The organism is Kovacikia sp. CALU 1929 (assembly GCF_056784235.1).
Window position 1 is genome coordinate 1 of the sequence record NZ_JBXBCF010000058.1, and the last position, 187,561, is coordinate 187,561.

A 187,561-nucleotide genomic window follows, 5' to 3' on the forward strand; every position below is an offset into this window, starting at 1 on the left:
GAGTACGATATTCTTTGAGCAACTCGTCAATGAGTTCCGGTCGAAAGGTCATAGTTTAGTGCCTTTGTTCATTAGTTCATTAGATCTTGTTTTTTGACCTTTGACACAAACTAATTTACAGTCTCTTTCAATTCATACAACTATTCAGCACCACCCTCAATGAAGCCTTAGCTGTGCAGTGTGTTGGAATCGGTCACGATCGCTGCTCCTAACCATTCTGATAAAGTCCCTAGAAGAATTATCGCCATCTTATCCTTTTTGCAACTATTCAAGTTCAAGCGATCTATTTCACAAGCAGGCTAACGGTTTCACTCACCGGACGAGTAATCACTGCTACTAACCAACAGGTAAACTTCATTCCGGTGCAATGGAATTGTTAGCTAGCATTTTACCTTCAAATTTCTCTAACAAGCCACGGAGAAGGTCAGGAGAATTTAATCGCTCTGCAATCTCTATTGTCGTTTGTAATGAATCGAGATCACTGTATTGCTTTAAGAGATTTACCTTACTCTCATATGGTAGACGAGATTTGAATACAGCCCATTGAATTGTAGAAGAACTGTCATTATTTATAGCCTCTGGCAAATCCTTTTCGATTAGTATTGCAATCAACTCAGAACGTCTATCTGCCAACCCATCTTTGGATAAAACTTGCTCTGCCCAATTTTTGATTTGAGGATGGGAGCACGGGTACAGCAATAACCGATTAACAATATGTATTGACTTTGATTGATTGCTAATCAACCAATTAATCGCTTCATCACTAAGTTCCTTATCTTTAATAATAGAACTTACGCACCACTGAACACCCTCTCTTCCGGAAAATATAAAGTGCTTGTAGATTTCGAATAATTTGGCAACTGTTCCTTCTGGCAATTCATGATTTTCAGGAAGATTCTTGACTAGATTCCGCAAAACCTTAAGGCAATCAAGCGTCCTAAATCTTTGTGTCTTTTGAACTGCCGTCAAAATTAGATCTGCTATGCATTCAACAGCTTTATCACTACTTTTAACTTGCTTGAGTGCACGCCTGCATTGATAGACATCTCTTATGCTTTTAATCAAATTGAATAAATTTTCAGGCTCATATTTAAGTAGATGCTCTTTCAAATTAGTAATTGCCCAAGCTAGATCTTTAGGTATTTCTATTTTAGGATTTATTGTTCGGCTGCTTATTATAGCCACTTTACCTCCAGATTTTTGTCTAGCCAACGATTAAGCTCACCCGCATTCGGAAGCGTAGGGAGCCTGTGACTGAAGCTGTAGGGTGTCGGTGTAGAGAGCCTTGTTGTGTCGTTGTTGTATCCAGTTGTTAGTATTAGATGTTCATGCGCTTGGTGATTCCTCCTGAGTCATCCGAATCGCCTCAGCCCAAACGTTGGCATTCTGCGATGTAGCGTCATGAAGACTGAGTCCAGCATGTTTTGCAAAATCTTCTAACACGACAACTGGGTCTGTGCTTGGAGGACTTGACTGCGACCTCGCCAATTCTGTTCGCAATGCACAGAACAACTCAATTTGAAGAAAAGCATTTGCATCATCTTCAGTGACTTCAGCACGTAAAGTATGTGCGATTCTATTCCGGATGCTGTTTAGCCGACGGATTCCTGGAAGCAAGTAGTCTGTACTACTATCCCCATTAGCAGCTAAAGTTACTTTCTGGGAAAAAGATACACGAGCATCGTCAAGCGAGCCAAGCCCTGAGTTTCTCGCCTGAATGTACTTTGTCAAGAAGTGTTCAACGAACAGATGAGATGCTAAAACCCGACCAATTGTGGTAGTGTCTTGCTCCCAACAGGTTGCAGTGTAGTGGAAGTCAGCATCGAGCTTTTGCTGTGCCTCTGCATGACCACCCATCAGTCGTATTACGTGGTCTACAACCTTCTCTGGATCTACTAAACGAGTCATTGCTTATCAATTTTACAACAGGAGTAATAGTGTATGAAAGATAATGTGCATATCTGTAAGCTTCGCGCGACGGCACAACTATTAAATCATTGGATTCTTTCCTGATAATACCCTCACTGAGAGGATTATCAGGACGTTTTCCATATATCTTCAAAAATCGAGCATTATCAGGATTCTTCCCGTATAAGACCCTGCTAACGCTGTAATCATTGCTTTCCTTGATTCCCCCCATCAACTTGTGGTCAGAGATACCAAAGGCAATGAAAGTCGAGTGACGATGCTGCCGAATGCTCTGATTGACTCGTTGAAGTCGCACTTGCAGGCAGTAAAGCGATCGCATCAACAGGACTTGAGGCAAGGATTTGGCTCGGTATATCTCTCATTTGCCCGGAAAGGATTGTCTATGAGATCGGGCGATCGCCCCGCATAGGATCGGTTTGCCAGTTAGAGTCAGTCGTTGCTGAGTATGATGGATAAGCTTCTCATACCTCTCATCCCTGATCGTGCAAGGCTTCCTAAACCTGAACAAACCCCCTGGTTTCACCTCCCATGACTGTGTTGCCAAAGTACGCCGATTGCTGAATTTAAAGCGAGTGGGGCACGCAGGAACCTTAGATCCGGCTGCAACCGGGGTTTTGCCGATCGCTCTGGGGCGAGCAACTCGACTGCTACAATTTTTACCTCAGGACAAGGCTTACCAGGCAACTATCCGGTTTGGCATCAGTACCACAACAGACGATCTGGAAGGAGAAATTTTACTCGCCCAACCAATCTCCGATCTGACATTAGAGAACATTCAAGCCTCCCTCGATCAATTTCGGGGAGTCATTCAGCAGGTGCCGCCCAATTACAGCGCAGTGCAGATGCAGGGCAAACGATTGTATGACCTGGCACGTAAAGGCGAAACCATTGTTGCTCAGGCTCGCACTGTGGAAGTTTTTAGCCTGGAGGTGTTGGACTGGCGACCGGGGGAATTTCCTGAAGTGGACCTGGCGATCGCCTGTGGTGCGGGTACCTATATTCGAGCGATCGCCCGTGATCTGGGTAAATTACTCCAAACGGGAGGCACACTGGCTGTCCTGCTGCGGAGCATGAGTAGTGGGTTTAACCTGGCAAATAGTTTGACCCTGGAAGAACTGGAAACCCAAACTCAAGCGGGAACATTCCAGCCAATTCCACCAGATGCGCCCTTAAACCATTTGCCCGTCATCTCCCTGGAAGCCTCCATTGCCCATCGCTGGTGTCAGGGGCAGAAAATCGGACTGGATCAGGCAAGCTTACCTCTCAGGGATACAGAACCTTTAACCGCTTCCTCATCTTCTAGTTTGCGAGTTCACCATGAAAATGGCAGCTTTCTTGGCATTGGGCAACTCGGAGAGAACGAAACTGGCACCGTTCTTGTGCCTCAGGTCGTGTTTGAGAGTGCTGGGTAGATTAATCGTCTAGCCGCAGAAGTTTGCGGTAGAAGCCCTGGGAAAAATCTGCTAAACGGGCACGCTTGAAATTCATGATGACCTCGATCAGAAAATCGACAAACTCAAAGTTTGCCAGCATGAGTTCATAGCTAAGGTCAGGTTCGCTATCGAACTGAATGCGACAGCGGGTTAAGTCAGCCGGAAGAGTTGAAACATTCCAGGTCGCAACGAAGGGAATGCTCTCACCACCCTCAATCTTGCGCTGACCCTCTAAAGCGCCTTTCTGATAAAGGCTAATTGCCAGAGGCAGAAGCGATCGCTTGGCTGCTTGAGGATAGTAAGGAACGTAAACACCTACCTGGTTGCTGGGGGCAGGTTGAAGTTGGTCAATTGCCATGCTGAATCTTCTTAGGTATCCATTGAGTTGGAAGTTTACCAGTGCCGCTTTATAGCTCTACCGAAGTATTCCCCGAATTTTAGCCATAGTAAACGATGTGGGGAAAATTTGGGGCTATAAAGTTGGGTACCCGACTCTTAGCCCCACCCCAATTCTCGACTGATTTCGCAAAAAGTGCTTGTGTTGAGTTGCGCTAAGACTTATTGTGTTCCTTAACAGAAACTTCACAGTTTTATCTATGGCACCTCTGGTTGCAAACTACTACCTCACCTACCGATGCAATGCCCGGTGTCACTTTTGTGATATATGGGCACTGGAACCGAAAAAGGAAGCGGATTTTGAAACGATTTGCCAAAATTTGACGGATCTGAAACGGATTGGTGTCAAGTACGTTGATTTTACTGGTGGAGAACCCCTATTACGGACGGATGCGGCGCAGATCTATACAGAAGCCAAGCGCCAGGGTTTCTACACCAGCATGACAACCAACACCATCCTGTACCCCAACCGTGCCAAAGAGATGCAGGGGCTGATCGATTTTCTTAATTTCTCTCTGGATGGTGCTGATGCGGAAACCCACGACCAGTCAAGGGGGGTAAAGATTTTCGATACGCTGGTGGAATCTGTAAAAATTGCCCTTTCCCTGGGGGAATTTCCAGTTTTAAACCATACGGTGACTGCCCAGAATTTTAACCGGATTCATGAAGTTGCCGAATTGGGTCAACAATTGGGGGTCAGGGTATGGCTGAACCCGGCATTTACAGCCCACAGCAATTACAATTCCAAAAAGAATCCGACCCCAGATATGGTGCTGGCGATCGAGGCAGCCGCCAGAACCTACAACAATGTTGGCTACAATAAAGCTGCACTAGAATTTATCAGAGATGGGGGGAACGATATTAACAATCCTCGCTGTAAGGCGGTTGATGCGGTGATTGCGATTTCGCCCCATGATGAACTGTTGCTGCCCTGCTATCACTTTGCTCAAACGGGAGTTCCCATTAATGGTCGTCTTTATGAGCTGTATAAACAGTCTGAGGTGGTAGAGGATTATCGCCAATCTCAGGGCAAGCTATCTGTGTGTGAAGGATGCACCGTTTGGTGCTACCTGATTCCAAGTTTCTTTAAAGGTTTAGACAAGTATTGGTTCTTAAATCAAGTATCCTATGCCGGAGAGTTCCTGGCCCGAAAACGATTCTTACAACGAGCTAGAATCGCTTAGCTCGCTGCTTGCCGATCTGGCTCTGTCTGAGTCAGACAGTCCACCTGGCAAACCTGTTAAACGCGATCGCCGCAGGCGCAAAGCTGCGGCTGTGCTGGTTATGGTTTGGAGCGGCACCATCGCTCTACACCTGGTTACCTGGGGTTATTGGGTTGTGCTGGGGTTGACAGCGGTTCTGGGCATTCATGCGGTTCGCTTTTTGTTTGCTCGTCCGGGTGTACAGCCAGAGCCGTTATCGCAAGAGGAGTTGGCAACCGCTCCTCTGGTTTCGATTATGGTGGCAGCTAAGAATGAAGAGGCTGTAATTGGTCGGTTGGTGCAAACACTATGTAATCTGGACTATCCATCCAGCCGTTATGAGGTCTGGATTATTGACGATCACAGCACCGATCAAACCCCTGTACTGCTGAATCAACTAACGGAACAATATGCGCAACTGCGGGTGTTTCGCCGCTCTGCCACGGCGGCGGGCGGTAAATCGGGGGCACTTAATCAAGTTCTTCCCTTGGCGAAGGGAGAAGTGATCGCTGTTTTTGATGCCGACGCTCAGGTGCCAGCGGATATTCTACGGCGGGTGTTACCTCTGTTTGAGCGCCAGTGTGTCGGTGCTGTCCAGGTGCGTAAGGCAATTTCCAATGTTTCCAGCAATGGCTGGATTCGGGGTCAGGTGGCTGAGATGGCACTGGATTCCTTTTTGCAGCAGCAACGGATTGCGATCGGAGGAACCGGGGAGTTGCGGGGGAATGGTCAGTTTGTCCGACGGCTGGCTTTAGAGCAGTGCGGTGGTTGGAACGAGGAAACCATCACCGACGATCTGGATTTGACTTTCCGGCTGCATCTGAATCGGTGGGACATCGATTTCATGTTGGTTCCAGCTGTGAATGAAGAAGGGGTGACGCGGGCAATCGCCCTCTGGCATCAACGTAACCGCTGGGCTGAAGGAGGCTACCAACGCTATTTGGACTACTGGCAGCCGATTCTGCGAAATCGGATGGGTTCGCTGAAAACTTTGGATTTGCTAGTTTTTTGGGTGATTCAGTATTTGATGCCAACGGCAATGGTACCCGATCTGCTGATGGCAGTTCTACGGAATCGTCCTATGCTGATGACTCCGCTTTCAACGATTACCCTGCCTGTATTTATTTACGGCATGGTGGCGGGGTTACGGCGAATTCGCACAACTCAAATTGCCCGCTCTACTGAGGTGATTGAGACTGATTTATCCTCTAACAGCCCGCTCCAACCTGACCAATCCGGGGCTATGTTCAGGAGCTTGTTCCAGGCAATTCATGGTTTTATTTACATGTTTCACTGGCTACCCATTGTCGCCAGCATGACCACCCGGATTTCGTTTCGCCCCAAGCGCCTGAGATGGGTAAAGACTGTCCATCAGGGAGTCACCGATCTGGTTGCAGAGTGAGGGAAAGATGAGGGGGTGGGGAGAGTTGAGAGTTAAGAGTTAAGAGCGGTAATTAGGTATTGGGTTGTTGTTTGTCATCGGTCATTAGTCAATTGTTCTTTGTAGCCTGTAAATCAATAGGCATTGACCACTGACTATTGACCACTGACCCTACTCTGCAGGAACGCCACAAGCAATACTCTCTAACACCTCTCCCCTTCTGACACCTGCTATTTTTGCTAAAATTACAAAAAACTCAAGCACTTTCTAGAACGTAATTACTACTTTTTTGTTCATTCCTACCACTGATCGCTAATGAATAGCTGCATATTAATGGCTGAGATTATCCAGGCTCCGGAGCTGCGCTACACTTCCGAGAATCAAACGCCAATCACTGAAATGCTGGTACAGTTTCCTGGTTCCCGCCCAGAAGACCCACTTGCCACACTCAAGGTTGTGGGGTGGGGGAATCTGGCGCAGGAGATTCAGGAAAAATATCGGTTGGGCGATCGCGTCGTGATTGAAGGTCGCCTGGGGATGAACACCATCGACCGTCCCGAAGGTTTCAAGGAAAAACGGGCGGAACTCACTGCTCAGCGCATCTATATTGTGGGAGCCGATACGCCTCTAGAAGCCTCTCCAATGGCTACCGTTTCCAGCTCAGCCAGCCAACCAAGCAACCCACCAACCAGTCAGTCAGCCAGCCCTCGATCGAATTCACCCTCCACACCAACGGCTAAATCCCCAGCGGCAAAGTTCCAGCCCCAGCCAGAATCTGCGGCTGAACCAGACTTTGATGATATTCCGTTTTAGTGGATTTCTATTCGGGGTGTGGATGGGAAAGAATTGAGAGTTAAGAGTTTTGAATAGTTGGCAATTGTCGCCTGTTTGGATTGACCCTCTAACAACTAAAAACCAAAAACTAAAACCCCCTCACTCCTGATTCTCTTACGCCTAAGTAACATTGCCCAAAAAAGGAGGAAGGGGACAGTCGAGAGCGATCGCGATCGCTCGCATCAGTTCGGCTTCCTGAATGGTGACTTCGTTGTCCAGAAGTACGGTGTGGGCACAAGCATCGACAATGGCTTGCTTTAGTTTGGGAGAGGCTAGGGTTAGACGCTCCAGGCTGAGTTGCAGGTCTCTAAAGTTGCAGGTGGGGGGTGCCTCTGGCATGGATTGCTGGCTGACTCCGGGAAGTCGATAAACCCCTGAGCGGAAGGCGTAGTTAATGGCATCCTGCCCTGTTTGACCCACCTGCGCCAGGGCTGATAGCAGCAATAGACAGTCTGCCCAGACCTGTCCCAGAGTAGTGTACTGCATCTTTTGATCGACTTTGGGATTGATGCAGGGCTGCAAGCGATGCCAGAGGACAGAACGTAGTGTAAATTCTGAAAGAGACCAGCGCCCATCGGCTCCTGCCAATCCATGAATGCACTTGAACAAACGCTTACAGTCATCGGCGGAACCCTGCCGCAGGGCTGGCACCGTCAGGTCGAGCAAAGGGAGGCGGGCTTTTGCATCCAGGGCATCAATACTGCCAGCCAGGTGCAGCATTTTGTTGACGAGGTCGGCTGGCTCCACCTGACGCAGCCATTCCAACTGCTGTTTGCGAACTTGGGAATTTTGAGTGTCGAGCAGTAGTCCATAGACGATCGCGATCGCACCCTGCCTTTCCCGAATTCCCTGTTGCAAAGCCTCCGGCAGTTGGCTAACCAGCGCATGGGCATAGGCGTAGTGAGCAGGGGAAACCGTTCCGACCTGGTTGATCACTTGGGCGGGATTGACTTTGAGAGTAGGTCCGGTTGCGGGTGGAGCAGTGTCCGCTCCAGCAAATCCTGCGACGAGCGAATCCCCAGCCAGGGAGTAGGAACTGCCTTCAGAACGGGCAACCTGTACTTGAGCCGTAGACTTGCCACGAAACGCATCCAGGCGATTAATCCGTTCATCCAGGGGAGGATGGGTAGCAAACAGGTTGCCAAAGAAATCAAATCGAAGCGCACTACCAAAGAAGAGGTGACTGTTCTCCTCAGCGTAGGGAGATCGCACGAGAGACCGATGGTGATGGGTGGCAATTTTACGCAAAGCATTCCCAATCCCCGCTGGGTTACGGGTAAACTGCACCGCGGAGGCATCCGCCAAAAACTCCCGCTGGCGGGATACAGCAGATTTAATCACACGCCCGAAAAATAGCCCCACACTACCAATCACAATCAGCGCCAGTCCAAACAGGACAACTCCATTCCCTTCGCGATCGCGGCTACCCCCACTCGACTGGACGGCAATTCGACCCAGAATATAAATCAGCAGAATTCCATTCAAAACCCCAACCAGGCGCAGGTTGAGCCGCATATCGCCATTCAAAATATGGCTAAACTCATGCCCAATTACCCCCTGAAGCTCATCCCGATTCAGGGTTTCGATGCAGCCACGGGTAACACCAATCACCGCATCATTAGACGTGAAGCCAGCCGCAAAAGCGTTAATCCCCTCCTCCCCATCCATGACATAAACCGCAGGCACCGAGATGCCAGAGGCGATCGCCATTTCCTCCACTACATTCAGCAGTTGATACTCTGCCGGGTCAGTCGTATCGGGGGTCACCAATCGCCCGCCCATTTCCTGAGCAATCAATCCACCGCCACGACTCAACACCGCCAGCTTATACAGACTGCCACAGACAATCAATACCAGGGTTGGAATGGCGACCAGAATAAACATCTCTGGCTGCCAGAGTCTACCCCAGGCAGTGACACCTCTTGTCCCAAACAGCACAACCCCATAAAGCATCAGAATGATACAGAAGACTGAAAGGGCAAATAGCCCTACCAACCATTTGGTATTTTGACGTGCCTGGTCTTGATGCTCAAAAAAGTTCATAGTGCAAGGAAAAGGGGTAGATAGTCAGAAGGTAGGTGTTAGGTTCGAGGTGTCAGGTGATCAGTCGCCTAAAACTCAAAACTCTTTCCCATCCCCCTATCCCCCTACCAAACCAATGGGTGCTGAACCTGCACCGTATGTTCATGAGAATGATACTCTTGGAGCCTGTCTGACTTCGGGAGCGGCTTCTTCTAAAAGATCTGCGGGGGCAAAGTTGAACTGACTGGCAATCAGGTTACTGGGAAAAACTTCGCGCCTGGTGTTGTAGAGGGTGACGGCATCATTAAATGCCTGACGGGCGAAGGCAACTTTGTTTTCGGTCGAAGTCAACTCTTCCATCAGCCGCCCCATGGTCTGGTCTGCCTTAAGGTCGGGATATGCCTCTGCAACCACCATCAGCCGATCTAAAGCGCCAGTCAGAGCAACCTCTGCGGCTCCTAACTGCTGCATTGCCTGGGGGTCACCGGGAGACTGGGCGGCTCTGCGGCTGGCGTTAATAGCTGAATTTCTGGCAGAGATCACGGCTTCCAGGGTTTCTCGCTCGTGCTTCATATACCCCTTTGCTGTTTCCACCAGATTGGGAATCAGGTCGTAGCGACGCTGAAGCTGAACATCGATCTGGCTGAAGGCGTTTTTGTAGCGGTTACGAAGGGTAACAAGGCTGTTGTAGTCCTTCACCACGATAACAACCACAATCAGCACCAGCATGACGAGAAAGATAAAAGCTCCCATGTTCCTCAGTCCTAGAGTTTTGAAATGGATTGACATCGCTGCTTTTCTGATAGCTAGTGTTCCCATTAGGAACAAGGAACCAACGGGAACAAGTCACCTTTGCGTTGAGTAAAAATGCTTAAAGGAGTTGGATTACTAGAAGATTCAGCCGGCATTGGCGAGAATTAGAGCTATTTACTTCTCGGACAACGTCATCACTCCAAAACAAGAACAAGCGCTCAAAGCACATCTTCAAGCCATTGCCAAAATTCTCTATGAGGACAGTGCCCCCCTGCAATGCAAACCGAGAGTTTTAGTGAGCATGAACCCCAGAACCCTAACCTCCTGCTACCCACTAATCACTAGTACAGGATGGGATAAATCTGTCTACCATTCCTAACACCTAAAATTTCGCACCTAAAACCTCTACAATAGCCCGTTTACTTACGCCATAGACTACTAGCTAACTAACAACTCCTGGCTCTCACTTCCCCTAAATCTTTTCTTATTTTTAATTTGTTGCCATGATGGAGTTGTTGGGGCACTTTGTCTACAGAGAGCAATGCGAGATCAGAATTTCAGTGAGCTAAAGGAGTGGGTTCACTGAATCTTTGGACAAAAGATGGAGACAGTACGAGACAGCAATAAGCAGAGCTTTTGAAACTACTGTAGAAATTGGGGCATCTGTGATGAAACGATGGGCAATTGCGATCGGGATTAATCAGTACCATCTCTTTCAGCCCTTGAGCTTTGCTCAGCAAGATGCTCAGGCAATCCAAAATTTTTGGGTGAATGAGGCTGGTTTTTCACCCGATCAATGCCTACTACTAACGGATGTTTCCCTGCCCTTGTGGGGTAAGCCTACCTATCCTGGGCGTGAAGTGATTCAGGGTTGGCTGGATTGGCTGTGCCAGCACTCGATTCAGCCGGGAGATTCGCTCTGGGTGTTTTTCAGTGGCTACGGGGTTCAGATTCAGGGGCGAGACTATTTGGTGCCCATTGATGCTAACCCTGCCAATCTTGAGGCAACCTCTATTCCAGTGGAAGCAATTTTTAACCGTTTGAAGCTGTCTCAGGCAGAGTCAGTTCTGGTGCTGCTGGATATGAGCCGCAGTCAGAGCAGTTTGCCCAATGAAGCGGTGGGCAGTCAGACGGCTGAACTGGCGAAGTACTTTGGGATTCCCACTGTCCTATCCTGCTTGCCGGGACAGTTTTCCCATGAATCTTCAACTTTAAAGCAGGGATTTTTTACAGCCGCCCTACTGGAAGGGTTCCGTTCTCACCCGTTTATAACCCTGACCGGGCTTGAGCAATTTTTGAGCGATCGCTTGACTGAATTGAGCTATCAAAACTGGCGACCTGTCCAGCGATCGCTGTTGGTTAGTCCCACCGAAACATTGGGTCAAATGGTGTTGCCTCCCCTGGGTGCACCAACCGTCGGCTGGAGCTTTACCAACTCACAAACGAATGCCTTGCAACAACAGGTTCCAGAAACATCCTTAACCCCTTCTGGTACCGCGGCCCCTGACCAGCGAACTATCCTGACCAATATTTCAACTCCCCACCTAGACCCTAACCTCAATTTCAATCGCAGCCTGGGGCAGAAATCGGTTGATCCAGCAGCGCAGGCTGTCGATAATCCGCTCCAGAGCACTGGAGATTCAGCCCCATTTGCTTCTGAAGCAACCCCAGAAGGTGAGAGTGGGGCAACTGATGTGGATGAAATCCCTGGGCGATCGCCCCTATTTTGGGGAGGGGTGACAGCGGCTTCTCTACTGCTTATTACAGGGGTTTGCTCACGACACTGGGTATCTATGACTCAGGGGGCTGCCCAAAGGTCTTCGGTGACTATTGCCACTGGTTCTGGAATTCCCTCCAATGGCGGCTCTCAAACCCAGGGCACATCCCAGAGTCAACCAGCGGCGGCTAGTTTGCGGGCTTCTACAGGACAGCCAACCATCGTTGCCAGTGCCCCTTCGTTAGCAACAAACGCCATAGCCTCTCCATTGGGGGCTGCTCCGGCTTCAGGCACGGGAAGTGCGGGGAGTGGCAGGCAGGCTCCGGGTGCTTCCATGTCTGCGGTTCAATCACCCGCTGTATCAAATGGGATGACGGCTCAATCAGGTCTTTCCTCGACCCAACGCCTGGGCAAGGGAGTGGCTGTGACAGTGCCCGGTAGTAACCCAGCGTTGTACCAGTCTCCGTTAGACATCGCCAGGTCTAGGGTAAGCAAAGTCGTTAATAGTGATCAGGCTTCGCCCTATTGGTATGCCATTCAGGAAGCCCGTAAGATCGCGCCAGAGGATCCAGACTACCCGCAGGCTCAGCAAGCGATCGCAGAATGGAGTGAAAGTATTTTTGCGATCGCCAATCGTCGCGCTGACCAGAGAAAGTTTGAAACAGCCATTATGGCGGTGGCACTGGTGCCCGAAAATCAACCAATTTCCGCTAAAGCTGAACAAGCACTGGATCGCTGGTGCTTTTCCCTGGTTGATCAGCCGATTAGAAATCGCCCGCTGAGACGGCAGGCAAATACAACCTGTCAGCAGTTGTAGGGGATTGTACGGTAAACCCCATTCAATTTTCGGTTTTCCACTCAGGAACCCACTGAGCCAAGGTTGGATCTATAAGCCTGTTCCTTTAGGTCTCATGGGGGTTACAAAATGAATCGGAATGGCATGTCCTATCTGCTTTGGCTGTCGATTTTTCTGGGTGTAGGAGGGTTGCATCGTTTCTACAACGGCAAAATGTTGTCGGGATTCCTCTGGCTCATCACAGGCGGGCTATTTGGCATTGGTCAAGTCATTGACCTGTTTCTCATTCCCGACATGGTGGATGAGCATAACCTGAAGCGAATGAAGCGATTGGGTTATGCCGGATATGTGGAACCTGGTGTATCACGAGTGGTCAATGTGCCAGAACCAAAGCTGAATACGGAGTCACTGGATGTCAAACTACTCAAAGCTGCCCAGGCTCGGAAAGGCAAAATCTCAGTTACTCAAGGAGTGGTGGATACTGGGGCAGGTTTTTCAGTGGTTGAGTCAACCTTGTTGGGAATGGCAAAGAAAGGCCACGTGGACATCCAAAACGACCCTAAAACGGGGGCAGTGGTATACGTCTTTCCTGGGCTTTAAGGGTCAGAACAGGTTCAATCTCCCGGTTGTCTTCAGACCGGGAGATTGGTTTGTGTAGCCAGTAATTTTGCGTGACCCGTCATAGCGATTAGGGTGAAAAGAGATGTAAACCTTACTAATTTAGAAACCTGTGTTTTCCTTGGAAAAATTTTCAGTTCTCAACTTCGATGAGGTTTAATCTGGGCTTAAACCTGCTGTTGGTCGCCCAAATTCTATGAATACTGCTGTACGAGCGCCTGATACATAAGCTTAATCACTTCAAGTAAAGAACTTAACAATAAATTTATATAAAAGCCTCTTTTGCTTAAAGGTTTTCTAAAGAAAGTGGATAGATAATCAGTAAAAAAATTTGTCGGATATACTTCGGAAAGTTTTATTTCATCTACTTTCTAAGAGACATTTGTTAGCCAGGAAGGGATTTGAGACATGCTCTTCCAAGCTTTAAACCAACAGAATCAAGCAGCCAGAATAGATCAAACAGACAGTTAAATGGCTACTTTTGCAGAGCGTTTCTTTTACGGTTAAACCCACGGAATGAGCAGGCTTTCAGGGTGAAGAGCTATCCGACTGGAATAGGCTTTAACCTGCGTCTAAATAGCTATCAGCAATTTGCACAACCTGATTATTGCAGCAGTTGAGGGGATTCCTTGAAATCCTTCACTCCGTGCTGCTTCAGTAATGGGGTAATTCATAGGACTTTTCATATAACCTCAATAACTATGAAGTTAAATAGCTATTAAGTTGTTATAATGGACTACAGCTTTTGGACTGGCAAGGGTTTATAGCTTTTCTTTCTAGATGAGGTGTATCTCATCGGTTTGACTCAAGGGTTCTACGGCTATCCATGTACCTCACTGGAGTCAAAAACGCTATATTCTGCTTCAGCTCAAATCAGATTGGCACTAACCATAACTCCCTGCTGTAATTTGGGAAGAATTTTTGGGGGTAGTTTTTTTAAGGGTGTATTCACGTCTCTGTAAAAGTGTTTCAGAGTTTACTCATTTTCTTAAAAGCAGTGGCTCATCTTGAGACAGTTACCGTAACTCTTTTCTGGCATTTCAGCTTGTAAAGGGGCATATGGCTTTCTTCTGCCTAACCAATTTGTATATGAACACTAGCAATGTTTAACCTAAATCCGCTAAACGGTTTGAGCGTCGATGGGCAGCGATCGCCCTTATCTGGCGGTGTTGATGGGGGAGTAGAGACTTATCGGCTCTCACCGATGCAAGAGGGGATGTTATTTCACAGCCTGTATGCTGAACAACCTGGGGTAGACATTGAGCAACTGGTCTGTACCCTCCGTGAAAGCCTCAACCTGGCGGCACTGGAACAGGCGTGGCAACAAGTTGTCCAGCGGCACTCCGTGTTAAGAACCAGTTGCCATTGGGAAGGGCTGAACGAACCCGTGCAGACAGTTCACCAACAGGTTCGGGTTTCCTTGAAACAGGATGACTGGCGGGGGGTGTCTACCCAAGGGCAACGCGATCGCCTCAGTGCCTTTCTAGCCTCAGATCGGCAGCATGGTTTTGATTTGACCCAGGCACCGCTCATGCGGCTAGCGCTGTTTCAGTTGGCTAACGATGAGTATCAATTGGTCTGGACATTTCACCATATTCTGGTGGATGGGCGATCTCTGCCACGGCTACTTAAAGAAGTGTTTGCCTTTTATGAGGCGTTTTGCCAGGGCCAGGACTTGCCTTTGGTACCACCCCATCCCTACCGGGGCTACATTGATTGGCTATACCAGCAGGACTTTTCAGTTGCAGAAACCTATTGGCGACAGTTGCTAAAGGGCTTCAAAGTTCCAACTCCACTGCCTGGTAACAGGATTTCTAGAGATTTATCGGTCTTTGGGCATAGTGAAGAGCAAATTCAGCTTTCTGGGGCGTTAACCAGCGCTTTACAGTCGGTAGCGCAGCAGTATGGAATTACGGTCAACACCTTTGTCCAGGGGGCATGGGCGCTCCTATTGAACCATTACTGCAAAACCGGCGATATTGTTTTTGGTACGACAAGAGCCTGCCGTCACGCACCTGTAGAAGGGGCTGCGTCAATGGTGGGATTGTTGATTAATACCCTGCCGGTAAGAGTGCGGATCTCTCCTGAAATCCCTTTATCCCAGTGGCTGAAACAGCTTCGCGCCCAGCATATGGCAGTTAGACCCTATGAGCAGACTCCTCTGGCTCAAATCCAGCAGTGGAGTGAGGTCACTTCGGGTGCATCCTTGTTTGACAGTCTGGTTGTGTTTGAGAATTACTCCCTAAATTCTTTGCTGCAAGCCCAGGGGGGAAACTGGGCCCATCGCAACTATCAGTTGTTCGAACAGCCGAATTATCCGCTGACATTAATCGCTCAACTGGACACAGAGTTAAGCTTGAAAATTACCTGCGATCGCAGCCGGTTTGAGCAAGCCACGCTGACTCAATTGCTCAATCGGCTCGCTATCCTACTGGAAAACATGGTTGCCAGTCCGGAGCAGCCATTGGAGGACATTTCATGTTTGACGGAGGCAGAACGGCACCAGATTGTTGTGGGGTGGAATGCAACCGAGGTTGATTATCCAAAACACCTGTGTCTGCATCACCTGTTTGAAGCACAGGTTGCCAGAGATGCCGATGCCATTGCGGTTGTATTTGATGGCAACCACCTCACCTACGGGGAGTTAAACCACCGTGCCAATCAGCTTGCTCATCATTTGCAGACAATCGGGGTTAAGCCAGAAGAATTGGTGGGGGTATGCATTGAGCGATCGCTGGAGATGGTGATTGGGCTGTTGGCAATTGTCAAAGCCGGGGGGGCTTACGTGCCCCTGGATCCAACCTATCCCCCTGACCGTCTAGCTCAAATTCTGGTTGATGCCCAACCAGCCGTAGTGCTGACTCAGGAAAAATGGCTATCCCTGTTGTCTCAGCAGCCAACTCCAGTGATTTGCCTGGATACGGGTTGGCAAAAAGTAGCAGAGGAGAGTGGAGCCAATCCCACCAGTCTGGTGACGGCAGAGAACCTGGCGTACATCATCTATACCTCAGGTTCCACTGGACAACCGAAGGGCGTGTTGATTGAGCATCGGGGAGCTGTCAATACCATTCTGGATATGAATCATCGGTTCCGAATAGGTCTCCAAGATCGGGTTTTAGCCGTTTGTTCTCTGAGCTTTGACCTCTCGGTTTACGACATCTTTGGCTTACTGGCAGCGGGTGGTACTGTGGTGATTCCCCCCCCTGCGATCGCCCCTGACTTGAACTGCTGGATTGACCTGATGGCGCAGCATCAGATCACCGTCTGGAACTCCGCGCCTCCAGTGATGCAAATGTTTGCAGGGCATTTGGTAGACTGCGATCGCACCCTACCTGCTTGTTTAAGGCTAGTCCTGTTAAGCGGTGATTGGATCCCAATTACGCTACCCGATCTGATCCGCGAGATTAAGCAGGGGGATGAAACGGTTGAAATCATTAGCCTGGGGGGAGCGACCGAAGCTTCCATCTGGTCCATTTTGTTTCCGGTTGGGGCGATCGATCCGACATGGAAAAGCATTCCCTATGGCAAGCCAATGGCAAACCAGCAATTTTATGTGCTGGATGACCGTGGCAACCCAATTCCGGCGGGGGACGTGGGAGAACTCTATATCGGTGGTGCGGGAGTTGCCCGTGGCTATCACCATCGCCCAGACTTAAACCAAACCAAATTTGTCAGCGATCGCTTCAGCACCAACCCTGGAGCACGACTGTATCGAACCGGCGATTTGGGACGCTACATGCCAGATGGCAACATCGAGTTTCTAGGTCGTATTGACCATCAGGTCAAGATCCGCGGCTTTCGAGTTGAGGTGGGTGAAATCGAGGTTACCCTGGCAAACTACCCGACAATTCGGGAAGCCGCGGTTCTGGCACAGGATGACTCTCTGGGGAGGAAGCGGCTCGTTGCTTACCTGGTTCCGGCACAGTTTGAGAAGAGGAAAGATTCTGACGCAGCGGGACAGGCTCTAATTGACACTGTACGGAATTTCCTGAAGCAAAAACTACCGGCTTATATGGTGCCCTCTGTATTCGTTGTCGTGGATGCATTGCCCCTGACTCCCAACGGCAAACTCGATCGTCGTGCCCTGCCTGCGCCCCCTGCCCATAGTCAACAGAATCTAGATTCCCTGACCAGGGTTCGCCCTTGCGATGAGGTGGAACGACAACTGACCGAGATCTGGCAGGAATTTCTGGGAGTTTCACCGATTAGCCTGACAGATAACTTTTTTGAACTGGGGGGGCATTCCTTACTAGCAGTGCGTTTGTGGGCAAAGATTGAACAGACGTTTCAACGCGATCTGCCGCTGGTGACCTTGTTTCAGGCACCCACGATCGAGCAGTTAGCAAATCGGCTCCGTCTTGAGGAAGGGTTGCCTTTCTGCCCCTCGCTAGTAGTGATTCAATCCGGTCAGCCTGAAAGTCTTCAACCACCCTTGTTCTGCCTGCACGTACTGGGTGGAGGTCTAACGTTTTGTCGCCCGTTTGCCCGGTACCTGGACCCGCAACAGCCGATCTATGGCTTGTCAACCCATATTGCCGGAGAGAATTTTGCATCTGCCCGAGTTGAAGATTTGGCAGCTCATTATGTCCAACAAATTCAGCGTCTTCAACCAACCGGGACCTACCTGCTATCTGGGATATCGGTGGGTGGCTTAATTGCATTTGAAATTGCTCAGCAATTAACGGCTCAAGGACAAAAAGTTGTTCTACTGGCGCTGCTAGATACTCATTTGCCCGATGGGGCTAACCGCGAATCCATCTCCAAAAAGTTGATGGAACATTGGCATCAGTTTGCCACTGTAGGATTGGGCTACGTTTTACAAAAGTTTTGGGAAATAATGGAGGGACAAACTGAAGGGTTAATGGAGTGGCTGAAAAATTCGTATTACAGGCTGGCAGTTCAGTTCCTTAAAGGTACCGGACAATCTTTACCTGAATCCCTTCAGGATTTTGTGTACCGAATGCAAAACGAGCAGTTAGCCGCTGCTTACGTGCCAAGGAATTACCCCGGTCGCATTATCTTTTTTAAGGCGAAGGGAAAGATTAATCCTGAGCTGGATTGGCTTAGCTTTGCGGCGGGCGGATTGGCAGTTCATGAGATGCCCGGTACCCATTTAGGAATGCTGGCTGAACCTGATGTTCAAATATTGGGTGAAACATTAAGAGCTTGCATTGCTAGCGCGATCGCCCACGGGCAAGAAGAATCTCCGATTGGGAAATAAAAACCCCCGTTTTGAATACCTAAACGGGGGTTAGCTTTAGATGAGTAGTTTCAAGTAAGAAAGACGAAGGAATTAACCTAAGCCATTATCAACCTTGACGCTGCCCAGATAGTTTCCTGCCGGGAGAATCGGTACTCGTTTGTACGGAACAGTGTCATCCCCAAAGTACAGAGTGTACTCAGCACTATTCACAATGGCATCCACGGTTGCCTTCAGCCCACTATCTGTCAGCAGACGGTTGTACTGAAGGATTTCCGGTTGAGTTGCCGGTACGCGACCCAGCAGGTGACGTAACAGAAATTCAACCGTCTTAGCGGTGGGGTAGACCTCACAGAAGCGCTGCCTGTAAGCTTCCGACCCGGCTACTGAGCGAACAAACTCCCGCACAGAGAGGGTACCGTTGACTAGCAATGCCTCCAGTTCCCGCTGACGGAATTCATCAGAGACCGATCCTTCAGGCAGATCCATGATTTGACAGTAGACCGCATTGACAACCTGCTCTGCTTCATACTGAGGCATCCCAGGGTGCAGGCGATAAATGCGTGCAGGTCTTTGGGTAGCACTTTCCACAGGTTGTGGCGCTAGAGGGGTAGAGGAGCGTCCCAAGTCAGCATAGGACGAGCCAGTGCTGGCGGTCCCTGCCGACAGGGATGATTCCGTCAGCCCTCCATTGGACTTCACGGGGGGAAAGCTGGGCACAACCAATTCCCTGTCCTGCTTGGTCAGCTTGTTATAAAGCTTCTGAGTGTTGGGATAGTTTGCCGCAGGCAGCGTCAGGTAACGGTTATAAGGAACGGTATCTTCGCCAAATGCCTGACCATACTCAGCACTGCTAACCAATGCTTGAATGAACCCACGCAGACCTTGAGTTGCCAAAATCTGGTTGTACTTGCGGATCTCAGCCTGGTCTAACGGAGCACGCCCCAGGAAGTGCTTTGTCCCCAACTCAATCACTTTTGTATTGGGGAAGGGAGTATAGAACTCTTTGGTGTAAAGGCTGGAAGTACCCAGCGCTTCAATGAATTCCTTAACGGTTATGTCCCCATTGCTCAGTTGAGTTTCCAGCACCGTAAACTCATTTTTCACAATGTAGGGGGCAACATCACGCTCAAAGATTTGGCGGTAAGCCGCATTGATGACGATCTCAACCGTTGCCTTATCCACCAGACCAGTCAGCTTGAAGACTTTGGTCTGTTCACGCTTCTTAGTCACACCCTGGGCAATCCGGAACTGAACGTCGGGGGCAGTTCGAGTCTCGGTCACTTGACCCAACTCAATAAAGCGAGGGGTACCCAGTTGCTCAACCTTCGCGGCTTTTTCAGTCCCACTGCCAACCCGCATATTCCGCAACGATACTCCAGCGGGTGTGAGGTAGCGCTCATAGGGAACCGTGTCTTCACCAAACGCTTCAGAGTACTCAACACTGTCGATAATTGCATCAATCAGGGCATAGAAGCCTTGCTTGGCACAGATATCGAAGTACTTATTAGTCTCCTTACGACCATAGGTTGGACGACCCAGGAGGCGACGGTGGATATATTCGACCGCCTTCATGACATAGAGCGGTGTCCAATATAGGCTGCGGAAGACGTTGGACTTCGCCAGCGTCCGGATAAATTCCCGGACTGTAATATCGCCATTCTCCAGCTTGATTTCGGCAACGCTCTGACGCTGACCTTCATAGACTTCGCGCCCAAACACTTGCAGGTATGCAGCCCGAATCACCGCTTGAGTGGAGCTTTCAGAGAACTTAACGCTGGTACCCTTGGTACTGGCAGTGCCCTTCACCGATTCACCGAATAGCCCCCGACGAGTAATTCCCGCAAAGCTAGGAATCTGGTCAAGCTTAAACACTTTGGGACCAAGGCTACCGGGAGCAATCCCTCTAGCAGCCGGATTTCCCGTCTGGTTATTAATGCCTGGACCGCGGGCGATCAGAATCCGGCGGGTGTCTTTGCCAAAGGGCGCAGGACTAGCACTGGGATTGCGCGTTTCTTTGGGGAAAATTGCCCCAAACTGAATTTCCAGGGAATCGTTGCCAGAACCATACACATGCTGGTCAGGCAGGGGGCGATCGTAGGAAGCAAAGGTAACCAGGAATTGAGGGATTTTGCGGAAAGGCGCACTGTAATTAAACAGGTCTTGCTGCGGTCCCCAATTACGGCATTCCTGAGCTTCCTGACCTAAGCCACGCAGGTAAGGCACTGTTTCCTCACCGAAATAGTCTGCGTACTCTTTGGAGTCAATCAGCGCATCCACTAGAGCAGCCAGACCACCGCTGGAGACAATACTAAAGTACTTCTGTACTTCTTCCCGGCTGCTGGGACCCCGCCCCAGGATATGCCGGAAGGCGAGTTCTAGAGCGCGGCTATTGATATAGGGTTCAAAGAAGTTCTTCCGATAAAGGGGCGATTTTGCCAGACGGCGGATGAACTCCTTGATGGAGATATCCGAATTCTTCACCTTCGATTCCAAGTCAGACAGACTCAGAGAGTAGGCGCGGGTGATATCCCGTTCAAACACCTGCCGGTAAGCTGCTTTAACAACCTCGTTCTTTTCTAAGGGAGAAAGACCGGGCTTCATCACATATTTAGGACGACGCTCGGAAGCGAGGTGATAGATCTGCGGCAGTTGCAGCCCTTGCAAATCGGAGGAGGGGCGTTGACGAACTTTATCAGAAGGCGTTTGGGCTTTGAACTCAGTGAGAATGACATCAAAGTATTGCCCAACGATCGCCCCTGATTCCGCGTCTCCCTGAACATAGCTGAGAGCCGCCGCCTTCATTTCTTGGAGGGCAACCAGAGTAGCTTCACCGGAACATGCCCGTTCGATAATTTCCCGCAGTCCCCGAACATTAACCGCCAGAATGTTGGGGTCACCGGAAACGATCGCGTAGGTGGCATACCGTAAAAACCAGCTTAAGTCCCGCAAGGACTTCGCCATGTTGCTCGGACCATAGCGAGACACGTTGATGGGACGGAAGTTGGGGGGAATCACCACTCCACTGGAAGTCGTGAAGAGTGATCGCAGTCCTCCTAAAACACCGCTAGGTGCAGGACCGCTTCCTGAACCGACAAAGGTAGCCGTTCCCAGTCTTGATGCTTCCCGTGCGTCTAAAGCTACACCAGCAAGCGACTTAGCTGGCTCTTCGACTGGCGGCTTCTCCAGATAGGACATAGGAGAGCCACCTACAAAGATACGGTTGGCTGCCCGGGACACAATTAGATCGGAATTTCTCGTAAGTATTTCTGCAATCGCTAAGCGCTTTGCGCCGGAGCCAAAATAACTCAATAATTCATCCAGCTCACCTTTCGCCAGGAAGCGGTCTTGCTGCTCAGCCTGGGAAATAGTCGATACTGGTAGGGTTTGATAAAGGTTTGGGCGCGCAACTGAGCTTCCACCACTTGCTCTAACAGTCATTGGATTTCAAAAGCTCCCTTATACAGTTTGTGACCGTGTTAAATATGACCAGAGTGTCACCTGGCAACCTTGATTAGTGCCTTCTCCTTTCCAGAAGATGGCTTAGGAACCCGAAGGATGAACGGCGCAGGGTCAACCAGTTCAATATTCAGGTTAAAACGATTCGGGACCACCACTCGTTTTATTAAAAACTATGTAGAACCGAAGCACTTGATTTATCGTCAGATCATAGAGGAAAGGGGGGACGTAGCTGAGAAGTTGTAAAGGTTTTGTTACAAAAGATTATCAAAGCCGCCCCTTCAGTCCCTTATCCATCCAATTCAAAATAACGATCTAAAAAGTTCAGGGCATGGTTGCGCAGTTCAAAGTACTCGGAAGACTCGCGAATTTGCTGGCGATCGCGGGGATGGGGAAAGGGCACTTCCAGAATTTCGCCAACTTGGGCAGCGGGACCGTTGGTCATCATCACAATCCGGTCAGACATGTAGATCGCTTCGTCTACATCATGGGTCACCATCATCACCGCCTGCCGGTGGTTTTCCCAGATGTCGAGTACCTGCTTTTGTAATTTGCCCCGTGTCAGGGCATCCAGTGCGCCAAAGGGTTCATCCATCAGCAGCATTTTGGGACGAATTGCCAGGGCCCGGGCAATCCCAACCCGCTGTTTCATGCCACCTGAAATTTCATCCGGATATTTGTTCGCAGCGGCAGTGAGGTTCACCATTGCCAAATGTTCATTCACAGTGCTGACCTTTTCACCGCTAGAGAGACCTTCAAGAACTTCATCAACTGCCAATCGGATATTCTCGCGCACGGTCAGCCAGGGCAGTAGGGAGTAATGTTGAAACACCATCATGCGATCGCACCCCGGTTTGCGAACTTCTTTCCCTTCTAAGGTCACCAGCCCAGAGGTTGCCCGCTCTAAACCTGCCACCATTTTGAGTAGGGTTGATTTACCACAGCCTGAGTGACCAATCAGGGAAACAAACTCATCCTCACGCACCGTCAGGTTGATGTCGCTTAATACAACAAACGCTCCACCATCCGGGGTTGGATAGGATTTTGTCAAGTTGTCAATGACCAGAAAATTAGTCTCCACTGGTTGGCTGTAGTTGGTGTTGGAGGAATGCAAGGTTGCTTTAACCATAATGTCTCCTTGGACTAGGGGGATGAAGGACAGGGGACAGAGGACAGGGGGACAGGGGGACAGTTAAGAATTAAGAATTAAGAATTAAGAATTAAGAGTTAAGAGTTAGGAATAAAAAACTGAAGAAGTAAATATTCTTTAATTCAGAACTCTCAACTTTCAACTCTCAACTCCTCTTCCCTCAATGTCATAGTTAACTGACATATATCTGGTTTGGACGATTTGCTCGGATTTCAAAGCTGTTCAGGTAACCTACTGGATCGCTGGGATCGAATCCTTTGTTATCGATAAATACGTCTGGAGATTCAACTTTGTAATCATCTTTTGGGCATTCGATCCCCAGATCTGCGGCGACTTCCCGATAGATGTCGGTTCTCCAACCTTGTGCGGATAATTCTTCAGCATTAGCAGGAATTTCCTCGATTTGCCCCCAACGAGCAGCCTGAGTCATGAGCCAGATGCCGTGCGATCGCCAGAGGAAGGTGGAGTGATCACCCGCTACTTTGGCAAGATTGCTGGGAAGGTCATAAAAAATGGTGGTGTCGTCCGCCTGCCGGATCCGATCTTTGCCATCAAAACCACCGTAGTTGTATTCACCCAGAATGGCTGGACGGGTAAATTTATCAATCGGTCCTTTTGGGGGTTTTGCACCTGTAAAAGAGCGCTCAGTAATCAGTTCTGCAACTTCTGTCCGATTTTCCGGTTTGCTGCAATACTGGCAGGCTTCGATCATTGCCTTCAGTAAGGAGCGGTAGGTTTTCGGGTACTGCTCGATGAAGCTCTCCATGACCCCCAGCAGGCGATCGGGGTGCCCTGACCACACTTCTTTTCCCTGGGCAAAGGTGAAACCGACCCCAGCATTTCCAGTGATAGCGCGGGTATTCCACGGTTCTGCGACCATATAGCCCTGCATCGCTCCAATTCTCACATTCGTCACCATTTGCGGCGGCGGCACAATGATGATGCGAAATTCCTTATCTGGTTCAACGCCTGCGGCAGCGGCGATGTAGCGAATAAAGTATTCGTAAATTGCTGAACTCAGTACCACTGCCCACACGCGATTTTCTGGAGGCTGCCGGTCAAAAAAGTTGCGGAACTGGCTGCCAAATTCCTCCAGATTGCCATTGTACTCGTGCCAGGGACGCAGTCCCGCATCCCACATCGCTCGATTCATAGTCATGGCGTTTCCATGACGGTGGATGGTCATCCCAGCACAGAGGGGAGCGTGGCGGGCACCTTCAGCCCCTGTGCGAGCATTCATCACCGCTCCAGAAACCACTGGAGAGGCATCCAGACGACCAAAAATGATGCCATCCCGCGACGTTGCCCAACTGGCTTCCCGGCTCAGACTCACATTTAACCCATACTTGCGAAAGAAACCCTTTTTCCAGGCGATCGCAAACGGCGCACAGTCATTGACGGGCACATACCCTACGGTAATATCAGGCTTTTCCAGTTCTGCGGGTTTCACCACTGGTTCCACTGCTAGAGCTGCTTCAGTCAGTCCTCTGGCAGAGCGGTCTGCATTGATCTGGCAAGCGGATAATGTGCCAACGGTGGTGGCAGCACCCAAGCCAAGCAGAAACTCTCGTCGTGTCCAAATTTGTCTGGTCATAACGGCTTCAGTTAATGGGAATTGTTGAATCGGACTGGTTGGTTGTTGGTTGTTGGCTGTTAGTTGTTAGCTGGGAATCAGCCTTCAGTGGGCAGCAACTCTCAACTTTCAACTCTCAACTTTCAGCTTCGTAATTGGTTGCAGCAGTAGGGCGGCGATGAGTCACCAGGATCTGCAATTGGGCGATCGCAAAGTCAAGCAATAGCCCAGTCACACCGATGACCAGTACTGCTAGAAAAACGGAACTGAGGTTGAGACGGCTCCATTCATCCCAGACAAAAAAGCCGATGCCAATTCCCCCCGTTAACATTTCCACCGCCACAATCACCAGCCAAGCAATTCCTAAACTGATCCGTAATCCAGTAAAAATGTAGGGTAGGCTGGCAGGCAGGATGATTTTATAGATCTGCCGCCATTTGGGCATTTCCAGTACACGTGCCACATCCAGAAAATCCTGGGAAACACTAGAAACCCCCAAAGCTGTATTGATAATCGTGGGCCACAGCGATGTCACGAAAATCACAAAAATTGCCGAGGGATCTGCCAGGTTGAAAATGGCGAGGGCGATCGGTAGCCATGCCAGTGGGGATACGGGTTTAAGAATCTGAATCAGAGGATTTAACGCCAGCATCATTGGTCTGGACATGCCAATTAAAAATCCAACTGGAATGGCAACCACTGCCCCCAGCAAAAAGCCAATTAATACCCGTCGTAAACTGGCAATCAACAGCCAGCCAATTCCCAAATCTCCGGGACCCCTCTGGTAAAAAGGGTTCAGAATAAAGTCCAGGTTATTCACCAGTGCTTCTGCTGGAGTTGGCATTAGTTCATGCCGAAGCAGAGCGATCGCCCACCAGAGCAAAATTAAACCCAAAAATCCTAGTGCTGGTAGAATCACCGTATCCCGAAGTACCAGCGTTTTTGAGCGCTTCCAGCTAGACTGAGCAACTGCGGCAAAAACCGCAGCTAGATTCATCTGAAAAATCATCTTCAGTTCCTCAGTGTCCGGTGCAGGTAAATTGAGCAGTCCTGGCTAGAGACACTGACGAGTCTGAAGCATTACCGATTGTGAAATGCTGCTGACTCTTCAGTCCTCTCTCAATGCTGACGGAGTTAGCTGACGGGCTAGGGCTGAGAGATGCCCTTCGGAAAGGAGACGAGATAAAAGATGAAGGATAAAAAACCCTAAGTTTTTAGCCTTTACCTTAAGTCCTTAGCCTTTTTCCAGATTCGCCCCAAAGTTTGGTTCCTCCGCTCTACCTCTTACATAAGCCTCATGCGTTCTTAGTAAGAAGAAGATTAAGCTGACTGGCTCAAGTTGTTTTCAAGAATTTAGCACACTTTTCCAGGATTGGGGCAATCTCTCTGGAGAAGGGTTCTGTGGATTAGCGACTCCTGAGTTTGCCATCTTCGAGATAAGCAATTTGGTCGGCTACGTCAATAATTCGAGGATCGTGGGTGACTATAAACACGGTGCGTCCCTGTTCCTTTGCCAGTTGGCGCAGCATTTCAATCACCGCATGTCCATTGTGAGAGTCCAGGGCAGCCGTGGGTTCGTCTGCTAGGATTAGCTTGGGGTCGCTTGCCAGGGCGCGGGCGATCGCCACCCGCTGTTTTTGCCCACCAGAGAGATTCCGAGGCAATTGGTTGGCTTTATCTGCCAGTCCCACCTGTTCTAGAAGCGACTGGGCTTGTTCACGGGCTTTGGTTTTGCGAATCCCTTTCACATTCAAGGCAACTTCAACATTTTCCCGAGCCGTCAAGGCTGAAAACAGGTTGAAATCTTGAAAAACAAACCCAATATTTTGCAGCCGAAACCGGGCTAACTCGGCTTTAGACAGGGAGGTGATTTCCTGACCCAGCAGATGTACACTCCCTTGCGTGGGAGTCAGCAGCCCAGCCAGAATAGACAGTAATGTTGTTTTACCAGATCCAGAGGGTCCCATCAAAAGCTGAATCGCTCCCTGGGGCACGCTTAGGTCAATTCCCTGTAAAGCCTGAAATGGCTCCTTAGGAGTACCTAGTACCATTGCCAGGTTTTTGACGGCGATCGCATCAAATTTTTCAATCGTTCTACACCGTTCCAGCCGTTCTAAAGGTTGAACCGGGTTTCTCACAAGATTAGACAGGACAACCTGGTAAGCCAGCATTCATCTTCCTCATGGGGGATCCTGATCAATAGACGGACTGGATGCCAAAAAGGTTCAAGAGCGGGGCAGTGAGTACAAGATGTGGAGAAGAGTGAAGCAAAGGGTCTGGCGGTTAAATCCGCGATTACGCGAACAAAATCCGTCTGCGAGTAAACCACAACGACGTGAGGATGAGTGGATGGGTGTCACTGCCGTCTGCTCAACGGACTTTCTGAGCTGAGCGGTTTAGCCAGTCCTGAATTTGAGAAATTCTGACTGCATAGTTGATGACATTGCCATCGACCTTTTTCCAACCGGCATGGAGGGCTACCACATAATATTCATCGTCCACTTTCGCCAGGATGGGTCCACCCGAAGCTCCACCCTTCGTATCACAGTCATGCAGGAGTAACCCGTCTTTTTCGCCCATCACACTGCATCCGCGATGGACACCTGCCGTCAGCCCCGGACCCGCGGTTAGTTCTAAGCCGCCGTAGACTTTGGGGGTGCTGGGAAAGTCGGCAGAGTAACCGACCAGCGACAGCTTGTTGGAAAACTTGGGAAATTCAGAGGCTGAAGGAGCTTTCCAGCCCAGAAAACCATATTTTTCACCTAGAGGCTTGTCTAGCTTGAGAACTGCCCAATCATTGACATCTACTGTGGCGCTGTGTTCCTTAAAGTCTGTGCCATAGTAATAAGCTTCCACATTGCCCACATCGATATCGTCCTGTAAGGCTCCGTTAATCAGGTTGGGCTTAAACTGAATGGCTCGGCTAACTTTGTGAGTGTTAGGGTTGATGACGCAGTGAGCATTGGTCAGAACGATACTTTTGGCAATCAGGGTGCCTGTGCAACTGTAGCGCTTGCCATCGGCTGCAACCCCTTCGATTCTGCCGATCGCAGACCAGGGAAAACTACGATTGACCATTGGCACCCGGTCATCTCTACCAATAATGGCGCGGAATGGGAAGGGATTGTCAGATCGCCCCAGCACGGGTGGAAAAAATGGTTTGCTATCTTCACCAAGATTGAGAGTCGCTGGATCCGCAATCTGAGTAATTTGAGAGCCTGCTGGTTTCTGAGAGCGTTGGGGGGGATTAGAGGGCATCTGGGCATTAGCAGCAACCAGATGAGTGAGAAACACAGCACCCAACATTCCGCTTGCAATCGTCTGGGATCTCCTGCTCATAGACTTAATGCTCTTATATCCGTTAGTTCAAATATTAGGGCAGCAAGGTAAATCCCTCGCCCTACCCAGATCTACCGCTGCAAACACTCAAGTTATGCAAGGGGTTTGTGAATTTTTAACCCCGATTGGGGGGTGGCTCATTCAGCAATAGCCAGTACATGCCTAACTGCTGTACAGCCTGGGAAAATTGAATAAAATCCACTGGTTTACGAATATAGCTATTGCATCCCAGGCTGTAGCTGTCGAGCAAGTCCTGCTCTTCTTCGGAGGTGGTTAGAACAACGACTGGCAAAAGCCTGGTGCTTTCGTGCGATCGCAGTTGGCGCAGCACCTCAATCCCATCCACCCTGGGCAGCTTTAGATCCAGCAGAATCACCGCTGGCTGAATGCTGATATCCCGTCCAGCATAAGTTCCCTGACCAAATAGATAATCCAGTGCTTCTACGCCATCGTGGGCAACCACAATCTCATTAGTAATCCGACTGCGCTGTAGCGCCCGAATTGCCAAAGCCTCATCATCCGGATTATCTTCTACCAAAAGAATCGATCGCCCATTAATCATCGTTGTCCCCAGCATTGAACCAAAATAACTTCTTGTTGAAGGAGTCATCAGAATGTACCCGGTAACAAGGAATTAGTGATTAAGTGTTAGATTTCTGACACCTCACTCCTTACCCCTCACACCTAGCACCTCACACCTCACACCCCCTCTACCCCCATAACGTAAAGTAAAAAGTAGCACCCTCCTCGATCGCCCCTTCTGCCCATACTCGCCCACCATGACGATGGATGACGCGCTGAATCGTCGCCAAGCCAATGCCGTTGCCAGGAAAGTCACTCATGGAGTGGAGTCGCTGGAACGCGCCAAACAGCTTGTGGGCATAAGCCATGTCAAAGCCTGTTCCATCATCCTTAACGAAGTATATTTTTTTACCAGTATCATTGGCAACCCCGAATTCGATGCGGGCACAAGAATGTTTGGAGGTGAACTTCCAGGCGTTTTCAAACAGATTCACCAGCATTACCCGCAACAGGCGAGAGTCACCGGATACGGTCATGCCGTCCTGAATGATGAATTCGACATTCCGATCAGGGGCAGACTGTTTCAGGTCAGAGGTAATTGCTAGAGCAATCTCGCTCAGGCTAACTGGTTCCTGTCGCAGGTCACTGCGGGTTACCCGTGACAGGGCAAGCAGATCGTCAATTAGCTGCCCCATCCGCTGAGTTGCTGCTCGAATTCGGTTCAAATAGTCCTGTCCGGTAGCATCGATTTGCTCAAAATAGTCTTCCAGCAATGCCTGACTAAACCCGTCAATGCTGCGGAGAGGTGCCCGCAGGTCATGGGAAACCGAATAGGCAAAGGATTCTAGTTCTTGATTGATCGCGCTGAGTTCGGTGTTACGCTTCTGTAAATCCAGGTTCAGTTGCTTTACCTGCTTTTCTGCCTGTTGCCGCTCGATAATTTCCCAGCGCAGATTGGCAACTAGTTCTGCCTGTTGCAACGCAATGCCCAGTTGCACTCCAATTTGCATCAGTAAATTCACTTCTTCAGGTTGCCAGGAGCGGGAGCCTTCGTTTTGATAGGCTGCCAGCAATCCCCAAAGCTGAGTCCCCATAAAGATTGGAGCGATCGCAAAGGCTTTTGCCTGGAATTGTTCTAACAGGTCAACGTGGCAATCTGCCAGTCCAGCGGTATAGACATCATTAACAGCCAGACTTTCATGGTTGCGATAGCGACCTCCCTGGGTTTCTTGCAAATAGGTGTCTTCCCAGACTTTGTGAATATCAGGTCCGACCAACCTGACCCACCCTTCACGGATCGACTCGGCAATGAATTCACCATACCAGTCTGATGTAAAACGATAAACGGCTACCCGGTCTGCTTGTAGCAGTTGACGAGTCTCCTGGGTAGTGGTTTCGAGGATGGCTTCAATATCCAGGGGTTCGCGGATGCGATCGGCAATATTGGCAATTAGCTGCCTGCGCTCTGCTTGAAGTTGAGCTTCGTAAATAGAATCAGCCAGTTGTAGGGCACCGCCCAGTTGCCGCCCAATCTGGATCAGCAAACTAACTTCCGACGCTTGCCATTGACGAGGTCCCGAATTCTGGTAAGCCGCTAACAACCCCCAGAGCTTTTTTGCCAGATAAATAGGCACGATCGCATAAGCCCTTGCCTGATATTGTTCTAGGGCTTCAATGTAGCAATTGGTAAAGCCAGCATCGTAAATGTCATCAGCAATAAAGCTACTCCGTTTTTTCAGCACCGCTCCCTCCGTTTCTCGCACGTAGGAGTCGATAAAATCGCCCTTTTTCACCGCGTAGGTTTTCAGATTGCATTCACTGATGTTTCTCATCAGACTGGGCTGTCGATGTTGATCTTCCAGCAGGGGCAACCAGCCATCCCCTACTGATTCGCTGATAAACTCGCCACTCCAGTCAGGCTGAAAGCGGTAGACGACGACGCGATCGGCTTCCAGAAAGTGCCGAACTTCATCCAGCGTGGCGTAAAGGGTATCGTCAAAGTTAAGGGATTGCTCAATGCGGCCAATGATGGACTGCCCCAATTTACCGATGACACGAATGATGCTGCTTTCCCGATCGGTGGCTTTTTGCGATCGCGCCACTTGTTCCTTTAAGGATTCTATATCATGCCCCAACTCAGCATTCAAAATTTGCTGAAGCTGTTCAAAGGCAGCTTCATCCCGACAGCACTGTTTCAAGTTAGCTAATAATTTTTTGTTCATAGGATCTTTAATGACTGCGAGAGCGGGACCGGTTAGAGGGAACAGGCTCAGTAGGTGGGTGAAATCAAATTGAGGATCGGGTCGCGGTGGCGTAAGACCAATTCTTGATGAGGCTGCACTGGAACAAGGGGCTTAAACCCCCTGCCTTACAAGGGCTAATCCTGCTCATTCTCAAATGAAATTGGTATATAGCGTTTTTGAATCCAGTGAGGTACATGGATAGCCGTAAAGCCCTTGAGTCAAACAGATGAGATGTACCTCACCCAGAAAGGAAACCCTATAAGGCATCGATTCTTGTAACATCACTTTTAGTAAAGCTTTCCAACAGGAATTGCTTTCCTTAAGTTTGCGTCAAATTTTCCTTTTGAGGAAACGACCTCCTGCCACCCATACTCTACAGAAAGCATTCACCTACAGATAGAGAACAAACCGTTCATCAATTCCTCCTTCAACAGAGGCGCTTCAGGCAACGATTCCCTATGCTTGATGCAACCGATAAAGAATTGGTTTCGTACCTTTGCAGGGAACGCACCCTTCTTTAACTTCTCTCTGTTGATATTTAGAACTAGGTATACGACTATGACAAACTACTACCTTGGGCAACAGGTTGAATTAGTTGAAGAGAGCCTGGGATGGGTTGGCATCTGGTCCCATGATGCAGGAGAAGTAGGGATTGGTTACTTCCCAAACGCTGAATATGCCTGGAATGCTGTTATGGGACTGATTCAGCGTGACCTGGCAGTCAGGGGTCTGCTAGATGTGGTAAATGAATGGCTAGAAACTAGCACGATCAGAAACGATGAATACGTAATGATTGTGGACTCGCTGATGCAGTTTGTTTTGGCGTAGGAAAACCATACGGCTGATCCCGATGGCTAAGGCGGGGCTAACATAGCAATTCTGGGTGCAATTCTGGGTTAAGAGGGTATTGCTGCCTATATGTATGCTTTAGCACACCCTGCGGGAAGCAAGCTATGGAAAGCATCCCTCATGATACAGGCTAAAACTGCTGCAAGCCTTTAGTTTCAGGTAGTTCCGCAGTTGCCGATTTGGAACTTGTCGTCAGTTTTTATTTCCCAAAAACTGATGAATGCTATAAACAACATTTTCAATGGTGTGCTGATTTGTGAACTCAGAATGGATGGGCAGCCGTTCTTGATCGTTCAAGACTAGAAATGCGCGGCAACTTTTTTTGCCCCAACGCTCTCGACGCTCCTTGATGTCTATGTTGTGGATTTCATGGGTCGATCGCTCGATTTTGGTATTTCCTCTCAGTCCATTGAGTTCAATAATCACCTTGCTCAAGATGCCTTTATAAAAGGTGCAGGTTGCGATTGGAGTGGTGATAAAAAAGAGTCCCGTTCCTGCAAAGGCTAGACTGAACAGGGTAAAAAGAAATTGTTCTAGCCCAACATTTTGTTGGGTAGATAGCGATCGCTGACCGGAAGTGATAAAGTTTTGAATTTGAGACGCAACTTGATAATGATTCTGATAGCCGCCCGTATTCTGCTTTAGCAACGGTACGATGCCAGAAGCGGTTTGCAGGACGACCTGATAGGTTCTTCCTCCCTTACTGCCTCTCTTTTCAATTATGTCTACTCCCTGGAGGTTTGTGATTTTTACCTTTTCACTGATGCCCAACAGACTATAGCGTCGCAGATCACAACTGACCTGGTTTGAGAGGGAGCGATCGCACAATAGCCGGATTGAAGCCGTGGAAAAAATAGTTGCAAATAGAAATAACCCTATCCCAGCAATCGTCAAGCTTCCCCCCGCTATCCAGCTTCGCCAGGGATATTGTTTCAGAGTCAGGCGAGTGTGGGTATTTTCCAGAATTTTCATGGCTCTGCGCTTACGACAAATGGTTTCTATGGCTACAGCGTTCCCCCATTCAAGATCGAAATTCTCAACGCCCTAAAAGCCTATCCAAACAGCCTTAACTGCCAAAGCCCAGCCCCAGGAAGTTTGCGGATAGGCTTTAATCCTATTTCAGTGAATCCAACCATGAAAGTTGCCGTTTTTAGCACCAAATCCTACGATCGCGAGTTCCTCAATGCCGCCAATGTTTCAGCGGGTAGTGTTCACGAATTCGTTTACTTTGATGCCCGTCTTGAACCGAAGACCGTACCCCTGGCGGCGGGATTTTCTGGTGTTTGCGGGTTTGTGAATGACGATGTCGGAGCCGGAACCCTAGAACTGCTTGCCGGTCAGGGCATTCGTTTTGTTGTCCTGCGTAGCACCGGGTTCAATAATGTTGATCTGGAAGCCGCTGCCCAACTGGGTATCCAGGTTGCACGAGTCACGACTTATTCACCGTTCTCCGTAGCAGAACATGCCGTGGGTTTGATTATGATGTTGAACCGCAAGCTATACCGGGCTTATAACCGGGTGCGGGACGACAACTTTTCCCTAGATGGATTGTTGGGGTTTGACCTGCACGGTCGTACTGTTGGAGTAGTAGGCACGGGCAAAATCGGGCTAATTTTTGCCCAGATTATGCATGGGTTTGGTTGCCAATTGTTTGGTTATGATCCCTATCCCAATCCTAAATTTGAGGCAATTGGAGCCGCTCGCTACGTGCAACTCTCAGAGTTGCTGGAAAACGCAGATATTATTTCCCTGCATCTGCCTCTGTTTCCAGAGACGCACTATATTATCAACGCTGAGGCGATCGACCATATGAAACCAGGAGTAATGTTGATCAACACCAGTCGGGGTGGTTTGATTGACACGAAAGCTGTGATTCAGGGAATTAAATCTGGAAAAATTGGCTATCTCGGAATAGACGTTTACGAGCAGGAAGATAGCCTCTTCTTTGAGGACTTGTCAGATACGATCATTCAGGATGATGACTTTCAACTCCTCCAGTCTTTTTCAAATGTGGTCATCACCGCTCATCAGGGGTTTTTCACCCGCAACGCCCTGGAAGATATTGCCCGCACCACGATCGCCAACCTGACTGATTTTGAGCAGGGTCGTACCTGTCCCAATGAGATTAGACCTCCAAAGAATTTGCCAGTCAGTGCGCCAGCTTGAAGGAGACGGTAGGGGGAGGGAAGTGAGGCGTGAAGGGGAGAAGAGGGGAGTTGAAAGTAATGGGTAATAGAGTGTTGTTAGTCATTGGTCATTGGTCATCAAATACTAATGACCAATGACCAATGACCAATAACCGAACATCCTGTCCCCCTGACTCTTCCTTACCCCTTACCCCTCACTCCCCTCATGCAAATTCTGACTGTAAAAACCACCCCTTTTTCTGATCAAAAGCCCGGAACTTCTGGTCTACGAAAGAAGGTTTCTACTTTTCAGCAGCCCCACTATCTGGAAAATTTCATTCAATCAATTTTTGATAGTCTCACAGGCTATCAGGGACAGACCCTTGTCTTAGGGGGAGATGGGCGCTACTACAACCCACAGGCAATCCAGGTTATTTTGAAAATGGCAACCGCAAACGGTTTTGGGCGGGTGCTGGTGGGGCAGAGGGGCATTTTATCGACTCCGGCAGCTTCCTGTGTCATTCGCAAAACTAGAGCTTTTGGTGGCATTATTCTCTCTGCCAGTCACAATCCGGGCGGTCCTCAGGCAGATTTTGGTGTGAAATACAATATTGGCAATGGTGGTCCCGCGCCAGAGCCAGTCACGGAAGCCATTTTTACCTGTAGCCAGGAAATCCGCCAGTATCGAATTTTGGATGCAAAGGATATTGATATAGATCGCCTGGGAACAACCCAACTGGCTGGGATGGTAGTTGAAGTGGTTGATCCGGTGGCGGATTACCTGGAGTTGATGGAGTCCTTATTTGACTTCGATCGCATCCGTGAACTCCTCTCAAATGGCTACTTCCGTATGAGTATGGATGCCATGCATGCGGTCACTGGACCCTACGCCCAAAGGATTTTTGAACAAACTCTGGGCGCACCTAAGGGTACGGTCATCAATGGCGTTCCTCTGGAAGACTTTGGGGATGGGCATCCCGATCCTAATCTGGTCTATGCCCGTGAGTTAGTTGATCGTTTATTTGGCAAAGATTCCCTGGACTTTGGCGCGGCATCGGATGGGGATGGCGATCGCAATATGATTCTGGGACAGCATTTTTTTGTTTCACCCAGCGATAGCCTCGCGGTTCTCACTGCCAACGCCAGATTGGTGCCAGGGTACCGATCTGGATTAGCCGGAGTGGCGCGATCGATGCCTACCAGTCAGGCAATCGATCGAGTGGCTGCGCGTCTGGGTATTGATTGCTATGAAACGCCGACTGGCTGGAAGTTTTTTGGCAATTTATTAGATACAGGCAAAGTCACCCTATGCGGCGAAGAGAGTTTTGGAACCGGCTCTAACCATATCCGCGAGAAGGATGGACTGTGGGCAGTGCTATTCTGGCTTAACTTGCTGGCAGTGCGGCAGCAACCCGTGAGCCAGATTGTTAAAGAACACTGGCAGCGGTACGGGCGAAATTACTACTCCCGGCATGACTATGAGGGGGTGGACAGCGATCGCGCTGCTACTTTAGTTCAGAGGCTCCAGGATCAAATATCATCCCTTAAAGGTAGAAAATTTGACTCCTATCAGGTTGAATACTCCGATGACTTCACTTATAGTGATCCCGTAGATGGCAGTATCACTCAAAATCAAGGCATCCAGCTTGGCTTTACAGACGGCTCCCGCATTGTGTTTCGTCTTTCTGGAACTGGCACGCAAGGATCAACCCTGAGAGTTTATCTGGAGCGGTATGAACCCAACATTGCCAGACACAATCTCGATCCTCAAAAGGCGCTGGCAGATTTGATTGCGATCGCGGAAGAGGTTGCCCAGATCCGCTCCTTGACAAAAAGGAACCACCCGACAGTGATTACCTGAACTGAATTCTGCAATTTTGGTGATTCTACAATTTCGGTAAAGCGGCTGTCTTCCTCAGCCTTGGAAGTCTTCATCACTCAGGCAACCGGAGATGGCATGGCAAATTGAATTTGATCAACAGCATCAGTTAATCTGCTTGACCTTTTTGGGAAAAGTTTCCAGTCAGGAGGTGCGCGAGTCTACCATTGCTGCGATTGCCATGATGCATGACCAGAATACCCGCCAGATCTTGACGGATTTTACCGATGTGACCAGCCTGGGGATATCTAGTGTGGAAATAGTTCTCTTACCAGAGTCCTACGAAGCGTTGGGAATGCAAACATCTTTCAAAGAAGCAGTCGTTGCCCCCAAAAGCTCTCCGATTCGCAAGGATACGGAGTTTTATGAAACGGTCTGCACGAATAGAGGCAAAACGGTGCGGGTCTTTGAAAACCGTGCCCAAGCCTTCGATTGGCTTAGACAAAAATCCTGAGAAGCCCCTCTTACAAGCCTTCTAGCAAAGAGTGTTCACTAAAACCTGCTCTCCATAGTCAGACCCTCTTAGAGTTTCTGTGTCGATATGTGAAACACGTCTACATTTCTCAAGGAGCGGTGAAATATCTTGAACAGTGAGGTTACTCTAGCATTGCCAGAAGCAGCTCTCAGATCAACGCCAAAAGAGACTCAGACTATGCCAGCGAGACACCCAACCATCTGGGGCAGATTGCTCCGTCGCAATCTCCCTTTGCAGGCAGTTCTCATGGGTTCAGTGGCGCTTCAGGTATTAGCCGTAACCGGGCTGACCGGGTATTTTTCATTTCGTAACGGGCAGGCTGCCATTCACGACCTCACCGTTCAGTTACGCAATCAAGCTAGTGTCGGTATTCTAAATCGCCTTAAGCCCTATTTAGCGGCTCCCCATCAACTGAATCAACTGAAGGCGAATGCGGTTCGATTCAACCATGTCAGGCTCGATCGCTTTGATCCTCTACCCGCCTATCTGTTGTCCCAGCTCCAGGTATTTGATACGGTCACAAACACAGGCTTTGCGACCACCACAGGAAACTACATTTCGGTTGGGCGACAAATTGACGGATCGTTTTCTAACCCCGTGATTGACCGATCGCAGGAAAAATTTTTCCGCTACGGGCTGGATCAACAAGGAAAGCGAACTGATGTCTTACAAGTTTCACCTTACCGCGACCCCCGGATGGATGACTGGTATCGTCAGGCGCTCAAAGCAGATCAGGCAATCTGGAGTCCAATTTTTACCTGGACATTTAAGCAGTTTGGGATTGGGTTAATGGCAGCCCAACCAGTCTACGATGAGGCGGGAAAGCTAGTTGGAGTAGCAAACTCTGGGCTGGTTCTGGATCACATCAGTGGGTTTTTGCAAGATCTGAAAATTGCCAAACTGGGCAAGGTCTTTATTCTTGAGCGTTCTGGCTTGTTGGTTGCCTCTTCTACAGGCGAGTCTCCCATCCGTAAGTCCGCTCATCAAACTACCACTGAGCGCATTGCTGCTTTTGAGAGTAATGATTCCTTGCTGCGTCTAACTACTCAACATGTGATGGAACAATTTGGCAGTCTGTCGCAAATCCAGAAGGCGCAACAACTTGATTTCAAAATTGCTGGAGAACGGCAATTTGTTCAGCTCACCCCCATTGTTGACCCGCGAGGCATTGACTGGTTGGCGGTGGTGGTGGTTCCTGAATCGGCATTTGCAGAGCAAATTTATGCCAATACCGAAACCATGCTCTGGCTTTGTCTGCTGGCACTGCTATTATCCACAGGACTGGGCTTGTTAACCGCTCGCTGGCTTGCCGGTCCGATTCGCCGCTTGAGTCAGGCATCTAAAGCCCTATCAGAAGGAAACCTTGACTACCGGGTCGAGAGTCAACATAGTACGCAAGAAATCAATGCCCTGGCTCAATCCTTCAACCAGATGGCTCAACAGCTTCAAGCCTCCTTTGCTGCCCTGCAAACCAGCGAAACCAGCTTTAGAAACCTGGCAGCCAATGTGCCAGGGGTAGTTTTTCGCTACATTCGGCATCCCGATGGCTCCGATTCAGTTCTGTACGTGAGTCCTGCCTGCATTAAGATATGGGAGGTCGAGGCGCAGGGGATTGAGCAAAATCCTGCCATCCTGTGGGAGATGATGCACCCAGATGATTTACCCACCATGCAAGCCTCGGTCGCTGAATCGGCTCGGTCACTTCAGTCCTGGCACCAGGAATGGCGCATTACAACGCCCTCTGGACGGTTGAAATGGTTGCAAGGTGCCGCCAATCCAATCCTTCAGACTAATGGTGATGTGATTTGGGATACGGTAATCTTCGATATCAGTGAGCGCCAGGCGGCGGAGCAAGCGCTCAAGCTACAACGGGACTTTAATCAACTGATTGCCGAAATCACCAGTCGCTTTGTGGATCTCAGCCCTGCCGATCTGAATACCGAAATTGAACGCACCCTACACCTGATTGGTGCAGCGACCCAGGTTGATACCAGTTATCTATTCAGGTTTGACCAGGCTGCCCAGACCATGAGCATGACCCATGAGTGGTGTCAGCCGGGCTGTCCCCGCCACCTTTCCCTGGCGCAACATATTCCCCTGGCGGCATTTCCCTGGAGCATTGCCCTGGCTCAACGGCGAGAAGCGATTCAGGTGCCTTGCGTTGCTGACTTGCCTACGGAAGCGGCGATCGACCAGGCGGGTTGGCAACGGTTCAACATTGTCGCGATCCTGGCGGTTCCCCTAATTCAAAAATCCGTGGTCACTGGACTGATGGGGTTTGCCTCTTTCAAAGATCCCATCGTCTGGGAGGACGAAATGATCCAACTCCTGAGTGTGATGGGGCAAACCATCGCCAATGCCCAGGAGCGTACCCAGGCTGAACAGCAGTTATTCATGAGTGAAGAGCGATTGCGGTTAGCATTAGAGGCTGCCAACCAGGGACTCTATGACCTTAATCCACAAACCGGGGAGGCTGTGGTCAGTCCTGAGTACGCCATCATGTTGGGGTACGATCCGGCGACCTTTCATGAAACAAACGCCAACTGGATTGAGCGCCTGCATCCCGACGATCGCGAAACGGTTGCCAAGGTCTATCGAGACTATATTGCTGGAAAGTTGCCGGAATACAAGGTGGAATTTCGCCAGCGCACCCGCACCGGCGAATGGAAATGGATTCTCTCTTTAGGCAAGATTTTAGCCTGGGATGCCGCAGGTCAACCGCTGCGGATGCTAGGAACCCATACAGACATCGACGATCGCAAAGCCCTGGAACAGGAACTCACTGAAAACCAGCAGTTGCTCAATGCCTTTATTACCAGTTCCCCGGTTGGGATGTGCGTGATGGATGACCAGTTGCGCTACACGCTAATTAATGCAGCCCTGGCTGAGATAAACGGCATTCCAGTGGCTGCCCACATGGGCAAAACTCCCTGGGATATAGTACCGGATCTGGCTTCCCAGCAGGCAGAGGTGTTTCAGCGAGTTTTGGCTACCGGAGAATCGATGACTGAGGTGGAGGTTGTCGGGGAAACCCCTAAACGACCCGGCGTCATCCGCACCTGGCTGGCTTCTTACTTTCCCCTACGCTACGGATCTGGGCAACCACTTTGCATCGGCATCGTGGTTGTTGAAACCACCGAACGCAGTCAGGCAATGGAAGCATTGCGGCAAAGTGAAGAGCGATTCCGGCAACTGGCCGACAACATTCAAGAAGTCTTTTGGTTATCCGATATTGAGATCAATCAAATACTCTTTATCAGTCCCGCCTATGAGCAGATCTGGGGACGAAGCTGCGAGAGTTTGTATAAGAATCCAAAATCGTTTATCGATGGGATTCATCCAGACGATCGCCAGCGTGTGGTCAGTAATCTAGCCCATATCAGTGAACCGTTTGAAATTGAATATCGGGTAGTGCAGCCCACTGGAGCGATACGTTGGGTCTGCGATCGCGGGGTTCCCATTTTTGACGATTCGGGAAAGGTCATCCGACGAACCGGCGTGTCTCAAGACATCACTGAACGCAAGCTGGCTGAAACCCTCTTGCAGCAAACTGCCGAGCGGGAACGATTAGTGCGGATTGTAACCGAACGGATTCGCCAATCCCTCAATCTGGATGAAATTTTAACCACAACTGTAATCGAAGTCCGCCAAGTCCTGCAAACAGATCGGGTGATTTTGTTGAAGCTCGCATCGGATGGTACAGGCAATGTGGTGCAAGAGTCGGTAGAACCTAACTGGCAAACGATTTTAGGGCAAACGCTGTATGACCCCTGTTTTCAATCACAGTACATCCAGCAATATTTTCACGGACGAGTGCGGGCAACTGCTGACATTGATGATGGCAGCATTCAAACCTGCCATGCCAATTTTCTGCGACAGTTTGATATCCGGGCAAATCTGGTTGTACCGATTATCCAAACGGATCATTTGTGGGGACTGTTGATAGCCCATCAATGCAGTCAGCCGCGTCAGTGGTCTGAAGACGAAATCCAATTACTGAAACAACTGGCAGACCAGGTGGCGATCTCCCTTCAGCAATCTGAACTGTATCAACAGTTACAACAGTTAAACGTGGATCTAGAACATCAAGTTCAGCAGCGTACTCACGCACTCCAGCAAGCCCTGGAATTTGAGTCTCTGCTGCAACGGATTGCCGATAAAGTGCGAGAAACCTTAGATGAGCAACAGGTGATTCAAACGGCGGTGGATGAACTGGCAAGAGCGCTCCATACAAATGGATGCGGCATTGGCTTATTTGATTTAGAGCAGGAAACTTCCACGATTTGCTATGTAAAACTGGATGCGAATGTTTCCAGCCTTCACGAACGGGTGTTTCACTTCGCCAACTATCCCGAACTCTATCGACAACTGCTCTGGGGTGAACCCTTGCAATTGTGCGGTACGTTTGATCAACCTTACCCTACCCCACCCCAGCAAACGAAGGGGACGCTGCTCATTTGTCCGCTGCTGGATAACCGAAGTGCGCTCGGTGAGTTGTGGCTGTATCGGATAGGGGAGGCTGTGTTTGCCGATCCAGAGGTGCGCCTGGTGCAACAGGTGGCAAACCAATGTGCCATTGGCATTCGCCAGTCGCGTCTTTACCAGGCATCCCAAATTCAGGTGGAAGCTCTAGAGCAACTCCATCAGATGAAAGACGATTTTTTGAGTACGGTCTCCCATGAACTGCGATCGCCCATGACCAATATCAAGATGGCGATTCAAATGGTCGAGTTAAGGCTGCATCAACAACAGATTCATGACGATCGCCTGACCCAATATATCCAGATTCTGAAAGCGGGTTGTACCCAAGAACTTACCCTGATTAATGACCTGCTGGACTTACAACGCTTGGAAGCTGGAATGCAATCGCTAGAGTTAGAGAGCATTGATCTAAATTATTGGTTGCCGTCCGTTGCAGAACCCTTTAAAGCCCGCGCCCAAGAGCAATACCAGAAGTTAACGCTGGATTTACCCTTTAACCTGCCCCCCATTACAACAGATTTAGCCAGCTTCAAACGTATTGTCATGGAATTACTCCATAACGCCTGCAAGTATACGCCACCCGATGAACAGATTATTGTGACCGCCCAGATCAGGAATGCAATCCTCCACATTCAAGTCTGCAACTCAGGTGTCGAGTTGCCCCCCGAAGAATTGCCGCGTTTGTTTGAGAAGTTTTACCGTGTGACAGGTAGCGATCGCTGGAAGCATGGCGGCACTGGACTGGGATTGACCCTGGTAAAACGCCTGGTTGAGCATCTGCATGGCTCAATTGGGGTTGAAAGTGCAACCGGCTGGACCTGTTTTACCGTTGATTTACCGCTCAAAGCCCAGTTTTCTGAAAAATTGCTGCATGAAGGGATCAATTGCCAGTCCGTAGCCAACGAAACAATAGATTAAAGCTTTCCAATGGTAGCCTGCTATCGGAAAAATCCCCGGTTACTATTCTTTGAGAACCTCATCTTTGTAAATAGCGCTCAAGCTGTTAGTACATGATTAATGGCAAAACCGCTGGCATTTAACCAATGCAAATTCATCTGCAACCACCTGGGAGAAAACGATGGCTAAAGACCTGCTAGAGCAACTGCGCGAAATGACTATCGTCGTTGCTGACACGGGCGACATTCAAGCAATCGAACAGTACAAGCCACGGGATGCCACCACCAATCCCTCATTAATTACTGCGGCTGCCCAGATGCCTCAGTATCAGGAAATCGTCGATGAAACCCTGAAACAGGCAAAAAAGGATGCAGGCTCTGGTGCAGCCGTCCAGGAGATATTAACGCTGGCGTTTGATCGCCTTGCCGTTGCCTTTGGTAAGCGAATTTTACAGATCATTCCCGGACGAGTCTCCACTGAAGTGGATGCACGGCTTTCCTACGACACCAAAGCAACCCTGGAAAAGGCACGTTATTTGATCTCAGAATATGAAGCAGCAGGTATTTCACGCGATCGCATTCTAATTAAAATTGCCTCCACCTGGGAAGGTATCAAAGCCGCCGAAGTCCTCGAAAAAGAAGGGATTCACTGTAATCTGACCCTGTTGTTTGGTCTCCATCAGGCGATCGCCTGTGCCGAAGCAGGAGCCACCCTCATCTCTCCCTTTGTCGGGCGCATTCTCGACTGGTACAAAAAGGAAACCGGGCGCGACAGTTACCCGCCTGCCGAAGATCCGGGAGTGCTCTCAGTTACAAAAATTTACGACTACTACAAAAAGTTTGGCTACAAAACCGAAGTCATGGGAGCCAGCTTCCGTAACATTGGCGAAATCATTGAACTGGCAGGCTGTGATTTATTGACGATTTCTCCCAACCTCCTGGGTGAATTGAAAGCGAGCACTGGCGAACTACCCCGCAAACTGGACCCTGAGAAAGCTGCCACAGCGGAGATCGAAAAGATCTCAATGGACAAACATACCTTTGACCAGATGCACCAAAGCGATCGGATGGCATCGGAGAAACTGGCAGAAGGCATTCAAGGATTCACCAAAGCGTTGATAGCCCTGGAAAAGCTCCTGGCAAAACGACTGGCTTATCTGGAAGGCGAATCCACCATCAGCCATGCGGCTGGAGACCTCTTCCGCATCTACGATCTGGATGGTGACGGCTTCATCACCCGTGAAGAGTGGATGGGAGCCGATGCCGTCTTCGATGCCCTCGATATCAACAAAGACGGCAAAATTACCCCCGAAGAAATGGGAGCCGGACTGGGAGCAGCATTCCATTTAGCAGAAGTGGGGTAGGTGATAGGTGAGTGAGGTGTGAGGTATGAGAGTCATTGGTCAGTGGCCAACAGCGTAAAACTCTTAATTCTCAACTCAAAACTCTCAACTCAAAACTTCATCCCTATTCCCCCTTCCCCCTCATTCCTTTTCTATCCACCACCTACTACCTACCAACACCCCTATGCAGACCTTACCAAATGTTCCACCCGGCTGTCCGGCAGTTGCCGTGGAAGACGATCGCACTGGATTAAATATCGAAACCTTGAAACGGGCATTTCTGGACAATCTGTATTACATCCAGGGCAAGTTTCCGGCGATCGCAACTAAAAACGATTACTACATGGCGCTGGCTTACACGGTCCGAGATCGACTGTTTCAGCGCTGGATTGCAACGGCAGAAGCTTACGGCAGTCATGGAGCACGGACAGTCTGTTACCTCTCGGCAGAATTTCTATTGGGACCCCATCTGGGCAATAACCTGATTAACCTGGGGATTCTCGATCAGGTAAAGCAGGCGATCGAAGAATTGGGGCTTAACTTCCAGGAACTACTGGAGCAGGAAGAAGAACCTGGCTTGGGTAACGGTGGCTTAGGACGACTGGCTGCCTGCTATCTCGATTCCCTGGCGGCTTTAGAAATACCGGCGATCGGTTATGGCATCCGCTACGAATTTGGCATCTTCGATCAGGACATTCGGGATGGTTGGCAGGTTGAAATTACGGACAAATGGCTCCGGTTCGGTAATCCGTGGGAGGTTGCCCGCCCCGAATGGGCGGCGGAAGTCAAGTTTGGCGGGCACACCGAAACTTTTATAGATGAACATGGTCACTACCGGGTGCGATGGGTTCCCTTTAAGGTGGTCAAAGGTATCCCCTATGACACCCCTATTCTGGGTTATAAAGTTCACACCTGTAACACACTGCGACTATGGACTTCCGAAGCACCAGAGTCTTTCAACTTTGAAGCGTTCAACTCTGGCGACTACTCCGGTGCGGTTCATCAAAAGATGATTTCGGAAAACATTTCCAAAGTCCTCTACCCCAATGACAATTTGACCCAGGGTAAGCTGTTGCGCCTGGAACAACAATTTTTCTTTGTCTCTTGCTCCCTGCAAGACATGATGCGAATTCTGTCGCATCAAAACTTGCCAATAGAGCGGTTCCACGAAAAGTTTTCAATTCAGTTGAATGATACCCATCCCTCCATTGCCGTTGCCGAACTGATGCGGCTTCTGCTCGATGAATCCTCATTGGAGTGGGACAAAGCCTGGTACATCACCACCCATACCTTCGCTTACACGAACCACACCCTGCTACCGGAAGCACTGGAGCGTTGGCCCCTTGCCTTGTTTGGCAGTCTTTTGCCTCGCCATCTGGAAATTATTTACGAAATTAACCAGCGGTTCCTAGATGATGTCCGCATCCGCTATCCCGACGAACCCGATCGCATCCAGCGCATGTCCCTAATTGACGAGTCTGGTGAGAAATTTATCCGCATGGCAAATCTAGCCTGTGTGGGCAGTTTCGCCATCAATGGAGTTGCTGCGCTCCATACGGAATTGCTGCAAAGGGATGTGTTGCACGACTTCTATGAAATGTTTCCAGAGAAGTTCAACAACAAGACAAATGGTGTGACTCCCCGTCGCTTTATCGTCTTGAGTAATCCCCGGCTCTGTCATTTAGTCTGCGAAAAAATTGGTAATGGTTGGATCAAAAATCTGGACGAGCTTCACAAACTGGAAGAATTTGTCCATGATCCAGAGTTTTGTCGTCGGTTTCGGGAAATCAAACACGCAATTAAGCAGGATTTGGCTGATTACATCTGGGAAAATTACAACCTGGAAGTCAGCGCCGACTCCTTGTTTGATATTCAGGCAAAGCGCATTCATGAATACAAGCGCCAGCACCTGAACGCCCTCTACATCATCACTCTCTACAATCGAATTAAGGCAAATCCCGATCTGGATATCACTCCCCGTACCTTCTTGTTTGGTGGCAAGGCAGCTCCTGGCTACTACATCGCCAAGTTGATCATCAAATTAATCAACTCGATCGCCGAAGTCGTCAATCGCGACCCGGATATGAAAGGTCGCTTGAAGGTTCTTTTCTTGAAGGACTACAACGTCAAATTTGCCCAGCGCGTTTATCCAGCCGCAGACTTGTCTGAACAAATATCCACCGCAGGCAAAGAAGCTTCCGGTACGGGGAACATGAAATTTGCCATGAATGGAGCACTCACCATCGGTACTCTGGATGGGGCAAATGTTGAGATTCGTGAAGAAGTCGGGGCTGAAAACTTTTTCCTATTTGGGCTGACGGCTGAAGAAGTTTATGCCCTAAGAGCAAAGGGATACAATCCCTGGGACCACTACAACACGAATGCTGAATTGAAACTGGCAATTGATCGGATTGCCTCCGGGTTCTTCTCCCACGGTAATCCCAATCTGTTTAAGCCCCTAGTTGATAACCTGCTTTACAAAGATGAGTACCTGCTGTTGGAAGATTACCAATCCTATGTTGAATGCCAGGATCGGGCTGGACAGGCTTACCGTGACCAGGAAAACTGGACGCGCATGTCGATCTTGAACGTAGCACGCATGGGCAAATTCTCCAGCGATCGATCCATTCGCGATTACTGCAACGATATCTGGCACGTCAACCCCGTCCCAATTGCAATGGAAGAATATGCTCAGGCAAATGCAGCCAAAATGAAGATTTAGATCAGGTGGTGCTGAATAGTTGAGAGTTGAGAATGACCACTGATTAATCACTGCTTTCTCTCCCCTCCTTCCTCTCCCATTTCCTCAATCTGAATCAACCAAAACTCATGAGCTTGTACCTGCATTTTCTGCGGCACGGAGAAACGTTATACAGCCGTAGCGGGGGGTACTGTGGTGACCTCGACCCTGACCTCACCGCTGAAGGCATACTGATGGCAGAGGCATTTGCCGCAGCATACCAGGACATCCCCTGGACTGCTATCTATGTCAGCCCCATGAAGCGAACTATCGCTACTGCCAAGCCCCTTTGTGATGCAATTGGAATTGAAATGCAGCTACGAGATGGGCTTAGAGAAATTCGCTATGGCAAGTGGGAGGGGCAAACCCAAGAGTATGTCAAACAACACTATCTGGAAGCCTACATCGACTGGATGACCGAACCTGCGTGGAACGCCCCCACAGATGGCGAAACGGCTATTCAGATCGCCAGTCGCGCATCCCTGGTCATTTCTGAAATTAAGGAAAAATACAGCGATGGCAACATCTTGGTCGTTTCCCACAAAGCTACAATTCGCATCATCATCTGCAACTTGTTAGGCATTGATTTGGGTCGTTACCGCGATCGCATCGATTGTCCCGCTGCCGCGCTTAGCGTCGTTAAATTTGACCGCCACGGACCATTACTGCAACGCCTGGGAGATCGCTCCTACATGGGTGAAACTTTACGCTCTCGTCCCGGCACTTAAAGCTCAAGCATTCTCGACCCAATACAACTAACCAAAAACTTATCCAGGCGCTCATGAACTTATCCCCACCCAACTCATCCACACCCTCACCCTCACCCTCCACGACTCCTTTAAAGTTCACTTAACGTAAGAGTTCTAAGGTACTCCAGAGGGTCAGAGTTTAGAAGTGGAGACGCTCTGGCTTAACCATCACTAATGGAGTCAACAAAAATGTTAACCCCCGTCGAAACGGTTCAAATCTTTCAAAGTAAATCTGAACCTGAAGTCTTTTCTACTGGCGACGTAATTTTTGAAGCTGGTCAGCAAGGCGATGTCATGTATGGTGTTCTTGAAGGGCAAGTCGAAATGTCTATTAATGGAAAAGTGATTGAGACACTCCAGGTAGGCGATATTTTTGGCGAGGGTGCGTTAGTACATTCCGATCACTTAAGAACCTCAACGGCAAGGGCTAAAACAGCCTGCAAACTGGCAGTCATGAACCAACGGCACTTTCTATTTGCCGTTCAAGAAACGCCCGAATTTGCCCTGGAAGTAATGAGAAGCTATTCCGATCGCTTCCGCCGGATTAAAAATTTGCTCTAATTAATCGTTTGGTACTCCAGCTAGATTGTGAGGAAGAATTTCCGTAGAATCCTTTCTCACAAAGCTTCTCGTTCTCACCTATCATTTGGGACTGCTATATGCATATAAATTTGTTGTAAATCGCAACAGAAAAAACCAGGGAAGATTTCCCTGGCGATTGCTTTCAGCAAAGGTTCAAGAAGTTTTACTTCTTGTTAGAAGAAATTAAAGAACACCCAAATTTGTTAGCCCTAAAATGACACCTGCTCCAAGAATGTGCCCAAAGCAGAAAGTACCCACAACCGCAGGGGCACTAAATCCACCAAATAAATTTGAAGATGGCATTTCAGGACCAACATTTGGCTTTTGAACGGTTTGTTTCGCGATTACGATCGCCACAACGTTAGCCAGAATCATAATAATTCCAACCACCGGGCTCCAATCAGAAGATCTGGCAGCAACCGCAAGCAAAGTAGTAGTAAACAATTGACTATCTCCTCAGTCTCAAGAGTGTTTAAAATCTTTAGGGCAATATTTACCAGAGAATCATGTGCCACCGACATAGATTGCAGCAATAGTTAACATTTGCCAGGAAAAGTTCTTGCTTACAACCATTTCCCCTTGCATTCAATTTGAGTGGGAGATCGCCTGTTTCCTCTTCGTCTGTCCCATCATGAAACCAGCACCGGCATGAAAATTTTGGTATTGAATGCAGGGTCTAGCAGCCAAAAAAGTTGTCTTTACGAGCTTACAGACCGCTTCTCGCCAGACCACTCTACAACACCCCTTTGGGAAGCGAAGGTTGACTGGACTGGTCACCAGGGGGTTGTAGGCGTAGAAATTAAGACGGCAGCGGGGGCGGTCTTAAAAGAAGAAATTCAGACCCAGGATCGTCCTGCGGTCATGGCTCATCTGCTTAACACGCTCCAAGCAGGAAAAACCAGGGTAATAGAACAGCTTGCAGACATTGATGTCGTGGGACATAGAGTGGTTCATGGCGGAGAAGATTACCGCGAGAGCATTCGGGTAACTGCATCTGTGAAGGCAGCGATCGCCCGCCTGATAGCCCTTGCTCCCGCCCATAACCCCGCCAGTCTAGAGGGAATCGAAGCGATCGAGCATGTCCTCCCTGGGGTGCCCCAAATCGCTGTTTTTGATACTGCCTTTCACTCTCAGATGCCCCAAGCAGCAGCACGATACCCCGGTCCCTACGAATGGTTTGAGCAGGGCATTCGTCGCTATGGGTTTCATGGCATCAGCCACCACTATTGTGCCCACCGCACCGCTCAAATCCTGGAAAAGGATCTGCATTCTCTGAAGCTAATTACCTGCCACCTCGGCAATGGTTGCTCCCTGGCAGCCATTCATCAAGGTCGTAGCATAGATACCACAATGGGCTTTACCCCACTAGATGGCTTGATGATGGGTAGCCGCTCTGGTTCTGTTGACCCCGGTATCTTGATCCATCTACTTCGCCAGGAACATTCTACGGCTGACCAATTAGACCAATTACTTAATAAAGCCTCAGGGTTGAAAGGCATCTCTGGCATCTCCAGCGATATGCGCCAGGTATCTGAGGCAGCAGCAAACGGTAACAATCGAGCAAAGCTGGCTTTGGAGATGTATATTCATCGCCTGCGTTCAGGTATTGGTGCCATGCTGACCAGTTTGGCAGGACTGGATGCGCTTGTTTTTACTGCCGGAGTTGGAGAAAACTCTGCCCTGGTTCGGGCTGCGGCCTGTGAGGCTTTTGCTTTTCTAGGGTTGAAACTGGATTCGGAAAAAAATCAGCAACGACCAATTGACCAGGATATTGCTACGGCTGACTCCGCCATCCGCGTGGTAGTTGTGCGAACCCAGGAAGATTGGGCGATCGCAAAGGAATGCTGGAAATTAATGAAGAGCTAAAGCAGGAGAAGGGAAGCACCATAATGCTTCCCTCCAACGCGATCTAACTTCGTTGCTTGCCAAACACTGAACCAGATTTAAACCTCATCCAAGTTGAGAACTGGAGATTTTTCCCAGGAAAAAGTACAGGTTTCTAAGTTGGTGAGGGTTAGCCCAGCAGAACTTAGTTTAAATCTGCTGTTCTTAACTCTCAAGCCTTACACCGATCCAAGGATTGCCGGATTTGCCCCGATTGGGCTAGTCTTCAGTTCCAGCCATCAGCTTTTGCAGCGATTCCAGCCCCTTCTTAACCCGCCGAGAAACCGTGACCGCACTAATACCGAGGCGATCAGCCGTTTCCTTCTGGGTCAGGTCATAGAGGAAAACAAATTCCAGAATCTCACGAGTCCGCTTTTCCAACTGAATCAGAGACTGTTGCAAACGAATCTGGTCTTCCTGTGCCAACTGAAAACTGCGGTACCGGTTGTCTGGCACCAATTCCCCCAGAGAGGAAGCTCCTGTTTCTTCATCTCTAACCGGAGCATCTAAGCTCAACAATGCTCGATTCTGGCAAGCCAGCTTGATTTCTTGCCACTCCGTTACGCTGATTTCCAGTGCCTTGGCAACCTCCAGATCAGTGGGATGACGGTTCAAGTCAACCTGGAGCTTACGAATTTCCCAAGCTGCCTGCCGCTGTAAGGCTTGCCAGCGTCGAGGAATGCGAACCGAAGGGCTTTTGTCGCGCAAGTAGTGCTGAATTTCCCCCCGAATGTAGGGAATGGCAAAGGAGCTAAAGGCATGCCCTTTTGACATATCAAACCGCTCAATTGCACGGATTAATCCAATCGATCCAACTTGTAACAAATCCTCGTAGCTTTCAGTACACTGATTAATCCAGTGGTGAGCTTCTTTTCTAACTAATCCAAAATTAAGTTCTACTAATCGATTGCGGAGCTGAGGTACAGGCGAATTTTGGTATTCTCGCAGAAGCTGTAAACTCTCGCTTTTCAGTTCATAATTAGCTGTCGTAGGCATGACGAATTTCAGTCGGTAGAGCAGTGACTAGGTGATTTAAATTTGAGTCTTATTGCAAAGCATCAACAGGGGGTACGTTCACAAAAACATAATAGAGAAAGGGCAACAACCCTTGGGAGACTGGAACCTTGTTAGAAACGTTAACAGGAACCCAACCAACTACAAAAAAAGAGATAGTGAAATGACATGTACCTTAATGCAAACACCCTGAAAAGCCCTTAACTAGTAGGTCGTTCCCTACCATTACAAATCAAACTTATTCCTAAACATAGAGGCTGAACAACTGCATTTCTACGGAATCTGAAGAGAACTTTAAGGGCGGTTAAACCCTAAGTTTTCACATTGTAGATGTTTTTTAGAAAAGCAGCGCTTTATATATGCATTACATAAATTTGTAGGAAAGTTACCCAGCCTCCCTGATTCTACTGAGATGAGCAATAAATCCAATAAAAAAAGGGGCTTAGTGCCCCTTCAGCAAAGTTTGTACTATCTGGCGATTGCCACAATCTAGAGCCTATTCCTCAAAAGACTCTTCGACTTCAACGGGTTCTGTCACCCTCGGAGATGATTTCGCTGCTTTTGCACTAGACTTCGACTTAGACTCTACTTGAGAATAGAAAATTCCGCGAATCTTCACATCTTTTGCTATATGAGACCCCATGTCGGTTTCAGAAGGCTGAAGACTTTCAAATGTTCCGGCAATCTCTCCGGTTGTGGGGTCAACTTTGGCAACTTGTAGTGAAATCTTGCCCTTGTCCAGTTGGAAGCGTTTGACGTTCTCCTTGGTAAGCTCTTCACTATCTGCATGAGAAGGAAGAGCAACTGCATTGTCATAACCTGCTGTCAAGCCACGCCCTTTAGGATCAAGGAAGTTAGAAGTTCGATAAGAAGGAACTTTAAACTCCCCTTCAAAATCGGTAGAACCATTAATGCTAGTCAGACCAGGCTGAGTGGTAGCAACCAGATTCTTAATCGTGAACAGGAAGGGCACCCGCTCACCACCGGGAAGTTGAACTGTTACAGCTTGGAAGTCAAGACCATCTTCTTCAACAAAAGTTAAACTCTTATCAGAGTTAACTTTAACAGCGCCTGAGACCCCTTCAATAGAAGACGTATAGCGAGTCATTAGTTTTCCTGGAACAAACTCTGACTTCTGCCGCTTATTTTCAGCATCTTCTTTGATAAAGAAGCTGGTTGGCTGTAAACAAAGATTCGTGATGGTGTAAGACTTGTTAGGATCGATCGGAATTGAGCCACGAGCCGTTTCATCCAGTTGAGGACAGGTATTGGCTAAACCAGTTCCTATCACCTGATCGTAAGTGGTAATTGACTCCCTGCTTAAAGCTGGACTCTCAGCGCAGGCAGTTAAAAAGCTGAAGCAAAATGCCAGAAGTGCAACGATAAGAGCACGGTACCTCATTGAACAACCTCGAATATCAACGCTAAGTAATTTTCTGCCAGTGCAATCCAGAGCCGGGCTTCAACAGTCTTTCGATATCAGTAGAGCGAAAGCCTACCCTTCAATAAAAGAAAATTATTGCGTTCGGAAGCTTTAAATGTACCTAAACACTGGTTGCGTTCAGGCAATACCCTACAGACGAAAGACCCGCTAAACCACGTCCCCCACCTGACTAATGTTCTCTTGTGATTCCCGGAATGATTTAACAAACGTTTCATAAAGCATTCTACACGGCAATGTTGCCATTCCCTTGTTTTGGGTAAGAAATTGACCTCTTTATGAATCGGGAAGAACCTTAACGGGGAACCTGCAAAGTATCAAAATGTTAAGTTAGCAGGAATGTCCTTTCTCAGAAAGTTAGCGTCTAATCTCGTTGTCATTCAGGCGAGAACCTGAGTATTTGTAACCCTATGCAAAGTTTCATGCTTAACTTTAGATTTCCAGGCAATGGATTGCTTCTGCAAACTCGACTAATTCCACTTCTGTATCGGTGAATTCTAAAGGCAGTAATGTAAAGACTAGAGGATTTTATGGTGAAGACGGCTGCCATAGCTAAAGTCTCCCGGTAAATTAAATTTTAGGTGTTGTCAAGGACTTCCTGAATGAGTGACCACGATCGCTTAAGTACACAACCTTTGGAATCCCAACGGCTGGAATCCCAACTGCAAGTGCTGGCTGAAACCGTTCAAGCTCTGGCAAAATCGCAGCGAGGAGATAGTCTGGCGCTGTTGGCGTTACTACGAACCTTAGAAAGACTCCATCAGGATATCCGAGATAGTCTGTTTCAGGAGTCTCTGCCTGATAACCGGCAGGCTCTCTACAGTTTACTTAGAGATATTGAGGCAACGGGAGGATGGCCCTACATCTACCGGATGAAACTACAAGCTTTACTAGCAAACTTACAGGCATCTGAAGCGATTGATGGAATGGTGGCATTGCCAAACAACTACCATTCTTCCTCACCGTAATGACTCGTAAGGCTCTCAAATAGTAAAGCGTCGGAAGCAATGCTTCCGACGCTCAGTACAGTATTTGAAAATCAAGCAGCTTTCCCTCAAGCTTATTCGACAAGCCTTAACCGCCAAAGCCAAAAACTAAACCCAGGCAGTTTGTTGGATAAGCTTTTAAGAATCCTTGTTTGCTTGACGACTTGCTGTCTGAATGTAAAGAATCAGCAGAAAAACGGACGGAACCAGAACGAATAAAATGCTTGCTATAAAGCCCAGATCATTGACTTGCATAAAACCTGCCTGTAGACAACCTCAGCGTCAACATACTTAGAATACCACTGTGGGTACACCTTTACAGTGATACCTACAACCTAACTTGAAGGCTTGGTTGGAAACCAGTCTGAAACAGGTCAGGGCTTTGTTTTAATGCTAACTGAGCCATGAACGAGAGTCTGACAAGCTAATCGGTAGTTCTCAGGTTTTTTCTTCAACTTACGGTTCTCAACCTCAGTCCGGGGAGATAGGTTGTCTATGCCCTCGGTCACTTCAACAATGCAAGTGCCACATTGACCGTAGCCGCCACAGTTCATCATTTTGCCTGTCAGCGTGTAAAGGTCGATTCTGTTTTCAAGTGCCTTGAGCCTTAGGTTTGCTCCATCGGCAACGACAAGTTCCTGATTTTCCTTCAAAAATTTGATGGTAGTCATTGTGGGGTTCCCAGTGGTCTTCTCCTGACTTTTAGCGGTCATCATTATCATTCCTGAGGTGGGTTTAGATCGGATATGTGAGACTGGCTGATTTGTCAAGAGCTAATTGTCAATTTATGTAAGCGGCGGTTCGCTGCTGCCCCAGAGCCATAGAATCTGGTCATTCTTTTACTAGACCGTTCTACAAGATGACAAATTGCTTGCATTAGCCTCTCACACTGTTTACACTTCTATATACACTTTCATTTTCATCAATCTATTGCCAAATGGCTACCCCACTCTGAACAAAGGTGGATTTTGTAGACCATATTGAGGAGTTGACGGTTGAAGGAGCCTCGGATCTGGTAGATTTACCAATGTCCGTCGCTTTAATAAAATGCTTAAGAAAGCGTTGAACTAGAGCTAGTCAAAGGAGGAGCGTAGTCGATGGGGCTACCCTGGTATCGAGTACATACCGTCCTGATCAATGATCCGGGGCGGTTGATCGCGACCCACCTGATGCACACTGCCTTAGTGGCAGGGTGGGCGGGTTCAATGGCGCTGTACGAACTGGCGATTTTTGACCCAAGTGACCCGGTTTTGAACCCGATGTGGCGTCAGGGCATGTTTGTGTTGCCCTTTATGGCACGTCTGGGTATCACAGGATCATGGGGAGGGTGGAGCGTCACTGGAGAGTCTGGAGCCAACCCGGGTTTTTGGTCTTTTGAGGGAGTGGCAGCCGCTCATATTATTCTTTCGGGGCTTTTGTTTTTGGCTGCCGTGTGGCACTGGGTCTACTGGGATCTGGAGCTTTTCCAGGATCCACGGACAGGAGAACCTGCCCTCGATCTGCCGAAGATGTTTGGAATTCATTTATTTCTTTCGGGTCTTCTGTGTTTTGGATTTGGTGCCTTCCATTTGACCGGCTTATACGGTCCTGGCATGTGGGTTTCAGACCCTTATGGCTTGACTGGCAGCATTCAGCCTGTTGCTCCTGAGTGGGGACCTTCTGGGTTTAACCCATTCAACCCAGGTGGAATTGTTGCTCACCATATTGCCGCTGGAATTGTAGGTATCATTGCTGGTTTATTCCATTTGAGTGTTCGTCCACCGGAACGGCTATATAAAGCTCTGCGGATGGGAAATATTGAAACAGTACTGTCCAGCAGTATTGCTGCGGTATTCTTTGCAGCTTTTGTCGTAGCCGGTACGATGTGGTACGGTAGCGCGGCAACTCCAATTGAACTGTTTGGACCCACCCGGTATCAGTGGGATAGCGGGTATTTCCAGCAAGAGATTGAGCGTCGTGTTCAAGCAGATGTTGCTGATGGAGCATCACTCTCAGCAGCTTATTCAGCCATTCCTGAGAAGCTGGCTTTCTATGACTATGTCGGAAACAGTCCTGCTAAGGGCGGTTTATTTCGCACTGGTCAGATGAATAAGGGTGATGGGATTGCCCAAGAGTGGCTAGGGCATCCAGTTTTCAAAGATAAAGAAGGTAGAGTTCTTTATGTTCGTCGCCTGCCGAACTTCTTTGAGAACTTTCCTGTTGTATTGACCGACAAAGATGGTGTTGTTCGGGCTGATATTCCATTCCGTAAGGCAGAGTCTAAGTACAGCTTCGAGCAGAATGGTGTCACCGCTAGCTTCTACGGAGGTGCTTTGGATGGTCAAACGTTCAAAGACCCCGGAGCTGTCAAGCGTTATGCTCGTGCTGCTCAATTGGGTGAGCCTTTTGAGTTTGATCGGGAAACCTTGAAGTCTGATGGTGTTTTCCGCACCAGTCCAAGAGGATGGTTTACCTTTGGTCATGCTGTATTTGCATTGCTTTTCTTCTTTGGTCATATCTGGCACGGTACGCGCACAATTTTCCGCGACGTGTTTGCCGGGATTGATCCAGAGCTTTCAGAGGAGCAGGTGGAGTGGGGCTTTTACCAGAAGGTGGGTGACAAATCCACTCGTCGCGCAGAGCCTATCTAGCACTAACTTTTGAATTCTGTAGGGAGGGGTTTACAACATTATCACTGGAAAACTCTGGTGTAGGTTTGTAAATCCCTTTCTCTGCTTTTGCCTGGTCAGTGGATGTTGAATGAATAAACAGGAATTTTTGATATGGAAAGCGTTGCGTACATCTTTATCCTTGCAGTAGCCATTGGTATTCTTTTCTTTGCGATCGCCTTTCGGGAACCTCCCCGGATTGGCAAGTAGATGGTTTAGCGGTTGATTGACATTGATCGTCAATCAACCAGGTGTAGTTTTGTTACTCCATGAATAGGCTTTGGTCAATGCTCTGGTCGTTTGTCGATGCAAGCGGCTATCCTTGATAAGTGCTTTTTTAAGCTCCATTGCCTTGGTTTCATGGAGTAACTGCTATTTGAGCGTTTGGAATCTGTGGGCACTTTTTCTTCTTCCTGGAATAGTTTACGTTCATCTGACGGGCTTGCTTTTGAGCCGTCTAATTTTGTGATCCGTCCTGCCCAACCCAGAGATCTTTCGGAACTGGTTGAGGTTCTTTCAGAGAGTTTTCACTCGCGGACAGGAATGATGCGCTGGTTTTTTCCCATTATGCGAATGGGAATGTATGAGGATTTGCGTTTAAGACTGCGATCGCCGGATCCAACAGACTACATTTGCCTGGTCGCGGTAGTCTCTCCATCAACTTCCCATGCCTCGATTGTAGGAACCGTTGAGGTTGCCCTTCGTTCAGTTTATCCTTTCCAAATTCGCAATGTTCCTTATCCGTACCTGTCTAACTTAGCGGTGCAACCAAATTATCGCAGGCAGGGAGTTGCTCAAAAGCTACTGAATGCCTGTGAGGAAATTGTGCTGAATCAGGGATTTCAGGATCTTTACCTGCATGTTTTAGAAGATAACTATCCAGCTAAGCAACTGTATCTCAAAGCTAATTATGGGTTGAAACAGTCAGATCCATTCTGGTGTAGCTGGTTATTGAGGCAACCCCGCCGGATTTTGCTGCACAAGCAGCTTGGGTCAGGTCTTACTCACGCATTGGTCTAGAGATTGCAAGGCTTTTGTGCATAGGTTCCCTAGTCCCGGTAGGAATATGAGCGATCGCAAAGGCGAAATATTTGATGCTGGTTCGTACAATCTGGGCAATATAAGGTAATCTTTATCTGTCCTTTAAGCCAACCTACAAATTTGACCGGGAGCTTCAAGGTTTCCTCACTTTTTGAACCAAGTTGAGATTGATGCATGCCTTAAAATAAGGGATGGGAAATTAATGGTTGTTTGGTTTATATCAGCCTGATTAAAGTAAAAGCTTTGTTTTACGTGTGACCTGTACATTTTCACGCTGCTGGTTCATGTTGGAGTTCGCAAGGATTAGTCCTGGTGCAGACTAGAAAGAACGGGTTAACTTGGGATAGAGGGTCGAATTGTGTGGAGTCATGATGGCGTTGCCAAAACTTGTAAGTTTTACCTCTACCGTGCTCTCTTTGCTAGTACTTCCAGGTCTTCAGCCATATGAGAGATGAAAGCCTGAATGTCCGTCAAGAGCTGATTGAACATCCAAATGACTCCGACATTTTGACCCAGTTGAATAGTGGTCAGTTGCTTGTGGTAAATAGTCGCAGGCGGAATGGGCTGATTATCTATAAGCGGTTTCATGCCGAATTTGCCGGTCCAGGGGCAGCGGTTGGCAGTTTTTTTGATATTGATTGTTCACGGGTGATTCCCGTCGGCGATCTTTCCCTCGTTTTTCCTGATTCTCAGGAAGAGCGCCAGAAAGGTTACCTGATCCGACGACAGTGGATTCGGTTAACTCAGCAATTAACCGATAATCCCATTCCCCTACAACGGGCACAGATGATTTTGAATCAGTTTGAGAATTATTTTGGTCCTGAAACGGTGGCTGAGTTGCCAGATGAGGCGTTTGCATTATTGGTTGGAGTGCTTCCCCAAACTGTCAGAATCATGCGCCGCAACCCTGAAAACCTTGACATCAGGGTGAAAATGTAGCTTATCCGGAGTAGCGTAATCGGTGAATTCAGGAGGATTAAGAGCCGATAGCAGTCAAGGCTTTCAGAAGTCGGGTTAACATTCTTGTGTTCTCATTGAGACTACCGATGGTAATCCTCAATCCGCCATTAATATGGCGAACCAGGGTTCCCTGAGATTTGAGTTGCTGGTGAATTTCTTTGAGTAGACTGTCGATGTTGGGGATTTCTGGCTTTCCGCGCAGGTAAACAAAGTTGGCGTAGCTCGTCCAGACCGTGAGGGCAGGATGGTTTACCAGAGCTTGAGTGACCTGTTCTCGCTGCTCCAAAATTACGGGGATAGCTTGCAAGAGATCCTGGCGGTGAGCCAGCGCAGTAAGGGCGGCGAGTTGAGAAAAGGCAGGCAGGTTGTAGGGGAGACGGACTTTTTCTAGAACCGCAATAAGATCTAGATGGGCGATCGCATAGCCAACCCGATGGGTTGCAAGACGAAAAGCTTTGGAGAAGGTTCGCAGAATGATCCAGTTAGGTCGCTGGAGCAATTCTGTCGCAAGGGTCCTTTGGCTAAATTCAAAATAAGCCTCATCAATCACGACCAGAATTTGCTCTGGTAAGGTTTTCAACCAGGCAATTTCTGCTTCTGTCAGCGCGTTGCCTGTAGGGGAGTTAGGGTGAACGACAAAAACTACACGAACGGCTGGATTTTGCGGTTGAGAAAGGGCGGTTTGGGCGGTTTGCAAGTCAATTTCAAAATTGGCGGGCGATCGCCCTACCGCCACCACCGGAATTCCCAGTGTCCTCGCCAGAATGGCATACATCGAGAAGGTGGGTTCCGCGACTAGAATAGAACCTTCTCCCTGAAGACAGGTTGCAATTAGGACTGAGCGGATTATTTCATCTGAACCATTTCCAACGGAAATGTGGGTTAGATTGAATGGATGATGAGATGAAAGACCGGCAGATTCATTCACATAGTCCGCGATCGCCCGTTTTAGTGCCAGATATCCCCCATCCGGATAGCGATTCGCTTTAATCCTGTGCTGGTAAGTCCATGCCAGCTTTTGCTTCAGATCCTCCGGCAGGTCGAAAGGGCTTTCATTGGTATCCAGATGATCAAGCTGAACTGACTTTTGATCAGGACTCAAGGTTTCTTCTGTATGGGGAGTATACGCTTTTAGTTGAGCCAAGTCCGACCGAATGAATGGAAGCATGGGGCAAGGGGAGAGTGTGAAGGATGAAGGCTAAAGGGGGATAAGTGGATGGGTGGATGAGTCAGGAGTGGTTGTGTTGTTAGGAAAAGAAAGCAATGACTGGTCAGTCGTGAGTAATCATTCTCAACTCAAAACTCCTCACTCCTCATCCCTTTCACGCTGGGTAAATCCTTAATCGTCGGTTGGGTTCTTCTCCAAAGCTACGGGATTTGAGGTGATAGTGCTCGACCAGTTCATGCTGCATCCGGCGGACATCAGCGGAACGGGGTAGTAATTCGACGGGTTGCCCTTTGGGGATGACAATCTGTTCAACGGCAAGGCGAGCTTCTTCTAGAGCCTCAATTTCATCATCATTGCCATTTCGCATAAACAGGCTAAGATTGCTGGCATCGGGAATGGCGGGGTCATCCATATTCAGCATTCGCCGGAGTCCGTGGGCAATTTGAGGGATAGTACTGGCTTTGATGGTATGAATGGGTACCTGGCGGGCTTTGGCGATGTGGCGCAGTTTGGAGTGGTTTTTGACGTGCGATCGCAATGCCAGCACCGAATCTGCATTATCGATATCTTTGGTCAAAATCACGGGCAGACTCAGGGTACGAATGACCTGGTCTAACTGGTGACGGCTGACTCCATAGGGGTAGACGTAGAGAAGCTCTTCCCCTTCTGGACTATGTTCCCGTCTGGATTCCCCAAACTCATCCTGGCGAATGCCCTCAGTCTGAGCCGTTGGGACTTCGCTAATGGTGCCATAGGTACTTTGTAAGGATTCATTCAGCAGGCGCTCAAACTGTTGGTGTTCAGAAGGTGACTCTGTTTGAACTTGGGAAGGAAGGGGACGCATCTGTCCAGAAGAACGCCAGCCGCGCCCTTTGCTGCGTCCCTGCCCTGGAGTTGAGCGATCGTCCAACAACTGGTCTAAACTACCGAACTGGCTAAATGGACTACGGGCAGGGCGACCCTGGGTAGAGGCTTCTGGCGCTTCACTGGATAACTCATGGGTAATAATGACTTTGCCAGTTTCACTGACAGTTCGGACCTGCGGGTTGGGCAAACGACCTCGCAATAAACTGTCAATCGTTTCTGCTACATGCTCATGTACGACCCAGCGTTGACGCTCCAGCATCTCCACGGCGATATCAAACGTGGGTGGAGCTTTACGCTCCAATACACTTTTCTGACTGCCACGCCGCCTGGCTTCTTCATCGCCCAGGGTAACGGACTGAATGCCACCAATCAGATCAGAAAGAGTGGGGTTTTTGATCAGATTCTCCAGGCGGTTGCCGTGGGCAGTCCCAACCAGTTGCACCCCTCGTTCGGCGATCGTGCGAGCAGCAAGTGCCTCCAACTCTGTGCCAATCTCATCAATCACGATTACTTCTGGCATATGGTTTTCCACTGCCTCAATCATGACCTGGTGCTGAAACTCTGGACGGGAAACCTGCATCCGACGGGCACGCCCGATCGCGGGATGCGGCACATCTCCATCGCCCGCAATTTCATTGGAGGTGTCAATAATGACGACCCGTTTTTCCAGTTCATCGGCTAAAACCCGCGCAATTTCTCGCAGGGCTGTCGTCTTACCCACACCTGGACGACCCAACATCAAGATGGATTTACCACTTTCTACTAGGTCACGAATCATTCCAATCGTGCCAAAAATGGCACGCCCAACCCGGCAGGTTAGCCCAATAATGTCACCCCGACGATTGCGAATGGCGCTGATCCGGTGCAGGGTGCGTTCAATTCCAGCCCGGTTATCGCCACCAAAATCACCCACTCTGGCAATGCAATCATTCAAGTCATTCTGGGAAACTGGAACTTCTGAAAGGTATTCTGCCTTACCGGGGAACCGAGCTTCTGGGCGGCGACCGAGATCCATCACGACTTCAATCAAAACACTCTTGCTCGGATGCTGAACAAGACGGCTGTGAATGGGTTCCGGTAAAATTTCCAGCAACTTATCTAAGTCATCCGTAATTTGCATGCTGGTATAAAAAGTGTTGTTATGGTGAGTAGAAATAGTCTCTGAGGAATCCGATGAAGCATCCTGGCGCTGGGAGGCTGAATCTGATAGTTGTGCTTGAATCTCAGATTCAGTCTGTTTACCAAACGGATGAGAAATGTCTGATTTAGCCATTTTTCCGATCACTGAGTGGTTAAAGCGGAGTTAAAACGGACTAGACGTAGATGTTATTTGGCAACAAATAATGGCTCATTTTCAAGGATGCTCATTTTAAGGACTCCAAGGAAATTGGCTGGCTAATAGCGTGTTGGTGAATATCATGCTGGTGAATAAAGGCTGACTTCAGTGGAGAGACGAGGGAATCCGCAAGCTCAACTGCTTGCCAGAGAAGCTCAGGAACTTCTTCCAAACGGAGAGGCTGAGAATTTAAGTAAGTGGCGGAAGGCAATGGATATGCAAAACCATCCCCTCTTCGCTGAGGCGGTTGCATACGGTTTAACGGAAGTGTTAAGTGGGATGAAAGTGGTTCTACTTCTATCGCTTCCAGTTGGTTCAAGATGGGTATTAGCAGCGTTCGAGCATAACTACCATAGGCAATTCCTGCAATTGAGGAGAGAGAAACTGCTGTCGATGAAACCACAGGAAGTTCTTTCTGTTCATTCAGTAGTCCAAGGGAACGCAGTTTGGGAACCGTATGCTGATTGGTGCCCCCTGCAAGCTGAACGTATCCTGGTAATCCTGCGGCAAGTACCTTTTGCCCAAGCTTGACGGTGGCTCTGGTGGTACCAATCCCAATGTCTCCACTCATGGGACGTCCATCGGTTTGCCAGATCAGCGCACAGGGCAAAGGTGCCATTAATTCGTAGAGTGCCCGCAGGTATTCAACCAAGCCGTCACCATCGGGACAGCTAATAGCAACAAGCTTTAGGCTACCGATCCAGGGATTGATCGCCCCCCACAGTCGCCGAAAATCCTCTAACCGTCCCACCTGGGTATGAATTTCAATTGCATCAACTCCGGTTTCTAAGACCAGGGGAGCTATCTCAGAGGGAGTTGATACATAGGAGCGAGTCCTGATTTGTTGAATTGGGCAAACGGGTAAACAACGACCACAACCATAGCAGCGATCGCTGATTACTCCCAAGCTATCAATTGCCTGAGCTGGACAAATCCTCTCGCAGGGTCGTAAGCAATCAGCAGGGCAACTTTCTGGGCTAAACTCTGCCTTGCGAAAGTGGGGATCGTCTCCATCATTAAAGCTCACCATCAACCAGGGCATCCCCTGGTAGCCAAATCCCCGTTGACGAGCTTCATCTGCCATTGCAGGAGCGATAGCTAGGGCCGTTTTGGCACTCGATATTACGGCTGGATCAGCGGCGACATCAATACAATCAGCCCCAGCCAGAGCATATGCTAAAACAAGATTCCGAATGGCAGGGAGGTGTTGGAAGCTGGCTCCGCAAATAAGTTTGAACCAGTGTCCCTCCCTTAGGGAACGCAAAGGATAGTACAGTTCAATCACCCTTTCATGCTAATGCCCTTAATCAAAAATGACGAGGCATTCAGCGAAATGTTTTCGAGTTCCATCGAATCCATTTCCAGTTTCACACTAGAAAAGGACTATTGATCCCGCCATTGTTGAGCAATCGCCTGAACAACAGTGGAAACAGCTATGAACCAGAAGTGGGCTGTGACTTAAGCTTGGAAAGCTTCGTAAAGAAGAAATGTAGAAGCTAGAAGTCAAGAAGAAACTGAATCCTGGCTTCTGACCCCTGAATTCTTCCCACGACAGAAGCTCTCGCTATAGGCTGATAGCTTCAGAGGATTCTCAAGCTTTAAGCAGAAACGGCTTGTTTAAGCGGAGTCCAACGGAAGACGCGATCGCCTCCCAATTCCACTACCACTTTCACCCGTGGCTCCACAGTGGGCAAACTCACCAGATACTCAAGCTCCTGGCTTGATAAAACCTGTCCTTCAATAATCCACAGCAGCAGCCCTTTAGCCCTGGAAGGCAGATGTTCCACGCCATAAGTCACGATCGGCGGTATGAAATATCGGTACCCTACCGCAGCCCCAGAGGTAGTGCCACTTTTCTTGCCTAAATGAGGTGGACGTACCCCATGAACTCCCGTCAGGTACATCGCCAGGTCACCCAGCCCCCGCGCCGTAATTGTTTGAGATACATAACCTGCTGCCCGAATTCGCCGCTGATAACGTCCCTCAAACCCACCTTCCAGTGGCGCATATATCCCCAGGGATCCATAGGTTTCCAGATCACGAATCAATTGGCCACCAGTCGCGATGAGTGCCATAGTGTCCCTTTTTATAGTGAACTGCTTACACTAAACTTCATCAGAAAATGGTGAATAAGAGATATGCCTTTTCGCTTGAGGCATTTTCTCTCGTGAGATTGCCCTCCCACGACACCCTTGTATGAAGTTTAATCCCAAATGATTGGATCTGGAAGGCTATCTATTCACGTATTTCCAACTTCCTGACTAAATTTTGTTTCAAGAAAAATCCCATTCTGTCCAGTCATAGCTCCTACTCTTTAGTTTAGTTAGGTTTAAGGATGGTCGAAACTGCTAGTTAAAATCCTCAACCGTTCAAACCTTCCCAGGGTGTCTTAACCCGACCCAGGCTGATTCAACGAGTGCAATTTGACGAGTGCAATTCGAAGTCAAACGAACAAAATTTTTGAAAAGCTAGACAAAGTTGAGTAATCTACTCTATATTAGATAACTGCCGCCTAAATTTTGGTTGCAGAGCGCTTCGGTACGAGACTGGACATTATCTGGTTTCATTAAGAATTTGCTCCTGTGAAAGGGATACTGGGTAGTTTGCTGCTCAAGTCCTGACAGGATGTAGGTCTGTACAACGCTCAGATTCGCGGCTCGGCTTCTGAATAGCTGATTATTTTCAGGGAAGCTTTTTGGCAGATTGGCTGTTTTTCAGTTCATCTGTCGGATTTTACTGGTCTGAGAATGTATTGCAGAGCAAGGAATTAGCCGTCTTAGGTTATTGCCTTGTTCAGTTCTAGTGTGTAGAAAAGGGAGTCCACATCGTGTCTGTCGGAATTCTCGGCACCAAGCTTGGCATGACCCAAGTGTTTGACGAGACAGGAAAAGCCATTCCTGTAACAGTCATTCAAGCGGGACCATGCGCAGTTACTCAAGTCAAGACGGCGCAGACCGATGGTTACTCTGCCGTTCAGGTTGGCTATGGCGAAGTATCCCAGAAAGCTTTGAACAAGCCAGAGTTGGGGCATCTAGCGAAGTCGGGATCTGCTCCCCTCCGCCATCTATGTGAGTATCGGCTGGAAGATGCTAGCCAGTATGAAACAGGTCAGCAGATCGTAGTAGATGCGTTCTCTCCAGGTCAAACGGTTGATGTGATTGGCACCAGCATTGGTCGCGGTTTTGCTGGCTACCAAAAACGCCATAACTTTAAGCGCGGGCCTATGGCGCATGGCTCTAAAAACCATCGTTTACCTGGTTCCACTGGGGCAGGAACCACTCCTGGACGTGTCTATCCAGGTAAGAAAATGGCAGGGCGGTTGGGTGGAACTCAAACCACGATTCGCAAGCTAACTGTGTTTCGAGTGGATACCGAGCGCAACCTACTGCTGATTAAGGGCGCTGTTCCTGGTAAGCCGGGTGCCTTGGTGAACGTGGTGCCTGCTAAGAAAGTAGGCAATAAGTAAAGGTGTTCTGCCGAGTCTTGGTTAGGAGTGCCTGATAGAAAGAGCCTTGGAGCATCTGAGAGACAGGAATAAATAAATCTATGATTGATTGTGTTGTTAAGGATTGGCAGGGGAACGAGGCAGGGACGGCTTCACTCGATTTAAAAGTCGCCAGTGATGCCAATGCTGCTCACATCGTTCACCGTGCCCTCGTGCGCCAAATGGCTAATGCACGTCAGGGAACCGTCTCCACCAAAACCCGAGCTGAAGTAAGGGGTGGTGGACGTAAGCCTTGGCGACAGAAAGGTACAGGACGTGCCCGTGCGGGTTCCAATCGTTCCCCTCTGTGGCGGGGTGGTGGTGTCATCTTTGGTCCCAAGCCCAGAGACTACAGTTTGAAGATGAACCGTAAAGAACGGCGTTTGGCACTCCGGACGGCTTTAGAAAGTCGGGCAGATGACTTGATTGTGGTTCAAGACTTTGCTGACAAGCTTCCTCGTCCAAAGACGAAAGAAATGGTGGCAGCACTGACTGGTTGGGGAATTGCTCCTGGATCTAAGGTGTTGCTTATTCTTGGTGAGCGGGACGAGACGGTTTATTTATCTGCCCGAAATATTGAAAATCTACGCTTGATTTCTGCCGCTAACTTGAACATTTTCGATTTGCTGGCAGCGGATCAAATTGTAGCAACTACATCTGCGATCGCGAAAATCCAGGAGGTCTACGGTGACTGAATTTGATCCCCGCTCCCTTGCCGACCTGATCCGGCGGCCGATGGTGACGGAGAAGGCGACTATCCTGCTGGAGAATAACCAATACACCTTCGAGGTGGCTCCCAAGGCAACGAAACCGGAGATTAAAGCGGCTGTCGAGTCTATGTTTGATGTCAAAGTGACAGCGGTCAAAACCCAAAATCCTCCCCGCAAAAGTCGTCGAGTCGGTAAATTTATGGGGCATCGTCCTCTCTATAAACGGGCGATCGTTACCCTGGCAGCAGGCGATTCTATTACCCTGTTCCCTGAAGTGTAAGAGCGTTTTGGGCTTTTTAAAAGTCTTCCACCAAGCCTAAAGCTTTCCAAGTTTACAAAGTCCTCTAGAGCTAACTGTTATGGGCATCCGTTTTTACCGACCCAATACTCCTGGAACTCGCACTCTGGCAGTCTCAGATTTTTCTGAGGTCACTCGCAGTAAGCCAGAGAAATCTCTCACAAAGTCACGCCACCGTCCAAAGGGGCGTAATAACCGGGGTGTGATTACCTGTCGTCATCGTGGCGGTGGACATAAGCGCCTTTACCGGATGATTGATTTCCGGCGTGATAAGCATAACGTTCCAGCTAAAGTGGCTTCGGTCGAGTATGACCCCAATCGTAACGCTCGGATTTCCCTGCTTTACTACGAAGATGGCGAGAAGCGTTATATTCTCCATCCCGCCGGTTTAGCTGTGGGTACTATCATCCGTTCTGGTCCCGATTCACCGATTGAAGTCGGTAATGCGTTGCCTCTAGGGAACATTCCCCTCGGTACGGTGGTACATAACGTTGAGTTGGTTCCGGGTAAGGGTGGACAAGTTGTTCGGGCGGCTGGTGCTAGCGCTCAGGTGGCAGCTAAAGAAGGTAATTTTGTTACCCTCAAGTTGCCTTCTGGAGAAGTCCGTATGATTCGCCGGGAGTGCTACGCTACCATCGGTCAGGTGGGTAATGCAGATGTGCGAAACACTACTTACGGGAAGGCGGGGCGTAAGCGCTGGAAAGGTCGGAGACCAGAAGTTCGGGGGAGCGTGATGAACCCAGTGGATCACCCCCACGGTGGTGGTGAAGGCAGGGCACCCATCGGTCGTCCTGGGCCTGTTACTCCCTGGGGTAAGCCGACATTGGGTTACAAGACTCGTAAGAAGAAAAAGCTGAGTAATGCACTGATTGTTCGTCGTCGCCGCAAATCCTCGAAGCGAGGTAAGGGCGGACGGGAGTCATAACTGATAGGAGATCAAAGCTATGGGGCGCTCACTCAAGAAAGGTCCATTTGTTGCCGACCACTTACTCAAGAAAATTGAGGCACTCAACGTTAAAGGGGACAAGCAAGTGATCAAAACCTGGTCTCGGGCTTCTACGATTCTGCCCCAGATGATTGGTCACACAATTGCGGTTCACAATGGTCGTCAGCATGTTCCGGTTTATGTGTCTGAGCAGATGGTAGGGCATAAGTTGGGAGAGTTCGCTCCCACCCGGACATTCAAAGGTCATGCGGGATCGGATAAAAAAGCACGTCGATAGGAGCACATGGCTAGTAGCTGGTTGCTAGTAGCTCAAGGAGTAAAGAGATGGCTGTTGATACCACCACTGAAGTTAAGGCGAGTGCCCGCTATATTCGTATGTCACCTCATAAGGTGCGTCGCGTTCTCGATCAAATTCGGGGTCGTTCCTATCGGGAAGCGCTGATTATTTTAGAATTTATGCCTTACCGTGCCTGTGAGCCTGTGCTAAAGGTTCTCCGTTCTGCGGCTGCCAATGCTGAACATAACCAAGGATTTGATCGAGCAGATCTGCTAATTTCCCAGGCTCATGCTGATCAGGGACCCACGTTGAAACGGTATAGGCCCCGTGCTCAGGGGCGGGCTTATCAAATTCGGAAGCCGACCTGCCATATTACGATCGCAGTCGCTCCGGGTGCGGAAGAGGATTAACCCGTTGATTATCATGCAAACCACCGATACACCAAACTACTGCTAAAGGGGACGCACTCGTGGGACAGAAGATTCATCCAACTGGGTTTCGCCTCGGTATCACTCAAGAGCACCGCTCACGTTGGTTCAGTGATACCAAACGCTATCCAGAACTCCTGCAAGAGGACTATAAAATTCGTCGGCTTCTGGAGAAAAAACTCAGCAGTGCTGGTATCTCCGAGGTGAGAATTGAGCGCAAGGCTGACCAAATTGACCTAGAAGTAAGAACCGCCCGTCCCGGAGTGGTAGTCGGTCGGGGTGGACAGGGAATTGAGTCTCTGCGGGCAGACCTCCAAAAAGAATTGGGCGGTGGCGATCGCCAGATTCGGATCAATGTGGTTGAAGTTGCCCGTCCCGATGCGGATGCCGCTTTGATTGCGGAATATATTGCTCAGCAGCTAGAACGACGGGTTTCTTTCCGTCGCGTTGTGCGTCAGGCAATTCAGCGTGCCCAACGGGCTGGGGTTGAAGGGATTAAAGTTCAGGTTAGCGGTCGCCTGAATGGGGCTGAAATTGCTCGCCCTGAGTGGACACGCGAGGGTCGAGTCCCTCTTCACACACTCAGAGCAGACATTGATTACGCTTATACGATTGCCAAAACCATCTACGGTACCCTTGGCATCAAGGTTTGGATCTTTAAGGGCGAAATTATTCCAGGGCAGGAAGAAACTCCTCCTCCAGCCAATAATCAGCCTCGTCGCCGCCAACAGCGCCGCCGTCAGCAATTTGAAGACCGCTCAAATGAAGGATAAAGGCTGAGGGCTAAAGGAAAGCACTGATTCCTCATCCCTGACCCTTGACCCCTGATCCCTTTAGGTAAACAGTCATGTTAAGTCCAAGAAGAACAAAATTTCGTAAGCAGCAGCGTGGGCGGATGAGGGGTTTGGCGACCCGTGGCAGCACCCTCAATTTCGGTGATTTTGGGTTGCAGGCAATGGAGCCTTCCTGGATCACTTCCCGTCAGATTGAAGCTGGCCGTCGTGCCATGACTCGATACATCCGTCGGGGTGGGAAAATCTGGATTCGCATCTTCCCAGACAAACCCGTCACTCAGCGTGCCGCTGAAACCCGGATGGGTTCTGGTAAGGGTGCGCCCGAGTTCTGGGTAGCGGTTGTAAAACCCGGTCGAATTTTGTTTGAAATTGCCGGAGTGCCCGAAGCGACTGCTAAAGAAGCAATGCGGCTAGCATCTTTTAAGTTGCCTATTAAAACTAAATTTATCACTCGTGAGTCGGAGGAGTCCTAAACTATGCCTCTTCCTAAGATTGAAGATGCTCGAAATTTGAGTGACGAAGAACTGCAAGAGCAAATTGTTGCGGTTAAGCGCGAATTGTTTCAACTGCGGTTTCAGAAGGGCACTCGCCAACTGGAAAAATCCCACCAGTTTAAACATAACCGTCATCGCCTAGCGCAGTTAATGACGGTTGAGCGGGAGCGGGAATTAGCATCCACTGTTTCGGTTGCGGAGACGGAGTAAGTATATGGCGGTCAAAGAGAGAGTTGGCTTAGTAGTCAGCGACAAAATGGATAAAACAGTGGTGGTGGCAGTAGAGAACCGGGCTGCCCATCCCAAGTACGGCAAAATTGTGGCGCGCACCAAGCGCTACAAGGCACATGATGAAGGAAACAAGTGCCATGTCGGCGATCGCGTCCGCATTCAGGAGACTCGTCCTCTGAGCCGCACCAAGCGCTGGACGGTTACTGAAGTCATCAATACCACCGCATCTTAGGCTTAGTGGGAGAAAATCATGATTCAACAAGAGAGTTATTTGAATGTCGCTGACAACAGCGGTGCCCGCAAGCTGATGTGTATTCGCGTTTTGGGCGGTGGCAATCGTCGCTATGCCGGGGTGGGAGACATCATTGTCGCGGTTGTGAAGGATGCCATTCCCAATATGGCGGTGAAAAAGTCCGATGTAGTTAAGGCAGTTGTTGTTCGGACCCGCAAGAATTTGCGCCGCGAAAGTGGGATGAGTATTCGGTTTGATGATAATGCAGCCGTCATCATTAATAATGATGGCAATCCCAGAGGCACCCGCGTTTTTGGTCCGGTTGCACGTGAATTGCGTGAAAAAAACTTTACCAAGATCGTTTCTCTGGCACCGGAGGTATTGTGATGGCTAAGAGTAAAGCGGCTCCAAGCCGATTCAAGATGCATGTGAAAAAGGGCGATACCGTTCAGGTAATTGCTGGTCGGGATAAGGGCAAAGTTGGTGAGATCCTCCGAGCAATCCCCAGTGAAGGTGCGGTGATTGTGAAAGGCGTGAATATGCGCACTAAGCATATCAAGCCTCAGCAGGAGGGCGAAACGGGTCAAATTGTGACGAGTGAAGCTCCTATTCACAGTTCTAACGTGATGCTCTATTCCGAAAAGCAAAAGGTTGCCAGTCGCGTCTGTTATACCTTCACCGAAGACGGACGGAAAGTCCGCATGCTGAAAAAGACAGGAGAAATCATTGACTAGGTTTGTGAGAAACCAGTTGTTAGCCCGTTATTTATAACTACTGACAACTAATCACTAACAACTAATTCCCTGACCAAGCCCAGGGGTTTCAAAGGAAGCAAAACTATGGCAGAACGACTTAAAACACTTTACCAGGAAAAAATTGTTCCCAAATTGATGGAGCAGTTTAGCTATACCAATGTCCACCAGGTGCCAAAGTTAACGAAGATCACCGTTAACCGGGGTTTGGGAGAGGCATCTCAAAATGCTAAGGCGTTAGAGGCTTCGTTGGCTGAGATTGCCATTATTACAGGTCAAAAGCCCGTTGTGACTCGTGCTAAGAAAGCGATCGCTGGCTTTAAACTCCGCCAGGGTATGCCTGTTGGGATTATGGTGACCCTGCGCGCCGAGCGGATGTATGCCTTTCTAGATCGTCTGGTTAATTTGGCTCTACCGCGTATTCGTGACTTTCGGGGGATTAGTCCCAAGAGTTTTGACGGGCGGGGAAACTATACCCTGGGCGTTCGGGAGCAACTGATTTTTCCAGAAGTAGATTACGACAGTATTGACCAGATTCGTGGCATGGACATTTCTATCATCACTACTGCAAATACCGATGAGGAGGGACGCGCCCTGCTGAAAGAGATGGGTATGCCCTTCCGGGAAAACTAGCAGGTTTTATTAAGGGAAAACTATGGCGGTAAACGACACTATTGCAGACATGCTGACGCGGATTCGGAACGCTAATTTGGCACGTCATCAGACGACCGAAGTTCCCTCAACCAAAATGACCCGTAGTATTGCCAAAGTCCTTAAGGACGAAGGTTTTATTATTGATTATGAAGAAGCGGGCGAAGGCGTTCAGCGTCACCTGATGATTTCCCTGAAATACAAAGGGAAGGGAAAACGTCCGATTATTAACACTCTGAAACGCGTTAGTAAGCCAGGATTTCGAGTTTATTCAAACCGTCGCGATTTACCACGAGTTTTGGGAGGGATTGGGATTGCCATCATCTCAACTTCTAGTGGCATTATGACGGATCGTGAAGCCCGTCGTAATGGTTTGGGTGGTGAGGTTTTGTGCTACGTCTGGTAAACCATCTCATTTGTGTTCGATATTTTGTTGCTACAAGCCTTGGCGGGCTTAAACAACAGCGGTTTTGAGTAGGAGTAGTCGTTATGTCTCGCATTGGCAAGCGTCCCATCAGCATTCCCAGTAAGGTGACCGTAATTGTTGACGGACAATCAGTTGTCGTTAAGGGTCCCAAAGGTGAATTATCGAGGGTATTACCCGATGAGGTGGTGGTGTCTCAGGAGGGTGAAACCCTTTTAGTTACCCGCCGGGATGAGTCTCGAGTTGCCCGCCAACGTCATGGTTTATGCCGCACGCTGGTTTCCAACATGGTTGAAGGGGTGTCCCAGGGATTTCAGAAACGGTTAGAAATCCAGGGGGTTGGTTACCGAGCACAGGTACAGGGGCAAAATTTGACCCTTAACATGGGGTATAGCCACCCGGTTCAATTTGAGCCACCCGAAGGTGTTCAATTTGCGGTTGAAAACAACGTCAATGTGATTGTCAGTGGTATTGATAAGGAAATTGTTGGCAACACGGCTGCTCGGATTCGGTCGGTGCGCCCACCCGAACCTTATAAGGGTAAGGGCATCCGTTACGCAGGCGAGATTGTCAGACGTAAGGCTGGTAAGGCAGGTAAGAAGTAGTCATGAAGTTAAGTCGTAAAGAATCAACCCGTCGTCGGCATCATCGTGTACGTCGCCGAGTATTTGGAACCTCAGAGCGTCCCCGGCTGGCGATCTTTCGTTCCAATGAACATATCTATGTTCAACTGATTGACGATACTAAACAGCACACCATCACGGCGGCTTCCACCTTGGATGCGGCGATCAAGTCTGACTTGAATTCCGGCGCTAATTGTGAAGCTTCTACGGCAGTTGGCAAGCTGATTGCAGAGAGATCGCTGGAGAAAGGGATTAAGCAAGTTGTGTTTGACCGGGGAGGTAATCTTTTCCACGGTCGAGTGAAGGCATTGGCAGATGCTGCTCGTGAGGCAGGACTCGATTTCTAATTCAGTTGTTAGTTTTAAGTGATTAGTTTTTAGAAGACTAACGACTAACAACCCATAACTAACAACGATAATCTGGAGAAACTATGGCAAAGGGTCGTAAAAACACCAAGAGTCGCGAGAAAGAAACCGACTGGCAAGAGCGGGTCGTCCAGATCCGGCGTGTGACCAAAGTCGTCAAGGGAGGTAAAAAACTCAGCTTCCGGGCGATCGTGGTTGTCGGCAATGAGCGGGGTCAAGTTGGCGTTGGGGTTGGCAAAGCCAGCGATGTTATTGGGGCCGTCAAAAAAGGGGTTGCGGATGGTAAAAAGCACCTGGTTGACGTTCCTCTCACCAAGTCGAACTCCATTCCCCATCCTGCAACGGGTTCTGGTGGTGGTGCTAAAGTGATGATGCGCCCCGCCGCTCCTGGTACTGGAGTAATTGCTGGGGGAGCCGTGCGAACGGTGCTTGAACTGGCAGGTGTCCGCAACATTTTGGCAAAGCAATTAGGTTCTGGCAACCCATTAAATAATGCGAGAGCCGCCGTTAACGCTTTAGAAACATTGCGTACCTTCGCTGAGGTGGCTGAAGAACGTGGGGTTTCAATTGAAAATCTCTATGCTTAAAGGCGGATTGACCACAGCCGATTAGTGTCTGTACAACACAAAATCGAGTGGTTAATGAATTGTCAGATCCACCTACATGACTGACCACTACTTCTGAGGATGACTTATGAGACTGATTGATGCTTTGCCAAAGGAAGGTTCTAAGAGGCGTCGCCGCCGGGTAGGTCGAGGAATTGCGGCAGGACAGGGCGCAAGCTGTGGTTTTGGAATGCGAGGGCAAAAGTCACGCTCTGGTCGCCCGACTCGTCCAGGCTTTGAAGGTGGGCAAATGCCGCTTTATCGTCGTTTGCCTAAGCTAAAACACTTCCCCTTGATTAACAGAGTGGCGTACACCATTGTTAATGTGGAAGATTTGGCATCTCTGGAGGCAAATACTGAAGTCACTTTAACTTCCCTTCTAGAAGCGGGAATCGTGACTGCCGATGATGGTCCTCTAAAAATCCTGGGGAATGGGGAAATTGATACCCCTTTAACAGTCAAGGCATCTGCATTCACTAAGTCTGCCCGCGCTAAGATTGAGGCAGCAAAAGGAACGTGTGAACTTGAAGGTGCTGAATAATCAAGTTCCTCTGGGTTCTATTGCTGCGATCCCCATTCATCTAGATCCCTTTTAGCCTTTACTAAAGGGGTGATTGTATGAAAACCCATATAAAAAAGCGCCAATACATAGAGGGAATCCTTCATGGTCGAAAATCGAGATAAGAACCCGAGTGCGCAGGAAACCTTTGCCCAGATGGCTCAAGCTGCTGGACTGCGGGGGCGTATCCTGCTCACGGTTGGAATGCTCATTTTGATTCGTCTAGGCATGGTTCTACCTTTGCCCGGTATTGATCGGGAAGCATTTAGAGCCAGCGTTGCGAACAGTCCACTAGTGGGATTCTTGGACATTTTTTCTGGTGGTGGGCTTTCGACCTTGGGAATTTTTGCTCTTGGGATTTTGCCCTATATTAATGCTTCCATTATTTTGCAGTTGTTGACTGCGGCGATTCCTTCTCTCGAAAACTTGCAGAAGAACGAGGGGGAAGCAGGACGTCGAAAGATTTCTCAAATTACCCGTTATGTGGCGCTCGGTTGGGCAATTATTCAAAGTGTTGGGATTGCCATCTGGGTTCGACCTTTTGTTCAGGGTTGGGGACCTCTATTTATTGGACAGACGATTCTGGCGTTGACGGCTGGGGCAATGTTTGTTATGTGGGTCGGTGAACTGATTACGGAGCGAGGTATTGGCAATGGTGCTTCTCTGCTGATTTTCGTCAATATTGTTTCTACCCTACCGACATCTTTAGGGCAAACGTTTGAACTAGCTCAAAGCGGCGATCGCAATATAGTGGGTGGTGTTGTGATTCTGCTGATTGTCTATCTCATCATGATTGTCGGGCTTGTCTTTGTGCAGGAAGGCACCCGTCGGATTCCAATTATTTCAGCCCGTCGTCAGGTAGGGCGGCGTATGTACATGGAACGTAGCAGTTACCTACCCCTGCGGTTGAACCAGGGTGGTGTGATGCCGATTATCTTTGCTTCTGCCGTTCTGGTACTGCCTCTAACGCTGGCATCCGTGACACGCAATGAAACTGTGGCTAGAGTTGCTACCTACATTAGCCCTAATGGTCCTACTCCCTGGGCTTATGTAGCGCTTTACTTGCTCCTGATCCTCTTTTTCAGTTACTTTTACGCTTCCCTGATCATCAACCCGGTCGATATGTCCCAGAACTTGAAGAAGATGGGCGCTAGTATTCCGGGTATTCGCCCTGGAAAGGCAACCAGTGATTACATTGAGCGCGTGTTAAATCGACTGACGTTCTTGGGCGCAATTTTTCTCGGATTGGTGGCGATCGTGCCCACCGCAGTTGAGAGTGCCACTCGCGTCAGAACATTTCAGGGATTGGGAGCGACCTCTTTGCTGATTCTAGTTGGGGTGGCAATTGACACGGCTAAACAAATCCAAACTTACGTGATTTCTCAGCGTTACGAAGGGATGGTAAAGCAATAGTGGCACGTTTGATTTTTTTAGGTGCACCTGGAGCAGGCAAAGGAACTCAAGCAAAAGTGCTGGCAGAGTTGTGCAGTATCCCCCATATTTCTACAGGTGATATCTTGCGGGAAGCCGTTTCCCATAAGACTACTTTAGGAGTTAAAGCTAAAGGCTTCATGGATGCTGGAGAATTAGTTCCCGACCAATTGGTAATTGATCTGATGCGAGAGCGGCTGAGCCAGCCGGACGCCCACTCTGGCTGGATTTTGGATGGGTTTCCCCGCACGGTGGCTCAAGCAACTTTTCTGGACGATTTATTGTTACAGATTAACCAGCCCTACAATCATGCTGTTAATCTGGATGTGCCTGATGAGATACTCGTCTCAAGACTGCTGGGGCGGGGGAGGCAGGATGATACGGAAGAAGTGATTCGGCGACGCTTGCAAGTTTATCGTGAACAAACAGCCCCTTTGATCGCTTTCTATCAGTCCCGCAAAAAGTTGGTTTCTATTAATGGGAATGTTCCCCCAGAGCAGGTAACAGTAGATTTGAAGCAATTAGTATAAAAGCCCGCCGGAGACTGCCTGGGTTGATTAATTGGCTTTTGGCTTTTGTAGTTAAGGCTTTTCGGATAGGCTTCCAGCCAAAAGTCAAAGTTTCATCCTTCCGAATTGCAGGTAACCTGTACACGCAGCTTGTCATTTAAATGATCTAGACTCAAAGGGTAATAATTTGTCATGGTTGGCTCCTAGCACTAAGCGCTTGTTGAATTGAGGAAAACAGTTTGTCAAAGCAAGACCTAATTGAAATGGAGGGAACGGTGACCGAGTCACTTCCCAATGCGATGTTCCGGGTTGATCTGGATAATGGCTTTAACGTCCTGGCACATATTTCAGGTAAAATCCGCCGGAATTACATTAAAATTCTTCCTGGCGATCGCGTTAAAGTTGAGCTGACTCCCTATGACCTGACTAAGGGGCGAATTACCTATCGTCTGCGTAATAAGAAGTAATTCTGGTGCTGTCTAATCTTGGATGGCTTAAATCTAACCTTAGCAAAGTCAGACTTTGACGATTCATTTGACAAATTAAATTAAAAATTGATAGAATGTTGTGTTTGTAATACTGGCGAGATGAGGCATGAAGGTTCGAGCATCTGTCCGAAAAATTTGTGAGAAATGTCGCGTCATTCGCCGTCGTGGGCGAGTGATGGTGATTTGCTCCAACCCTAAGCATAAACAACGCCAGGGGTAGCAAGGTAATTGATTCGACTGTTTTTTTGACTGCATTTATTTGCATTCTACCCATTGGATAACCATTGGATTAAGACACAAACTTGTAGCGACAACTGAAACTGGGAGAGAAGAGCGTGGCAAGGATTGCCGGAGTAGACCTGCCTCGAGACAAGCGTGTCGAGATTGGTCTGACCTATATTTATGGAATCGGGCTGACCCGGTCTAAGGAAATTTTGAAGGCAACAGGAGTAAGTCCTGATATTCGTGTCAAGGATTTGAGTGACGCAGATGTCGCTGCCTTACGGGCGGAGGTCGAGGAAAATTACCAGATCGAGGGTGACCTCAGACGACTGGAGGCGATGAACATCAAGCGATTGATGGATATTGGTACCTATCGTGGACGGCGTCATCGACTGGGTCTGCCGGTTCGTGGGCAACGAACTCGCACTAATGCCCGAACCCGCCGCGGCGGTCGCCGTACCGTCGCTGGTAAGAAGAAAGCACCTGGCAAGAAATAATTGAGTTTCTGGGTTGCTTACTGGTCTGGCTTAGGAAGACTCCTTCCGGCAGATCTGTAAGCATTCTGCTTGTTGAGGCAAGCAATTAGCCTGGTTTGTAATTTCTTCATCAATATCGATAGCTTAATTCATAGAGAGAACCAAACAATATGCCTCCAGGAAAACCGACAAGAAAGACTGGGGCACGCAAGCAGAAAAAAAACGTGCCCAGTGGAGTGGCTTATATCCAGTCCACTTTCAACAACACCATTGTTACCATCTCTGATACCAATGGAGAGGTCATCTCTTGGGCTTCGGCGGGATCTAGTGGCTTTAAAGGGGCAAAGAAAGGAACCCCCTTTGCTGCTCAGACTGCGGCAGAAGCTGCGGCTCGTCGGGCTACTGATCAGGGGATGCGTCAGCTTGAAGTAATGGTAAGTGGTCCGGGTGCAGGACGGGAAACTGCAATTCGTGCACTTCAAGGGGTAGGTTTAGAAATTACCCTGATTCGGGATGTCACTCCCATTCCCCATAACGGTTGCCGTCCACCCAAGCGACGTCGGGTTTAAGTAAGGGGTAAGGGGGTGAAACCCTGCGACAGGTGGTTGGAAGTGTCAGCTACAGGTCGTTCAGGTTCAGAGTAAAACGGGGAGTTGTTTGAGGTCGGAGTTGATAAGGCTTTTGCCTTTCATCCAGTAGAGGGGAGGTTGCTTCATGGCACAATTTCAGGTCGAGTGTGTAGAAACCAAAACTGAGAGAGATCAGAGTCAAAGTAGCCGATTTGTGATCGAGCCGCTGGATCGTGGTCAGGGAACAACATTGGGCAATGCCTTACGGCGCGTCATGTTGTCAAACCTGGAGGGAGCAGCCGTTACGGCAGTACGGATTGCTGGGGTTAATCATGAGTTTGCGACAATCCCCGGTGTCCGGGAAGATGTGCTGGATATTCTTTTGAATATGAAGAAAGTGGTTGTCAAGAGCTATTCTTCGCAGCCGCAGATTGGTCGGCTTCTGGTTCAGGGACCTGCAACAGTGACCACAGGGCAGTTTGACTTACCCTCTGAGATTGAGCTGGTTGACTCAAACCAGTACGTTGCAACCCTCTCCGCAGGAGCAACTCTGGAAATGGAATTTAGAGTTGAGCGGGGTAAGGGTTATCGAGCAGTCGATAAGAATCGGGATGAAACCACTTCCCTTGATTTTCTCCAGATCGACTCTGTTTTTATGCCTGTACGCAAGGTCAACTACTCAGTAGAGGATGCCAGGGTCGGCGGAGCAACTGAGAAAGATCGTTTGATTATGGAGGTTTGGACCAATGGCAGTCTGACCCCTCAAGAAGCATTGAGCCATGCGGCAAATATCTTGGTCGATCTGTTTAATCCCCTGAAAGAGATCCCGGACAGTGCTACCCCAGACGATATTGATGACATTGAGGATCCAACTAACCAGATCCCAATTGAGGAGTTGCAGCTTTCGGTGCGGGCTTATAACTGTCTGAAACGTGCCCAAATTAACTCTGTCGCTGATTTGCTTGACTATAGTCAGGAAGATCTTCTGGAGATTAAAAACTTTGGTCAAAAGTCAGCGGAGGAAGTCGTTGAGGCTCTGCAACAGCGATTAGGTATTACTCTGCCCCAAGAAAAATCGCCGAAACCTAATGGGTAGGCTTTGTCCTAGTCCCCTTTGCCCACTGAATGCTAAATGGAATTGGCGGACAGTGAGAGCTAATCATTCCATTGAGTCCAGTACATTGAGTCCAGTACATTGAGTCCAGTACATTGAGTCCAGTCTTATGCGTCATCGTTGTCGTGTTCCTCAACTTAGTAAGCCTGCTGACCAGCGCCGCGCTCTTCTGCGATCGCTGACGACCGAGTTAATTCGTCATGGTCGGATTACAACAACCAAACCTCGTGCCAAGGCAGTTCGTTCTGAAGCGGAACGGATGATTACCCTGGCGAAGGATGGTTCCCTGGCTGCCCGTCGGCAGGCGATGGGATATTTATATGATAAGCAGCTAGTTCATGCCCTGTTTGAGCAAGCTGAGAACCGTTATGGCGATCGCGAAGGGGGCTACACCCGTATCCTGCGAACTGTGCCTCGTCGGGGTGATAACTCTGAGATGGCAATCATTGAACTCATCTGATTCATGATTTCAGAAACGCCACTGCCAATCCAACGAGTTGCCCTGGTAATTCAGTACCTGGGCACTCACTTTCATGGGTGGCAACGGCAGCCAAATCAGCGGACGGTTCAGGAGGAGATTGAAACCACGATTGAATCAGTTCTGGGTTATCCAGTGCGGATTCATGCCGCTGGTCGAACGGATACTGGAGTTCATGCAGCCGCTCAGGTTGTCCATTTTGATGCTCCAGTCAGAATTCCCGCCCATCGCTGGGCAGATATTCTGAATTCCCGATTACCTGAAGATGTTTTGATTCGGGCATCGGCGGTGGTGGGTTCCACCTGGCATGCTCGCTTTTCGGCAACCTGGCGGCGCTATCGCTACACGCTCTATACCGATCCCCGCCCTAATTTGTTTGTTCGTCCATTTAGCTGGCACTACTATTACGAGCCACTGAATGAGGGGTTGATCCAGGAAGCGCTGACTCCCTTGCTGGGACGACATCATCTGGCTGCTTTTCACCGTGCTGGCTCTAAACGTCCCCATTCCTGGGTTGATGTCCAGGTAGCCGAATGTCAACGCCAGGGCGCGTTTGTTTATATTGAAATTCAAGCGAGTGGTTTTCTTTATGGCATGATGCGATTGTTAGTGGGGCTACTGGTTCAGGTCGGGCGAGGGGTGCGATCGCCCCTTAGTTTTACAGACATCTGGAAGGCTCAGCACCGAGACCAGGTAAAGTACGCGGCACCTGCCCAGGGTCTGTGCTTACTGCGAGTTGGCTATCCTGAATTTCCCTTCTCCCCTGACATTTGGTTTGATACCCAGCCTGCTTTTTCCCTGCCAATTCTGCCCCAGCTATCGGCTGCAACCTAGTTTCTGGAAAGACATTTAAGAAATTGATTTTTACCCTCTCAAACCCATCTGAAGACTATCGAGACCGTCATGAATAAAACCTACCTTCCTCCCCAAGATACGATCGAGCGTAAGTGGTATGTGGTTGATGCCACCGATCAGCGTCTTGGTCGTCTTGCTAGTGAAATTGCAATGGTGCTGCGAGGCAAGAACAAGCCAACCTATACCCCTTTCATGGACACAGGAGATTTTGTCATTGTCGTCAATGCCGAAAAGATTGATGTTACAGGCAAAAAGCGAACCCAAAAGCTGTATCGTCGGCACTCCGGTCGTCCCGGTGGCATGAAGACAGAAACCTTTGCCAAACTTCAGGCGCGTGTTCCTGAACGTATTATTGAACATGCGATCAAGGGAATGCTGCCCAAGAATACCCTGGGGCGGCAGCTTTTTACCAAGCTGAAAGTCTACGCCGGACCTGAGCATCCCCATCAGGCTCAGAAACCCGAACCTTTAGAAATTAAAACAATTCCAGGAGGACAGGATTAATGCAAGCAACAGACCAGGATCGAGTCATGTATTTTGGAACTGGACGACGCAAGTCTGCGATCGCGCGTGTGCGGCTAGTTCCCGGTACTGGGCAGCTAATCGTAAACGGCAAACCTGGGGAACACTACTTCCAGTTCAATGCAGGTTATCTAGCGACAGCCAAGGCTCCTTTAGAAACATTGGGACATGAGAGTGAGTACGATGTTCTGGTGAATGCTCATGGGGGTGGACTTACAGGGCAAGCGGATGCCGTCAGATTGGGAGTTGCTCGGGCGCTTTGCCAGTTGGATCCAGACAACCGCAAACCGTTAAAAACGGAAGGTTATCTCACCCGTGACCCTCGTGCTAAGGAACGTAAGAAGTATGGGTTGCGGAAGGCGCGGAAGGCTCCTCAGTACTCAAAGCGGTAGGGCACTCGATTCAAAGGCTGTCTCTCCTTGGTAGGGTAAGTCAGCTTAGGGCCAACCCTATTGTTTAGTGTCGGTATTTTCTTCTTCAAAAATACCTTCTCGTTTTTGTTTTTAGATCCCCTTGGGGAGTCTAAAGATTTGAACTCTAAAATAGATCTAAGAGTCAGTTCAATTGTTAAGTGAGCGGTAGAGATGGCTAAACCTAATATTCACCCCCAGTGGTACCCCGAAGCGAAGGTTTACTGTAATGGCGAAGTAGTGATGACCATCGGGTCTACTAAGCCAGAATTGCACGTTGATGTTTGGTCGGGTAATCACCCTTTTTATACAGGTACTCAGAAAATTATTGACACTGAAGGTCGCGTAGAGCGCTTCCTGCGGAAGTACGGCATGATTGAAGGTGGCGAGGAAACAACTACTCAGACGAAGAAAAAGCGTTAGGGTAGGAATTCCAGGTTTCAGGTTTTGGATTACTGCTAGATAGTCTGAGATCTCAAAGTCTGAGGCGTTTGATTTCCTGGCTAAATCCCCATCTTCTGAGTCACCTCCTGTCCTATGGCTGAAGCATATTTGCTAGATAAGCTACGTTCCGTTGAGCAAACTTTCAACGAATTGACCCGACGATTGGCCGATCCCGATGTCTCTCAGGATCCGTCTGAACTCCAGCGGGTGGCTAAGGCGCGTTCTTCTTTGGAGAACGTGGTAAACACCTACGAGGTTTGGAAAACGACTCAAGAGGAACTAGTTGGAGCAAAGCAGATTTGGAAGGAATCGGCGACTGATCCGGAATTGCAGGAGATGGCAGCACTGGAGGTGCATGAGCTTGAAGCAAAGCTGGAACAGTTAGAAATTAACCTGAAAATTTTGCTGTTGCCGAGTGATCCGAATGATGACAAGAACATCATGTTGGAGATTCGGGCGGGCGCAGGTGGTGACGAGGCAAGTATTTGGGCAGGCGACCTGGTGCGAATGTATTCCAAATATGCCGAGACTCAAGGGTGGCGGGTGAAGCTACTGAGCGAGTCTACAGCCGATATGGGCGGTTTTAAGGAAGCAATTCTAGAGATTCAGGGCGATCGCGTTTACAGCAAACTTAAGTTTGAGGCAGGCGTTCACCGGGTTCAGAGGGTTCCTGCGACGGAAGCACAGGGACGGGTTCACACCTCAACGGCAACGGTGGCGGTAATGCCTGAAATTGACGATGTGGAAGTTCATATCGATGCGAATGAAGTTGAAATTTCAACGATTCGATCAGGCGGTGCCGGTGGTCAGAACGTCAACAAGGTTGAAACGGCAGTAGACCTTTTGCATAAGCCGACGGGGATTCGGATCAAGTGTATGGAGGAGCGATCGCAGCTCCAAAACCGCGAACGGGCGATGCAGATTTTGCGGGCAAAACTCTACGAAATGAAGCTCCAGGAACAGCAGCAAGCCGTTACGTCTGCACGTCGAATGCAGGTAGGCACCGGATCGCGTTCTGAAAAAATTCGGACCTACAATTATAAAGACAATCGAATTACCGATCATCGCCTGGGACAAAACTTCAGTCTTTCTCCTGCCCTAGAAGGAGATATAGAAAATTTAGTTGAAAGCTGTATTTCTCAGGATCAGCAAGACCAGCTAGAGGCATTGGCAGCAGAAACGAACGGTCAACCCTCAGCAGTCTAGTCAAAAATATGAACCAACCAAAGATTTCGCTCCCTGATTACTTCTGCTAAACGAAGGTGTTAAAGTCTGTAACAGACCTTTTTGTCTATCTTTCCAAGACTTGACGTTTCGATAGGAGGCGGCACTCTCTTGTTGCCAACAGGAAGCCTGGTGCCGATAACCATTGGTTAGTTTATCGTCTTTGAACTTCTTTCATAACCTCCGGGCTGACTTAAAGAACCGGCAGTTTGCTGTTATTGGATTAGGACGCTTTGGGCGAGCCGTAGCTGCCACACTACACCGGCAGGGATATGACGTACTCTGTGTGGATTCTGATGAAGCAAAGGTCGCTCAGATTTTATCTGATCGGATTGCCGCCCATGCTCGCCAGCTCGACTCCACCCAACCAACCGCCCTTCGGGAGGCTGGAATTTTTGAGCAGGATACGGTAATCGTGGCGATTGGTAACTACGTTCAGGAAAGCATTATCACGACTCTAAATGTTAAAGAAGGGGGGGTGCGCCATGTGGTCGCCAAAGCCTCTTCAGAAATTCACATGAAGTTACTACTAAAGGTTGGAGCAGATCATGTGGTGTTTCCAGAGCATGAGACGGGCTGTGCTCTGGCGCGATCGCTGACCAAACCCGGCATTCTTGATCGGTTTGAGCTAGACCCTGAACACAGCATCGTTGAGGTGATTATCCCTGAGCACTTTGCGGACAGGACCATTGCTGAGCTACGGCTTCGCAGCAATTATGGTTTAAACGTTTTAGCTGTGAGCCAGGATGGCAAGTTTGAAATTAATCCATCTCCTAGCAAGCGCTTGGAAAAGGGATCAGCGATTGTGGTGATTGGATCAAATACGTGTATTAATCGGCTACCGATCTAGATGGAGTGTCCAGTAGCAGGGATTAAAAGGAGGGAAAGCACATTAAACGTTTGCAGTTGAGAGCGGAAGATGCTTCCCTCTTCTCTCTTCATTCTTCCTGGTCAACTGCTTTTCTCCTCCGCGATCGCGGCAAATAGTGCTGAGTAATCTTCATTTGCCAGTCCCATTTCTACGGCTTTTTGTAGAATACGGCTGACTCCCACTACCAGGCTGGGGTTTAGCCCAAGGGTTTCTGCTTCTGTGAGAAACAGATTCGTATCTTTGAGCAAATGCTTGGTGGGAAAATTGGGATTGGCAAAGTTGTGATCTACCATGCGTTGGAATTTTTTGTCGAAGGTAGGGGCATAAAGAGCGCTTTCACGCAGGATTTGCATAAACAACTCGACATTCATCCCTTGTTTCATCACAAAACTCAGGCTAGTGGCAAAGGCAGCCGTCAGGGATGCAATCAGTTGGTTCAGTGCCAGTTTGGTAGCGGCAGCGGCACCCACTGGACCAACGTATAACGGCTCTGGACTAAAGCATTTGAAGATAACCTGCCACTGTTCAAACTGCTCGGTTGTGCTGCCGACCATGACAATTAGCTTGCCTGCTTTTGCCTCTGGGATGCTGCCTAAGACGGGGGATTCCAGGTAGTCTCCTCCGGCTGTCAAGACTGCTTTCTGAATAGATCGGCTTTCACTGGGAGCGATCGTCCCCATTTGAATCACTGTTTTGCCTGCCAGTGCTTTCCGGGAATTTTCTGACAACACTGTTTCGTGAATTGCTTGAGCATTGGTCAGCATTAATACAATGCAGCTTGAGCGATGTATGAGATCAGCGGGATCGCTGGCAATTTCTACACCAGCTTGCTTCAAGGGTGTCAGTTTTTCTGGGGTACGGTTATAGGCGATCGACAGTAGCCCCGCTTCCAGCAATCGCTGCGCCATTGGCAGCCCCATCAGTCCAGTGCCAATCAATCCAACTTCCATAAGCCGCTACAATAATCCCTTATTCCTACACCCTACTCTATTCCCTATTTTGGTAAACCTCACCAAGCTTAGAAACCCGTAGTTTTTCTGAGAAAAATCTCCAGTTCTCAACTTGGATGAGGTTTATAGCAATTCCCATTTGTGTGTACGGTCAAACGGCTGATTCAGTCAGGTTTTTTGGCATTAGTTTGTACCGCACTCGTCTGAGAATCGCTATATTACTGATTTCAGGCATGAGTTGGAAGTTGTATAGAGTGAACGAGCGCTTACGCCGAAGCCTTTGTGCTAATTCATGCGACTATTTATCCCCATCCTGATAATTCATTTCCTTTGATGACGGAACAGACTGGCAAAGTATACCTGGTGGGTTCGGGTCCCGGAAACCTGAACTATCTGACGGTGCGCGCTCATCAGCTTCTCTTGCAGGCTGAAGTGCTGATCTACGACGCTTTAGTTGACAGTGAATTGCTGGAACTTGTGCCAGAATTTTGCGTCAAACTAGACGTTGGCAAGCGGGGCGGCAAACCGAGTATGCGTCAAGCAGATATTAATGATCTGCTAATACACCAGTGTTATCAGGGAAAGCGGGTTGTGCGCTTGAAAAGCGGAGACCCGTTCATCTTTGGGCGCTCTCATGCTGAAATTCAGGCATTAAAGGGAGCAAATTGTAAATACGAGGTGGTTCCCGGACTATCGTCTGCTCTGGCAGCGCCTTTGCTGGCAAACATTCCTCTAACAGACCCCGTTTTAAGTCGGGGTTTTGCGGTTGTGAGTGCCCATGAGACGGAGGCGCTGGATTGGGAGGCGCTGTCCCGCCTTGACGCACTGGTGATTCTCATGGGGGGACAGCGGTTGAGTGAAATTGTGGCTCAGCTTCAAATGCAGAAGCGATCGCCCCAAACTCCGATTGCGATTATCCGCTGGGCAGGACACCCGCAACAGCAAATCTGGGAAGGCACTCTGGCTGATATTGTGATACGTACAGCCAATTTGTCTCTCTCTCCCTGTGTCATTGTGATTGGGGAAGTGGTCAGGCTGCGGGCTTATTTGTAGTTCCCTCCAGCTTTGCCTCATCCCTTCCCATCTACCCATTTAACGTTGCTATTAACCGTGCAAACTCCTCCTCCCCTGACTCCTTCCCCTACCAAATCCTCACCTCTTGTCGGCAAGACAGTGCTGGTGACACGCTCAACCGGGCAGGCGGGTCAATTCAGTGATCGCCTCCAGCAGGAAGGAGCGACGGTGATTGAAATGCCTGCCCTGGAAATTATGCCGCCTTCCAGTTGGGAGGAGTTGGATCAAGCGATCTCTAACCTGTCGGACTTTGACTGGTTGGTGCTGACTTCTGCCAATAGCGTGGATTATTTCTTCAATCGTTTGGCATCTCAGGTGCAGGATATTGGAGCATTAGCGGGTCTGAAGATTGCGGTGATTGGCGAAAAGACAGCTCAATGGCTAGGGAAACGAGGGATTAAGCCAGATTTTGTGCCGCCAGAATATGTGGCTGACTCGCTGGCGATTCATTTTCCTGGTTCTTTGGAGGGCGCTAAAGTTTTATTTCCGAGGGTCGAAAGCGGAGGGCGGGATGTACTGGTGAAGGATTTTGTCAGCCGGGGAGCGAGAGTGGTTGAAGTGGCGGCATATCAGTCCCGGTGTCCGGCGGCGATCGCCCCAGCAGCCCTGGAAGCCCTCCAAAACCGCCGAGTTGACATCGTGACTTTTGCTAGCTCCAAGACCGTCAGACATTTTTGCCAGATGCTTCAGCAGGCACAGGGGGATGACTGGCAAGTCTGGTTGGATCAGGTTTGTATTGCTTCGATTGGTCCCCAAACAAGCAAGACCTGTGCAACTCTTCTAGGGCGGGTAGACGCTGAGGCAAAAGAGTACACCCTGGAAGGGTTGATTCAGGCAATTACTCAATCCGTGGGGCAGAATCAGCCGGTGAGCCAGTGAGTAGGGGGAAAAAATGCCCAACGGGTCCCTGCCCCTGCCCAATGTTTAGTGAATATTTGAGGGCGGTTGTAACGTAGTTTTTAGCCAGGTGCGTGGCAGAAAAAGAATCGTGTCCTAGAGCCAGGTTTGCGGCGATCGCGGCTGACAGCGTACATCCTGTTCCATGGGTGTTCACTGTCTCAATGGTTTCAGTTATCAGGGTTTCCAGCCGCTGCCCATCAAACCAAACATCAACTCCATGCAGTTCTCCTGGCATCCCGCCACCTTTGACCAGTATTGCCCTGGCTCCCAGTTGGTGAATTTGTTGTGCGGCAACTTGCATATCTTCCAGGGTGCAGATTTCAAGCCCTGACAGAATTTGCGCTTCGTAGCGGTTGGGGGTAAGGATTGTCGCCAGGGGCAGCAGGGCTGAACGCAGGGTAGCGATCGCTCTGTCGTCGATCAACTGTGCTCCGGTGCGCGACACCATCACTGGATCGACCACCAAATTTTTCAACTCTAGAGCCTGCACTTGTTCTGCCACCATTGCGATAATGCCCTGGTTGAGCAACATTCCCGTTTTCGCTGCCTGTACCCCAATGTCCTGAACCACCGCTTCCATCTGGGCAGCAACCGCCTCCGGCGGCAGAGCATCCACCCGCATAACTCCCAGCGTGTTTTGCGCTGTGATACAGGTAAGGGCACTGGTGCCGTGTACCTGGTGGAAGGCAAACGTTCGCAGGTCTGCCTGAATACCAGCCCCGCCACCACTATCGGAACCCGCGATCGTCATGGCAACAGGGACAGTTAGATTGGTCATAACTGGAGGTGGGAGATGGGGATCAGTGAAAAATTGAAAGTTGAAAGTTGAAAGTTGAAGGTTGAGAGTTGAAAGTTAAGAATTAGGCACCTGAAACGTGAAACCTCCCCCCCGTGCTCTATAGCTTTCCCTTGTAAAATAAAGCTAAACGCTTAAGAAAAATTACACTCTCAATGAAACTGACCTGGATCGATCTGAATAGCTGGATTTTTTGTTTAGGTGGAAAAACTATCCTGGTTGATCCGTGGTTGGTTGACCCGCTTGAGTTTTATGGATTGCCCTGGTTATTCAAGGCATATCACAATATTCCTCTGACAGTGACGCCTGATACGCTGCCAACGGTTGACCTGATCCTGCTCTCCCAGGGAGTAGACGATCATTGCCACAAGCCAACCCTGGAAAGGTTAGACCGCTCAATTCCAGTGGTTGCTTCACCCACAGCAGCAAAGGTGGTCAGGTCATTAGGCTATCAGACGGTAACGGAACTTTCCCGCTGGCAGGAATTTAAATTTAGTGAAAGCTTAAAAATCACTAGTACGTTGGGAGCCGAAATTCAGCCTGGACAGGTTGAAAGTGGCTACTTGCTGCAAGATTTGACCACCAATGAAACGCTTTATTACGAGCCACACCAGGCTCCTATACAGGAATTAGCAGAGAGAGTTGGGCAGGTTGATGTGGCGATCGCCCCCGTCATTGGGCAAATGTTCCCGTTCCTGGGGCAGGTCATCATGGGACCAGAACAGGCTTTGCAATTAATTAGGACCGTGAATCCCCGTTACTTTCTACCGACGACGAGGGGTGACATCCGTGCCAGTGGCATTCTGCCGATGCTGGTCAAGTCGGTCGGCAGCCTGGAGGAGTTTCGCGATCGCCTTTCTGCTTCTGGTCTATCCACTCAGCTACTCGTCCCAGCCCCCGGTGAAACGCTGGAAGTCTCAACTCCTACTGCCAACTGATCCAATTTGGGTTTTGGATTTCTTAACTCTCAACTTTTATAGCGTTAGCCATCCGGGTTTACGCCAAATAAACAAGCGCAAAACCTTGTCCCACCGTCCTTTCTCCCTTAGCACCTAATTCCTACCACCTGTCCCTGCTACAACCGGAACTCCTCTATTCGATCTCTAAAAATAATGTAACGAAGAAGCAATGTATCTCAACCTATTCAATTAAGAAATGTTTCACAACATGTAGATATGTATAATTTAATTCTTTTATACAGCCACAAGCGGTCAATCTATCCTGAAACCCTAAAGCCTTCAATCGAGAGGAGTTCAGAAGATTTAGTTGTAAAGACTCTTTTTGAATGCTTTACAAAAGTATAGGTATTGTGAGCTTTATTTTGTTTAAAGAATTTCTAATTCCCATATTAGAAAGGGTTTATAGGCATTCAGGCTCCTATCTCTAGTGAACTAAAAAGTAAATATTTATCAATGAGTGCTTGACAAATATTTACGGAAATTACTGGAAAAACACAAACGAATGTAAATAATATGAGGCAAGGTAAGTATTTACCTGATACATCATTTTTGGCTACGGATTTTCCCGTAGTTCTACGCACTCATCAAAACTATGACTACAACCATTCAAAGACGCGAAAGCGGCAATACATGGGATCGGTTTTGCGAGTGGGTTACCAGCACTGACAACCGCGTTTATGTGGGTTGGTTCGGTGTCATCATGGTTCCCACCCTGCTGACCGCTACCATCTGCTTCATCATCGGCTTCATCGCTGCTCCCCCTGTGGACATCGATGGTATCCGTGAGCCTGTCTCTGGCTCTCTGATGTATGGCAACAACATCATTTCCGGTGCGGTCGTTCCTTCTTCTAACGCGATCGGTCTGCACCTGTACCCCATCTGGGAAGCGGCTTCTCTGGATGAGTGGCTGTACAACGGTGGTCCTTACCAGTTGATTGTGCTCCACTTCCTGATTGGTATCTTCTGCTGGATGGGTCGTCAGTGGGAACTCAGCTACCGCCTTGGTATGCGTCCCTGGATTTGTGTTGCTTACAGCGCTCCCGTGTCTGCTGCAACCGCAGTGTTCCTGATCTACCCCATCGGTCAAGGTTCTTTCTCTGATGGCATGCCTCTAGGCATTTCTGGAACCTTCAACTTTATGTTTGTGTTCCAGGCTGAGCACAACATATTGATGCACCCCTTCCACATGTTGGGTGTTGCCGGTGTGTTTGGTGGTAGCTTGTTCTCCGCAATGCACGGTTCTTTGGTGACTTCCTCTCTGGTGCGTGAAACCACCGAGAACGAGTCTCAGAACTATGGCTATCGGTTCGGACAGGAAGAAGAAACCTACAACATCGTGGCTGCCCATGGCTACTTTGGTCGTCTGATTTTCCAATACGCTTCCTTCAACAACAGTCGTGCACTGCACTTCTTCCTGGGTGCTTGGCCCGTAGTCTGCATCTGGTTTACTGCTCTAGGTATCAGCACGATGGCGTTCAACCTGAACGGGTTTAACTTCAACCAGTCTATTCTGGACTCTCAGGGTCGGGTAGTTAACACCTGGGCTGATGTACTGAACCGCTCTAACCTGGGTATGGAAGTGATGCACGAGCGTAATGCTCACAACTTCCCCCTTGACCTGGCTAGTGGCGAAGCAACCCCTGTTGCGCTACAAGCTCCTGCAATCAACGGTTAAGTTAGCCTTATAAGTTCAAAAAGCGCTCTCTTTCGAGGGCGCTTTTTGTGTTTGAATTGCCGTAGTACAGTCAGTTCCTCACCATCAGGTCAATTACATCAATCACAACCCTTGTTCTACCTCCGGTTCGCCCTGTTATTGTTTGTTAGAACCCGAGGCAACCTGGGCAAGGGTTTTGCTACAAGAACAGAGGCTTGGTTAATGAATAGAGCCTGCATCGCACCTATCAAGCGTATCGTTGCATATCCTACCTCCCATAACCCCCTCCACCCGAATTCGTCAGACGGTGGCTTGAAGTGAGACTTACAGACTTAAACCTCGCTGTAAAGATAGGGATGCGATCGCTGCTTCTCTTTCTCCTGAGCCTCAGCTTGATTGTTCTGCCGGGATGCCGCTCTTCACAATTCAGCGCTGATGGCATCATTCACCTGACGCTTTGGCAAGGGGTCAATCCACCCCCTAACCGGGATGTCCTGCAAAAATTGGTCGATCAGTTTAACCAGCAGCATCCCACTATTCAGGTGGAGTCCCTATACGTCGGGCAGGCAGACCAGCAGTTGCCTAAAATACTGGCAGCAGCGGTAGGCAACGCCGTTCCCGATATGCTGTGGTTTGCGCCCATGCTGACCGGGCAACTGGTGGAATTGGATATCCTTCGGACCCTGGATGATTGGTGGAACCGTTCCTCCATTCGAGAACAGGTTGACCCGGCACTGCTGGACAGTATGCAGCTAGAAGGGCACCTGTGGTCAGTCCCCTTTGGCACCAACAATGTGGGCATTTACTACCGTCCTAGTCTGTTTCAAGCAGGAGGCATCACCAAATTACCAGAAACCTGGACAGAATTTCGCCAGGTTGCCCACCAACTGACCCGCGACACCAATGGCGATGGCAAAGTGGATCAACACGGGATGGTGCTGCCCCTGGGGAAAGGTGAATGGACCGTATTCACCTGGCTACCGTTTATGTGGAGCGGCGGTGGTGAGTTGGTAGCGATGGCAGACACGGGAGCCTCCCAATCCCAAATCCAAAATTCTAAATCTAAAATTGAGTTGACCAATTCCGGCGCGATCGCTGCTCTCAACCTCTGGCAAGACCTGATCAAGGACGGTTCCGCTATTCTGTCTGAACCAGAGCGCGGCTATGAATTGGATAGCTTCCTGTCGGGGAAAGTGGCAATGCAGCTTTCCGGTCCGTGGACCCTGGGGCAACTGCAAACTACAGGCGTTGATTTCAATGTTCTGCCCATCCCCAAAGGCACAAAACAGGCAACCGTGATCGGCGGTGAAAACCTGTTCGTCATGAAAACGACCCCTGAACGGGAGCAAGCTGCCCTCATCTTTGCCGAATATGTGTTGAGTGAGTACTTTCAGACCCAGTGGGCAATTGGCACTGGCTATCTCCCCGTGAATCTGAAAGCGAGACAAAATTCAGACTATCTCGCGTTTAAAGCAAAGCAGCCCGCTGTGGAGGTCTTCCTGGAACAGGCAAAATATGGGCGATCGCGCCCTATTTTCCCTGGGTACAACCGCATCTCTGAAAACTTGGGACGGGCGATTGAGGCGACCCTGCTACAACGAGACTCTCCCCAAGAGGCACTGCAAGCTTCCCAGAGAAGGGTGGATTTGATCTTTGGGGGATAGAGTTCATAACCCAGAGGTATAACTCCAGCTATAGCTTGGGCGGACAAATTTTAAACTTTTGATAACTTGTAGACTTTTTATATATTCTGTAAAATAGAATACAGAAAGAAAAGAAATCGTTCATCTTTTCGCAAGAAAAGCAGAAAAGACGGAAGTAGGGAAATATCCCGAAGGAACGCGCCTCCAGATTCTCTAGACGAGATCTGCACTATCCCGTATTTTCCAAAGAGGCGAAAATTATGAAACTTATCTACCGTGGAGTGACCTACAACTATACTCCTGACAACACTCAAGCTCAGACCGAAGCTCAAACTGTGGCGAATGAAATCCATTCTCCCTATCGGTTGAGCTACAGGGGTGCTGTTTACGCAGTCGAACCCCAGCAGAAAGAACGACGCTCTATTTTCCACCCGATCGCCCGTCTGATGTATCGGGGAGCGCCTTATTCTCTGGAAAGCTAAGTATGGCTAATCGGTAATCGGTGATTGGGGAAAGCAGTAATCACCATTACCGATAAGTCTGGGTAGCCCTCAGTCTAAATCTTCGATGTCAAACAATAAAAGACGGCTCTTAGAGACTTCTAAGTTCTGATTGAGTAAAAGTGGTGCGATGTATATTCGCACCGTTTTTTTTGGACCCAAGAGGATGCCTTTAAAATCCTATAATTCTCAACTCTTAATTCTCAACTCTCAACTCTTAATTTTCCCTATCCCCTCTGCCCCTTACTTCCTACCCCTTTGCCAAAAAATTGATGAACCACAATGGATTCCGCGTGTAACATGGCTTTCAGCAAGTGAAAACGGGAGGGGTTTTCATCATGACGGTTCATCGGCAGAATCAGGGTAATCCAGCTTCAGGGTTACTTTCTAGCTTCTCGTTTCAGCGAAAAAGTAAAATAAGCGGCATTCAAATAGGATTGGCAGGTGGGTTGGCGATCGCCAGTCTGATTCTGACGGCAACCACCGGACAGACCCAGGAGTTTCCAGGTCAGCCGACCATGATAATTCCACCGCCGCCGCCAGTCCCTGGGTCTCAAACCCCGTCCATCTCTCCTTCTTACCAGAGGGAAGCCATTTTCCAGGCTCCGATTGATTCCCAGGGCAATGCTGCCCGTTATGTGGTTTATGTCAATGGAGACAGCCCTTACCTGATACAGCAGGTGCAAACGGTAGATTCGGGGGCTTTTGTCCAACAATACCAGGGGCGATCGGTGATTCAAGTGGGTACCTATAGTGATGAAGCGAGTGCCCAACAACAAGTGGAGACGCTGCGGGTTCAGGGGATTACGGCAGAGATTGGCTACAACAATGTGCCTTCCCCCCCCACTGCCAGCCAAGCCAGTCATTACAAGGTGGTTGTTCCCGGTCCCCATGCAGAATTACCCAACCTGATACAACAGGCAATGCGTCTCGGCATTCGTCAGGAGTCGGTGCAAATGAAAGATGCTCCCCGTGGCTGGCATCTGGAAATTGGTCCTTTTAGTGACTACAAAGAAGCCAAAGAGGTTGACCAATATCTCCGACGGGGTGGAATGGATTCGCGAGTGCTTTATAGCCAGTAACAGTGCCAGATGTCGGTTTAAACAGTTTTTGGTTGTTGGTTTTTAGTGGTTAGGGATGTGCCTCCAAATAAAGTACCTGCTAGACAAGCTGCTCCACGATGGATTCCCGCCTGCGCGGGAATGACGTTGGGACTTTATTAATTTGCGAGTCCCTTAGGGTATCAAAGAAGAACGAACAACTTTTCAGGTTTCCTACAGAACATACGCATGGGCGAAGGCTCAATATTGGACTTTCGCCTATTGCGTTTTCATCATCATCAATCACTATTAATAGTGTGAGCGTTACTGACCAGCGCAGTCAACTTATTCAGCAGTTTGTTGTTACTGCTGATCAAATGCGGCAGATCGAGGAACGGGTGTTTGCCGCAGGAATGCCTGTCGCTGCATTAATGGAGAAAGTGGCAGGTCTGGCTTTTCAGCGCATGAAAAGCATTTATCCCTGTACTACTAATCCGCGGGTAGGCGTGTTGGTTGGACCAGGGCACAATGGAGGAGATGCGCTGGTTGTCGCCCGGGAACTGCACTTGAGTGGGTATGACGTGCTGGCTCACTGTCCCTTTCCGAAGCTAAAGGAGTTGACTGGGAACCATCGTCAGTTCTGTGCCAGTTTGGGCATTCCTTTTGTTGAAATTGTGGAGGAATTGCAGTCCTGTGACTGGTTCGTTGATGGGATCTTTGGGTTTGGGCTGGAGCGATCGCTCACTGATGCCATTGCTGATAGGGTTAACCAGGTCAATCAATGGTCTCAACCAGTTGTTAGTATCGATGTTCCCTCTGGGCTGCACACGGATACTGGGGCAGTGCTGGGGACTGCCATTCGGGCGACCCATACCCTTTGCCTGGGGCTATGGAAATTGGGATTGCTGCAAGACCAGGCGTTGGAATATGTGGGTAAGGCGGAGTTAGTGGATTTTGACCTGCCGCTGACAGAGATTTGGACGGTGTTGGGAAACCTCCCTACCTTGCAGCAAATTACCACCGAGTCGGCGATCGCCCATCTACCACTGCACCGCCCCCCGGCAACTCATAAGTATAAAATGGGGCATTTGCTCCTGGTCTGTGGCTCCCGTCGATATGCCGGAGGAGCGCTACTGACCGGCTTGGGTGCCCGCGCCAGTGGGGTGGGGATGCTGTCTATTGCCGTCCCAGCATCACTGAAGCCAATCATGACAGCTCAGATCCCGGAAGCTCTGGTGCTGGATTGTCCAGAAACGGAGGCTGGGGCGATCGCCCAGTTGCCCGATGGGATTGATCTGGGTGCATACCAGGCGATTGCCTGTGGTCCCGGTCTGACGATGGAAGCCACAGCGGCAATGGAGCAGGTTTTGGCCAGCGATCGCCCCCTGGTCGTGGATGCGGATGGTCTTAACCTTCTGGCAAAGCAGGGAACGGTTCCCATCTTGCAACGGCGACAGGCAGCTACGGTTCTAACGCCCCATCTCGGTGAATTCAAGCGGCTTTTCCCAGAACTGGGGGTTGAGATCTCCTGTCGAGTCACAGCAACTCAAGCCGCTGCCTCCCAAACTGGGGCAATTGTGTTATTGAAAGGGGCACGTATTGCGATCGCGGCTCCGAATGGTGCGACACGGATTAACCCTCAAAGCACCCCCGCTCTGGCACGGGGCGGCAGTGGCGATGTGCTGACGGGACTACTGGGTGGATTACTGGCACAGGCAACATCAGACGCTTCTTTGCTTGAGATTGTTGGGGCGGCAGCCTGGTGGCATTCTCTGGCAGGCATTCAGGCGGCAGAGGAAAGAACTCCTGTGGGGGTGGACGCCTTTACCTTGACCCACTACCTGATTCCAGCTCTGCGAAAAATTATTGCCGCCAGTAAAGTTTCTGTTGCTGCCCCGCTATCCCGCCAGTAAGATACTTTTCATGGAAAAACCCTTCACCATTACCTTTCCCAGCGGTGCGATCGCAACTGTTATTCATGTTGACCCATCCGTTGACTTACAAATGTTAATGCAAGAGATGGGACTTGATCGCCAGCAGCCAGTCTTGGTGGTGATTGGTGGTGCTAGCAAACTGAGTCAGGAAGACTTTAATCGCGTCCGCCGTCTATTCACCGAGGTTTTAGCTCCCGTGGCACAAAAATGGCAGGCAACGGTGATCGATGGTGGCACTGATGCCGGGGTCATGCGGCTCATGGGGCAGGCACGTCTGGAAGTAGGCGGGAATTTTCCGCTAGTAGGGGTCATTCCCGTAGGGTTAGCTATCCTGCCTGAACAAAATGCTCCCTCCGCCGATGCCGCCGCCCTGGAACCGAACCACAGTCATTTCGTGCTGATTCCCGGTTCTTGCTGGGGCGAGGAATCAAGCTGGATTGCCGAGCTTGCCAGTACCCTGACCGATGCTGAGGACTCAGTGACCATCCTGATCAATGGGGGTGAAGTTTCCTGGACTGATGCGTCCCAAAGTGTGCAGTCTGAGCGATCGCTAATTGTGGTTGCTGGCAGCGGACGCACGGCAGATATTTTGGCAACAGCCTTGCAAGGAGAGATCACCGATGAGCGAGCTAAAGCCATTGTTGCCTCTGGCTTAGTCAGGGCGATCGACTTAGAAACTGGATCGATCACCCTGACTCAAATGATTGAAGAAATCTTTGCACCTGAACCATAATCTCTATCAACAGAGTAATCTCAATAAAAGCCTATCTGAAAATTTTCTGAATTGAGCATTGGGTCTTGATGGCTCAGGCTTTTCGGATAGGCTTTGAAAGCCCATGGCTTTTATAGACCGTTGCTGAACAGGGAGCCTGGTAATGTTTACCGATGAACTTACGTCTGCCAACCAAACCCCACGCAATCAGATCCTCGCAGATGCCTGGTTACGATTTGCCACCTATGACAAAAATGCCGTTATCGCCCAAAGACGCTTTGTACAACAGCGTAAATGGATCCTAATTTTGGGAGTTGCTGCCACCACGCTGGCAATCCTCTATTCCACCCTGGAGCAGTATCTTCAATCCGACACCATTGTATTTCCCACCTGGCTGGGGGGTTGGTTGAGCAAACAGCAGTTTTTGGATGGCTTCCACGTCTTGGTGGTTGCGGTTCCAATCATTGTTACGGTAATGGTTGCCTTCTCTGAAAAGTTCAAAATGGGCATTAGTTGGGTCATGCTGAGAAGCAGCGCCGAAGCGATTAAGAAAGAAATCTACCGCTATCGGATGCAAGTCGATGAATACAACCCAGCAGGCACTAACTCCACAGAGACACGCGATGTCAGACTGGCAAAAAAACTGAAAGTCATCAGCAGGCGCTTGATGGAAACGTCTGTTAACCAGACAGATCTGCAAGCCTATAAAGGAGATTTACCACCTCGCTCAGCGACACCGGAGGGTGACAACGGCTTTGACGATATGACAGCCGAACAATATTTGAATTGGAGAATTGAGAACCAGTTCAGCTATTACCAGAAAAAGGTAGCCCGTCTGGGTAAAAACCTGCGTCGATTTCAGGCATTGATCATTTTGCTGGGTGGCGTTGGTGCATTGCTGGCAGCCGTCAGGCTGGATGTTTGGCTGGCAGTCAGCAATGCCCTTGCCGTTGCTTTGGCCAGTTTTCTTGAATTCAGGCGAATCGAGGCAACTATCATTTCCTGCAATCTCTCGGCGGCTGACCTTTACGATATCCGAATTTGGTGGCACGCACTTTCCCCAGAAACCAGGAGGCAACGGGAAAGTGTGGAAACCCTGGTCAGCAGCGCTGAAGTCGTTTTGCAAACAGAAAATGCAGGTTGGCTCCAGGAAATGCGCGAGGCACTGGCAGAAATTTACAAGGAAAAGAAAGACAGGCAAAAGGAATCCGCCACCGAAGGGCTGGCACCCTCAGCTTTACTCCAGGAAAATTCGCCACATCGAGAATTGCAACCGAGTTATGTTCGGGAAAGCCCTCTGACTGAAGCGGCTCCAGTCACGGCAATTCAACCTGCTTCTGCTTCAGATGGGGCAGAAGCAGATCCTCAGATGGAGAAAGCACCTGAACCAGTAGCAGAATTTTCAGTAGTGGAGGACATGCCGGAAGCAGGAGTTTTTACAGAACCCTCGCCTGATAGGACTTTAGTTCCCTCTGACCAACCAATTGAAGCGGAAGCCCCGGTTTAAGGCGTTTTCTAGCAAAAAAATTACCCGCTGTCTATGCCCTACGGGCAGGCTACGCCAACGGCTTCGCTCAGACAGCTTGCGCTCTGAGCCAAGTCGAAGGGTAAAATCTTTTTGAGAAATCTCCTAAGGCAACTTCCCCAAAAGAACTTAGGAGATGTCCAGCCACTAGTCCTTTAAGACCAGATGATTATGAGCATCCTGGACAATCTTGCCTTGCTCCTGCAATTTACCCAACAACCGGGTAACTGTGACCCTGGTTGTGCAACAAGCACTGGCAAAATCCTGGTGAGTTAAACGAGCGCGTAAACGAATTCCCTGTTCCATTGGCTGACCAATTGCCTGTTTTAGCAACATGAGTAAGCTGTTCAAACGTTCTTCAACTCTAATCTGACCATAAATCGCTAAGAGGCTTTCTGTTTGCTGAAGCCTTTGCGTTAGAGACGACAAAAGAGTTTGAGCTAATTGGGGAGACTGAAACACTTCAGAAAGGGTGATCAACGCTAGCTTTACATCTGAAACAGCGGTTGCTTGATAGGTTTGTAAGGCGGTGAGATGGGAACCAAAGACCATTGCATCACCCACTAAGCCTACCAGCGTTTCTTCCCCCCGCTCAGACAAAGTCGTTAGTTTCACCACCCCTTCTGCCACCAACCAGATGGCTTGGCGCTCAAATGGAATCGTCTCCCCTTTATTGAAGTGGAACAGTGGACGATCCTGACAGGGGTCATAATCAGGATTATCTAGTGCGGCTTCTGCCCGTTTGCGTTCTGTAATGTCATTCAACAACCACTGCAAATATTGAACCTGTCCATCCGGCTTACGAACCACATTTGCAGTTAAAGCAGCATGGAAAAAATGGGCAGGACGCCGATGGAGACGAATGGATACCTCAAGGTGGTTCTGTTGAGCAGAGGGAGAAAACTTTGCTTCAAATATTGGTAAATCTTCTGGAAATACGAAGTTCGCTAAAGGTTTTCCGAGTAATTGTTGGGGCTGCCAATTAAGTAGCGACGCGCCTGCAGAGTTTACCTCTTGAATAATGAAATTTGAGTTTGTGATGACACAGGGGTTGGGAATGAACTCAAAGAAATCTTGATAACGCTGACGCTCTGTCTCCAAGTCGTTTTGGAGAATTGCAAAGCGACTATCTTGCCGCTCCAATTCTACAACGGCAATTTGTAGGGCTTCAGACACGATACCCAATTCCTTAAGAGCCGTTGGTAACAGCTCTGGTGATGGCGCAGGTGCTGAATTGGCAAGCTGGTAGAGATCAGACAGCCGTTCACAGGCTGATCTAGCTCGACGACTAATTAAATCCACATTGCTCATATTCATGATCCTGTCGCGGTTAATCTTGCTTTTAGATAGGAAATAGACTTGCCGAATTCTTAGAGCATTACCGCGTTACGATAAATTCGCCGCAGAATCCCTCGGTTGGATTTTCAGTGAGATTTCCAGGTTGAACCAGTCACTCTCCTACTTTATTGCCTTTCCGAAACCCCTAATTGAGGGTGGGCAATGCCCGTACTACTTAGATTGAAGCACCAGCAATTTTAGTTTTCAGACAGGCTCTTTAGTACGACAAGGAACTTCACTATGGAAAAACACAGGGGGGTTTCAGTACAGTGCAGGTTACTCAACTCTGCTGTTAACCATAGACGTTGAATTTTTTGGTTTAAACCCTCTGAAGGCATAGAAAAGTGGCTTGAGCAAGGCGTTACGGTCAGTTGAGGATGGGGTTTGAGGGAAGCAGGGGATTGGGAAATAACCATCCAGTTGGGCGTTGCTCATTCTGGGTATGAATTAGAAGTTGTATGAATTGAAACTTTGTTCCAATTCATACTGCTATTCAGCACCACCTGGACATGGAGGGTGGATGAAAGCCTAGAAATCAGACCCAAGCATTTTTCGGATAAACTTTTAAACTGGTAGGGTGATGATGCTTTGTTTGTCCAAGGTCAAACTCACCTTTCTCTATTCACCTTCTTCCCCATCCTTTTATGACCGTCCAGCCTCAAGAGCTTGAAGCTCAACTCGAAGCCATTCGCCAGGAAGCACAGCAGGCACTAGCTGCAACAGAAACGCTGGAGCAACTGGAGCAACTACGCGTGAAATACCTCGGTAAAAAAGGACCGATCCCACAAGTGTTAGGAGGAATGGGGAAACTGGATGCCAGCGATCGCCCCCGCATTGGTTCGCTAGCAAACGAAATCAAGGAAGCCATTCAGGGTGATCTGGAGCGGCGTCGCACGGCATTACAGGCTGCCAAAATCCAGGCAAAGCTAGAAGCAGAAACCTTAGATGTCACGATGCCTGGTGTTTACCGTCCTCAGGGGCGTGTTCATCCTTTAAATGCAATGTCAGACCGGGTGATCGATGTCTTTGTCGGGCTGGGCTACACCATTGCTGAAGGTCCAGAAATGGAAACGGACTACTACAACTTTGAGGCATTAAACTTTCTGCCTGATCACCCAGCGCGGGATATGCAGGATACGCTCTACCTGCCTGATGGCAACATTTTGCGGACCCACACTTCTTCCGTGCAAATTCGCTATATGGAAGCCAACGACCCACCCGTTAGAATCATTATGCCGGGGCGTTGCTACCGTCGCGATACTGTTGATGCCAGTCATACAGCAGTCTTCCACCAGATTGAGTTTCTGGCGATCGATGAAGGGCTGACCTTTACTGACCTTAAAGGAACGATTAAAGTCTTTTTAGAGCAGATGTTTGGGGAAGTGCCGATTCGGATGCGTCCCAGTTTCTTTCCATTCACAGAACCTTCCGCCGAGGTTGACTTGCAGTGGAAGGGGCGATGGTTAGAAATCATGGGCTGCGGTATGGTTGACCCCAACGTACTGAAGGCTGTGGGCTATGACCCAGAGGTTTATACCGGCTTTGCAGGAGGTATGGGGGTTGAACGTCTGGCAGCCGTTTTGCATCAGATTGATGACATTCGCCGCCTGTACACCAGCGACCTGCGCTTCTTACGCCAGTTTTAGGCAACTTAAAAGTAGATGCGTTGAGGATTTACCCAACGCATCTGGAAAGCTATGTGATTTAACGTATCTTTTGCGTTAGTTTGCAGACTCTAAGCGAATTTGCATTCTGGTTGCCATCGCTTGTAAACGCTCCAGGGGATATTCGGCAATAAAGCTATCCCATCGCTTGGGGTACCCAGTTGCGCCATAGACGTACAGGACTCCATTAATGCTGCGACTGGATGATATTAGATTAAGCGCTCTCGCTAAATTTAAACATTGGGTCAACTCGAGTTGAGTCATAACCTTTTTTGGAACCCCATTAGTACAGTCAAAGAACGGATTGAAGACGTCTGGAATCATCCTAAAGCCTGTGTGTCTTGCACTACACAAACTTCACGGGTGTTGACATGAAATTTATTAATTCCACTGGTTTAAGCAGGGAAAGAATTGACGATTTGCGCCCGAATCAATGTTTAAAGGTGAATTGGTTCCAGTCCTCAATTGGTTTATAGCCGATCGCCCGGTAAATTTTGTTTGAAGTCAGATTTTCCAGATCCGTAAACAGGCAGCAAGCTTCTGCTCCTTGAGCTAACAAAAGCTGACTTAAGGCTGCCACACAGGAACTCGCGTAACCCTGATTGCGAAAGGCTGATGGGGTATAGACCATGTTAATGCAGGCAATGCGTCCGGTTTTGAACGCCATACAAGCCAGTGACACAGGACTCCTATCTTGCCAGATAAAGGCAGTCCCATGCTTTAACTGGTTCGCTAACCAGCGATCGCCTTCCCCTGGATTTAGCCCAAAGGGTTCCCCTACTTCGACGGCAAAGTCATGGTGCCACTGAAGCAAGAGGTTACGATCAGCTTCTGTTAACAGGCGTAGAAACCCTGGGGTAGGGGCGATCAACTCCACAGTATTCAGTTGATGCAGGCGTAACCCCATCTGGAGGGCGTAGGTCTGCCCAGTCAAGCCCTGCCAGACCTGGGCAAAGGACTCTGACTCCGGAGAGGGACCATTCACTCCAGACAGGTCATGCTGGCAGGATAGAAGGTCTTCGGCAAGCAGTTTACATACCTCCAAATCCTCCATGTGGGACAGCAGCAGGGGGAAGGGCGGTGTTCTCAGGGCTACAGCCACCGTTTTGCCACCTGACTCTATGGCAGCCAGGTAGGGTGAGCTTGGGTAGCGGTCTGGACTGTGAAGCAAGGTGTGACATATCCGCAGCAGTAAATTATGGTTCACTTCCCGTTGCCGCAAATAACCCCCTACCCTTTCATAAAACTTATTGGCACTGTCAAATCGATGGATTTGCATAAAGGGGCTTAAGCTCCTTGTTCTGATAGAAATGGCTACAGCTAAACAAATATCCGAATCTCCAACTCCTTTTCCCCCACTTCCTTAAAGGCGTTGGGGATTTAATTTTCTAAAGGATTTCCGATTTTGCATAAAACTCGGTTTTTCCCCATGAGTCATAGTCACAAACAAAATCAGGAAGCGGTTTTTGTTCAACCAACTTCTCAACTTGTAATTAACCCAATCTTACCGACTCAACAGTACGCATTCTGTAGAGTTACGTCGCTTCTCACTCAAAAGAATCCTCCCATGAACAACGAAATTCTAACCCATTCGCATTCACCTAAAGGAGATAGTCAAATGACCCGCAAGACTATAATTGCAGCCGCTAGTGCAGCCGTCATGCTTGGTAGCATCCCGATGCTTAGTTTACCAGCAGAGGCAAAAACGGTAAATGTACCTGTTCCTAAGGCTGCGGTTGCTACAGCATTTAATGCGGCATTGGGGTCAACCCAAATTCGTATCCATAACTATGGATCTAAAAAAGGAACCAGTTGGCATCAAGATGCCAGCTATATCTTGTTGCCAACTGGTTCTAAGAAACCGTTTCCAATTCCTGAGTACAAATTCGAAATCAACAAGATTCGGCAACTCAAATACTATCTTAGTGACTTTAGCACTAAGTCTATTCAAGCCACAGTCAACGGTAGCCGCATCAATTTGAATGCCTATTTTGAAAGTCAGGGCGAAGAGGTCAAAGCAAAGTGTGTCCGTAGATTGTTGGGCAAATGGGGTGAATGCTCGCTCAAAATGGAGCGTGACATTCATTTGAATAATTCGATCTTTGCATTGTCGCTCACACCTGTCGCTTATAACGGCTCCATTGCCTATGCCAATGCGGAGGTGGACTTCAAAACTGATGTGAAGATTGCGAATAAGCTGTGTAAGGCATTTAAAGGCATCTGCGGTTGGATCGAAGGAAAGATCAAAAAAGAGTTGACCAAAAGCATTGAAAACATAGCTACCGAAGAACTCAATTCATCTGCAATGAAGAAATACGTTGCAGCAAAGGTTAAGAATGCTGCCAGTATTCGTAATCACATCGACCCGAAATGGAAAGTTACCAAAGTTACCAGTCAAGGAAATAATTTTATTGTGACGGTAGAGCGTCCAAACTAACGCTCTAAGAGAGATCCAAGAAATAAATGATCCATTGTCATTCTGAGCAGAACGCAGTGAAGCGAAGAATCTCCAGGTTTGCGATGAATAGGGATGCTTCACTACGCTGGCGCTTTGCTCAGCATGACAGGAGCAATCGTTCTTTGGAGTTCTCTAAAGTGGATCATTTTTGGTTGCAGTTAGTCGCAAATTTGTTCAGGAGACTACAACCTGGTGCAAGTATATTGGCGTAATGTTGATATTGTTTGCATCGGGTGTCTCCTGAAAGAGTAATTGTGAGCAAATGTTTAGAAAGCAGCGATGGTTTTTAAGTCTGGTGTTGATCGGGCTGTTGGCGGCATGTGGGCTTTCTCCCGTGAGTCAACAATCTTCTATCCCAACGGTTTCTCTCTCATCGGCGGGTAATCCTGTGACCTTAACGGTTTCTGCTGCCGCTGATTTGAACTATGTCTTTCCAGAGGTTAGTAAGCTCTGGGAGCAAGAAACGGGGAACCAAGTTACGTTTAATTTGGGTTCGACCGGGCAACTTGCCCAGCAAATTGAGCGGGGTGCGCCGGTTGATTTATTTGCCGCAGCGAACAAGAAATTTGTGGAGGACTTGGACAAGAAAGGGTTAGTTCTCTCTGATACAAAAGCACTATATGGGGTCGGACGCATCACGCTCTGGCAGAAGCAGGGAAGTGCCCTTGAGATTAAAGACATTAAAGATCTAACTAAACCAACGGTAAAGCGGGTGGCGATCGCCAATCCTGACCATGCACCCTATGGCGTTGCCGCACGAGAGGCTCTACAAGCGGTGGGGATTTGGGAAGAACTCCAGCCGAAGCTAGTCTTTGGAGAAAACATCAAGCAAACCCAGCAGTATGCGGAAACGGGGAATGTGGAGGTGGCGATCGCAGCGCTCTCTATCAGCGTCGAAAAGCCCGGAAAATGGAGATTGATTCCGGCTGAACTGCACAAACCTCTAGAACAAATGCTGGCAGTTCCCAAAAGCGCGCCCCATCCAGAGGTGGCAAAGCAATTTGCCGCTTTCATCAATGGCGAGAAGGGTAGAGCCTTGATGCAAAAATATGGCTTTGTCTTACCCGGCGAGGAGCCTGTGTCGTGATCTGGCAGCCTGCGATTTTGTCACTTCAGGTCACCCTTATTGCCAGTGTTTTGATTCTGGTGCTGGGTCTGGGTTTGGGGATCTGGTTGGCAAGAACCCAATTTCCGGGGCAAATTTTTGTTTCTACGCTGTTAAATTTGCCGCTGGTGTTGCCGCCCAGCGTCGTGGGCTATTTTCTGCTGTTGTCGTTGGGGCGCGGTAGCCCGATTAAAGAATGGTTCGGGATTGATCTGCTATTTACCTGGCAGGCAGGTGCGATCGCCTCTGCGGTCGTCGCACTTCCCTTAATGGTGGAATCGACCAGAGCTGCGATGTCCAACGTTAACCCAGAACTGGAAGCCGCTGCCCGTACACTCGGCTCCACCGAACTAGAAGTCCTCTGGGGCATCAGCTTGCCCCTCGCCTATCGAGGAATTTTGGCAGGTTTTGGCTTGAGCGTCGCAAGGGGACTGGGCGAATTTGGCGCAACCTTGATGGTGGCAGGCAGCATCCCCGGACGAACTCAGACTTTACCGCTGGCAATCTACGATGCGGTGCAATCCCAGCGGTATGAATTAGCGAATGTGATGGTGCTGATCATGACGGCAATCGCCTTTGCCCTGTTGTGGTGGGTCAGACTATTAGAAAGAAAACAGGTAGAAAGAAAACAGGAAACAGTAACCCATAATCCTGTGAACGATAGAGGAAAAAAGGCAAAAGTGAAAAAAGAGGTAGCTCAGATTATCCACTAGCCAGCCGTTTCAAAATTTGCGCGACTTGATGCAATTCATTTCCTTCAACGGTGCTGAGCGTAAATTTATCAGACAACGCATAAAGGGAGGAGGCACAATCTAATTTAACGAATAAATAATCTTCTCCAGTGGTAATGAGGGCAAACACAGGAGAACTCGGAGCACCTGCCATATACGCTAAGGTTTGGGCGATCGCCTGCCGTACACTAAACCCGTATCGTTTACTTTCAATCACAATCAGCCAGAGGCTATCCTGAATGACTAAAGCATCCATTAACCCGTCCAGTAAGGTATCACCATCTTCAATTTCAAACCGGACGTATTTTTCGCCCCGAACCTGGTAAGGCGGATCAATCAATCCCAGCGTTTCTAGCAAAGGAGATAGCAAAATTAAGTTGACCGTACCTTCGGTAATCGCTCCACTATCGGCGTAGTAAAGATACCGTCGTTTGAGGTGATCGAGTCTTGTCTGCTCTAGATCAGTCAATGATGGCAAAGGTGCTTTCCATTCTGAAAAGAAGGTTGCATCTAGACTAGGCGAAACATCCAATCTAGCGTGAGCTTCAGTGAGATTGGTGATTGCTTTGGTAATGCCAACCGTGATCATCGGAGTTGCTGAGTGGGAAGTGGCTTTTACTTTAACACAGCCTCACTGAGGTTCACCGAGGTTCGATGGGAGCAAATATCACAACTTAGAAGTAAAAACTAATCGTCTTCTTTCCGTTTCTCATGCAACTGCCCATGCAACTGATCGTCGATATCCAAAAACAGTTTCCCCAGTATTGTCTAGAAGTCGCTTTTGACATTGAGAGAGAAGCACTGGGAATTTTAGGCAGTTCGGGTTCTGGCAAAAGCATGACTCTGCGCTGTATTGCTGGAATTGAAACCCCAACTAGCGGAATGATCGTGCTGAATAATCGGATTTTGTATGATTCCCGTAAGGGAATTAATTTGCCCAGCCGCGATCGCAAAGTGGGATTTTTGTTCCAAAACTATGCCCTATTTCCCCATCTGACGGTGGCTCAAAATATTGCCTATGGGTTAAAGGGGTTGTCGAAAAATGCGACCAATCGACGAGTCTTAGAGCAATTGGGACAAACAAAGCTATCGGGTTTGGGCGATCGCTATCCGCAACAGCTATCCGGCGGACAACAACAGCGGGTGGCTTTAGCCAGAGCATTGGCAACGGAACCGGATGTGTTGCTCTTGGATGAGCCATTTTCTGCCCTCGATACGCATTTACGCAGTGAACTCGAAAAGCACCTGATTAAGACGCTATCCAGTTACAAAGGATTGACCCTATTCGTTAGCCACAATCTGGAAGAAGCCTACCGCGTCTGTCAAAAACTGCTGGTTCTGTCTGCCGGAAAGGTGGTCGCAGCAGGGCAAAAACAAACCATTTTTGATCATCCTGGCACCCTCACTGTCGCCCAACTGACCGGGTGTAAAAATTACTCTCGCATCCAGCCCATTACCGATCAGAAAATTCATGCCCTCGATTGGAACTGCGCCCTGCAAACCGCAGAACCCGTTTCTCCCAGGCACACCCATGTCGGCATTCGCGCCCATCAGATTGCGTTTCCAGAAACCTCCGACCAACCGAACACCGTTCCTGCCTGGTTAGCCTGGACCAGTGAAACGCCTCACCGCATGACGCTGTATTTGAAATTGGGTGAACCGCCCGCAAACTCCGACGATTATCACCTTCAGGCAGAAGTGTTTAAGGAGAAATGGCAAACTCTCAAAGATCGTCCAATTCCCTGGCTCATTAGGCTGGACTCATCACGACTACTCTTGCTCAATCACAGAGAAACTTCCCCTCATTAGTCCTGAGTAATTGAGAAGAAGCACGGAAGCGTTAACGAGGGGCGTGCGATCGTCCTTTGGCAGCCGTTTTTTGTAGGATTAAACAGTTACAGCCATTTTCATTTGTGTATGCCACACTGATCCACTGTTTCCCAAGGATCTAAAGGCATCACCTGTGTGGCACCCGTCTGAAAACCGCTGTAAACTGCATTTCACGCACCTATCACGATCGCTTCCATGCAAACAGGCACCGCTTCTCCCTACGATCGCCTTGCCCCCTTCATCAAGGAATACATCTATGCCCAGGGTTGGGCAGAGATGCGTCCGATCCAGATGGAAGCCTGCCGCATTATTTTTGATACCAATGCCCATTTGTTGATTGCGGCTGGAACCGCATCTGGTAAGACCGAAGCAGCGTTTCTGCCTGTACTAACGATGCTGCATGATGACCCACCTAAAACCGTAGGGGCACTGTATGTGGGACCCATCAAAGCGCTAATTAACGACCAGTTCGATCGCCTCACCGATCTACTCAAATATGCTGATATTCCCGTCTGGGCATGGCATGGAGATGTGATGCAGAGCCGCAAAAAGAATCTCCTGAAAAACCCTAAAGGGATTTTACAAATTACGCCTGAATCGCTGGAGAGCTTGCTGGTCAACAAAAACACGGATCTGGAGCGGCTGTTTGGCGATTTGCGCTTCATCATCATTGACGAAATTCATGCCTTCATTAGTTCTAATCGGGGTAGCCAGATTCTCTGCCAGTTTGCTCGTCTTGCCCGTTTGACCAAAAACACTCCCCGTCGGATCGGACTTTCGGCAACCTTAGGAGATTACTCAATGGCAGAGGATTGGCTGCGGGCAGGCACCCAACAGCCCGTTATCACCCCCCAACTACCTGGGGAACAACGATCCATCCGGCTGAGTGTGGAGCATTTCTTTGACTCTGGACTGGTGGTGCGGGCAAAGGGTGACAAGCGGTTTAAACCCCATCACCTTTACCTGTTCAACCAGAGCCAATCGCGCAAATGTCTGATCTTTGCCAATGGACGCACTGAAACCGAATCTGTGATTGCTGCCATGCGCGAAATTGCTGCCGCAAAGGGCATTCCCGATGTCTACCACGTTCATCATGGCAGTATCTCAGCCCCATTACGGGAGGCAGCCGAGAATGCCATGCGTGATACCAGCGGTCCCACGGTGACAGCGGCAACCGTCACCTTTGAGATGGGCATTGACCTGGGGAAGTTGGATCGGGTACTTCAACTAGGATCCCCCGGTTCTGTATCCAGTTTTTTGCAGCGGTTGGGGCGATCGGGCAGGCGGGGCAGTCCAGCCGATATGCGGTTTGTCTGTGTGGAAGACAAGGTTGACCGCAGTGCCTACAGCGAAACACCCCTCCAGGAAAAGATTCCCTGGCAATTGTTACAATGCATCGCCATCATTCAGCTTTATCTGGAAGAGAAATGGATCGAGCCGATCGCCCCCGCCCGTTATCCCCTCAGCCTTCTCTACCAGCAGACCATGAGTATCTTACTGGCACTAGGGGAACAGTCTGCGGCAGCACTGGCACAGGCGATTCTGACCCTGCCGCCCTTTCGCTCCCTTTCCCAGGAGGACTTTCGCCTGCTGCTGCGGCATTTAATCGAAATTGACCACATTCAGCACACCAAGGAAAACGGGCTGATCATTGGACTGACCGCAGAAAAAACTGTGCGGAACTTCAAATTTTACGCCATTTTTCCCGACACCGAAGATTACGCCGTATGGCACGGTGGCATGGAGATTGGCAGTATTGTGCAACCCCCCAATGTCGGCGAGAAAGTCTCCCTTGCCGGACGTACCTGGCAGGTGGCAGAGATTGATAACCGCTCGAAGACGGTTTCTGTCACGCCTGCGATCGGGGAATCTTCTGTGTCCTGGCATGGTAGTAGTGGCGAAATTCACACGCGAGTTCTGCAACGGATGCGACAGGTGTTACTGGAAAATACCGTGTATCCCTACTTGCAGGAAGGTGCAAAAAAGCGGCTAGCAGAAGCTCGCAACCTGGCAAAGAAAGAAAACTTAGGGGAGTGGTATCTGATTCCACTGGAGGATAGCTACTGCTGCATTCTTCCCTGGATGGGGACGATCGCCTATCGCACGTTAGATCGGTTTCTTCGCTTCCACTGCCGCGAAACATTGAAAATTAGAGGAATTGTCGGGAAATCTCCCTACTTTATGGTGGTCAACCTGGGCAAATGTAAACTGGAGAGCCTGTATTACGAAATTAAATCCTTAGCCGATCGCTCCCTGGATGCCGAAAACCTATTGGCAGAAGACGAAGCACCGAAGCTAGAAAAGTACGACGAGTTTATCCCTCCTGACTTATTGCGCAAAGCCTTTGCCACCGATTACCTGAATGTTGATGAACTCCGCAGACTGATTGGCAATTGGTAACTGAAGGGACTCTTTCCCAATGGTTCAGTGTATATAGCGCGATCGTTAGAGAGCACATCCTACTACTACAATTGTTGCTTCCGCGCTTCGTCCACGTATTGCTTAGCCTCTTTAAGGGTCTTGAAATCTTTGGGATAACGAGTGAAAAATACTTCTGTCAGGCGATCGCAGTCGCGATTGTGACCAACTGAGATGCCTTCGGGCAAAAGTACGTTGCACAGCAACGGCTGATTTTCTCCCCCTTCTCTCACTAGCTGCTGTTGGGTTAGCTCTTTTGTGCATCTGAGATTGGTTGAAAGGAAGATTGCACTGCTGAGGTCGGCATTGCTGAAGTTGGCATTACAGAGGTTGCTCTCTCTCAGGTCAGCATTGCTGAGGTCGGCACCGCTGAGGTCAGTGCCATCCAGGACCGCATTGCTGAGAATCGCATGGCTGAGGTTGGCACCGCTGAGGTTGGCATCGCTGAGGTCAGTCTCATTAAGGTTGGTACCGCTGAGGTTGGCATGGGTGAGGACGGCACCACTAAGAACCGCATGGCTGAGAACTGCATCGCTGAGAACCGCATCGCTGAGGTTGGCATGGGTGAGGACGGCACCACTAAGAACCGCATGGCTGAGAACAGTCTTGCTGAGGACAGCCTTGTTGAGGACGGCATTGCTGAGGACGGCATTGCTGAGGTTAGCACCGATGAGGTGTGCGCCTTTGAGAGCAGCACCTTTGAGAACGGTACCGCTAAGAATGGCATTGCTGAGGTCAGCCTCGTTGAGAATTGCATTGCTGAGGTCGGCATTGCTGAGGTCGGTACCAATCAGGTCGGCATTGCTGAGGTCGGTACCAACGAGGTGAGCATCATTGAGGTGAGCATCGTTGAGGTCGGCATCATTGAGGTCGGCATCATTGAGGTCGGCATTGCTGAGGTCGGTCTTGCTGAGGTTGGTACCTTTGAGGTCGGCATTACTGAGGTTGGCATGGCTGAGATTGGCATGGCTGAGGTCGGCATTGCGGAGATTGGCATTGCGGAGATTGGCACCTCTGAGGTCTGCGCCGTTGAGGTCCGCATCAATGAGGTCGGTTTTACTGAGATTGGCACCCACGAGGTTGGCACCCATGAGGTTGGCACCTCTGAGATTAGCACCGTTGAGATCCGTCTTGCTGAGGCTGGCGTGGGTGAGAACCGCTTTAATCAGATGGGCACCTTTGAGGCTGGCATCATTGAGGTCGGCATTGCTGAGGTCGGCATCATTGAGGACCGCTTGGGTGAGAACCGCTTTAATCAAGTGAGCATTGTTGAGCTTTGCTTGATCGAGATGGGCATTGTTGAGGTTTGCCTGATCGAGGATGGCATCAATGAGGACGGCTTTACTGAGGTTGGTATAGCTCAGATCAGTCCCGCTGAGGTTGACATGACTGAGGCGGGCATTGTTGAGGTCAGTATAGGTGAGATCTGCATCCTTTAAGCTAAGCAGTGATTCTAACGTCAGGCGATTTCCTTGATCATCTGTCTTTTCCAGTTCTTGTCTCTTGATCAGGTCTGTGTCGTAAAGAAACAACAATGCACTCGCCTTGCGTTTGCGATCGGCATGCTCTTCTGAGTGTTGCCCATCCGTTAATCTGCGGAGTATGGACAAACTTCTGGCACGAATGACATCGACCCCTGCATCGAGCAAAAACTCCTGCTTCTCAGTGATCGCACCTTTCGATCGTTCTTTGGCTAGAGCGCTCAGGCGCTTGCCAACCAAAAGTTCTGACATACTACTCAGATAGGCTGCTAGTGCCTCTTCACGCTGCTGTTCTTCTACCCTGGCTTTTTCTCGTTGTACTTGCTCGATTTCTTTTTTTCTTTCTATTTGTGCCTGCTCATCTGCTCTAGCTTTTTCTACTTTGGCTTGCTCATCTGCTCTTTTTCTTTCTGCTCGTTCTCGGCGTTGAGTGCGCCTTTCAACTCTTAACTCTCTCAGCCTTTCAGCCCTTTCTCTGTCGTCTTTTGCCCGTTCTTGTAATGACTGCAACCACACACCAAGAATCACCACAGATGCAGGAACAAACACCAGGTTTAACCAATCCCACGCAGTTTTTTGTTCCTCAACTAGCTCAACTTTTGTCCTGTTTTTTGCTGGAGAATCTATTTCGCAATCCTTGACACCAAGCCACTCCCAACAGGGCGGATTTATTACGACAACCGCAACAATCAGTAGGAATAATCCTCCACTGACCACCAAGATAGTTTTGACTGAGAAGTGTTTTTTGGGCTTCCTTGAGTCGTGTTTTGCAAGATTTTCTGAGGGTTTTTTGGTTAGAGCAGTTGATATTTTCATAAAACGCACCCCACTAGTTTTTTCAAACGGATGATCGAAGTACTCACTATGCGGATATTCGCAAAAGATAGTAAAGTCTGTGACAAATAACGAACATTTAGAGTTGCGATCGCAACGAATTCAAACCAATTGAAATACAATCAATCCGTTGCCAGGAATTACCAGACGAATAGAAGTACCAGATGCAACGATTGATGTTTCGTAATTGCCAATGTTGTTTCCGTTGTAGCGTTTAGAATCACCGTTGAAAATTTCTTGCCATTTGCGATCGCCCAATGACGGATGCTGAAGGGTGTATCCCTCGGTAAAGGGATGGTTGTTCAGACTGGCAACGATGAGAAACTCTTCCTGGTCACTCCAGCGTCTAAAGGCAAGGATGCGGTTGGCGTTGTGGACGTGAATCATTTCGATGTTGTGCGATCGCAAGCCTGAATGTTCTCGACGTAGCCGAATCAAGTCTTGATAGAAGCGGAACAGATTAGCGCCATTCGTCGCCCTTTCGCCCAATAAATCTTCTCGGTTTCTGGAGAAATCGGTGTAACGGTAAGGCTTTTGAGCGCCGATTTCCTCACCCATTAAGAACATGGGCGTGCCTGCCGATAGGATAGACAGACCAGCCGCAACGCAGGAACGGGCTTCAGCAACGCGGCGAGTTTCCCCCACTAAAGGCGCTCCATTCACCGCAGAAGCGATGGTGCGTTTAGACTCAATCCGGATTCCACCTGCTTCGTAATAGGAGTTGCCAGCTTCGTCATGGGATTCGTGATAGACCACTTTCTTGTGCCCCGACCATGCCAACGCTCCGGCAAACTTATCCATTGCAAGGGGTTCATCTGTGCCATAGCCAGCGGTTGGAATGAGTCTGGCATACTCATTTCCCTGGCGGGTGTCTCCAATTAAGTGGTGGTAAAAATCGGCATACCAAACAGCGTCAAAGCCTAGCCCTCCGAGATCGGGGGATTCAGTTACTTTTTCCCAATTGGAATGATCTTCGGCGATCAAAACTACATTGGGATTCAAGAGTTTGAGTGTGCGAGTCCATTCTCTTAAAAACTTGGCACCAAAGATATTGGCATCACCCACGGCTTGACCATTCGCATGCAGCACATTGTAGAGGTGCATCGAAGTGGTTTGATCCACCCGGAATCCATCAATATGGAACTCTTCCATAAGCATGGCAGCACTGCTGATGAACAGTTTGCGCACCATTTCTTCGTGGCAGCGAGGGGCAAATCCGGTAGACCAGTTATCGAGATAGCCGCCATCGGGTTGCGAATAATCAGCAGGATTGCCCTCATACCAGTAATAGATGTTGTGGTCAGGACGGTTGGAGTCATAAGCCCATTCTGCCCGCTCTCCATTGGGGTTGTAGTGGTTGTAGACCACATCCAGAATCACAGCAATCCCGTGGCGGTGACACTCTCGAACAAAGTGTTTGAGCTGATCTCGTCCTCCGGCACTGTATTCCAGGGCAAAGTAGTGAGAGGTTTCGTAGCCCCAATTCACCTTGTCGCGAAATTCTGACATGGGCAACAGTTCAACGGCATTCACTCCCAGGTCTACCAGGTAGGGCAGGAGTGCCATCGCATCCTGAAAGTTTCCGGGACGGTCTTTGCCATACCCCAAAGCACCCAAATGCAATTCGTAGATGATGAGATCTTCAACCCGGTGAGGAACGGGGCGATCGCGCTGCAACTCATCGCGCCAAAACACCGCTTCTGAGACAAACTCTAAGTCAGGAAATGGGGCATCTTGAAACTCTCGTGTGACGGTATCAGGATCAACCACAACTGAACAACTTTTAGTACCATCCAGTTCGGTGTATTTGCCGGAGTAATGCTGACCAGCGGGATCGATATTGCCCTGTCCCAGTTGACAGCGAGAATACAGGTCGGTGCGGTATGCTACCTGTCCATCTTCTTTGACAATGCGAAACAGGTAGGGCTGGTGATCGAAGTCTGAGAAGTTGGCTAATTCGAGTGATGGCATGAGATCGGTATGCCAGATGCCTTCCTCAGTGCGGAACATTGGAAAAGTCCCGATGATGGCATCCATGCCATACCCATCGTCGGCAATATAGCCATTATTCCAATCGCCAAATACCACCTCAGCACTGTGAGCATTAGGTGCCCATACTGCAAATTTGAGGGCGGGGTCTGTTTGACCGGGAGGATAGTATTTTTGCGCCCCCAGGCGGCGGCAGTGGGTGAGGTAGTATTCTTCAGTCTGGAGTTTGTCTCCATCGGGCTGGTGCAAGATGAAGCTGCGGACACGATCGCTGGAGTTGCGATCGTTGACCTCGGTAGGAATGCCCCACAAGTCAGTCCCACCGGAACCATCGCAGATCACACCCCAACGAAACTGACGACCAATTTCAGCCGTATCCAATGCAACGGTGGCAGTGAAACTGGGGCAACCATCCTCAGCGATGGTTGGTTGCATGGGTACCGCAGTCCACTGGTTAGAATAGTGCCCGGTTTCATCCCAACTGCCAATTAACCGGGGATGGGTGAATGGGGTTCGTTTCAATCCTGTTAGATAAACGAATTGAACTGGCATAGTCGTCATGATTGCACCCCTGCTGAAGATGATAGGGAGAGACAGAATTGAAAACCCAGAACATCAGGCGATCGCAGCCTTTGCCATCCTGCGTTGGGCTAAATCTGCCTCCAGGGGGGGCGGATTGCGCTGATCCACATACCCCTGGTTGAGTTCAATGATGTTGCCATCGGGGTCGGCAATCCAGACGGCTCGCCAACCGGGAATAAAATCATCAAAACTGAGTGGACCGAGGGTGATTATGGCATCACTGCCCATTTCGGCTAGTTTGGCATCCACGTTATCCACTCGGATGGAGATGTGCCGCCAACCAGGATAGGAGTGTCCATCCTTGGTAGGTGGAGGAACTGGGGAGGCTTCTTCTGCCTGGAAGAGTTCTAGATAGACATTGCCTAATTTAAGGAACACAATTTGCCGATCGCCCAGAGGAACCACTCTAGATCGTTGAAACCCAAAGTGCTTTGTATAAAACTGCTCTGTGGCGATCGCGTCTTTGCAATTGACGCCAACATGGGCGAAGGTTACAGGTGTCATGGCGATTTCCTTTGGTGAAGAAGGGGGGGAGGGGGGAGGGGATGAGTAGGAATGTTCGAGGGAACTAGGCGATCGCGCCGTCGGGATACTGCACCATGCCAGCAAAGTGGATCGCGATTTTGCCATCCCGCAATACCCAACTATCGGCAAACCGCATAGTGGATTCTCCCTGGTCGGTTTTCATCTGGATGCCTTCCACAATCATCAAGGTTTGCGGATTTTCGGTTTCTGCCCAAAAAGCCAGGTCTACTTCCAGCCCTTCAATGCCCAGAATGCCCTTGAAGTGTTCTTTGAGTTGGTCGCGTCCTTTGTAATAAACTGGCTCTTTCATAAAGCTACTGATCAACAGTGCATCGTTGGTGTACTGGTTCAGCAAGCCTTCAATATCCTTCTCCAGGACCATGCGAATGTGGGCTTCATACATTCTGCCGAGGGCTGTATCTGGTGCTTTTACCATGATTGGACACCTCCTTGAATTGAATGGTGAATTAGTATCCCTGTGTGATTTTGCTGGGCTAATCGGGAATTGCAGATGCACCCGCCGGTTGATAACGATAGGGGAAAGCGCGGCGATGATTCAGGATTTTGTATTCCCCATTGCCGAAGAGCAGCACGCGGGAGTAGAAGAGTTCTGCCAGTGAGGGTGAGCCGTACTCCAGCATGGGATAGGGGTATGGTCCGGCATTAGGCATGACGGATGCGATCGCAGGCAGTGTTGCCTGATCAATTTGCCGCATCTCCTCATCGGTGAGGCTAAAGTCACAGGCACCCAGGTTTTCCTTTGCCTGCTCAACGGTATGGGCTGAAAAGATTGGAATCGTGACGACTTTTTGCTGCATCAACCACCGCAAGGCGATCTGGCTGGCGGGACGACCGATGCGATCGGCAATCTTGACAACCTGATCCATGATTGCCAGGTCACGGACATAGGCATCGTGCCAGAGTACCTTTTTCCCAGGTTCCAACTGGTCTGCCAGGCGGTAGGGTTGGTTGGGGTCCGGTTTCCGGTTATATTTCCCGGTTGCCATGCCCCCTGCCAGAGCGCCCCAGCACACCATTGCCATATCCAGTTCATGCGCCATCGGCAAAAATTCAGGCTCACAGGAGCGCTCCAGGATGCTCCATTCCACCTGGGTGGCAATGAAGGGCGACCAGCCGTGGCAATCAGCCAGGGTATTGGCACGCGCCAGCCACCAGGCAGGAAAGTTGGATGCCCCAATGTAGAGAATCTTGCCCTGCCGCACCAGGTCATCCAGTGCCCGCAGAATTTCATCCACTGGGGTGGTGTGATCTTGAATGTGAATCCATAACAGGTCGATATAATCGGTTTTCAGCCGTTTCAGCGATCCTTCCACCGAGCGGGCGAGATTTTTGCGATGGTTGCCGGAGGCGTTGGGGTCGTTCTTGTCAGCACCCCCATCAAAAAGCGAGTATTTGGAACCAATCACCAGGCGATCGCGATTGGGATAAATGAACTCGCCCAGAAATTGTTCTGACTGGCTTTCTTGATAGAAGTTGGAAGTGTCGAGAAAGTTACCACCCGCTTCAGTAAACACATCAAAGATTTGGCGACTTTTATTTTGATCGACGCCCCAGGTTGGTCCCCAATTGGTGCCAAAGGTGGTACATCCCAAACAGAGTTCTGACACCCGGAGTCCACTACGTCCGAGTAGTTTGTATTTCATATCAATTGTCTCCTAGTTCAGTTTGAGGAAAGAGTGAAGCGGAAACAGAAAGGAAGATGGGAAAGAACGGATTTAGATAACGGATTTAAAGTCTGGCTGAACCTTCGTAGTAGTTAAGGGAATCAACCACATAGCTGAGAATGATCGGCTTGCCAGTGGTGGGCGATCGCACCAGTTCCCAGGTTTGATAGGCATCCGCTACGATGCGTTCACTACGAGGGGCAGGTGGATGCCAGATGCTACCTTCCCACTTGACAATGACTTTGATGGTGGTGCGATCGCCCTGGGAAATCACCTTCACCTGTTTCAAGGTATGAACCTCATCAAAGAAGAGAGTGACCACCCGCTCATACCATTGCTGAAAGCCTGCAAGCCCTGTCATCGTGCCTTCTGGAAACACCATTTTCAACCCTTCATCCGCCAGCAACGGAATGAATGCTTCCAGCGGTGCATGGACATCCAGTAATTGATACCAGCGTTGGGCAAAATCATAGAGTTCAGCATCGGTAAGAGTTGGTTCCGGACTGGTTCCTAATTCAGTTTTCATGGCGATACTCCCGGCAAGCCATAAACATCTCAACTATTGGGTGCGGGTAATGAACACAGATCCCGTTGGACGGGGTCGCCCATCTTCATCCACACCACCGTTTTCTCGGAGGGCAGTCGTTGGCAACCGGAAGTTGGCTACGGTTCCCAGCAATTCACCCGTGTCGTTGTATTGCCTGACTTCACCTGCCCATGGCGCACTCAGATAAATCACACCGTTGGTATCCACCGTGAGTCCACCTGCATTGCCCTGTCCAACTTCAAACTCTCTGATCAGGTGGGGTGGTTGCCTGACGCCATTGGGGTCGCCCTGTCCGGTTTTGGGGTTCACCAACAGGGGATGGACGTTAGGAATCTCGTAAATCAGGAGGCGGCTTTGGCGATCGGGCGCGAGCAGTTGCCCTGTGGCTGGGTCAGCAACGGATGCTGGATCATCTCCCACATAAAGGCGGCGATCGGGTCCCACATCTAAAACTGCGACAAAGTCTAGAGGATGCTCCGGTGGTCCCTTAATCGTCATCTCCAGCCCACCATCGGGTCGATAAACACGCACTTCCGCTCTGCCCAGGGCAGGTTTGTCCCGTGGGAGGTTAAACCCGATATAGATACGACCATCGGGTCCAAATGCCAGGTCAGTGAATCGCCCATCGTCGGCATTGGACAGTTGCACCACAATGCCTTCGTTTTGCGGTGTGTTGGGATCATCCAGGAGCCGCCCTGTGTAGCCGTCAAAGCGGAAAATCCGCTTATTGCCCAGATCAGACACGTACAGGTTGTTGTCGGGACCGACGGTTAAGCCCGCAGGGAAATCCAGTCCTTCATTTTCAGAGGTTTTAGGATCATCACCTGTACCTTGGGGACTGGCATCGCCAAAGACACCCATATACGCTCCCGTGAGGCTGTTAAACTGCAAGATCTGGTCAGAATGCTGACTGGATAGCAGGATGTGCCCACTGGGTCCCATCACAACCCCACCAATGCCATTAATGGGATTCTGGGAACCCAGCAAGTTTTCGTTTAAGAAGCCCAGGAACTTCATATTCTGGTCATAGGCAGCCAGGGCATCGGTGGTATCGGATTGGAAAAATCCCGGTTCTCCTTCGGCTGAAAGTGGGCGATCGGTATTACTTCCCACCACAAAGGCGATTTGTTTAAACCGATTGATTTGAGGAAACGTATTCTCCTCATAGGTGAACTCTGGTGTGGTGGGCAGCAGAATGCGGCTGTCCTCCGTACTGGCTTGCCCAAACACCCCTAAAAATGTACCCGGCGTGCGATGGTGGGGACCCGCATAGATCCGCACCTGGCTACCACCAATGGGGTTGCCCGGTCCACCCTCTGGATTAACGTATTCAATCGTGCTGCTGACATAGAGGTTTTTATCGGGACCAAAGCCCAGCCCGTTTTGAACCACCATATCGGCAGTTCCGTCGCCGTTGAAGTCACCATTCTGGATATCCCTCTCGGCGATGATTTCGCGCCCCACATCGGCGTAGACCCCCATGAACCGACCAGCGTCATGACGATAGGGACCGGCATATTGCAAGACACGTCCTGTTGCGGCGCTGGCAACGTAAAGGTTGGCATCGGGACCAAAGACGATGGAACGCGGCTGATTCAGTTCACTGCTGGCACTGCTGGCTTGCCCATAAATGCCGCGAAATTGTCCCGGTTTGGCAGATAGGGGTCCGGCATATCTGAGAACAGCACCCCGCAGGTTATTTTCCAGCAAGCTGGTGACATAAAGGTCGCCATCGGGACCAAACACTAAGACGGTAAAGTCTGAGGGCATCCCCTGCGGCACGAGATTATTGGGGAAGCCGTTGTTGCGGGTAGCATACACGCCCATAAAAGCTCCGGTTTTGCCGTTGTAGCGCAGAACCTGGGAGGTATAGCCACTGGCGACGTAGAGGTTGTCGTCGGGACCGAATTTAATGCCTGTGGGGTTTAGCAACCCGCTCTGGGCATTGGCTTGCCCAAATACCCCGCGAAACTGCCCAGATACCCCGTCGTAGATCAAGACGTTGTTTCCCTGGGTGCGATCGGTTGTATCGCTGGAAGTGACGTAGACATTGCCATCGCGCCCAAAGGTAATCGCGCTGGGCTGTTGTAGGGTACTGTCGGTGGGGTCGGCTTGCCCCAGAATACCCTTGTAACCGCCCTGAGCATCGTAAGCTACTACAATCCCATTGACGCGGCTACCTGTGACAAAGGAAGCAGGATAGTGACGCATGGCAAGAGCAGAAGCAGGCAACGGGAACATACTCCCCGATCGCAGAGCAGCTACGGTGGCGTAGGTATCGGTAATGACCTGATGGGAGGTTACTTTGCCATCTCGGTTGACCGTGAGCCAACTGAAGACATCCAGGTCGTAGCGATTGCCAGTTTCCAGGGCGATCGCCCCCGTTTCCCGCAAGTGAACGAATACCCGGTTGCCATTCACCAGGGTTTCCTGAATCCTGAGATTTCCGGGGGACACCACACGAGTGCGGGGTTGCAAGATTTGGGTAATAATCGCACCAGCATTACTGAAATCGGCTTTCAAAGGTTTTTCATCTGTGGTCATACCCTGGGCGGCTCCCACGAAGGGCAAGAAGTTAGGACCCCCGATCGCAAAGCTCCATTGGCTATGAGCTGCATTCAAGCCAGATGCGGATGGCAGATCGTTCGCAATTAGTGCTTGCCATAGTGCCGTTGCCACTCGGCGTGCCATTGCAGGATCAACGGTGGCATCAGGGGCGATCGCCTTTCCGGTCAGGGCATCATTTAGCGGTGCTGGGGGCACCTCAACCCCGGTTGCCGCCGCCGCCGCCGGATAGGTGTTATAGAACCCTTCAAAGGATTGCACCTGACCGGCTTCATTGATGGTGAACAGGTAAACAAAATCTCCTCTAAACGCTCGACCAGTAAAGGTGCCTTTGCCTGTTTGGGCGACCCGAACTGCAACCCGCCTTACGGGTCTGCCTGTTTCAGAGTTGGTTCTGGTTTCTTGCAGCACATCCAGGGGGGTAAATTCAGTCCAAATGAAGGTACGGGTGATGTTGATGAAGAAGTCTTGCACCCGTGTTCGTCCCTGATATTCACCAGGATACCAGAGGCGATCGCGATCGCCGGCTATACGCCAGGTCACATCCTCAGTCAGAAATTGAGTAAAGCCCTCAATCAATTGAGGATTGGACAATGCCTCCCCATAGGCAGTTATAAAGCTGAGCGGGTCACTGACTGTTTGAATGGTTTGTTGGGCAGGTTGTTCGGTCGGTTGCTGGGCAGGTTGCTCGGTTGGTTGCTGAGCGAGGGTAGCCGTCCCCTGACTGAGGCTAAGACTCAACGCCAGCCCAACACTAGTGGCTGTAATCAGTTTGAAAAAATAGCGTTTCATAGATGACCTCCCCTGAGGGTTTTTGCCCAGCACTAATCGTCTGGACTGGGCGATCGATGAGTTGTGAGAGAAATCCACTCCACGGACAAAATTTGGCTTTTCTTTCCCAGCCCTGAGAGAGGCGCTGAGGTAAGGGAATTGAACCTGATTAAACTGAAGCAGCTAAGGGAACCCGTTGATCGCTCAGGATTAGATCGGCGGCTTTTTCGCCAATCATGACGACAGCGGCATTCGTATTTCCGTTAGGAACGGTTGGCATGACTGAGGCATCCACCACCCGTAAGCCTTCTACCCCATGAACCCGAAGCTGCGGATCGACGACTGCAAGGGGATCATGACCCATCTTGCAAGTGCCCACCGGGTGCCAGATAGTTGTGGCATTATTGCGGATAAATTGTTCTAAGTCTGCACCTACACCAGGGGCAACTTCCCCATCGTTAAACGCTGCAAATGCTGTTGTATTGGCAATTTTGCGACATAGCTCAATTCCTTTGATGTACGTTTGCACATCGGTTTTCATACTGAGATATTTCGGATCAATGATGGGTGAATCCTGGGGATTGGCTGACCGCAGTTTTACTTCTCCTCGGCTTTGGGGCTGTACCAACACCGGCACAAACAGAAAGTAGTGGGTGGGTGGCTCAACAGGTGGAACGGTTTCTGGTACCCAGCCTGCAATACCGGCACTAAAATTAATTTGCAAATCAGGTGTGGCGGCACTCAGATCAGAACTCAGCCTGGTAAACAGCCCAACTTCTGCCGCTAATTCAATCAGTGGCATTTCCTGTTTTGATCGATAAATAATGTTGGGTAGCCGCAGGTGATCTTGCAGGTTTTGACCGACACCCGGCAAATCTGAAATAACTGGAATGCCCAGCGATCGCAAATGTTCCGATGGACCAATACCCGATAACATCAACAACTTGGGCGACACAAAAGTGCCTGAACTCAGAATCACTTCTTGGGCAGCTTTGACTTGATATGGTTGATTATTTTGAACATATTCAACCCCCACTGCCCGTTTGCCTTCCATCAGCAGGCGAGTCACAAAGGCATGAGTTTTAACTAGAAGATTGGGGCGATTGAGAACCGGGGTTAAAAATGCACTGGCTGCACTGGATCGCTGCTTATCCTGAGTAATGTTGAATTGGAAAAGCCCTGCGTTGTCTTCTTGCTGCGCTCCGTTATAATCCCCGGCAGACTTCGCATAGCCCAGTTCTTTCGCTGCATTCAAAAACGCGATCGCAACCGGGCTGGGATCCCAGCACTCCCGTACCGCCATCGGTCCACCCACCCCATGAAATGCATTCTCACCCTTTTCATAATCCTCGGATTTCTTGAAATAGGGCAATACATCCTGATAGCTCCAGCCTTCATTCCCCAGGGCATTCCACAGGTCAAAGTTGCGGTGGTTGCCTCGTACATACATCATGGCGTGGACAGAACTGCCACCTCCTACCACTTTCCCCTGAATATACGGAATTCTGCGACCATTCAGACCTGGTTGTGGTTCCGTCACAAACTGCCAGTCCATATCGGTGTTCCACAATTGCACAAACCCCATCATGGCAAAGATTCTGGGATCGGCATCTGGACCACCTGCTTCTAATAAAAGAACGCGAGTATTGAAGTTGGCACTCAAACGGTTAGCCAAAACGCATCCGGCTGAGCCACCACCAACGATAATGTAATCAAAGGTTGCGCCGTCCATAATTGGTGTCCTCAAATTGTTACGGGTCTTTCTGAATTGGGATGAAAGATTGGTTGAAAACTGAGTGATCTGATGATTTGTTCAATAGGTTGGTGACTGGCTGGATTGATAGGTCACAACCTTCTACTGACCGCAGCGAATTCCTACCATCTCTGGCTGCACATCGCCTTCTAAGACCACATCCAGCAGAAACGGACCAGGATGATCCAGGGCTTGGCGAATGGCTGGAGCAATCTCATCCGGGGCTTCAATTCGGAGTGCTGCAACCCCTTGCGATCGCGCTAACTCATCAAACCGGAGTTCGGGTTGGGAGAGGTCAAAACTTAAAGGAAATGGATGATTGGCAATACCCCGTTCTTGCCAGTAGGCAAGCACATTCAATTGCAGCAAGCGGTAGGAGCGGTTGTTGCAGACGATGAATTTCGCTGCGATATTGTGCCGAGCCGCCGACCACAAGGCTTGAATGGTATACATGGCAGCCCCATCCCCCGTCACAGCCACCACAGTTTTGTCTGGATGCGCCAGTTTGGCACCGATCGCCCCCGGAATTCCAACCCCGAGGGAGCCGCCCCGCGTCAGGAAGTAATGTCCTGGTTGGGTGGGCGGCAAATAGCGGGTCAAAGCTGGGGAAGCGGTGAGGGCTTCATCGAAAATGATCGCGTCTTCTGGCAACTGGGCTGCCAGTTCTTCTGCCACCCGTGAGAAGTGGAGAGGAACCTGATCTCGAACTGCCTGATCTGCGGAGCGCTCATACTCCCGTTTAGAGGCTTTGACCGTTACCATTTCCTCAAGTCGTTTTGTAGCCACCGTTCGTTGCTCCGGAGTCAGCATTTCGTCTAGGAGGCTTGCCAATCTAGCCAGCGTCAGCTTCGGATCGCCCACCATACCCAGATCGACAGGGTGATTTTTAGCGATCGCCTCTGTATCCAGATCGACATGAATCACCTGGGCATGGGGAGCAAAGATCGAACCCAGTTCAGGAAATACCTCTGGCAACAGGTAGGTGCCACAGATCAGATTGACATCCCCCTTAGACATCATGGGCAGGCTTTGATAGCCAAACATGTGCCCCGTCGTTCCCTGATACAGGGGGTGACTGTGGCTGATATTCAGCTCACCCGTATCCCCATCCCACACTTCTGCGCCTAACAGTTCAGCCACCCGCGTTAGTTCTGCCTGGGCACCCGAAAATGCCACCCCATCCCCCACAAACAGCATCGGTCGCTGGGCAGATGCCAGCCGGGTTGCCGCAGATCGCAGCAGGGCTTCATCGGGCACCACTCGCGTTGATATAAGGGCACTGGGTTGCACCTCCTCCACAATCTGGGCATCCAGAATATCCAGCGGCAAACACACATAGACCGGACCCATCGGGGGAGTAGTGGCGATCTTGATGGCACGGCGCAGCACCCGCAGCAGCGAAGCTGAATCCATCACCATCGTTGACCACTTGGTAACGGGTGCAGCCATTGCCACCAAATCTCCTGCCATTTGAGCTTCCATTGCCTGGTATTTGATCCCAGCATCGCCTCCAATCACCACCAATGGCGAATGTCCCCGTTTGGCTTGATAGAGTGCTCCAATGGCGTTTCCAAGTCCCGGCGTACTGTGCAATTGCACCAATGTCGGCGTTTGACTGGCACGGGCATAGCCATCGGCGATCATCACTGCCACCGATTCCTGGAGCGTCAAGATGTACTTCAGATTGGGGTAGTTCCCCAAAGCATCCAGAAACCCTTCCTCCGAGGTGCCGGGGTTGCCGAACATGAAATGCATGCCATCGGCTAAAAATTGCTCCAGGATAGCGAAGCGCCCAGTTTGACTGCCCATAGTGCCCCCTTGTTGGACTACCAGCCATACCGCTGGAGTCCGTGTTCTAAGACATCCACAAGTTTTTGACCTGTGAGATAGGAATCAGGTGTGGAACGCCCTGTAATGAAGGGGTAGTCCACAATCACAGAGGTTTCTTTGCCAACGTTGCCGTGAAATTGCCCGTTGGGCGCGGTGGCATCCCGCAGAATGTATTCCAGCGGGTAGGGGGGTGGCCCGATGTTAATATCCCTGCCTGCAAATCCGGTGCCGTCTTTGTAGTCGTATTCCAGGCAGTGTCCGGTTACGTGTTTGCCCGCTAGAATGCTCTTGCGATCGCCCAGATCCCGCGCAAAGGCGAGACAGGCAACCCCGTAGCATTCTGCCGCGATCGGTTTCTCTAGTTGCCGGAAGCTGAGAATCAGATCATGCACCCGTTGGTTGTTGACCAGATCCACCAACGGACCACTGCCGCCCACAATCAAAAGGGCATCGTATTGGGTTAAATCTCGTTCTCGCACCGTATCCAATGCTTTGTAATACGCCTCCATTTCCCGGATGAATTTGGGAGAACTCCAATAGGGACGTTCCGGCAACCAATCCTTCAAGCTTTTAGGATTGTCCAGGCGGGGATTGCCCGGATCGTCGATCGCCTTCACTTTGTCTGCCATTGCTTGGGAAACCACTGTGCGCCCCAGAGGTGGATCCACATAAGTGGAGTCCATGCTGCCAGTCAGCGCCACTGGACGTTTACCAGTGGGCGTGGCGAAGTCAACTGCGTAACCTTTGGCATCAAAGGCTTCCAAAGGACCGATTAATTCTTCGCCCCAAAATCCCCATTCCGATAACACAATCAAAATTTTCCGAGTCATTTCTAACCTCCCGATTGGTCAGTAAGGAAATTACAGCTTCGCTGTTTCTGTTTGGCGTGACATTTGCTCATAGGAAAGCAATGGAATTCCCTGACTTTGCAGAGTAATTTGGTGCGCGATCGCGTCAATAAACGCATTCACATCTTTGCCTGAATGCCCGGTCACAACATCGCCATCAATCACCACATTGGTCGGTGAAGGCACATAAATGGCACCTGCATTGGCAATATCGGCAAGCACCACTTCATGACAGATAATGTGTCGCCCCTTCAGCAGTTCGGGCATCGGCGTTAGAATCCATAGCCCGTGACAGAGAAATCCTTTGACAATGTTGGGGTTCTGCATCGCTCTGGCAAAAAACTGGACTGCTGGAGCCGTTTTCACCTGGTCTGAACTGATTGGCTGTCCGGCAGGTGGCTCAAAATAACGCAGTCGCACACTGGTGTAATTTGCTGCCATAATCACTGCCGCATAGTCATTCACATCCACATCTTGGAAATCAATGCTGACATGAAGCATCTTCAGTTCCTTGCCAACGGCGTCTATGTCACTGACAAAGTGAGCGATCGAATCTCCCCAGAGTCTAGACATGAGATGCACAATGATTCCCAATTCCGCAAAGCGGGTTTGATAAGCCGCAATTTCTTCCGGAATAAACTCCGTTTCTACCAGAACCGCTACCTTCTTTCCTTCGAGTAAATGAGCGGTCATAGCGGTTTACCCTCCTTATTTGCTCACGGGGTTAAATTCCACAACAATTTCTGCTGCCGAGCTAACCCGAAATTCATCCTCACTCAATTCAACTCGGAAGTTGTTGCGATCAATGGTTGTTCGCTCAATGCCATCGACACTGACATGTCTGATTTCCAGAGTGTCGGGCTTGAAGAAATCAGGTAGCACATTGATGGAATGCTGCCGAGAATTGGCATTCGGTTTAAAGTACAAACAGAAGGGCTGTTTCGTCACATAAACACTCATATAGATATGAGTTAAAAAGTTCAACTCAAAGGCGTGATAACCAGAAATCGAATGTCCACCTTTGTCTCGGTGCTCTCCTTCAAGGTCGGGTATCCCAATGTCGGTGACTCGGAAAAAGACCCCTTTCGTGTCAGAGTCTAAGAAGAACAAGTTCCAGAAGGCTTCTGTTTCACGGGCACGCTGCAAATACTCCTGCCGCTGGTCTTCATCCTCACGACTACACCCATACAGAATTAAGTAAGCCAGAATCGCCTGTTCTTGCTGCCAAAAGTCCTTATGATTCCCCCACGGAAACTCAACGCCCATGTCATTAGTCGGATGGCGCTCGACCGCATCAAACACACCACCCCGGTAAAGATCACATCCCACCTTTGCCATATTGGCACCGAGCCGTTCCGCTAACTTCATCAGCTTGTCGGCAAGGCGCAGCGAGCTTTCTTCTTCTTGTTCATCGGAGGTGTGTTCCGCCAAACAATAGTAATAATTAGCAACCCGAGTCAGGTTCCAGGCAATCTTCAGGTTGTGACCAATCACGGCTCGATCCTGTTGCCAGCGCCACTGATGATCTGGTTTCCAGTTCCGATGAAATCGTTCATTCACAAACGGCACTTCTGGATTGGGATCCGGAAACTTCTCCAGAATGATAGTGCTGGTGTTGTGAAGAATTTTTCGGCAGATGTTGACAAACGTGTGCAATTCTTCGTAGCTGTGGGCATGGATCGGCAACGGCTCGATCGCTAACAGCACATTGATCAAATAGGCTGGAATATGATCTCCAATCGAGTTCCAGTTTTTTCTCGCCTGGTTAGGTCCTAAAGCCTCGCTGTCCCACGTCAATGTTACGGGATCCAGGTGAGAGAAATAGTCTCCGTAGGCATCCCTGCCATATTCTGATTCCTTATCACGGAAGAGGTCATTGAAGGTGCGAACCGTTCGCTTAATGTCGTCTAAGACTTCCCAGTCGAGAGTAATACGGTAATACTGCGCCAGTCCCGCCAGGGCGTAAATCTGCTCATAAAGGGGAATCGTGTCTTTGTCGTCCTCGTTCAGCGAACGGATATACAGTTCGTAACTGGTCTCAGTTCTTCGCTTACCAAAAGCCCAAAAACAGTGCTTACCATCATTGGACAGGTAGCGGAAGGTTTCCCGTTGATAGTTCACTCCGGCACGGGCGGCTGAAAGATACCGTTCACATCCCGTGAGCAAGTAGGCAGATGACAGCCCATAAATCAATCGGGAAAGGGTCGCACATTCCTGCAAGTTATCATCGGAGGGCAAGCCAATGATGTTTAATTTGGTTTGGTAAAGCCTGAAATCATCGATTTCGTAGGTTGTCTTATTTGGAAACAAAAAGCCTAACCAGGTATCTGCCAGTCGAGAAATTTGGGCAAGCCACCACATATTATTCTCAAACAGATATTGACCATCCTGGGACTGTAATAAATGAATCCGTCGAGCATTGAAACAGGACTTATCGAGATCTTCCTGGTAAGTTCCTTGTGAAACAATCAAATAGTTGGGACGAATATACCGCGTGATGAATTGCGATGGGCTGCCATCAAACTCTTCAGGAACTGGATAGCGATCGCGATTTATCCCATCCAGATTCTTCAGAAATTGAAACTGAGTTTCTTTACTCACGCGAACGCGGAATTCTGTTCCACTATTAACTTTGATACGAAACTCCGATTTTTCTGGCTGAATTTCAGTTATACGCCCCATTAAGGTTGTATTGAGAGTAAACCGCTTCATTTCCGGTCTCATGTTCTTTTCCTCCTTTCCAATCGCATTTAAGAATGCGTTTAAGCAGATGCAAGGACGTTTCTTTCTCTTAATCGCCTGCCATGACTTGGCTTGACTTTGAATTCTGGAAATGAGCCTGAATCTTTATGCTGTTCTAAGAATGCTTTAAGATTTTGGGGTTGATCATGGAATGACTCATCATTCCAGCGTTCCTTTACGTTATTGCGCAGATCAGAATAATGCTCTTCAACTACTAACTTACGCCAGACAAAGCTTGCCTAGAAAATAGTTTTTTCTAGGGCGTTTCATAACAGTTAAACTCCTCTGTCAGGCAGATTTGCAAGCACCATCGCTTTAAGCATTTCATCTGCTTGAAGACGCAAGCTATTCTCTTCGTGCTAACTGAACAGCAGAATGGTTCAAACCTTGAAAGTTAGTTATCTGAAACTCTTAGAGAATTTTTAACCGTGCCAAAATTCCCCTGGACGATCCTTTGATCTCAGTTCAACCAGGAGCATATTTTAAAATTCGTCACTATCAATCGTTGATGTAAAGAAGTTGATGTTAAGAAGAAGTGAAATCAGCTATCTGTTGACGAATTCTAAGACGCCCTGATTGAACTATCTGAAGTCTTGATCTATAGCAATTCTCAGATTTGTGAGGTACGTTTTTGGTCGTTCTTGGTCATTGGTCATTGGTCATCGGTCACTGGTCATTGGTCGTCCACAAAGGACTAATGACTAATGACTCATAACAAACCACTAGCTTGTACCACATCAGCATGAGAACTGCTGTATATCAAGCTCGTATTTATCCTTTCTGAAATGATTCTAGGGTGAAAATGTGAGAAAGTTGTGAGGATAATTCCAAAAATATAAAGAAATTTTTAGAAGGATAAGTAGGGGAAACTAGCTTTTTGATTTGCCCCCCCTGCGATCCATGAAACTTTTGTTTCCTGACAAAGCTGCGGCGATAAAATTTACACATCGGTTCTACAACTTGTTGGAAAAATACGATGAATTTATTCCTTCCAATTATTTGCCCAAAGCCTTTACAACTGATTGTCTGGATATTAATAAACTCCGTAGATTGATTGGTTACTGGTAGCTAAAACAGCTCTCCCGATCCCTGATTTTTTGAAAAAAAGCGGGAATCACATTTTCTGTAATTCAGAAGTTGTTTGAAAAGGTATGTCCTGTCCGATTCAGCACTTAGCGAAACTTACGCTTCAGTCTACATAGTGCCTTAAGCCCCTACGGGGAGAGTGCATGTCACCTTTGTACCCTCACCCTAAATCCCTCTCCCCAAGGAGAGGGACTTTGAATCCTGCCCCTTCTCCCTGGGGAGAAGAGTTGGGGATGAGGGTAAATCGGGAACTTGCAAAAGTGACATGATCCCCTACGGGGATGCGTCTGTAGCGTAAAAGAAGCCTGGAGCCTTGGCGACTATTAGCAAAGCGTTCCCGCAGGTTTAGGTGCGGCTATGACAGCTTTGCCATCAATGCAGATGAAGCGGCCATCGGTGCCATCAAAGCGGCATGTGAGTATTCTACAACCGCTGACTTGTGCTGTTAGCAGTTCCATCAGCGATCGCAGTATAGTTCCTTACAAACCATTCCTGGTAGCATCTTTTACGGCTGCAAAACCAACTCCCACTCTGCACTCTTAGGGTTCCATTGAGGCAGGGTGGTTTCTCCTACGACATAGGGACCCCAGTAGCGACGGGAGCCGTCCTGGGCAAAGGCAACCAGAATATCGCCTTGCTTGACCTGGAGATTGCGGTTGGGGAGAGACACAATTAAACCCTTGGCTCCGCCTTCCTGGGGGGCAAAATCCCAATGGGCTGGAAGATCGTAGCCAGCTGCGGTTTCAATAGAAGCCGATTGGGATATCTGTGCCAGGAGCGCTACCCGCACGGGATACCCTGTAGGGTTACTGATTCGCAAAACCCCGTGACGAACGGCGGTAACAGAACCCTCTGAAGCAGAAGTTAAGCTCCTTGAACTGGAGCCACCGGAAGCAATGCTGACGCTAGAAGCACTTGTCCCACCTGTAGGGTTAGTCGGTTCTGCCTGGGGTGAAATGGTGGGTGCAGGGGAAGCTGCGGTTGTTGGCAAAGCTGTAATGGGTTCGGGAGTTTTTTGAGCTGACGTGGAAAAACTTTCTGAAGACTGCGTTGGGGACGGGTCAGTCCCTAGCCAGCGATGGGTCAACAACATCACCAGAGAGGCTGCAATCAATACGCCCAAACCACCTAACGCCATCAAAAGACCGACGCGCCTTGAATCGTTGACCTGTCTGCCCCACATGACCTTTGCCACCCGTATTCATATCTCTAGTGATAACAGCCTTTTTGCTGATTTGAAGGAAGAATATTCTGATCCCCATGAAATATATTTTTCTTAAGAAGATAAAATTATGGACGATGATTGCGAATGTCTAAATCAGCGCGGCTTTTGCTAAATTCATTTCAACCACCACCGCTAACTGACCTATGCAAAATACTCGCCTCAATACCGTATTTAGTACCGCTATAGATTGGCTGGTAAGTTGGCTGCGTAACCCCTGGCGGCGTTTATCAGTTTTAATCATTAGTCTGTTATTTGGTAACTTCTTAGGGATCGCCATTTCGTCCGTGTCGGGGCAGCAGGGAACTCAGGATATTGTCTATGCAGTACTGTTGACCGCGATCTGCGAATTAATTAGCTGGGTAACTTACCGCAATAAGCCCGAACTGTCGCGATCGCTATTGATCGAATCGACGAACGCGATCAAAATAGGCTTGACCTACGGGCTATTTCTGGAAGGGTTCAAGTTGGGTTCGTAGCAGGGGTAAAAAGTCAAACGGCAGGATCTAGTGAACCCTCTACAAAAACCGCTATAACTTCAAGTAGCAGAATTTTTTGTGATTAAACCTCACAAACCTAGAAACCCGTGATTTTTCCCAGAAAAAATTTTCAGTTCTCAACTTGGATGAGGTTTAACCTGGTTTATTTTTCTTTTACCCCCGTCACCTTTTACCTCTCTCGACCTGATGTCTCCTACTGACCTGCTACAACCTCAAACGTCTTTTGCAACCACTCGTGCCAAGCTAGAAGATCTGCGATCGCTGCTGACAGCACATCAACTCGATGCCTACCTGATCCCCTCTGCTGATGAACACCTGAACGAATACCTGCCAGAGGCAAAACAGCACCGCATCTGGGCATCCGGGTTTACGGGGTCAAAGGGGGATTTCCTGCTGGGACGAAATCAGGCATGGCTGTTTGTCGATTCTCGGTATTATGAGCAGGCAGAGTTAGAAGTGAATCCTGCTTTGATCCAGATTGCCAAAGTCGGGTTAGAAGGGCATAAAACCTTAGAAGAAGCTCTGGAAAACCTGGGGCGGGAAGCCAACCAAAACAGCAAAGAATATCGGTTGGGGTTTGACCCATTTACGCTGGCAGTTAGTCAGTACCGTGATTTTCAGAAGCGGGTTGAGCCTTGTGGGGTGGTGCTGGTGCCGTTACGCGAAAATTTGGTGGATACGGTGCGATCGCTGCCACTCTGGGCAGAAACCGAACCATTCCCCGTATTTGCCCATTCCAAGCTATTCCATTTGCCTGAAACCTTAACTGGCGAAACGCTAGAGCAGAAGCTAAACCGGGTCAGACAGGAGATGGACAACAAGAATGTTCAGATTTTGCCCGTCACCAAACTCGATCAAATTGCGTGGCTGTTTAATTTGCGGGGTTGGGACGTGTCTTACAACCCTGTGTTTATTGCCTATGCCATCATTACCCGCGAACAAGCATTTTTATGCACCAACCTGAAACGAATTGAGCCTGCAATTCAGAAACGGCTCCAACCCAGCGTTACCCTGATGCCCTATGAAGAGTACGCAGACTGCCTGCGATCGCTCCTCTCCCAATCGGTTCCCTGCCGGGTTCTACTGGACATCAAACGCAGCACAATGGGGACTTACCAGATCCTCAAAGACCACTCCAGCAGACCCAAAATTTTAGAAGCGGATAATCCGATTGAGGGTATGAAAGCCCGCAAAAATGCGGTCGAGTTAGCCCACATGCAGCAGGCAAATCTGAAAGCCAGTCGGGCAAAAGCCCGCACATTGAAGTGGATCTCTAGGCAGCTTGCGAAGGGAACTTCACTCACAGAAGCCGATGTAGCCGTGACAGTGGAACGGTTTTATGCAGCGGAAGAAGGCTTCCAGGGCTTAAGCTTTAACACGATCGCCGGAGTGGGTTCTAACAGTTCCATCGTCCACTACGGCACACCCAACCCAGAGCGCAGGCTTAATCCTGGAGAACTGCTCCTGCTTGATTCTGGCGCTCAATATGCGGCTGGTACGACAGACGACACACGCACCGTCATCATTGGCGATCCTACCCCGGAACAAATTGAGCGTTATACCGAAGTCCTCAAAGCACATATCAACTGTGCCATGCAACGCTTTCCCAAGGGAACGACGGGGGCACAGTTGGATGGCATTACCCGCTCTACCCTGTGGTCTGCTGGTTTAGATTACGGACATGGAACTGGGCATGGTGTGGGGGCATTTCTGAATGTCCACGAAGGACCGAACGGCATCAGCAAACTGGTGCATGAACCCCTGGAACCGGGCATGATCACCAGCATTGAACCGGGATTTTACGAGCCGGGTTGGGGTGGCATTCGGCTCGAAAACCTGTATATGGTCAAAGACCTGACCGAACCTCAAGCAGAAGGGGCTGAACCACCCAAAACCATCTGGTATGGGTTTGAATCGCTGACTTATATTCCGTTCGATAAACGGTTAATTGACCTGAATCGACTCAGCGATCGCCAACGCGAATGGTTGAAGGCATACCATCAAGCAGTGGTGGAGAAACTAACTCCCACCCTGAGTGAAAAAGATGCCGAATGGCTACAACAAGTCTGTGAACTGACGTAATTGGTCATTGGTCATTGGTCATTGGTCATCAGTGGAACTTAGCGAAGTCTATAAATAGAACCATCTGGCATTTTCGCTCCTGTTAGATTTGCCTTGCTCAAATTTGCCCCACTCAAATTTGCCCCACTCAAATTTGCCCCACTCAAATTTGCCCCACTTAAATTTGCTCCACTAAGATTGTCCCCAATCAAGTTAAGCTGATGCAAATCCGGCTCTAAGAGATCAATCAAATCTTGCCTGGTCAACAAGCCTCCAGAAAAAAAGCCATTATTTAGTTTTGTCCTCACAAGAGCAAGGAGATCTGTTTTACTCAGGTTCACTTTGCTCCAATCGACCTCGGAAAAGTCTGCTTTGCTCAAGTCTGCTTTACCCAACTTTACTTCAGCTAAATTTGCGCCGTCAAAATCAGCAGATGATAGATTGGCATAGCTCAAATTCACGAGAGAGAGATTAGCACTTGTCAGATCCTTCCCACTCAGGTCTTTTCCTCGAAGAGACTGGGTTTCTGGACTATCAGATCCTGAACGGGAAACATCAATAACCTTTTTGTCCCCACTGTTTACTCCGCAACTACTAAAGATGGGAAACTTGCACTCAACTTTAGTCGGGGACGAAGCATTATTGCTACTACTAGCCGCATATAAGGCTTTTGGAGCAGAAAATAACCCTGTTAGTAGGATCAGTACAGTGCAGAAAACTAGACAGACCTGCTTTGTCGCCAAACAGTACCTATGCTGCATTTTTGGCTTCTCTCCCCTGCCTTGTAGTTTTAGTATTTCTACAGTATTCCAAAAGCTGATTGAAGATTAAACAGAAATAATAGAGGAGATTAACAAAATTCAGGTGCGTATTAATTCAAAGCCCTCCGAAGCTGATTGGCTTTAGTTTCAGGTTTTGGTAGTTATGGAAATCAGTGCCCAAGTTAAGCAGAAGGCGTTAGAGCTGGGATTTCATAAGGTGGGAATTGCAGGCTTAGACGGTAGTTACGCGCCTGACAACGGCAGATTGCTGTCCTGGCTGGCACAGGGCTATCACGCAGACATGACCTGGATGGAGAATCCAAAGCGTCAGGATATTCGGTTAGTTATGCCAGAAGCGCGATCGCTAATCAGTGTAGCGATCAACTACTACACTGGGGATTCCCGTCCTCAAGGGCAACAGTACGCCAAAATTTCCCGCTACGGTTGGGGGCGAGACTATCACAAAGTCCTGCACAAGCGATTGAAGGCACTGGCAACCTGGCTAGAACAACAGGGCAACGACATTCAAACCCGTTACTACGCTGATACTGGTCCTGTGCAGGATAAAGTCTGGGCAGAGCGGGCAGGCATTGGTTGGATTGCCAAGAACGGCAACCTGATTACGCGAGAGTATGGCTCCTGGGTATTTTTGGGAGAAGTCTTAACCAACCTCTCCCTCACCCCCGATCGCCCCCACACTGCCCACTGTGGCACCTGCACCCGCTGTATCGAAGCCTGTCCCACCCAGGCAATTACCCAACCGTCTGTCATTGACTCGAATCGCTGCATTGCCTATCACACCATTGAAAACCGGGCAGAGGAATTACCGACTGCGATCGCCCCTCACCTGCAAGGGTGGGTGGCAGGCTGCGATATTTGCCAGGATGTGTGCCCCTGGAACCAGCGTTTCGCCAAACCCACCGATACCCATGACTTCCAGCCCGACCCCTGGAAAGTCAACCCCACCCTGGCTGAACTGGCAAACCTATCTGATGAAGACCACACCCACCACTTCACTGGTTCAGCCCTGAAACGAATCAAACCCTGGATGCTGCGCCGGAATGCGCAGGTAGCGAGGAAGGGGTAGAGGGCTTGTTAGTTATTGGTTGTTAGTTGCTAGAAGGGGACTGATTCCCTTGGCTCCAGACCTCCGAGGTTTTTTGAAAACCTCGGAGGTCTAAACCTGACGACTTGATATTTCAACTCAAAACTCTCAACTCCCCATCACCTGCTATACTGCTGACTCAAATACAGGTGAGGCTTCTTTCGGGTGAACGCTCCAGTCCAAAATCTAATTCCTGAGGCTTTCACCGTTGCAGCCTACATCACCGCTTACGAGGATGCTGAGGCACTGAATGCCTGCATTGCCGCTATTCAGACTCAAACCCTTGCGGTTAAGCAAATTCTAATTGTTGATAATTCTGCCCAACCACTGGTTCTCTCTCCAGGCTTTCAAACCAGTGACAGGATCTTGGTCTGGGTCCATCCTGAAAATTTGGGTATTGCGGGTGGTCTGGAGCTTGCATTTAAGTGGGCATTCGAGCAGGGATACGATTTCCTCTGGACCTTTGACCAGGACAGTACGCCTGAGCCAGAATGCCTTGCCCAATTGCTAGAGGCGTATACTCACCTGGCAAAAAAAGGTTGTGATTTGGGGATTATGGCTCCCACCGCGATCGATGCTCGGACAGGGAAAATTGTACAACCCAGTTGGTTTCTGGGCGATCGCTTCCGGGGGTTCCAACCGCCTAATGCCACAGACCCTTACGAATGTGATGCCCCAATCACCTCGGGTTCCCTGGTACAGATGCGGGTGGCAAAGGCAATTCCACCACCAAACCGGGATCTGTTTATAGATGGAATTGACCTGGACTATGGATTGCGCCTACGCAAAGCAGGTTTTCAGAATTTTGTGGTTCCTACTGCCCGGATGGTTCACCGCTTTGGGATGCCGTTTCAGGTGGAATGGTTGGGCTGGAAAAGAGCATTTCAGCTTTATTCGCCGTTGCGGTACTACTATATTTGTCGGAACCAGACCTATCTTGAACTGCATCATGCCAAAGGAATTTACCGAGTTACCTGTTTGCTTCGACGCATCAAATATTTGATTCTGACCATTCTCAAAATTTTGCTGGTTGAATCTGGATCAAAAGTCAGCAAAATCCATGCCTGTACGGTTGGCACCTATCACGGATTAATTGGCAAATTAGGGAAGCTCTGGTAGTAGTGGAAGTTGAACACATGACTGACGATCGCATCCCGCTCGTTTCAATTATTCTGGTCAATTACAACGGCATAGATGTGATTGAACCTTGTTTGCGATCGCTACAAGAATTCCTCCATTCCGTTCCCTACGAAGTCATTATTGTGGATAACTATTCCACAGATGGCAGTGCCGAATTTATTGAGCAACACTTTCCCAAATTTCATCTGATCAAACAATCAGAAAATCGCGGCTTCGGAGCCGGTAATAATGTCGGAGCCAGGATCGCCAGGGGAGAGTTTTTGCTGCTTTTGAATACGGATACTCAACTGATCGGCGACATTCTGTTATCGCTGGTTCTGTTGATGAAAGATCATCCAGAGGTTGGCATCATTGGTCCTAAATTACTCAATCCCGATGGCAGTTTGCAGCTTTCTACTGCCTGGGCAATCAGTTTGAATGGAGAATTTAGAACCCTAAAACTGTTGAAACAATACGAAAATGTTGCCAACCAACCTACTATTCAACAAACCTTTGATCAAACCCATGAAGTGGATGTTGTAGTAGGAGCCGCCTTCTTTATTCGCAAAACCCTATTTGACCGATTGAATGGATTTGATGAAGGGTTTTTCATGTATTTTGAAGAGTCTGATCTGTGCCAGCGTGCCCAAACCCTGGGCTGGAAAATTCTTTACACTCCTGACGTTTCAGTTATTCACATTCGGGGGCATTCCACCGAGCAGATTTCCGATCGCATGATCATCGAATATCGCCGCAGCCAGCTTTGCTACTACTTAAAACATCGCCCCCTATGGGAGCAAATCGGCTTGAGATTCTATCTGCTATTTAAATTTTTAATGGCTGCTCTGCGATCGCCCACCTCAACTCATTGGCAGTTGATTCGGCTGCTATTTGACTTCCACCACTACCCCTTCAAAGTTAATCGGTGCGTATCTGATTGACGCGCTAAAAAAACGCCCCATACACACCCATTCCCCCTCTCTCCCTCTCTCCCCTCCGCCTCACTCCGGCGTTACTCGCATCACAATCAGCGTCATATCATCGGCGTTGCGATCGGTAGTACCTGTAAAAGTTTGTACCCGCTCGAATAAATACTCCAGGATGTCCTGGGGACTATTACAGTGCTGACATGCCCACTGAAATGCCTGAGTCAGGTTTTCTTCATCAAAGCGATCGCCGCTCTGATTAGATGCATCAGTAAAGCCATCGGTGTAGTAAATCAGGGTATCCCCTGCATGGAGATGGATCTGGGCATCTTGATAATGGGTGTCTGCATCCAGCCCAATCAGCATTCCCAACGTATCCAGGCGCTTGATCAATTTGGTCGATGCCTGCCACAGCAGGGGTGGGTTGTGAGCGGCGTTGCTATAGGAAAGAATCCGCGTCTTGGGATCATACTCCGAGTAAAACAGAGTGACAAAGCGGTTGGAGTTTTCCAGATCGGCATACATAACCCGGTTCAGGTGCTGCAAGATCCGTGCTGGGGAGTGACCGTTCAACACCTCTGCCCGCAACATCCCCCGCGTCATGGTCATAATTAACCCGGCGGGCACCCCCTTCCCCATCACATCCCCGATCGCCAAACTCCAACGCCCAGACTCACTGTTACCATCCTTGCGGGTACGCATCTCGTCATAACTGGCAGGGATGAAATCGTAGTAGTCCCCTCCCACCCGATTAGCGGTCTTACAGCGAGCCGCCAGTTCTACCCCCTGAATCGTAGGGCACTGACGGGGCAACAGCCGGAGCTGAATCTCTGCGCCAATCTCTAGCTCACGGTCAAGGCGTTCCTTTTTGCGAAGTTCGACCGTGAGTTCATCATTTTCAATGGCAACGGCAGTCTGGTCTGCCACCAGGCGAACTAACTTCTGGCGGGTTTCTGTCCAGGCATATTGAGGATCGCGACTGAAGACATACAGCCGTCCCCGCTCATTGTTTTTGACCAGAATAGCGGTGCCAAACAGTTGAATATTGTTACCCAGATGATGGCTGACTTGATGATCCAGAGCGGCGATCGCCCCCGGTGGTAGCGTTAGTGCCTCTCCTGGAACTGCGGGAGGTAGGGAAGACGTCACCTGCCGGGTGGCAGCTTCCATCGCCTTACGAATGTCCTGGCACCAGTTACTATCCTGACAGTGCAACCGCTCTAGTCGCACCTGCCCATTGGGCTTAAACAGTAATAATGCTCCCCCATCAGAGTCGGTTACCCGGCTTGCCATCAACGGGATCAACTCCAGAAATTGGTTCAGGTTATTGAAACTTCGGAGGGCAAACCCCAATGAACTCAACAAATCTTGAATTTTGTGCTGCTCCCGATTCAGCCGTGCCACCAGTTCCTTCAAGGCAAACACAGGGGTGATATCAGGAGAAGCACTCCCGCCACCCGTTGGGGTGCGTTCGGTTGGTTGGGATGGCTGTCGAGGCAGGGGCACAGCAGTCATGAGTCAAACATGGTCAGGATGAGGGAAACATACTGAGCTAGGGAGGCAAATTGGGTTGAAACACTGACCAGATAAACAACCTATTGACAAATCAGGAATGAGCCAGAATTTTGCCGACAGGAGGAGTCAAATCAATTTAACCTACTTCAGCCAGAAGTTGACAATTTTTGCAACAGATTCTAGCGAAAGGACGAGAGATTAAAGTATTTCAATTTACCAACTTTAATTGAGGTTCACGGGAAAAACCTATCCAAAAAGCCTGAATCGCCAAAGTTTAATATTGATCCAGGGCATTGCCGATTCTGGGCATGAATTAGAAGTTATATGAAGTGAAACGTTCGGTTGAGCGCCCTTCAGTTTGATGGATTTGAAACGGTGGGTAAAATAGGTCTGCCAGAAAACGCATGACGCTCCACCCCCGAGTCATAAGGTATTCACCGATGATTGCTACCTCTGATAACTTGCAACTTGCCCTGCAACATCAGCGAGAAGGTCGCGCCCACGAAGCTGAACAGGTCTATCGCCACATTCTTGAGCAGCAGCCCGACGCAGTCGATGCGCTCAACCTGTTGGGGGCACTGGTCTATCAGCAGGGCAGGTTTCAGGAAGCGGTTGCTTGCTTTGAACAAGTCCTGACGTTACAACCTGACAATCCCGACTCGTACAACAGCATTGGGGTCGTGCTGAAGGGACAGGGAAAGGCGGAGGAAGCGGTAAGCTACTACCGGCAGGCGCTGGAACTACGCCCTGAGCATCCTGAGGTCCACAACAATCTGGGAAATGCGTTGCGCCAGATGGGGGCAGTGGATGACGCGATCGCCGCCTATGAACAGGCACTTGCCCTCCGAGCTGATTATCCAGAGGCACACAATAATCTGGGAACTGCCCTGAAGGATCAAGGCAAGCTGGAGGAGGCAATTTCCCATCTGCAAACGGCGATCGCCCTCAGACCCAACTACCCAGAGGCGCACTACACCCTGGGATCTACCCTCCAGCGTTGCGGCAGGCTGGAAGAATCGGCTCAGGCTTTTCAGCAGGCATTAGGAATTAAACCGAACTATCCGGAGGTCTATAACAGTCTGGGAAACTTGCTTCAGCAGCAGGGCAGGTTTGAAGAGGCAGTGGTTCAGCATCAGCAGGCGATCGCCCTTAAGCCCAGCTTTCCAGAGGCATACCACAGTCTGGCAAATGCCCTTCAGCAGCAAGGCAAGTTGGAGGAAGCGATTACCCAATATGAGCAGGCACTGACTCTGCGACCCGACTACCCGGAAGCGTGCAGCAACCTGGGAAATGCCCTACAGGAACAGGGCAAGCTGGATCAAGCGATCGCCCAATATCAGCGGGCACTGGAACTGCGCCCCCACTTTGCCGAAGCCCACAGTAATTTAGGAGCCGCCCTCAAGGATCAACGGAAAATTGACGAAGCGATCGCCCACTTTCAGGAGGCGATCGCCCTCCGCCCTGATTATGCGGAAGTGTACAACAACCTGGGCAACCTCTATCAAGAACAGGGCAGAGTCGCAGAGGCAATCACCTGCTATCGGACGGCACTGGAAATCAAACCCGACTTTGCCGAAATCCACAGCAATCTGGGTAATATCCTTCAGCAGGAAGGACAGTTTGAGGAAGCCTTTGAGCACTTCCACACAGCCCTTGAGTTGCAGCCCAACTATGCCGGTGCCTATAACAACCTGGGTATTGCGCTTAGAAATACCGGACAAATTGAGGCGGCGTTTGATGCCTATGAGAAGGCGATCGCGTCTGACCCCAATTTTGTCGAGGCACACTGGAACAAAGCCCTCAATCACTTACTCATCGGCGACTTTCAGCAGGGCTTTGCCGGGTATGAATGGCGGTTTCAGTGGAGCCGCTTCCAGCAACAATCTCCACCTCGCCCCTATACCCAACCCCGCTGGGACGGCTCATCCCTGGCAGGCAAAACTATTTTCCTCTATGCCGAGCAGGGCATGGGCGATACGATCCAGTTCATCCGCTATGTAGCCCTGGTTAGCCAGCGAGGCGGACGAGTCATGGTCGAGTGCCATCCACCCCTGGTTGACCTGCTCAGAACCGTTTCCGGCATTGCTCAGATCATCCCCTACGGTAGCCCCCTTCCGCCCTTCGATGTTCATGCTTCCCTGATGAGCCTACCCTACATCCTGGGCACCACCCTGGAAACCATTCCCGCCTCTATTGCTTACCTGAATGCCCCCAGGGAAACCTCTCCCCCTCTCTCCCCCTCTCCCCACCTCCCCCCTGCCTCCCTCAAAGTCGGCATCGTCTGGTCCGGCAATCCCGAAAACCCCTACAACCGCGCCCGCACCGTCCCCCTGGAAGGGTTACTACCCCTGGCAGACATTCCTGGCGTTCATCTTTACAGCCTGCAAAAAGAACCCCCGACTGAGGATATCCAGCAGCTTCAAACACACCCGGAGATTCAGGATCTGCGCGGTTCCCTGACCAGCTTCGTTGCCACCGCCTCAATCATTAACCAGCTTGACCTGGTGATTTCAGTCGATACTGCTGTGACCCACCTGGCAGGCGCTTCAGGTAAACCCGTGTGGCTGCTGCTCCCCTTTGCCCCCGACTGGCGCTGGATGCTGGAACGGGAAGATAGCCCCTGGTATCCCACCATTCGCCTGTTTCGCCAACCCTCCTTTGGAAATTGGGAAAGTGTGCTGGTCAGGGTAAGAGAGGAATTGGAGAAAGAAGTAGGGTACCGGAGAGGTGCAGAGGGGCAGAGGAGCGAAGGGGCAGAGGAGCCGAGGGGCAGAGGGGCAGAGGGGCAAAGGAGCGGAGGAGCGCTACCACACCCTTCCCAAGGGACGGTTCCTGCTTTGCTTATGGATGCAATCTCTGTAGCACTCAACCCCCAACCCCCAACCCCCAACCTCCAACGACCGATTCCCGAAAACCTTAAAACCGCTATTCAGCATCAACAAACGGGACGATTGCGGGAGGCAGAGCAGGTTTGTCTCCAGATTCTTCAGCAGCAGGAGCACCCAGAGGTCTGGCATTTGCTGGGGTTGATCGCCCACCGGGAACGCAAATATGAGGAGGCGATCGCCCATTACCGCAAGGTACTGACCGCTGACCCAAACCACCAGGACGTTTGCAATAACCTGGCGGTGGCGTTTCACGAACAGGGCAGGCTAGAGGAGGCGATCGCTTACTACCAGCAGGCACTACAACTGAAGCCGGACTACGCCGATGCCCACAACAACTATGCCAATGCGTTGCGGACTAAGGGGCAGGTCGAGGAGGCTATTCACCATTACCGCATGGCGATCGCTTACAATCCCAGGTACGCGGATGCTTACAACAACCTGGGGCTTGCCCTCTACGCCCAGGGAGAATTTGCCCAGGCGGCTGACTGCTACCGGCAAGCAGTTGCCCTCCGTCCTCACTTTGCCCAGGCACACAACCATCTTGGCAATGCCCTGAAAGAACTGGGTGACTTCCAGCAGGCGGCTGACCATTATCGGCAGGCGATCGCCCTCAAACCCGACTACGCCAAGGCATACAACAACTGGGGCAATATTTTTCGGGATGAAGGGGATTTGCAAACGGCGATTCAGCACTACGACCGGGCGATCGCGATCGAGCCAGAGTTTGCCGAAGCCCACTGGAACAAAGCCCTTACCCTGCTGATTGGGGGTGATTTTGGCGCTGGATTTGCTGAATATGAGTGGCGCTGGCGGGTAAATCTACCCTCTTTCCACCCAATGCGCCCCCTGCCTGCTCCCCTGTGGGACGGCTCACCCCTGAATGGCAAAACCATCTTCCTCCATGCCGAGCAGGGCATGGGCGACATGATTCAATTTGTCCGTTACACCGCCCTGATCGCCGAACAGGGTGGACGCATTATCCTGGAATGCCATCCACCGCTGGTCGATCTCCTCAAAGGCATTCCCCATATCCAGCAGGTGATTCCCTATGGTAGTCCGCCGCCCCCCTTCGATGTCCACGCTCCTCTGATGAGTCTGGCGCATATCCTGGGCACCACCCTGGAAACCGTTCCCGCTCCCATCCCCTATCTGACCCTCCCCGCCGGAATTAATTTACCCCTCCCTCCCTCCCCTTCTCCCCTCCTCCCCCCCTCTCCCCTCAACATCGGCATCGTTTGGTCTGGTAATCCTGAAAATCCCTACAACCGCACCCGTGCTGTGCCCCTGGATCTACTGCTCTCCCTGGCAGAAATCCCCAATATTCGCCTCTTCAGTTTGCAGAAGGATCTACCCCCTGGGGATCAGGAGACTCTGGCATCCCATCCTCAGGTCTGCGATCTCAGGCAGCAATTGACCGATTTCGTTCAGACTGCTGCTCTGATTAACCAGCTTGATCTGGTGATTTCCATTGACACCGCAGTTACCCATCTGGCAGGGGCACTGGGTCAGCGAGTCTGGTTGCTGCTGCCCTATGCCCCCGACTGGCGCTGGATGCTGGAGCGGCAGGATAGCCCCTGGTATCCCACAATGCAAGTGTTTCGTCAGACATCTCCGGGCGACTGGGCAGGGGTGATTGAGCAAGTCAGGCAGGCGTTAGGCGTGGAGCCAGAAAACAGGCAGGTTATCCAGTCAGCCAACCGTAGCCTGGTTGCCAGCAGTCAGCCGCCAGGAGCAGGACTATCGTTCCAAGGGACGGGATTTGGTGAGGGGGAACCCAACCAGCCCCGGAAAACCAAGAAAGCCAGGAAGAAATCGACCACCCCAGCCATTGCAGCCGTTTCCCAGCCAGTCACCCAACCTCCAAAACCCGAAACCGCTTTTCCCCATCAGTCACTTGAAACGGCTCTCCAGCAATACAACAGCGGTAATTTGGCTGAGGCTGAACGGGTTTGCCGCCAAGTTTTGTCAGTGCAACCTGGACAGGTAGAAACCCAGCACTTTCTGGCAGTCATCCTGTGTCGGAGTGGAAAAATTGAGTCCGCGATCGCCCAGTTCCAGCAAGTCCTTCAGCAGGATCCCAATTTTGCCGATGCCTGGTGCAATCTGGGCAGTGCCCTGCGGGAACAGGGGAAACCGGAAGCCGCCATTGTCCACTATCGACAAGCGATAGCCCTCAACCCTGACCATGCGGATGCCCAATACAATCTGGGCAGTGTGCTGCAAGAACAGGATCAGTTAGAGGAAGCCCTGATCCACTGCCAGCGTGCTGTCGCCCTCAGACCTGACTTTGCAGATGCCCACTACAGTCTGGGATTTGTACAGCGTCGATTAGCCCACCTGGAGGCGGCGATCGCCAGTTATCGTCAAGCCGTTCAGTTGGCTCCCCAGTACCCGGAGGCGCACAAGAATTTGGGCCATGCCCTGCTGCTGAAAGGTGACCTGGTAAACGGTTTTGCCGAATACGAATGGCGCTGGCGACAAAAAAACTGGTCATCCCGCCCCTTTGCCCAGCCCCTGTGGGATGGTTCCTCCCTGGATGGCAAAACCATCCTCCTCCATGCCGAACAGGGAATGGGAGACACTATCCAGTTCATTCGCTACGCTCCCATCGTCAAAGCCCGTGGGGGAAAAGTTCTGGTGGAATGTCAGCCACTCCTCCAGCGGTTGCTGCAAACGGTGGTTGGTATTGATCAACTCATTACTCAGGGTTCTCCCCTGCCACCTTTCGATACCCATGCTCCCCTGTTGAGCCTGCCCCATATCCTGGACACTACCTTAGAAACCATTCCCACTGCTATTCCCTACCTGAATGTCCCCAGGGAAAGCTCTCCCCCTCTCTTCCCTTCCCCTCTCAAAGTCGGTATCGTCTGGACGGGCAACCCTGACCACAAAAATAATCGTTACCGCTCCTGCAAACTGGAGTACTTTCAGTCCCTGACAAATCTGCCGGGAGTTCGCTTTTACAGCCTTCAGAAAGGGGATGCCGCCGCTGAGTTGCAGACAAATCCCCACCCCTCAATTGAGGATATTAGCGTCCGTCTAGAAGATTTTGCCGATACGGCAGCGGCGATCGCCCAGCTTGATTTGATTATCAGTGTTGATACGGCGGTGGCACATTTGGCGGGAGCGCTGGGTAAACCCGTCTGGTTGCTGCTGTCCTATTCTCCCGATTGGCGCTGGATGCTGGAACGCCAGGATAGCCCCTGGTATCCCACCCTGCGTCTGTTTCGTCAGAGCCAGCCAGGGGACTGGCGGAGTGTGTTTGAGCAAGTGCAGACAGCCTTGAAGCAGAAGGTTGGGGCGGAGGAATGGAAGAGTGGAGGGGCGGAGGATCAGGGGGGCAGAGGGGCAGAGGAATCTTTAGCCGTTGGGGAGACGGGGACGCGGGGATGGGGGGACGCGGAGAGGGGGCAGAAAACTCAGGTTGATATCGGCTGGAATCTTGATTTGGTATCGGATCAGGGGATTTATGGGGTTTATCTGACGCTTCAGCTTTTGAAGAACTCCCGCTTGCGTCCGGTTGTGAATGGCTCTGTGGATGAATTACTACCATCCCTGTATCAGGCACTCTTACGACCGGCTCTGGTTTCACCTGCGGCTCAGAATGACTCTAAGCCAGCTAATCGATGGATTGTCAGTTTATTAGGAGAAGCCTTTACAACTGCCCAGGCTCTAGAGCGGTTGGAGCATACCCGGTATATTGGCTTGGGCTGTTCAGTCAATTGTCTTACATCTGACGCGATCGCCTTCGCTCGTAATTGCGCCAGGCTCCTGACGGGTTGCACCTGGATGACGGAACGGCTCAAAAGTCATGGACTGAATCCGATCCAGATCGCTATGCAGGGGCTTGATCTGACGCTATTTTACCCAGGGTTGAAGGCGAATCTGTTTGGCGATCGCTTCGTCATCTTTTCTGGTGGCGAACTGACCTACAGCGGCGGACAGGATATTGTCATTGCTGCGTTCAAAGCATTCCACAGTCGCCATCCAGAAGCCCTTCTGGTGACTGCATGGCATCCCGGCAGCTTAAAAGAATTGAAGCAATCTGGCAATGTCACAGGTTTACCCGCTGTTGCCCAGAACGGGCAACTACAGTTAGGTGAGTGGTTACTCAGCAACGGATTATCACCAGAGTCCTTTTTGAATTTGGGTGCTGTACCCTACCCTCAACTTGGTCAGGTTCTCCGAGAAGTTGATGCCGCTGTCTTTCCCAACCGTTGTGAAGTCGGCACGAATCAGATCGCGATCGCCAGCCTCGCCTGTGGAATTCCCACTCTCCTATCTGCCAACACCGGCAACCTGGACTTAATCCGCCATAACCTTGGCTATCCCCTCCAATCCCAGCGTTCTGTCAAATCGGCTGACCCAGCTTGTAATGTGGAGGGTTGGGGGGAATCAGATATTGAAGAAGTCGTTGAAACTCTGGAGCGGATCTACACCAACCACCAGGAAGCCACTTACCGGAGTAGTGCCAGTGCCGACTTTATCAAAGACTGGATCTGGGAAAGGCAAATTCAGTCTTTCATGGCGGTTGTTTCTGGCTTTTTCTAAGCTAATGAAATGGTGAATGTAATCACTCCGAAAACTGTGTGAGCGATTTAATCGCATAACTAGCAATAAACGGGCGAGGGTAGCCGGGTTGGTACCCCTTCTCCTTTTATGGGAGAAGGGGTTAGGGGATGAGGGTCTTCAGTTTAATTTCACTCACCTACTTACCAGTCAATCTAACTTTACCGAATGCTCAAACTTAGTTTATAGCGTTTCCTTTCTGAGTCAGGTACATCACATCTGTTTGACTCAAGGATTCTACGGCTATCCATGTACCTCACTGGATTCAAAAACGCTATAATTCCGATTCATGAGTGAGTAAGCTGAACATTTCCTTTAGCTCGACCATTTTGAGCAAACCTTTCTGCCAGAAGTTTTTGGTAAACCTCCAGATAGCCATCCGCCATCCGTCGGACACTAAAGTTAGCTTCTACGTGGTCACGACAGGCTTGACGACTCAGGTTAGCCACTTGATCGATCGCGGCTACACACTCGTCTACATTCTTACAAAGCAGACCTGTCTTACCGTGGGCAATCACTTCTTTGGTTGAACCCATCTCGATTGCAATCACTGGGGTCCCCGATGCCATCGATTCAACCATCACCAGCCCAAACGGTTCTCGCCAGGTAATGGGGAACAACGTTGCATAAGCATTCCCCATCAAAATATTTTTCTGCGTATGGTTTGCCTCACCCAGATATACGATTTGTTGACCATCAATATGGGGTTTGATTTCGTTTTCGTAGTAATCTACATCAACGCGATCGACCTTACCGGCAATTTTCAGGTGCCAGCCAGACCGTTTGGCAATCTCGATCGCATGGTGTGTTCCCTTCTCAGGCGAGATACGCCCTAAAAACACCAGGTAAGGCGGGTCGCTGGGCTTAGGGAAATAGGTGTAAGTGGAAAGATCAATCCCGTTGTAGACTGTCGCCACACAATTAAGTCCTAATCTCGGTTCCCGTTGAGCATGGGAAATGCTGACATAGGGCTGCTTATGGGCATGGACAAACATTTTTTCATTGTCAGGGGTAAAAATGCCGTGCAAGGTATGGACGGTAGGCGTTTTTACCAGGGGAGCGTAAGGCAAAGCCGAACAGCCCATGTGGGAATGAATAATATCAAACTCATCTGCCCGTTGATAAACCTGGCTTAATTGCAACATCTCGTAAATGCCGTACTCTTTGACTGAGTTATCCAGTCGCAACGCCTGAGGATGTATCGGCTCCAGGGTCGCCGTGGTAATCGAGTCTCCCGATGCAAACAGCGTTACTTCATGCCCCTGACGCACCAGTTCTTCAGTCAGCAAGCTCACAATCAACTCGGTACCACCGTAGGCTGGGGGCGGCACGCGCTCCCAGAGAGGGGCAATTTGGGCAATCCGCATAAATTAAAACCTCCAAATTTTATAGGGATGACTAGGTATTTACCCCTAGCTATAGACGATGCTTTAACTTATAAAGCTTCAGCATCGTTTTGTAAAGTTTGCAATATCTCCCAAGAAAATTTACACAAAATGTAATGAACTATAACTCCTTTTGTCAGGTAGGGGAATTGCAGCCTTTTAGTAGGGATATCCCTACTTGCATCATTTGCATGGATACCTGAAGTTCTTCTGCTGGGAAGTGGCTAAAGTGTTCTGGCAAACCCGGCAGCCATGTTAACGGCACCCTGGCACAACACTTCCCCCATCATGTGGGCTAGAATCAATCCCTGCAATATTGCTAGAGAAAGAGGATGAAGGCTTACAGGTTCAACTTCAGACACATTTCAGTCATTTTTCTGATCACAACTCTCTCTTTGGGTGGATTATCTGGTTGTGGAAATTTGGCTCGTCGCTCGATTCAGGGGCATAACTCCGTGCCTGCCAGTTCAATAACTGAAACGACTGCATCTGCTCCGAATCTGGCACCGGCAGAGGCAACAAAGCAGGTAGAATCTGCGATCGCCCAAAATTTGCCCAAGGAAATCGGCGTTCCACTTAAATCTGTTTCTTGCCCACCCCAGGAGGCATTAGAACCTGGAAAGGTGTTTGACTGCAAAGCCCAAATTGACCAGGGTAGCTTTCCGGTTAGAGTCACCGTGAAGGATGATACAGGCAGTCTCAATTTCAAAACCAAACAAATCTTGCGTCTATCAGCAGCCGAAACCCAGCTTCAACAGTCGATCAAACAACGGGAAAAACTGGATGTAAAGGCGGATTGTGGTGCGAAAGTTCAATTGTTCCAGAAGGTTGGGGAGAAGTTCAACTGTGAACTCAAGACCCCAACGGGAAAAGCTGGATCTGCCACCATTACGGCTATCAGTGAGGAAGGAAAAGTCGATGCCCAATGGAAACTTCAACCAAAGAATTAAACTTTAAACTTTGTCGCTAAAAAGGGGTTAAGATTCCCGGAATCTTGAACTGAAATAAGCGGAAACATAGAAGTGACAGCACGTTCCCATCATCCATCCATCTCGTTCCCAGGCTCAGCCTGGGAATGGCAAACCTGGAGGCTCTGCCTCGATCAGTGCTAGAGGCAGAGCCTTTTAGTCAGTGTTCCTAGGCTGAGCCTAGAGAACAAGGTATGGCAGTTTTCAGCCTTGACCCAGTGGCGTGTTCTTTAAAATGAGAGTCCTAAAAATGAGAGTCCTAATTTGAGGGGGAGTGTGGCTTGCCGCCTGTGTTCCGGACATTCACGACTCGATTCAACAGGTCAAACCAGAACGGTGCCCCCATTGCAATGGCAATCCCTGTGATCAACCAACCCATTAGCCGCCGCAACACTTCCACTGGTTTAGCCGCCATCAATTGCAAAACAACGGGAACATTCGTTGCTGTCTCAGATCCCAGGCAAGCCTGCCCCAGGTTGTTGCGTTCTTCGGCTCTGCTCTGTATCGGTTCCGATCCTTCCTTTGGATTGGTTCCTTCCTTTGGATTGGTTCCTTCCTTTGGATTGGTTGTGGAACTGTCTGCTAGATTGCATCTGAATTGGCGAATTAAATTAGGCGGACTCCAGCCAATCGGCAGGGTCAGATCACGGAGAACCAGATCCGCTCTGTTTTTCAAGTCTTCCAGTTCTGTTTCCGTCAGCGGGGTGGGGTTCGCTCCAGCGGAAAGCTGGGATGCCCGATCTGTCACAACTTTACGGAGATTTTCGTCACTGGCTAATCGGTCTGCCATGTAGAGGGAGTCGGCATTCGTGAAGATTGCCAGTAGGACTCCTAAAATAATCGCGACCCCTTTAGCGTTTCGCTTATAAACCCCAGAAGCACGGGACATGGAGCGATCGAACCAGAGGGCAATCTCCTCCCGAAACTGATTGACATAGTTTTCCCCCTGTTCTAGCTTTGCATGGGCACGTCCTGCAAGGCTTTCTAGCGTATCCCTGACGGGTTTGGGAATCGTACTTAACAGCCGTTTGATTTCTTGGTAAGCTTCGTAATTCTCATAGGTTTTGCGATCTTCTTCGCTCAATTCCCCTGATCCAATCAAGTTGGCAAAAGCCTGATTGAGATAGAGGCGGCGTTGCTCATTATTCAGAGTTTGCAATGGGGTGGAGGAAGCTGAAGCGCTATCGCTCTCTGGGCATAGGGCAAGAACTTCCGCATGCACCTTTTCGGCGATCTCATCACCGCCCGTTGTTAAGGCTTCATAGGCAGTTTCAATTTCTTTAAAGGTTTTGCTAGTCTGGTTCACCATTTCGGCAACCTCATAGGCATTCGGCTGCAAGCCTCCAGCCAACAAGGCTCGCTCATTATTTTCACCAAAAATTCCTAGTTTGAATAGCTTGAGCCGCCTGAGCAAGTAATCTTTAGCTTTGGAGTCTAAATGCAGTTCCTCCGGTTCTGATACCGAGCAAGCTTCAACATAGCCAGCCAGACTATAAGCCATCCGCTCAACACAGGTTTTTAATGCGGCTTCCCCCGATCGGTAATCCATCAAAATGTCATCATAGTCCTCAACCAGGATTTTGAATTTCTCATCCAAATTCAGGTTAATAATTCCCACCTTTTCTGCAATGACTCTCACTCCACCTTTTTCCCCATTTCCTTCCAGAGAATCATCGGTAGGAATCTCTACAATGCCATCACCATGACTGGAATATTTCCCCACAATTCTGGTAATAAACTTTTCTAATCTGATCTCAGTTAACTTTTCCGCCAACGTCGAAATCCCCAAACTATCCATTAAAGAAGTTGCAAACGTCTCTGGTGGAATGTAGGAAGGTCCAGTCGATTGATCATGACCAAAAGCACCTCTGCGATTACCAGGCAATAGCCAGCGAGTCACCCCTCGTAATGCGCTGGCAATCCCCCCTTTCGCTTCTTGATTGACGGTTTTGATCAATGGATTGTGATAAAGCCGATCGACCAAATCCTTAACTTGATCTTCTGCCTGACTTGAGGTTCCACCCGCCAGCAGAATTTCAATCGAATCTTTTAAATGCTTTGCTCTCCACTGCAACAGGGTCGTTAGCAATTCCTGAAGCTCGGATGCCAATAAACTAAGAATTAAATAGATAAAAAGTAACCCGATCGCAACATCAATTACAAACGGAAGATTCATAATAATTTTGCCTGATGGTTAAGTAAGTAGCAGATGAGCAACCGTAATATACAGGTTTACCCCAATCCTGCCTAAATTCCTTAACCAAAATTAGCGAGGCTGAACTAAATCCTTTGACTGAATGGCATGGGTTACACTCACCTGGCTTCTCACCTGTACTTCCGGCTTATCTGCCGGGTTGTAGGAAGGGGTTGCTTCATTGGTAGAAAACGAAAGGGGGGAAACGGGAACTCCCACCTTAGAACCACATCCTAAAGAAGCCGACGAACCCATTAAAGGTAAAACAGTGACCGAAAAAAGTTCTCCCAGTTGAACGCTGACATCCTGAGCCAGGGTCTTAATTTGGCTCCGAGCATCTTGTAAAGCAATGCGGCGAGCAGAGCGTTGGAGCGGTTCGCAATTGTTGACCAAGTACCCAGCACCAATGCTTTGCAGAAACAATTGCTGACTGGACTTAAGCGACTGATCAACTGTCAGCACAGTTTGTTGTAACCCTTCCTGGGTTGGTTTATCGATTTTGACGAGTAGTATTGGGTTCTGAATTGAACTCGTTTGAATGTTGATGTTAGCAGCGGGAATGCCTGCCCCCCTGAGAGCGGTTACCACTGGTTGCAAAGCGTCTTCGGTAAACTGCCTCGCCGTTTGAATTGAAACACCAGGAACATCCATGCCCATTCCCGGTTGGTCACGATTGGCAAAGCGAAATTCCATCAAGGCAGTATCGGCAGGAACAGTAACCTGGCCCTGTCCAATCACCGTCAGAGATCGCTGCCCAGCCAAGGGCTGACAACTCTGGGCGATCGCTGAATTGCCATGCAGCCCTTCACACAAATTGGTTTGTGCCGCAGCAACCTGACTTTGCTCTACCCAAAGACAAACGGCTAGCACAGAAAGGAATGGAATAGTGACGATTTTCCCTGTCAAAACTGAATTCCCATAGGTAGATTGGTACGAAGCTGTTATAGCAGAGGGCAGGCTGCGCCAGCAGCGTCAGCCAAACCGTGTCAAGGTTACCTTATAGCGTTTCCTTTCTGGGTGAGGTACATCTTATCTGTTTGAATCCAGGATTCTACGGCTATCCATGTACCTCACTGGATTCAAAAACGCTATACACAAGTGCAAGAACAGCTATATCAGCACTAAAGGCGTAGATTAAGCGGAAAAAGTTCCCACTTTAACAAGGGGAAGAGAAGGTTTTTCCCTCGTTCCCAGGCTCTGCCAGGGAATGCGAAGGAGGCTCCGCTTCACCGAAGCCCCCAGAAAGATTGATGCCAGGTTTTATTTACGAGAAGCCGCCAGCTCTTTGATGCTGAGTGCGCCTAAAATAGCATCCACATTCTTACGGGCATCCCCAAACAACATGCGGGTATTCTCTTTATAAAACACGGGGTTGTCTACGCCAGCATAGCCACTTGCCATACCGCGCTTCATGACAATGGCAGTCTTTGCCTTCCAGACTTCCAGTACGGGCATTCCGGCGATCGGACTGTTGGGGTCTTCCAGGGCGCTGGAGTTAACGGTATCGTTGGCTCCAACCACCAGTGCCACATCTGTTTCGGGGAAGTCTTCGTTAATCTCTTCCATTTCCAACACAATGTCGTAGGGCACGCTTGCCTCTGCCAGCAGAACATTCATATGACCGGGCATCCGACCGGCAACCGGGTGAATGCCAAACCGGACGTTGATGCCCATCTCACGCAATCGCTTGGTGATTTCTGAGATCGGATACTGAGCCTGGGCAACCGCCATTCCGTAGCCAGGGACGATAATGACGCTCTTGGCATTTTCCAGCAGTTCTGCCGTCTCTTCTACCGTAGTTGACGTGACTTCCCCCGCAGGCTGGCTGCTAGCGGTTGCGGTCGAGGTGCCTGCCCCAAAACCGCCCATAATCACACTGATAAAGGAACGGTTCATCGCCTTGCACATGATGTAGCTGAGGATGGCACCGCTGCTGCCGACGAGCGCTCCCGTGATGATCAGCAGATCGTTAGAGAGCATGAAGCCTGCTGCCGCTGCTGCCCAGCCAGAGTAACTGTTGAGCATAGAGATGACTACTGGCATATCAGCACCGCCGATCGCCATTACCAGGTGAATCCCCAACACCCCCGCGATCGCGCTCATAATCAATAGCGATTGCAACCCGGTCAGCAGGCTGCCACCCATAAACTCATAGCCCAACCAGATAGACCCAATCAGCATAGCCAGATTGAGAAAATGACGGGCAGGCAGCATCAGGGGTTTGCTAGAAATTAACCCGCTCAATTTGCCAAACGCAATGATAGAGCCAGTAAAGGTAATGGCACCGATGAACACACCCACATAAATCTCGATTTCATGAATGGTAGACTCTACTCCAGTCAGGGACGTAGCAGGATTTAGATAATTGGCAACGCCCACCAGTACCGCCGCCAGACCCACAAAGCTATGCAGGATGGCAACCAGTTCCGGCATGGAGGTCATAGCCACGCGGGAGGCAACCACTGCCCCAATGATGGCTCCTGGCAAAATCACCCCTACCAGTAAGCCATAGGCAGACACCCCGCCAATAGCAGTAGCAATAAACGCAATCAACATGCCTGCGATGCCGAACACGTTTCCCCGGCGGGCAGTTTCCTGGTTGGATAACCCTCCCAGGCTGAGAATAAATAAAGCACTTGCCGCAATATAAGCGACGGTCAGTAGGTTATTGGACATAGTTTGTTAAGGAGTAAGGGGTGAGGAGTGAAAAGGGATGGGTGAATAGTTGAGAGTTGAGAATTGAAAGTTTTGAGTTTTGAGTTTTGAGTTTTGAGTTTTGAGTTGAGAATGTTGATGACCAATCACTGGTTTTTCCCTCTAATAACCAACAACTAACAACTAAAAAACCCTTCACCCTCTCTCCTCTCTTTTTTCACTTTTGAAACATTTTCAGCATTCGCTGGGTGACGAGAAAGCCGCCAGAAATGTTGATGGTGCCGATGAGGATGGCGATCGCCCCCAGAATGGTGGTGGCGGAGGTTGGTGAGCCAGAGATTTGGAGCATTCCACCCAGGATGATGATGCCGCTAATGGCGTTTGTCACACTCATTAAGGGGGTGTGCAATGCCGGGCTTACATTCCAGATCACCTGGTACCCAACGAAGCAAGCCAGCACAAACACGGTGAAGTGGGTCAGAAAGGACGGTGGTGCCACGGAACCAACGCTAAACAGGACAATACCAGCCAGGATCAACCCAAGCGTACCGAAGTTAATGCTTGAGGTTTTCTCTGGTTTAGCGGGTTGGGTTGCAACCACTGGTGCAGGTGCAGGTTTGGGTGCTTCGGGAGGAGCAGGCGGCTTCGGTGGTGGATAAGTGATTTCGCCGTTGTGCAGTACCAGCGCCCCCCGAATCACCTCATCATCCAGGTCTACCTTATATTTTTCGGCTCCCCCCATATCTTCCAGCAAGTAGCACAGGTTTTTGCCGTAGAGCTGGCTCGCCTGGTTTGCCATCCGACTAGGCAAGTCGGTTAATCCAATAATCGTCACGCCCTTGTATTTGTAGACCTCACCGGGTTTCGTCACCTCACAGTTGCCACCCTGCTCGGCTGCCATGTCCACAACTACAGAGCCTTCTTTCATGCTCTCCACCATGTCGCGGGTGATTAATATGGGCGCTTTCTTACCAGGAATCAGGGCAGTCGTAATAATAATGTCTACTTCCTTTGCCTGGGCTGCAAAGAGCGCCATTTCCGCTTTGATGAACTCTTCGCTCATGACCTTGGCGTAGCCACCCTGTCCGGTACCGTCTTCCTCAAACTCAAGCTCCAGGAATTCTGCCCCTAAGCTTTGTACCTGTTCCTTCACCACAGGACGGGTATCAAAAGCACGTACAATTGCCCCCAGTCCTCTGGCAGTACCGATCGCCGCCAGTCCCGCAACTCCGGCACCAATAATCATGACTTTGGCAGGAGGCACCTTTCCGGCAGCGGTAATCTGCCCGGTGAAAAACCGACCAAAGTTGTTGGCTGCCTCAATGACCGCCCGATAGCCCGCAATATTAGCCATTGAACTAAGGGCATCCAGTTTCTGGGCACGGCTGATGCGGGGGATGGCATCCATTGCCAGAACGGTTGCTTTACGGGTTGCCAGATGGTTCAGCAAATCGGCATTTTGAGCGGGGTAAATAAAGCTGATCAGGGTTCCGCCTTCAGGCAGCAGATCGACCTCATGTTTGTTTAGGGTTGGGTGCATCTCAGGCAACCGCACCTTGAGGACAATATCTGCCGAACTCCACAAAGTTTCAGCATCAGGGACGATCCGACAACCCACTTCCTCATAGGCGCTGTCTGCAAAATTGGCATTTTGTCCTGCGTTGTGCTCAATCAGGACTTCAAACCCCATTTTTTGCAGGATCTTAGCAGTGTCTGGTGTCGCCGCTACCCGACACTCATTAGGAAAGACTTCCTTTGGGATCCCAATCCGTTTCCGCACCGTTGACTCAGCCAGGGGCTGCTCATTTTTTTCCGTTTCTTTTTCAATCGCAATCGTCATGGGCGCTTCCAAACCTCGCTCGGTAATCAATGATTCGCACTCACTAAGGGATGGCAACCCGTTCCGAGAGAGTGCGGGAATTCTCCTGGTGGTATTTTGGGAGACTGTTTGAATCCTAGGGCGATTCCGATTCCACGATTTGTATCTTTAACGTTGTCTTATGATTCCGACTTATGGATTTCATTATGAAAAATAAAAAAACTTCATAAATATTCAAACTTATCGGAGGTAAATCGTTGATGTCCAGGCTTTAAAGGAACTTTTGTTACACCCCAATCTGTCTATGCCCTCGGTATGATGGTGATCAGGTGAGATCACCCATCAGTAACCTGATAAATTCATATACGTCTACTCACTCACTAACCTCTGCTCATTCGGGTAAGCAACTTATGTCTTTCAACTTTCCTATGAAACGTGCCCTGTCTGGCTTGGCGATCGCCACCTGCCTGGTTGGGGCAATTCCTGCTTTCAGTTTTGCTCAGGGTTTACCCGGACTCACGCTCTGGGGCGGGGTTAAGCGGGAAGATAACCTCAACTACCGTCTGGATTTTGGTGGGCGATCGGGTTCATGGGATCGTTACCGGCTAAGAATTCCAGAGAAGAAGATGCAACTGGCGGTGGCTCAGTTTGCCATTTCCTACCCCGACTACTACAAGGGGGAGTTTGACCCGAAAAACGTCGAGATAATCGTCAGGGACAAGTCTGTGCCCCTGCAAGAGGTCAATTGGAACAAGGAAAACAACATGATTGAGATTTTCCCGGTTGAGCCAGTTCCGGCGGGCAGCAAGGTGGAGATCCAGCTTTCCAATGTCCGCAATCCCAATTTTGGCGGCATGTTTTACTTTAATTGCCAGATTCTTTCACCGGGAGACGTGCCCCTGTTGCGCTATCTTGGCACCTGGGTGATCACCATTTCCTAATGTTTGGGCTTTGACACGATGTCAGAAACCAACCTGCTCTGGTTTGGGTTCTTTCTAGAGGTGGGTTTCGTCCTGCTGATTTTCTGGTTGTTGCGTCCCCATTCACCAACGGGTGATCGGTTGTGGGATCGGTTCTCGCAGTTGAAAAAGGACTACCAGCACAATCAGCAGGAGTTTCAGCAGCAGAAGACCCAGTTAGCTCAGGAATGTGCCCGCCTGCGGCAAGCACTTCAACAGCAGAACGATCAGTTGATGCAGGACTATTTCCAGCAGCGGCAGGCTTGGCAGCAGCGGGAGGAACGGCTGATTCAGGAGTGCGACTGCTTGCAACAGGCATTAAAAACTGAGCAACAGCAGCAAGCCAAATTGGCGGATGAACTCCACCTTTCTACTTTCCAGCAGTTACAGCCTTTACTGGTTGGCTACCCCACCGTCAGCAAGATTGCCCACGCCAAGTCGGATTTGCCAGCTAAAAGCCTGACCGGGATGTTTACGCCCCTGGCAAGTCTGCTTCAGGCTTGGGGCTACGAAACCATTGGATCAATCTGGGAAGAGGTTGCTTTCGATCCCCAACTGCACCAGCCTGACTCACCCGATATTCATCCAGGAGAATCGGTCTATATTCGGTTTGTGGGGTACCGTAGGAGGGAAATGATTTTGTGTCCGGCAAAGGTGAGTCGTAACCCGCCAGGCGCGAAGAAAGATGATATAGACGAAGAAAGTATATAGGTTTAGGTCAAAGAAAAATGGCAAAACTCACTGTCCACGGAACTCCTATTAGTACCTATGTCCGTACCGTTCGGTTGTTGTTGGAAGAAGCCAGGGCAGACTATGACCTTAAGGAAGTCAGCATCTTCAATGGTGAAAACCAGTCAGTAGAGTATCTTGCCAAGCATCCCTTTGGTAAGGTGCCCGCCCTCGAAGTCGATGGTGAAATCATTTATGAAACGGCTGCCATTACTGGCTACCTGGATACGGTCGTAGCCAATCACAAATTCAGCCCATCCGATCCACTGCTTCAAGCTCGGATGCGCCAGATCATGGCAATTATTGATAACTATCTGTACCCCTCTGCCATTGGTACCATTGTGATCCAGCGTTTGATCGTGCCAAGCCAAGGTGGTAAAACCGACGAAGACAAGGTTGCCAGTGCCGTTGGGCCTGCCAAGACCTCTGTAGGGGCGATCGAGTCGTTGATGGTGGGCAGTCCCTATTTGCTTGGCAATGAAATTAGCATTGCCGATTTTTACCTCATTCCTATCTTCATCTATCTTTCCAAAACTCCAGAATTTGAGTTGATCACGGCTGACACTCCCAAGCTAAAAACCTGGTGGAATCAGGTTCGGCAACTTCCCACGGTGAAAAAAGTGGGGGAGTAAGAGTGGGTTAGTGATTCTACTGCTTCATTGCCAGGGTCAGACCATCAGCGATCGTCACCAGGCTAAGACTCACCCGCTCATCCCAGTGCAATTTCTGATTGAATGCACGGATTGCCTGGGTACTTTCGTCTTGAACGGATGGATCTGCCACAGCCCCGCTCCAGAGAACATTATCAACCGCAATCAGTCCACCGGGGCGAACCAATTGGAAGGCGCGTTCGTAGTAGTTTAAATAGTTTTCCTTATCCGCATCAATGAAGGCGAAATCGAAGGTATTCGCCTGTCCCGCGACCAAAAGCTGATCCAATGTTTCGAGAGCGGGGGCAATGCGCAGATCAATTCGGTCTGTTACGCCTGCCTTTTGCCAGTAGCGTTTGGCAATAGAAGTATACTCTTCGCTGATATCACAGGCGATCAGCTTACCGTCCGAAGGTAGCGCCAGGGCGATGCAGAGGGAACTATAACCTGTAAAAACCCCGACCTCCAGTGCTTTTTTCGCCCCAATTAGCCGAATCAGCAGTGCCATGAACTGTCCCTGATCCGGTGCAATTTGCATTCCGCTCCTGGGATGCCGAGCCGTCTCCTGCCGCAGTTCTGCCAAAACTTCAGGTTCCCGTAGCGAGACGGAGAGGAGGTACTCGTAGAGGCGATCGCTCAGGTTGAGGGATTTATTCGACATGGTTCTGTTTTCGCTTCAGAATCGGGACACGTTCAGCTTTATACTAACCCTGGAAGGAAGCTAGCTTGCCAGGAAGACCGTTAGCCACATGGTAACCATCGCATGAGAACAAGGGCGCTAGGGAAGTCGGTATTGCGAATACTGGGTGCGATCGCAGTTGTCGTGATCCTCACTGGCTGTAGTGCAGTGGGTCCCGGTCCTAGTCGTCAACTGGTAGAGCAGGCGATCGCCCTCCAACTTGGTCAGACTCAGCAATTGCTTAGCCAGCAACTCCGACTTGACCTGCCACCGGAGAGCCTCACCATTAATCGAGTTTCGGTCAATCAAACAACACCGCTCAAAATTGACGACCTACAGGCATACCAGGTCCAGGGCACTTACGACTACACGGTAAAACTGCCAACCCGCAAAGTCACTCAAAGCCAAAATCCGTTTGAGGTTTACCTGCAACGCCAGCAGGAGGGCAAAACCTGGCGTTTAGCAAAACAGCAAATTAGCGAAAACGGCGAACCGATCTGGGTCACCCAGCGAATGGGAACCCCCTGAGAAGTGACCGTACTTTGACAAGCTTCTATAGATGTTCAAGACTACGTTCTGCCGTTTAGTTCTTGGTGGAACCGCAAAATAAATCACTCTTTCTGTGGTGTGCAACCTGCGGAATGTGGGAAACAACAGATCTAGAACACTACCCAATCAGTAGTTCTAAAGGTATGAAAGTCAGAGCTGAGAAGTCAGAAGATATAGAAGCCATCCACCGGGTCAATGTTGCAGCGTTTGGGCGAGAGGGTGAGGCAGATTTAGTTGATCAGTTGCGAGGCGTTGCGTCTACGTTTTCCTTCGTTGCAGTTGAATTCGAGCAAATTGTCGGACACATTTTCTTTAGCCCAGTTGAAATTGAAGGGGAATGGGCGGATGATTTACTCGTGCTTGGATTAGCGCCCGTAGCGGTGCTACCTGACTATCAGCGACAAGGAATTGGGTCATTACTGATTCAGCATGGTTTAGAAGAGTGCGCTCGGTTCGGCTGCAATGCCATTGTCGTGCTGGGTTCTCCAGCATACTATCCCCGGTTTGGGTTTATTCCAGCCAGGGAAAAGGGATTGAGATGTGAATACGCCGTGCCCGATGAGGCGTTTATGGTGCTGGAGTTGGAAAGTGGCGCATTGGATGGATGGGTTGGAACAGTAAAATATCGGTCAGAGTTTAACAAACTTGAGTAATGAGTCCAATTCATCCAAGCATCCTGTCGACTGGATAGTTTACTTAACAAGCCTCGGAGTGTGGGTCGTTACCCCGTTAGACAGGGCAGACTGATATGGTAGTCCGGTATGACCTATTCTCTCTACCATGACTGAGCTTGATGCCTACTCTGCTTCCACCGTGGATGTCGCCTCTCCCCCCCTGGCAGTTGAACTGAGGGATATTTCTAAGCATTTCCCTGGCGTGATTGCCAATGATGGTGTCAACTTCGAGTTGCGGACTGGAGAAATCCACGCCTTACTGGGGGAGAATGGGGCAGGCAAGACAACCCTGATGAACATTCTCTGTGGTCTGTATGAACCCGATGCTGGGGAGATTTGGCTATCGGGTAAACCTGTAAAGCTTCATTCGCCACGGGATGCGATCGCCGCTGGCATTGGCATGGTGCATCAACATTTCATGCTGGTGGAAAGTTTTACCGTTGCCGACAACATTATCCTGGGGCAGCCATCTGGGATTTTGAAAGAGGATGAAAAGCGGCTATATTCCCGTCTGAAAGCGTTGTCTGATCAGTATGGGTTACGGATTGACCCAACCGCAGAGGTCTGGCACTTGTCCGTTGGGGAGCAGCAGCGGGTCGAAATTCTGAAAACAATTGACCGGGGTGCAAAAATCCTGATTCTGGACGAGCCGACCGCCGTGTTAACCCCGCAAGAAGTAGAAGAACTGCTGGGTATTCTGCGAACCCTGGCAGCACAGGGCACTTCCATTATCTTCATCAGCCATAAGTTGAACGAAGTCATGGCAGTTTGCGATCGCGTCACCGTGTTGCGAGATGGTCATACCATTGGCACGGTTGCAACCAAGGATTGTACCGAACAACAACTCGCCCAGATGATGGTGGGGCGTGAAGTCAGTTTTTCCCGCACCCAGAAAGACTGTGAGCCAGGGGCAGCATTGCTGAACTTGAAAAATGTTTGGGTAGAGAGTGATCGCGGCTTGCCCGCCTTGAAGGGAGTTAACCTGACGGTTCATGCGGGTGAAATTGTCGGCATCGCCGGAGTAGACGGCAATGGACAGCGGGAACTAGAGGAAGCGATCGCCCACCTGCGTCCCTTGCAAAAGGGCGACATTCATTTGGCGGGCACGCTGGCACACATCCCCAGCGATCGCTATGGCATGGGGCTACTGTCCAACTTCTCGGTTGCGGAAAATTCTGTGTTGCGTGAAGTCCACAATTTTCCCTTTAATCAACGGGGGTTTCTCAACCTGCGTGCCATCTGGAACTACTCTCTGCAACTGGTTCAGCGGTTTGGCATCCGTACTCCTTCGATCAAAACCGCAGCAGGCAAACTGTCCGGTGGCAACGCCCAGCGAATGATCTTGGGTAGAGAACTTTCCCACAACCACCAGATTGTTCTGGCTGCCCAACCCACACGCGGACTCGATATCAGCGCCATTGAGTACATCCACCATCAGCTAATTGAGCAGCGAAATGCAGGAGTCGCTGTCCTGCTAATTTCAACCGAGCTGGAGGAAATTTTGAGGTTAAGCGATCGCGTTCTTGTCCTCTACGAAGGGCACATCGTAGGAGCGATCGCCGCTCAAGATGCAGACATTCATCACCTCGGTTTACTGATGGCAGGGAAGGGGTAAGGGAAAAATCTAACTCCGATAATCCCCATCCTGATCCTGCTCTTCTTCCTCTGCCTGGTTGAGTTCTTCTTTGAAGCCACGCAGAGTTTTCCCAAGGGTACTGCCTAGTTCTGGAATCTTTTTAGGACCAAAAATCAAAATTGCTACAACCACAATAATTGCCACTTCGGGCCATCCCAAACCAAACATAGCTGCCTCCAGTCATCTGTCATTCATAACTATAGTGGGCTGGAGTCTAAGTCTGACGGAATGGGTGGAAAAAAGAGACCTGATTCCGTGCAAATTGCTTCCAGGGGCTTGTCCCAGGGGTCGTCAGGCAGATGAGGAAGGTAAGCGAAGTCGAACACAATGCCGATCGCTCGTTTCGCTGCCCACGCTGGTTGACTCAGAAGGCGATCGTAAAAACCACCCCCATAGCCCAGACGGTAGCCTCGCTGATCGCAGGCAACGGCAGGCACCAAAAGCAAATCCACCTGGTCTGGTTCCAGGATAGGAGAGTTGGGGTGGGGTTCCTGGATACCATAGGCTCCAGGCTGGAGCAGAAAAGGGCTGTCCGATGCCCAGATGTGCCAGGAGAGAGATTTTTCGACACAGCGAGGGAATCCCCAGACTTTACTGGTCGTTGCCTGTCCTGTTGCAAAGAGGGGGCTGAGATCTGGCTCTTGGCGAAAGCTGAAGTAGGCGAGAACGGTATCAGCCTGGATGAACCAGGGGGAAGTTTGAAGGTGGGTGCAGAGGCGATCGCTCTTTTCCCTCCAGACATCCCCAGGAATGGAGCGGCGGATAGTCAGCATCGTTTTGCGGAGCTTTGCCTTATCCAATCGTTACCAAACGGTGTAGCCGACTAGTTATTCGTCCCCTGCACATAAGCCAGCGTCAGGCTGTCATGCGCCAGGAAGTGTGCCAGATGGAATGCCCGATCTTCTGTCTCCAGTAAAATTTGCTCGTACATATAGCGGGTTGCGCGATCGCCGAGGCTTTCTGCCTGTCCTGCCTGTCGCCGCAATAGACTGATGACCGCTTGTTCTGCTTGGAGATCGTTTTCGACCATTTGGCGGCAGGAAAAAGCGCCATCGGGTTCAGGGGTGAAGCAGCACAATTCAGCCAACTTAGTGAAACTTGCCGCAGGAGTCCCGCCCAACCCATTCAGGCGCTCTCCCAGCTTATGAACATACCCCTCCGTTTGTTCATAACTTTCAGAAAAGAACTCGTGCAGGGAATAAAACTCCGCACCTTCAACCACAAAATGGTGCTTTTGATACTGCAAATAGAGCGCTTGAAAAGTTGCTAATGCAATGTTGAGACCTTCGCAAATGGGTGCAGTTACCGAATGATCAAATAAAACCGGATTGTCATAAACCTGATTAAAGGAGCGCAATAAACTTTGAGTATCAGCCATGATTTCCCCCTCTTGGCACGTTTAGGAGCTTTTATTGACAGTATCTTCAATCTATCACGGTCAAATTAGGAGTCAAGCAGAGGTTTTTCACCTATCAAGAATCATTTGCAATATAGGAACCAGGTTCGTAGTAATTGATTGCTTCTAATCCCTAGAGCTAACACTTCCAGGGGTTAGTCGTGAATAAATTTATCGATTAGTTCTTAGGGAAGCAGGTAAGACGTTGTTTGAAAAGTGTCCAGCGGTTAAAACGGCGACTAAGCAAACAAAGTCCGCCTGCACGGACTCAGACAAACAAGTGTTTCCGTAACCTGCGGGTATGGCTTCGCTTTGCTTCGCTAGTGTCCGTATAGCCGCGCCTACCCTGCGGGAACGCTTTGCGAATAGCCGACAAGGACACAGGAAAATAGACCTTTAAAGCATCCTCTAAAAATATAAATAAATTTTGATAGAGGAACAAATATTGATAAAGAATCGATGCAGAGTTAAAACCGCATTAACCACTGGAGAAAAGCCGTTGCAGTTGAATGTGTAGGATCCAGTTTTTGCGCCTTTTTCCAGGCAGCAATTGCCCGTTTAAATTCTCCCTGCAACGCCCAGAGTTGCCCAGCTAAAGCATGAAAATCTGCCTGGTTGGCGTTGAGGGCGATCGCTTGATGATTCTGAGCAATGGCAGTTGCATAATCCCCTGCTTTTAATGCCTCGATTGCCTGTCTGTAATGCCAGATAGCCTGATCATGAAGGTGAATCAGAGGGGCGAGATCGACACCACAGCGATGGCAGAAGCGGCGAGAGGGAGAGGAGGGAAGGGGGGTTGAGAAATTGGTTAAATAAGGCTTGCTGATCAAGCATGGGCGGGGGCAGGAGGGGGTAGGGGGTTGTTAGTTATTAGTTGTGGGTTGTTAGAGTGAGGAAAAGAATCAGTGGTCATACCATTTCTTTATGAGGCTGTACTGAACAAGGGGCTTAAACCCCTTGCCTGACAAGGGTTAGTTCTGCTCATCCTTAAATGAAATTGGTATCAGGAGCTTTGCTGTGAGCGCTCAGGCTTCGACAGCGATCCCACCCGAACCGTCAGTAGCGAATAGGTGTCAGTAGGTGCCTTTTGCCTTCATCCTTCATCCTTCTCAAAATGTCTCCCGAATCATCTCATCTAAACTGACCTCCAGTTGACTGATGACACGCTGACGTAATTGTTTTAGCGCTTCTGGATCAATCGTGGCATCGAGGTAAGTCTGGAAAGGAATTTGCAGCTTTTTGGGGTCGCGTTCTTTCAGTCCAGGATCACCAGATGTGCCTCTTTCGCTTCTGGTTGTTGAGTTCCCAACTCAAACAACTTCACCATGTACTGGGTGATCAGGGCAGCAATCCCTTTTTCTCGTTTAGCGAAGAGCAGGATGGAGAGGGCGATCGCCTGTAAGGTGGGCACCTGTTCTTTGGTCGATAATTGTTGCAGCAATTGATCCCATTCTTGAACTACCTGAGTTTGATCCAGAGAAACTTTGCCGCTACCCGTGGGTTCTCCTTGAACCGCATCATCAAAAATCTGACAGGCTCGAATGGCTGGGTCGCGATTGCTCCCTCCTTGTAGCGATGGCTAAACAAGGAGTAGTCCTCAGTAGAAAGGGCATCCACCCAGGGAAGTACCTCTACATCCACTTCAGGGTTGAGATCACCAAATTTCTTGCCAAACCGACGACGGACATCTATGAGATGCTTCTGAGCTAACCGAGTTCCCTCCAGGTTTTAATTAGAACGGTATAGACTTCTGGGTAACGACATCCCTCCTCCAATGCCTCGCTCAATAGCTGGGTTGCTTCCTCATAGCGTTCTTCCAAGACGACAATCAGTCCATATCGTCCTTTAATTTCAGGTGACTTAGGATCAATCCGCTCTGCAGTTTTCAGTTCACCCATGGCGGTGCGCTCGCGCCCCATCACCATCCAGGTATCTGCCAGACGGCAGTGGGCATAGACAAGCGCCGCTTTATGACGCTCCTCTGACCAGTTTTGGGGGTTTTGCTTAAAGTCCTGCTCTAACCATTTGATGATCCGGGTGATCAATCGCTGTAGCTCCTGGTAATCCTGATTCAGATCCAGGGCTTTCATCAAATTCACCGCCAGTTGGGGATCAATGGGCTGCTCTTTCTGCAATTGCTGCCAAAACCGAACGGCACAGGGCATTTCCCCTTCTGCCACTGACTGTTGCCCCGCCAGAGCTAACAATGCCGGACGAATCGTAGCTAGTTCTGGGAATCTAGAGGAATGACGATCCAGCTTCAGCAAAATATGGGCAGCTTTATGGGGATTGTTTTCGGCAACAAATTCAAGGATTCGGATGCCCAGCATAGGTCGGTTTTCCCAAAGAAATCCCTACATGTTTGTGGTCTGGATTCCCAGCCCTAACTTAAGTGCCGCCACTTCCCACTGCTGGAGCGCCTGTTAAGTATAAATTTGCCAAATATCGGGGCGATCGCCCGCTGTCACAGGACGCTTGACCTTTTGAAAGAATTCCAGGGCGGTTTCGGTCTGCTCCACTTTCAGGTTCAGAACTCCACGCAGCCAGTGCTGATGGGCAGATGGAAACCGTTTTGACTGTTTATTCAATAGTTGTTCAACGGCTGCTGTGTCGCCCTTGAGCAGTAATAGTTTGGCGTAGCAAATACTATAGTCTTTGGGCAAACTACCGTCTTCAAAAACAGGCTGAATCAGTGAGATTACCCCATCCAGTTGGTCTCGCACCAGTAAGGTTTTTGCCAGCCAGTAGTGGACTTCTCCCACTAATCCCAATGAAAGGCGCGGCGAAAGGAACTATCGGCTTGCTTGCAATCCCGCTTCTGGAATTCCTGTTGACCCCGCAGTAACCAGATCTCAGCTTCTGAAGGCGTAGTCTTAAGGTCAGGCTGCGATCGCTGAACTTTATGAATTTGATCCAGTGCCTGACGATATTTTTTCTGCTTTAGCAGAGATTTTAGTTCTGTCTCAAGCTGAGTTTGCGGGGAGGCGGCTGTATTGGAACTTGCTTCCCCTTTTGGTGTACGTTTTGCCACAAAGGTTCCTCCAACTGCATTAACCCCGAATAAATCTTTAAGATACCTTCTGATACCACAGAAAAAAAGTTGGAATGATTAAAACAATTGCCAATTCTAGGGCTGAAAGCACTACTCCAAAACTTGAGCCATCCTCACTAGCTATTCGCGATTTGAGACAAAGCCTTTTGGGATAAAAAGCAAAGCAGGATGATTTGAGAAGGTCAAATCATCCTGCTTTTCAACCATGCTCTTTTTAGCCTCGGTTGTTCTCTACCATTGACAACATTCCCTGGAGAGCAGCGGGAACACTGTTGGGATCCATAAATAAGACCTTGCTGCTATTACTTTCACCAATGGTCTTACCCATATCCAGGTAACCCAGTGCCAGCAACAGTTTTCCTGCCTCTGCTGCCGTGGGACTGCTGTTGAGTATCTGTTCCACAATTTTGATCGCTTCTGCCGTTGCCTGTGCCTTAAGAACCTGGCTCTGACGCTGCGCCTGGGCATTCAAGACAGTCGCTTTATTTTCTGCCTCTGCCTGTAGCACTACCGTTTTCTGACGCGCTTCAGCATCCAGAATTTGGGCATCCGCCTTTCCTCGGGCAGAGTTCACGGCTGACTCCCGTTCCCCTTCAGAAGTCAGAATCGCTGCCCGTTTGCGCCTTTCAGCCGACATTTGCAGTTCCATCGACTCCAGTACTGCCTTGGAGGGGATAATATCCCGTAGTTCTACACGGGTTACCTTCACACCCCAGGGATCCGTGGCGATATCCAGATCGCGCAGCAATATCTCATTGATTTGAGAGCGGGCTGTAAAGGTTTCATCCAGTTCCAGTTTCCCCATCTCTGAGCGGATCTGAGTCAGCACCAGGTTGACCATTGCCATATGCAAATCCTGGACTTTGTAGTACGCTTTTTCCATATCCACGATTCGCCAGTACACCACGGCATCCGCGGTGATGGAAACGTTGTCACGGGTGATACAGGGCTGGGGGGGAATATCTAACACTTTTTCCCGGATGGTTTCCCGGTAGGAAACGCGATCTAGCACGGGAACGACAAATCTTAATCCAGGTTGTAGCTTGCGGTCATAGACTCCCAACCGTTCGACGAGGGCTTCGTTTCCTTGCTGAATCACTCTGGTGCTTGACAGGGCAAGCCCTCCGCCCCCAATTAACAATGCCATCAACCAACCCCACATGGGTAATCCTCCTAGAATTTTATAGAATGAATTTGAGATAGGGGATCAATTTGGTCATTGGTCATTAGTCACTAATCGCTGGTCATTGGCATTAATAATGCGATGTGCGACTTTGCTGAAATGCCTGCAAGAATTGCCCTCACCCTAACCCTCTCCCGATGGGAGAGAGGACAGGAAATGTCTGAAAGCCCTTCTCCTGGGGGAAAAGGGTGGGGATGAGGGTAAATTAGTTGCACATCCCGTTAATACCTGCCAATGACCAATGACCAATGACTAAACCATCATTAATCCCGCACACTGTTTTCTGGAATCACAATCAACGTCGTGCCTTTCCGTCCGACGATGTAGACTTTCTGTTGGGGAGCGATCGCCAGGTTGTCATCTTCACACTGGGCAGACCAGGAATTCCCTTCATACAGTACCCGTCCTGTCTTGCCCGCCGGAATTTCGGTCAGAGTTTCGCCATCCGTCGCATCCAGTTTCTTTGCAGCTTTCTGGCGGACAAATCGACGGGAAACCAATACCAGGGTGAGGGACAGAATCATCCAGAGCAAAATCTGGAGACTGAACGGGATGAGATGGGCGATCGCCGCAACCACCAGCGCGCTAATGCCCATAACGAACTCCACAAAGGCAGTAGGTGTAAACACTTCTGCCAGACACAGGGCAATACCAATCACCAGCCATAGCATGGTGGGAGTTAGCGTCATATCAACTGCTCCACACGTTGATTGAATGAAAAGAGATTCATCACCTAATATTGGATCCAGTTTGCAAGCCACAGGTTTCGGATAAAACTATCCCTTTTGTAAAAACTGCGGAAAAAATTTATCGGTGTTATCCGATGGTTTTAATTAGGAGTGTTAGCCAAATTTTACACAGGTGTCTTGCTAGAATTCCCCACAAACTGCGAGAATCTACGCCGATATTCTCAATCTTGTTGGGTCAATGGCAAGGGAACGGCTGGCATTGTGCGAACAATCCCTGTCATGACTCTTCTATGACCAGTCTAGTGTGGACGTGGTTGATCTGTCGGAACAATCCACTTAACTTTAGGTGAGCCAGTTAAAAGAGCTATGATTCGCCCATGAGCCAACCCAAACCGCAGATTTGCTGCCCTAACGCTAACTGCACCGCCCCCCTCAATCCCCTCGGAAGCTCGGTCTGTGGAGCGTGCGGCACTCCGCTGATCTACCGCTACCTGTTGGCGGTAGGCAAGTCTGCGGAACAGATTCCCGCCACCAGTCAGGTCGGCGGCAGGTATTATGTCACCGCACGGCGCATCTGGTTAGATACCCAACCCAGTCTGCCGCCCGATGTTCCCGCAGACTGGTCAGATGTCGTACTGCCCTATTTATATCTGTATCCCTACCGTCTCCATATTCCAGAGGTCTACGGGTTTTGCATCCAAAATGGTGAGCTTTTAGACGAGGAAATTTTTCTCCTAGACAATGTACCGCTAGACCCATCGGGTATTCTTTACCCGGCGATCGCCGAAGCCTGGGCAACGGCAACGGCGGTTCGACAGGTTTACTGGCTATGGCAGATCTTCCAGCTTTGGCAACCACTGGCAGAATTGGGAGTCGCTACCAGCCTGTTAGCTGCTGATAACATTCGGGTTGAGGGCTGGCGAGTGCGCCTATGCCAGCTTTACCATGACACTGATGTACTGGCTGCCTCCACCGACTCAGAGCTTGCCCTGGGGCTGGCTGATTTATCGAATCTGTGGCTGAGTTGGGTGGACAGTGCCAAACCAGAGTTGATCGAGCCGTTACGCTCCATTTGTCAGCAGATGCAGGCAGAGGAAGAGCCGGGAGCGATCGCGGCCCAACTGAACCAGTTACTCCTGGAACAGGCAGCCCAACTTCCCCTGAACCTGAAGGTGGCAGGAGGCACAGATACTGGACCGGAGCGGGAACACAACGAAGATGCCTGTTACCCACTCACACTCAACCAACCTTCCCAGGTAGATGGGCTGATGCCACGGGTGGCGATCGTCTGCGATGGTATCGGCGGGCACGAAGGGGGAGAGGTTGCCAGCCAAATTGCGGTACAGTCCCTCAAACCTCAGATGCAGGCACTCCTCTCTGAAATTGCTGACGCAGAAGAGCCTGTACCACCGGAACTGGTGGTGCAACAACTGGAAAGCTCTGTGAGGGTTGTCAACAATTTGATTGCCAGTCAAAATGATGCCCAACAGAGGGAAGACCGCCGCCGCATGGGGACTACCCTGGTTATGGCAATCCAGCTACCTCAGCGCGTCAAAAAAGGCGGCAGTACGTTTGCGGAAAATGGGCATGAACTCTACCTGGTACATGTCGGCGACAGCCGCGCCTATTGGCTCACCCAACGTCACTGTTATTCATTGACCGTAGATGATAATGTGGTCACGCGGGAGGTTCGCACAGGGCGGGCACTCTATCATGAAGGGATCCATCGCCCCGATGCTGGTGCGCTGACCCAGGCACTTGGGACACGGGATGCAGACTTTATTCATCCCACTATTCAGCGCTTCATCCTGGAAGAAAATGGCTTACTGTTGCTTTGCTCGGATGGAGTGAGCGATAACGGATTGATTGAGCGCACCTGGGCAGAAACAGCAAGAGCAGTGCTAAACAGCAAAATGTCGCTGGATACTGCCGTCAGAACCTGGTTGGATCTGGCAAATCAACACAATGGCTACGACAATTCCACCATTGCCTTGCTTCACTGTCATGTGTCTTCTCCCATGCCAGAGGTGCTTCTACCCCAAACTTCTGATGGTCGAAGTAGAGGCTCTGAGTGGTCAACGGCATCCCAATCTCTGAGGCAGGAAGTTACGGGTGATCCAACACAAACCAAATCTTCTGCGGCTAAAAATCAAGCAACCAAACGTGCGCTCATGTTTCTGGGAGCGATCGTGGTGCTTGTGTTGGTTGGTGGGCTTGGGATCATCACCTGGTCACGTTTAGATCCGGATAGCTTTCAGCGCTTTCGTGAGCGGTTCATCCCACTTCAAAGAGTTGGAAAAATTGGGTTGATGAGCGACGGGGACAGTCTTATGTAAAGATAAGGAATTGCTAAAAAAATCTATTGAATCTGTGTACTGGTAGAGGAGATGACTGTTATTCAGGAAGCGCACGTTATGCAATCTGGCGAAATTTTTTCGGTCGGAAGTCGTGTCCGAGTGACACAGTCCGTCATCGTTTACCATCATCCTGAACACCGCAACCAACCCTTCGATATGGAAGGGCAGGAGGGAGAGGTGCTGGGTATAGTACGAGAGTGGCAGGGCAGACCTATTAGTGCCAACCTCCCCTATTTAGTCAAATTTGGCGGGAAATTCAGGGCGCACTTTCAGGCAAATGAACTGGATCTTATTTCTGAAAGCTAATTTCGCCATTCGTAAAACCAGCCCAATATGTTAACGTCACCCTGCATCCGTTGAAGTTCTTGCCGATGTTTTTTGGCGGTTTCCTGATACCACTGGCAGTAAGCTTCATGAGCTTCACGATATTTCATCTCCCGGTAAAACTCGCGAGTGAATTCGTAGGAAACGATCGCTGCCTCAGTTGAGCCAGTCCCAGGGGAAATCCGCCAAAAGCCATCAAACATAAGAAATTATGGCAACTCAAGATGCAGGGGTTAGAAATCACATTCCCCTACTCTAACAACTCACGTCTGAAACCTGGTATCTCTTTATGAGGCGGCTAATTCAGGAGTATTGGTTAAGTTGACAATGATCTGACGCATTTCTGCGATCGCCTGAACCTGATGGTCACCCGATTCCTGCATTTGACCCAGTGAGTCAGCCACCGCTTCTAACCGTTGTCGCAGCCCATCGACTCCATCCTGAACTGGTTGCAGCATCTCTTGGTACAGATTCACCCGCCCCCAAAGCTCCGCCACTTCTCTGCGGCGACTTAGAAGGGTTTCTTCCTCCTGCCTCAGCCCACCCCGCTTAAACTCCTGATCAGCCGTCTGCGTAGTAACCATCCCCTGAGCTTGTTCAATTGCACTCTGCATCTGAGCAATCTGGTTCTCCAGCTTTTGCAACTCATCGGATTGCTGGTGACGATGGCCATCAATTTGCCCCAAGATGGGACCTAAATCAATTCCCACATCCTGACTCGCACCATCCCCAATACCCTGCCGTCGCCTCAAAATCGCCTGGTGTCGCCCCAAGATACTCTTCCGCTCACGCAAACTGCGCCGCTGACCCACCAGTGTTTCGTTCAACATCTGGTAGCCATCCTGCTCATCTGCCAGCTCGTTTTCCAAATTGAGGCGATCGAACTCACTGGCACTCTGAACCTTTGCCTGCAAAGCATCAATTTCTTGTTGCTTAAACCGTAGCTCTTCTTCCTGGCTCTCTACAAACCGAGACAACTTTTCAAGATCCCGTTCAAGATCCTGTACCAGTCTCTGCAACTCATCCAGAGGCATTTTCTCCAGCACCTCTACATCCATCTGATGACCAACGGTCACATTTTCAGACACATCTGCCAGCCGATACACCTGCTGGTGTAGTTCCTCGTGGTTCTGCAACTGCAAGCTCAACATGTTGGCATACTCCCTCTTGTTAGTCAGAGAGCTTTGCTGAACTTTCAATTCTGCTCGCGCCTGTTCCAAAGACTCCTGTGCCTGATGCCATTCCAGCCAGCGCTGATGGAGATTTTGCGACTGCCGGTCAACCTCCTCTTGCATTTGCTGCGCTGTAGAGCGATATTGATCGAGGTTTTGCCAGTGTTGACTCAGCAAGCCCTGCTGCTGGGTCACAATCTCCAGGGAACCAGCAAGTTGTTCTCGAACCGCTTCGGTGGGGGGGCTAGATCCTGCTAGCCGATTTAAGAGTTCTTGAATCGTTTGGGCATTCCCTTCATCTAGCACAGCAGCCTGCTGAAACTCCGCCTGCCGTTCTTCCAGGCGACGCATCTCTCCTCGCAAATGCTCCCAAGCTCCTTCTAAATCCTGCCGATTACTGTCAAACTCCTCACGCTGTCGATTAACTTCCTCACGCTGCGTCTCAATTTCTTGTCGTTGCTGTTCTAGTTGTTCAAAGTCCTCCTCCATCTGCTGAAGTTGCTCACGTCGGGCTTCCATTTCCATTTCCCGACGATTCAGCTCCTGACTTTGATAAGTCAAAGACTGCTTCCACTGCTCAATTTCTTCTTCTTGGGTTTTAAACTTTTCCTGTAAGCGCGAAAAGTTTTGCAAAATGCTCACCAACTGACGAGCCGCTTCTTGAACTCGCTGTACCTGTCTGTTGGATGTCAGGTCCACCAGTACCAGTGCTCCAGCACTGTAATTATTGGCTTCCTCACACAGAACGGCTTCTTCACCGGGGACAGCACTCCAGCTTTGCTCCGATCGCTGACAGGCAAGCAGCTTTAGCTCTGCCTTGCCGCCGCCCAGTAAACCACCTTTACCCTTTTGTACTTCCGCTAGATACAGCACGCTGATAATCCCTCTTGTGTGTCTGTGCCCAATTTAGATGAGTGACCTGAAGATTTGGTCCTTTCCGCTAGACCTAGTGTAGTGAGACAACCCTGCCAAAACAATCCTCATTCATCGATAACGACCCTGTACTGTAATTAGCTGCACCCAAATAATTTCGTGGCTTTGCATCCAAACACCTGGACTGAGCCGATGTTGATGTTACCCTGAGAAGCTTTTGGTCGTTTCAATTTGGTCATTTCAACCTCAACAACCATCACCTAACTATCGCCGCAAATACAGTCCATGTATGGCTTGTATATGTCTAAGATGCCCGGCTTGCCCCCCAATCTATCAGGGCAGAGAGGCTTAAACAGGAGGAAAAAAGCACCAGGCTTGAATGTCATTTAGTGACTAGAGACTAGCTGGACTGAATCTTTTCATTCGCCTCGACTTAGAAAGTCTGGAGTGACAACGTCATCCCCTAAGCCTCTCTCAGCACCGAGAAATGACACCCCCTTACAAGCTACGATTCCATAGGTAATCGTCTTCTAATTGGTAAGCGATTCAAGCTGACTTTGACCGAATTTCATTCAGAAGGCAGGAATTGGAAAAACAAATACTACCATTTCCTGAGCTGTACAGAATTTTCGATCGCCGTATTTTACTCCTTATTTTTAGGGCTTACTGTCCTTTAATCTAACATTGCGACCTTTTATGTTCGTGAAGAACCATGAAGAGGAGAGGCACAAAAGCAAAATAGATTATGGTAGGTCTGCCCCTTGAAACCCAGATGGTGCGGTATCGATAAGTTGAAGGGCAGGGTTCACCCTATTCTGGCAGCATCGCATCGATCCGCTTAGGAAACTATTCGGGGAAACTAGAGGAGGGGTATAAAAGTTGTATTGGTAACAGCTTTTGAGCCGGTTAAAAGGTCTATCTCAGAATTTTTTAATTGGATCATGTGCCTGAGCGACTAAGGCTTAATAGTGAGAGAGTCTTGAGAAACCAGGGTGAAATAGCGGGAACAGCCTGCAAAAGTTAGCGAATGGGCAGTTTATGGGGTTACAGCACTTTCAAAGGATGATCTAAGTCTCATGCAGGGTAAGTTGAGCGAGATAGACATTCGCAGTATCTTACAGCTCATTGAGCTGGGGCAGCGAACGGGTGAGCTTTTTGTGGAAGCCTATCCAGTGCAATCGCCGGTCAGCGGCGGTCAGCCCTTTCTTCAGGAAAGATCCCCACAGCCAGTATTAGTACGCTCCTGGTTTGTCTTTTTCCTGAATGGTCGGATTATTTACGCTTCGGATATCAATACCAGTCTGGCTCGTCTGAACGATTATTTGCGTCGGTATAAAATTGATGTGCCGCTGGCTAGCCTAACGGTGTCCTCGATCGCCGCGGTCAATGCTCCAGAATACGGCTACTTGTGGGCACTGCTCGAAAATCACACCCTGACTCCTGTACAGGGACGCAGCATTATTCAGAGCATGGTGCATGAGGTGCTATTTGATCTGCTGAGTTTGCACCAGGGGTCTTTCATCTTTGAATTGAGTCCAGCGTTGTCTCCCCAGTTAACCACGCTAGAAATTGCTCCTCTGTTAGCAAAAATCATGACTCAGGTTCAGGAGTGGAAGCAGTTTTACCCTCACATCCAATCCCCTGATCAGTGCCTGGTCATTGCCGATATAGGGGCATTGCAGGCAATGCTGTCAATCAATACGTTCAATGCCCTAAACCGCTACGCCGATGGAAAAACCTCAATTCGCCAGATCGCTCGCTATCTGAATCGAGATAGCTTGACCGTTGCGCGGGCAATCTATTCCTATGTTCAGAAAGGGATGATTCAACTAATTGACTTTCCTATCCAAACAACAGAGTCAGGCGGATCTACCCGCCCGATTCGAGCAAAGGATTTGGGGCTATGGCATGAAGCAAGAACCCCGCGTGTTGTTTGTATTGACGATGGGGTTACAATTCGTCAAACTGTGGAGCATATTTTGAGTCAAAACGGATATGAGGCAACCGCGATCGCCAACCCCCTCGAAGCACTCAGCCTGGTATTCCAGATCAAACCCGACTTGATTCTCTGCGACATTGCCATGCCCGAACTGGATGGCTATGAACTTTGCGGTATGTTGCGGAAATCGACAGCATTTCGCCAGATTCCCATCGTCATGCTAACAGGTAAGGATGGATTTATTGACCGCGTTAAGGCAAGAATGGTGGGCGCAACGGATTATTTAACGAAGCCATTTGGAGAAAATGAGCTATTAATGTTAGTTGAAAAATATGTAGGTCGCGGTTATGAAAATCGGCAGCCGGTTGATGATTCTCTGGCAGGTTCGGTTAAGGACAGGGTATGACTGGTGCGCTTTAAGGCATCTTTCCCCATAGTTTAACTAATAAATGAGGGTACCTTATTGACTATTAGAGTTAAGGTGAATACTAGGGTAAGGAACGTTAATGCTTTCCAGCGGCGTTTCAACCGGCAAGCAGGTAAAGAATTATGAGTACAGTTCTAGTCGTAGAAGATAGTGTTACTCAGCGGGAGATGATCTCCGATCTGTTGAGAGGGAGCGGGTTAAGTGTAACTGAGGCAAGTGATGGGGTAGAAGCGCTGGAACAGATTCAAGGAAAGTGCCCCGATTTAGTGGTTCTGGATATTGTGATGCCGCGTATGAATGGTTATGAGGTCTGCCGTCGGTTGAAAGCTGACCCCAAAACCCAGAATGTTCCGGTGGTCATGTGTTCATCCAAAGGGGAAGAGTTTGACCGCTACTGGGGTATGAAACAGGGAGCGGATGCTTACATTGCGAAGCCATTTCAACCCACCGAACTGGTAGGCACAGTTAAACAACTATTGCGAGGTTAGAGGTCAGTGGAATGGTAGGTAATCCGGATTTTTTAACGGGTAGAGGGCAGGATCAAGCTCCTGAATTTCAGGAGTTAGAAAGTCCTGAAGGTGAGTTACACTTGCGTTTTTATGTGGCATCAGGAAATGAATTTGCTCTGCCTGCAACCGGAATTCGGGAAGTCATTTCGCCTTCCCCCGATCGGATTACACCCGTTCCGAATGTTTCACCTCTGCTTTTGGGTACGCTGAATGTGCGCGGAAGGGTCGTTTGGGTGGCAGACTTGGGGCAGTTTTTGGGAGACCCAACAGCACTCAATACCGATCGCCCGGAGGTGCCTGTGATTGCGGTCGAAGATCAGGACATTATGTTGGGGCTGGCGGTGGATCGAATTGTGGGGATGGACTGGCTCGATATTGAAGAAATTCAAATGCCCACCAATGTTCCAGACAGTGTGGCTCCTTTTCTTCGGGGTGAGTGGTTGTTGGACAATCAGGCAAGCAAGTTTCTCCGATTACTGGATCAGGTGTCAATTCTTCGATCAGCCCGGTGGGCGGCTTAACAAGGAGAATTAAGAGTGAAAAAAAGCAGAATTGGAAGTAAAACTGAGGAACGAGTTATGAAGACTGGAGCGGGGGCGATCGCTAACCCTGCACCAGCACAACCTTCCGCCACACCGAGGCTACAGCACTCAATACTCAACTGGGAGGAGGCAAATGGGGGCAGGAATTGAACAGGGATATCAACAGGCTTTTTCAGCCTACGTACAGGGTAACTACGAAGAAGCCGCTGAGATTGTTGATCGCCTGGTGAAAGAATTTCCCGATGATCCAAGTGCCTGTCTATTGCGGGGGCACATCTATTACCAGTTACAACAGTATGATATTGCCCGTCAACAATATCAGGATGTCCTGGCTTTAGCTAACAGCAATGATGAAACTCGGAAATTCGCCAACGATGGGCTAGCGAACATCAGCCAGATTCAATCTGAAGGGGCTGTTGGCGTTGAAAGTGGGGTCAATACAGTTGACGAAAATGGTCTGGGCAGCCTGGATGATGATTTTGGCAGCTTTCAATCCCCAACCACCTGGCAAGATCAGGATGACTTTGGTACAGCAGGTGACTTTGGTTTGGACGATCCAAACTTTAGCCTGGGGTCTGAAGGGGAATTTGACCAAAGTTTTGATATCCCACCGCTGGATTTTGAGCCTGCTGGTGAGTTTGAGCAAGGCAGTTTTTCAAGTTTTCCTGGTTCTGCCGATGGGGTTAGCCCCTTCGCCGATCCCTTTGCCATTGATGAGCCGCCTGACAATGCTCTCGGAGAGGCAGACGCGCCCCAGCAGACGACTCACATGCAGTCAGACCCTTTTTCTGGCTTGGACGAACCCGCTCTAGATTATGGAACTGATATTGGAGGAGCAGGTATCGGGGACAGTAATTTTGCCTCAGCCCTAGATGAGTTTGATGATGCCTTTGCTCCTCTGGATCTGCCTGAAGAACCGTCTGGGCATTCGCCCTACTCGTTAGAAGATCATCCGTCCCCATCGGATATACCAGGTGGGTTTCAATCCAGTCCGAATCGCCGGACAACTGAGGATGAAACCCTATTCATGGGCAGCACGGGGCTGTATAACCAGGACGATCAGACTTTTGGGGCACCAGATACCTCTCAGTTCGATCCACCTACTAGCTTTGATTTAGATCCGCAAGACAGTTCCTATTATGGTTCTGAGTCTGGCGGCTCAGGCATGGCTGGGCAAAGCAATGTTGATTTCCTAGATGAATTTGATGAGTTTGATGACTTGGGGAACCTGTCAGACTTCGATCTGTCCGAGAATTCGGCTGGCTTTACCAGTCCTGCGGTCGGAGCGGGGTTTGACCTGTCGGGTGGTAGTGCGACGGGAGGAGCGGCAAGCAGCGATCGCGGTTTCTCCCAGGATGCTGACGCTCTCAGCTTTACGGATAGCAGCAGCTCCCTCATCCGCGACGACGAAGTTTTTAGCATCTCCGGCACCTCCGATCAGGTTCCTACCTTTACCCAACTGGATCAGCAGGTCGCTGAACCCACCCCAACCGTCGAGCAAGGTGCCTTTGCCTTTCTCGAAAATGCTCCGATCGCGACTAAGCAAGTGATTACCGCTGGGGTGGCTGGGGTTCTGTCTGCGGTTGCAGTCGCTCTGGCAGGTAACCTAGCAGCCAACTACGGTCCTGGTAGCCAGCGGGAAGATGTCGTCAATCAGATCAGGGGTACAAGCTGGATTATGGCAGCGGCTGCTATGGCATTTGGAGGGGGGTCTGCCTTTTTCTTGGGACAGATAACCGCCAGACAGATCAAGCGATCTACGGATGACTTGCAGAGCCAGTTTAATGCGGTGTGTCAGGGAAATCTGAATGCGCGTGCAACCGTCTATGCCGAAGATGAGTTTGGGCAATTGGCAACCGGCTTTAATCAGATGTCACGGGTGATTCTGACAACCACCAGTGAGGCACAGCGGAAGGCAGAGGAGCAAGAGCAGGCGAAGGAAGACCTGCAACGCCAGGTGATTCGGTTACTGGACGATGTGGAAGGGGCTGCTCGAGGCGACCTCACGGTTCAGGCAGAGGTCACTGCCGATGTCCTCGGTGCGGTTGCCGACTCGTTTAACCTGACCATTCAAAACCTGCGTGAAATTGTGCAACAGGTGAAGACGGCTGCCCGTCAGGTGAGTAAGAGTTCAACTGACAACGAAATGTTTGCCCGTAGCCTGTCATCCGATGCCTTACGGCAGGCAGAGGAACTGGCGGTCACGCTAAACTCGGTGCAGGTAATGACCGAGTCGATTCAGCGGGTGGCAGAAAGCGCCCGTGAAGCCGAAGAAGTGGCGCGTTCGGCATCGGCAACGGCACTCAAGGGTGGAGAAGCGGTGGAGCGGACGGTCGCTGGTATTCTGGAAATCCGCGAGACGGTCGCAGAAACCACCCGTAAGGTGAAACGATTAGCAGAATCTTCCCAGGAGATTTCTAAGATCGTGGCACTGATTTCTCAAATCGCTTCACGAACTAACCTGCTGGCATTGAACGCCAGTATTGAAGCAGCCCGCGCAGGAGAAGCAGGGCGTGGCTTCGCGATTGTTGCAGACGAGGTGCGGCAGTTGGCAGACCGGGCGGCGAAAGCATCGAAGGAAATTGAGCAGATTGTACTACAAATCCAGAGTGAAACCGGCTCGGTTATGACAGCGATGGAAGAAGGCACCCAGCAGGTGATTGAGGGGACGCGACTGGCAGAACAGGCGAAGCGATCACTGGAGGACATCATTCAGGTCTCTAACCGGATTGACGTACTGGTGCGATCGATTACAGCGGATACGGTTGAACAGACTGAAACTTCCCGCGCCGTCGCTCAGGTGATGCAGTCAGTGGAATTGACCGCCCAGGAAACTTCTCAGGAGGCGCAGCGCGTATCTGCCTCGCTGCAAAACCTGGTGGGAGTTGCCCGCGATCTGTTAACGTCTGTAGAACGATTCCGGGTAGAGACCATCGAGCGCAAATAGCTGAATTCAGGGTATGGAGACTTTCGCTATCATTGGTCTACAGTCTAGGGGCGCGATCCTGCTAATGCACACGTTTCCATAGCAATTCTTACTTTCCAAAGGGATGGGATACAGCCATGCAGCCTGAACAGCAACAGCGAATCATGGGCTACTTCATTGAGGAGGCAAAAGACCACCTCAACACGATTGAGCAGGGGTTGCTGAATCTGCAAAGCACCATTGAAGATGGGGAGATGGTGAATGAGCTGTTTCGGGCAGCACACTCAGTCAAGGGAGGGGCTGCCATGCTGGGTCTCAACAGTATTCAGCAGGTTTCCCATCGCCTGGAAGATTTCTTCAAAATTTTGAAGGAATCGCGAGTGCGAGTGGATCAAAAACTAGAAAGTCTTCTGCTCAAAGTTTTTGATGCGTTGCAGGAGTTATTAGAGCAACTTCAGGGTCCCTTTGGGCTGACTGATGAAATGGCGAACACAACGCTGTCTGGCGTTCAGCCTACGTTTGATGAACTGGAACGCCACCTAGAGATCTTGGTCAGTGAAGCCGAACCCATCACCTCTATGCCGACCACAGGCTTTCTGTCAGGAAGTGATCTGGTGACTGCTTCATCCTTGGATGCAACCCTGGCACAAACCTTTGGTACTGATGTGCCCGTCCGTTTACGGGAAATGCTGCAACTGTTTAAACAACCGGATGCAGACGTGTCCGGTCGCTATCAGCTAGAGGCAATCTGCCGTGAACTGGTCAGTATGGGTGAGTTGTTTGATTTGTCTGCCTGGTGCGGCTTGGTGGAGACGGCACGACGGGCGATCGCCGAGTCCAATAATTCCTATCGGACACTGGCTCCGGTGGTTATCCGAGACATCAAGCAGGCACAGGATCTAGTCTTGGCAGGGCGTGCTGACGAAATTATTCCCTGCCCTCAACTTCTGGAAATGGCACCAACCCCAGCTCCCGTTGAAGTCGCAGCCGATAGTGATTTTGCCGATCTTCTGGCGGCAGCGGATAACGCCGATCTGGGATTTGACCTTTCCGACTCCGCCGAATCGTTTGATGAAGAATCTTTGTTTGATGGTTTGGATCTGACTCCTGACACCCATCTCAACCTATCTTCCTCTGACCTCAACTTTGGCGATGTTTTTGGCGAGGAACCGCTCTCAATGGAGGCAATTGGGCAGCAGGGTCCCGAAGTTGGCATGGCAGAATTGAACAGTCTGGCTGACCTGTTTGAAGGCGAAGTTCCCGATCTGGGTTCTACCTGGCAGGAAGAAGAAATCATCAGGGATGGAGATGCTTTAACGTCTGGTTCTGCGAATATAGCCAGCGACATGGACGAGTCTGTAGACTTCTCCGATCTCCTGTTTGATGAGTCTGAAACGGCTCCAACCATCATTCAATCCAAAGATGATGATTTGAGTGATTTGTTTGGCGACGAACTGCTGGAAGAGGAAGAATCCTCCGTTGAGTCTGAAGCTACTGGGTTCCCCTCAATTGACCCCTCAAGCAGCAATGAACTGGAAGATTTATCAATCATTTCTGAATCGGATGACCTCTTCGGTACAGAGGAGATGTCTGCGATCGCTTCCCCTGTCGATGAACAAGATCCCTTTGCTGGTTTAGACCTGGATGCAGGATTAGAACTAGGGGACTTCAACGATGGTGGACTTGAGGTTGAACCTGACGGGGAATCAGATGCCGCATTAGGCGATCTGGGAGAGTTGTTTGCTGGGATGGATGAAAGTGATCTCAACCTCTCTGGTCTTGAGTCCGGTTCCGGGGAACTCTTTCCGCCCACAGAGTCGGGCGAAGATGAAAACCTATTTGCAGCCATTAGTGATGAGCCATCCGGGGTTGCCACTCCGGTAGAAGATGGGGTGGTTGCCGATCCCTGGGAAGACCCCTTTGCAGAGTCAGCTCCAACTTCCAGCGAACTTTTGAGTGAGTTTGACCTTTCAACCACATTTGAATCAACCACTAGCGAGTCAACAGAAGATGCATTCTCAGATATGTTCGGCTCTAGTGATTTGCTGGACGAGGAGAGTTTGCTAGACGACAGTAGCCCTGGTGAGTTAATCGAAGAGCTTTCTGACCAGGACGAGAGTGATTTTAGTGGTCTGTTTGAAACTTCGACGACTTCCGTTCAGGGGATTTCTGACGACGCTGCGATCGAAGAACTGATTGATGATTCCCTCGATTTTTCCAGCGATTCCTGGCTGTCGGATACTTCTGATACGGCAACAGTTGCCTCTCCATCGGATGCTGAACCGCTGGAACTGTCTACCGCTGACGGCGGAGCCTATCCTTTTGCAGATTTGGATACAGGACTTGAGTCTATTGGTTTCAGTGAAGCATCTGATATCGATTTCTTTGCTGAATCGACTCCAGCCGATGGTGCGTCAGCCAGCATGGAAGGATTGGAAGGTTTTGCAGATGTACTTTCCCCTGAAGCATCGGCTACTGCAAGTGGGGAGGGAGAACTGAATCTTGACTTGAGTGAATTAGGCTTGGATGAATTAGACTTCGGTGGTTCTGATATCGCCGCTTCGACTAGTGCTGACGATGGGAGCCTCGACTTTGGTGAGTTCGATCTGCCGACAGAAGCCTTTGGTGAGAGTGTACTTCAGGCAGAAGATAACTTGGGTCTAGACCTGGAAGACCTGGGAAGCCTGGATTTAAGTCCGGTTGAGGGTGAAGAGTCGAGCCTGGAAAGCGTTTCTGATCAGGACATGGCAGACTTACTTGGAGCAATGGACTTGCAACCACCTGATCTGGAAGCGTCTACTCCGGAAGCATTTTCCCTAGAAACCTCCACGTCTGATCTATGGGAGGATTTGCCCGATACGGCTGATTTAGACCTGGGTTTTGGTGACGAAACTCTAAGTACAGAAGCCTTAATCCCAGAGCCTCTAACCCCAGGCGAGACCGATCTCTTTGCGGAAGATCTGGCAGCAGTTGTTGGAGCAGATGCCACAGTTGCCCATGAGGGTGAGTTCCCGGTTGAAGCAAACTTCGATGATGATCTGCTGGAACTTGAAAGCCTGGGTATGACAGATATCCCAGAAATTGCTGAACTCTCTGAGTCCGAGCTGTCTGAAACTGATTTCTCCCTGGATTTGGAAAGCAGTGGCTTTGAGGATATCGGTGTTCCAGCGTCGTCTCTTTCATCCTCAGACGCGATCGATTTTGGTAATTTTGATTTCCCCATCGAAACTGCCTCCGAAACTACAGATTTAGAAGACTTTGGCGACTTAGGAGATTTACTAGGTGAAGAAACTGCTCCAGCCTCTGATGAAGCAGAAAACCTGAATCCTCTACTGGGTGAATCTTCTGCCACTGAACTTCCCACAGATTTTGGCGACTTAGGGGACTTGCTAAGTGAAGAACCTGCTTCAGTCTCCGGTGAGTTAGGAGACCTGGATAGTCTGCTGGAGGAATCTTCCACTCCTGAAACCTCAGATTTTGGTGACTTGGGAAATTTGCTGGGGGCATCCTCTGCCGCTGAAATCCCCACAGATTTTGGCGATTTGGGAGATTTGCTGGGGGCATCCTCCACCGCATCCCTCACAGATTTTGGCGACTTAGGGGACTTACTAAGTGAAGAAACTCCTCCAGCCTCCAGTGAGTCAGGAGACGTGGATAGCCTACTGGGAGAATCTTCTACTCCTGAAACCTCAGTTTTTGATGATTTGGGAGATTTGCTGGGTGAGGAAACTGCTCCAGCCTCCAGTGAATTAGGAGACCTGGATAGCCTGCTGGAGGAATCTTCTACACCTGAAACCTCAGACTTTGGCGACCTGGGAGATTGGTTGGGTGAATCTGCGGCTGAAGAATCTTCTTCAGATTTTGGTGACTTAGGAGATTTGCTGGGTGAGGAAGCGACTCCTGAAACTGATGCCTTTGACGATTTAGACTTTTTGGGTGAAACCCCAACTTCTGACACCGCTAGTGAATTTGAAGATCTGGACAGTTTGTTAGGCGAAGAAGACTCCTTAGCTGTAGATGATAACTTTGCCAATCTGGAAAACTTAGTTGGTGAAGACACTCCGGAATCAAGCAGTTTTGCTGATTTGGAAGACTTGCTCGATGAAGGTTCGCTGCCATTGTCTCCGATCACTTCGTTTGGGGATGTCAGCAACCAGTTGGATGCGGGTTCCCAAAACTTTGCAGAAATAGAAGATTTTGCGGATCTGGAGGCTTTGTTAGAAGCGGATGAGCCAGCCAGTTCTCCTACTCAACTGACAGAACCATCCACCGATTCTGACTTTGATGAATTGGATGATCTGCTTAAGGAAGCTGAGGAAAAAATGGGTGGGTCTCCCAGCGTACCGGCGAGCCGGGGACTCGGCACTCAAAACCGGCGTCTTTCCCGTCCAAGCAGGGTGTTTAGTGAACAAACCATGCGGGTTCCGGTCAAGCATCTTGATAACCTGAGCAACCTGGTGGGAGAACTGGTCGTAAACCGTAACAGCCTGGAACAAGACCAGGAGCGGTTGCGCCAGTCTCTCGATAATTTGCTTTATCAGGTTCAGCAGCTTAGTGATGTGGGTCAGCGAATGCAAGACTTGTATGAGCGATCGCTGCTTGAAAGTTCCCTACTGGCAAGCCGCCAGAACTACCGCCAGGGTTCTAGTAGTGTCTTTCGAGACACTAGTGAAGCATCGACGCAGACTACCAGCACCAGTGTTGAATATGACCCCTTGGAAATGGATCGGTTCACGGGTTTCCATAGCCTTTCCCAGGAGATGATTGAACTGATTGTCAGAGTCCGGGAATCTGCCTCTGACATTGAATTCATTGTGGATGAAACGGATCAAGTAACCCGCATGTTCCGTCAAGTCACCACCCAGCTTCAGGAAGGACTAACCCGCTCTCGAATGGTGCCCTTTGCCCAGACGGCTGACCGAATGCCCCGCGCTGTACGCGATATTTCGATGCGCGTGGGTAAACAGGCAGAACTGGTGATTGAAGGTCGGGAAACGCTGATTGACAAGATGATCCTGGAGCAGCTTTATGACCCCATGACCCATCTGGTTAACAATGCAATTACTCACGGAATCGAGTCGCCGGATGTACGACGGGCGGCTGGTAAGCCTGCCGCTGGGCGGATTACGATCCGTGCCTTCCACCAGGGGAACCAGACCATTATCTCGGTATCAGATGATGGGGCTGGAATTGATGTGGAGCGAGTGAAGGCCAAGGCTATTGAAAAAGGCTTGATTACCCCTGCGGAAGCCAGGAGCATGTCCCGTTTAGATGTCTATGATCTGCTCTTCCACGCTGGCTTTAGTACTAAAGACCAGGCAGATGACTTTGCTGGGCGAGGAGTGGGCATGGACGTAGTACGGACCAGCCTGAGTGAAATCCGTGGGGCGGTTAATACCGACTCGACAACGGGTAAGGGAACAACCTTTACGATTCGTCTGCCGTTGACCTTAAGTATCTCGAAGGCATTGTGTTGCATTAGCGATCGCGCCCGGATTGCCTTTCCAATGGACGGTGTGGAAGACATGCTGGACGTGCCCAAGGAGCGGATTCAAACCAACGCTGAAGGTCAGCCCTGCCTACCCTGGCGTGACTCCCTGTTACCCCTGCGTCCTCTGGTGGATCTGCTGGCATATAACCGGCACCTGAGTCGGGGTAATGTTTACGGCGGAAACCAGGAAGACGACATTTCTTCGATTGTGGTGCTACGCAGCGCGGGTAACTTCCTGGCACTTCAGGTTGACCAGGTGCTAGGTGAACAAGAAATTGTAATCAAGCAACTGGAAGGACCCGTGCCTAAGCCCGTAGGTGTGGCGGGGGCAACGGTTTTAGGGGATGGTCGCATCATGCCCATTGCAGACGTCCTGGAACTAATTGATCTGGCAATGGGTCGAATCCGCAAGGATGCAGGCGGCTCTCTGTGGGATCAGGGTGCGGCAACGGTTCCCCTCGAACCACAAGTAACCAAGACTGAGCCAATGGTTCTGATTGTGGACGACTCCATCACAGTTCGCGAGTTGCTGTCAATGACCTTCAACAAAGTTGGCTACCGAGTTGAGCAGGCGAGGGATGGGCAGGAAGCCTGGGAAAAACTGCGCTCTGGTTTGCCCTGCGATATTGTCTTCTGTGACATTGAGATGCCCCGCATGGATGGCTTAGAATTGCTGTCTCGGATTCAGAAAGATCCCAACCTGACCCACTTGCCGATCGCCATGCTCACTTCTCGCGGTGCCGATCGCCACCGGCAAATGGCATCCTCCCTGGGAGCCAGCGGTTACTTCACCAAGCCCTATTTGGAAGAAGCCTTGCTAGATGCCGCTCAACGAATGCTGAAAGGAGAACGGTTGCTTTAGGACGGAGTGAGGAGTGATGAAGGAGTCTACTCCCTGCTACTACTGACCACTGACTACTGACCATTCACTCTAATCTGGCTTGCAGTCGAATCCAGTCCCCTTCGACTAGGGCGATCGCCCCTCCGGGCAAAGGATCGGTCTGGGAGCGGTTGGGGGCAGTTATCAAATTCACAACTTTTTCAATCTGCTCAAAGCCGGGGCTACAGAACAGAATGGACTGAAGGAATTGGCGCACTACTCGTCGTTGCAGTGCCAGGGGTGCCTGCCGTAAATAAACTCGATTGAGGGCAGTTTTGCCTGAGTTCAGCGATGATTGGAGCCATTTTTGGGCTTCGGTTTCCAGGTAGGCGACCTCTGCCTGGAGCAGTTCTGCGGTTTGAGCCAGGGTTCGTTCTGCCTGGGGATTGAAGTGGGTGCAAAGGTAGGGCAACAATTCCTGGCGGATGCGGTTGCGGGCGTACTTCAAATTCTGGTTGGAAGGGTCTTGCCAGTAGGTAAGATGCCGCTCCTGACAAAACTGGGCTGTTTCCCGGCGGGTCACTTCCAGCAGGGGACGGATGAGGAAAATTCCGGGCACCAGGAGCCGTTTCCAGGTAAGGGCTTGCAGCCCATCCATGCCACTGCCACGCACCAGATTGTACAGTAGGGTTTCAGCGCGATCGCTGGCGGTATGTCCGGTGGCGATGAAAGAATAACCATGCTGATGGGCAATGGCTGCTAATGCCTGATAGCGCCATTTCCTGGCTCCGGCTTCAGTCCTGTCTACCTGCTCTGCGGTTTTTAAATAGAAGGGCAGGTTCCAGGAGTGGGCGAGGTCTTGGACAAAGTTACCGTTGTTTGAATCTTCCTGCCAGCGATGATCGCAGTACGCAAGTGCTAGATCCCAATGCCATTTAGGTTGCAGATCCAGCAATAACTGAGTCAGGCAGAGGGAATCCTGCCCCCCAGATACGGCAACCAGTAGACGTTGACCGGATACAATCAGTTGTCGCTCCTTCAACGTTTTGTGGAGATGCGCGTGCAGGAGTGTCCAAGACAAAGCCTCACTCATTCAGTCCGTGCTCAAAGTCTGCCAATCATCCCGTGGCGTTGCTGATTTTGGGTATGAATTGAGAGTTGTATGAATTGGAACGAGGTTTCAATTCATACTGCTATTCAGCACCACCCAACCCGTTCTTACTCAAAATTCCCTTCATCCCTGTAAATATTGTTGTTGTAGGGCAATTCTGATTTTTCAGAGCGATAAACCTCTCCATACCGTGGGTCAGCCGTGGGTTCAGTGCTAGGACGACGTTCCTTACGACGACCATCCAACAACTTGGGAGCCGGATCTTGATCGGGACAGAATTCCAGACGAATCCTTACCCTGCCTCGCTGCCAACCTCGTGTGCTAAATCGTAGCGCTTCACAGTCCAACCCATCGCCAAACCAGCCCTCGTTTGCATCATCCCAATCGGGTTCGCGATCGCTAATTGCCTGCGCCAGAGCGTCAATAAATTCACCCACCTTAAAGGTAGGGTTCATCATCAGAACCCGCCCAACGCTGATAAACAGCACTTCATCATCTTCCAGCGGTTGAAATTGCTCGTTCATTTTAGAAAAACCAACCGTAGCTATGGAGTCCTTTGCCTAACAGGTTAACGCCTAGATAACAGACCCAGACGACTAAAAAACCGGTTGCTGCCAGAATTGCCGGACGCCGCCCCTGCCATCCTTTAGTGATTCGGGCATGCAGGTATGCCGCAAAGACCAGCCAGGTAATCAATGCCCAGGTCTCTTTGGGATCCCAACTCCAATAAGATCCCCAGGCTTCGTTTGCCCAAACTGCCCCAGCGATGATCCCAATCGTCAGCAAGGGAAAGCCCAGCCCAATAATGCGGTAGCTGATGTTGTCAAGCGTATCTGCCAGGGTCAGCCGTTGAGGAGAGAGGGGTTGCATAGAAGCCGATGCCACCGTTGGAGGCGTAAGAACAGCCGTTGCCACATTGCCAGCTTCGGCAGCGGCAGCAGGAAGGGGAGGCGTTACAGTAGGGAGCGGTTCAGTGATGGGTTCTCCATCGCGGCGCAATTGATAGCTTTTGTCACGATATGCGCCAGTACCAATTGAGCTACCCCGCAGTTCTATGTTTTGACCACGGGTGACCACGAGAAATGCAATCGCCAGGAGTGCCCCCACCATTAACGTGGCATAGCTCAACATCATGACACTGACATGCATCATCAGCCAGTTGGACTTAAGGGCAGGCACCAGGGGAGCCGATGCCTGCATCGTACCTGGCAGGGAAATAGCAGCAAAAGCCGTAATTGCCATGGCTACAGGAGCCGTCACCACACCAACCAGGCGACTGCCGCTCATATTCTCTGCAATCAGGTGAATGGTTGTCACACCCCAGGTTAAGAAAAAGAGCGATTCATAAAGGTTGCTGATTGGGAAGTAGCCTGCTTCCAGCCAACGGGCACCTAACAAAGCCGCAATGCAGAGATTGGCGATCGCCATCCCCGTAGTGCCCAAGACGGATAGATAAGGAATGCGCGGAAATGCCGCCCCTATCCAGTACGCCAGCATCGTGACAAAAAGAATAGCAAAGGAAGTGTTATCTAAAACAGTTTGCAACCGAACCAAATCCATTGTTCCCCCAGGCATCTTGAAGCCTTTGAAGCAATTCCTCTTTCTATCCTACGATGGACAGGCAGAAGGGAGGGGGGAAAGAGGGGAGAGTTGAGAGTTGAGGAGGAGCGGAGGGGAAGGGGAGCAGAGGGGTGAATGTATGGCTTAGACACGTGAAACCGGCTGTAAATGAAAACAGTCACAGTCCGATCAAGAGATGACCGTTAAGAAATTCTCCACTCGTTGCCAAACTTGATCTAACAAGATGGGGCTATCTGCGTCAAACCACTCAATTTCGGGGTAGGCACGAAACCAGGTGCGTTGGCGTTTGGCAAACTGGCGCGTATGCAAGACGGTTAAAGCGACTGCCTGATCCAGAGAGATATCACCTGCCAGATATTGGTTGAACTCGGCATACCCCAAGGTCTTCAACAACGGTAAATCCGCACCATACTTTTGACATAAAAATTCAACCTCTGCCACTAACCCCTCTGCCACCATCTCCTCAGTTCGTTGCTGAATTCGCTGTTGTAGCGTGATTGAGTCCTGACAGTCCAGCCCTATTTGCAGAATAGGGTAAGCAGGCGGATTCTCTCCTTGTTGTGCCGACATAGGGCGACCCGTAGTGTAAAAGACCTCCAGCGATCGCAAAGTTCTCACCTTATCATTGGCATGGATCTTTGCGGCTGAAACCGGATCAACCTGCTTCAGCATGGCATAACACTGTTGTTGCCCCAGTGATTGAAGCTGCGATCGTAACTCTGGCTGCGGTGGCACCCGCGGAACCTTCATTCCCCTGACGATCGACTTAATGTAAAGCCCAGTACCGCCAACGAGGAGAAAGGGTGAGGGGGTGAGGAGGTGAGGGGGTGAGAGAATAGCATTCTGACTTTCAAGATCGATTAGCTCCTCTGCCCCTCCGCTCCTCTGCTCCCCCTCTCCCCTCTCCCCTCTCCCCTCTCCTCCCATCAACTCCCTCGCCCGCTCCTGATACTCCGCCACGGTCAAAGTTTCGGTAGGATCACAAATATCAATTAGATAATGAGGCACTTCCTGCTGCTGAACGAGGGATGGTTTAGCAGTACCAATGTTAAATTCTCGATACACTTGGCGCGAGTCGGCGCTAAGAATGGCAAAATGCAACCGCTTTGCTAAAGCGATCGCCAGACTTGATTTCCCCGTTGCCGTTGGACCACAGAGGACAATCAAACTCGATACAAACGTATTACTTCTTGTTATAATATTATTAAGACTTGACATTAGAATAGGTTTATTATCCATCCCTGCCAGAAATCACACAGGAGATGGTTCTAGAATCGCTTATAAGCCTTTTGTGTTACAATTTTGGACAGTTTTGGTCTTCCAAGGCTAAACGCAGATTGGAACCGCTTATCGGTTGGAGCGCTGAATTCATGACGAGTAACTATGGTGCAGAACAAATTCAAGTCCTGGAAGGGATTGAGCACGTTCGCAAACGTCCAGGCATGTACATTGGCAGCACTGGACCTAGAGGACTGCACCATCTAGTTTACGAGGTTGTTGACAACTCTGTTGATGAAGCGTTAGCAGGCTACTGCAAAAATATTGATGTGACGCTGAACGCGGATGGCTCCGTTACAGTTGTTGACGATGGGCGCGGTATTCCTACCGATATTCACCCTAGGACCGGAAAATCTGCCCTGGAGACTGTTTTAACCAAGCTGGGAGCTGGGGGGAAGTTTGGTGAAGGCGGCGGCTATAAGGTATCCGGTGGTCTGCATGGTGTCGGCATCTCGGTAGTCAATGCCCTGTCGGAGTGGGTTGAGGTCACGGTCTGGCGCGAGCATCGGGTTAATACCCAAAGGTTTGAGCGGGGGATTCCAAAAAATGAGTTGCAGGTTGAGCCAGGTTCAGAGGAGCGAACGGGGACTGCTGTTAGCTTTCTGCCCGACTCGACTATTTTTACAACCGGCATCACTTTTGACTACGCAACACTGGCAGGTCGTTTGCGGGAGCTTGCATTTCTGAATGGCGGGGTGAGGGTCACCTTTACTGATAACCGTCTGGAATACCTCAAGTTAGAAGAACCCCATGTCGAGGTTTACTTCTATGAGGGGGGTATTCGAGAGTACGTCAGCTACATGAACCACGATAAGCAAGCTCTGAATGAGGATGTGATCCACGTTCAGGGGGAGCGTAACAATGTCCAGGTTGAGGTAGCACTGCAATGGTGTACCGATGCTTATACAGATAACCTGCTGGGTTTTGCCAATAACATTCGCACCATTGATGGGGGCACCCATCTGGAAGGTTTGAAGGCAGTGCTGACCCGGACGATGAATGCGATCGCCCGTAAGCGCAACAAGCTGAAGGAAAGCGACTCCAACCTAGCAGGTGAAAATATCCGCGAGGGCTTAACCGGGGTGATCTCGGTCAAGGTGCCCGATCCAGAGTTTGAAGGACAGACGAAAACCAAACTGGGGAATACAGAAGTTCGGGGAATTGTGGACTCACTGGTCGGTGAGGTATTGACTGAATACCTGGAGTTTCATCCCAACGTTGCGGATTCCATTTTGGAAAAGGCGATCCAGGCATTCAATGCTGCTGAGGCGGCGCGTAAGGCGCGGGAACTGGTGCGCCGCAAATCAGTGCTGGAGTCTTCTACCCTACCCGGTAAACTGGCGGATTGCAGCAGCAGGGATCCCGCCGAGTCTGAAATCTTCATCGTAGAGGGGGATTCTGCGGGTGGTAGTGCCAAGCAAGGGCGAGATCGCCGCTTTCAAGCCATTCTTCCGCTGCGTGGAAAAATTCTCAATATCGAAAAGACAGACGATGCCAAGATTTACAAAAATACAGAGATTCAGGCGTTGATCACGGCTCTGGGTTTGGGCATCAAGGGCGAAGAGTTCGATGCTTCCCAACTCCGTTATCACCGGATTGTAATTATGACCGATGCGGATGTGGACGGTGCCCACATTCGCACCCTGTTACTCACCTTTTTCTACCGCTATCAGCGGGCGATGGTGGATCAGGGATATGTTTATATCGCCTGCCCGCCGCTGTATAAGATCGAGCGAGGGCGGAATCACTACTACTGCTATAGCGATCGCGAACGGGATCAAATTGTTGGTGGATTCGGTGAGAACGCGAAGTACGAGATCCAGCGATTTAAGGGTTTGGGTGAAATGATGCCCGCTCAACTGTGGGACACTACGATGAACCCAGAGTCACGCACGTTGAAGCAAGTTGAAATTGAGGATGCGGCGGAGGCAGACCGGGTGTTTACCGTGCTAATGGGCGATCGCGTCGCTCCCCGACGGGAATTCATTGAAACCTATGGTCCCAAGCTCAATCTCACTGATCTGGATATCTAAACGGAAATTCGTAAAGTTGCCAAGACGTTTGTGCTGGCGAACTGCTTTGACCCCAAATTTGCCAGTGGACTATTGATAGCCGTTCCAGAGAACAACTCAGAATAGTCGCCTTGGTGCCAGGTAACAGATCCTCGGAACCCCTGATCTTCCGTGTCGAGAGGCTCTGAACTGAACCACTATGCACTGAAAGTGCATAGGTTCCTAAAGGGCTGAAAGCCCAAGTTAATCTACTCAAGTAGGAAGTTATCGCGCTCCTGATTCGATGGACTCCGATGATGCTCTAAATACTCCTCCCACTAACTGCTCA

The 187,561-nt window shown here is 49.8% G+C and carries 158 protein-coding genes and 2 riboswitches; of the genes, 92 read left to right on the forward strand and 66 right to left on the reverse strand.

Features of this window, described 5'->3' with window-relative positions:
- Positions 1–354 precede the first annotated feature (354 nt).
- The gene (locus AC1S52_RS07230) at positions 355–1,212 is read right to left on the reverse strand and encodes a hypothetical protein (RefSeq protein WP_482028348.1); all 858 of its coding nucleotides are present in this window, start codon (positions 1,210–1,212) and stop codon (positions 355–357) included.
- A gap of 114 nt (positions 1,213–1,326) precedes the next feature.
- Positions 1,327–1,908, reverse strand: coding sequence for a hypothetical protein (locus AC1S52_RS07235; protein ID WP_482028349.1), 582 nt, complete (start codon positions 1,906–1,908; stop codon positions 1,327–1,329).
- A gap of 238 nt (positions 1,909–2,146) precedes the next feature.
- Here AC1S52_RS07235 and AC1S52_RS07240 point away from each other — a divergent pair, with 238 nt between their 5' ends.
- Both AC1S52_RS07240 and truB read left to right on the forward strand, forming a co-directional pair.
- Positions 2,147–2,338 carry a hypothetical protein gene (locus AC1S52_RS07240; protein ID WP_482028350.1) on the forward strand — a complete coding sequence of 64 codons (192 nt, stop codon included), beginning with the start codon at positions 2,147–2,149 and terminating at the stop codon, positions 2,336–2,338.
- A 73-nt stretch (positions 2,339–2,411) separates the two neighbouring features.
- Entirely contained in the window at positions 2,412–3,341 is a 930-nt protein-coding gene (truB, locus tag AC1S52_RS07245) for a tRNA pseudouridine(55) synthase TruB (RefSeq protein WP_482028351.1), read from the forward strand.
- 1 nt (position 3,342) lies between these two features.
- Here the strand turns inward: truB and ebsA are convergent, their stop codons facing one another.
- Complete coding sequence (ebsA, locus tag AC1S52_RS07250; protein WP_482028352.1) at positions 3,343–3,720, reverse strand: type IV pilus biogenesis protein EbsA; 378 nt, start codon at positions 3,718–3,720, stop codon at positions 3,343–3,345.
- Between the two features lie 238 nt (positions 3,721–3,958).
- On the opposite strand from ebsA, the gene AC1S52_RS07255 reads away from it, so the two are divergent.
- The 3 genes from AC1S52_RS07255 (at position 3,959) to AC1S52_RS07265 (ending at position 7,154) form a co-directional block, all read left to right on the forward strand.
- The gene (locus AC1S52_RS07255; protein WP_482028353.1) at positions 3,959–4,942 is read left to right on the forward strand and encodes a radical SAM protein; all 984 of its coding nucleotides are present in this window, start codon (positions 3,959–3,961) and stop codon (positions 4,940–4,942) included.
- Positions 4,887–6,362, forward strand: coding sequence for a glycosyltransferase family 2 protein (locus AC1S52_RS07260; RefSeq protein ID WP_482028354.1), 1,476 nt, complete (start codon positions 4,887–4,889; stop codon positions 6,360–6,362). Before AC1S52_RS07255 ends, AC1S52_RS07260 begins: the two co-directional genes overlap by 56 nt.
- 294 nt (positions 6,363–6,656) lie before the next feature.
- Positions 6,657–7,154: a single-stranded DNA-binding protein gene (locus tag AC1S52_RS07265; protein ID WP_482028355.1), complete on the forward strand. Its 498-nt coding sequence runs from the start codon at positions 6,657–6,659 to the stop codon at positions 7,152–7,154.
- 141 nt (positions 7,155–7,295) lie between these two features.
- Here AC1S52_RS07265 and AC1S52_RS07270 read toward each other — a convergent pair whose 3' ends face one another.
- Both AC1S52_RS07270 and AC1S52_RS07275 read right to left on the reverse strand, forming a co-directional pair.
- Positions 7,296–9,218 (reverse strand): M48 family metallopeptidase, encoded by a 1,923-nt coding sequence (locus tag AC1S52_RS07270; RefSeq protein WP_482028356.1) that lies wholly within the window; start codon positions 9,216–9,218, stop codon positions 7,296–7,298.
- A 141-nt stretch (positions 9,219–9,359) separates the two neighbouring features.
- Positions 9,360–9,950, reverse strand: coding sequence for a LemA family protein (locus AC1S52_RS07275; protein ID WP_482028357.1), 591 nt, complete (start codon positions 9,948–9,950; stop codon positions 9,360–9,362).
- Between the two features lie 668 nt (positions 9,951–10,618).
- Between AC1S52_RS07275 and AC1S52_RS07280 the strand changes: the two genes are divergently transcribed.
- The 3 genes from AC1S52_RS07280 to AC1S52_RS07290 all read left to right on the forward strand — a co-directional run bounded on the left by AC1S52_RS07280 (position 10,619) and on the right by AC1S52_RS07290 (position 18,302).
- On the forward strand, positions 10,619–12,484 hold the full coding sequence (locus AC1S52_RS07280; protein WP_482028358.1) for a caspase family protein: 1,866 nt from the start codon (positions 10,619–10,621) through the stop codon (positions 12,482–12,484).
- A 123-nt stretch (positions 12,485–12,607) separates the two neighbouring features.
- Positions 12,608–13,063, forward strand: a complete 456-nt coding sequence (locus tag AC1S52_RS07285) for a TM2 domain-containing protein (RefSeq protein ID WP_482028359.1) — start codon at positions 12,608–12,610, stop codon at positions 13,061–13,063.
- Between the two features lie 1,120 nt (positions 13,064–14,183).
- Positions 14,184–18,302 (forward strand): non-ribosomal peptide synthetase, encoded by a 4,119-nt coding sequence (locus AC1S52_RS07290; protein ID WP_482028360.1) that lies wholly within the window; start codon positions 14,184–14,186, stop codon positions 18,300–18,302.
- Between the two features lie 72 nt (positions 18,303–18,374).
- Here AC1S52_RS07290 and AC1S52_RS07295 read toward each other — a convergent pair whose 3' ends face one another.
- The 8 genes from AC1S52_RS07295 to AC1S52_RS07330 all read right to left on the reverse strand — a co-directional run bounded on the left by AC1S52_RS07295 (position 18,375) and on the right by AC1S52_RS07330 (position 30,546).
- Complete coding sequence (locus tag AC1S52_RS07295) at positions 18,375–21,722, reverse strand: phycobilisome rod-core linker polypeptide (protein WP_482028361.1); 3,348 nt, start codon at positions 21,720–21,722, stop codon at positions 18,375–18,377.
- A 307-nt stretch (positions 21,723–22,029) separates the two neighbouring features.
- Positions 22,030–22,869, reverse strand: a complete 840-nt coding sequence (locus AC1S52_RS07300; protein WP_482028362.1) for an ABC transporter ATP-binding protein — start codon at positions 22,867–22,869, stop codon at positions 22,030–22,032.
- 193 nt (positions 22,870–23,062) lie between these two features.
- A complete protein-coding gene (locus AC1S52_RS07305; protein ID WP_482028363.1) occupies positions 23,063–24,484 on the reverse strand; it encodes an ABC transporter substrate-binding protein in 1,422 nt (473 codons plus the stop codon).
- 115 nt (positions 24,485–24,599) lie between these two features.
- Positions 24,600–25,472 carry a nitrate ABC transporter permease gene (gene ntrB / locus AC1S52_RS07310; RefSeq protein WP_482028364.1) on the reverse strand — a complete coding sequence of 291 codons (873 nt, stop codon included), beginning with the start codon at positions 25,470–25,472 and terminating at the stop codon, positions 24,600–24,602.
- Positions 25,473–25,572: 100 nt separating this feature from the next.
- A riboswitch (cyclic di-AMP (ydaO/yuaA leader) is annotated at positions 25,573–25,768 on the reverse strand.
- Positions 25,769–25,869: 101 nt separating this feature from the next.
- Positions 25,870–26,634: an ABC transporter ATP-binding protein gene (locus AC1S52_RS07315; protein ID WP_482028365.1), complete on the reverse strand. Its 765-nt coding sequence runs from the start codon at positions 26,632–26,634 to the stop codon at positions 25,870–25,872.
- A gap of 199 nt (positions 26,635–26,833) precedes the next feature.
- Positions 26,834–27,802 carry a trypsin-like serine peptidase gene (locus AC1S52_RS07320; protein WP_482028366.1) on the reverse strand — a complete coding sequence of 323 codons (969 nt, stop codon included), beginning with the start codon at positions 27,800–27,802 and terminating at the stop codon, positions 26,834–26,836.
- Positions 27,803–27,917: 115 nt separating this feature from the next.
- Complete coding sequence (locus AC1S52_RS07325; RefSeq protein ID WP_482028367.1) at positions 27,918–28,412, reverse strand: response regulator; 495 nt, start codon at positions 28,410–28,412, stop codon at positions 27,918–27,920.
- 100 nt (positions 28,413–28,512) lie between these two features.
- The gene (locus AC1S52_RS07330) at positions 28,513–30,546 is read right to left on the reverse strand and encodes a GAF domain-containing protein (RefSeq protein ID WP_482028368.1); all 2,034 of its coding nucleotides are present in this window, start codon (positions 30,544–30,546) and stop codon (positions 28,513–28,515) included.
- A 579-nt stretch (positions 30,547–31,125) separates the two neighbouring features.
- On the opposite strand from AC1S52_RS07330, the gene AC1S52_RS07335 reads away from it, so the two are divergent.
- Positions 31,126–31,395: a hypothetical protein gene (locus AC1S52_RS07335; protein ID WP_482028369.1), complete on the forward strand. Its 270-nt coding sequence runs from the start codon at positions 31,126–31,128 to the stop codon at positions 31,393–31,395.
- A 213-nt stretch (positions 31,396–31,608) separates the two neighbouring features.
- Here the strand turns inward: AC1S52_RS07335 and AC1S52_RS07340 are convergent, their stop codons facing one another.
- A complete protein-coding gene (locus AC1S52_RS07340) occupies positions 31,609–32,388 on the reverse strand; it encodes a hypothetical protein (RefSeq protein WP_482028370.1) in 780 nt (259 codons plus the stop codon).
- Positions 32,389–32,550: 162 nt separating this feature from the next.
- On the opposite strand from AC1S52_RS07340, the gene AC1S52_RS07345 reads away from it, so the two are divergent.
- The 8 genes from AC1S52_RS07345 (at position 32,551) to AC1S52_RS07380 (ending at position 46,667) form a co-directional block, all read left to right on the forward strand.
- Positions 32,551–33,582, forward strand: a complete 1,032-nt coding sequence (locus AC1S52_RS07345) for a 2-hydroxyacid dehydrogenase (RefSeq protein ID WP_482028371.1) — start codon at positions 32,551–32,553, stop codon at positions 33,580–33,582.
- A 186-nt stretch (positions 33,583–33,768) separates the two neighbouring features.
- A complete protein-coding gene (locus AC1S52_RS07350) occupies positions 33,769–35,403 on the forward strand; it encodes an alpha-D-glucose phosphate-specific phosphoglucomutase (protein ID WP_482028372.1) in 1,635 nt (544 codons plus the stop codon).
- A gap of 91 nt (positions 35,404–35,494) precedes the next feature.
- Positions 35,495–35,875, forward strand: a complete 381-nt coding sequence (locus AC1S52_RS07355) for a hypothetical protein (protein ID WP_482028373.1) — start codon at positions 35,495–35,497, stop codon at positions 35,873–35,875.
- 198 nt (positions 35,876–36,073) lie between these two features.
- The gene (locus AC1S52_RS07360; RefSeq protein ID WP_482028374.1) at positions 36,074–41,296 is read left to right on the forward strand and encodes a PAS domain-containing protein; all 5,223 of its coding nucleotides are present in this window, start codon (positions 36,074–36,076) and stop codon (positions 41,294–41,296) included.
- A gap of 160 nt (positions 41,297–41,456) precedes the next feature.
- On the forward strand, positions 41,457–42,638 hold the full coding sequence (locus tag AC1S52_RS07365; protein WP_482028375.1) for a transaldolase: 1,182 nt from the start codon (positions 41,457–41,459) through the stop codon (positions 42,636–42,638).
- A gap of 163 nt (positions 42,639–42,801) precedes the next feature.
- A complete protein-coding gene (locus AC1S52_RS07370) occupies positions 42,802–45,339 on the forward strand; it encodes a glycogen/starch/alpha-glucan phosphorylase (protein ID WP_482028376.1) in 2,538 nt (845 codons plus the stop codon).
- Positions 45,340–45,446: 107 nt separating this feature from the next.
- On the forward strand, positions 45,447–46,085 hold the full coding sequence (locus AC1S52_RS07375; RefSeq protein ID WP_482028377.1) for a histidine phosphatase family protein: 639 nt from the start codon (positions 45,447–45,449) through the stop codon (positions 46,083–46,085).
- A 210-nt stretch (positions 46,086–46,295) separates the two neighbouring features.
- A complete protein-coding gene (locus AC1S52_RS07380; protein ID WP_482028378.1) occupies positions 46,296–46,667 on the forward strand; it encodes a cyclic nucleotide-binding domain-containing protein in 372 nt (123 codons plus the stop codon).
- A gap of 204 nt (positions 46,668–46,871) precedes the next feature.
- On the opposite strand, the gene psaK is transcribed toward AC1S52_RS07380, so the two are convergent.
- Positions 46,872–47,132 (reverse strand): photosystem I reaction center subunit PsaK, encoded by a 261-nt coding sequence (psaK, locus tag AC1S52_RS07385; protein ID WP_482028379.1) that lies wholly within the window; start codon positions 47,130–47,132, stop codon positions 46,872–46,874.
- Positions 47,133–47,336: 204 nt separating this feature from the next.
- Between psaK and AC1S52_RS07390 the strand changes: the two genes are divergently transcribed.
- Positions 47,337–48,554 carry an acetate kinase gene (locus AC1S52_RS07390; RefSeq protein WP_482028380.1) on the forward strand — a complete coding sequence of 406 codons (1,218 nt, stop codon included), beginning with the start codon at positions 47,337–47,339 and terminating at the stop codon, positions 48,552–48,554.
- A gap of 237 nt (positions 48,555–48,791) precedes the next feature.
- On the opposite strand, the gene AC1S52_RS07395 is transcribed toward AC1S52_RS07390, so the two are convergent.
- The gene (locus AC1S52_RS07395; RefSeq protein ID WP_482028381.1) at positions 48,792–49,568 is read right to left on the reverse strand and encodes an RNA polymerase sigma factor SigF; all 777 of its coding nucleotides are present in this window, start codon (positions 49,566–49,568) and stop codon (positions 48,792–48,794) included.
- A 514-nt stretch (positions 49,569–50,082) separates the two neighbouring features.
- Positions 50,083–50,988 (reverse strand): photosystem II manganese-stabilizing polypeptide, encoded by a 906-nt coding sequence (gene psbO, locus AC1S52_RS07400; RefSeq protein ID WP_482028382.1) that lies wholly within the window; start codon positions 50,986–50,988, stop codon positions 50,083–50,085.
- Positions 50,989–51,629: 641 nt separating this feature from the next.
- Here psbO and AC1S52_RS07405 point away from each other — a divergent pair.
- On the forward strand, positions 51,630–51,995 hold the full coding sequence (locus AC1S52_RS07405; RefSeq protein WP_482028383.1) for a hypothetical protein: 366 nt from the start codon (positions 51,630–51,632) through the stop codon (positions 51,993–51,995).
- Positions 51,996–52,151: 156 nt separating this feature from the next.
- On the opposite strand, the gene psbM is transcribed toward AC1S52_RS07405, so the two are convergent.
- Both psbM and AC1S52_RS07415 read right to left on the reverse strand, forming a co-directional pair.
- Positions 52,152–52,268 carry a photosystem II reaction center protein PsbM gene (gene psbM, locus AC1S52_RS07410; protein ID WP_223046530.1) on the reverse strand — a complete coding sequence of 39 codons (117 nt, stop codon included), beginning with the start codon at positions 52,266–52,268 and terminating at the stop codon, positions 52,152–52,154.
- A gap of 119 nt (positions 52,269–52,387) precedes the next feature.
- Positions 52,388–52,684 carry a 2Fe-2S iron-sulfur cluster-binding protein gene (locus tag AC1S52_RS07415; RefSeq protein ID WP_482028384.1) on the reverse strand — a complete coding sequence of 99 codons (297 nt, stop codon included), beginning with the start codon at positions 52,682–52,684 and terminating at the stop codon, positions 52,388–52,390.
- A gap of 426 nt (positions 52,685–53,110) precedes the next feature.
- Here AC1S52_RS07415 and psbB point away from each other — a divergent pair, with 426 nt between their 5' ends.
- From psbB to AC1S52_RS07435, 4 genes are all read left to right on the forward strand, one after another.
- The gene (gene psbB, locus AC1S52_RS07420) at positions 53,111–54,643 is read left to right on the forward strand and encodes a photosystem II chlorophyll-binding protein CP47 (RefSeq protein ID WP_482028385.1); all 1,533 of its coding nucleotides are present in this window, start codon (positions 53,111–53,113) and stop codon (positions 54,641–54,643) included.
- Positions 54,644–54,775: 132 nt separating this feature from the next.
- Positions 54,776–54,871 carry a photosystem II reaction center protein T gene (locus tag AC1S52_RS07425; RefSeq protein WP_482028386.1) on the forward strand — a complete coding sequence of 32 codons (96 nt, stop codon included), beginning with the start codon at positions 54,776–54,778 and terminating at the stop codon, positions 54,869–54,871.
- A 183-nt stretch (positions 54,872–55,054) separates the two neighbouring features.
- Positions 55,055–55,681: an N-acetyltransferase family protein gene (locus tag AC1S52_RS07430; protein WP_482028387.1), complete on the forward strand. Its 627-nt coding sequence runs from the start codon at positions 55,055–55,057 to the stop codon at positions 55,679–55,681.
- A 465-nt stretch (positions 55,682–56,146) separates the two neighbouring features.
- Positions 56,147–56,641 carry a hypothetical protein gene (locus AC1S52_RS07435; RefSeq protein ID WP_482028388.1) on the forward strand — a complete coding sequence of 165 codons (495 nt, stop codon included), beginning with the start codon at positions 56,147–56,149 and terminating at the stop codon, positions 56,639–56,641.
- A 37-nt stretch (positions 56,642–56,678) separates the two neighbouring features.
- Here the strand turns inward: AC1S52_RS07435 and AC1S52_RS07440 are convergent, their stop codons facing one another.
- From AC1S52_RS07440 to ndhN, 4 genes are all read right to left on the reverse strand, one after another.
- Positions 56,679–57,830, reverse strand: coding sequence for a histidinol-phosphate transaminase (locus AC1S52_RS07440; protein WP_482028389.1), 1,152 nt, complete (start codon positions 57,828–57,830; stop codon positions 56,679–56,681).
- A 154-nt stretch (positions 57,831–57,984) separates the two neighbouring features.
- The gene (locus AC1S52_RS07445; RefSeq protein WP_482028500.1) at positions 57,985–59,817 is read right to left on the reverse strand and encodes a R3H domain-containing nucleic acid-binding protein; all 1,833 of its coding nucleotides are present in this window, start codon (positions 59,815–59,817) and stop codon (positions 57,985–57,987) included.
- A 244-nt stretch (positions 59,818–60,061) separates the two neighbouring features.
- Positions 60,062–61,318 carry a circadian clock protein LdpA gene (gene ldpA / locus AC1S52_RS07450; RefSeq protein ID WP_482028390.1) on the reverse strand — a complete coding sequence of 419 codons (1,257 nt, stop codon included), beginning with the start codon at positions 61,316–61,318 and terminating at the stop codon, positions 60,062–60,064.
- 313 nt (positions 61,319–61,631) lie between these two features.
- The gene (gene ndhN, locus AC1S52_RS07455) at positions 61,632–62,108 is read right to left on the reverse strand and encodes an NAD(P)H-quinone oxidoreductase subunit N (protein ID WP_482028391.1); all 477 of its coding nucleotides are present in this window, start codon (positions 62,106–62,108) and stop codon (positions 61,632–61,634) included.
- 752 nt (positions 62,109–62,860) lie between these two features.
- On the opposite strand from ndhN, the gene rplC reads away from it, so the two are divergent.
- The 32 genes from rplC (at position 62,861) to AC1S52_RS07615 (ending at position 81,498) form a co-directional block, all read left to right on the forward strand.
- Positions 62,861–63,499 (forward strand): 50S ribosomal protein L3, encoded by a 639-nt coding sequence (gene rplC / locus AC1S52_RS07460; RefSeq protein ID WP_482028392.1) that lies wholly within the window; start codon positions 62,861–62,863, stop codon positions 63,497–63,499.
- Between the two features lie 80 nt (positions 63,500–63,579).
- Positions 63,580–64,212, forward strand: a complete 633-nt coding sequence (gene rplD, locus AC1S52_RS07465) for a 50S ribosomal protein L4 (RefSeq protein WP_482028393.1) — start codon at positions 63,580–63,582, stop codon at positions 64,210–64,212.
- Positions 64,205–64,507: a 50S ribosomal protein L23 gene (locus AC1S52_RS07470; protein ID WP_482028394.1), complete on the forward strand. Its 303-nt coding sequence runs from the start codon at positions 64,205–64,207 to the stop codon at positions 64,505–64,507. Before rplD ends, AC1S52_RS07470 begins: the two co-directional genes overlap by 8 nt.
- 79 nt (positions 64,508–64,586) lie before the next feature.
- Positions 64,587–65,450, forward strand: a complete 864-nt coding sequence (gene rplB / locus AC1S52_RS07475; protein WP_482028395.1) for a 50S ribosomal protein L2 — start codon at positions 64,587–64,589, stop codon at positions 65,448–65,450.
- Between the two features lie 19 nt (positions 65,451–65,469).
- Positions 65,470–65,748, forward strand: coding sequence for a 30S ribosomal protein S19 (rpsS, locus tag AC1S52_RS07480; RefSeq protein ID WP_482028396.1), 279 nt, complete (start codon positions 65,470–65,472; stop codon positions 65,746–65,748).
- Positions 65,749–65,795: 47 nt separating this feature from the next.
- Positions 65,796–66,158, forward strand: coding sequence for a 50S ribosomal protein L22 (gene rplV, locus AC1S52_RS07485; protein ID WP_482028397.1), 363 nt, complete (start codon positions 65,796–65,798; stop codon positions 66,156–66,158).
- 59 nt (positions 66,159–66,217) lie between these two features.
- The gene (gene rpsC, locus AC1S52_RS07490) at positions 66,218–66,949 is read left to right on the forward strand and encodes a 30S ribosomal protein S3 (protein ID WP_482028398.1); all 732 of its coding nucleotides are present in this window, start codon (positions 66,218–66,220) and stop codon (positions 66,947–66,949) included.
- 74 nt (positions 66,950–67,023) lie between these two features.
- Entirely contained in the window at positions 67,024–67,443 is a 420-nt protein-coding gene (gene rplP, locus AC1S52_RS07495; RefSeq protein WP_482028399.1) for a 50S ribosomal protein L16, read from the forward strand.
- A gap of 3 nt (positions 67,444–67,446) precedes the next feature.
- Positions 67,447–67,674, forward strand: coding sequence for a 50S ribosomal protein L29 (gene rpmC / locus AC1S52_RS07500; protein WP_482028400.1), 228 nt, complete (start codon positions 67,447–67,449; stop codon positions 67,672–67,674).
- 4 nt (positions 67,675–67,678) lie between these two features.
- On the forward strand, positions 67,679–67,927 hold the full coding sequence (rpsQ, locus tag AC1S52_RS07505) for a 30S ribosomal protein S17 (RefSeq protein WP_482028401.1): 249 nt from the start codon (positions 67,679–67,681) through the stop codon (positions 67,925–67,927).
- 18 nt (positions 67,928–67,945) lie between these two features.
- Positions 67,946–68,314, forward strand: coding sequence for a 50S ribosomal protein L14 (gene rplN / locus AC1S52_RS07510; protein WP_482028402.1), 369 nt, complete (start codon positions 67,946–67,948; stop codon positions 68,312–68,314).
- On the forward strand, positions 68,314–68,661 hold the full coding sequence (rplX, locus tag AC1S52_RS07515; RefSeq protein ID WP_482028403.1) for a 50S ribosomal protein L24: 348 nt from the start codon (positions 68,314–68,316) through the stop codon (positions 68,659–68,661). Before rplN ends, rplX begins: the two co-directional genes overlap by 1 nt.
- A gap of 105 nt (positions 68,662–68,766) precedes the next feature.
- On the forward strand, positions 68,767–69,312 hold the full coding sequence (gene rplE / locus AC1S52_RS07520) for a 50S ribosomal protein L5 (RefSeq protein WP_482028404.1): 546 nt from the start codon (positions 68,767–68,769) through the stop codon (positions 69,310–69,312).
- A gap of 22 nt (positions 69,313–69,334) precedes the next feature.
- Positions 69,335–69,736: a 30S ribosomal protein S8 gene (gene rpsH / locus AC1S52_RS07525; protein WP_482028405.1), complete on the forward strand. Its 402-nt coding sequence runs from the start codon at positions 69,335–69,337 to the stop codon at positions 69,734–69,736.
- A gap of 83 nt (positions 69,737–69,819) precedes the next feature.
- The gene (gene rplF / locus AC1S52_RS07530; protein WP_482028406.1) at positions 69,820–70,359 is read left to right on the forward strand and encodes a 50S ribosomal protein L6; all 540 of its coding nucleotides are present in this window, start codon (positions 69,820–69,822) and stop codon (positions 70,357–70,359) included.
- 2 nt (positions 70,360–70,361) lie between these two features.
- Complete coding sequence (gene rplR / locus AC1S52_RS07535; protein ID WP_482028407.1) at positions 70,362–70,724, forward strand: 50S ribosomal protein L18; 363 nt, start codon at positions 70,362–70,364, stop codon at positions 70,722–70,724.
- An 83-nt stretch (positions 70,725–70,807) separates the two neighbouring features.
- Complete coding sequence (gene rpsE / locus AC1S52_RS07540) at positions 70,808–71,329, forward strand: 30S ribosomal protein S5 (protein ID WP_482028408.1); 522 nt, start codon at positions 70,808–70,810, stop codon at positions 71,327–71,329.
- 106 nt (positions 71,330–71,435) lie between these two features.
- A complete protein-coding gene (gene rplO / locus AC1S52_RS07545) occupies positions 71,436–71,888 on the forward strand; it encodes a 50S ribosomal protein L15 (protein ID WP_482028409.1) in 453 nt (150 codons plus the stop codon).
- Between the two features lie 123 nt (positions 71,889–72,011).
- Positions 72,012–73,319, forward strand: coding sequence for a preprotein translocase subunit SecY (secY, locus tag AC1S52_RS07550; protein ID WP_482028410.1), 1,308 nt, complete (start codon positions 72,012–72,014; stop codon positions 73,317–73,319).
- Positions 73,319–73,867, forward strand: coding sequence for an adenylate kinase (locus AC1S52_RS07555; RefSeq protein WP_482028411.1), 549 nt, complete (start codon positions 73,319–73,321; stop codon positions 73,865–73,867). The genes secY and AC1S52_RS07555 overlap by 1 nt, the downstream gene beginning before the upstream one ends.
- Before the next feature lie 218 nt (positions 73,868–74,085).
- The gene (infA, locus tag AC1S52_RS07560) at positions 74,086–74,313 is read left to right on the forward strand and encodes a translation initiation factor IF-1 (RefSeq protein ID WP_009767978.1); all 228 of its coding nucleotides are present in this window, start codon (positions 74,086–74,088) and stop codon (positions 74,311–74,313) included.
- Positions 74,314–74,440: 127 nt separating this feature from the next.
- Entirely contained in the window at positions 74,441–74,554 is a 114-nt protein-coding gene (gene rpmJ, locus AC1S52_RS07565) for a 50S ribosomal protein L36 (protein WP_071782548.1), read from the forward strand.
- Positions 74,555–74,669: 115 nt separating this feature from the next.
- Complete coding sequence (rpsM, locus tag AC1S52_RS07570; protein ID WP_482028412.1) at positions 74,670–75,053, forward strand: 30S ribosomal protein S13; 384 nt, start codon at positions 74,670–74,672, stop codon at positions 75,051–75,053.
- Positions 75,054–75,202: 149 nt separating this feature from the next.
- Complete coding sequence (rpsK, locus tag AC1S52_RS07575; RefSeq protein ID WP_482028413.1) at positions 75,203–75,601, forward strand: 30S ribosomal protein S11; 399 nt, start codon at positions 75,203–75,205, stop codon at positions 75,599–75,601.
- Between the two features lie 145 nt (positions 75,602–75,746).
- Entirely contained in the window at positions 75,747–76,697 is a 951-nt protein-coding gene (locus AC1S52_RS07580) for a DNA-directed RNA polymerase subunit alpha (protein WP_482028414.1), read from the forward strand.
- A 127-nt stretch (positions 76,698–76,824) separates the two neighbouring features.
- Positions 76,825–77,175, forward strand: a complete 351-nt coding sequence (gene rplQ, locus AC1S52_RS07585) for a 50S ribosomal protein L17 (RefSeq protein WP_482028415.1) — start codon at positions 76,825–76,827, stop codon at positions 77,173–77,175.
- 3 nt (positions 77,176–77,178) lie between these two features.
- Positions 77,179–78,027, forward strand: coding sequence for a tRNA pseudouridine(38-40) synthase TruA (gene truA / locus AC1S52_RS07590; RefSeq protein WP_482028416.1), 849 nt, complete (start codon positions 77,179–77,181; stop codon positions 78,025–78,027).
- 69 nt (positions 78,028–78,096) lie between these two features.
- Entirely contained in the window at positions 78,097–78,552 is a 456-nt protein-coding gene (gene rplM / locus AC1S52_RS07595) for a 50S ribosomal protein L13 (RefSeq protein ID WP_482028417.1), read from the forward strand.
- Positions 78,552–78,962, forward strand: coding sequence for a 30S ribosomal protein S9 (gene rpsI / locus AC1S52_RS07600; protein WP_482028418.1), 411 nt, complete (start codon positions 78,552–78,554; stop codon positions 78,960–78,962). Before rplM ends, rpsI begins: the two co-directional genes overlap by 1 nt.
- A gap of 192 nt (positions 78,963–79,154) precedes the next feature.
- Positions 79,155–79,403, forward strand: a complete 249-nt coding sequence (gene rpmE / locus AC1S52_RS07605) for a 50S ribosomal protein L31 (protein ID WP_482028419.1) — start codon at positions 79,155–79,157, stop codon at positions 79,401–79,403.
- 114 nt (positions 79,404–79,517) lie between these two features.
- Positions 79,518–80,630, forward strand: coding sequence for a peptide chain release factor 1 (gene prfA, locus AC1S52_RS07610; protein ID WP_482028420.1), 1,113 nt, complete (start codon positions 79,518–79,520; stop codon positions 80,628–80,630).
- A 181-nt stretch (positions 80,631–80,811) separates the two neighbouring features.
- Entirely contained in the window at positions 80,812–81,498 is a 687-nt protein-coding gene (locus AC1S52_RS07615) for a potassium channel family protein (protein WP_482028421.1), read from the forward strand.
- Between the two features lie 101 nt (positions 81,499–81,599).
- Here AC1S52_RS07615 and AC1S52_RS07620 read toward each other — a convergent pair whose 3' ends face one another.
- Positions 81,600–82,469: an NAD(P)-dependent oxidoreductase gene (locus AC1S52_RS07620; RefSeq protein ID WP_482028422.1), complete on the reverse strand. Its 870-nt coding sequence runs from the start codon at positions 82,467–82,469 to the stop codon at positions 81,600–81,602.
- Between the two features lie 333 nt (positions 82,470–82,802).
- Between AC1S52_RS07620 and cobA the strand changes: the two genes are divergently transcribed.
- Positions 82,803–83,522, forward strand: coding sequence for a uroporphyrinogen-III C-methyltransferase (gene cobA, locus AC1S52_RS07625; protein ID WP_482028423.1), 720 nt, complete (start codon positions 82,803–82,805; stop codon positions 83,520–83,522).
- A 12-nt stretch (positions 83,523–83,534) separates the two neighbouring features.
- Complete coding sequence (locus AC1S52_RS07630) at positions 83,535–84,422, forward strand: uroporphyrinogen-III synthase (RefSeq protein WP_482028424.1); 888 nt, start codon at positions 83,535–83,537, stop codon at positions 84,420–84,422.
- Here AC1S52_RS07630 and thiD read toward each other — a convergent pair.
- Positions 84,382–85,221, reverse strand: coding sequence for a bifunctional hydroxymethylpyrimidine kinase/phosphomethylpyrimidine kinase (gene thiD, locus AC1S52_RS07635; RefSeq protein WP_482028425.1), 840 nt, complete (start codon positions 85,219–85,221; stop codon positions 84,382–84,384). The two genes, AC1S52_RS07630 and thiD, sit on opposite strands and share 41 nt — an antisense overlap.
- Positions 85,222–85,394: 173 nt before the next feature.
- Between thiD and AC1S52_RS07640 the strand changes: the two genes are divergently transcribed.
- From AC1S52_RS07640 to AC1S52_RS07675, 8 genes are all read left to right on the forward strand, one after another.
- Positions 85,395–86,177 (forward strand): MBL fold metallo-hydrolase, encoded by a 783-nt coding sequence (locus tag AC1S52_RS07640; protein ID WP_482028426.1) that lies wholly within the window; start codon positions 85,395–85,397, stop codon positions 86,175–86,177.
- 613 nt (positions 86,178–86,790) lie between these two features.
- Positions 86,791–87,873, forward strand: a complete 1,083-nt coding sequence (gene psbA, locus AC1S52_RS07645; RefSeq protein ID WP_482028427.1) for a photosystem II q(b) protein — start codon at positions 86,791–86,793, stop codon at positions 87,871–87,873.
- A gap of 296 nt (positions 87,874–88,169) precedes the next feature.
- The gene (locus AC1S52_RS07650) at positions 88,170–89,516 is read left to right on the forward strand and encodes an ABC transporter substrate-binding protein (protein WP_482028428.1); all 1,347 of its coding nucleotides are present in this window, start codon (positions 88,170–88,172) and stop codon (positions 89,514–89,516) included.
- A gap of 115 nt (positions 89,517–89,631) precedes the next feature.
- Positions 89,632–89,698, forward strand: a riboswitch (Glutamine riboswitch).
- Between the two features lie 57 nt (positions 89,699–89,755).
- Complete coding sequence (locus AC1S52_RS07655) at positions 89,756–89,977, forward strand: DUF4278 domain-containing protein (RefSeq protein ID WP_482028429.1); 222 nt, start codon at positions 89,756–89,758, stop codon at positions 89,975–89,977.
- Positions 89,978–90,333: 356 nt separating this feature from the next.
- Entirely contained in the window at positions 90,334–91,077 is a 744-nt protein-coding gene (locus tag AC1S52_RS07660; protein ID WP_482028430.1) for a hypothetical protein, read from the forward strand.
- Between the two features lie 275 nt (positions 91,078–91,352).
- Positions 91,353–92,948 (forward strand): NAD(P)H-hydrate dehydratase, encoded by a 1,596-nt coding sequence (locus AC1S52_RS07665; RefSeq protein ID WP_482028431.1) that lies wholly within the window; start codon positions 91,353–91,355, stop codon positions 92,946–92,948.
- A 10-nt stretch (positions 92,949–92,958) separates the two neighbouring features.
- Complete coding sequence (locus AC1S52_RS07670) at positions 92,959–93,702, forward strand: hypothetical protein (protein ID WP_482028432.1); 744 nt, start codon at positions 92,959–92,961, stop codon at positions 93,700–93,702.
- A gap of 142 nt (positions 93,703–93,844) precedes the next feature.
- Entirely contained in the window at positions 93,845–95,188 is a 1,344-nt protein-coding gene (locus AC1S52_RS07675; RefSeq protein WP_482028433.1) for a DUF4231 domain-containing protein, read from the forward strand.
- A 165-nt stretch (positions 95,189–95,353) separates the two neighbouring features.
- On the opposite strand, the gene AC1S52_RS07680 is transcribed toward AC1S52_RS07675, so the two are convergent.
- Positions 95,354–96,523, reverse strand: a complete 1,170-nt coding sequence (locus tag AC1S52_RS07680; protein WP_482028434.1) for a PAS domain-containing protein — start codon at positions 96,521–96,523, stop codon at positions 95,354–95,356.
- Positions 96,524–97,188: 665 nt separating this feature from the next.
- On the opposite strand from AC1S52_RS07680, the gene pheS reads away from it, so the two are divergent.
- Positions 97,189–98,190 (forward strand): phenylalanine--tRNA ligase subunit alpha, encoded by a 1,002-nt coding sequence (gene pheS, locus AC1S52_RS07685; protein ID WP_482028435.1) that lies wholly within the window; start codon positions 97,189–97,191, stop codon positions 98,188–98,190.
- 75 nt (positions 98,191–98,265) lie between these two features.
- On the opposite strand, the gene AC1S52_RS07690 is transcribed toward pheS, so the two are convergent.
- Complete coding sequence (locus AC1S52_RS07690; protein WP_482028436.1) at positions 98,266–98,472, reverse strand: hypothetical protein; 207 nt, start codon at positions 98,470–98,472, stop codon at positions 98,266–98,268.
- A 166-nt stretch (positions 98,473–98,638) separates the two neighbouring features.
- On the reverse strand, positions 98,639–99,487 hold the full coding sequence (locus AC1S52_RS07695) for a GNAT family N-acetyltransferase (RefSeq protein ID WP_482028437.1): 849 nt from the start codon (positions 99,485–99,487) through the stop codon (positions 98,639–98,641).
- Positions 99,488–99,775: 288 nt separating this feature from the next.
- Here AC1S52_RS07695 and AC1S52_RS07700 point away from each other — a divergent pair, with 288 nt between their 5' ends.
- From AC1S52_RS07700 to modB, 3 genes are all read left to right on the forward strand, one after another.
- Positions 99,776–100,645 (forward strand): hypothetical protein, encoded by an 870-nt coding sequence (locus tag AC1S52_RS07700; protein WP_482028438.1) that lies wholly within the window; start codon positions 99,776–99,778, stop codon positions 100,643–100,645.
- 283 nt (positions 100,646–100,928) lie between these two features.
- Positions 100,929–101,753: a molybdate ABC transporter substrate-binding protein gene (gene modA, locus AC1S52_RS07705; protein WP_482028439.1), complete on the forward strand. Its 825-nt coding sequence runs from the start codon at positions 100,929–100,931 to the stop codon at positions 101,751–101,753.
- Entirely contained in the window at positions 101,750–102,484 is a 735-nt protein-coding gene (gene modB, locus AC1S52_RS07710) for a molybdate ABC transporter permease subunit (protein WP_482028440.1), read from the forward strand. Before modA ends, modB begins: the two co-directional genes overlap by 4 nt.
- Here modB and AC1S52_RS07715 read toward each other — a convergent pair.
- A complete protein-coding gene (locus AC1S52_RS07715; RefSeq protein ID WP_482028441.1) occupies positions 102,474–103,091 on the reverse strand; it encodes a type I restriction endonuclease subunit R in 618 nt (205 codons plus the stop codon). The genes modB and AC1S52_RS07715 overlap by 11 nt on opposite strands.
- Before the next feature lie 134 nt (positions 103,092–103,225).
- On the opposite strand from AC1S52_RS07715, the gene AC1S52_RS07720 reads away from it, so the two are divergent.
- Together AC1S52_RS07720 and AC1S52_RS07725 are read left to right on the forward strand one after the other, a co-directional pair.
- Positions 103,226–104,311 (forward strand): sulfate/molybdate ABC transporter ATP-binding protein, encoded by a 1,086-nt coding sequence (locus AC1S52_RS07720; RefSeq protein WP_482028442.1) that lies wholly within the window; start codon positions 103,226–103,228, stop codon positions 104,309–104,311.
- A gap of 216 nt (positions 104,312–104,527) precedes the next feature.
- On the forward strand, positions 104,528–106,732 hold the full coding sequence (locus AC1S52_RS07725; protein ID WP_482028443.1) for a DEAD/DEAH box helicase: 2,205 nt from the start codon (positions 104,528–104,530) through the stop codon (positions 106,730–106,732).
- 65 nt (positions 106,733–106,797) lie between these two features.
- Here AC1S52_RS07725 and AC1S52_RS07730 read toward each other — a convergent pair whose 3' ends face one another.
- The 13 genes from AC1S52_RS07730 to AC1S52_RS07790 form a co-directional block, all read right to left on the reverse strand.
- Positions 106,798–108,780, reverse strand: a complete 1,983-nt coding sequence (locus tag AC1S52_RS07730; RefSeq protein WP_482028444.1) for a pentapeptide repeat-containing protein — start codon at positions 108,778–108,780, stop codon at positions 106,798–106,800.
- Positions 108,781–109,167: 387 nt separating this feature from the next.
- A complete protein-coding gene (locus AC1S52_RS07735; protein WP_482028445.1) occupies positions 109,168–111,615 on the reverse strand; it encodes an alpha-amylase family glycosyl hydrolase in 2,448 nt (815 codons plus the stop codon).
- A gap of 54 nt (positions 111,616–111,669) precedes the next feature.
- Complete coding sequence (locus AC1S52_RS07740; protein ID WP_482028446.1) at positions 111,670–112,140, reverse strand: VOC family protein; 471 nt, start codon at positions 112,138–112,140, stop codon at positions 111,670–111,672.
- Between the two features lie 64 nt (positions 112,141–112,204).
- A complete protein-coding gene (locus AC1S52_RS07745) occupies positions 112,205–112,597 on the reverse strand; it encodes a nuclear transport factor 2 family protein (protein ID WP_482028447.1) in 393 nt (130 codons plus the stop codon).
- A 58-nt stretch (positions 112,598–112,655) separates the two neighbouring features.
- The gene (locus tag AC1S52_RS07750) at positions 112,656–113,825 is read right to left on the reverse strand and encodes an aldo/keto reductase (protein ID WP_482028448.1); all 1,170 of its coding nucleotides are present in this window, start codon (positions 113,823–113,825) and stop codon (positions 112,656–112,658) included.
- Between the two features lie 85 nt (positions 113,826–113,910).
- Positions 113,911–114,372 carry a hypothetical protein gene (locus tag AC1S52_RS07755; protein ID WP_482028449.1) on the reverse strand — a complete coding sequence of 154 codons (462 nt, stop codon included), beginning with the start codon at positions 114,370–114,372 and terminating at the stop codon, positions 113,911–113,913.
- Positions 114,373–114,405: 33 nt separating this feature from the next.
- Positions 114,406–117,750, reverse strand: coding sequence for a hypothetical protein (locus tag AC1S52_RS07760; RefSeq protein ID WP_482028450.1), 3,345 nt, complete (start codon positions 117,748–117,750; stop codon positions 114,406–114,408).
- A gap of 148 nt (positions 117,751–117,898) precedes the next feature.
- Positions 117,899–119,461, reverse strand: coding sequence for a GMC family oxidoreductase (locus AC1S52_RS07765; RefSeq protein WP_482028451.1), 1,563 nt, complete (start codon positions 119,459–119,461; stop codon positions 117,899–117,901).
- A 123-nt stretch (positions 119,462–119,584) separates the two neighbouring features.
- Positions 119,585–121,291, reverse strand: coding sequence for a thiamine pyrophosphate-binding protein (locus AC1S52_RS07770; protein WP_482028452.1), 1,707 nt, complete (start codon positions 121,289–121,291; stop codon positions 119,585–119,587).
- A gap of 17 nt (positions 121,292–121,308) precedes the next feature.
- Positions 121,309–122,142 (reverse strand): type 1 glutamine amidotransferase domain-containing protein, encoded by an 834-nt coding sequence (locus tag AC1S52_RS07775; protein WP_482028453.1) that lies wholly within the window; start codon positions 122,140–122,142, stop codon positions 121,309–121,311.
- A 30-nt stretch (positions 122,143–122,172) separates the two neighbouring features.
- Positions 122,173–122,853: a DJ-1/PfpI family protein gene (locus AC1S52_RS07780; protein WP_482028454.1), complete on the reverse strand. Its 681-nt coding sequence runs from the start codon at positions 122,851–122,853 to the stop codon at positions 122,173–122,175.
- Between the two features lie 15 nt (positions 122,854–122,868).
- A complete protein-coding gene (locus AC1S52_RS07785; RefSeq protein ID WP_482028455.1) occupies positions 122,869–124,884 on the reverse strand; it encodes an AGE family epimerase/isomerase in 2,016 nt (671 codons plus the stop codon).
- Between the two features lie 1,609 nt (positions 124,885–126,493).
- A complete protein-coding gene (locus tag AC1S52_RS07790; protein ID WP_482028456.1) occupies positions 126,494–127,183 on the reverse strand; it encodes a hypothetical protein in 690 nt (229 codons plus the stop codon).
- A gap of 173 nt (positions 127,184–127,356) precedes the next feature.
- Between AC1S52_RS07790 and AC1S52_RS07795 the strand changes: the two genes are divergently transcribed.
- Both AC1S52_RS07795 and AC1S52_RS07800 read left to right on the forward strand, forming a co-directional pair.
- Positions 127,357–127,689 carry a DUF565 domain-containing protein gene (locus AC1S52_RS07795; RefSeq protein WP_482028457.1) on the forward strand — a complete coding sequence of 111 codons (333 nt, stop codon included), beginning with the start codon at positions 127,357–127,359 and terminating at the stop codon, positions 127,687–127,689.
- A gap of 207 nt (positions 127,690–127,896) precedes the next feature.
- Entirely contained in the window at positions 127,897–129,792 is a 1,896-nt protein-coding gene (locus tag AC1S52_RS07800; RefSeq protein WP_482028458.1) for an aminopeptidase P family protein, read from the forward strand.
- Between the two features lie 38 nt (positions 129,793–129,830).
- Here AC1S52_RS07800 and AC1S52_RS07805 read toward each other — a convergent pair whose 3' ends face one another.
- Entirely contained in the window at positions 129,831–130,532 is a 702-nt protein-coding gene (locus AC1S52_RS07805; protein ID WP_482028459.1) for a pentapeptide repeat-containing protein, read from the reverse strand.
- A gap of 163 nt (positions 130,533–130,695) precedes the next feature.
- Here AC1S52_RS07805 and queG point away from each other — a divergent pair, with 163 nt between their 5' ends.
- The 3 genes from queG (at position 130,696) to AC1S52_RS07820 (ending at position 133,697) form a co-directional block, all read left to right on the forward strand.
- The gene (gene queG / locus AC1S52_RS07810) at positions 130,696–131,619 is read left to right on the forward strand and encodes a tRNA epoxyqueuosine(34) reductase QueG (RefSeq protein WP_482028460.1); all 924 of its coding nucleotides are present in this window, start codon (positions 130,696–130,698) and stop codon (positions 131,617–131,619) included.
- Positions 131,620–131,802: 183 nt separating this feature from the next.
- Positions 131,803–132,756, forward strand: a complete 954-nt coding sequence (locus AC1S52_RS07815; protein ID WP_482028461.1) for a glycosyltransferase family 2 protein — start codon at positions 131,803–131,805, stop codon at positions 132,754–132,756.
- 17 nt (positions 132,757–132,773) lie between these two features.
- The gene (locus AC1S52_RS07820; protein ID WP_482028462.1) at positions 132,774–133,697 is read left to right on the forward strand and encodes a glycosyltransferase family 2 protein; all 924 of its coding nucleotides are present in this window, start codon (positions 132,774–132,776) and stop codon (positions 133,695–133,697) included.
- A 60-nt stretch (positions 133,698–133,757) separates the two neighbouring features.
- On the opposite strand, the gene AC1S52_RS07825 is transcribed toward AC1S52_RS07820, so the two are convergent.
- Positions 133,758–135,197, reverse strand: a complete 1,440-nt coding sequence (locus AC1S52_RS07825; RefSeq protein WP_482028463.1) for a PP2C family protein-serine/threonine phosphatase — start codon at positions 135,195–135,197, stop codon at positions 133,758–133,760.
- Positions 135,198–135,637: 440 nt separating this feature from the next.
- Between AC1S52_RS07825 and AC1S52_RS07830 the strand changes: the two genes are divergently transcribed.
- A complete protein-coding gene (locus AC1S52_RS07830; protein WP_482028464.1) occupies positions 135,638–142,636 on the forward strand; it encodes a tetratricopeptide repeat protein in 6,999 nt (2,332 codons plus the stop codon).
- A gap of 305 nt (positions 142,637–142,941) precedes the next feature.
- Here AC1S52_RS07830 and AC1S52_RS07835 read toward each other — a convergent pair whose 3' ends face one another.
- Positions 142,942–144,021 (reverse strand): glycosyltransferase family 4 protein, encoded by a 1,080-nt coding sequence (locus tag AC1S52_RS07835; protein ID WP_482028465.1) that lies wholly within the window; start codon positions 144,019–144,021, stop codon positions 142,942–142,944.
- Positions 144,022–144,371: 350 nt separating this feature from the next.
- Between AC1S52_RS07835 and AC1S52_RS07840 the strand changes: the two genes are divergently transcribed.
- Positions 144,372–144,989, forward strand: a complete 618-nt coding sequence (locus AC1S52_RS07840; RefSeq protein ID WP_482028466.1) for a DUF4333 domain-containing protein — start codon at positions 144,372–144,374, stop codon at positions 144,987–144,989.
- A gap of 277 nt (positions 144,990–145,266) precedes the next feature.
- Here AC1S52_RS07840 and AC1S52_RS07845 read toward each other — a convergent pair whose 3' ends face one another.
- The 4 genes from AC1S52_RS07845 to pntA all read right to left on the reverse strand — a co-directional run bounded on the left by AC1S52_RS07845 (position 145,267) and on the right by pntA (position 151,696).
- On the reverse strand, positions 145,267–147,183 hold the full coding sequence (locus AC1S52_RS07845; protein ID WP_482028467.1) for a hypothetical protein: 1,917 nt from the start codon (positions 147,181–147,183) through the stop codon (positions 145,267–145,269).
- A 90-nt stretch (positions 147,184–147,273) separates the two neighbouring features.
- Complete coding sequence (locus AC1S52_RS07850; protein WP_482028468.1) at positions 147,274–148,107, reverse strand: SIMPL domain-containing protein; 834 nt, start codon at positions 148,105–148,107, stop codon at positions 147,274–147,276.
- A 354-nt stretch (positions 148,108–148,461) separates the two neighbouring features.
- Positions 148,462–149,877: a Re/Si-specific NAD(P)(+) transhydrogenase subunit beta gene (gene pntB / locus AC1S52_RS07855; protein WP_482028469.1), complete on the reverse strand. Its 1,416-nt coding sequence runs from the start codon at positions 149,875–149,877 to the stop codon at positions 148,462–148,464.
- A gap of 196 nt (positions 149,878–150,073) precedes the next feature.
- Entirely contained in the window at positions 150,074–151,696 is a 1,623-nt protein-coding gene (gene pntA / locus AC1S52_RS07860; RefSeq protein WP_482028470.1) for a Re/Si-specific NAD(P)(+) transhydrogenase subunit alpha, read from the reverse strand.
- A gap of 389 nt (positions 151,697–152,085) precedes the next feature.
- Here pntA and AC1S52_RS07865 point away from each other — a divergent pair, with 389 nt between their 5' ends.
- The 3 genes from AC1S52_RS07865 to AC1S52_RS07875 are packed head-to-tail and all read left to right on the forward strand — an operon-like array spanning position 152,086 to position 153,995.
- Complete coding sequence (locus AC1S52_RS07865; protein WP_482028471.1) at positions 152,086–152,616, forward strand: DUF2808 domain-containing protein; 531 nt, start codon at positions 152,086–152,088, stop codon at positions 152,614–152,616.
- Positions 152,617–152,634: 18 nt separating this feature from the next.
- Positions 152,635–153,345, forward strand: coding sequence for a hypothetical protein (locus AC1S52_RS07870; RefSeq protein WP_482028472.1), 711 nt, complete (start codon positions 152,635–152,637; stop codon positions 153,343–153,345).
- A gap of 17 nt (positions 153,346–153,362) precedes the next feature.
- Positions 153,363–153,995 (forward strand): glutathione S-transferase family protein, encoded by a 633-nt coding sequence (locus AC1S52_RS07875; protein WP_482028473.1) that lies wholly within the window; start codon positions 153,363–153,365, stop codon positions 153,993–153,995.
- 16 nt (positions 153,996–154,011) lie between these two features.
- Here AC1S52_RS07875 and AC1S52_RS07880 read toward each other — a convergent pair whose 3' ends face one another.
- Positions 154,012–154,674, reverse strand: a complete 663-nt coding sequence (locus AC1S52_RS07880; RefSeq protein WP_482028474.1) for a class I SAM-dependent methyltransferase — start codon at positions 154,672–154,674, stop codon at positions 154,012–154,014.
- Positions 154,675–154,776: 102 nt separating this feature from the next.
- Here AC1S52_RS07880 and AC1S52_RS07885 point away from each other — a divergent pair, with 102 nt between their 5' ends.
- The 3 genes from AC1S52_RS07885 to AC1S52_RS07895 all read left to right on the forward strand — a co-directional run bounded on the left by AC1S52_RS07885 (position 154,777) and on the right by AC1S52_RS07895 (position 157,530).
- On the forward strand, positions 154,777–155,220 hold the full coding sequence (locus AC1S52_RS07885; RefSeq protein ID WP_482028475.1) for a hypothetical protein: 444 nt from the start codon (positions 154,777–154,779) through the stop codon (positions 155,218–155,220).
- Between the two features lie 164 nt (positions 155,221–155,384).
- Positions 155,385–155,894: a GNAT family N-acetyltransferase gene (locus tag AC1S52_RS07890; protein ID WP_482028476.1), complete on the forward strand. Its 510-nt coding sequence runs from the start codon at positions 155,385–155,387 to the stop codon at positions 155,892–155,894.
- Positions 155,895–156,021: 127 nt separating this feature from the next.
- Positions 156,022–157,530: an ABC transporter ATP-binding protein gene (locus AC1S52_RS07895; RefSeq protein WP_482028477.1), complete on the forward strand. Its 1,509-nt coding sequence runs from the start codon at positions 156,022–156,024 to the stop codon at positions 157,528–157,530.
- 9 nt (positions 157,531–157,539) lie between these two features.
- On the opposite strand, the gene tatA is transcribed toward AC1S52_RS07895, so the two are convergent.
- The 10 genes from tatA to AC1S52_RS07945 form a co-directional block, all read right to left on the reverse strand.
- Positions 157,540–157,719 carry a twin-arginine translocase TatA/TatE family subunit gene (gene tatA / locus AC1S52_RS07900; RefSeq protein WP_482028478.1) on the reverse strand — a complete coding sequence of 60 codons (180 nt, stop codon included), beginning with the start codon at positions 157,717–157,719 and terminating at the stop codon, positions 157,540–157,542.
- A 29-nt stretch (positions 157,720–157,748) separates the two neighbouring features.
- Positions 157,749–158,351 (reverse strand): 5-formyltetrahydrofolate cyclo-ligase, encoded by a 603-nt coding sequence (locus tag AC1S52_RS07905; RefSeq protein ID WP_482028479.1) that lies wholly within the window; start codon positions 158,349–158,351, stop codon positions 157,749–157,751.
- A 23-nt stretch (positions 158,352–158,374) separates the two neighbouring features.
- Positions 158,375–158,929, reverse strand: a complete 555-nt coding sequence (dpsA, locus tag AC1S52_RS07910; RefSeq protein ID WP_482028480.1) for a DNA starvation/stress protection protein DpsA — start codon at positions 158,927–158,929, stop codon at positions 158,375–158,377.
- A 485-nt stretch (positions 158,930–159,414) separates the two neighbouring features.
- Positions 159,415–159,777, reverse strand: coding sequence for a tetratricopeptide repeat protein (locus tag AC1S52_RS07915; protein WP_482028481.1), 363 nt, complete (start codon positions 159,775–159,777; stop codon positions 159,415–159,417).
- 425 nt (positions 159,778–160,202) lie between these two features.
- On the reverse strand, positions 160,203–160,388 hold the full coding sequence (locus tag AC1S52_RS07920) for a hypothetical protein (RefSeq protein WP_482028482.1): 186 nt from the start codon (positions 160,386–160,388) through the stop codon (positions 160,203–160,205).
- 265 nt (positions 160,389–160,653) lie between these two features.
- Positions 160,654–161,277: a tetratricopeptide repeat protein gene (locus AC1S52_RS07925; RefSeq protein WP_482028483.1), complete on the reverse strand. Its 624-nt coding sequence runs from the start codon at positions 161,275–161,277 to the stop codon at positions 160,654–160,656.
- Between the two features lie 93 nt (positions 161,278–161,370).
- Positions 161,371–161,718 (reverse strand): hypothetical protein, encoded by a 348-nt coding sequence (locus AC1S52_RS07930; RefSeq protein WP_482028484.1) that lies wholly within the window; start codon positions 161,716–161,718, stop codon positions 161,371–161,373.
- Positions 161,709–161,978 (reverse strand): hypothetical protein, encoded by a 270-nt coding sequence (locus tag AC1S52_RS07935; protein WP_482028485.1) that lies wholly within the window; start codon positions 161,976–161,978, stop codon positions 161,709–161,711. Before AC1S52_RS07935 ends, AC1S52_RS07930 begins: the two co-directional genes overlap by 10 nt.
- 235 nt (positions 161,979–162,213) lie before the next feature.
- Complete coding sequence (locus AC1S52_RS07940; RefSeq protein WP_482028486.1) at positions 162,214–163,161, reverse strand: SPFH domain-containing protein; 948 nt, start codon at positions 163,159–163,161, stop codon at positions 162,214–162,216.
- Between the two features lie 284 nt (positions 163,162–163,445).
- Positions 163,446–163,871: an NfeD family protein gene (locus AC1S52_RS07945; protein ID WP_482028487.1), complete on the reverse strand. Its 426-nt coding sequence runs from the start codon at positions 163,869–163,871 to the stop codon at positions 163,446–163,448.
- A 377-nt stretch (positions 163,872–164,248) separates the two neighbouring features.
- On the opposite strand from AC1S52_RS07945, the gene AC1S52_RS07950 reads away from it, so the two are divergent.
- Both AC1S52_RS07950 and AC1S52_RS07955 read left to right on the forward strand, forming a co-directional pair.
- Entirely contained in the window at positions 164,249–166,207 is a 1,959-nt protein-coding gene (locus AC1S52_RS07950) for a PP2C family protein-serine/threonine phosphatase (RefSeq protein ID WP_482028488.1), read from the forward strand.
- Between the two features lie 51 nt (positions 166,208–166,258).
- Complete coding sequence (locus AC1S52_RS07955; protein ID WP_482028489.1) at positions 166,259–166,534, forward strand: ferredoxin-thioredoxin reductase variable chain; 276 nt, start codon at positions 166,259–166,261, stop codon at positions 166,532–166,534.
- On the opposite strand, the gene AC1S52_RS07960 is transcribed toward AC1S52_RS07955, so the two are convergent.
- On the reverse strand, positions 166,531–166,755 hold the full coding sequence (locus AC1S52_RS07960) for a hypothetical protein (protein WP_482028490.1): 225 nt from the start codon (positions 166,753–166,755) through the stop codon (positions 166,531–166,533). The genes AC1S52_RS07955 and AC1S52_RS07960 overlap by 4 nt on opposite strands.
- Before the next feature lie 84 nt (positions 166,756–166,839).
- Positions 166,840–168,597, reverse strand: coding sequence for a pilus motility taxis protein HmpF (hmpF, locus tag AC1S52_RS07965; protein ID WP_482028491.1), 1,758 nt, complete (start codon positions 168,595–168,597; stop codon positions 166,840–166,842).
- 1,076 nt (positions 168,598–169,673) lie between these two features.
- Here hmpF and AC1S52_RS07970 point away from each other — a divergent pair.
- From AC1S52_RS07970 to AC1S52_RS07990, 5 genes are all read left to right on the forward strand, one after another.
- Complete coding sequence (locus AC1S52_RS07970; RefSeq protein ID WP_482028492.1) at positions 169,674–170,942, forward strand: response regulator; 1,269 nt, start codon at positions 169,674–169,676, stop codon at positions 170,940–170,942.
- 143 nt (positions 170,943–171,085) lie between these two features.
- The gene (locus tag AC1S52_RS07975) at positions 171,086–171,451 is read left to right on the forward strand and encodes a response regulator transcription factor (protein ID WP_223048254.1); all 366 of its coding nucleotides are present in this window, start codon (positions 171,086–171,088) and stop codon (positions 171,449–171,451) included.
- Positions 171,452–171,462: 11 nt separating this feature from the next.
- On the forward strand, positions 171,463–171,993 hold the full coding sequence (locus AC1S52_RS07980; RefSeq protein ID WP_482028493.1) for a chemotaxis protein CheW: 531 nt from the start codon (positions 171,463–171,465) through the stop codon (positions 171,991–171,993).
- A 154-nt stretch (positions 171,994–172,147) separates the two neighbouring features.
- Positions 172,148–174,961, forward strand: coding sequence for a methyl-accepting chemotaxis protein (locus tag AC1S52_RS07985; protein ID WP_482028494.1), 2,814 nt, complete (start codon positions 172,148–172,150; stop codon positions 174,959–174,961).
- Between the two features lie 116 nt (positions 174,962–175,077).
- On the forward strand, positions 175,078–181,293 hold the full coding sequence (locus AC1S52_RS07990) for a response regulator (protein ID WP_482028495.1): 6,216 nt from the start codon (positions 175,078–175,080) through the stop codon (positions 181,291–181,293).
- 64 nt (positions 181,294–181,357) lie between these two features.
- On the opposite strand, the gene tilS is transcribed toward AC1S52_RS07990, so the two are convergent.
- From tilS to miaA, 4 genes are all read right to left on the reverse strand, one after another.
- A complete protein-coding gene (gene tilS / locus AC1S52_RS07995; protein WP_482028496.1) occupies positions 181,358–182,332 on the reverse strand; it encodes a tRNA lysidine(34) synthetase TilS in 975 nt (324 codons plus the stop codon).
- A gap of 137 nt (positions 182,333–182,469) precedes the next feature.
- Entirely contained in the window at positions 182,470–182,886 is a 417-nt protein-coding gene (locus AC1S52_RS08000) for a KGK domain-containing protein (protein WP_482028497.1), read from the reverse strand.
- A gap of 1 nt (position 182,887) precedes the next feature.
- Positions 182,888–183,922 (reverse strand): c-type cytochrome biogenesis protein CcsB, encoded by a 1,035-nt coding sequence (ccsB, locus tag AC1S52_RS08005; protein WP_482028501.1) that lies wholly within the window; start codon positions 183,920–183,922, stop codon positions 182,888–182,890.
- Between the two features lie 189 nt (positions 183,923–184,111).
- Entirely contained in the window at positions 184,112–185,161 is a 1,050-nt protein-coding gene (miaA, locus tag AC1S52_RS08010) for a tRNA (adenosine(37)-N6)-dimethylallyltransferase MiaA (protein WP_482028498.1), read from the reverse strand.
- Between the two features lie 152 nt (positions 185,162–185,313).
- On the opposite strand from miaA, the gene gyrB reads away from it, so the two are divergent.
- Positions 185,314–187,254 carry a DNA topoisomerase (ATP-hydrolyzing) subunit B gene (gene gyrB, locus AC1S52_RS08015; protein WP_482028499.1) on the forward strand — a complete coding sequence of 647 codons (1,941 nt, stop codon included), beginning with the start codon at positions 185,314–185,316 and terminating at the stop codon, positions 187,252–187,254.
- Positions 187,255–187,561: the final 307 nt, after the last annotated feature.

Bases quoted from the DNA above. Each gene is read 5' to 3' on its own strand.
- AC1S52_RS07235 (WP_482028349.1), bottom strand. From the start codon at position 1,908: ATGACTCGTTTAGTAGATCCAGAGAAGGTTGTAGACCACGTAATACGA.
- ebsA (WP_482028352.1), bottom strand. From the start codon at position 3,720: ATGGCAATTGACCAACTTCAACCTGCCCCCAGCAACCAGGTAGGTGTT.
- AC1S52_RS07255 (WP_482028353.1), top strand. From the start codon at position 3,959: ATGGCACCTCTGGTTGCAAACTACTACCTCACCTACCGATGCAATGCC.
- AC1S52_RS07260 (WP_482028354.1), top strand. From the start codon at position 4,887: ATGCCGGAGAGTTCCTGGCCCGAAAACGATTCTTACAACGAGCTAGAA.
- AC1S52_RS07265 (WP_482028355.1), top strand. From the start codon at position 6,657: ATGAATAGCTGCATATTAATGGCTGAGATTATCCAGGCTCCGGAGCTG.
- AC1S52_RS07270 (WP_482028356.1), bottom strand. From the start codon at position 9,218: ATGAACTTTTTTGAGCATCAAGACCAGGCACGTCAAAATACCAAATGG.
- AC1S52_RS07275 (WP_482028357.1), bottom strand. From the start codon at position 9,950: ATGGGAGCTTTTATCTTTCTCGTCATGCTGGTGCTGATTGTGGTTGTT.
- AC1S52_RS07280 (WP_482028358.1), top strand. From the start codon at position 10,619: ATGAAACGATGGGCAATTGCGATCGGGATTAATCAGTACCATCTCTTT.
- AC1S52_RS07285 (WP_482028359.1), top strand. From the start codon at position 12,608: ATGTCCTATCTGCTTTGGCTGTCGATTTTTCTGGGTGTAGGAGGGTTG.
- AC1S52_RS07290 (WP_482028360.1), top strand. From the start codon at position 14,184: ATGTTTAACCTAAATCCGCTAAACGGTTTGAGCGTCGATGGGCAGCGA.
- AC1S52_RS07295 (WP_482028361.1), bottom strand. From the start codon at position 21,722: ATGACTGTTAGAGCAAGTGGTGGAAGCTCAGTTGCGCGCCCAAACCTT.
- AC1S52_RS07300 (WP_482028362.1), bottom strand. From the start codon at position 22,869: ATGGTTAAAGCAACCTTGCATTCCTCCAACACCAACTACAGCCAACCA.
- AC1S52_RS07305 (WP_482028363.1), bottom strand. From the start codon at position 24,484: ATGACCAGACAAATTTGGACACGACGAGAGTTTCTGCTTGGCTTGGGT.
- ntrB (WP_482028364.1), bottom strand. From the start codon at position 25,472: ATGATTTTTCAGATGAATCTAGCTGCGGTTTTTGCCGCAGTTGCTCAG.
- AC1S52_RS07315 (WP_482028365.1), bottom strand. From the start codon at position 26,634: ATGCTGGCTTACCAGGTTGTCCTGTCTAATCTTGTGAGAAACCCGGTT.
- AC1S52_RS07320 (WP_482028366.1), bottom strand. From the start codon at position 27,802: ATGAGCAGGAGATCCCAGACGATTGCAAGCGGAATGTTGGGTGCTGTG.
- AC1S52_RS07325 (WP_482028367.1), bottom strand. From the start codon at position 28,412: ATGACTCCTTCAACAAGAAGTTATTTTGGTTCAATGCTGGGGACAACG.
- AC1S52_RS07330 (WP_482028368.1), bottom strand. From the start codon at position 30,546: ATGAACAAAAAATTATTAGCTAACTTGAAACAGTGCTGTCGGGATGAA.
- AC1S52_RS07335 (WP_482028369.1), top strand. From the start codon at position 31,126: ATGACAAACTACTACCTTGGGCAACAGGTTGAATTAGTTGAAGAGAGC.
- AC1S52_RS07340 (WP_482028370.1), bottom strand. From the start codon at position 32,388: ATGAAAATTCTGGAAAATACCCACACTCGCCTGACTCTGAAACAATAT.
- AC1S52_RS07345 (WP_482028371.1), top strand. From the start codon at position 32,551: ATGAAAGTTGCCGTTTTTAGCACCAAATCCTACGATCGCGAGTTCCTC.
- AC1S52_RS07350 (WP_482028372.1), top strand. From the start codon at position 33,769: ATGCAAATTCTGACTGTAAAAACCACCCCTTTTTCTGATCAAAAGCCC.
- AC1S52_RS07355 (WP_482028373.1), top strand. From the start codon at position 35,495: ATGGCATGGCAAATTGAATTTGATCAACAGCATCAGTTAATCTGCTTG.
- AC1S52_RS07360 (WP_482028374.1), top strand. From the start codon at position 36,074: ATGCCAGCGAGACACCCAACCATCTGGGGCAGATTGCTCCGTCGCAAT.
- AC1S52_RS07365 (WP_482028375.1), top strand. From the start codon at position 41,457: ATGGCTAAAGACCTGCTAGAGCAACTGCGCGAAATGACTATCGTCGTT.
- AC1S52_RS07370 (WP_482028376.1), top strand. From the start codon at position 42,802: ATGCAGACCTTACCAAATGTTCCACCCGGCTGTCCGGCAGTTGCCGTG.
- AC1S52_RS07375 (WP_482028377.1), top strand. From the start codon at position 45,447: ATGAGCTTGTACCTGCATTTTCTGCGGCACGGAGAAACGTTATACAGC.
- AC1S52_RS07380 (WP_482028378.1), top strand. From the start codon at position 46,296: ATGTTAACCCCCGTCGAAACGGTTCAAATCTTTCAAAGTAAATCTGAA.
- AC1S52_RS07390 (WP_482028380.1), top strand. From the start codon at position 47,337: ATGAAAATTTTGGTATTGAATGCAGGGTCTAGCAGCCAAAAAAGTTGT.
- AC1S52_RS07395 (WP_482028381.1), bottom strand. From the start codon at position 49,568: ATGCCTACGACAGCTAATTATGAACTGAAAAGCGAGAGTTTACAGCTT.
- psbO (WP_482028382.1), bottom strand. From the start codon at position 50,988: ATGAGGTACCGTGCTCTTATCGTTGCACTTCTGGCATTTTGCTTCAGC.
- AC1S52_RS07405 (WP_482028383.1), top strand. From the start codon at position 51,630: ATGAGTGACCACGATCGCTTAAGTACACAACCTTTGGAATCCCAACGG.
- psbM (WP_223046530.1), bottom strand. From the start codon at position 52,268: ATGCAAGTCAATGATCTGGGCTTTATAGCAAGCATTTTATTCGTTCTG.
- AC1S52_RS07415 (WP_482028384.1), bottom strand. From the start codon at position 52,684: ATGACTACCATCAAATTTTTGAAGGAAAATCAGGAACTTGTCGTTGCC.
- psbB (WP_482028385.1), top strand. From the start codon at position 53,111: ATGGGGCTACCCTGGTATCGAGTACATACCGTCCTGATCAATGATCCG.
- AC1S52_RS07425 (WP_482028386.1), top strand. From the start codon at position 54,776: ATGGAAAGCGTTGCGTACATCTTTATCCTTGCAGTAGCCATTGGTATT.
- AC1S52_RS07435 (WP_482028388.1), top strand. From the start codon at position 56,147: ATGAGAGATGAAAGCCTGAATGTCCGTCAAGAGCTGATTGAACATCCA.
- AC1S52_RS07440 (WP_482028389.1), bottom strand. From the start codon at position 57,830: ATGCTTCCATTCATTCGGTCGGACTTGGCTCAACTAAAAGCGTATACT.
- AC1S52_RS07445 (WP_482028500.1), bottom strand. From the start codon at position 59,817: ATGCAAATTACGGATGACTTAGATAAGTTGCTGGAAATTTTACCGGAA.
- ndhN (WP_482028391.1), bottom strand. From the start codon at position 62,108: ATGGCACTCATCGCGACTGGTGGCCAATTGATTCGTGATCTGGAAACC.
- rplD (WP_482028393.1), top strand. From the start codon at position 63,580: ATGATTGATTGTGTTGTTAAGGATTGGCAGGGGAACGAGGCAGGGACG.
- rplB (WP_482028395.1), top strand. From the start codon at position 64,587: ATGGGCATCCGTTTTTACCGACCCAATACTCCTGGAACTCGCACTCTG.
- rpsS (WP_482028396.1), top strand. From the start codon at position 65,470: ATGGGGCGCTCACTCAAGAAAGGTCCATTTGTTGCCGACCACTTACTC.
- rplV (WP_482028397.1), top strand. From the start codon at position 65,796: ATGGCTGTTGATACCACCACTGAAGTTAAGGCGAGTGCCCGCTATATT.
- rplP (WP_482028399.1), top strand. From the start codon at position 67,024: ATGTTAAGTCCAAGAAGAACAAAATTTCGTAAGCAGCAGCGTGGGCGG.
- rpmC (WP_482028400.1), top strand. From the start codon at position 67,447: ATGCCTCTTCCTAAGATTGAAGATGCTCGAAATTTGAGTGACGAAGAA.
- rpsQ (WP_482028401.1), top strand. From the start codon at position 67,679: ATGGCGGTCAAAGAGAGAGTTGGCTTAGTAGTCAGCGACAAAATGGAT.
- rplN (WP_482028402.1), top strand. From the start codon at position 67,946: ATGATTCAACAAGAGAGTTATTTGAATGTCGCTGACAACAGCGGTGCC.
- rplX (WP_482028403.1), top strand. From the start codon at position 68,314: ATGGCTAAGAGTAAAGCGGCTCCAAGCCGATTCAAGATGCATGTGAAA.
- rplE (WP_482028404.1), top strand. From the start codon at position 68,767: ATGGCAGAACGACTTAAAACACTTTACCAGGAAAAAATTGTTCCCAAA.
- rpsH (WP_482028405.1), top strand. From the start codon at position 69,335: ATGGCGGTAAACGACACTATTGCAGACATGCTGACGCGGATTCGGAAC.
- rplF (WP_482028406.1), top strand. From the start codon at position 69,820: ATGTCTCGCATTGGCAAGCGTCCCATCAGCATTCCCAGTAAGGTGACC.
- rplR (WP_482028407.1), top strand. From the start codon at position 70,362: ATGAAGTTAAGTCGTAAAGAATCAACCCGTCGTCGGCATCATCGTGTA.
- rpsE (WP_482028408.1), top strand. From the start codon at position 70,808: ATGGCAAAGGGTCGTAAAAACACCAAGAGTCGCGAGAAAGAAACCGAC.
- rplO (WP_482028409.1), top strand. From the start codon at position 71,436: ATGAGACTGATTGATGCTTTGCCAAAGGAAGGTTCTAAGAGGCGTCGC.
- secY (WP_482028410.1), top strand. From the start codon at position 72,012: ATGGTCGAAAATCGAGATAAGAACCCGAGTGCGCAGGAAACCTTTGCC.
- rpmJ (WP_071782548.1), top strand. From the start codon at position 74,441: ATGAAGGTTCGAGCATCTGTCCGAAAAATTTGTGAGAAATGTCGCGTC.
- rpsK (WP_482028413.1), top strand. From the start codon at position 75,203: ATGCCTCCAGGAAAACCGACAAGAAAGACTGGGGCACGCAAGCAGAAA.
- AC1S52_RS07580 (WP_482028414.1), top strand. From the start codon at position 75,747: ATGGCACAATTTCAGGTCGAGTGTGTAGAAACCAAAACTGAGAGAGAT.
- rplQ (WP_482028415.1), top strand. From the start codon at position 76,825: ATGCGTCATCGTTGTCGTGTTCCTCAACTTAGTAAGCCTGCTGACCAG.
- truA (WP_482028416.1), top strand. From the start codon at position 77,179: ATGATTTCAGAAACGCCACTGCCAATCCAACGAGTTGCCCTGGTAATT.
- rplM (WP_482028417.1), top strand. From the start codon at position 78,097: ATGAATAAAACCTACCTTCCTCCCCAAGATACGATCGAGCGTAAGTGG.
- rpsI (WP_482028418.1), top strand. From the start codon at position 78,552: ATGCAAGCAACAGACCAGGATCGAGTCATGTATTTTGGAACTGGACGA.
- rpmE (WP_482028419.1), top strand. From the start codon at position 79,155: ATGGCTAAACCTAATATTCACCCCCAGTGGTACCCCGAAGCGAAGGTT.
- prfA (WP_482028420.1), top strand. From the start codon at position 79,518: ATGGCTGAAGCATATTTGCTAGATAAGCTACGTTCCGTTGAGCAAACT.
- AC1S52_RS07620 (WP_482028422.1), bottom strand. From the start codon at position 82,469: ATGGAAGTTGGATTGATTGGCACTGGACTGATGGGGCTGCCAATGGCG.
- cobA (WP_482028423.1), top strand. From the start codon at position 82,803: ATGACGGAACAGACTGGCAAAGTATACCTGGTGGGTTCGGGTCCCGGA.
- thiD (WP_482028425.1), bottom strand. From the start codon at position 85,221: ATGACCAATCTAACTGTCCCTGTTGCCATGACGATCGCGGGTTCCGAT.
- AC1S52_RS07640 (WP_482028426.1), top strand. From the start codon at position 85,395: ATGAAACTGACCTGGATCGATCTGAATAGCTGGATTTTTTGTTTAGGT.
- psbA (WP_482028427.1), top strand. From the start codon at position 86,791: ATGACTACAACCATTCAAAGACGCGAAAGCGGCAATACATGGGATCGG.
- AC1S52_RS07655 (WP_482028429.1), top strand. From the start codon at position 89,756: ATGAAACTTATCTACCGTGGAGTGACCTACAACTATACTCCTGACAAC.
- AC1S52_RS07660 (WP_482028430.1), top strand. From the start codon at position 90,334: ATGACGGTTCATCGGCAGAATCAGGGTAATCCAGCTTCAGGGTTACTT.
- AC1S52_RS07670 (WP_482028432.1), top strand. From the start codon at position 92,959: ATGGAAAAACCCTTCACCATTACCTTTCCCAGCGGTGCGATCGCAACT.
- AC1S52_RS07675 (WP_482028433.1), top strand. From the start codon at position 93,845: ATGTTTACCGATGAACTTACGTCTGCCAACCAAACCCCACGCAATCAG.
- AC1S52_RS07680 (WP_482028434.1), bottom strand. From the start codon at position 96,523: ATGAATATGAGCAATGTGGATTTAATTAGTCGTCGAGCTAGATCAGCC.
- pheS (WP_482028435.1), top strand. From the start codon at position 97,189: ATGACCGTCCAGCCTCAAGAGCTTGAAGCTCAACTCGAAGCCATTCGC.
- AC1S52_RS07690 (WP_482028436.1), bottom strand. From the start codon at position 98,472: ATGACTCAACTCGAGTTGACCCAATGTTTAAATTTAGCGAGAGCGCTT.
- AC1S52_RS07695 (WP_482028437.1), bottom strand. From the start codon at position 99,487: ATGCAAATCCATCGATTTGACAGTGCCAATAAGTTTTATGAAAGGGTA.
- AC1S52_RS07700 (WP_482028438.1), top strand. From the start codon at position 99,776: ATGAACAACGAAATTCTAACCCATTCGCATTCACCTAAAGGAGATAGT.
- modA (WP_482028439.1), top strand. From the start codon at position 100,929: ATGTTTAGAAAGCAGCGATGGTTTTTAAGTCTGGTGTTGATCGGGCTG.
- AC1S52_RS07715 (WP_482028441.1), bottom strand. From the start codon at position 103,091: ATGATCACGGTTGGCATTACCAAAGCAATCACCAATCTCACTGAAGCT.
- AC1S52_RS07720 (WP_482028442.1), top strand. From the start codon at position 103,226: ATGCAACTGATCGTCGATATCCAAAAACAGTTTCCCCAGTATTGTCTA.
- AC1S52_RS07725 (WP_482028443.1), top strand. From the start codon at position 104,528: ATGCAAACAGGCACCGCTTCTCCCTACGATCGCCTTGCCCCCTTCATC.
- AC1S52_RS07735 (WP_482028445.1), bottom strand. From the start codon at position 111,615: ATGACGACTATGCCAGTTCAATTCGTTTATCTAACAGGATTGAAACGA.
- AC1S52_RS07740 (WP_482028446.1), bottom strand. From the start codon at position 112,140: ATGACACCTGTAACCTTCGCCCATGTTGGCGTCAATTGCAAAGACGCG.
- AC1S52_RS07745 (WP_482028447.1), bottom strand. From the start codon at position 112,597: ATGGTAAAAGCACCAGATACAGCCCTCGGCAGAATGTATGAAGCCCAC.
- AC1S52_RS07750 (WP_482028448.1), bottom strand. From the start codon at position 113,825: ATGAAATACAAACTACTCGGACGTAGTGGACTCCGGGTGTCAGAACTC.
- AC1S52_RS07755 (WP_482028449.1), bottom strand. From the start codon at position 114,372: ATGAAAACTGAATTAGGAACCAGTCCGGAACCAACTCTTACCGATGCT.
- AC1S52_RS07760 (WP_482028450.1), bottom strand. From the start codon at position 117,750: ATGAAACGCTATTTTTTCAAACTGATTACAGCCACTAGTGTTGGGCTG.
- AC1S52_RS07765 (WP_482028451.1), bottom strand. From the start codon at position 119,461: ATGGACGGCGCAACCTTTGATTACATTATCGTTGGTGGTGGCTCAGCC.
- AC1S52_RS07770 (WP_482028452.1), bottom strand. From the start codon at position 121,291: ATGGGCAGTCAAACTGGGCGCTTCGCTATCCTGGAGCAATTTTTAGCC.
- AC1S52_RS07775 (WP_482028453.1), bottom strand. From the start codon at position 122,142: ATGACTCGGAAAATTTTGATTGTGTTATCGGAATGGGGATTTTGGGGC.
- AC1S52_RS07780 (WP_482028454.1), bottom strand. From the start codon at position 122,853: ATGACCGCTCATTTACTCGAAGGAAAGAAGGTAGCGGTTCTGGTAGAA.
- AC1S52_RS07785 (WP_482028455.1), bottom strand. From the start codon at position 124,884: ATGAGACCGGAAATGAAGCGGTTTACTCTCAATACAACCTTAATGGGG.
- AC1S52_RS07795 (WP_482028457.1), top strand. From the start codon at position 127,357: ATGCAAAATACTCGCCTCAATACCGTATTTAGTACCGCTATAGATTGG.
- AC1S52_RS07800 (WP_482028458.1), top strand. From the start codon at position 127,897: ATGTCTCCTACTGACCTGCTACAACCTCAAACGTCTTTTGCAACCACT.
- AC1S52_RS07805 (WP_482028459.1), bottom strand. From the start codon at position 130,532: ATGCAGCATAGGTACTGTTTGGCGACAAAGCAGGTCTGTCTAGTTTTC.
- queG (WP_482028460.1), top strand. From the start codon at position 130,696: ATGGAAATCAGTGCCCAAGTTAAGCAGAAGGCGTTAGAGCTGGGATTT.
- AC1S52_RS07820 (WP_482028462.1), top strand. From the start codon at position 132,774: ATGACTGACGATCGCATCCCGCTCGTTTCAATTATTCTGGTCAATTAC.
- AC1S52_RS07825 (WP_482028463.1), bottom strand. From the start codon at position 135,197: ATGACTGCTGTGCCCCTGCCTCGACAGCCATCCCAACCAACCGAACGC.
- AC1S52_RS07830 (WP_482028464.1), top strand. From the start codon at position 135,638: ATGATTGCTACCTCTGATAACTTGCAACTTGCCCTGCAACATCAGCGA.
- AC1S52_RS07835 (WP_482028465.1), bottom strand. From the start codon at position 144,021: ATGCGGATTGCCCAAATTGCCCCTCTCTGGGAGCGCGTGCCGCCCCCA.
- AC1S52_RS07840 (WP_482028466.1), top strand. From the start codon at position 144,372: ATGAAGGCTTACAGGTTCAACTTCAGACACATTTCAGTCATTTTTCTG.
- AC1S52_RS07845 (WP_482028467.1), bottom strand. From the start codon at position 147,183: ATGAATCTTCCGTTTGTAATTGATGTTGCGATCGGGTTACTTTTTATC.
- pntB (WP_482028469.1), bottom strand. From the start codon at position 149,877: ATGTCCAATAACCTACTGACCGTCGCTTATATTGCGGCAAGTGCTTTA.
- pntA (WP_482028470.1), bottom strand. From the start codon at position 151,696: ATGACGATTGCGATTGAAAAAGAAACGGAAAAAAATGAGCAGCCCCTG.
- AC1S52_RS07865 (WP_482028471.1), top strand. From the start codon at position 152,086: ATGTCTTTCAACTTTCCTATGAAACGTGCCCTGTCTGGCTTGGCGATC.
- AC1S52_RS07870 (WP_482028472.1), top strand. From the start codon at position 152,635: ATGTCAGAAACCAACCTGCTCTGGTTTGGGTTCTTTCTAGAGGTGGGT.
- AC1S52_RS07875 (WP_482028473.1), top strand. From the start codon at position 153,363: ATGGCAAAACTCACTGTCCACGGAACTCCTATTAGTACCTATGTCCGT.
- AC1S52_RS07880 (WP_482028474.1), bottom strand. From the start codon at position 154,674: ATGTCGAATAAATCCCTCAACCTGAGCGATCGCCTCTACGAGTACCTC.
- AC1S52_RS07885 (WP_482028475.1), top strand. From the start codon at position 154,777: ATGAGAACAAGGGCGCTAGGGAAGTCGGTATTGCGAATACTGGGTGCG.
- AC1S52_RS07890 (WP_482028476.1), top strand. From the start codon at position 155,385: ATGAAAGTCAGAGCTGAGAAGTCAGAAGATATAGAAGCCATCCACCGG.
- AC1S52_RS07895 (WP_482028477.1), top strand. From the start codon at position 156,022: ATGACTGAGCTTGATGCCTACTCTGCTTCCACCGTGGATGTCGCCTCT.
- tatA (WP_482028478.1), bottom strand. From the start codon at position 157,719: ATGTTTGGTTTGGGATGGCCCGAAGTGGCAATTATTGTGGTTGTAGCA.
- dpsA (WP_482028480.1), bottom strand. From the start codon at position 158,929: ATGGCTGATACTCAAAGTTTATTGCGCTCCTTTAATCAGGTTTATGAC.
- AC1S52_RS07925 (WP_482028483.1), bottom strand. From the start codon at position 161,277: ATGCTGGGCATCCGAATCCTTGAATTTGTTGCCGAAAACAATCCCCAT.
- AC1S52_RS07940 (WP_482028486.1), bottom strand. From the start codon at position 163,161: ATGTGGGGTTGGTTGATGGCATTGTTAATTGGGGGCGGAGGGCTTGCC.
- AC1S52_RS07945 (WP_482028487.1), bottom strand. From the start codon at position 163,871: ATGACGCTAACTCCCACCATGCTATGGCTGGTGATTGGTATTGCCCTG.
- AC1S52_RS07950 (WP_482028488.1), top strand. From the start codon at position 164,249: ATGAGCCAACCCAAACCGCAGATTTGCTGCCCTAACGCTAACTGCACC.
- AC1S52_RS07955 (WP_482028489.1), top strand. From the start codon at position 166,259: ATGACTGTTATTCAGGAAGCGCACGTTATGCAATCTGGCGAAATTTTT.
- AC1S52_RS07960 (WP_482028490.1), bottom strand. From the start codon at position 166,755: ATGTTTGATGGCTTTTGGCGGATTTCCCCTGGGACTGGCTCAACTGAG.
- AC1S52_RS07970 (WP_482028492.1), top strand. From the start codon at position 169,674: ATGCAGGGTAAGTTGAGCGAGATAGACATTCGCAGTATCTTACAGCTC.
- AC1S52_RS07975 (WP_223048254.1), top strand. From the start codon at position 171,086: ATGAGTACAGTTCTAGTCGTAGAAGATAGTGTTACTCAGCGGGAGATG.
- AC1S52_RS07980 (WP_482028493.1), top strand. From the start codon at position 171,463: ATGGTAGGTAATCCGGATTTTTTAACGGGTAGAGGGCAGGATCAAGCT.
- AC1S52_RS07985 (WP_482028494.1), top strand. From the start codon at position 172,148: ATGGGGGCAGGAATTGAACAGGGATATCAACAGGCTTTTTCAGCCTAC.
- AC1S52_RS07990 (WP_482028495.1), top strand. From the start codon at position 175,078: ATGCAGCCTGAACAGCAACAGCGAATCATGGGCTACTTCATTGAGGAG.
- AC1S52_RS08000 (WP_482028497.1), bottom strand. From the start codon at position 182,886: ATGAACGAGCAATTTCAACCGCTGGAAGATGATGAAGTGCTGTTTATC.
- ccsB (WP_482028501.1), bottom strand. From the start codon at position 183,922: ATGGATTTGGTTCGGTTGCAAACTGTTTTAGATAACACTTCCTTTGCT.
- miaA (WP_482028498.1), bottom strand. From the start codon at position 185,161: ATGTCAAGTCTTAATAATATTATAACAAGAAGTAATACGTTTGTATCG.
- gyrB (WP_482028499.1), top strand. From the start codon at position 185,314: ATGACGAGTAACTATGGTGCAGAACAAATTCAAGTCCTGGAAGGGATT.